This window comes from Billgrantia ethanolica, assembly GCF_021404305.1.
Classification (GTDB): Bacteria; Pseudomonadota; Gammaproteobacteria; order Pseudomonadales; family Halomonadaceae; genus Halomonas; species Halomonas ethanolica.
Map to the genome: position 1 here is coordinate 1,541,304 of NZ_JABFTX010000001.1, position 224,447 is coordinate 1,765,750.

The window sequence follows — 224,447 nt, forward strand, 5'->3', positions numbered from 1 at the left end:
ACTCGGGCCAAGCAGCGCCGGCTGGTCCATGCTGCGCGTTTTTATCTGGCCCGCAACCGGCTATCATGTCCCTGCCGTTTCGACGTGCTGGCAGTGACCGGCACCCCGCCCTTGCTTGATTTCGAATGGGTGCAGGGCGCTTTCGAAGCGTTCTGACCACCAGCTCGTACCATGTCCCGCGACCAGGACTTTGACAGAATGGACTATCAGCAACGCATACTCGGCCACTTCAACGCCAGCATCGATACCAAGACCTATGCCAGCGAGGTGCTGCCTCCTTTCATCGAGGTAGCCAGCCAGATGATGGTTCAATGCCTGGTCAACGAGGGCAAGATTCTGGCCTGCGGCAACGGCGGCAGCGCCGGCGACAGCCAGCACTTCTCCTCCGAGCTGCTCAACCGCTTCGAGCGCGAGCGGCCCAGCCTGCCGGCTCTGGCCTTGACCACCGACACCTCGACGCTGACCTCCATCGCCAATGACTACAGCTATAGCGAGGTCTTTTCCAAGCAAGTGAGAGCCTTGGGACAGCCCGGCGACATCCTGCTCGCCATCTCGACCAGCGGCAACTCGGGCAACGTCATCCAGGCCATCCAGGCCGCTCACGACCGCGACATGGCAGTCGTCGCCCTGACCGGTCGCGACGGCGGCGACATGGCCTCACTGCTGGGGCAGGACGACTGTGAAATACGCGTTCCTGCCACTTCAACGGCACGCATCCAGGAAGTTCATCTCTTGGTGATACACTGCCTGTGCGACCTCATCGACGAACAACTCTTCGGTACCAGCGAGTAACGCCCATGACTTCGACAAGACTGATCGCCTCTCTTCTGACCGTACTGGCCATTGCCCTCGCCGGCTGCACCACTGTCACCGGCGTAGCCAATCCAGGTACCATCGACGAGAACTACGGCAAGCGCACCCTGGGCGCCCAGGTGGAAGATGAGAGCATCGAGACCAAGATCGCGCATAACCTGCGCCGCACCGATGCCCGGCTGGGCGATGCGCGTATCAACGTCGACAGCTACAACGGCATCGTACTTCTCACCGGCCAGGTGCCCAGCGAGGAGCTGAAGCAGCGAGCCAGCGAAGTGGCACTCGAAGTCCGCAACGTGCGCGACGTGCACAACGAGCTGTCGGTGTCGGCCAACCTGCCGGCAAGCCAGCGTCTTTCCGACACCTGGATCAATACGCGCATCCGCACCACCCTGGCCTCCGACCAGAACATCGACACCAGTCGACTGCGCTTCGTAACCGAGAATGCCACCGTGTACATCATGGGCATCGTCAGAAGAGCCGAAGCGGACCGTATCGTCAACGCCGTTGCCGATGTCGGCGGCATCCAGCGCATCGTCAAGGTCTTCGACTACCTCGACTGATTCCGCACGCAACTCGCAGCGAAACGACCTCGCAGCGGAACGCAGAACGGCAGGCCAGTGGCCTGCCGTTCTACTTTCCAACTGTTCGCGTCACATCAACGATGTAACGCACACCGCGCGATTACTTGATCACACGCAGCGAGGGACGCTTGCGAGAAGTCGACTTGCCCGAACGAGCAGGCTCCGAGGCGGAGCCTTCGCCCTGCCTTTCGGGGCTGTCGATACTGCTGAGTTCGGCCTTGGCATCGCTGGCTGGCTCCTCCGCCTGCGGCATCGGCATGGCTGGCTCGTGACCGAAGACCATCCCCACACCGTTCTCCTTGGCATAGATCGCCACCAGCGCCGGCATCGGCACCACCACCTGCATCGGCTGCCCACCGAAGCGGGCACCAAAGTAGATGGCATCGTTCTCGATGTGCAGGTCACGCACGGCGGTCGGCCCGACGTTCAACACGATCTGACCGTTCTGCACGAACTGACGAGGCACGCTGACGCCAGGCTGCTCGGCATCCACCACGATGTAAGGCGTTTGCTCATTGTCCAGAAGCCACTCATAGAGACCTCTGGCAAGATAGGGACGGCTCGACAACATGAGTTCTGCCCTCCTCCATTGTGGCGGCGTCGGCCAGGCCGACGCCTGGTTCAGGTACGCATTTCGCGCTCGTTCTCGCTCAATGACGATACGAAGGAGTCACGCTCGAACAGGCGTTCCATGTAGGACACGAGCGGCTTCACCTGCTTTTCCGGCAGCTCGATACCGAGTACGGGGAGACGCCAGAGGATCGGTGCAATACAGCAATCCACCAGCGAGAACTCCTCGCTCATGAAGAACGGCATGTCCTCGAAGATCGGCGAAATGCCGACCAGGCTTTCACGCAGCTCCTTGCGCGCCTTTTCCACGTCCTTCTTGGCGCCGCTCTCGATCTGCTCGACGAGCGGGCACCATTCACGCTCGATGCGATGCATCCAGAGACGGCTTTGCGCCCGCGCGACGGGATAGACCGGCAGTAACGGCGGATGGGGAAAGCGCTCGTCAAGGTATTCCATCATGACCTTGGATTCGTAGAGCACCAGATCGCGATCGACCAGGGTCGGCACGCTATTGTAGGGGTTCATGTCGGCGAGCTCCTCGGGGCGCTGATCGCCGCTGACCTCGAGAATATCGACCGCCACGCCCTTCTCGGCGAGCACAATGCGCACGCGATGACTGAAGTGATCATCGCTTCCCGAATAGAAGATCATCGATGACCGCTTGGCCACTACACCCATGTAACAATCCTCGCATCAATTCGAACACGCATGATAGCACGACACCCCGAGCTCGGGGGGGGTGTGCCATGCGATCCGGACCCAGAAGAACACACAGGGGGCGCATGACCCGTTGGCCATACGCCCCCTGCGGCACAACCTGCCGATTCAATCGAATCAGTGAATGTCGCGCCAGTACTCACGCTTGAGCAGGTACGCCAGCACACCGAAGATGAAGATGAAGATCAGCACCTTCGGCCCCAGCACCTGAGCCTGCAGCTTGGAGGGCTCGCCCACGTAGGCCAGGAAGTTGGTCAGGTCGTAGACCGCCTCTCTGAACTCGTCCGGCTCCATGCTGCCGGGGCGAGTCACCTGGAGTACGTCGCAGGACTGGTACTTGCCGGTCAGCGGATCGAGCTCGGCTCCCTCGACAGGGCGATCGGTCTCGGCACAGACCTTCTCCTGAACGCCCTGCAGCGGCTCGAGCACGTTGGGCATTGCCACCATGTCAAAGACCTCGTTGTTGACCCCATTGGGACGGCTGGGGTCACGATAGAAGGTCAGCAGGTAGGAGTAGATCCAGTCGGCACCACGCAGACGGCCGTGCAGCGTCAGATCCGGCGCTGCCGCACCGAACCAGCTGTCGCCGTCGCCACGGGTCATGGCCGTATGCATCTGGTCGTTGTAGGCCAGATCGGCGGAGAAGATCAGGTTCTCCTCAACCAAGTCCTGCGGCATGCCGAAGTCCTCGGCAGCACGCGCGAAGCGCTGATGCTCCAGCGAGTGACAGCCCATGCAGTAGTTGACGTAGAGCTGCATGCCCCGCTGCAGCGACGCCTCGTTGCGCAGATCCGGCGTCATCGAGTACGGCACATCGGGCATCGGTGCCGCCATCGCGGCGAAGGGCACCAGCGCGAAGAGCAGTGCGAACAGTTGCTTTTTCATTAGCCAGTCACCCTCTCCGGAACGGGTTTGGTCTTCTCCATCCTGGTGTAGAACGGCATCAGCAGGAAGAAGGCGAAGTAGATCACCGTGCACAGCTGCGCCACCATGGTGCGCAGCGGAGTGGCCGGCAGCGCGCCGAGGACGCCCAGTACCACGAAGCTGATGGCAAACAGGGCCAGCGCGATGCGTGACAGCCACCCCTTGTAGCGCATTGAGTTGACCGGACTACGGTCGAGCCAGGGCAGCACGAACAGCACGGCGATGGCGCCACCCATGAAGACCACACCAAGGAACTCGGCCTGCAGCGGCCCAATATTGAAGGTGATGGCTCGCAGGATCGCGTAGAAGGGCGTGAAGTACCACACCGGCGCGATATGATCCGGTGTCACCATCGGGTTGGCCGGCTCGAAGTTCGGCCGCTCGAGGAAGTAGCCGCCGCCTTCGGGGAAGTAGAAGATTACCGCGGCGAAAACGAACAAGAACACGGCCACACCGAACACGTCCTTGACGGTGTAGTACGGGTGGAACGGAATGCCGTCCAGCGGCTTGCCGCTCTCGTCCTTCTTGGCCTTGATGTCGATGCCGTCGGGGTTGTTGGAACCCACTTCGTGCAGGGCGATCAGGTGCAGAACCACCAGTGCCAGAATCACGATGGGCAGCGCCACCACGTGCAGGGCGAAGAAGCGGTTGAGCGTGATACCGGAGATCAGATAGTCGCCACGAATCCACTGGGCCAGATCGGGACCGACGAAGGGGATGGTGGCAAACAGCGAGATGATGACCTGGGCGCCCCAGTAGGACATCTGCCCCCAGGGCAGCAGATAGCCCATGAAGGCTTCCGCCATCAGCAGCAGGTAGATGGCCATGCCGAAGATCCACACCAGCTCACGTGGCGCCTTGTAGGACCCGTACAGCAGGGCGCGGAACATGTGCAGGTAGATCACCACGAAGAAGGCTGAAGCCCCGGTGGAGTGCATGTAGCGGATCAGCCAGCCGTACTCCACGTCGCGCATGATGTACTCGACGGAAGCGAAGGCCCCTTCACCGGAGGGGTTGTAACTCATGGTGAGCCACACGCCGGTGAGGATCTGGTTGACCAGCACCAGCAGGGCCAGTGAACCGAAGAAGTACCAGAAATTGAAATTCCTGGGCGCGTAATATTGGCTCAGGTGGTCCTGCCACATTTGCGTGGCGGGAAAGCGATCATCCACCCAGCGCATGAAGCCGCTTTCCGCCTTGACCCGATTCGGATTACCCATCACGCAGCCTCCTCGTCTTCGCCGACGATGATGATGTCGTCGGATTCAAAGCGGTACGGCGGCACCTCGAGATTGGCCGGCGCCGGCACGTTGCGGAATACCCGACCCGCGAGGTCGAAGTAGGAGCCGTGGCAGGGGCAGAAGTAGCCGCCCGGCCAGGCCGTCATGTCGACATCGTCCGGATTGGGGCGGAACAGCGGTGAGCAGCCCAGGTGGGTACAGATACCGATCAGCACGGAAATCTCGGGCCTGATGGAGCGCAGCGGTCCCGTGACGTAGGCAGGCTGCTGCTGCACTTGAGAATCGGGATCGGCCAGGCGTGCAGGATCGAAATTCTCGGTGCGCTCGATCATGTCGGGGGTGCGCATGACGATCCACACCGGACGTCCACGCCACTCCACGGTCATGCGCTGCCCAGGCTCGAGCTTGGAAATGTCCGCTTGAACCGGCGCACCGGCCGCCCTTGCCCTGGCACTCGGCTGCCAGGATGCCACAAAGGGAACCGCCACTCCCACGGCACCCACCGCCCCTACGACGGTGGTGGCCCCCAGGAGCAGTCGGCGCCGCCCTTTGTTCACGCCGTTGTCTGCCATCTTCTGGTTTCTCCCATCAGCTTACCCGTTGATACCGCACGGATTGAATTCCGCTACCACGGATACTAAAAATCCGATACATATTAAGGAATCGGGCCGCTTCGCACAAGACGAAGCGGCCCTGACCAAGGTGGAATTCTTTTTGCAATCTCTTGAATTAAAAAATAAAAAAACCCGGGCATTTGCCCGGGTTTTTCGCCAGCGACTGAGTGAAAATCAGCGCTTGGAGAACTGCGGACGACGGCGCGCCTTGCGCAGGCCGACCTTCTTACGCTCGACCTGACGTGCGTCACGAGTGACGTAACCGGCGGCACGCAGTGCCGGGCGGAAGTCCTCGTTGTACTCCATCAGAGCACGAGTGATGCCGTGACGAATGGCGCCCGCCTGAGCGGAACCTCCGCCACCCTTGACGGTGACGAGGACGTCGAACTGGCCGGTGGTCTCGGTCAGCTCGAGGGGCTGACGCACCACCATGCGACCGGTAACGCGGCCGAAGTACTGATCCAGCTCACGATCGTTGACGGTAATCTTGCCGGTGCCCGGCTTGAGGAAAACACGGGCTGTGGAAGTCTTGCGGCGCCCGGTACCGTAATACTGCTGTGCCATGGTGATGATCCCCTCAGATGTTCAGTTCTTGCGGCTGCTGGGCGGCGTGCGGGTGCTCGGCGCCGGCGTAGACCTTGAGCTTGGTGTACATGGCTCGCCCCAACGGGCCCTTCGGCAGCATGCCCTTGACGGCAGACTCGATCACGCGCTCGGGAGCGTGCGCAATCATCTTCTCGAAGTTCATGGAGCGCAGGCCACCCGGATAACCGGTGTGACGGTAGTAAGTCTTGGCCTTGGCCTTGTTGCCGGTGACCTTCACCTTCTCGGCATTGACGACGACGATGTAGTCACCGGTATCCACGTGAGGGGTGAACTCGGGCTTGTGCTTGCCGCGCAGGCGACGAGCGATTTCGGTAGCCAGACGGCCGAGCGTCTTGTCCGCCGCGTCGACGACGTACCAGTCGCGCTGCACGGACTGCGGCTTAGCAGTGAACGTTTTCATGGAGAAATCACCACAAAATCAAACAAGTGTATTGGACCCAGCGCAACGGAGTGCAGTCAGGATCATCCCTATTTTTCTTGGTTGTCGCCTCACCAGGAAACGACAACGGTCGAGGAGCGCGTATTCTACATGATCTGCGCCCCCGGTTTAAAGCACTATCACCACCATGGAGCTCACGGCTTGTGCGCCAGGGCCAGGTATTCGTGGGACTGCATCTCCTGCAGGCGCGACAGGGTGCGCTGGAACTCGAATTCCAGGCGCCCATCGGCGTACAGCGCCTCGGCGGGCACCTCGGCCGACATCAGCAGCTTGACCCCACGATCGTAGAACTCGTCCACCATGTTGATGAAGCGACGCGCCTGATCGTCGGTGGCCGCGCCCATGCGCGTCACGTTGGAAACCAGCACGGTATGAAATTCGCGAGCCAGTTCGATGTAGTCGTTCTGGCTGCGCGGCCCATCGCACAGCTCACGGAACTCGAACCAGACCACATCGTCATGCAGCCGGCGTGTCCGCAGCACACGATGATTTATCTCGATGGGCACGTCGCTCTCACCGGCATGCCCGGCAATCTCACGAAAGCTGCGAGCGAGCTCACGCTCTGCCGCCTCATCCAGGGGCGCATGAAAAATTTCGGCGCGCTCCAGAGCGCGCAGCCGGTAATCGATACCAGAATCGACGTTGACCACCTGACAATGACGCTTGACCAGGTCGATGGCCGGCAGGAAGCGCGCTCGCTGCAACCCATCCTTGTACAGATCGTCGGGCACGATGTTGGACGTCGCCACCAGCACCACGCCACGCTCGAACAGCGCCTCGAGCAGATTGGCCAGGATCATGGCGTCGGTGATGTCCTTGACGAAGAACTCATCGAAGCAGATCACCCTGGCTTCCGCGGCGAACTTGCCGGCGATCAGGGTGAGCGGGTTCTTTTCTCCCTTGTAGTGCTCGAGCTCGTTGTGCACCCGCTGCATGAAGCGGTGAAAGTGGGTGCGCATCTTGTCGGGAAACGGCAGGGAGGCATGAAAGGTATCGACGAGATAGGTCTTGCCGCGCCCGACCCCACCCCAGAAGTAGAGGCCCTGGATGGCCGGTGGCGCCGGCTGGGCAGGCGCCTTGTCGCGCTTGCCGAACAGGCCGGCCACCTTGGACTTCAGCCCGCGACCGGTGGTCACCGAGAGCGGCTCGGTCCTGGGCGAAGCCACCAATTGGTCGTAAAGCCGCTGCAGATGTTCGACCGCCTGCTCCTGAGCCGGGTCGTAGTGAAAGTCATCGCGCTCGAGGTCGGCCCGGTAACGCGCCAGCGGCGTGCCGGCAGCAACCGAGCGGGTCTCCGTTTGGGGCACGGTCGCGCACATGGAAGTTTCCTTGGTGATCTCTGCTCATGACGTTTCAGGGAACGCATTATACGCATCGCTGCCAGCCTGCGAAGTAAAAACGCCCGCCCGCAGCGGACCGATGATCGTTGACCCGCCAACTGGCAACGCTTCTATAATGGGCCAGCCAGACAAGTCTCGTACGCCGAACCGGTCAGGCCTCTGGCTCCGGCGTGTATCACCATCAGGAGAATTTCGTGGATTACGGCAATGTGAACTGGATCGTGGCTATCGTCAGCCTGCTGGCCGGCCTCGGCATCGGCGCCTTTGGCTATCGCATGCTCGGCACGTCATCGACCCAGCTACAAGAGCTGCGGCGCCAGTTGGCCGAACGGGAGCGCGAGCTTGGCGTGGTGCGTGAAGGCCTGGACGAACACTTCAGCCAGGTGAGCATGATGGTGAGCAACATTCAGCGCGAGATGCGCACCCTCGAGCACCGCCTGACCGAAGATGCCAGCACGCTGAACTGCGAGCCGGTGAAGAGCCGGCAGCTCAAGGCTGCCGACCAGCCGGCCCTGACCGGCGCAGAGAGCGACGAGATACCAGCTCCCCGCGACTATGCCGACGGCTCCGGTGGCACCCTGTCGGAAGATTTCGGCCTGAAATCCAACCAGGACAAGAGCGAACTGCCTCAGCCGCCCCGCTACTGACCGCCACCGGCCCGATCAAAGCCACCGACCGAGGTATCTAAGACTGAGGTGTCGATACCTCATCAGGCGGGGTTGTCGATATCGACGAAGCGATGCTCGACCCCGAACTCCCGTGCGATCCAGGCACCCAGCGCCTGGATGCCGTAGCGCTCGGTGGCGTGATGGCCGGCTGCCAGATAGTGAATCCCGAGCTCGCGCGCGAGATGCGTGGTGCGCTCGGAGATCTCGCCAGAAATGAAGGCATCGGCCCCGGCTTCCCAGGCCTGGGTGATCATGTCCTGCGCGCCGCCGGTGCACCAGGCCACACGCCGAATCGCATGCCCCCCGGGGGCCTCGATGAGCAGCGGCTCGCGCCCCAACCGCTCGCCGATCTGGCGCGCCAGCGCAGCCGGCGTCGCGGCTTGCGGCAAACCGCCAAGCCACACCAAACCTTGCCCCAGCTCACCGTCGGCGCAGCCGTCCACCTGAAAGCCGAGCAGCCGGCCCAGCTCGGCGTTGTTACCCAGTTCGGCATGGGCATCGAGCGGCAGGTGATAAGCCAGCAGGTTGATGTCGTTGAGCAGCAGGGTACGGATGCGCTGCTGCTTGATCCCGGTGATCGGCACCGGTTCGTTCTTCCAGAAATAGCCGTGATGCACCAGCAGCAGATCGGCACCCCACGCCACCGCCTCGTCGAGCAGCGCCTGACAGGCCGTGACGCCACTCATCACACGCCGCACCTCGTCACGCCCCTCCACCTGGAGTCCGTTGACGGTGTAATCCTTGAAGGCGGCTGCTGCGAGCAAGGTATCGCAGGCCCGCACCAGGTCGTTACGCAAAATCATCGTGCCTCCCGGACAGCGCTTCGAAGTCGATGTTACAATTGCGTCATTGTAACGACTGAGCGGGGCACCATCGACCACCGCCGACCAGGAAACGCCGCATGCGACGTTCTCTCATTACCTACGCTCTACCCGTTCTCATCGGTGTGCTGCTGGCCATCGTGCTGCTGAACACCTTTCCCCAGCTGCTCCAAGGCCCCTCGACACCGCAAACGCCTACCCGGCAGAGCCAGCCCGCGGTAGTTCAACCGCAGACACGTCCGGCTCCCGAGCTGCAGCAAGCCGCCCCACTGTCGCGCCAGCAGGGGCCGGTGAGCTATTCCGCTGCCGTGGAGAAGGCGGCCCCGGCCGTGGTCAACGTCTACTCTTCAAGAGTCGTGGCGCGGGAGGAGCATCCACTGATGTCGGACCCGTTCTTCCGCCAGTTCTTCGGCGACGACCTGCCCACCCAGCAGCGGCTGCTGTCGAGCCTCGGTTCGGGCGTCATCGTCAGCGAGGACGGCTACGTGCTGACCAATCATCATGTCATCGACGGCGCCGACGAAATTCAGGTGGCCCTGCGCGACGGCAGGGAAACCCTGGCGGAGGTGATCGGCACCGACCCCGAGAGCGACCTGGCGGTGCTGCGCATCGGGCTGGACAACCTGCCGGTGATCGAGATCTCGGATACCAACGACGTCGCGGTGGGCGACATCGCCATGGCCATCGGCAACCCCTTCGGCGTGGGCCAGACGGTGACCATGGGCATCATCAGCGCCACGGGGCGCAGTCACCTCGGCTTGAGCGCCTACGAGGACTTCATTCAGACCGATGCCGCCATCAACCCGGGCAACTCGGGCGGGGCGCTGGTCAATGCCGAAGGCGCGCTGGTCGGTATCAACACCGCCATCTTCTCGCGCACGGGCGGCTCCCAAGGGGTTGGCTTCGCCATCCCCATGCGGCTGGCCAGCACCATCCTGGACGACCTGGTGACACAGGGGCGGGTCATTCGCGGCTGGCTCGGCGTCGAAGCCCAGGAGATGACCCAGGATCTGGCCGCCTCCTTCGGCCTGGTGGCGCCGCGCGGCGTGGTCATCTCGGGCGTCGTTCCCGAGGGGCCCGCCGCGGCGGCTGGCCTGCGGCCGGGCGACGTCCTGCTCGAGGTCGATGGGCGCCCCATCCTCGACGCGCGTGCCGCCATGAGCGATATCGCCGCCATCCAGCCAGGCGCCACCCTGCCGCTGACGCTGGTGCGCAGCGGCGAGACCTTCACCGTCGATCTGGAGGTGGGCGAGCGCCCGCTCCCGCCGGGCCGACGCCCCGAGCGCTGAGGGGCCGCGCTTGACGCGATGCCCCAGCGACCTCGGACTGGGACGCGCCAGGCTCCTTGCTAGCGACCCTTGATGCGATACTCGGCAGAGCGTGCATGGGCCGTCAGCGACTCGCCCCGCGCCAGCACCGACGCCACGCGACCCAGCGTCGACGCCCCGGCCTCCGAGCAGTGGATGATCGAAGAACGCTTCTGGAAGTCGTAGACCCCCAGCGGCGAGGAGAAGCGCGCCGTACCGGAGGTCGGCAGCACGTGGTTGGGGCCGGCACAGTAGTCGCCCAGCGCCTCGGCCGTGTAGCGCCCCATGAAGATGGCGCCGGCGTGGCGCACCTGCGGCAGCATTGCCTCGGGGCCGGCCAGGGAAAGCTCCAGGTGCTCCGGGGCGATGCGATTGATCAGCTGCACGGCCTCGTCGCGGTCGCGGCAGTGAATCAACGCGCCACGCCGCGCTAGCGATTCGCGCACGATCGCCTCGCGCTCCAGGGTCGGCAGCAGGCGCGCGATGGCCGCCTCGACCTGATCCAGATGGGACGCGTCCCAGCTCACCAGCAGCGCCTGGGCGTCCTCGTCGTGCTCGGCCTGGGAGAACAGGTCCATGGCCAACCAGTCGGGGTCGGTGCCACCGTCGGAGACGACCAGGATCTCCGACGGCCCGGCGATCATGTCGATACCCACCTGGCCGAACACTGCCCGCTTGGCGGTAGCCACGTAGATGTTGCCCGGCCCCACGATCTTGTCGACCCGCGGCACGCTCTCGGTGCCGTAAGCCAGTGCCGCCACCGCCTGGGCGCCGCCGATGGTGAATACGTGATCGACGCCGGCGAGATGGGCCGCCGCCAGCACCAGCTCATTGAGCACGCCGTCGGGGGTCGGCACCACCATGACGATCTCGCGCACACCCGCCACATGGGCCGGGATGGCGTTCATCAATACCGAAGAGGGATAGGCCGCCTTGCCTCCGGGCACATAGATGCCGGCCCGGTCGAGGGGCGTCACCTGCTGACCCAGCACGCTGCCGTCGGCCTCGGTATATGACCATGATTCAGGCTTCTGACGCTCGTGATAGAGGCGAATGCGTTCGGCAGCCTGGGCCAGGGCGTCACGCTGCTGCTCGGGCAGGCCGCGATAGGCCTGCTCCAGCCTGCCGGCGCCCAAGGTAAGCTCGGCCATGCTGCCCACCGACAGGCGATCGAAGCGCTGGGTGTAATCCACCAACGCCGCATCGCCACGCTCCTTCACCGCGGCGATGATCTCTGCCACCCGCCCCTGAACCTCGGCATCGGACACGCCCTCCCAGGCCAGCAGCGCGTCGAGACGGGCCTCGAAGTCGCCGTCGCGGGTGGAAAGGCGGGCCAGGTCGACGGATCCTGCCAGGGTTTCGCTCATGTTCGCATTCGCCTCCTAGAAGAGATGTGGTCTTGTGCGCGGCTCAGCCGGCGGGAAGCTCTGCCGCCGGACGGCGCCGTTCCACCGCCTGGGAGAGGCGTGCAAGCAACGGCTTGAGGCGTTCGTGCTTCATGGTCATGGCGGCCTTGTTGACGACCAGCCGCGTGCTGATCGGCGCGATCAGCTCGCGCGGCGACATGCCGTTGGCGCGCAGGGTATTGCCGGTATCGACGATGTCGACGATCTCATCGGCCAGATTCATCAGCGGCGCCAGCTCCATCGCCCCGTAGAGCTTGATGACCTCCGCCTGAATGCCCTGCTCGGCGTAGTAGCGGCGCGCCACGTTGACGAACTTGGTCGCCACCCGCCGCCGCACCCGGGCCGGCTTGGCACCGTCGATGCCGGCGGTCATCAGCTTGCACTTGGCGATTTCCAGATCGAGCGGCTCATATAGCCCTTCGGCACCGTGCTCGAGCAGCACGTCCTTGCCCGCCACGCCGAGATCGGCGGCCCCCATCTGCACGTAGGTCGGCACGTCGGTGGCGCGGATGATCACCAGCTTGACATCGTCGAGGTTGGTGTCGAACAGCAGCTTGCGGCTCTTGCTCAGGTCCTCGGCCGGCACGATGCCGGCATCCGCCAGCAGCGGCAGGGTCTCGTCGAGAATACGGCCCTTCGACAGGGCCAGAATCAGTTGCTTGCTCATGCTCTCGCCTATGGTCAACGCTGGTCGAATCGCCTGCCCGCTCAGCCGGGGATACGGCGAATCCGGGCGCCCAGCAGCTGCAGCTTCTCTTCGATGCACTCGTAGCCGCGATCGATGTGGTAGATGCGGTCGACCAGGGTCTCGCCCTCGGCCATCATGGCCGCGATCACCAGCGAGGCCGACGCGCGCAGATCGGTCGCCATCACCGGCGCCCCGGAGAGATGCTCGACCCCGGTGATCATGGCGGTGTTGCCCTCGAGCGCGATCTTCGCCCCCATGCGGTTCAGCTCCTGAACGTGCATGAAGCGATTCTCGAAGATGGTCTCGACCACTCGCGAGGTGCCGTCCGCCACGGCATTGAGCGCCACGAACTGAGCCTGCATGTCGGTCGGGAAGCCCGGGTACGGCGCGGTGCGGATATTGACCGGCCGCGGGCGGCGCCCTTCCATGTCGAGTTCGATCCAGCCGTCGCCGTGGGCGATCTTCGCCCCGGCCTCTTCCAGCTTGGCCAGCACCGATTCGAGAATATCGGCGCGGGTGTTGCGCACCCGCACCCGCCCCCGCGACAGGGCAGCGGCGACCAGAAAGGTACCGGTCTCGATGCGGTCGGGCATGACGTCATGGTAGGCACCATGCAAGCGCTCGACGCCTTCGATAACGATATTGTTGCTGCCGTGGCCGCTGATCTTTGCGCCCATCTTGATCAGGCATTCGGCCAAATCGACCACTTCGGGCTCGCGGGCCGCGTTCTCCAGCACCGTGGTGCCCTCGGCCAGCGTTGCGGCCATCAGCAGGTTCTCAGTGCCGGTGACGGTGACGGTATCGAAGAAGATGGTGGCGCCCTTGAGCCGGCCGTCGACGCGGGCGCGAACATAGCCGCCTTCGACACGGATCTCAGCTCCCATCGCCTCAAGACCACGGATGTGCAGGTCCACCGGGCGCGAGCCGATGGCACAGCCGCCAGGCAGCGAGACGTCGGCGTGGCCGAAGTGCGCCAACAGGGGCCCGAGCACCAGGATGGAAGCACGCATCTTCTTGACCAGCTCATAGGGAGCATGGCAATCGCGCACCTGGGAGCCGTCGAGCTGAATGGTCATCTTCTCGCCCATCACCGGCTCGACACCCATGCGCCCGAGCAGCTCGAGAGTGGTGGTGATGTCCTGCAGGTGCGGTAGATTGCCGATGGTCACCGGCTCGTCGGCCAGCAGGGTCGCGCAAAGGATAGGCAGCGCCGCGTTCTTGGCACCGCTGGCCCAGACCTCGCCGTCGACGGGCCCGTTGCCAGTAATGATCAGCTTGTCCATGTATCTCGACCGTTAGGCACCCTGACCGGGTGAAGCCACGTTCTCAGGCGCGTCAGCCCACTGCGCCGGCGTATAGGTCTTGATGCTCACGGCGTGTACGGCACCGGAGGCGATCTCTTCGGAGAGCGCTCCATAGATCAGCTGCTGGCGCTTGACCGGGGACAGACCACCGAAGACGTCACCCACGGCAATGACCTGGAAATTGCAGCCTTCGCCCTGGATGTAAAAGTCGCAATCCTCGAGGCGCGCCTCGAGCAGCGCCTTGATGTCACTGGGTTGCATGAAAAACGGAACTCCTGTGGGACGAATGGAGCGGCACGCGAACCCTCGCGGGGCCACGGCCAGGAACAAGAATTCCTATATGGTAAAGAAAAGCATCGCACTTGGCGATGCCGGGTACGGGCTCAGCAGACCGGGTTCAACCTCCGGCGGGCAACGGCAGGAGTTCGTCGAGCCCCGCCACCCGGGTGAGCCGGGCCAGCGGAGCAGAAAGTCGAACCTCGCGAATCTTTACGCCGGCCCGGCGAGACTGGCGCGTCCACTCGAGCAGCACGCTTACGGCCGCGCTGCTCACCCGCTCCACGCCGCTCAGGTCGAGCGTTATGCGCGTTCCTGCGGGTTGCGCGGCGATCCAGGCGGTGCCGGCCTCGGCCAGCGGCGCAGCGATGTCGAAATCGACGTCGCCGCTTACGGCCAGCCCTTCCGGGCCGGCCTCGAGCTCAATGCCGCCACGCTCGAGCAGGAGGCTCATGCATCACCACCCTGCTCCAGCTCCTCGGTGGCGATTTCCGGCGACCAGGAGGTGATCACCGCATCGTAATCGCGACCGTGATCACGCATGGCCTGGTCGAACTGATTGCGGAAGGTCAGGCCCAGATTGATGCCATTGACGATGACGTTGACCACCTTCCACTGGCCGTCGGTCAGGCGCAGCGTGTAGCTGACCGGATAGACGCTGCCGTCCATCGCCACCACTTCCATGGAAACCGACGCCTGGTCCTCGTGGCGCGGCGGACGCTGGCTGTCGAGTACACGCAGCTCACGATAGTCGAAGGTCACAAGACCCTTGGTGTAGGTATCGATCAACGTCTGACGAAAGACCTGGGCGAAACGCGAACGCTGCTGGGGCGTGGCATTCTGGAAGTAGCGACCCATCACGCTGGCGCCGATGTAGCGAAAATCGGCAATCTCGTCGAGGTTCTCGTCCACCAGTGCCTTCAGCTCGTTCATGTTGTCGGCGTAGTAGTCCCTGCGTCCTTCGATCTGCCCCATCAGCTCGTCGACGCTGTAGCGAATGACCTGCTCGGGGCTGCGCTCGGGCGCCGCCGCAGCGGCCAGGCTGGTGAGCATCAGGCACAGGCCCAGCAATACGCGGTTCAGCAGAGTGATGGGGGATGTCATCTGAGTCATGGCTGGACCTCATCAAATAATATCAATCGCTGACCATATTGGACACAAACTGCTGAATCAGTTCCTCCAGCACCAGCGCCGATTGCGTGTCACGGATGGTATCGCCATCGACGAGCATCTCCGGGTCGCCGCCGACGGTGAGTCCGATATACTGCTCGCCCAGCAGGCCCGCCGTCAGAATGGCGGCCGTGGTATCCCGCGCCAGTTTTCCTTCAAGCTCGGCGTCGAGCTCGAGAATGACACGGGCATCGTACCAGTCGCGGTCGAGTTCGATGGCAGTGACCCGCCCTACCGTTACCCCCGACATGGTGACTCGTGCACGCGGCTTGAGGCTGCCGATGTTGGCGAAGTTGGCCTCCAGCCGGAAGGTGTCGCCCGGCACGTTGAAGGTCAGCCCGCTGACCCTCAACCCCAGGAACAGCAACCCCAGGATACCGGCCAGCATGAACAGGCCGACCCCCAGCTCCATTGTCTTGCTGCGCTTCATCCTGCCTCTCCATCGCGCGATAGACGCCGCTCAACCATCAGGAAAACCCTCCGAACATCACCGCCGTAAGAACGAAATCGAGGCCCAGTACGGCCAGGGACGAGTAGACTACCGTGCGCGTCGTGGCGCGGGATATGCCCTCTGCGGTGGGCACCAGGTCATAGCCCTGGAATACCGCAATCCAGGTCACCACCAAGGCAAACACCATGCTCTTGATCATGCCGTTGCCGACATCGTCGATGAAGGCGACGCTGGACTGCATGCCGCCCCAGTAGGAGCCCTCGAACACGCCCAGCCACTCGACTCCGACCAGATAGCCGCCGTAGATGCCGACCACGCTGAAACCGATGGTCAACAGCGGCAGGGCCACGAAGCCGGCCCACAGCCGGGGGGCCACTACCCGACGCAGCGGATCGACGCCGATCATCTCCATGCTGCTGAGCTGCTCGGTGGCTTTCATCAGACCGATCTCGGCAGTCAGCGCCGAGCCGGCACGCCCGGCGAACAGCAGCGCCGCCACCACCGGCGACAGCTCGCGCAGCAGCGACAGCGCCACCATCTGCCCCAGCGCCTGCTCGGCGCCGAAGTCGACCAGAATGGTATAGCCCTGCAGTGCCAGCACCATGCCGATGAACAGCCCGGAAACCAGCACGATGGCGATCGACAATACTCCGACGAAGTGCATCTGGCGCAGCCAGAGATACCAGCCCTCGCGGGAAGGTACGCCGACCGCCGACTGAGCCAGGAACAGGCCCGAGCGACCCAGCGCCTCGAGCACGTCGCAGCCGCGACGCCCCAGATTCAAGATGTGTGCGATCACGGCCGCCCCTCCAGATCGAGGATATCGCGGAAGAACTCGGGCGCCGGATAGTGGAAGGCCACGGGGCCATCCGGCTCGCCATGCACGAACTGGCTGACCCTCCGGTCCTCGTCCACGTCCAGGCTGGCGGGCGTACCCTGCGCCATCACCTGACCGTCAGCGATGACATAGACGTAATCGGCGATGGAGAGTGCCTCGGGAATATCGTGGGATACCACCACGGAGGTCAGCCCCAGCGCGTCGTTGAGGGTCTTGATCAACTGCACCAGCACCCCTTTGGAGATCGGGTCCTGCCCGACGAAAGGCTCATCGTAAAGCACCAGGTCGGGGTCCAGTGCAATGGCGCGGGCCAGGGCGACACGTCGGGCCATGCCGCCCGAGAGCTCGGCGGGCATCAGTTCGCGGGCGCCGCGCAGCCCGACGGCCTGCAGCTTCATCAACACCAGGTCGCGGATCATCGCCTCCGGCAGCTCGGTGTGCACGCGCAGCGGAAATGCCACGTTCTCGAAAACGCTGAGGTCGGAGAACAGCGCACCGCTCTGAAACAGCATTCCCATGCGGCGACGCAGGGTGAACAGCGCCTTGCGCGACAACCCATGCACGTCCTGTCCGTCGATCAGGACGCGACCGACATCGGGGGCGAGCTGGCCGCCGATCAGCTTGAGCAGCGTGGTCTTGCCGGTGCCGCTGGGCCCCATGATGGCGGTGATCCTGCCGCGAGGAATCTGCAGCTCGAGGCCGCTGAAGATGGTCTTTTCACCGCGGGAAAAGTGCAGGCCCTTCACCTCCACGAGGGGGGATTCGATCATGCTGCAAGGTCCAAGAAAGAATTATCGAACATCGTATCCTAATCATGCCTCCCGGCGCCAGCCCGCACGCCCTGTCGCTTGCACCGGAGCCACCGAAGACGTCTAATGTGCCACCTCGTATCCTAGCTGCGACCCTTCATCATGCTGCTGCCTGCCATCGCGATCGCCCTGGGCCTTGCCGTACTCGTGTGGAGCGCCGACCGCTTCGTCAATGCCGCTGCCGCCACGGCCAGCCGTACCGGACTGAGCGCCATGCTGATCGGCATGACCGTGGTGGCGCTGGGCACTTCGGCCCCCGAGATGGTGGTGGCGGTGTTTGCCGCCCTGGATGGCCTGCCCGACCTGGCCACGGGCAATGCCCTGGGCTCCAACATCGCCAACATCGGCCTGGTACTGGGCATGACCGCCCTGATTCGCCCAATCCCGATTCGCTTTTCCATGGTCCGGCGTGAATTGCCCCTGCTGCTGGGTGCCACCGGCCTGGCCGGCTATGCCCTGGCCAACGGCATCCTGGGGCGCTTCGATGCGCTGTTTCTGGGCCTGCTGCTGATCTTCAGCCTGTGGTGGCTGCTGCGTGCCGATACCCCCGACGCTCCGACGGGCGACGCCATACCCGAAATGACGCTCAGGCGCGCCCTGCTGTGGCTGGCTTTCACTCTCATCCTGCTGGCACTCAGCTCGCGCTCCCTGGTGTGGGGCGCCAGCGAGCTGGCTCGCGGCCTGGGAGTCAGCGAGTTGATTATCGGCCTCACCATCGTGGCAATAGGTACCAGCCTGCCCGAGCTCGCCGCCTGCATCGCCAGCGCCATCAAGCGCCATCACGACCTGGCCATCGGCAATGTGATCGGCTCCAACCTGTTCAACCTGCTGGCCGTGCTACCGATACCCGGCCTGCTGGCGCCCGGCCCGATCGACCCCGCCGCCGCCGCCCGGGATTTTCCGATCATGCTGCTGCTGACTCTCGGCATGGGCATGCTCCTGCTGTGGTTCCGCCACGGCCGGCTCGGGAGGCTACCCGGCATGCTCTTCCTGGGCATCTATCTGGTCTATTTGAGCTGGCTGGCCGCAGCAGCCAGCGGTGCCACTTGAGCGATTCCCCGCAAAGGACAACAATCAGCGCATGACCAACGACACCTCAACGCCGACAGATCAGAACGCCCCCGCGGAAGGGGACTCGCCCATGCGGGCCAGCGCCCGTCGTACCCTGCGGATCGAGGAGCAGGCCATCGCCGCGCTGGCCGGACGGCTCGACAGCCACTTCGACCGCGCCTGCGAGCTACTGCTCGCCTGCCAGGGCCGTGTCGTGGTAACCGGCATGGGCAAGTCCGGCCATATTGCCGGCAAGATCGCCGCCACCCTGGCCAGCACCGGCACCCCCGCCTTCTTCGTGCACCCCGGCGAGGCCAGCCACGGCGACCTCGGCATGATCACACCCGGCGACGTGGTGCTGGCCCTGTCGAACTCCGGCGAGACGGCGGAAGTCACCGCCCTGCTGCCGCTGCTCAAACGCATTGGCACGCCGCTGGTCAGCATGACGGGCCGCCCCGACTCGACCCTGGCCCGCCACGCCGACGCCCATCTCGATGCCGGCGTTGAACGCGAGGCGTGTCCTCTCGATCTGGCACCGACCGCCTCCACCACCGCCGCCCTGGCACTGGGCGATGCGCTGGCAGTAGCACTGCTCGAGGCACGCGGCTTCACCGCCGAGGACTTCGCCCTCTCTCATCCCGGCGGCAGCCTGGGCAAGCGCCTGCTGCTGCGGGTCGGCGATCTGATGCACCAGGGCGAGCGGCTGCCCCGCGTGCCGCTGGGCAGCCCGCTGCGCGACGCCCTGCTCGAGATCACCCGCCAGGGGCTCGGCTTTACCTGCGTCGTCGATGAGCAGAATCGTCTGATCGGTGTCTATACCGACGGCGACCTGCGCCGCACCCTCGACCAGCACCAGGATCTCAGCCGGCTGAAGGTGGATGACGTCATGACCTGCCCCGGCAAACGCATCGGCGCCGAGGTGCTCGCGGCCGAAGCGGTGCGCGTGATGGAAGACAACCGAATCACGGCACTGGCTGTGATCGATGACGAAGGCCACCCCATCGGTGCCCTGCACATGCACGACCTGCTGCGAAGCGGCGTGATCTGACTTCATTCTGACCAGGAGAACCCATGGCGCTCGCCACCTCTACCCTCGACCCGCGTCTGCTCGACCGCCTGCGCAAGATCCGCCTGCTCGCCCTGGACGTGGATGGTGTGCTCACCGACGGCCGGCTTTACTTCCAGGCCGACGGCGTGGAGATCAAGGCGTTCCATACCCAGGACGGCCTGGGCATCAAGCTGCTGCGCCGCGCCGGACTGCAGGTCGCCTTCATCACCGGCAGGGAGTCACCCATGGTCAGTCACCGCGCCGCCGCCCTGGGGGTCGATCACGTCTTTCAGGGCTGCGAGGACAAGCTCGCCACTCTCCGCGAGCTGTGCAACCGCAAAGGCATCGAGCTCGAGCAGGTCGCCTTCTGCGGCGACGACCTGCCCGACCTGGCGCCCATCCAGCGCGCCGGTCTCGGCATCACCGTGCCCGGCGCCCCGCCCTATATTCGCGCCCTGGCCGACCACGTGACCGAGCGTAGCGGCGGCCATGGCGCAGTGCGCGAGATCTGCGACCTGCTGCTCGAGGCACAGGGGCACCGCGATGCCCTGATCGACACCTACCTGCACGGCAAGCGCTGAGGTCGCCCGCCGATGCTGCGTCGTCTTCCGCGCCCCTCGTTTCGTCTCTGGCTGTTTCTGCTGCTGCTGGCCCTGGGTGGTCTGATCACGTGGCTGGACCCATGGCAGCCCCCACCCCCCGGCCCAGTACCCACCGACGAAGCCGGCGAGCCCGACTACTTCCTCGAGCAGGCCCGCCTGACGCGCTTCGATTTCGAGGGGCGTGCTCACCAGCGCCTGGAGAGCCCTCGCCTAGTGCATACCCCCCACGACGACGTGACACGTGCCGTCACGCCGTTGGCGCACCTGATCGATCGCGAAGGACGACTATGGGTGGCCAATAGCCAGGAGGGGCGGCTCGGCCCGGGCGGCAACCCGCTGACCCTGACTGGCGACGCACGGCTCTTCGCCCCCGAGGAGCGCTGGCAGCTCGACACCGAGGTGCTGCACTACGACGCCAATGTCGGACACGCCTGGAGCGATACGCCGGCGCTGCTACAGCAACCGCCACAGCACATGCGCGGCGAACGTTTCGACGCCTGGATCCATGACAACCGGGCACGATTGACCGACAATGTGCGCGGCTATCACCCCCCGGAAGGCGCTCAGCCGGGACAGGCCGACCCCGTCACCCTGGAGGAACTCACGCCATGAAGCGATGCAAGCTTCCAACGCCACGCATGCTGCTGACCCTGGCATTGATCGGCCTGGCATGGAGCCCTGCCGCGAGCATGGCCCAGCAGCGCGACGCAGATCAGCCCATCCATATCGAGGCCGACCGGCTAGATCTCGACGATGCTGCCGGCACGGCGGTCTATACCGGCGACGTGGATATCCGCCAGGGCACCATGCGCATCACCGGCGACCGCGTCGAACTCCAGCGCAACGCGGCCGGCGAGCTGTCACGCGCCACGGCCCGCGGCGAGCGCGCCTACCTCGAACAGCAGCCCGACCCCGATCAGCCCGTGGTCCGCGGCTGGGGGCGCACCGTCATCTATCACGCGGCCGAGCGCCGCGTCGAACTGATCGACCGCGCCGAGCTGCACCAGGCCGGCGACACCTTCGATGGCGGCTATCTCGAGTATTTCCTCGACCGTCGCGTGGTTCAGGCCCGCGCCGAGAGCGAAGGCGTCGAAGGACGTCAGCGCATCCGCATGACCCTGCAACCGGAGCGCTGAGATGGCGATGAAGACCCTGCACGCCCGCCACCTGGCGAAGAGCTACAAGCGCCGGCGCGTGGTGCAAGACATCAGCCTCTCCATCCAACAGGGCAGCGTGGTGGGGCTGCTCGGCCCCAACGGAGCCGGCAAGACCACCTCGTTCTACATGATCGTGGGCCTGGTCAAGGCCGATGCCGGCAACGTCTGCATCGACGACCTCGACCTCTCGAAGAGCGCCATGCACGAACGGGCCAAGGCGGGCATCGGCTACCTGCCGCAGGAGGCTTCGATCTTCCGCAAGCTCTCGGTGGCCGACAACATCATGGCCATCCTGGAGACCCGCAAGGATCTGGATCGCCAAGGGCGTCATCAGCGCCTGGAGCAGCTGCTGCAGGACTTTCACGTCACGCACATCCGCGACAACCTCGGCATGAGCCTGTCGGGCGGCGAGCGGCGGCGCGTGGAGATCGCCCGCGCGCTGGCCACCGAACCGGCCTTCATTCTGCTGGACGAGCCCTTTGCCGGCGTCGATCCGATCTCGGTGGGCGAGATCAAAGGCATCATCCGCCAACTCAAGGCCCGCGACATCGGCGTGCTGATCACCGATCACAACGTACGCGAGACGCTGGACATCTGCGATTCGGCCTATATCGTCGGCGACGGCCAGATCATCGCGGAAGGCGATGCCGAGGCCATTCTGGCCAATCGTCGGGTAAGGGAAGTCTATCTCGGCGAAGACTTCCGTCTATAGCGGCACCCCTGCCCATAGCGCATTCCGACCCAACAAGCAAGAGCATGATCTTACATTAAAATTCCCTAACGGGCATGGATATTGCCGATGGCATGCTTATTGCAGCCCTGCACTCTTGCAAGTGATCGTCGGCCAGTCTAGGGTAGAGTCTTTCCGGCAGATGAGCCCATTATTCTCATGGCCATGAAAGCATCCTTGCAACTGCGAGTCGGCACTCAGCTGACCATGACCCCACAGCTGCAGCAGGCCATCGCGCTGCTGCAGCTCTCCACCCTGGACCTGCGCCAGGAGATCCAGCAGGCCCTCGAGTCCAATCCCATGCTCGAGCTCGACGACGGCTTCGGCGAACAAGCCGTCAGCGAGCCCCAGAGCGACGACTGGGCCAGCGAAATTCCCGGCGAGCTCTCCACCGACAGCGACTGGACGGATACCTATCCGGATCATGGCAGCGGCGCCGGCGGCGCCACCGGCGAAGGCCCCGATTTCGAACGCCAGGCCGCGGGACAGACGCTGGCCGGCCACCTGATGTGGCAACTGGCGATGATCGACGTGAACGAGCGTCAGCGGCAGATCGCCGAAAGCCTGATCGATGCCGTCGACGGCACCGGCTACCTGACCCAGCCGCTGGAAGAGATCCGCGACGGCCTGCGTCGCCAGGGCCTCGAGGGGCTGCCTACCCGTGAGGTCGAGCAGGTGCTGCTGCGCCTGCAGCAGTTCGAACCCACCGGCGTGTTCGCCAGGGACCTGCGCGAATGCCTGATGCTGCAGCTCGCCACCCTGCCCGACGATACGCCCCTGCTGCCCCAGGCACGCCGCCTGGTGCGCCAGTTCCTCGAAGCCCTGGCCGCCGACGACCGTCGCCTGCTCAAGCGGCGCCTGAGCCTGGACGACGAGGCCCTCGACGACGCCATTGCCCTGGTGCGCTCGCTGAACCCGCGCCCTGGCAGCGCCTATGCCGAGGTCGGCAGCAACTACATCACCCCCGACCTGGTCGCCTATCACGACGAGTCCGGCTGGCGCGTGGAGCTCAATGCCGAAGCGCTGCCACGCCTGCGCATCCAGCCCGACTACGTCGCCCTGGTGCGCCGCGCCGACAAGAGTCAGGACAACCAGTTCCTCAAGGATCACCTGCAGGAAGCCCGCTGGTTGATGAAGAGCCTGGCCAGCCGTAACGACACCCTGCTGCGAGTGGGGCGCGAAATCATGGCCCGCCAGATCGACTTCCTGGAGCAGGGCGAGGAGGCGATGAAGCCGCTGGTACTGGCCGACATCGCCCAGGCCGTGGAGATGCACGAATCGACCATCTCACGGGTCACGACGCAGAAGTTCATCCACACGCCGCGCGGCGTGTTCGAGCTGAAGTATTTCTTCTCCAGCCACGTTGGCGGCAACGGCGAGGGGGATGCTCACTCCAGCACCGCGATTCGCGCCCGCATTCGCAAGCTGATCGCCGACGAGCCACCGCGCAAACCGCTCTCCGACAGTCGTCTGGTGGAGCTGCTGGCCGACGACGGCATTCAGGTGGCGCGCCGCACCGTGGCCAAGTATCGTGAAGCGCTGGGAATACCTTCCTCGAGCGAACGCAAGCGCTTTCGTTGAACTCGGCGCGCAGCGTTGACGCCGGACAAGAGCGTCGCTCGGAGGGGTTTGCAAGGAGGCAAAAAGGGTTACAATCAAACCACCACTCGAAGGACGAAGGAGCTCGTCATGCAAGTCAACATTACCGGCCATCATGTTGAACTGACCGATTCCCTGCGTGACTACGTGAGCGAAAAGCTCAACCGCGTCCAACGGCACTACGACAACATCACCAACGTGCAGGTCACCCTCTCGATCGAGAAGGAGCGCCAGCAGGCCGCTTGCACGCTACATGCCGCCGGTGCCGATCTGCATGCCGAAGCCTCCGACCCGGACATGTACGCTGCCATCGATGCGCTGACCGACAAGCTCGATCGTCAACTGGTCAAGCACAAGGAAAAGGCCCAGGCCCGCGCCCAGGGCGCCGGCATTCGCTGAGTTGCCATGACACTGGAAAACATACTGCCCCCTGAGCGCGCGCTGTTCGACGTTCCCGGGGGCAGCAAGAAGAGGGTGCTGGAGTTCTTCAGCACCTTCATTGCGCAGAACACCCCGAGCCTCGACAGCCAGGAGGTCTTCGGCCGATTGATCGGCCGTGAGCGGCTGGGCAGTACCGGCATCGGCAACGGCGTCGCCATCCCGCACGCACGAAGCCCGCACTGCCACAGCCCGGTCGCCGCCTTCCTCAAGCTGGCCGAGCCCATCGATTTCGACGCCATCGACGGCGAGCCGGTCGACCTGGTCTTCGTGCTGCTGGTACCCGAGGAGGCCGACGACACGCATCTGTCGCTGCTGAGCCAGGTCGCCAGAGTAATGAACGATGCCGAGACCCGTTCGCAACTGCGCAAGTGCGAAAGCCAGCGCGAACTTCACGAGCGTCTCATCGGCGCCATCCGACGACAGTCCTCGGCCTGACCGCCATCCCCAGCCGCTCGGCCAGCCCCTGATCAGGAGAAACGTAATGCAGCTTGTGATCATCAGCGGCCGCTCAGGCTCCGGCAAGTCGATCGCACTGCAGGCGCTCGAAGACATCGGCTACTACGCCATCGACAACCTGCCGGCGATGCTGCTCGGCTCCCTGGTCGACGAACTGCGCGGCTCACCCACGGTACAGCAGTGCATCGCCGTAAGCATCGATGCGCGCAACCTTCCTCATGCGTTGGAACGGTTCCCCAGGTTGCTGGAGGAGCTGCGTGCCAAGCAGGTCGACTGTCAGATCGTCTATCTCACCACCGATGCGCGAATCCTGATCGAGCGCTACTCCGCCACCCGGCGCCGGCACCCGCTGACCCGCGACCGGGACATGACCCTGAGCGAGGCGATCGAGACCGAAGACACGACGCTGAGCGAGATTCGCAACCTGGCCGACCTGATCATCGATACCTCGCGGCTTTCGGTCCACGACCTGCGCGGACGCATCACCGAACAGGTGGCCAGCCATCGCGCCGACCAACTGACCCTCACGGTGGAGTCGTTCGGTTTCAAGGGCGGCGTACCGCTGGACGCCGATATCGTGTTCGACGCGCGCTGCCTGCCCAATCCCTACTGGGACCCGCGCCTGCGCGCGGCGACCGGCCGCGAAGCGAGCATCGTGGAGTTTCTCGAACAGTACCCACTGGTCCACCAGATGCACGAGGACATCGTCACCTGGGTCGAGCGCTGGCTGCCGGCCTATCGCGACAGCCATCGCAGCTATCTCACGGTCGCCATCGGCTGCACCGGCGGCCAGCATCGCTCGGTGTACCTGGCCGAGCGCCTCGCCCGCCACCTCGCCCAACAGCAGCCCGACGTGCGTCTGCGCCACCGCGAGCTCGGCATCCATATACCGGTCTCTACCACGCAGGAGATGACCGCAGCGCCATCCGACCGCAAGGAAACCTGAGCGTGCCCAGCCGCAAGCTGACTCTGACCAACAAACGCGGCCTCCATGCACGCGCTGCCACCAAGCTGGTTCAGTGCTGCCAGCCTTTCGATGCACGCGTGTTCGTCTGCCGAGGCGCCCAGCAGGCCGAGGCCACCAACATCATGGCCCTGCTGATGCTCGGCGCCCCGTGCGGCACCGAACTCGACATCAACGCCGAGGGTGCGGATGCGGAAGCGGTTCTCGAGGCCATCGAGGCTCTCTTCGAGGCCCGCTTCGATGAGGATCTTTAGGAATGGCTGCGCTCGGCCATGTGGCGTCGAAGCCCTCTTCGCAGTGCTCATCGGGCTTCGCCTGGTCTGACCATCGCTCGCTCATCCGCGAGCTTTTGCGGTAAGGCCCAATATACGATTCAGCTGCCTGCCACGGTCATCTCGTCGATCAGCCAGCTGCCGGTGTGGATGCTGCCGCGGGTGTCGATGTCGCTGCCCACGGCCTGCAGGCCCTTGAACATCGTCTCGAGATTGCCGGCGATGGTGAACTCCTCGACCGGATACTGGATCTCGCCGTTCTCGACCCAGAAGCCAGCCGCTCCGCGGGAGTAGTCGCCGGTCACGCCGTTCACCCCCTGGCCCATCAGCTCGGTCACCAGCACCCCACGCCCCATGCGGGCCAACAGCTCTTCGCGCGCCGCCAGCGGTGCCGCGATCCGCAGGTTGCGGGCGCCGCCGGCGTTGCCCGTGGTCTGCAGGCCCAGGCGGCGTGCGCTGTAGGCCGACAGCATGTAGCTGGCCAGACGCCCCTCTTCGATGAAAACGTTGTCACGGGTCTGCACGCCGTCGTTGTCGAACGGGGAGCTGGCCATGGCGCCGCGCTCCATGGGCCGCTCGCCGAGCGTGAACCAGTCGGGAAACAGCCTCTCTCCCAGCCGATCGCACAGGAACGAGGCCTGACGATAGAGCGAACCGCCGGCGATGGCACTCATCAGGTGACCGACGAGACCGCTGGCGACGGTGGCATCGAACATCACCGGCAGGCGCCCGGTGGCGGGCCGACGCGCCCCCAGCCGCTGCAGGGTGCGCTCGGCCGCCTTGCGGCCGACCGACTCGGCGTCGCGCAGTTCACGCGGGTTACGTGCACTGGTGTAGTCGTAATCGCGCTGCATGCCGCTCGCATCCTCGGCGATCAGCATGCAGGAGAGCGAGTGGCGGCTGCCGCGCTGGCTGCCGAGAAAGCCATGGCTGTTGGCGTAGACCCTCACCCCTTCGCCACTGGAGAGCGAGGCGCCCTCCGACTGACGTATGCCCGCCTCGGCGCGGCCTGCCGCTTCACAGGCCAGCGCCAGCTCGATGGCCTGCTCGGTGCTGAGCGGCCAGGGGTGGTGCACGTCGAGGTCGGGCAGCTCGGTGGCCATCAGCTCGGCGTCGGCCAGACCCGCGGCGGGATCTTCACCGGTGTAGAGCGCAATGGCCATGGCCTTCTCCACGACCTCGCGGATCGACGCCTCACCGGCATCGGTGGAGGAGGCGCTGCCCTTGTGGCCACGCAGGTAGACGGTCACGGCAATACCCTGATCGCGGGAAAGCTCGACGGATTCCACCTCGCCTTCCCGCACGCTGATGCCGATACCCTGGTCGACGCTGGCCCCCACCTCACAGGCATCGGCTCCCAGGTGTCGCGCCAGCGCCAGCGCCTGCTCGGCACGCGACTCCAGCAGCGCCTGCTGGGCAGCGGCATCGAAAGCCTTGCTCATGTTCATCTCCCTCATCCACCGGCAGCGCCGGTATCCGTTCGTGTCTGTTCCCGCCGCGGCGCGACGGACTGATATACTGCGGTCATTCGACCCTATTCATCACCCGATGGCCAGCCCGAAGCCGGCCCTCTCATCACTTGGATGCGGCATGACCCAGGACATTCCCACTTTCTCCGACGAAAGCTCCGACGAACGGCCCAGCAAGTCCCAGCTCAAGCGCGAAATGCACGCGCTGCAGGCCTTGGGCGAACAGATCATCGCCATGACGCCGACCGAGCGCGCCCGCTTCCCGTTGTCCGAGGACATGCTCGCCGCCGTCGAGGAAACCTCCCGCATCCGCTCTCATGAAGGGCGCCGTCGCCACATGCAGTACGTCGGCAAGCTGATGCGGCGCGAGGATCTCGAAGCGATCCAGGCGGTGTTCGACGAGGTCGAGCAGGAGAAACGTCATCGCGACTTGGCCTTCCATCGCCTCGAGAAGTGGCGCGACCGCCTCATCGAGGAGGGCGACGATGCCGTCGAAGCCTTCATCGAGGAGCATCCCGACGTCGACCGTCAGGCCCTGCGCCAGCTGATCCGCAACGCCAAGAACGAGCGTGAGCGGGGCAAGCCCCCGGCCAATGCGCGCAAGCTGTTCCGACTCATCCGCGAGACGGCGGGGCTTTAAACCACTCGCCGCTCGGGACTGGTCAGGCGGCAGGCACGTTCACTCATGAAGCGGTGCCGCCGACGGTGAGCTCATCAAGCTTCAAGGTGGGCTGGCCCACGCCCACCGGCACGCCCTGCCCCTCCTTGCCGCATACGCCGATGCCGGTGTCGAGCTCCAGATCGTGGCCGATCATCGATACCCGTCCCATCGCCTCCGGCCCGTTACCGATCAGCGTCGCCCCCTTGACCGGCGCGGTGATCCTGCCGTCCTCGATCAGGTAGGCCTCGCTTGCCGAGAACACGAACTTGCCCGAGGTGATGTCCACCTGGCCACCGCCGAAGCTGACCGCATAGATGCCGCGGCGAACACTCGAGATGATCTCCGCCGGGTCGTCCTGACCGGCCAGCATGTAGGTGTTGGTCATGCGCGGCATCGGCATGTGGGCGAACGACTCGCGACGGGCGTTGCCGGTGGGCTGCATGCCCATCAGCCGGGCGTTGAGCTTGTCCTGCATGTAGCCGGTGAGAATGCCGTCCTCGATCAGCGGGGTGTACTGGCCCGGCGTGCCTTCGTCGTCCACGCTCATGGAGCCGCGGCGGTCGGCAAGAGTGGCATCGTCCACCACCGTGACCCCGGGAGCCGCCACCCGCTGACCCAGGCGCCCGGCAAAGGCCGAGCTGCCCTTGCGATTGAAGTCGCCCTCAAGGCCGTGCCCCACCGCTTCGTGCAGCAGGATGCCGGGCCAGCCGGGCGCGAGCACCACCGGCATCTGTCCGGCGGGGGCGTCCACCGCCTCCAGATTGACCAGAGCCTGGCGTACCGCTTCCTTGGCAAAGCGTTCGGCGGCGTTGTCGTCACGCAGGCGGGACATGGCGTAGCGCCCACCGCCACCGGCGCTGCCGCGCTCGCGACGGCCGTTCTTCACCGCGATGACGCTGACGTTGAAGCGCACCAGCGGGCGCACGTCCGCTGCCAGGGTGCCGTCACTGGCACGTACCAGCACGACCTCATGAACGCCGGTCAGGGAAGCGCTGACCTGGGTGATGGCGGGATCGGCGGCGCGCGCCACGCGATCGGCCTGTTTGAGCAACGCGATCTTCTCCTCGGCCGATAGACCCGACAGCGGGTCGACCGTGGCGTAGCGCAGCTCTGCGCCGGTCGCGATGCGTGGCGCAACCGACAGGCTGGCACCGCTGCGCACGATGCCGGACGCCGTGCGGCCGGTTTCCGCCAGGGCATCGGCGGTAATCTGGTTGGAATAGGCGAAGCCGGTCTTCTCGCCGGCCATGGCACGCACGCCCACACCGCCGTCGATGTTGTAGCTCGCTTCCTTGACTTCACCATCCTCGAGTACCCAGCTTTCGTGCCAGCTGCGCTGAAAGTAGAGATCGGCATAGTCGACGCCCGGGGTCAGCACATGGCCAAGACCTGCGTCGAGCGCCTCGACGTCCAGTCCGCCGGGGTGCAACAGAATCTCCGCGGCGGTATCGAGCAGAGCGGATGAGGATGTCGTCATTCTGCGGTTTCCAAGGTGATGTCGGGCGAGGTCCAGGGACCGCGCACGCGATAGTGAATTCGGGTGACTCGGTCGATGGCGCTGCCGAAGAGTCGATCGGCGATGAACAGCGCGCCACCTACCACCGGCGCACCGGCAATCACCGCCGCAAGCGGCAAACTGCTGCTGACGGGTACTGTGACGCCCAGTCGCTGGTCCAGTTCCCGACGCGAGAGGTCGACGGTGCCCTCCAGCGTGAAGGACGTGGCCGGGCCGTCGATCCTGATGGGGCCGGTCGTCTCCAGTACGCCTCCATACAGGGTAGCAGCCCCGATAACATGATCGAAGGCCGTACCCTGGCCGGTCACGTCGGAAAAGTCCATGCGCAGCCGTCGTACCAGGTTGTCGACGTTGAGCAGACCCACCACTCGCGCCGTGGGAGACTCCAGGTTGACGAAGCGTCCATTGCGCAGCTCCGCCTCGACGCTGCCACGCGAGCGGGCCAGGGCGAACTGCCAGGGCGGCCCCGGCCAGGCCAGCTGGCTGCGTACGCGTGTCTCGTTGCTGCGAATCGAGACCGGCTGACCGAGCCGCTCCAGCGCCGTACCCAGGTCGCGCCCATCGAGGTCGAGCCGTGAGCGGGTCAGGCTGTCGCCCGGACCGGCGGACTCCCAGATCACTTCTCCCCGCGCCGAGATCTGTCCCAGGGTGAGCCCCAGTGGCGCCACTCTGAGCCGCTGCGGCGAGCCCTCCCAGTGGGCCGTGAGCGGGCCGATCACCCGGCCCTGATACAGGATCTCCGCCAGTCGCAGCCGGCCGTTGGGTACCTCGCCGACCCAGCCGGGCAACGGCGTCGGGTCCGGCGGCACATCCAGCTCCGCGAGAAGATTGCCGGTGTCTTGCGTCTCGGCGGGCAGCAGGCCGTCCAGCGTCAAACGGTCTAGCGCGATGTCCAGCGGCTCGGCAAGCGTGGGGCGATAATCGAGATAGCCCTCGAGCAGATCCCCCCGCAGGCCGACACGCCAACCGCCCCCGGTGTGCGGACGTGCATCGGCGGTCATCACGCCCAGGCAATCCTCCGGGCCGACGAGACAGGCGGTGTCCACCCGCAGGTAACGCAGCGCCCCGGGGCCATCACCCCCCGGCGCTCCTCCATCAAGCATCGGTGCCAGCGCCGCGCCCCACTCCACCAGGTCGAGGCGGGATTGATATATCGTGCCCGACCAGCCCTCCTGCTCGGGCCAACTGGGTGCTTCCGGCAGCCGCCCCAGCCAGAACTGGCCCTGGCCTATATCCGACCACGGCAGGCCGCGCCAGCGCAGGCGGGCATCGCCGCCCATTTCCGCTTCCACTCGCTGCTGATCGAGATCGGCCTCGACCCACAGCGGACGACTCTCGCCGGCCGACTTGCCCAGCGGCGACGGCAGGTCGATGGCGACACCCTGCAGGTTGCTGTCGAAGCGGAACGTATTGCGCGTTTCACCAAGCGTGAAGCGCGCCCGCCAGGGCAGACGCCCCGACACCCCACCGGCCAGGGCGGTGGCATCGAAGCGCTGCAGTATCCGCGCCACCTCGGCAGCGCCATCCAGTTCGACACGCCCGGCCAGGGTATCGATGTCGGCATTGACCGGCCCGCCGAACAGGCGCCCTTCCAGGCGCCCCTCGAGCCCGCCGTCGTCATCGCGCTGACGCCAGGCGAGCGGCCCCTTCACATCACTGAGGGGCACTTCCAGCGGCAGGTAGACGAGCCGCTGCATGTCGACGTCGGTCTCGAGGTCGAGCCGAAAGCCGTCGTCCTCTCCCAGCAGGGTGCTGAGCTCGATCCTGCCGCTGGCGCTCCCCTCCCCGCGCCAATCGTCGACCTGCTCCATGCCGTCGACGGGGATGGCGCGCAGGTAGCGGCGTATCCCATCGGCATCGGACGCGAGGTCGCCGATCACGTGCAGCACGTCATCCTCGATGGTGACCCGCCCGTTGCGGCCCAGGACGCCAAGGCTCTCGGCGTGATAGACCTCGGCATCGAGAGTGCCGATACCCGCGGTGAGTCGCCCCTCGAGACCTTCGATCACCGGCCAGCGAGGGTCGAAGGGAAGCCTGCCCTCCTCGATCTCGAGGTCCAGTTGCAGTCGCGGCTCGATGCCGCTGCCGCCACGTCGGAGCGGCAGATGCAGCTTCAGCTCGCCATACGGCACACGGCCGGCCACACCGGCCGCGAGCCAGGCATCGAGTTCCTCACCCAACACGTCGGCAGGTAGCCAGTCCACCAGCGGACGCTCCAGGGCATCGGCGTTGCGGAAGCGCAAGTCGAGCCCCAGGCCGCCATGCACGCCACCGCCGATCGCCAGGCCGAAACCGCCCTCCACTTCAGCCCCCTGCCAGCCGGCCATGAGATTTCGTCCACTGACGAAGGTGCGCGGCCCCTCGTAGGTCCAGCGCACCTCGCCGCTGGCATGGGAAAGTTCCATCGGCGCCGGATAGAGCTCTGGCACCTTGAACGCGGGGTCACCGACACCGACGAACTCGATTCGCCCCGAGAGATCCCGCGCTTCGACCCAGGCATCGAGAGGTCCACCGCCCGGCACTTCGTCCCACGGCTCCACCTCGACCCGATGCAGCGCGGCCTGAGCCAGCCAGTGGCCGTTGCGCCGGCCCACGCCCAGTCCGGAGATCAGCCCGCGAGGCTCCAGGGCGTCGATGGTGCGCACCAAACCTTCGGGAAGCAAAATGCGTTCGCGCCAGGCCGCCAGCGACGCCAGCTCGAACTGGCTGGTGGTCAGCCACCAGCCCTCGTCGTCGTCGTAGCGCATGTGCCAGAAGTGCGGCAGCGCCGGCTGTCGCTCGTCTGCGAGCTCATGCGGCTCCGCCCAGTCGGCAGCCGCAGCGTCACCCTGCAGCCACGCCTCCCAGCCTTCGTCGTTGCGCAGCCACTGACCGCGGGCTCTGAGCGGCTCCAGCACGATGGGTTCGTCGTCACGCCGCAGCACCAGCCGCGGCACGTCGATATCCAGCCGCGCATCGGCCAGCGCTCCACGATGCCAGCGACCCCAGAGGGTGACGTCACCGCTGGCGTCCTCCAGGCGCAGGGGGTCGTCGAGGGTGAACACCTCGACCAGATCGATCAGCGTGTCGAGCTTCATGTCGGCCTGGAGGGCGGCGCTGAAATCGCGGAATCCGGTGGGTCCGGGGAACACTTCCAGCACGGCCTGCAGCGTGGCCTCTTCCTGCCCCTCGAGATGCACTTCGCCCTCGAGATGGGCTCGCCGCTCGTCGCCGGTGAGCAGCAGGCGCGGCGCGAGCATGTCGACCCGCCGCTCGCGCCCGTGCAGCACCAGCCTCACGTCCTCCACCCAGGCGCGCTGTCGCAGCAACAGCCCGACCCAGAAGTCGAGCCGCTCGAGATCGAAATCGCCTTCGAGAAGCTCAGGCGGAATCCTGGCCGGATCCGGCCAGTGCCAGCCGCCCTGCTCGTCCTGATAGAGGTGAAGCGTGAGCCCGCTGAGACGCGCATCCGCGACCACGGGCACACCGGTGCGCAGGCTGGCTGCGGTATCCAGCCGCAGTTGCGCATGCTCGACTTCCAGCAGCGGCAGGCCGGCTTCCCCCGGCAGCGTGCTCATGGTGAGCCCGCCACCCGTCATCACGGGGTCGAGCCGGGCCAGTCCGGCGTCGAATTCACGCAGCTCTACCGTTGCCCCCGTACGCGCCTCCAGCAACCGCTCGACGCGCGGCGCCAACTGGTCGACCTGGGTGAGCGCCAGCCGCAGCGCCACCAGCAGCACCGCGACCAGGGCCAGCAGCACGGCCAGCAGGGTGAGACTCCAGCGGCCTACCTGACGCAAAGGATGCATCGGCCGCTCACATCAGCACGATGTCGTACTGCTCCTGGGAATAGTGCGCCTCGACCTGGAAACGAATCGTCTTGCCTATGAAGGCCTCCAGATCGGCGACCGCAGCCGATTCCTCATCGAGCAGCCGATCCACCACCGGCTGGGATGCCAGCACCATGTAGGTTTCGGCGTTGTAGGCACGCTCCTCGCGCAGGATCTCGCGAAAGATCTCGTAGCACACCGTCTCGGCGGTTTTCAGGGTGCCCCGCCCACCGCAGGTGGGACACGACTCGCACAGGGTCTGCTCGAGGCTCTCGCGGGTGCGCTTGCGGGTCAGCTGCACCAGCCCCAGCTCGGTGACCCCGGTACACTTGGTCTTGGCATGATCGCGCTCCAGCGCCTTCTCGAGCACCCGCAGTACCTGGCGCTGATGCTCCGGGTCCTCCATGTCGATGAAGTCGATGATGATGATGCCGCCCAGGTTGCGCAGCCGCAGCTGTCGGGCGATGGCGTTGGCCGCTTCGAGATTGGTCTTGAAGATGGTCTCTTCGAGGTTGCGGTGCCCCACGTAGCCGCCGGTGTTGACGTCGATGGTGGTCATCGCCTCGGTCGGGTCGATCACCAGATAGCCGCCCGACTTGAGCTGCACCTTGCGCCCGAGCGCCTTCTGGATCTCGTCCTCGACGCTGTAGAGATCGAAGATGGGCCGCTCCCCGGGGTAGTACTCGATGCGTGCCGAGGAGTCGGGCATGAACTCCTCGGCGAATTCCAGCAGCTTGACGTAATTTTCCCGCGAATCGATGCGCACCTTTTCGATCTCGTCGCGCATCAGGTCGCGCAGGGTACGGATGAACAGCGGCAGATCGTCGTAGATCACGCTGGGTGCCGGCGCGGTCACCTTGCGCTCGCTGACCTTGCGCCACAGCCGCAGCAGGAAGTGCATGTCGGAGAAGAGCTCCTCCTTGCCCACGTTCTCCGCCGCCGTACGCACGATGAAGCCGCCGGTGATCTCGATCTCCTGCTCCTGCTGGCAGAGTTCGAGCAGCTCGCGCAGGCGCTCTCGCTCACGCTCGTCCTCGATGCGCTGCGACACGCCGTGGTGCGGGGAGTCAGGCATGTAGACCAGGTAGCGTGAAGGTACCGACAGATGGGTGGTGAGGCGTGCGCCCTTGGAGCCGATGGGATCCTTGGTGACCTGAACCACCAGTGCCTGGCCCTCGTGGAGCAGTTGACCGATGGTGGCCTGCTCCTCGGGCGGGGTGCCGGGCGGCATCACTTCATGGGCATGGATGAAGGCCGCACGGTCGAGACCAATGTCGACGAAGGCCGCCTGCATGCCGGGGAGGACCCGCACCACGCGACCCTTGTAGATGTTGCCGACGATGCCACGTCGGCGCGTACGCTCGATCAGCGCCTCCTGCAGCACGCCGTTTTCCACTACCGCCACGCGGGTTTCCATCGGCGTCAGGTTGATCAGTACTTCGCCGCTCATGCGGAAATCCTTGTCCAGTTCAATAGCCGCATTATGACATAGTGGTACGCCTAGGCAGCACCACACCAAAGCGGCACATTCTGTCGCACCAGCAACTGCGCCGTTTCGTACAGGGGTAGCCCGACCACCGCCGAGTGACTGCCCTCGATACGCTCGACGAAAATCGACGCCAAGCCTTGGATGGCATAGCCGCCCGCCTTGTCGGCAGGTTCGCCGGTCGCCCAGTAGACCGCCATCTCGCTCTCGCTGATCTCGCGCATGAAAACCCGCGTCGCCACACAAACCTCGAGCAACCCGGCCGGCCCCGTCACGGCCACGGCGGTGAGCACCTGGTGAGCGCGACCCGACAGCAGGCGCAGCATGGCTATCGCCTCGTCCCGATCGGCCGGCTTGCCAAGTATCCGCCCGTCGCAGACCACGGCGGTATCCGAGCCCAGCGTCGGCAGTCGCGACCGGCACCCGCCCGCCAACGCCTTCTCTCGGGCCAGGCGTAGCACATAGGCTTCGGGCAGCTCGTCAGGCAGCGGCGTCTCATCGATGTCCACCGGCCGCACCTCGACGCCGACACCGATGCTGGCCAGCAGCTCGCGGCGGCGCGGCGAGGCCGATGCCAGGCACAGCACGCCCTCGCGCCCTTCGGCCCGCTCCTCAGTCATGCCTGGCCAACCGGCGCTCGAAGGCCTGGAACATGGTGACGAGCCACGGCCACAGCGCCGCTCCGATCAGCGATGGGAGCAGAAAGGCAAGGTGCATCGAGAAGGGACCGAACAGGGTACGCAGCCACTGTTCGACCAGTTGCACGAGCCCCAGCAGCACCAGGATCAGCAGCGCCTGCTGCACCAGGGAGTAGGTACGGAAGCGTGGATAGACCAGAGCGGCGAGGAAGGCCAGCAGCGACAGGGTCAGGGCATTCTGCCCCAGCGGAGCGCCCTCGATGAGATCGAGCAGGATGCCGAGCACGAAGCCGTGGAAGACTCCGACTCGGGCAGGGGCGGCCATGCACCAATAGATCAGCATCAGCCCCAGCCAGTCCGGCCGCCAGATCTGCCAACCCTCGGCCAACGGCATCACCTGAAGGCACAGCGCCAGCAGCAGGGTGAGCCAAATCCAGGGCAGCGCCGTGGTCGATCCGCTCGCCATCAGTTCGACTCCTCCAGCGTGGCTTCGTCATCCAGCTCATCCGGCAGCTCCAGATCCCACACTTCGTCGTCAGGCACCGGCGCCGGATCGGGCGGAAACACCAGCAGGAAGTGGCGGGAGCGCTGCAGGCGCGCGACGGGTTCGGCCGTTACCCGGGCAAAGGGCTGGCCCGGGTCATGGACCACCTCGGTGACCCTGGCCACGGGATAACCCGGCGGGAAACGCCCCGCCAGCCCGGAGGTCACCAGCAGGTCGCCTTCGCGAATGTCGGCCGTATCCGGCACATGAATCACTCTCAGGGCATCGTACTGACCGCTGCCCTGCAGCACGAAGCGCAGGCCGTTACGGTTGATCTGAATCGGCAGCGCATGACTGGCGTCGGCCACCATCAGCACCCGGCTGGAATAGGCCGACACCGCCGTCACCTGGCCCACCAGCCCCGAGGCATCCAATACCGGCTGCCCCACGTAGACCCCGTTGCGACGCCCGCGGTCGATCACCATCTGATGGGTGAACGGATCGGAGTCGAGGGAGAGCAGTTCGGCGGTGATGTAGGGAGCCTCCAGGCGAGCGGCAGCACCAAGCAGTTCGCGCAGACGCACGTTCTCGGCGGTAAGACTCGACATGTGCTGGACCCGGTGGGACAGATGCAGGATCTGCTCGCGCAGGCGGCGGTTCTCCTCCACCAGCGCACGCTGCTCGGAGAGCGCCAGCGAGCCCCATGTGAGCACGTCGCTGGGCAGCGCGACGAGCCACTGGATCGGCGCCACGACGGTGGTGAGCTGAGCGCGCACCTCTTCCATGCGGGTGAAACGATGATCGACGAACATCAAGGCAGACGCAGCTACCACACACAGCAGCATGCGGTAGCCAGGCACATGACCGTGCGAGAACAGCGGTTTAATAGACGTTCCCCCCGCACCGGGCGCGGCACGTCCGGCCGCACCTGTTCATACGTCGATTCGCACTGGAAAACGGCCTTGCGGCGTCAGTCGCTTGAGAGCAGCTCGAAGGTGTGGCGGTCGATCATCTCGAGTGCCTTGCCGCCTCCGCGCGCTACGCAGGTCAGCGGATCCTCGGCGACGATGACCGGCAGCCCGGTCTCTTCGGAGATCAGCTTGTCCAGGTCGCGCAGCAGGGCGCCACCGCCGGTCAGCACCAGGCCACGCTCGGCGATGTCGGAGGCGAGTTCGGGCGGCGACTGCTCCAGCGCGCTCTTGACCGCGGCGACGATCGAGGAGAGCGTCTCCTGCAGGGCATCGAGAATCTCGTGGGAGTTCAGCGTGAAGCTGCGCGGAATGCCCTCTGCCAGGTTGCGGCCGCGCACGTCAATCTCGCGCAGTTCGCCGCCGGGGTAGGCACAGCCGATCTCTTCCTTGATACGCTCGGCGGTGGCCTCACCGATCAGGCTGCCGTAGTGGCGGCGCACATAGGCGGAAATCGCCTCGTCGAAGCGGTCGCCACCGACACGGATCGATTCAGAGTAGACCACGCCGTTCAGCGAAATGATGGCGATCTCGGTGGTGCCGCCACCGATGTCCACCACCATCGAGCCCTGGGCATCGTCCACCGGCAGGCCAGCGCCGATGGCAGCAGCCATGGGCTCTTCGATCAGGAACACTTCACGGGCACCGGCCCCTTCCGCGGACTCCTTGATCGCCCGGCGCTCGACCTGAGTCGACATGCAGGGTACGCAGACCAGCACCCGCGGGCTCGGGGTCAGGAAAGTGCTCTGGTGAACCTTGCGGATGAAGTGCTGGAGCATCTGCTCGGTAACGGTGAAGTCGGCGATCACGCCGTCCTTCATCGGGCGAATCGCAGTAATGTTGCCCGGCGTGCGGCCCAGCATGCGCTTGGCATCGGCACCCACCGCGGCCACGCTGCGCATGTTACCGGATTGGCGAATGGCCACTACGGACGGCTCATCGAGCACAATGCCGCGACCGCGAACGTAAATCAGTGTATTAGCCGTACCCAGATCGATGGAAAGATCGCTGGAGAACAGCCCCCTCAAGCGTTTGAACATGGACGTCGTTACCTAGTGCAGACCGGGACCAGTGCGGATGCAAACGGTATCATCGCCGCCTCAGTGCAGCAAGCGACATAGGCCGCTCCAGATGCGAGAAGAGTGCCCGCCATGGCTCGAATATGGTACCTTTTCCCGCTGTTCATAACACTCCATCCGTGCGAGGACACTCAGCTCATGGCGCTTGAACACGCAGACGTGCAGCGGGCCGCTCATCTGGCCCGGCTCGGCCTGACCGACGACGAGGCCGCCCGCTACGTGGACGACCTAGGCCGTATTCTCGAGATGGTCGACATGCTCCAGGCACTCGACACCGAAGGGGTCGCCCCGCTGGCTCACCCCCTCGACGTGACCCAGCGCCTGCGCGCCGACGAAGTCACCGAGCGCGACCAGCGCAGCCGCTTCCAGCAGTGCGCTCCGGCCGTGGAAAACGGGCTCTACCTGGTTCCTCGCGTCGTCGAGTGAGCCCAGCCGCCATTCGGGTAGCGCCAACCAGCTCAGGATTCACCTCTCTTTCAACGGCACGCTTTCATGGAGCCATGCCGCATGCATGACAAGACCCTTGCCGAACTGACCCGTTCGCTCGATGCCGGCGACTTTTCCAGCCGCGAACTGACCCAGCACCTGCTCGGCCGCATCGACCGTCTCGACGGCCAGCTGAACAGCTTCATTACCGTCACCCACGAGCAGGCCCTGGCCGCCGCCGATGCCGCCGACGCCGCCCGCGCCGCGGGCAAGGCCGGCGCGCTAACCGGTCTGCCGCTGGCGCTGAAGGACATCTTCTGCACCCAGGACGTGAAGACCACCGCCGGCTCGCGGATGCTCGACAGCTTCATCGCCCCCTATGACGCCACGGTGGTCGAGAAGCTCAAGGCCGCCGGCACCGTCAGCCTGGGCAAGACCAACATGGACGAGTTCGCCATGGGCTCCTCCAATGAGAACAGCCACTACGGCCCGGTGAAGAACCCCTGGGACTTCACCGCCGTTCCGGGCGGCTCGTCCGGCGGCAGCGCCGCGGCGGTGGCGGCGGGCTTCGTGCCGGCGGCGATCGGCACCGACACCGGCGGCTCGATTCGCCAGCCCGCAGCCTTCTGCGGCATCACCGGGCTCAAACCCACTTACGGCCGGGTGTCGCGCTACGGCATGATCGCCTACGCCTCGAGCCTCGACCAGGCCGGCCCCATGGCCCGCAGCGCCGAGGACTGCGCCCTGCTGCTCAACGCCATGGCCGGCCACGACCTGCGCGACTCCACCTGCGTGCAGCGCGGCGTGCCCGACTACACCGAAGAGCTCGGTACCGCACTCTCCGGCCTCAAGATCGGCCTGCCCAGCGAGTACTTCGGCGACGGTCTCGACCCGCAGGTGGAAGCCGCCGTGCGCGAAGCGATCAAGGTCTTCGAATCGCTCGGCGCGAGCGTGCGTGAGGTGAGCCTGCCGCACACCCACTACGCGATACCGGCCTACTACGTCATCGCCCCGGCGGAAGCCTCGTCGAACCTGTCGCGCTACGACGGCGTACGCTTCGGCCACCGCTGCGCCGACCCCGTGGATCTGATCGACCTGTACAAGCGCAGCCGCGCCGAGGGCTTCGGCGACGAGGTCAAGCGCCGCATTCTGATCGGCACCCACACCCTCTCCGAGGGTTTCTTCGACGCCTACTACAAGAAGGCCCAGCAGGTGCGCCGGCTGATCCGCCAGGACTTCCTCGACGCCTTCGAGGAAGTCGACGTCCTGATGGGCCCGGCCGCTCCCACCCCGGCCTTCGATCTTGGCGCCAACAAGGACCCGGTGTCGATGTATCTGCAGGACATCTACACCATCGCCATCAACCTCGCCGGCATCCCCGGCATGAGCGTGCCAGTCGGCTTCGCCGGCAAGCGCCCGGTGGGGCTACAGATCCTGGGCAGCCACTTCAACGAGTCGCGGCTGCTCAACGTTGCCCACCAGTTCCAACTGGCCACCGACTGGCACCGTCAATGCCCCGCGCTCGCCGAGGAGAACGCCTGATGCAATGGGAAACCGTGATCGGGCTGGAGGTTCACGTCCAGCTCGCCACCCGCTCGAAGATCTTTTCCGGCGCCTCCACCGCCTTCGGCGCCGAGCCCAACACCCAGGCCTGCGCCGTCGACCTGGGCCTGCCGGGCGTGCTGCCGGTGCTCAACGAGGCGGCCGTCGCCATGGCGGTCAAGTTCGGCCTGGCGATCGACGCCGAGATTCCCGAGGTGTCGGTGTTCGACCGCAAGAATTACTTCTACCCCGACCTGCCCAAGGGCTACCAGACCAGCCAGATGTACCAGCCCATCGTCGGCGCCGGAGTGGTCGAGATCACTCTCGAGGACGGCACCACCAAGCCGGTTCGCGTGCACCACGCGCACCTGGAAGAGGATGCCGGCAAATCGCTGCACGAGGACTTCCACGGCATGACCGGCGTCGATCTCAACCGTGCCGGCACACCGCTGCTGGAGATCGTCTCCGAGCCGGACATGCGTTCGGCGAAGGAGGCCGCCGCCTATCTCAAGGCGATCCACTCCATCGTCACCTACCTTGGCATCTCCGACGGCAACATGGCCGAGGGCTCGATGCGCTGCGACGTCAACGTCTCGGTTCGGCCCAAGGGCCAGGAAGCCTTCGGCACCCGCGCCGAGATCAAGAACGTCAACTCGTTCCGCTTCGTCGAGCGCGCCATCGCCTTCGAGGTGGAGCGGCAGATCGAGCTGCTCGAGGATGGCGGCAAGGTGGTGCAGGAGACACGCCTGTTCGACCCCGAGCGCGACGAGACCCGCAGCATGCGGACCAAGGAGGAGGCCAACGACTATCGCTACTTCCCCTGTCCCGACCTGCTGCCGGTAGTGCTCGACAAGGCCTACATCGACCATCTGCGCGACAACCTGCCGGAGCTGCCGGCCGAGAAGCGCGCCCGCTTCGAGAACGAGCTGGGCCTCTCGGCCTACGATGCCAGCGTGCTCTCCGCCACCCGCGAGATGGCCGACTATTTCGAAGAAGTGAAAGATGTCTGCCAGGATGCCAAGCAGGCCGCCAACTGGGTACAGGGTGAGCTGGCAGGTGCCTTGAATCGTGAGAATCTCTCGATCGCCAATAGCCCCGTATCGGCTCGTCAGCTGGGTGAACTGGTCGCTCGCGTGCTCGACGACACCATCAACGGCAAGGCCGCCAAGCAGGTGTTCCAGGCACTGTGGAACGGCCAGGGCGCCAGCGCCGATGACATCATCGAGGCCCAGGGGCTCAAGCAGGTCACCGACACTGGCGCCATCGAGGCGATGATCGATCAGGTGATCGCCGACAGCCCAGCCCAGGTAGCCCAGTATCGCGACGCCGAGCCGGACAAGCGCGGCAAGATGATCGGCTACTTCGTCGGCCAGGTGATGAAGGCCTCGCGCGGGACCGCCAATCCGCAACAGGTCAACGAGCTGCTCAAGCAGAAGCTCGACGCCCTCTGCTGAGGCATGGCGGGCGGTGCCTGGGCGCCGCCCGCGGGATTAGGAGATCGGCATGTCGGACGACGTCGGCGTACGCCTGCGCGCGCTTCGCACTCTGCGCGGCATTTCCCAGCGTGAACTGGCCAAGCGCTGCGGGGTCACCCATTCCAGCCTGTCGCTGATCGAACAGGGCAAGGTGAGCCCTTCGGTCAGCTCGCTGAAGAAGATCCTCGATGCCATCCCCATCAGCGTGGGCGATTTCTTCACCATGGACATGGAGAGCCGCGACCAGGTTTTCTACAGCGCCGAGGAGCTCGCCGACGTGGGCAGCGGCGAGGTCGTCTACAAGCTGGTCGGCGCCAACCGCGCTAGTCGGGCGCTGGCGTTCATGATCGAGACCTACCCGCCCGGCGCCGATACCGGGCGCGAGATGATCGCCCACCAGGGCGAGGAAGCCGGCGTGGTGCTGGAGGGCACGATAGAGATCACCATCGGCCCCGAAACCCGCCTGCTCGGCCCGGGCGAAGCCTATTACTTCGACACCAACGTGCCCCACCGCTTCCGCAATCCCGGCAGCGAGCCCTGCCGTCTGGTGAGCTGCTGCACACCGGCCTGCGCCTTCTGAATCAACCGCGCTTCAAACGTTCGATCTCCAAGCGCAGGGCCTCGGCCTGCTCCGTCAGCGCCGCGTTGGCGCGCATGTCACCGTTGCGGGACGCCAGCATCGCTTCCTCGAGCTTGCGCTCATAGGCCTTTTGCAGTCGTTTGGTGGGATCTCGCCGAAAGATAGCGAACATAGGGTTTCTCCTTCCTCAGGGTTTTGTACAACTTTTCGCGGCCGAATCGCGACCTCACGCGCCCAAATCCTGCTTTCTACATACCACACCTAGCAGATCGGTAGGTCAAGCAGTGCTTTTTTCGACGGCAGGCTAAAATTAAATTCATTTGTACAGTGATTGTACAAGTTTTAAGATTCGCGTGTCTTCCACTCTCGCTTCCACCGGGAGTGGCTCAAAACCAGAATAAGGAATGCATGCCATGGGACTCTCGACCAGCCTCGCCCGCCTGGGAATACGTAGTCGTCTGTTCGTTGGATTCTCCGCCGTGCTCGCCTTGATCGTACTGCTCACCGCCATCGGCATCGTGCAGGTGAACCGTATCGATCACAGCCTCACCACCATCAACGACGTCAATGGCACCAAGCAGCGCCACGCCATCGACTGGCGCGGCAGCGTGCATGACCGCGCGATCCTGCTGCGCGACATGACCCTGGTCGAATCGCCCGCCGCGCTGGCAACCCTCGAGCGCGACTACCGCATGCTGGCCGACGACTACCAGCGCGCCGCCAGCGGTATGGCGACCGCCATTCAGCTCAGCGTCTCCTCCCGCGAAAGCGAACTGTTGTCAGCCATCGAGCGCCAGGCCGATACGACGCAACGACTGGCGGCCCAAGTAATGGAGCGTCGCGCACAGGGCGACATTGTCGGCGCACGGGAAGTTCTTCTGAGCGAGGCCGGCCCGGCCTTCTTTACCTGGCTCGACAGCATCAATGACTTCATCGACCACCAGGAAGCCGAGAGCGCAGCCGATACCGCACTGGCCCGCGATACCGCCTCCGGCTTCCAGATGCTGATGCTGGCCCTTTGCCTGGCGGCCTTGGCGGCAGGGGGCACCATCGCCTACCTGCTGGCTCGCCAGCTACTGCGCGAGCTCGGCGCCGAGCCCCACGAGGTGAAAGCCTTCGCCGAGGCGATCGGCCGCGGCGAACTGGCTACCGCCGGGCGTCTGCGCGATGGCGACCGACACAGCATCATGGCATCGCAGGTGGAAATGGCCCGCCAGCTGCAGGCCATCGTGACCCAGGTGCGCGGCGCTGCCGAAGCCGTGGCCAGCAACAGCGAGCAGATCGCCGAGGGCAACACCGACCTCGCCTCGCGCACTCAGCAGCAGGCCAGCGCCCTGACCCAGACCGCCTCGGCGATGGAAGAGTTGAACGGCACCGTGGTGCAGAACAGCGAGAATGCAGGCCAGGCCAGCCGTGAGGCCGAGAATGCCTCGCACACGGCACGCCAGGGTGGCATGGCGGTAGAGCAGATGACGGCTACCATGAACGAGCTCGACAAGAGCGCCGGAGAGATCGCCAGCATCATCTCGACCATCGACGACATCGCCTTCCAGACCAACATTCTGGCACTCAACGCCTCAGTGGAGGCGGCGCGTGCCGGCGAGCACGGCCGCGGCTTCGCCGTGGTTGCTGCCGAAGTGCGCAAGCTGGCCCAGAAGAGCGCCGAGGCCGCCAGCGAAATCAATGAACTCATCACCAGCAACGTGGAGCGCGTGAAGAGCGGTAACGCTCGGGCTGCCGAGGCGCGGCAGGCCACCGAGGAGATCGTCGAGGCCATCGCGCGAGTCAGCCAGTTGATGCGGGAGATCAGCCAGGCCAGCGTCGAACAGAGCGCCGGCGTGCAGGAAGCCGGTACGGCGGTGGCCGAGATGGACAGGGTCACCCAGCAGAACGCCACCCTGGTGGGAGAGAGCGCCACGGCAGCCGACAATCTGCGCCAGCATGCCCGTCAGCTGATGAACGCCATGGCCGCCTTCCAACTGCCGAGCAGCGCTCGCGCCGATGGCCAAAGCGTGCCGCACGGCGAGATGCTTACGGCGCCCCGGCCCATCATGCGCCAGCTGCAGCTTGCCACCGCGGAGCGCCAGCCGGAGTGGGCCAACTTCTAAGTCCCTTACCTTGGCTGGCCCCTAGCCTCGACCGCCCCCGTCCGGCAGCGCCTGGCGGGGGCTCGCAGTCTCGAGCTCGAGGCCGGCCCGCTCGACCAGCTCGGCCGGCAGCTCCTTCTTCACCGCCACTCCCAGCTCCTGGAACTCGGCGGCCTGCTTGATCAGGTTGCCGCGCCCGTTGACTAGTTGTCCCATGGCACGGTCGTAGCTGTCGCGGGCGCCGTCGAGCTTCGCCTGCACCTCCTGCATGCTCTCGAGGAACAGCCGCAGCTTGTTGTAGAACCGCTCGGCACGATTGGCCAGCTCGGCGCTGTGGCGACTCTGGTCCTCGAAGCGCCATAGCTGACGCACCACGTTGAGGCTGGTCAGCAGCGTGGTGGGCGTGGCCACCAGCACGTTGTGTTCGATGGCCCGCTGGTAGAGGGTCTCATCGTGCTTGAGCGCCTCGACGTAGGCTGACTCCACCGGGATGAACATGATCACCACGTCTGGCGAGTTGAGGCCCGGCAGATCGTAGTAGTGCTTGTCGGCCAGCTCGGCTATGCGCTCGCCCACCGACTTGGCATGAGCCGCCAGAGCCTGCCCTCTCGCCATCTCGTCCTCTGCATTGACGTAGCGCACGTAGGCGGCAAGCGAGGTCTTGGCGTCGATCACCAGGTGGCGGCCCTGGGGCAGATAGACCACCGCATCGGGCCGGCGCCGACCCTCCGCCGTGGTAAAGCTCACCTCGCGCTGGTAATCCTTGCCAGGGCGCAGGCCGGAGCCCTCAAGCACGTTCTCCAGCATCAGCTCGCCCCAGTTGCCCTGCACCTTCTTCTGCCCCTGCAGCGCCTGGGTCAGGCGCTCAGCCTGATCGGTGATCTCGCGGTTGAGCGCCTGCAAATGGCGCAGTTCAGTGCGAAGCCCGGCGCGCTGCTCGGTGTCGTGGCGATGAATCGTCTCGACCTTCTCGCGAAAGCCCTTCATCTCGGCCTGGATCGGCTGCAGCAGGCCGCTGATACGCTGCTGGGAAAGCTCGGAGAAAGCGCGCCCCTTGCGCTCGAGGATCTCGTTGGCCAGGTTCTCGAATTCCTGGCGCAGTTGCTCGCGGCTGTCGCGCAACAGCGCCAACTGGGCCTCGAAGTGCTGCTGCTTCTGCTCCAGCGTGGTGGCCAGACGCGCCTCACTCACCTGCACCTCGCCGAGCCTGTGCTTTGCGTCATCGAGCTGTTGCTCACGCTCGGCCAGCCGCTCACGCATGTCGGCCAAGGCGGCTTCGTGCCGTACCGCCTCCACCCGCTGGCGCCGGACGGCGAGCCAGCCGGCCAGGCCGAAGGCAAGCAGGAACGTCAACAGCGACGTGAGCGCCATGGCGTAGCCAAGGGGCAGCGAGGCCAGCATGGTGGCAAGATCGATCAAGGGAAGTCTCCAGCAGGCGGTCGTGGCGCCAGTATACCTGCCACGGCCGCCGGCTCATCCCCTGCCGGTTTCTGACAGGATCAACTTGGTTGCAGCGACATCCATACACTCTTGAGCTCGGAGTACTCCTCCAGGCTGTGATGCGACTTGTCTCGGCCGTTGCCCGACTGCTTGACCCCACCGAAGGGCATGGTCTGGTCGCCCCCGGCCCAGTTGTTGACGAACACCTGGCCCGACTGCAGCCGCCGCGTCACGCGCATGATGCGGTCGATGTCCTGGCTCCACAGCCCCGCCGCCAGGCCGTAGGGCGTGTCGTTGGCCATGGCCACCGCCTCCTCTTCCGTGTCGAAGCCGAACACCGCCAGCACCGGGCCGAAGATCTCCTCGCGACCGATGGTCATCTGCGGCGTGACGCCGTCGAACACCGTGGGCGGGATGAACAACCCCGGGCCGTCGATGGCCTTGCCGCCGGTGCGCAGCCGCGCGCCCTCTTGCACCCCTTGGCGGATGTAGTCGAGGATGCGACGATGCTGGGCCTCGTCGACGATGGCGCCCATGAAGCTGTCCGGGTCCAGCGGATCGCCCGGCTGCATGTTCTCGGCGGCCTTGAGTACCCGCTCGACGAAGTCGTCGCGAATCGTGTTCTCGACCAGCAGCCGGGAGCCGGCGATGCACACTTCGCCCTGGTTGTGGAAGATCGCCGCGGCGGCGTGGCTGGCCACCAGGTCTAGGTCCTTGCAGTCGGCGAAGACGAGGTTGGGCGACTTGCCGCCGCACTCGAGATAAACCCGCTTGAGGTTGGACTGCCCGGCATACTGCATCAGCTGCTTGCCCACCGCGGTGGAGCCGGTGAAGGCCAGGCAGTCGACCTCCATGGAGAGCGCCAGGGCCTTGCCCACGGTGTGGCCGAAGCCCGGCAGCACCTGGAACACCCCGCGCGGGATGCCCGCCTCCCGGGCCAACTGGGCCAGGCGCAGCGCCGACAGCGGCGACTTCTCCGAGGGCTTGAGGATGACGCTGTTGCCGGCGGCCAGCGCCGGGGCGACCTTCCAGGCGGTCATCATCAGCGGGAAGTTCCACGGCACAATCGCCGCTACCACGCCGATGGGCTCGCGCAGCACCAGGGCCAGGGTTTCCTCGCCGGTGGGGGCCACCTCGCCGTAGAGCTTGTCGATGCACTCGGCCTGGTAGCGGATGCAAGCGATGGCACCATTCATGTCGCCCAGCGAACTCGAGATAGGCTTGCCCATGTCGAGGGTGTCGATCAGCGCCAGCTCGTGCTTGTTGGCTTCCATCAGCTCGGCCAGGCGCAACAGGGTCTTCTTGCGCTTGCCCGGCGCCAGGCGCGACCAGGCGCCGTCGGCGAAGGCCCGGCGCGCCACCGCCACGGCACGCGCGGCATCGGGCTCGTCGCAACTGGCCACCTGGGCCAGCAGTTCGCCGGTGGCCGGGTTGCGCGACTCGAAGGTGTCGCCACTCTCGGCAGCGAGGAAGGTGTCGTCGATGAAGGCGCGCGACTCGAACGACAGCTCGGCGGCTCGGGCCTGCCAGTCGGCCAGGGTGCGAGGGGTTGGCGTACGGCTCACGATCGGGACTCCTCTATTGATGGCTGGATCATGATGGCTGGCTCATCCGCCTGTTCGCGTGCGGCCAGTCGCCTCGCGGTCTCGTCCAGCGCCTCCCAGGCCAGGCGGACCAGCTCATCGATCTCGGCGCGGGTAATGACCAGCGGCGGCGAAATGATCATCGTATCACCCACCGAGCGCATCACCAGGCCATGATCGAAGCAGATGTCGCGACACAGGGTGCCGACGCCAAAGCCCTTGGGGAACCGCGCTTTGTCGAAGCGTTCGCCGGTGTCGGGGTCGATCAGCTCCAGCGCCCCGATCAACCCCAGCGAGCGCACCTCGCTCACCAGGGGGTGATCGGCCAGGGTGGCCCAGCGCTCGGCGAGATAGGGTCCCACGTCGTCACGCACCCGCTCGACGATGCCCTCGGCCTGCATCAGCTCGAGATTCTTCAGCGCCACGGCGGCGCACACCGGATGCCCCGAATAGGTGAAACCGTGGAAGAACTCGCCGCCGCGCTCGATCAGGGTCTCGGCGACGCGGTCGCCCACCAGCACGCCGCCGATCGGCAGGTAGCCGGACGAGATCCCCTTGGCGATGGGCATCAGATCGGGTTTCAAATCGTAGTGGATGCTGCCGAACCACTCCCCCAGCCGGCCGAAGCCGCAGATCACCTCGTCCACTACCAGCAGGATGTCGTACCTGGCCAGCACCTCCTTGACGGCCGGCCAGTAGCTTTGCGGCGGGATGATGGCGCCACCCGCGCCCTGCACCGGCTCGGCGATGAAGGCGGCGACGTTCTCCTCGCCGAGCTCCAGAATCTTCGCCTCCAGGGCTGCGGCGCACTCGCGACCGAACGCTTCCGGGCTGGTATCGCGCCCTTCTCCAACCCGCCCTTGTGCAACCTTTCCCTCACCAAACCAATAGGGCTGCCGAACATGGGCGATCTTGGGTACCAGAGGACCGCCCTGGGCATGCATCGGCGCCATGCCGCCAAGGCTCAGGCCGGCCACGGTGGAACCGTGGTAGGCATTCTCGCGGGCGATGATCCATTGCTTGTCGGGCTTGCCTTCCAGGGCCCAGTAGCGGCGCACCATGCGCAATACCGTGTCGTTGGCCTCGGAGCCCGAGCCGGTGAAGAACACCCGGTTCATGTGCGCCGGCGCCAGCCGGCACAGCATCTCGGCCAGCTTCACCGCCGGCGGATGGGTACTCTTGAAGAAGTTGTTGTAGTAAGGCAGTTCTCGCAGCTGCGCGGTGGCCGCCGCGACCAGCTCCTCGCGGCCGTAGCCCAGATTGACGCACCACAGCCCGGCCATGGCGTCGAGGATGCGGTTGCCCTCGCTGTCGTGGATATAGACGCCCTCGGCGTGGGTGACGATACGGCTGCCCTCCTCGCCCAGCGCCTTGAAGTCGGTGAAGGGGTGCAGGTGGTGGTCCCGATCCAACTTGCGGTAGGTCTCGGTATGCATGGCTCCCCCGATCAGCTCGTCAAGGCCAGTGAGCGCTCGCCGCAGTGCTCGCGGCAGGCGGCGGCGAAACCCTTGAACAGGGCGTCGTAGAGCGGGTGTTCCCGCGGCTGCCATTCGGGGTGCCACTGCACGGCCAGGGCAAACCCCGGCGCCGCGGCCACCGACACCGCTTCGATCAGGCCGTCCGGCGCACGGGCCTCCACGGCAAGCCCGCCGCCCAGCCGGTCGATGCCCTGCTGATGCAGCGAATTGACCCGCGCGTGGGGCTCGGGATGCAGTGCTGCCAGGCGGCCGCCAGGCACGATCTCGATGTCATGGGCCGGCGCGTAGCGAGTGTCGTAGTCGGCTTCCGGCTCGCGGTGATCGGCAAGGTCGGGCACGTTCTGCACCGCCTGGTGCAGGGTGCCGCCATAGGCCACGTTGATCTCCTGAAAACCGCGACAGATGCCCAGCAGCGGCAGGCCCCGCGCCACGGCGGTGGGTATCCAGGCCAGGGCGGCGGCGTCGCGATGCGGGTCGTCATGCGTGTTTTCCGGTGCCCGCTCGGCGCCATAACGCGCAGGCTCGACGTTCGAGTAGCTGCCGGTGAGCAGCAGGCCATCCAGGTGGCCGAGCAGATCGCCGTCGGCGGCGTCCTGCCACACCGGCAGCACCACCGGCGCCATGCCGTAGGCGCGCAGAGCGCTCAGATACTTGTCGGTCACCACATGAGCGGGATGCCCTTCGACTTCGCGACGACAGGCGATGACCCCCACCAAGGGACGGCTCGGCATGACAGCCTCCTCGAATCAGACGATGAAAAAAAGACGAGTGTTGATTAAACTTTCCACCAAGCCGGAGAAAAAATCCACCCCGCCGGCGAAATCTTCGGAAGAAACCCAAGCAAAACCTAGCCAAATAGCCGACAACCGTTATCTCCAGCCGAACACCAGCGTAAAGGATTTGACAACAACGGTGCAGCATCGAAAGATAGAGCGGAACCGGACATCTCAACACACAACAGGTGCTGCCATGCCGTCGCCCAGTGCAGATCAGGCCCGCGAGTTCCTTGACCGTCATCCCGACATCGACAGCATCGATCTGCTGATCAGCGACCTCAACGGCGTGATACGCGGCAAGCGTATCCCCCGAGAAAATCTCGACAAGGTGTTCCATCAGGGTATCAACCTGCCGGCCTCGTTGTTCGCGCTGGACATCAACGGCCATACCATCGAGGCCACCGGCCTGGGCCTCGCCATCGGCGACAGCGACCGAGTCTGCCAGCCGCTGGCGGGAACGCTGATGCCGACCCCGTGGCTGCGCGGCGGGCGCCAGGCGCAGCTGCTTATGACCATGGTCGAGCGCGACGAGAGCCCCTTCTTCGCCGACCCGCGTCAGGTGCTGTCACGCCAGCTGGAGCGGCTGGGCAGGCGTGGCCTGGTACCGGTGGCCGCCGTGGAAATGGAGTTCTACCTGCTGGACAGGGAGCGCACCGCCGAAGGTCGGATCCAGCCGCCACGCTCGCCTCGCAGCGGCGAACGCGCCACCCAGAGCCAGCTCTACTCCATCGGGGAACTCGACGAGTACGCCGACTTTCTCGACGACGTGCGCCAGGCCGCCGAGTGTCAGGGGCTACCGCTGGACACCACGCTCAAGGAGTGTGCGCCGGGTCAGTTCGAGATCACCCTCGGCCACTGCGACGATGCGCTCAAGGCCTGCGACAGCGCCGTGCTGCTCAAGCGGCTGATCAAGGGGGTGGCGCTCAATCACGGCTTCGAAGCCACCTTCATGGCCAAGCCCTACGGACTAGAGGCCGGCAACGGCACCCACGTGCATCTCAGCCTGCTGGATGCCCATGGGCGCAACGTCTTCGCCGCCGAAAACGGCGACCCGCTGGGCAGTGAAACGCTGCACCGGGCCGTCGCCGGGCTGCTCGAACTGATGCCGGCCAGCATGGCGATCTGCGCTCCCAACCTCAACTCGTTCCGCCGCTTCCAGCCGGGGCTCTACGTGCCCATGACCCCGACCTGGGGCTTCGACAACCGCTCGGTGGCCCTGCGCATTCCTTCGGGCTGCAACGACGCCAGGCGCATCGAGCATCGCGTCGCCGGCGCCGACGTCAACCCCTACCTGCTGATGGCCGTACTGCTGGCCGGCATCGACTATGGCATCGACCGTCAGCTGATGCCGCCCGCCCCGGTGGAAGGCAACGCCTACGAACAGTTCGAGCCCACGCTGACCAACAGCTGGCAGCAGGCCCTCGACCTGCTCGAGGCGAGCGAACCGCTCAAGGCCGCCCTCGGCAGCGACTTCGTACATGTTTTCCTGGCCAATCGTCGAGCCGAGCGCGAACAGGCCATGCAGGCGGTGAGCCAGTTGGAGTATGCCTGGTACCTGCGTCACGTTTGACGCAGCGCACCTGATGCAGAGTGATGCCAACCAGGCAAGCGGCGCCCCGGCCTGAGCCGGGGCAATGCAGGACGGGAAAGATAACGAAGGGAAGGAATCAACCGTCCGCGCTGGCCAGCGGCAGGTCCCAGCGCGGCAGGCCCTCGTCGAGCAGCACGCGGTTGCCCTGGGGCCGGTGATCCAGCCGCGACACCTCGGTCAGTTCACCATGACGCCAGGTCACGTCGTAACCGACGGTCTCCTCGGAGCTGTCCATGACGGTGTGACACTGACGCTGCGTGGTGGTGTAGGTCTGGGTCTGGTTGGCCTCGATGCGGCCCTGGATCTCGCGTCCGGCGTAGCCGCCACCGACCGCACCCGCCACGGTGGCCAGGGTCTTGCCGCTGCCACCGCCGACCTGATTGCCCAGCAGGCCACCCACCACGGCTCCCGCTGCGGTGCCGGCGATGCGATGCGGATCGCGGCTGGGCGCCTGCGCCTGCTGGTGCACCACCACGTCCTCACACACCTCGCGGGGCGTCTCGACGCTGCGCGTCACCGGCTGTATCGCCACGACCTCGGCAAACTGGGGGCCGCGCTCCTGCGGCTCCTGGTCCTGCTGCACCTGCCACGCGCCCAGGGCCAGACCACCCAGACCGAGCACGCTCAGCGTGGTACCGATCACGATCGATTTATTCATGACACTCCTCCTGCAGGACGCCACGCGCCCCGGGCTGATAAGGCTCGGCTCGATACGATGTGGAGGAGAGACGCAGGGCGGCGGTTCCATGCCGCCCGTGGGTTACCCTCAGTATACGGCGTCGAGACAAGGCAATAAGCGTAGCGCAGCGGCTTTCACTTTTTTTGTCCCGGTGTCAGCCCTTGGCGACACTCACCAGCCAAGCCGGTCCCGCGTCGCGTAGTACCAGGCACCCAGTGCCGACAGCGGCACCCGCAGCAGCCGCCCGCCGGGGAACGGCAAATGAGGCAGGCCGGCGAAGGCATCGAAGCGCTCGCTCTCGCCGCGCATCACCTCGGCGATCAGCCGACCCGCCAGATGCGAGCAGGTCACCCCATGGCCCGAGTAGCCTTGGGCGTAGTAGACGTTGTCGTTGAACCGGCCGAACTGAGGCAGGCGATTCAACGTCATCAGAAAGTTGCCGCTCCAGGCGAAGTCGATGCGCACATCGGCAAGCTGAGGAAAGGTCTTGAGCATCTTGGGCCGGATCACCGCGGCGATGTCCGCCGGATCCTGCCCGCCGTAGTTGACCCCGCCGCCGTAGAGCAGGCGGCCGTCGGCGGTGAAGCGGTAGTAGTCGAGCAGGTAGTTGCAGTCCTCCACTGCCATGTCGTTGGGAATCAGCTCCCGGCGCAGCGCTTCCGGCAACGGCTCGGTGGTGACGATCTGAGTGCCGCAGGGCATCGACTTGCTCTCTAGCTCCGGCAGCACCCCTTGCAGGTAGGCATTACCGGCCATCACCACGCGCCGGGCGCGCACGCTGCCGCGCGCAGTGGTCAGCGTCACCGTCTCGCCGTGACGCACCCCGGTTACCGGGGTGCGTTCGTGAATGACGCCGCCCAGCGACTCGAAGGCGGCCGCCTGGCCCAGCACCAGGTTGAGCGGATGCAGGTGGCCGCCGGAGTGGTCCACCAAGGCACCGGTGTAGCGCTCGCTGCCGACCTCGCGCTTGTAGGCCTCGCCTTCCAGCATCTCGAGCTCGTGGTTGCCGAACCGCTCCCACAGCGCCTTGTGCTCGCGCAGCCCCTCGAGCTGCTTGCGATTGCAGGCGGCGAACAGATTGCCGTTCTTGAGATCGCAGGCGATGGCGTACTGGCGGATGCGCTCGCGGATGATGCGGTTGCCCTCGAAGGCCATGTCGCCCAGGGCACGGGCGGTGTCGGTGCCGTACTTGGCCTCGATCACGTCCATGTCGCGGCTGTAGCTGTTGACGATCTGACCGCCGTTGCGCCCCGAGGCACCGAAGCCGACCCGGGCGGCTTCGAGCACCACCACGTCATGCCCCTGCTCGGCGAGATGCAACGCCGACGAGATCCCGGTGAAGCCGGCCCCCACCACGCACACCTCGCACTCGATGTCGCCTTCGAGGGCGGGGCGCTCGGGCGAAGGGTTGGCCGTGGCGGCGTAGTAGGACGCCACGTGCTCGGCATTGGCACTGCTCGACATAACTACCTCACACTCAAGGAAAAGGTTATCTACCGGCCGTGATGTCCTGCAGCATCGCCTGCCTCCGCTTGGCCTCGCTGCGCCGCATAAGGTACCAGGTGATGAAGGTGGCCAAAGACACCGCCAGGATGATCAGCGTGGCCAGGGCGTTGATCTTCGGCGAGACGCCTAGACGCACCGAGGAGAACACCACCATTGGCAGCGTGGTGGCGCCGGGGCCGGAAACGAAACTGGCGATCACCAGGTCGTCCAGCGACAGGGTGAAGGCCAGCAGCCACCCCGCCGCCACGGCCGGCGCAATCATCGGCAGCGTAATATGGAAGAAGGTGCGCACCGGCCGCGAGCCGAGGTCCATGGCGGCCTCCTCGATGGAGAGGTCCAACTCACGCAGGCGCGACGCCACCACCACCGCCACGTAGGCACTGCAGAAGGTGGTGTGGGCGATCCAGATGGTGACCATGCCGCGATCCGCCGGCCAGCCGATGGTCTGCGCCATGTGCACGAACAACAGCAGCAGCGACAGGCCGGTGATCACCTCGGGCATCACCAGCGGCGCGGTGACCATGCTGGAGAGTGCCGTCTTGCCGCGAAAGCGGGCGAAGCGCACCATCACGAAGGCGGCCAGGGTACCCAGACACACCGCCATGGAAGCGGAGAAGAAGGCGATGCGCAGGCTGGTCCATACCGCCGAGAGGATCTGCTGATCGCGAAACAGCTCCAGGTACCAGCGGGTCGAGAACCCCGCCCACACCGTCACCAGGCGTGACGCGTTGAACGAGTAGATGACCAGCACGACCATCGGCAGATAGAGAAACAGCAGGCCGACGATCAGCATCACGGTAGTGAAGGAGGGCTTGCGCATGGTCATCACTCCTGAAGCTCTCGGGACTGGTAACGATGGAACAGAGCGATGGGCACGATCAGGATCGCCAGCATCACCATCGCCAGCGCCGAGGCCACCGGCCAGTCGCGGTTGTGGAAGAACTCTTCCCACAGCACCTTACCGATCATCACCGTATTGGGCCCGCCCAGCAGCTCCGGTATCACGTACTCCCCCACCGCCGGTATGAACACCAGCATCGAGCCGGCGATGATGCCGCCCTTGGACAGCGGCAGGGTCACCTTGAGGAAGGTATTGATCTTGCGCGAGCCGAGATCGGAAGCCGCCTCCAGCAGCGAGCCGTCGAGCCGGGTGAGATTGGCATAGAGCGGCAACACCATGAACGGCAGGTAGGCATAGACGATGCCCAATATCACCGCGAAGTTGGTGTTGAGCATGCGAATCGGCGAGTCAATCAACCCCGCCCAGATCAGCAAGTTGTTGATCAGGCCATTGTTGCTGAGGATGCCCATCCAGGCGTAGACGCGGATCAGAAACGAGGTCCAGGAGGGCAGCATCACCAGCAGCAGCAGCACCAACTGCCAATGAACCGGTGCCCGGGCCATGGCATAGGCCATGGGGTAGCCGAGCAGCAAGCACAGTACGGTGGCCAGCAGCGCGATCTTGACCGAGCCCCAGTAGGCCGCCACGTATAGCGTGTCGGTGGCCAGGAAGAGATAGTTGCTGAAGGTGACGACGACGTTCAGCGTCTCGTTGGCGTAGTCGAAAATGGGACTGAAGGGCGGCACCGCAATGGCCGCCTCGGAGAGGCTGATCTTGAGCACGATGCCAAACGGCAGCAGAAAGAACAGCGTGAGCCACAGCAACGGCACGGCGATGACCCAGCCGCGACCGGGCTTGAGCCACCGTCGCAGACGAACGATACGGTTGGTCATGAGTTTTCCCCTGGCTTCGGCGATGGCTCAGTCGTGCAGGATGACGGCGCTATGCTCGTCCCAGTGCACGAAGACCGGCTCGTCCCAGCGCGGCCTGTCGCCGCGACGTTCGGTATTGGCCATGCTGGCCTTGACCAGCTGACCGCTCTCGAGACGCACGAAGTAGACCGACAGGCCGCCCAGGTAGGCGATGTCCTCGACCACCCCGGCCTCCCAGTTGCTGTCGCCCTGTGGCCGTTCGCGGGTGAGGCCGGTCTTCTCCGGACGCAGCGCGACCCATACCCGGCGCTCGTCGGCCTGGGTGCTGACCCCATGGCCGATACGGATCGGGCGGCTCAGCGCCGGGCTCTCGATCACGCAGTGATCGACCTCATCGACCACGATGTCGCCCTCGAACAGGTTCACCGAACCGACGAACTCCGCCACCATGCGGCTGGCCGGGCTCTCGTAGACGTCCATGGGCGTGCCTACCTGGGCGATCCAGCCATCCGACATGATCGCCACCCGGTCGGCCATGGTCATGGCCTCTTCTTGATCGTGGGTGACCATGATGCAGGTCACGCCGACCCGCTCCAGGATCTGCACCACCTCGAGCTGCATCTCGGTACGCAGCTTCTTGTCCAGCGCCCCCATGGGCTCGTCGAGCAGCAGCAGCTTGGGCCGCTTGGCCAGCGAACGTGCCAGCGCCACGCGCTGACGCTGGCCGCCGGAGAGCTGGTGCGGCTTGCGCCGGGCGTAGGCCTCCATGTGCACCAGCTTGAGCATCTCGGCCACGCGCTCCTCGATCTCACGCCGCGGCAACCTGTCCTGCTTGAGACCGAAGGCGATGTTCTGCGCCACCGTCATGTGTGGGAACAGCGCATAGGACTGGAACATCATGTTGATCGGCCGCTCATAGGGCGGCATGGTGGTGATGTCCTCGCCGTCGAGCACGATCTGCCCTTCGCTGGGCTTCTCGAAACCGGCCAGCATGCGAAGCAGTGTCGACTTGCCCGAGCCCGAGCCTCCCAGCAGCGCGAAGATCTCGCCGCGGCGGATCGACAGACTGACGTCGTCCACCGCCAGCACGCCGTCAAAGCGCTTGCTGACGCGACGAATCTCCATCAGCCCCTCTTCCCTTGCCGGTCGCGGCTTGCCCGGCACGGCAGCGCTTTCGGCCGCTCTCTCCGTGGCTCGCTGCACAGGCTCCGACGTGTGTGTCTGGGTCTGCGGCATCGCAGCGTCTCCTCTAGCCAGACAAGAACCCGCCGGCCCCGAAGGGCCGGCATGAAGCCTCACATGCCGGATTTGACCCGGTTCCACACGCGGGTACGTACCCGCTGCACGGCCAGCGGCTTCTCCTCGGCCACGTAGAGGTTGTCCATCACCTCCTGGTCCGGGTAGATGGCCGGATCGTTGAGGATATCGGGGTCGAGATACTCGTTGGCGGCGATGTTGGGGTTGGCGTATACCACGTACTCGGTGATCGCAGCGGCGATCTCGGGCTCGAGGATGAAATTGATGAAGGCATGGGCGTTGTCGGGGTTCGGTGCATCGGCGGGAATCGCCATCATGTCGAACCACAGCGCCGCGCCTTCCTTGGGAATGATGTAGTCGATGGTGAAGTCGCGGCCGGCCTCCTCGGCGCGGTCGGCGGCCTGGAAGATGTCTCCGGAGTAGCCGGCCGCCACGCAGATGTCGCCGTTGGCCAGGTCCGAGATGTAGCGCGAGGAGTGGAAGTAGGTGATGTTGTCGCGCACCGCCGCAATCAGGTCGCCGGCCGCCTCGAGATCGGCCGTCTCTTCGGAGAGCGGAGAGAGACCGAGATAGGCCATGGCCGGTGAGAGCATCTCGTCGCCCGAGTCGAGCATCGAAATGCCGCAGCCGCCCTGACGCAGCGCCGTGGTGATCTCGGGGTCGAAGAGCAGTGCCCAGGAGTCGAGCGGCGCGTCATCGCCGAGAATTTCGGTGACCCGCTCGACGTTGTAGCCGATGCCGTTGGTGCCCCACATGTAAGGAATGGAGTAGCGGCTGCCGGGATCGATGAACTCCAGATCGTCCAACAGCTCCGGGTTGAGGTTGGCCATGTTGGGCAGCTTGTCGTGATCGAGCTCCTGGTACACGCCGGCGCTGATCTGGCGGGTCAGATAGTGGTTGGAGGGTACCACCACGTCATAGCCCGAGCGGCCCGCGAGCATCGCCGCGTCGAGCACCTCGTTGCTGTCATAGACGTCATAGATCACTCGGATGCCGGTGGCCTCGGTGAACTTCTGCAGGGTGTCCGGCGCGATGTAATCCGACCAGTTGTAGACCCGCACCTCGTTCGCCTGAACGGCCGCAGCGGCCAGGGTCAGGGAGCCCAGCGCAACGGCCAGGGACAGCTTGCGTTGACAGGACATGATGGCACCTCTTCTTTGCGTTGTTTTAATTGCACTGTATCCATGAGCCCGACCATGTCATCCGCCGGGCACTCTTCCTGCGCCACTAGACGCTCAGCAGCAGAAACTCCCTCTCCCACGAGCTGATCACCTTCTTGAAATTCTCGTTCTCCACCCGCTTGACCGCGACGTAGCCGGTCACGAAGCGGTGGCCCATGTACTGCTCCAGCTCACTGCAGTTCTCCATGCGCTCCAATGCCTGCTCCAGGGTGAACGGCAGGCGCAGGTTGCGCCGCTCGAACGCCCGCCCCTGCACCGGTGCAGAAGGATTGAGCTGCTGCACCATGCCCAGGTAGCCGCACAGCAGGCTGGCCGCGATGGCCAGATAGGCGTTGGCATCCGCCCCCGGCAGACGGTTCTCGATGCGTCGATTCTGCGGCGATGAATCGGGAACGCGCAGGCCGCAGGTGCGATTCTCCACGCCCCACTCCACGTTGACCGGCGCCGACGTGTCGGGCAGGAAGCGACGGAAGGAGTTGACGTTGGGCGCCATCAGCGGCAGCGCCTCGGGGATGAAACGCTGCATGCCGCCGATATGATGCAGGAACAGCTGGCTCATGGAGCCATCCTCGTTGGCGAACACACTCTTGCCGGTGGCCGCATCCAGCACGCTCTGATGAATGTGCATGGCACTGCCGGGCTCGTTGGTGATCGGCTTGGCCATGAAGGTCGCCACCACGTCGTGCTTGAGCGCGGCCTCGCGCAGGGTGCGCTTGAATACGAACACCTGATCGGCCAGCATCAGGGGGTCGCCGTGACGGAAGTTGATCTCCATCTGGGCGGTCCCCTCTTCATGGATCAGGGTATCGATATCGAGCCCCTGGACCTCACACCAGTCGTACATGTCCTCGAACAATGGATCGAACTCGTTGGCGGCATCGATGGAGAACGACTGCCGCCCGGTCTCCTGGCGCCCGCTGCGCCCGATGGGCGGCAGCAGCGGTAGATCTGGATCCTCGCAGCGCTTGGTCAGGTAGAACTCCATTTCCGGCGCCACCACCGGCTTCCAGCCCTGCTCCGCGTAGAGCGCCAGCACCTTCTTGAGCTGGTTGCGACAGGAGAGCTCGATGGGGTTGCCCATCTTGTCGTAGCAGTCGTGGATCACCTGGGCGGTGGGCTCAAGCGCCCAAGGCACCGGATAGACCGCCGAGCTGTCGGGTCGGCACAGCATGTCGATATCGGCCGGGTCGAGCAGCGCATAGTAGAGCTCGTCCTCGACGTAGTCGCCGGTGACGGTCTGCAGCAGCACGCTTTCGGGCAGGCGCATGCCCTTCTCGGCCATGAACTTCGACACGGGGGTGATCTTGCCGCGGGCGATGCCGGTAATGTCGCTGACCAGACACTCCACCTCGGTGATGCGTCGTTCCTTCAGCCAGCTTTCCAGGTCTTTCATGGGAACCTCGTTGCGGTTCTTGCCGAACCTGTCGTCGTTATAGTCGGTCACGCAGTTTGTAGAAGGTGGTCGCCAGCACCAGCAGCGGCGTGCGCAGGCGCTCGCCCCCCGGAAAGCGGCGGTGTGGCATGGCGGCAAAGAGATCGAAGCGCTCGCTCTGACCGGCGATGGCCTCGGCCAGGAGCTTTCCAGCCAGCCCGGCCAGTGCCATGCCGTGCCCCGAGTAACCCTGGGCATAGTAGACGTTGGCGCCGAGCCGGCCGAAGTCCGGTGCCCGATTGAGCGTGATGGCCACGTCCCCACCCCAGCGGTAGTCGATGCGAACGCCCTCGAGTATTGGGAAGAGCCGCGCGATCTTGGCATCCATGCGCCGCTGAAGGCCGCGCGGCTCGCGCCCATCGTAGCTGACCTCTCCACCATAGATCAGTCGCTTGTCGGCCGAGAGACGATAGTAGTCGAGCACGAAGTTGGCATCGGAAATGGCATCGTTGCGCGGCAGCACCTGGCTGGCCCGCGCCTCGCCCAATGGCTCGGTAGCGACGATGTAGTTGGCCGCACGCATGATGCGCCCGTCCAGCTCCGGCAGTAACCGGCCCAGGTAGGCATTGGCCCCCACCACCACGAAATCGGCATTGATCTCGCCGTGTTCGGTCACCACGGTGGCCGGCTGGCCGCGGCGCACGTCCAGGGCCGGGCTATGCTCGTGGATCGTCACCCCCGCCTGCTGGGCAGCACGCGCCAAGCCCAAGGTATAGTTGAGCGGATGCAGGTGACCGCCTTCGCTTTCGAACAGCGCACCGGGGTAGGCATCGGTGGCAACGCGCTCGCGCAGCGCCTCGCCTTCGAGCCAGGCCAGCGCCTCGTAGCCGTAGTCGCGCGCCATGCGCTCCTGAAACTGTTGCAGTTCGCGCACGTGACGCGGCTTCACCGCGGCATGCAGGTAGCCCCAGGCAAGATCGCAGGGAATCGCATGGCGTTCGATCAATGTCGTCGTCAGGCGTACGGCCTCACGGCTCATCTCCCACACCTGACGGGCCCGCTCACGCCCCAGCGCCTGCTCCACGGTGGCAATGTCGGTACCCAGGCCGGGCAGGATCTGGCCGCCGCTGCGCCCGGAAGCCCCGAACCCGATCTCGTGGGCTTCGAGCAGGACCACCGAGTAGCCGCGTTCGGCCAGATGCAGTGCTGTGGAGCAGCCGGTGATGCCGCCACCGATCACGCAGACGTCCACGCGCTGGTGCCCGCGCTGTGGCGGGCACGCCTGCTCGAGACGTACCGCCACCGAGTCTCGGTAGTAGGAGGCGGGGTTTGCAAAGTGTGCGGCATCGGCCATGCAACGATTCCTGGAATGACCCAGCTTGCGGTTGCTTTAGTCTGGCATCATACCAACGGGGAGTGTCAAGTATCCAACAACGATATTTTCCAAGCGAGCGTCTTAAACCAACCCACAAACCCAAGAAAATTTTGTTAAATCAATAAATTAATAAAATAAAATCGTGGCAAAACGTAACCCGACGGTTACTCGCCATGCAAAACCTGTCAAATAATAACCATCATCTTGCCTGCTCGGTGCCGGCACAGACAGGGCAGGCAGGATCTCGTGGAACCTGGAAGTGGCGCCACTGCCCCGTCATGCCATCGAAGGTGGAGAGCCCACGGTGCGGGGTGCCGGCACCGCTTAGCAGCTTGATCGCCTCCAGCGCCTGAAAGCAGCCGATCAGCCCCACCAGCGGTGCAACGACGCCATTCTCGGCACAACGCAGCTCTTCGTCACCGCCCTCTCCCGGCGGGTAGAGGCAGGCATAGCAAGGGGCGGCCGGATCGCGCGGGTCGAATACGGCGAGCTGCCCCGAGAAGCGGATCGCCGCTCCCGACACCAGCGGCACACCGGCTCGGCGGCAAGCGGCGTTGATGGCATAGCGGCTGGAGAAACGGTCGGTGCAGTCGAGGACCAGGTCGACTTCCGCCACCACCGCGTCGAGGGCGGCCTCGTCGAGATGCGACTCGATCACCCGTATGTCGCAGCCCGGGTTGAGCGCCAGCGCCGAGTCGCGTGCGGAGCACGCCTTGTTACGCTGGAGGTCGGCCATGCCGTGAGCGATCTGACGCTGCAGATTGGAAAGCTCCACTGCGTCGGCATCGGCCAGGGTCAGGCGACCAACGCCGGCGGCGGCCAGGTAGAGGGCCACCGGCGAGCCCAGCCCACCGGCGCCTACCACCAATACCCGCGAGGCCAGCAGGCGCTCCTGCCCCTCGATGTCGATCGCGTCCAGCATGATCTGCCGGCTATAGCGCAGCAGCGCCTCGTCATTCATGGCCATTACTTGCCTTCGAGCTCCTCGATGTCGGGAACGTAGAGCGAGAACTCCTCCTTGACCTCCTCCATCACCACGTAGCTCTTCGACTCCTTGACCCCGGGAAGGGTCAACACCACGTCGCCGAGCAATTGACGGTAAGCGGCCATTTCGGGAATTCGGCACTTGAGAATGTAGTCGAACTGGCCCGAGACCAGGTGACACTCCTGGATCTGCGGCAGACGGGAGACCGCACGACGGAACTCGTCGAACACCGCCGGCGACTGGGTCTCCAGGCTGATCTCGACGAACACCAGCAGGTTGGCCTTGAGCGAGCGCGGATCGAGCACGGCCTTGTAACCGCGAATGACCCCGGATTTTTCTAGACGCTTGACGCGTTCCAGGCAAGGCGTGGTGGAAAGACCTACCTGGGCGGCCAGGTCGACATAGGAGATGCGGGCGTTCTCCTGCAGACAGCGCAGGATCTTGAGGTCGATACGGTCCAGTGAGCGGGTCTTGGTTTTCATTGTCGTGTCGAGCGGTGCCGATTCAGAGTGAGTGAAGCGTCGCCATGACAGCAAATCAACCTGAAAAAGCGCGGCAATCAGGCACAGTGCTGGTGTTCAGTGTCACAAACATGGCGACATTTGGAATTATTTCCTGAACAGGTGTACCACAGCCCCCGCTCCCTCTCCAGTACCGCCCCCTCAACGCTATGACGACAAGCGTCCGAAGGTGACGCGCTCCCGCCCTCCCAGGTCCTGGCGACTGGCCACTTCGACATATCCGCAGCCACGCAGCAGGTCGCGCACGGCGGCCGCCTGGTCGTGGCCATGCTCCAGCGCGACCCAGCCGCCGGGCTCGAGATGACCGACGGCCTGCTTGACGATATGACGCAGATCCGCCAGCCCCGAGTCGGCCGCCACCAGCGCGCTTCTGGGTTCGAAGCGCACGTCGCCCTGCCCCAGGTGAGGATCGGCGGGGTCGATATAGGGCGGATTGGCGGCCACCAGGGTGTAGCGCTCCCCGGCCAGGGTGGCAAACCAGTCGCTGACCTGAAACCGGGCGTTGCCGATGGCCAGACGGTGGGCGTTCGAGGTGGCCAACGCCACGGCCTCGGGCACCCGATCGACGCCAAGCGCCTGCCAGCCGGGGCGCTCGCTGGCGAAGGCCAGCGCAATGGCGCCGGTGCCGGTGCCCAGATCGAGCAGCCGCCCCGATGGTTGGGCCGCCAGTTCGAGCAGCACTTCCACCAGGGTTTCGGTATCGGGGCGCGGAATCAGGGTATGCGGCGAGGTAGCCAGCGGCAGCCCCCAGAACTCGCGCATACCGGTGAGGTAGGCCACCGGGCGCCCCGACGCCCGGGCGGCGACGAGCGCCTCGTAGCGCGCGCGTTGAAAGGTGGAAACCGGTCTGTCACCCCAGGTGTAGAGCCAGGTGCGATCGACCTCGAGCACATGGCAAAGCAGCGCTTCGGCATCGAGCCGGGGGCTGGGTGAGCCCGAACGCGCCAGACGCTCGCTCGCCCTGACCAGCAGCGCATCGAGGCGGGCGGCATCTTCACGCACCGCCCCGCCTTGCCCCTCGGGCGCCACCTCAGGCCTCCTGCTGCAGCGCCGCGAGCTGCTCGGCCTGATGCTCGTGCACCAAGGGATCGAGGACCTCGTCGAGTTCGCCGGCCATGACTTCGCCCAGCTTGTAGAGAGTGAGGTTGATGCGATGGTCGGTGAGCCGCCCCTGGGGAAAGTTGTAGGTGCGGATTCGCTCGCTGCGATCCCCGGAGCCCACCAGGCTGCGACGGGTATCGGCCTGCTCGCGCTGACGGCTCTCCATGGCACTCTGCTTGAGGCGGGCGGCCAGCAGCGACATCGCCTTGGCGCGGTTCTTGTGCTGGCTGCGCTCCTCCTGGCACTCCACCACCACCCCGGTAGGCAGATGGGTGATGCGAATGGCCGAATCGGTGGTGTTGACGTGCTGGCCACCGGCGCCGCTGGAGCGGAAGGTGTCCACCCGCAGATCGGCGGGATTGATGTCGACGTCACCGACCTCGTCGGCTTCCGGCATCACCGCCACGGTACAGGCGGAGGTGTGGATGCGGCCCTGGGACTCCGTGGCCGGCACTCGCTGCACGCGATGCGCGCCCGACTCGAACTTGAGCCTGGCATAGACCCCTTCGCCCTTCACCCGCGAGATGATCTCCTTGTAGCCGCCCTGCTCGCCGTGACTGGCGCTGATCACCTCGACCTTCCAGCCCTGCTTCTCGGCGTAGCGGGAGTACATGCGGAACAGATCGCCGGCGAACAGCGCCGCCTCGTCGCCGCCGGTACCGGCACGAACCTCGAGAAAGACGTTGCGGCCGTCGTCGGGGTCGCGCGGCACAAGCAACTGCTTGAGCCGGACCTCCAGCTGTTCGAGCCGTTCCCGGCCCTCCACCAGCTCCAGTTGGGCCAGCTCGCGCATCTCGGCGTCGCTGTCCTCGGCCAACTGTGCGGCGTCGTCGAGATCCCCCTCGGTGGCACGGTAGTCGCGCCAAGCCTCGACCAGGGATTCGAGCTCGGCATACTCGCGGGAATAGTCGCGGAACCGGGGCTGATCGCCGATCACCTCGGGCTCCGCCAGCAGGGCGGCGAGCTCCTCGAAGCGCTCGACGAAGCCATCGAGACGCTGGCGCAGGGTCGCTTTCATGACGTGTCCTGTCAGATTTTCGTGGTTGGGGAGTCCAGCAGCAGCGCCTCGGCAGCGCTGAGCAGGTCGCGCCGCTCGCTCCCGGACGCTTCGCGCAATGCCACCGTGGGCTGATGCAGCAGCCGGTTGGTGAGCTGATGAGCGAGCAGGCGAATCACCTCTTCGGGATCGTCGCCGCGGGCCAGCCGAGCCAGGGCCTGGCGCTCCGAGAGTTCCCGCAGTTCGGCCGCCCGGTCGCGATAGCGGCGGATCAGCTCGCCGCCGCCGCGGATGCGCCGCTCATGCAGCCAGACGTGCACGCCATGCTCGATCAGCGATTCCGCCTGGTCGGCGGCCGCCTGGCGGTGGCGTCGGTTCTCCTGGATCACCTCGTTGAGGTCATCGACCGTGTACAGGAAGATGTCATCCAGGTCGCCCACCTCGGGCTCGATGTCGCGAGGAACGGCAATATCGACCATGAAGATCGGCCGATGGCGACGCTTCTTCAGCGCCCGCTCGGCCATGCCCTTGCCCAGGATCGGCAGCGGTGCAGCCGTGGAAGAGATGACGATGTCGGAGCGCGCCAGGGCGTCGGGTATCTCGTTGAGCGAAATCGCTTCGGCATTGAACTCGCCGGCCAGCACCTCGGCGCGCTCCCGGGTACGATTGGCCACGATCATGTCGCGCACGCCGGCCTCGCGCAGGTGCCGGGCCACCAGTTCGATGGTCTCGCCGGCACCGATCAACAGCGCCCGGGCGCGGCCGAAGTCCTCGAAGATGCGGCTGGCCAGACTCACAGCGGCATAGGCCACCGACACCGGGTTCTGGCCGATGCCGGTGCGTGTACGCACCTGCTTGGCCACCGCAAAGGTGTGCTGGAACAGCAGCTCGAGCTCACCGCCGAGGCCGCTCGCCTGACGCGCCGACTGATACGCCTCCTTGAGCTGGCCCAGAATCTGGGGCTCGCCCAGCACCATCGAATCGAGTCCGACGGCAACGCGCATCAGATGGCGCGCGGCATCGTTGTCCAGATAGTGGTAGGCGCAGGGGGTGAGCTCATCGAGCTGCAACCCATGGAAGTGGCTCAACCAGTCGAGAATGACTCGCTCGCCGCTCGGCTCGGTGACGCAATAGAGCTCGGTGCGATTACAGGTCGACAGCACAGCCGCTTCGTGCACCTGGGGAATATGGCGCAGCTGGGTCAGCGCCGAGTCCAGTTGCGCGGGAGTGAAGGCGACCCGCTCGCGCACCGCGACCGTGGCCGTCCTGTGGTTGATTCCAAGGGCAAGAAGCGTCATGCGTTAAGCGTCTTCGGTGATGTCGGCCGGCGGCAGCGTAAATGAAAAAAACGTATCTGCGGCGCTGCATTCTATCACAGCCTTGCGCGCTCGGCGCCAGCCACACCAAGCACGTAATTGACACACGACAAGGCAAGCCTCATTCATGGCCTGGCCGCCCCGATCGCAGCCATCCCTTTGCCACCGCGCGGCTAGCCGTTATGCTGACAGCTCGGGACACCAGATGAGACACGCATGCCCTCGACGTTGAAGCGCTCTTCGCGCCAAGGATTGGCGGTACTTGGCCTGGCTGCACTGCTGAGCGGCTGCCAAGGCCTGGCCACCACGCCTTTTGCCACCACCACAGACGACCCCATGGCCACGGCCCCGCCCATCGAGCGCGGCCTGGACGCCGAGGGGTTGGCCACGCTGCTGACGGCGGAGTTTGCCGGACAGCGCGGCGACTACCGTCGCGCCACCCTGGGTTACCTGGCCATGGCCGAGCGCTACCAGGCGGCACCGCTGGCGGAGCGCGGCACGCTTGCGGCGCGTTTCAGCAATGACATTCTGCTGCTCGATCAAGCGGTCAGCACCTGGCACGCACTCGCTCCGGATGCCGAAGCGCCACTGCGCCTGCTCTCCGGATTGGCACTGCAGCGTGGCGACTGGACGACGGCCCTGGAGTGGCGCCTGGCACTGGCACAGCAGGGCCAGCATGCCGAGCTGGCATTGCTCGCCGAACTGGCACTGGAGGCCGGCACCGACCCGCTGCCTCTGCGTGAGCGGCTGCGTGCGCATCTCGAACGCCCCGGTACTACCGCGCACCCTCATTATCACGATGCCGTGCTGGCCACGGCCATTCTGGAAGCAGCCACGGGGCAGTCGCTGCAGGCCGAGCGGCGGCTGGACCTGCTCGCCCGCGACCACGCCGAACTGCCCGCCCTGTGGCTGACCCGGGCTCAACTGGCCCTGGAGGCGAACAACCCGCGCCAGGCCCGCGAGGCCGCAAGCCGCGGCCTGGAGATTTCCCCCGGCGACCCGCGCTTTCTGCTGTTGATGGCGCAAGCCGAGCTGATGCTGGGCAATGTCGCCGCCGCCGAGCGCCACACCTCGACACTGCTCGACGAGCACATCGGCAACCAGGAGCTGCGCATCTCGCTCGCCGGGCTTTATCTTGAAGACGGCCATCTGGATGCCGCACGGCGCCTGCTGCTACCTCTGGTGAGCAGTGACGAGCCCCCACCCGCCGCCTTTTACCTGATGGGCATCATTGCCGAGGAAGAGGACGAGGTGGACAACGCCCTGCTCTACTACCGTCAGGTGGCGCCCGGCGGCGACTTCCTGCGTGCCCGCCTGCGCGCCGCACGCATGCTGATCGACGACGACCGGCTGCTCGACGCCCGCGCCTTCCTGCGTATTGAGCGCCTGCGCCACGAGGCCCGCTTCAGCGAGCTGGTGGCGCTGGAAGTGGAGCTGCTCGGCGAAGCCGGCCTGGAAGCGGAAGCCGACGCGCTGCTGAACCGCGAACTCTCGCGCACTCCCAACGATGAGACCCTGCTTTATCTACGCGGCATGCGCGCCTGGGAGCGTGGCGACATCGAAGCCATGGAGCGCGATCTCGGGCGCATCATCGAAGCCAACCCGGACAGCGCCACCGCCCTCAACGCCCTGGGCTACACCCTGGCGGACCTCAACGTCGAGGATCGCCTGGAAGAAGCCCGTGAGCTGATCGAGCGAGCCCATGAGCTCGAACCCGGCAACCCTGCCATCATGGACAGCCTGGGCTGGGTGTATTACCGCCTGGGCGACCCCGAGCGCGCCCTGCCGTGGCTGGAGCGCGCCTATGCCGGCATGCCCGATCAGGAGATTGCCGCCCACCTGGCCGAGGTACTATGGGTACTGGAAAGGCACGACGAAGCACGCAAGGTGGTCGAACAGGCGTTGCAACGCTTCGATGAACGCCCGCTCATCGACGCACTGCTCGAACGCATACCCGAGCTGGCACCCTGACCCAACCCACTGGCCCACGAGACGACGTCATGAAACACCGGATGACCACGATACGATGCCTGGCAGCGGGCCTGACACTTGCCCTGCTGGCCGGCTGCGCCGCCCCGACGACCGCGCCCGACATGCGCACCGACCGCTGGGAGGCGCAGCAGGAGCGTCTCGCCGAGCTGGACACCTGGATCCTGGTCGGCAAGGCCGGCCTGCGCACGCCCCAGGAGTCGACCAGCGCCAATCTCGACTGGAGTCAGCACCCGCACTACTACCGCATGCTGATCAGCGGCCCCTTCGGCAGCGGCCGCAACCTGCTCGAAGGCCGCGAAGGTCGTTTTTCCCTGACCAACGCCAACGGCCGCTTCGTCGCCGAGACCCCGGAAGCACTGATGCAGCAGCAGCTCGGCTGGTCGCTGCCGGTCAGCTCGCTGGCCGACTGGATCCGCGGCCTGCCCGCCGACCACAGTCAGTACCAGCTCGAGCACGACGATTCGGGCTTTCCTCAGCGCCTGGAGCAGGACGGCTGGCAGATCGACTATCGCGACTGGGTCGAGGTGGAGTCGCTGTGGCTACCGCGTCGCCTGATCATGGAGTACGACGACCTGCGCGTGACCCTGGTGGTCACCGAGTGGCGCCCCGCTCTCGATGATTGAGTCGATGCGTGAGTCGACGACCGAACCGATGAACGACAGCGCGACTGCAACCGAGCTGACCCTGCCGGCGCCGGCCAAGCTCAACCGCATGCTGCAGATCGTCGGCCGCCGCGCCGACGGCTATCACGAGTTGCAGACGCTGTTCCAGTTCCTCGATCATGGCGACACGTTGCAACTATGCCTGCGCGACGATGGCGAAATCCGTCTGACGCCGGCCCTGCCGGGCGTGCCCGACAGCGACAACCTGATCGTACGGGCAGCCCGGCTGCTGCAAGCCGAGAGCGGCTGTCGACTGGGTGCCGACATCCACCTGACCAAGCGCCTGCCAATGGGCGGCGGCCTGGGCGGCGGCAGCAGCGATGCCGCCACCGCGCTGCTCGGCCTCGACCGCCTGTGGCGTCTCGATTTCTCGCTCGAGCGGCTGGCCGAACTCGGCCTGCGCCTCGGCGCCGACGTGCCGGTGTTCGTCCGCGGCCAAGCCGCCTGGGCAGAAGGAGTAGGCGAAAGGCTTACCCCGGTAGCGCTGGACACCCCCTGGTTCGTGGTCGTGCACCCCGGCATCGAAGTCGCCACCGCCGCGGTGTTCGGGGCGGCACAATTGACACGTGACACTGCCCCTATTACCATGGCGCGCGCACTGCAGGGGGGAGCGCCCAGCTGGAGCAACGACTGCGAGCCGACGGTCCGGTCACTCTATCCGCAGGTCGCCGAGGCACTCGACTGGCTAGGCTGCCGGGCACCCGCCATGCTGACGGGAACCGGTGCCTGCGTCTTCGCCCGGCTCGACTCGCAGACCAAAGCGCGGCACATCATGGCCGAGCTACCGAGCCACTATACTGCTTTCATGGCTCGCGGCCTGAACCTCTCCCCGCTACATGCTGCTCTTGGCCGATGAACGCGCTGTCAGCGAGCGCCGAATCGCCGCGCTTGCGGTATCCTGTATCGCCAACTGAGCTCCCCAACACTGCATAGGTGGATGCGCGTGTCAAAATTGATGGTTTTTGCCGGGAATGCCAACCCCGAACTCGCCCAGAAAATCGCCGAGAGTCTCGATACTCGTATGGGGAACGCCACGGTCGGGCAGTTCAGCGATGGCGAGATCGCGGTCGAGATCAACGAGAACGTTCGCGGCAAGGACGTCTTCATTCTGCAGTCCACCTGCGCACCGACCAACGACAACCTGATGGAGCTGATCCTGATGGTTGACGCCCTGCGCCGTGCCTCGGCCACCCGCATCACCGCCGTGGTGCCCTACTTCGGCTACGCACGCCAGGACCGCCGGGTACGCTCTGCCCGGGTGCCGATCTCGGCCAAGGTGGTGGCCGACATGATGGTCAAGGCCGGCGTCGACCGGGTCATGACCATGGACCTGCATGCCGACCAGATTCAGGGCTTCTTCGACGTCCCGGTGGACAACGTCTACGGTTCGCCGATCCTGCTCGACGATATCGAGCGCCAGAACTACGATGACCTGGTGGTGGTATCCCCCGACGTGGGCGGCGTGGTCCGGGCCCGCGCCATCGCCAAGCAGCTCAATGCCGACCTCGCCATCATCGACAAGCGTCGCCCCCAGGCCAACCAGGCTCAGGTGATGCACATCATCGGCGAGATCGAGAACCGCACCTGCGTGGTGGTGGACGACATGATCGATACCGCCGGCACCCTGTGCAAGGCCGGCGACGCGCTGAAGGAACACGGCGCGCGCCGCGTGGTGGCCTACGCCACCCACCCGATCCTCTCCGGGCCGGCAGTGGAGAACATCACCGGTTCGGTACTCGACGAAGTGGTGGTGACCGACACCATCCCGCTGTCCGACGTCGCCCGTCGCAGCGGCAAGATTCGTCAGCTCAGCGTGGCCGGCCTGATCGCCGAGGCGATCCGCCGCGTCAGCAACGAAGAATCCGTCAGCGCCATGTTCCACTGAGACTCTCGACGACTCTCGGCAAGAACAGGGCAGCGGAGTAGCGCCCCACGGGGCTTTCGGGAACGTCGCGATCAGGTCGCGGGTCGCACGTCTCCCTTACATTCAGCAAGAGGCAACAACATGTCCGATTTCACACTCAATGCCAGCGTTCGTAACGACCTGGGGAAAGGTGCGAGCCGCCGCCTGCGTCGTGCGAACCTCGAAGTGCCCGCCATCGTCTATGGCGGTGACAAGGCGCCGCAGCCGATCTCCCTCGAGAAGGCCCCGTTCTACAAGGCCATCGAGGACGAGTCCTTCTTCTCCTCCGTGCTCAATCTGGTCATCGACGGCAAGAAGGAGCAGGTGGTAGTGCGCGATCTGCAGCGCCACCCGTACAAGCCGCTGGTCACCCACGCCGACTTCATGCGCGTCGACGCCACTCACGCCATCACCATCAACGTGCCGCTGCACGTGGTTGGCGAAGAGAAGTCCAAGGGCATCAAGGACCAGGGCGGCGAGCTGCACGTGCTGTCCAACGAAGTCCAGATCAGCTGTCTGCCCAAGGACCTGCCGGACTTCCTGGAAGTCGACATCACCAACGTCGAGCTGGGCACCACCCTGCACCTCTCCGACCTCACGCTGCCGGCTGGCGTGACCCTGGTCGAACTGACCCACGGTGCCGACCATGACAACGCCGTACTGAGCATCACCAAGCCCAAGACCCGCGGTGAAGCGGCCGAGGGTGAGGAAGGCGAAGAAGGCGAAGAAGGCGCCGAATAAGCCTTGCCGTCGGGGGCCGCCTTGGGCGGCCCCTTCCCGTCTCGACCAAGCGCTGCGGCGCTTGTTTTTGTTTGGAGACCCCGCATGCCGCAGATCAAGGCGATCATCGGACTGGGCAATCCCGGTGACAACTACGCCGCCACACGCCACAACGCCGGCGCCTGGCTGGTGGAGATCCTGGCTCGCCAGGCCGGCACCGAGCTGCGTCAGGAGAAGAAGTTCCTCGGCCTGTATGCCAAGGTGCTGCTGGATGGCCAAGAGCTGCATCTGCTCGAACCCACCACCTTCATGAATCGCAGCGGTGGTGCCGTCGCGGCCCTGTGCCAGTTCTACAAGATCGCCCCCGACGAACTGCTGGTGGCTCACGACGAGCTGGATATTCCGCCCGGGGCTGCCCGTTACAAGCAGGGCGGCGGCCACGGCGGACACAACGGCCTGCGCGACATCATCAGCGCACTGGGCGAGAAAGGCTTCAACCGTCTGCGTATCGGCATCGGCCACCCCGGCGATTCACGCCAGGTCACCAACTACGTCCTCGGGCGCCCCGGCAAGGCGGAGCTCGAGGCCATCGGCGCCGCCCTCCACGAGTGCCTGGTCACACTGCCACTGGCCGTGTCGGGCGACTGGGCCCGCGCCATGAGCCGACTGCACAGCTTCTCGGGCTGAACCGGCGCCAAGGCTGAGCTAGAATAGCGCCCGTTCGCGAGCACCACTCGCCATCTCAATCAGGACATCATCATGGGTTTCAACTGCGGTATCGTCGGTCTGCCCAACGTGGGCAAGTCGACCCTCTTCAATGCCCTGACCAAGTCCGGCATCGATGCCGAGAACTTCCCCTTCTGCACCATCGAGCCCAACGTCGGTATCGTGCCGATGCCCGATCCGCGTCTCGACAAGCTGGCCGAGATCGTGGGTCCGCAGAAGGTGATTCCCACCACCATGGAGTTCGTCGACATCGCCGGTCTGGTGGCGGGCGCCTCCAAGGGCGAGGGGCTCGGCAACCAGTTCCTGGCCAACATTCGCGAGACCCAGGCCATCGCCCACGTGGTGCGCTGCTTCGACAACGACAACGTCATCCACGTGGCCAACCAGGTCGATCCGCGCGCCGACATCGAGACCATCAACCTGGAGCTGGCCCTGGCCGACCTCGACACCGTCGAGCGTGCCATCCAGCGCCTGGTGCGCGTGGCCAAGGGTGGTGACAAGGACGCCATCGCCACCAAGGCGATCCTCGAGCGCATCCAGCCGCACCTGGCCGAGGGCCAGCCGCTGCGCAGCTTCGGCCTCGACGACGACGAGAAGCGCCAGGTCAAGAGCTTCGGCTTCCTCACGCTCAAGCCGACCATGTACATCGCCAACGTCAACGAAGACGGTTTCGAGAACAACCCTTATCTCGACATCGTCAACGAGATTGCCGCCGAGGAGGGCGCCGTGGTGGTGCCGGTGTGCAACCAGCTCGAAGCCGAGATCGCCGAGCTCGACGACGACGAGCGCGCCATGTTCCTCAGCGAGATGGGCATGGAAGAGCCCGGTCTCGACCGGGTGATCCGCGCCGGCTACGAGCTGCTGGGGCTGCAGACCTACTTCACCGCCGGGGTCAAGGAAGTGCGCGCCTGGACGGTCAAGGTCGGCGCCACCGCCCCCGAGGCCGCCGGGGTGATTCACACCGATTTCCAGAAGGGCTTCATCCGCGCCGAAGTGATCGGCTACGACGACTTCGTCACCCTGGGCGGCGAACAGGGCGCCAAGGATGCCGGCAAGTGGCGTCTGGAAGGCAAGGAGTACGTGGTCAAGGACGGCGACGTGATCCACTTCCGCTTCAATGTATAACCTTCAGTCTTGACCTGACGGGGGCGAATCCGTAAACTTCGCCCCCGTTGAATGGCTACGTAGCTCAGTTGGTTAGAGCACATCACTCATAATGATGGGGTCCCCTGTTCGAGTCAGGGCGTAGCCACCAGAAATCGAAAAAAACCCGGCGCCCTGGCGCCGGGTTTTTCGTGGTGGCATCTCCAGCCGAGTGCGTCGCGTGTGGTCAGGCCAGCCGCGGGCGGTTGGCGAAGGCGACCAGCGCTCGAGTCAGGTACTCCACGTCGAGGCTGCCCGCCGTCTCGCGGATCGAGTGCATGGCCCACTGCGGCACGCCCACGTCCAGCGTCGGCACGCCGAGCTCGGTGGCCGTGATCGGCCCGATGGTGCTGCCACAGCCCATGTCGGCACGGGTGACGAAGGTCTGCACCGGGACCTCGGCCTCGCGGCAGAGATCGCGGAACAGCGCGGCCGTGGCGCTGTTGGTGGCGTAGCGCTGATTGGCGTTGACCTTGATCACCGGGCCGCCGTTTAGCGCGGGTCCATGGGCGGCATCGTGCTTGTCGGTGAAGTTGGGGTGCAGGGCGTGAGCGTTGTCGCAGGAGATCATCCGCGACGCCTGGATCAGGCGAATGAAGCCCTCGTCACCCGGCTCGCCCAACTGGGCATTGACTCGCCGCAGCACGTCACCGAGAAACGGCCCCTGAGCGCCACATGCGCTTGCGCTGCCGACCTCTTCGTGATCATTGGCCACCAGCACCACGCCCTGGCTGCCGTCGCTCTCCAGCAACGCTTCGAGCCCGATGAAGCAGGACAGCAGGTTGTCGAGCCGCGCACTGGCGACCAGCTCACGGCCGACACCGACCAATGCCGGAGGCTGCACGTCATACAGCGCCAGCTCGAAATCGAGGATCTCGGCGCCGACGGTGCCGCTCTGCGCCTCCAGCCATTCGAGCAGCAGCCGCTGCAGGTCGGCCTTGTCGCCACCTTGCAGAAATACCGGCGGCATCTGGGTCTGAGCGTTGATCGGCCGACCGTTGTTGACCTCGCGGTCGAGATGGATGGCCAGACTGGGGATGATGGCAACGGGCCGATCCACCTGCAGCAGCACGCCTTCGATGCGGCCGTCGGGGTGCCGCACGTGAACACGGCCGGCCAGACCCAGATCGCGGTCGAACCAGGGGGCCAGCAAGGCGCCGCCGTAGAGTTCGACGCCGAGCTGCAACCAGCCTGCCGAGAGCTGAGCGGCGTTGGGCTTCAGGCGCAGACCGGGGCTGTCGGTGTGGGCGCCGATCATGCGCAGCGCCTCCAGCTCGTCGTGCGGCAGCTGCAGCGCCACGATCGACGAACCGTTGCGCGTCACGTAGAGACGCTCGCCGGGCGAGACCTCCCAGGCCTGACTCTCGTCCAGCCGGCGGAAGCCGGCGGCATCGAGCCGCTCGGCCATGGCCGAGACGGCGTGCCAGGGGGTCGGCGAGCGATGGAGAAATTCGAGCAGACGCTCGAGACGAGCTTCCCGAGACATGTGGATCCTCATCAGGGGTCGTGGTTGACGCAAGAACTGCTACAATGCGACGTCTGGCCTCGCAACTCATGAGCCATACGCTTGTCTAGGGAAGGAAGTGTACACGAATCCAGGGGTGCTTCATTGATGAGCCTGTCAGTCGTTCTTAGGCACACAGCGGTTCTCTCGCTGGTGACGTTGTTGTCGTGCGCTCAGTTGGCGCTAGCCCAGATCCAGCCCAACGACTCGCATCGGCAGGCGGCCCTGGAAGTCGCCGAGTCGCTGCGCTACGGCCACTACGCCGAGACCGCCCTGGACGACACCTGGTCACGCCTGGCGTTCGAGCGCTATCTCGATATCCTCGATGGCCAACGCGCCTTCCTGCTGGAGAGCGACATCGAGGAATTCCGCCACTTCGATGAGCGTATCGACGACATGCTCTTTGAAGGCAATCTGGCACCGGCCTTCGAGCTCTACCAGCGCTATCACGATCGCGCCGAGAGCCGCTTCGAGTGGCTGCTGAGCGCCATCGACGAGGGGCTCGACTTCACCTACGAGAGCGACATGCGGCTCGACCTCGAGCGCCGCGAGGCCGACTGGGCCACCAGCGAAGCCGAGCTCGACGAGCTGTGGTACAAGCGCCTCAAGAACGCCGCCCTTACCCTCGATATCAGCGGTCAGGACGAAGAGCAGGTGGAGAACAACCTGCGTCAGCGCTACGAAGGCCAGCTGTCGCGTCTGCGCCAGACCAACGGCGAGGACGTGTTCGGCCTGTTCATGGCCGCGGTGACCAGCAGCATCGATCCGCATACCGAGTACCTCTCCCCCCGCCAGGGCGAATCCTTCGACATCCAGATGCGCCTGTCGCTGGAAGGCATCGGCGCCATGCTGCAGTCCGACGGCGAATACGTGAAGGTCACCAGCCTGGTTCCCGGCGGCCCGGCCGATCGCGCCGGCGTGCTCGAACCTGCCGACCGCATCGTCGGTGTGGGCCAGGAGGACGAGGCGATCGTCAACGTGGTGGGCATGCGCCTCGACGAGGTGGTCGATCTGATTCGCGGCCCCAAGGGCACCGTGGTGCGCCTCGAGGTGGTACCGGCGGAAGCGGTCGACATGACCCGCTCCAGCACCGTCGAGATCACCCGCGACACCGTCGATCTCGAAGACCAGGCCGCCAAGGGTGAAATCGTCGAGGTGGAGCGCGAAGACGGCAACAAGCGTATCGGCGTGATTACCATCCCCACCTTCTACGTCGACTTCGATGCCTGGCAGTCCGGCGCCGAGGAGTTCCGCAGCACCACCCGCGACGTGGCCCGCGAAGTCGAGCGCCTCAAGTCCGAAGGCATCGACGGCCTGGTACTCGACCTGCGCAACAACGGCGGCGGTGCGCTGCAGGAAGCCAACTCCCTGCTCGGTCTGTTCATTGACCGCGGCCCCACGGTGCAGGTGCGCGATGCCCGCGGCCGCATCAATCTCTACGGCGACACCGAGACCGGCACCCTCTACGACGGCCCGCTGGCCGTATTGGTCAACCGTCTCTCGGCATCGGCCTCGGAGATCCTGGCCGGCGCCATTCAGGATTACGGCCGCGGCCTGGTGCTGGGCAGTGCCACCTTCGGCAAGGGCACCGTACAGACTCTGAACGACCTGAGTCATGGTCAAATCAAGCTGACCCGCGCCAAGTTCTACCGTATCTCGGGCGAGAGCACCCAGCATCGCGGCGTCGAGCCCGACATCCTCTTCCCCGATCTGGTCGACCCCGAGCGCATCGGCGAGAGCAGTCTCGACAACGCCCTCGAGTGGGATACGGTGCAGGCCGTGCAGTACCGCCACTATGGCGAGCCCTGGGAGTATCTGGAAACCCTGCGCTCCCGGCATCGCGAACGGGCCGACTCGCACCCCAACTTCGTCTTCCTCAAGGAGCGCACCGAGCTCGCCCGGCGCATGCGCGAAGAGCAGACCACCGTCAGCCTCGACCGCGAACAGCGCCAGCGCGAAGTGGAAGCGCGCGACGCCGAGCAATTGGCGCTGGAGAACCGTCGCCGTGAAGCCCTGGGGCTGGATACGCTGAACGAGCTGATCGATGCTCGCGGTGAGGAGAACGAAGAGGAGCCGGTGGAGCGCGTCCAGGTGACCGAAGCCGCTGCCATCCTGGCCGATTATGCCGAGCTGACCCAGCGGCGCCTGGCCGGTCGCTTCTAATCGAGCCAGAACCGCCAGACTTGCCCTACCCCACCGGACGCCCGGCGCGACGACACGCGCCGGGCGTCACTCGTTTCCCTCGTGCACTTCGAACTTCACCTGGGTTGATGGCTGCGTTAAACGGATAGCTTGTCGCTACCTCGCCGATGCCTGAGGATGGACGAGCACCATGCGGCTCGTCCGAGACGCGCAATACGTCCAGCGCATGCCCGATGCGCTCCCTGCGCGGGGAAGGTACATGACCGATTCAGACAGGCTGCATCCAGCCACTACCTTCCTGATGCCCCATCAGCCGGCTTGCCAGAGGGCAGTGGACAGCGGCAGCGAGGTAGCGCCCCTGGCCACCGTGCTGGTCGTCGATGACGATCCCACCATTCGCCTACTGATCGCCTCCGGCTTGCAACGCCAGGGATACCGGGTGCTGCTCGCCGCTGATGGCCAGTTGGGGCTCGAGGTCTTCGGCCAGCAGGCGCCCGATCTGGTGCTGGTGGACGCGGACATGCCGAGGCTGGACGGCTTCGGCACCCTGCGCGCCATTCGCAGCGGACAGGCCGGAATCGATGGCCGTTACGTTCCCTTGCTGATGCTGACCGGCCATGATGACGTCGGCTCGATCAACGACGCCTTCGATGCCGGCGCGACCGACTTCATGCCCAAGCCGATCAAGCTGCCGCTGCTGACCGAGCGGGTGCGCTATGCGCTGCGCGGCGCCGCCCGCGAGCGAGCCCTGCGTGCAGCGCAGCTGGAACAGGCCAGCGCCTGCAAGCTCGCTCGCCTGGGCTTCTGGCACCTGGACGTCCACAGCGGCAAGTTGGGATGGTCGGAAGGCACCGCCGACATGCTTGGCTGGCCCTCTCTGCCCGGCTGCGTGGCGGAGCTGACGGCGCTGACCTCCCCCGCGCACAGACAGCGGCTGGAGACGGCCCTCAGCGTCGCCAGTCAGAACCGCGAGGGGCTGGACCTCGAACTCACCGTGGGCCAGGGCAATCTCGAACGCACCCTGCGCCTGCAAAGCACCGATCAAGGCAACGAGCAAGGCAACGAACGGTACCTGGTGGGGGCTTTTCAGGACGTTACCGCCTTGCGCGCCTTCGAGGACAAGGCGCTTTACCTGGCAGCCCACGACGAGCTGACCGGACTGCCCAAACGTCACTGCTTTCTTGGTCTGCTCGCCGAGCGTCTGGCGCAGACCCCCGAGACTCGCTGGCTGGTGGCGGTTCTGGATATCAACCGTCTGCATCGCATCAACGAAGCCCTGGGAATTCGCGCAGGCGACCAAGCCCTGGTGCTGTTCTCACGACGCCTTGAGCGGTTGGCCCCGAGCCATGCCCTGCTCGGGCGTCTGGAGGCAGGCAGCTTCGGCGTAGCCGTCCCGCTACCGGACACGGCAGACCCTCGACTTTTCTGTCAGCAGTGGATGCCACCCTTGGCTCGGGCCCAGCAGATTGCAGGAGAAGAGGTCTTCATCGACTACTCCGCAGGCGGCAGCGTATATCCCGATGATGCAAGCGATGCCGAAACGCTGCTGGGCGCCGCACTGCAGGCGCAGCGCCTCGCCCGCTCCCAGGCTGGCCAACAGCGACTGCTGTTGAGGCATGAGATTCTTGGCCACACCAATGGCGACACGCTGAGCTTCGAGGCCCATTTGCAGCAGGCGCTGCAACGAGACGAGTTCTTTCTGGTCTACCAACCACAGCAGCACCTGGCCGACGGCCATATCAGCGCCGCGGAAGCCCTGCTACGCTGGCGCCATGCCAGTCGCGGGGTGATTTCACCGGCGGAATTCATTCCGCTGCTGGAGGAATCCGGCCACATCGTCGATGTCGGCGACTGGGTCATCGGCGAGGCCTGCCGACAGCTCGCCGAGTGGCAGCGGGCCGGCCTGCACCTGCGCATGAGCATCAACCTCTCCGCCGTACAATTCAACCAGCCCGACTTTCCCCAGCGCATCATGGCCCATGTGAACGCCAATCGCCTGTTACCCAATCTGCTCGAGCTGGAGATCACCGAAAGCGCTGCAATGAGTCATCCCAAGCAGACGTTGAAGATGCTGCTCGAACTCAAGGAGCTGGGATTCTCGATTGCCATCGACGACTTCGGTACCGGTCACTCAACCTACCACTACCTGTTACGTTTCCCGATCGATACGCTGAAGATCGACCGCAGCTTTACCAGCAGCGTGACCGAGGAGCGTTCGTGCCGCACCATCGTTCGCTCGCTCACGACCCTGAGTCAGGGGCTGGGTTTCAAGACGATTGCCGAAGGAGTGGAAACCCAGCGTCAGCGCGACTACCTCGAGGCGCTCGACGTCGATGAGATCCAGGGGTTCTGGCTGGCCAAGCCCATGACGGCGGATCGTCTCGGCGAGTTCGTCGCCTCGACCGGCCATCGCCTCTTCAAGCCACGCTGACGCAGGCAGGCCGTGGGTTTCTCACCCCGGCCCGACTCAGCCCTTGGTCGGTGATGCCAGGTCCTCGCGCGGCGCGTCACCGGTGGCCGTAACCTCAACCGCATACCCCAGCCTGGCAAAGGCCGCTACGCTCAAACGTCCAAGATGAGTGATACGCTCCACCGTGGCCTCGAGCGCCTCCTGCCCGGCCGCCTCAACCCCCTGCTCGAGCCTGGCAGCGGCTTGCGACAGCGCTTCACAGCCCATGGACGCTGCCGCCCCCTTCAGCGAGTGAGAGGTCTCCCTGAGGCCAGAACGATCATGCCGCTCAAGATCACTCCTCAGGGCCGCAAGATCCTCCTCCAGCCGCTCGACGAACTTCCTCACGAGGTGGTGCAGCGCCTCGTCATCCAGCGCTTCGCGTAGCGAGGCCAGCATGGCAGGATCGATCTCCACCGCCGCCTCGCCGACGTGATCCTGAAGGGGTTCAGGAAGCGCATCCGGTGTCGCCACGCCGGGTTCTGCCTCGGCGTATTCATGAGTGCCCTGGGGCAGCATCCACTGCTGAATGACTCGCTGCAGATCATGCCGCGTGTACGGCTTGCAAAGCACGTCGTTCATGCCGGCCTCGAGACAGCGCTGCCTGGCCGAGGGTGTCGCGTTGGCCGTCAGCGCCACGATGGGCAGCGGCGTGAGCCTGTCCGACTCCTGCAGGCGCCAGCGCCGGGTGGTTTCCAGACCATCAAGCGTGGGCATCTGCATGTCCATCAGCACCAAGTCGAAGCGGTGGCTCGCCATCAGCGCCAGCCCCTCCTGACCGTCGGCCGCCACACTGACGCACTGACCCAAGCGCTCGAGCAGAGCTCTGGCCAGCTCACGGTTGGCAGGCTGATCCTCGACGACGAGCACGTTTCCCCTGGGCAGGCTCAAGACCGCCTCCTGACGCGTGTTCGCGTAGCGCTCGATGGCCTCCCGGCTCGGTACACGCAGCGGTAAACGAACCTGGAAGCAGCTGCCCACGCCCGTTTCCGTAGTGAAATCGATCCTCCCCTGCATGGCCCTGACCAGCCGCTCGCAGATGGCAAGTCCCAGCCCCGAACCACCGTAGCGGCGCGCGATGGTACTGTCTGCCTGAGTGAAAGGCTTGAAGATATGCGCCCGGCTCTGCTCGGGAATGCCGCACCCCGTATCCTCAACGCGTAAACAAAGCGTATCGTCTTCACCGCGCCCTATCGTCAGGCGAACCTCGCCGGACGAGGTGAACTTGAAAGCATTGTTGAGCAGGTTCATCAGGACCTGGCGAATGCGAGTCAGGTCGCCCAGTACCCAATCAGGTAGTGAATCCTCCAGCGCGGTACTGAAGGCGACACCCCGACTTGCGCTCAGCACGCCGTAGTGCCGATCCAACTGGTCGATGAGTTCACTCGGCCGGAATGGCTGCGCATCGAGATCCAGGACGCCCGCGTCGTACTTGGTATAGTCGATCACGTCATTGATGACCGCCTGAAGACTCACCAGGCTGTCATCCAAAGTACCCAGCAGTCGAACGCCTCGATCGCTCAAGGGTTCATAGGCAAGCAGTTGTGCCACGCCGACGATACCATTGAGCGGCGTGCGTATCTCATGGCTCATCACTGCCATGAATTCCGATTTGGCCTGGCTCGCCCTTTCCGCCCTCTGCACCGCAGTATCGAGTTCACGCGCCTGTCTCTCGAGCAGAACGCTCCGCTCCCGGTTGGTCCTGCTCTCTCGGATCAGAAAGGCCACCAGCACCGAGCCAGCTCCCATCAGCAGCACGATGAGCACGAGCAACAGCGTATAGAGATTCCACAGCTTGTCGCGCTCCTGGGTGCGCAACAAGGCAACGTGAGCGTTGACGTCGAGGATCAAGCGAGAGGTCTTTTCCTGTAGCGCAGCCAACCGTTCCATGAGTGTCGCCAGGGCAGCAGCGTCGAGTACGGCATCGTCACTCTCCAGCGGCGACAGCACGGAATCGAGCTCGAACGTCAGTGCAATGGCATGCTCAAGAGCCTCGCCCAGGGGCTGTGTGACCAGACTCTGCTTCAGCTCGCCGCGGCCGAAGAGATCGGCGCGGCTATACAGGATTTCATAGCGCAGCAACAGCCCGTCGATGTCACCATGCCAGGGCGATAGCGTCATTCGCATCTCTCTGACCTCTCGATCGAACTGGTAAGCCGACCAGGTGAGATCCTCGAGCATGCGATGCTCGATCTGTTGCATTCGGTCATGGATGATCTTTGCCGTCAGCAGCGCCGAGCCGAACAGCACGATAGCGGCACAGGCCGCGACCCGGTATCGCAGGCTCGAACTTGCCCTGCGCGACACGGCACTATTCCGCAAGAACATCAATATGCGCGACCTGCCACACCGAGCGGGACATGATCTTCTCGTTGAGCAGTTCGGGGTGGTCGTCGAAGGGGTAAATGACGAACAGCGGTCCCTGGTCGCGTACTCGAAGTGGCTCGCCATCCAGGGTCATTGCCAGTATCACGTCGTACTGTTCGAAGTCGTCGACCGGGATGCTGGCACTGTAATCGTTCAGCGCCACCACTCGCAGCATCTCGCCCTGGGCTACCACGGCATCCAGGACATCGCGCCCCAGCGGACCGGCAAAGGTGACCTGGCCGTCGTGCCAGGGGGTATGAGTGCTGATCGTATGCTGGGGCATGGCTTCCAACATGTCGCGATCGAACAGCGCCGCGCCCTCCCCGTTGGTCACGCCGATGCTGCCGGTGATCGTCAGTATGACTCGCCCTTCCGGCGCATCGAGGGCATGCCCCGTAATGGCCACCAGGCACATCAACAAGCCACATGAGAGTGCGCTGCGCATGGCAGGATTCCTATCGGTTCTTCATATGACGAGTATACGGCAGTAATGCCTGCCGAGCAGTCACCCAGTCAACGTTGACTGCGACTCGGCCCAAGCCGACAGAGGGAATCAGAGCGACGAAGATTGGCTCCCGGAGCAGGACTCGAACCTGCGACCCAGTGATTAACAGTCACTTGCTCTACCGACTGAGCTATCCGGGAACGACGTGGCGGGAAAGGACTTCCCACGGAGTGGTAGTAGCTGATGGCTCTTCACCAAAAGCTGATGGCTCTTCACCAAAAGCTGATGGCTCTTTACCAATAGCTGATGGCTCCTCGAGCAGGACTCGAACCTGCGACCCAGTGATTAACAGTCACTTGCTCTACCAACTGAGCTATCGAGGAATGATGTGCGTCATGATCAGCGTGCGTTCGTGGCTCCCGGAGCAGGACTCGAACCTGCGACCCAGTGATTAACAGTCACTTGCTCTACCGACTGAGCTATCCGGGAATGGCCGTGAACACGGTGCGTAGTATACGGATCGCCCACGTAAGGTCAAGGGCGTATCTTGGCGGAAACCCTGTCAGGGTAGGTATATAACGCAAGACGCCCGATCGAGATGACTCGATCGGGCGTCCTGTCGTAACTGGTGGCTACGCCCTGATTTGAACAGGGGACCCCATCATTATGAGTGATGTGCTCTAACCAGCTGAGCTACGTAGCCAGGCGGCACGAAGGCAGGCCTTCGCGACGCGCTGAATTATGCATGAACCACTTCTCTCAGGCAAGACTGATACTGCCTGGCTTTTTATTGATTGAACGTTCAATAAAAAAATGCCAGACTCGAATCTACCTTTATATGCCACATGCCAGTCACGGCGAAGGGTCAAGGAGTCAACGTTGCCCAAGACAGGAATGGAACCCATTCGACGCAGCCAGCTCATCCAGGCGACCATGGCGGCCATCGACGAAGTCGGCCTGGCCGATGCCACCGTGCTGAGAATTGCGCGGCATGCCGGGGTTTCGGCCGGCATCATCAGCCACTATTTCGGCGGCAAGGACGGCCTGCTCGAAGCCACCATGCGCCAGATCCTCAGCGATCTCGGCCAGGCCGTGGCTGAGCGTCGACTCCGCCTGGCCGATGGCTCCCCGCGCGACCATATCGCCGCCATCATCGACGGCAACTTCGATCGCAGCCAGATTTCCGGTCCCGCGGCCAAGACCTGGCTCGCCTTCTGGGCCAGCAGTATGCACAGACCCCAGTTGCAACGACTGCAGCACGTCAACGACCAGCGCCTCTACTCCAACCTCTGCTTCCAGTTCCGACGGCTGATGCCGCTGAACGAAGCAAGAGATGCCGCCCGCACCCTGGCGGCCATGATCGACGGCCTGTGGCTGCGCGGCACCTTGAGCCCCGATGGGTTGGATACCGAGCGCGCCCGGCGCCTGGCCCACGCCTGCCTCGACAAGTTGCTGGCCGGCCACGACACCTCCGCAGCGTCACCCAAGGAGACAGCATGACCGCTTTCGACAACGAGACTCTCTACCTCGACGGCCGCCGCGAGCCGGCCACTTCGGGTGAGACCTTCGATGTTCTCAACCCCTACGATGGCAGCCTGCTGGCCAGGGTCGATCAGGCCAGCCAGGCCGATATCGACCGCGCCGTCGCCTCCGCCAGCCAGGGTCAGCGGCGCTGGGCCGCCATGACCGGGATGCAGCGCAGCCGTGTGCTGCAGCGCGCCGTGGCGCTGTTGAGAGCGCGCAACGACGAGCTGGCCGAGCTCGAAACGCGCAACACCGGCAAGCCGATCAGCGAAACCGCCGCGGTGGACATCGTCACCGGCGCCGACGTGCTCGAATATTACGCCGGCCTGGCCCCGGCCATCGAGGGCGCCCAGATTCCCCTGCGCGAGTCGTCATTCGTCTATACCCGGCGCGAACCGCTGGGGGTCATCGGTGCCATCGGCGCCTGGAACTACCCGATCCAGATCGCCTGCTGGAAGGCTGCCCCCGCGCTGGCCGCCGGCAACGCCGTGGTGTTCAAGCCCAGCGAGGTCACTCCGCTCTCGGCCATGAAGCTGGCTGAAATTTTCACCGAAGCCGGACTGCCCGACGGTGTGTTCAACGTCGTCCACGGCGACGCACGGGTCGGCCAGATGCTGACCGCGCATGAAGGCATCGCCAAGGTCTCGTTCACCGGCGAGGTGGGTACCGGCAAGAAGGTGATGGCCGCGGCGGGCGGCTCGACGCTCAAGGACGTGACCATGGAGCTGGGCGGCAAGTCGCCGCTGATCGTGTTCGCCGACGCCGACCTCGACCGCGCCGCCGATGCCGCCATGATGGCCAACTTCTATTCCAGCGGCCAGATCTGCACCAACGGCACCCGGGTCTTCGTCGAGCGCTCGGTGAAGGCCGACTTCGAGGAGAAGATCGTCGAGCGCGTGGCACGCATCCGCGCCGGCGACCCGCTCGACCCCGAAATCAACTTCGGCCCGCTGGTCAGCTTCGAGCATCAGGCCAAGGTGCTCGACTACATCGCCTACGGCAAGCAGGACGGCGCGCGGGTGCTGATCGGCGGCGAGCCTCTCGACGAGGGCGATTTCGCCCGCGGTGCCTGGGCCCCGGCCACGGTGTTCACCGATTGCAGCGACGACATGCGCATCGTGCGCGAAGAGATCTTCGGCCCGGTGATGGCGATTCTCGTCTTCGACGACGAAGAGGAGCTGATCCGTCGCGCCAATGACACCCACTACGGCCTCGCCGCCGGGGTGTTCACCGAGAGCCTCACCCGGGCGCATCGCACCATTCATCGAATGGAAGCCGGCATCTGCTGGATCAACACCTGGGGCGAGTCGCCGGCGGAAATGCCGGTGGGCGGCTACAAGCAGTCCGGCGTCGGCCGCGAGAACGGCATCGAAACCCTGGCCCACTACACCCAGACCAAGTCAGTGCAGGTGGAGATGGGCCCCTTCGAGTCGGTGTTCTGAGGAAATCGCCATGCCCCAGATTCGTGAATTCGACTACGTCATCATCGGCGCCGGCTCCGCCGGCAACGTGCTCGCCGCCCGCCTCACCGAGGACACAGGCGTCAGCGTGCTGCTGCTCGAAGCCGGCGGCCCCGACTACCGCTTCGACTTTCGCACCCAGATGCCCGCCGCCCTGGCCTACCCGCTGCAGGGCAAGCGCTATAACTGGGCCTTCGAGACCGATCCCGAGCCGCACATGAACGGCCGCCGCATGGAGTGCGGCCGCGGCAAGGGGCTGGGCGGCTCGTCGCTGATCAACGGCATGTGCTACATCCGCGGCAATGCCCTGGACTACGACAACTGGGCCAGCCTGGCCGGTCTTGCCGACTGGCGCTACGCCGACTGTCTGCCCTATTTCCGCAAGGCCGAGTGCCGCGACATCGGCGCCAACGCCTACCACGGCGGCGATGGCCCGGTGCACGTGACCACGCCCAAGGAGGGCAACAACGAGCTCTACCGCGCCTTCGTCGATGCCGGCGTGCAGGCGGGCTATCCCGAGACCGAGGACGTCAACGGCTACCGGCAGGAGGGCTTCGGCCCCATGGACCGTTTCGTCACCCCCAAGGGGCGCCGCTCCTCCACCGCGCGTGGCTATCTCGACCAGGCCAAGGGGCGCGACAACCTCACCATCGAGACCCACGCCACCACCGACGTGATCGAGTTCGAGGGCAAGCGCGCCGTGGGCGTGCGTTACCTGCGCCGCGGCCAGACCCAGCAGGTGCGCGCCCGCCGCGAAGTGCTGCTGTGCGCCGGGGCCATCGCCTCGCCGCAGATCCTGCTGCGCTCGGGGATCGGTAACCCTGAACACCTGCGCGAGTTCGACATTCCCGTGGTGCACGAGCTGCCCGGGGTCGGCGAGAATCTGCAGGACCACTTGGAGATGTACATCCAGTACGAGTGCAAGCAGCCGATCAGCCTCTACCCGGCGCTGAAGTGGTTCAACCAGCCGAAGATCGGCGCCGAGTGGCTGCTTCTCGGCAGCGGCGTCGGTGCCAGCAACCAGTTCGAGTCGTGCGCTTTCATTCGCACCCATGACGCGGAGCCCTGGCCCAACCTGCAGTATCACTTCCTGCCCATCGCCATCAGTTACAACGGCAAGAGCGCGGTGCAGGCCCATGGTTTCCAGGCTCACGTGGGCTCGATGCGCTCCGAGAGCCGCGGGCGCATTCGCCTCACCTCGCGCGATCCCGAGACCGCTCCCAGCATCCTGTTCAACTACATGGCCAAGGAGAAGGACTGGCAGGAGTTCCGCGACGCCATTCGTCTGACACGCGAGATCATCGCTCAGCCGGCCATGGATCCCTACCGGGGTCGTGAGATCTCACCGGGGCCGGACGTGCAGAGCGACGAGCAGCTCGACGCCTTCGTGCGCGAACACGCCGAGACCGCCTACCACCCCTGCGGCAGCTGTCGCATGGGCGAAGGCGACGACGCCGTGGTCGACGGCCAGGGCCGGGTGCATGGCCTGGAAGGGCTGCGCGTGGTCGATGCCTCGCTGTTCCCGGTGATCCCCACCGGCAACCTCAACGCACCGACCATCATGCTGGCCGAAAAGATCGCCGACCGCATCCGCGGCCGCGAGCCGCTGCCGCCCTCGGATGCGCCCTACTTCGTGGCCGGAGACAGTCCGGCCAGGCGAGAACCCCAGCGACGCCTAACCTAGGAAACGCTGCACAGCTGCCTGCGGCTCTTAGCCTCGCCACTCAGCGCCCTGCCACCGAGCAGGGCGCTCTCATTTGGCGTGCGTCTCAGGACTGGCCAGCACCAAGGAGATCGGCTAGGCTGACACATTCAAACAACTGTTCTAAACGCGATCCGAAACACGGAGACGAGGCATGCTCACCCTGATACTCCTGATCCTCACCGTCGTCGGCATGCTGGCGCTGATGCGGCGCGAGGCCGGCGCCGTACCGACCCTGGCGCTGCTCGGCGTGCTCGGCCTGGCAGGGCTGCTGCTGGGTTCGCCCGTGCTGGGCGTGCTGCTGCTGCTCGGCGCGGCAGCGGTGGCCATGGCCGGCCTGCCGGCGCTGCGCATCCACTGGCTCAGCCCGCGCCTGTTCGCCATGTTCAAGCGCGTCTCGCCCAAGGTCTCGGATACCGAGCGCATCGCGCTGGAAGCCGGCACCGTGGCCTGGGACGGCGAGCTGTTCTCGGGCCGTCCCCAGTGGGACAAGCTGATGAGCTACCACGACGACGGCCTGACCGAGGAGGAGCGTAGCTTTCTCGAGCAGCAGTGCTCGGTGGCCGCCGGCATGTGCAACGCCTGGGAGATCGCCAAGGAGCGTGCCGACCTGCCGGAGGAGCTGTGGCAGTACCTGAAGAAGGAAGGCTTCTTCGGCATGATCATTCCCAAGGAATACGGCGGCCTGGGCTTCTCCGCCAAGGCGCAGTCGCTGGTGCTGCAGAAGCTCTCCATCAGCGAGACGCTGATGGTCACGGTGGGCGTACCCAACTCTCTGGGTCCCGGCGAGCTGCTGCTCAAGTACGGTACCCAGGCGCAGAAGGATCACTTACTGCCACGCTTGGCCGACGGCCGTGAGATCCCCTGTTTCGGCCTCACCGGCCCCCGCGCCGGCTCCGACGCCACCTCGCTGCCCGACACCGGCATCGTGTGCAAGCAGATGGTCGATGGCAAGGAGGTGTTGGGCCTGCGTCTCAACTTCGAGAAGCGCTGGATCACCCTGGCGCCGATCGCCACTGTAGTGGGCCTGGCCTTCCGCCTGTTCGACCCCGACCACCTGCTGGGCGAGGAAGAGGACCGCGGCATCACCCTGGCGCTGGTGCCGCGCAACACCGCCGGCATGGAGATCGGCCGCCGCCACCACCCCATCGGCAGCCCGTTCCTCAACGGCCCGATCAAGGGCAAGGATGTCTTCGTCCCGCTGGACACCATCATCGGCGGCACCGAGATGATCGGTCAGGGCTGGCGCATGCTGGTGGAGTGTCTCTCCATCGGCCGCTGCATCACCCTGCCATCCGGCGCCAGCGGCACCGCGCGCTACGCCCTGGGCTGGACCGGCGGCTTCGGCCGCATCCGCCGCCAGTTCAACGTGCCGGTGGTCGAGATGGAGGGCGTGCAGGAACCGCTGGCGCGCATGGCCGCGCTGGGCTACATCGCCCAGGCAGCGGTCTACCAGACCGCCAACACCATCGACCGCGGCGAGAAACCGGCGGTGCCCTCGGCGATCCTCAAGAGCCAGCTCACCGAGTTCCAGCGCATCGTGCTCTCCGATGCCATGGACATCCACGGCGGCAAGGCGGTCACACTGGGTCCACGCAACTACCTGGGCATCGGCTACAGCGCCAACCCGGTCGCGATCACGGTGGAGGGGGCCAACATCATGACCCGCAACCTGATGATCTTCGGTCAAGGCGCCATCCGCTGCCATCCGTTCGTGCTCGAAGAGCTGGCGGCCTCCGACAGCAACGACCTCAAGGCCTTCGACCGCGCCTTCTTCGGTCATGCCGCGCTGGTCTTCGGCAACGCCGCCCGCGCCTTCACCATGGGGTTCGGTATCGGCAAGCCCACGGTGCCCTTCGATGAAGTCGCCGCGCCCTATGCCCGCGACATGGCAAGACTCTCTGCCGCCTTCAGCCTGTGCGCCGACGCCGCCATGGCCAGCCTGGGCGCCGCGCTCAAGCAGCGCGAGATGATCTCGGCGCGCCTGGGTGACGTGCTCTCCAACCTCTACCTGGCCTCGATGGTGCTCAAGCACTGGCAGGAGGGTGACAAGGTCGAGGGCGAAGCCGCCCTGCTCCACTACAGCTGCACCCACCTGCTGCAGCGCGCCGAGCAGGCCTTCGACGAGCTGTTCGACAACCTGCCCAACCGCGCGCTGGCCGGCGTGCTGCGCGCCGTGACGATGCCGCTGGGACGGCGCTGGAAGCGCCCCGCCGACCATCTGACCCGCGAGATCGCCCAAGCCGTATCGCGCGATACCCCGCTGCGCACCAAGCTGATCGCGGCGGCCTGGCAGGGCGACGATGGCGTCAAGGACAATCCGCTGGCCCACTACAACGCCCTGCTGGCCGACTACGACCGCGCCGAGGCGCTCTACCGCACGGTCAACAAGGCCTACGCCAAGGGCGAGCTGCCACGTCAGGCGCTGCACCCCGAGGTACGCCTGGAGGCCGCACGGGAGAAGGGTCTCGTCAGCGAGGAGGATGCCGAGTTCATGCGCCGATTCGAAGCCGAAGTCCTCGAGCTGCTCAGCGTGGACGACTTCGACTACGACGAGTTCGCCACCGACAAGGCAAAAATCCTGCGCCACAACGCGGCGTAAGTTCGGTCAGCCCCCTACCCAACCCCGGCCCAGCGCCGGGGTTTTTCGTTTCTTCTCCTACAAAGGCCACACCAGAAGGATCATCGGAATCGCCACCGCCATGACGATCAGCTCCAGCGGTAGGCCCATTTTCCAGTAGTCGCCGAAGCGATAGCCGCCGGGCCCCATCACCAGGGTATTGGACTGATGCCCGATGGGCGTGAGAAAAGCACAGGAGGCACTGACCGCCACCACCATCAGGAAGGGGTCGATGGACGCATCGAAACCGTTGGCCAGGCTGACGGCAATCGGCGCCATCAGCACCGCCGCCGCCGCATTGTTGATCACATCGGAGAGCATCATGGTGGTGACGAACAGCAGTATCAGGATCGACACGGTGGGCCAGGTACCCCCCAGCTCCAGCAGGCTGTTGGCAATGAGCGCCGCGCCGCCGCTGGTTTCGAGCGCCGTGCCCACGGGGATCATGGCGCCCAGCAGGATGATCACCGGGCCGTCGATGGCCTGATAACCGTCTCGCAGCGGCAATACGCCGATCAGCAGCGTGACCAAGGCCGCCAGGGCAAGCGCGACGGCATTGGGCAGGATATCCAGCAGCATGGCGGCGATGGCCAGGGCAAAGATGCCGAGAGACACCAGCAGCATGCGCGGCTGCCCCAGGGTTAAGTTACGCCTGGCCAGGGGCAGGCAGCCCAACGTTGCCAGGCTCTCGCTCAGATTGCTCTCGCCGCCCTGCAGCAACAGCACGTCACCGGGGCGAAAACGGATATCGCGCAGGCGCTGGCGCAGGCGGCTGCCGTCCCGGGCCACCGCCACCAGATGCATGCCGTACTGGTTGTGCAGCCGCAGTTGGGTCACGGTACGGTTGACCATGATCGAGTCGTTGCGCACCACCGCCTCGACCAGCTCCAGTCCCTCGGTATCAAGACCGTTGGATTTGGTATTCTCGGTATCCGGCAGGCTAGCGTCCCGCTGCAGCTGCCCACCCTCTTTCGCCTCGGCGCGATCTTGCTCGAGGATTTCCTCCTGCGGGTCGATTCCCACCCGCAGGCCGGCCTTGTCCTCGAGCAGTTTCATCTCTTCCGGCCCCGCCTCCACCAGCAGGACATCCCCCTCTTTCAGCGCGCCGAGGAAGGCATGCCCGGCGTAGCGCTGCTCACCGCGCAAGACCGCCAGAACCGGCAGCGTCTCCTCGAGTTCACGCTGCAGCTCGCGCAGGGTCCAACCGAGCGCCTTGGCCTCCTCGTCCACCCGGACTTCGACCAGATAGTGACTGATATCGAACATACCCTCGGTGGACGCATTGCCGGCGCGCTGCGGCACCAGCCGCCAGCCCAGCAACACGATGAACACCAGCCCCGCCAGGGCAACTGCGGCACCGACGGGGAAGAAGGAGAACATGCCGAAGGTCTCTCCGGTTACCGAGCCGCGGTAAGCAGAGATGATAATGTTCGGCGGGGTGCCGATCAGCGTCATGAGACCGCCGAGCAGCGAGCCGAAGGCCAGTGGCATGAGCAGCAGCGAGGGCGAGGTGTCGTGTTCACGCGCCAGGCGCATGGCCACCGGCAGCAGCAGCGCCAGAGCGCCGACGTTGTTCATGAAGCCGGACAGCACCACCACCGTGGCGGTGAGCGCCACCAGTTGCAGGAACAGCCGGTCGCCGACCTTGAGCACCTGCTCGGCGATGACATCCACCACGCCGGAGCGCTCGAAGCCGCGGCTGAGCACCAGCACGGCGGCCACGGTGATCACCGCGGGATGACCGAAACCGTAAAAAGCCTCCTCGCCCGGCACCAGCCCCAGGATCACGCAACCCAGCAGCGCGGAGAGCGCCACCAGATCGTAGCGAAAGCGCCCCCAGACGAAAGCGGCCAGCGTCAGCCCCAGCACAATGAAAACCAGCGTATGGTCGGCCATGCCCCGCTCCCTGTGGTGGCCCGTTCGCTTCAGCACACCAGTCGCACGCAAAAAAATCCAGCCTTTTCTATGACTTCGGGTCACTGCCATGAAAAAAACCCGGCCGGGGCCGGGTTGAGAAGTGCTGGCACATGCCTGGAACGGGCAGCCTCGGCCTCACGGCTCGTTGAACGGCAGTGGCACCTCCGTATCGCGGCGCACCGCGAAGACGTTCAGGGTCATGGCCACCAGGGCGTAGTAGCCAAACACCCCCACCAGTTCGACCACCGCGGGTTCGCCGAAAGCCTCGACGGCTTCGGCATAAAGTGCCGCGTCGACGCGTCGGGTAGCGTAGAGCGTGCTGCCCAGACGGTAGATCAAGCGCTCATCGTCGCGCTCGAAGGGCGGCTCCTGTCCCGTGCGCAGTGCTTCGATCACCGCGTCGGTGACCCCTGCCTCGCGGGCGATGGGCTCGTGGATCTGCCACTCGGCCTGAGACCGCCACCAGGCAGCGGTGACCAGGATCGCCAGTTCGGTCAGGCGAAGCTCCAGCCGCGTGCCGTAGCGGCAGAAGGCACCCAGCTGCTGGGCATGATCGGCCAGGCCCGGGCTGTGGATCCAGGCCAGGAAGGGGCCGTCCAGGTTACCGCGCGGGCCGCTGAGGATCTCCTCCAGCACGCGGCGCTGCTCGCTGTCGAGGCGCGTCTCGTCGAGTGGGGTCAGGCGGGATTCGATGGCCATGCGCGTCTCCTTAGCGGTTGCCCAGCACACTGTTCAGTGCGTTATCGAGCTTGTCGACGATTTCGTCCAGATGGTGCTCTTCGAGGATGAAGGGCGGTGCCAGCAGAATGTGATCGCCCTGGCGACCGTCGAGAGTGCCGCCCATCGGATAACACATCAGCCCTGCCTGCATGGCCGCCTTCTTGATCTGCGCATGCACCTTGCGCTCGGGCTCGAAGGTTGCCTTGGTGGTGCGGTCCGCCACCAGCTCAAGGCCCTGGAAGAGCCCGCAGCCGCGAATGTCGCCGATATGGGGATGCTCGCCGAAACGCTCGGAGAGGCGCCGCTGCAGTCCTTCGCCCAGCTCACACACCCGGGACAACAGGCCGCGCTCCTGAATGGTCGTCTGCACCGCCAGCGCCGCGGCACAGGCCGTCGCATGACCGATATAGGTATGCCCGTGCTGGAAGAAGCCCGAGCCATTGGCGATGGCATCGCGAATTCGCCCGCTGACCAGGGTGGCGCCGATCGGCTGATAGCCGGCTCCCAGCCCCTTGGCGATGGTGATCAGGTCGGCGGTGATGCCTTCCTGCTCGGCGGCGAACAGTGTGCCGGTGCGGCCCATGCCACACATCACCTCGTCGAGGATCAGCAGTACGCCATGGCGATCGCACACTTCGCGGATCCGCTTGAAGTACCCTGGCACCGCAGTCACCGCGCCCATGGTGGCACCCACCACCGGTTCAGCGACGAAGGCCATCACGTTCTCCGCCCCGAGGCGCAGGATCTCGGCCTCGAGTTCATCGGCCAGGCGTACGCCCATCTCCTCAGGGCTCTCGCCCTCCTGCAGCCCACGGTAGGCATAGCAGGGGCTGACGTGGCTCACGTCGATCAGCAGCGGTTCGAACTGCTGGCGGCGCCAGGCGTTGCCGCCGGTGGCAAGCGCTCCCAGGGTGTTACCGTGGTAGCTCTGGCGGCGCGCAATCAAGTGCTTGCGCTGCGGCTGGCCGATCTCGATGAAGTACTGCCGCGCCAGCTTCAGGGCCGCTTCCATGGCCTCGGAGCCGCCCGAGACGAAGTAGACCGACTCAAGCCCCGCAGGAGCTCGCTCGACCAGGAAATCGGCCAGGGCTTCCATCGGTTCGGTGGTGAAGAAGGAGGTATGGGCGTAAGCCACCTTGCCCACCTGCTCGCGAATGGCCGCAATGACGGCGGCATCGCTGTGCCCCAGGCAGGAGACCGCGGCACCACCGCAGGCATCCAGGTAGCGCTTCCCCTGATCGTCGATCAGGTATGGACCTTCGCCCTTGACGGCCATGGGGTACTGCTGCGTCAGGCTGCGATGGAATACGTGGCTCATGGGTTCCTCCACATTGAGAATAGGCAAAATATAAATGCTATATTTTAATTTGCAATTAATATTTGCAAATCATTCCCCCGGCGACTCTGCCAGGGGCAACGCGGCTACAATGCCCCCGACGCCTTGACGCCTCTATAGAGTTGAAGTGAAGCGATGCCATGACGGATACCACCACGCTACCCCCGGAAACGCTGAGCGGCCTCAGACAGCGGCTTACGGACATCGAAGCCGGCGACGCCGACATCCGGCTGGGCAAGCGCTCTCGCCACGTTCTGGCCCTGCTCATCGAGGCACCGCAGCAGGCCGCCGTTTCCACCATCAGCGAGCTGGCGGAGCGACTGGGTGTCAATGCCTCGACGCTCTCGCGCCTGGCCCAGCGTCTTGGCTATGAGGGATTCAGCCAGTTACAGGATGTCTTTCGCCGCGAAGTCACCGAAGGCCAGAGCTTCTACAGCGACCAGGCTTCCCGGCTGCTTCAAGCGAACGGCGACACGCAGGCGCTAGCGCGGCTGAGCCGGCTGGCTCGGCAGGAGAGCGCCAACATGGCGAGTCTTCTGGAGAGGATCGACCCGGCAGCCTTCGAGCAGACAGTGACGCTGCTGGCGACGGCCCATCGGGTGCGTATACACGGTATGCGCCAGTTCCATTCCCTGGCGCTGTTCATGGCCTATGGTTTGGGGATGCTGCGCCCCGACGTCGCCCCCCTCGACGCGGGCCGGCAGGGCGTCGCCGATGCCCTGGCCCAGCTCGACCCCGGCGACGTGCTGGTGGTGGCAAGCTGCTTTCCCTACACCCCGAGCGTACTGGCCACGGCCGAGGTCGCGACCCGTCATGGCGTTGAAGTCATCGCTTTGACTGATTCCGAGAGCTCTCCCCTCGCCCGGAGCGCGCGACACAGCTTTGCAGTGTCCAATCACAGCCTGTTCTACAGCAACAGCATGTGCGCCTTCATGCTGCTGGCCCAAGGCCTGCTGAGTGAAGTAGCCAGCCTACTGGGTGAAGCCGGGCTGGCGGCGCTCAAGCACCGCGAGACGATGATTACCGAACTCGGCGCTTCTCTGTGATCTCTGCCAGCCGCACCCGAGGGGGCGACCGACAGAGGTTGCAGCGGGGAGTCAGAGACGCGGTATCAAGGCAGCAGGATAGTGGAGCCGGTGGTCTTGCGGCTGGCCAGGGCGTCCTGGGCCTTGCCGGCCTCGGCCAGGGCAAAGCGCTGGCCGATGTCGATCTTGACCTTGCCGCTGCCGAGCATGTCGAACAGGTCGCGGCACATCGTCTCCAGCCGCTCGCGAGTATCGGCGTAGCCGTTGAGGCTGGGGCGAGTGACGAACAGAGAGCCCTTCTGGTTGAGAATGCCCAGGTTGACGCCCTCCACCGCCCCGGAAGCGTTGCCGAAGCTGACCATCAGGGAACGCGGCTTGAGGCAGTCCAGCGAGGTGATCCAGGTGTCCTTGCCTACCGAGTCGTAAACCACATCGCACATCGCGCCATCGGTGAGTTCGCGCACCCGCTCGACCACGTTTTCACGGGTATAGTCGATGGTTGCCCAGGCGCCGTTGGATTTCGCCAGCTCAGCCTTCTCGGGCGAGCTGACGGTGCCGATCAGCTTGACGCCCAGCGCCTTGGCCCACTGACAGGCAATCGAGCCCACCCCACCGGCAGCGGCGTGCCAAAGAATGGTCTCGCCTCCCTTGAGCGGAAAGGTCTGGCACAGCAGATACTGCACGGTGAGGCCCTTGAGCATGCTGGCGGCGGCGGTATCAAAATCAACGCTATCGGGCAGCGTCACCACCTTCTCCGCCGGTAGTACGTGATACTCGGCGTAAGCACCCAGCGGCCCCTGGGCATAGGCGACCCGGTCGCCCGTCTTCAGGTGGCTCACCCCCTCGCCCACGGCATCGACCACGCCGGCGCCCTCGGTGCCCAGCCCCGACGGCAGGCTAGGCGCGGGGTAAAGACCGGTGCGGAAATAGATATCGATGAAGTTGAGCCCGATTGCCTCGTTCCTGACCCGAACTTCACCGGGCGCCGGATCGGCCGGCGTCACGTCGATGTATTCGAGCACTTCGGAACCACCGGTGCGAGAGAACTGAATCCGCTTTGCCATGGCGTCTTTTCCTTTGTTCGCTAACGATAGGGGTACTTCATCCAACCGTCGTGTGTGCATGGGGTCAAGGGGGAGATTGCAACAGACCGTTCCACTACCCGGGAAATGCGGCCAGGCGTTCGACGAAGCTCGCCTTCTCCTGCTCGAAGAAGTGGGCATCGTGCTTGAAGCGACGCAGGATCGCCTCCTCATCGAAGCCGAGCGGTGGTTCCAGCTCGCTCACGCCGCGTGCCGAGTGATGCGGGGAGAGACCGACACGCCGGCCACCCGGCGTCGCGAACCAGCGATTGATACCGCAGCGGCGGTAAAAGCCCTCTTCTTCCTGATTCGCCGCATCGACTCGCAGCGGTGCCTTCTGTACCAGCTCGCGAATCAATCGACGCACGCTCTCGCGGTCGCCACCCGGCGAGGCATGGTGCCACAGGGTCATGCCGCTGCCCGACGCGTCAAGGATCAAGAGGGCCAACGCGCCCGGCCGTCCCTGCTCGTCCACCAGCGCCCACAGCCTTGCGGCCTCCTGAGCGAACAGCACCTGTCGCGTCCCGGTGAAGGTTACCAACGGCGACAGCCCCGCTTCCCTACCATAGACATCGGCGCACAGCCGGGCGAGCCAGGCGTCGCGCTGCTCGTCACGCTCGGGGGTCATCACCTTCATGCTTGCCTCATTGCATTATTCAAAGGCGCAAGACTAGCATAGTCGCGCCCGATACCACGTGCCCCGAGCGGGTCGCTATCCTGTCATCGACATCCGATATAGTTGCCTAGTCCCTCGATTGGAGCTCATGCATGCCCTCACCGCACCCCGCCATCGTCCTGCCTCGGCTGATCGCCCATCGCGGGCTGTCTGCTCACGCTCCGGAGAATACCCTGGCAGCGGTGCGCGCCAGCCACGATGCCGGCTTTTCATGGGTCGAGCTCGACGTGCAACTGCTCGGTGACGGCACCCCGGTAATCTGGCACGACGCCACGCTCAAGCGCTGTTCGGATGGCCACGGCAGGCTCGCCTCGCTAGATCTGGCCGCGGTTCGCAAGCTGGACGTCGGCGCCTGGTTCGGCGACGGCTTTCGTGGCCAGCGCATGGCCACCCTGCGCGAGATGCTGGAGCTACTGGTGGAGCTGAACATGGGCGTCAACATGGAGCTCAAGGTGACCAGCAGGCGCAGCGGTACCGAGCTGGCCGACGTGGTGATACCGCGCCTGATCGAGGCGCTGCCGCCAGAGCGGCTGATCGTCTCCTCCTTCGATCAGCCCGCCCTGCATCAGGCTCGCGCCATCGCCGACGCCTCGCTGCTGCCCATCGGCGTGCTCAGTGAAAGCGTGCCCGCGAAATGGCAGTCTCGCTGCGAGGCGCTGGATGCCTTCAGCATCCATACCGACTGGACCCGGCTCACCGCCTACCGAGCCCAGGAGATCAAGACCGCCGGCTACCGGCTGCTGTGCTATACACCCAATGACCCGGCTGCCTTCGCCAACCGCTGGGCATGGGGGGTCGACAGTGCCATCAGCGACGATCCGGCTCTGTTCGAGGGTATCGCCCCGCCGCCCGCTCTTACCCAGCTCTGAGCGGCAACGGGCGCAGGTTCAGGCAAACGCGCCCAACCGCCAGCGGCTCGACAGCGCCTCGAGCAGGCGCAGCCCGGCCACGCTGTTGCCGTGCTCGTTGAGCGCAGGGCCGATCACGCCGAAGCCCATGCGCCCGGGTGCCACCGCCAGGATGGCACTCTTCGACTCATCGATACGTTCCATGTCACTTCTCCATGTCTCGCCAGTCCGATCGGTTTCCGGTCACGCGATCCGAGCCGAATTGGCCTAGGGTAGGTAAGGCCAGATTCAATTCCGACAGCATCAGGCTAGTCGGCCATCAGGAGGAGAGGCAATGGAGCTGCTGGACAGGATCACGGACTATCTGATCGACAACGAACTGAAGCTTGCCACCGCCGAGTCATGCACCGCCGGTCTGATCGTCTCGGAGCTGGCCAGGGTGCCCGGCAGCGGCCAGAGCATCGACTGTGGCCTCGGCGTCTATTCACCCCAGTCGAAGAACCGTTACCTCGGCGTCAGCTTCGACACCATCGAGCGCTACGGGCTGACCAGCGAAGCCGTGGCCAGTGAAATGGCCGCCGGCGCGCTGAACAACAACGATGCCGACGTGGCCCTGGCCAACACCGGCATCGCCGGCCCCAACCCTGGCGACGATGATACGCCGATCGGCACCGTCTGCTTCGCCTGGGCCTTCTGCCACGATGGCGATCACCATCATTACTGCGAGACGCGACGCTTCGACGGCACCCGCAACGAGGTGCGCCTGGCAGCGGCCCACTACGCCTTGGAGCGCCTGCCCCACTACCATCGCCTGTGCCTCGAGAGCGCGACGCAGAGCCAGGAAGAGACGCGCTCACGCCGGGCCGTGCAGCGCGCCATCGGCGTGCAGCTGCAAGCCCGCAGCGACATCGATGTCCGGTATGAGATCGAGCGGCGGCGCGACTTCCTGTGCCGGGTCATGCAGGAGAGCGGCCAGAGCACGCTGGTGCTGGGCATCAGCGGCGGGGTCGACTCCACCGTGGCGGGACGCCTGGCGCAGCTCGCTGTGGAGCAGCGCCGCGAGCAGGGCGAGCAGGCCACTTTCGTGGCCATGCGTCTGCCCTACGGCGTGCAACAAGATGCCGACGACGCCAACGCTGCGTTGGCCTTCATCCGGCCCGACGAGGTGCTCGACGTGAACATTCAGGCCGCCAGCGATGCGCTGCTGGAAGCGCTGGAGAGCGGCGGGATGACGTTCAAGGACGCTCACCAGCGCGACTTCGTGCTCGGCAACGTCAAGGCGCGCCAGCGCATGGTGGCCCAGTACGCCGTGGCCGGCGCCCGCGGCGGCCTGGTCATCGGTACCGATCAGGCCGCCGAGGCGCTGATGGGCTTCTTCACCAAATACGGCGACGGAGCCTGCGACGTGGCGCCTCTGACCGGGCTGAGCAAGCGCCAGGTACGTCTGCTGGGTCAGCAACTGGGTGCCCCCGATGCGCTGGTGAACAAGGCCCCCACCGCCGATCTCGAGTCACTGGCGCCACAGAAGCTCGACGAGGTTGCCCTCGGCGTCAGCTACGAGGAGATCGACGACTTCCTGGAGAACCGCGAGGTCTCCGAACGGGCCTTCGACACCATACTCACCACCTATCGGCGCACCGGGCACAAGCGCCGGCTGCCCATCGCGCCCGACTGAGTCCGACCGGCGCGACAACTTCGTAACGCAGGCGGGCCGACACCCTGAGGTGCCGGCCCGCCAAGCATGACCGAAAGAAGGCCGAGTTATCGAGCCGCTGACTGGGAGTGCGCCGCGTCTTCCTCGTCGCGCTCCACCACCATGTCATCCTCCACCGCAATCGGCTCCTGCTCCTCGGCCTCGCGCGCGCCGCGGGCACGGTGCTCGATCAGGAAGTAGAGGATCAGACCGATGCCCAGCCCCCAGGCGGCCCCGTGGGTAGCCAGTACCACGCCCATGATGCCCGCCACGCCCATGGCGGTAGCGTTCTTGATCTGCTCCACGGCCACGGCGATGCACAGGTAACCGGTGATCAGCAGCGTGATCGACAGTGCAATGGGCAGCACCGGACGGAAGAAGGTCACCAGCGGCAACAGGAACAGGGCGAAGAAACCGACGATCCAGAACACCCCGGTACCGGAGTAGATGGTGTCCATAGCTTTGCGCCCGTAACGATAGCGCTCGGTCACCGTGGCCATGCCGCCGGTGAACAGCGGCCCGGCCAGCCCCGGATAGGGCGCCAGCAGCGAGTGCATCAGGTTGCGGATACCGGTGATCAAATGCACGCGGTCGACGTTGACCTCGATCTTCTCGTCAGGGCGCAGGTGATCGACCCGCTTGAGCAGGGTCTGGCCCACCACGATATCGCCGAAGGCGATGATGTAAGCAATGATCGCGGTGGGAATCGCCGCCACCATCAGCTCGATAGGCGGCGCGCCGATGGAGAACGGCAGGTAGGCCCAGATACCGGCGAAATCAGGCACGGCGATGCCCCACTCCACCGTCGGCATCGAATACTCACCGACGCCCCAGCCGATTGCCATGGTGATCAGCATGCCCGGCACCATACCGAAGGCGACGATGTTGCGCGCCCAGCGATACTTCTCGGCCAGATCGCGGAAGGAGAGCGAGAACAGCACGTAGAGAGTGATCAACCCGCCGATGCCGAGCGAGATCGGCGTGTTGTAGAGCCGGCCACCCTCGACGATTTCGCCGCTGATGGCGGCGATGCCCGCGCCGAGCAGAATACCCGCCTTGATCGAGGCCGGCACGCTGTTGACCAGTTTGCTGCCCAGCCGCGTCACCGCCATGAACAGGAAGATCGCCGTCACCATCAGCTGCAGCGCCACCATGGCGCGAATGGCATCCGGCCCCGGCTCGTACTGGCCGATGAACAACAGCACCACCGGGATCGCCGGTGTGATCCATCCGGCGATGAACGGCACCCCCAGCAGCGGCGGCAGGATGAAGCCGATACCGCACACCACGACGAAGGCCAGGCCCACTTCATAGGGTACGCCCAGATACTGTTCGAGCAGCGGGATCATCCCCAGGGAGATGACGAACATCACCATGGCCTGGATGGTTTCCGGAATGGCCCATTGGAAATGGATGAAAGGCAGGCGGACCTTGAAGGGCCCCAGCGGCCAGTAGGGATGCTCCTGGCCATATTCGCGATTGAGCGGCACGTCACACCTCGGCGGTTCTGTTTGTTGAGTGGTCCTCTTCGTCGGTTGTTGTTGTTCTTGGCTGAGCTCGGTTGTACGCGGGTCTGACGCGGTGCAACATTCGACCATGTGACGAGTAGACAAGCCACTATTTGCCGGAACTTGTCGACAACATTACAAACACCAAGGAGAAGCACGCCCAGAATGAGCGCGCCATCTGGAAATCACTTCGGCATTTTCGAGAAAGTTGTCGACAGATTTGGCGCTACTTGAGCGAAGTTTACGTTAACGTCAATGAGACCAGGCAAGGCGCTCCGAACGCGGGCGCCGCAGAGGCGCTTACACAAAGCAACGTCCCCCATGCAGGGACGTAGGACTAAAGAATAATGAGCCTACAGGCTCAACACTCCAGCAGTCGTTCGATGGCGGCCATGTCCAGGTTCGCTTCCAGGCAGTCGGCCAGCCGGTCCAGCTCCTGCTGGCGATGGGCTTGGTAATCCACTGCGCTTCCCTGCGCCTCGAGCCCGCAACGGGCAAGCAGCGCCACGCACGCCTCGGGCCGATCGAACAGCCCGTGCAGGTAGGTGCCCATGACCTGGCCATCTGCGCTTTCGGCACCGTCCGGCCGGCCTTGCAGCTCTAGTAGCGGCCGCGCCAGAGCAGGCCCCTCGCTCACCCCGTTGTGGATCTCGTAGCCGGCAATCGGCACCCCTTCGCGAAGCAAGCGCCCACTCACGTTGCGCAGCTGCTTGCCCGCCACCATGCGCGTCTCGAACTCGAGCAGGCCAAGCCCGGGGGTCGATCCCGCCGGCCCTTCCAGGCCGTCGGGGTCGTGCACCGCCCGGCCCAGCATCTGCAGGCCGCCGCAGATGCCGAGCACCCGGCCGCCGTAGCGCAGATGGCGCTGTATCGCTTCCTCCCAGCCCTGGGCACGCAGCCAGGCGAGGTCGCTGCGCGTGCTCTTGCTGCCGGGCAGAATGATCAGATCCGCCGGCGGGATCGCTCGGCCGGGCCCGACCTGATGAGGCCCGACAAAGCTCAAGTCGACCTGCGGATGCAGGCGCAGCGGGTCGAAGTCGTTGTGGTTGCTGATGCGCGGCAGCGCCGGTACTACGACCTTGAGCGTGGCCCCCGGCCCCACCCGACCGATGCGGCCGATGCTGTCCTCGGCATCGAGCAGCAGGCCCTGCAGATAGGGCAGCGTGCCGAATACAGGCTTGCCGGTGCGCTCGGTGAGCCAGTCGAGCCCCGGCTCGAGCAGAGAAATGTCGCCGCGAAAACGATTGACGATGAAGCCACGGGTACGTGAACGCTCGCTCTCACTAAGCAGCTCCAGGGTGCCCACCAGCTGGGCGAAGACCCCGCCGCGGTCGATATCGCCGACCAGCACCACCGGGCAGTCGACCATCTCGGCGAAGCCCATGTTGGCAATGTCGTTGGCGCGCAGATTGATCTCGGCCGGGCTGCCCGCCCCCTCGGCGACGATCACGTCATAGCGCGCCGACAGCGCCTGCCACGCCGCCAGCACGCTCTCCCGCGCGGTGCGCTTGTAGGCGTGATAGTCCAGCGCGTCCAAGTGGCCGTGCACCCGCCCGCGCAGGATGACCTGGGCGCCACGGTCGCTCTCGGGCTTGAGCAGCACCGGGTTCATGTCGCTATGCGGCTCGACGCCTGCCGCCAGCGCCTGCAGCGCCGTGGAGCGGCCAATCTCACCGCCATCCACCGTCACTGCGCTGTTGAGCGCCATGTTCTGGGGCTTGAACGGCGCCACCGACACCCCACGCCGCGCCAGCACCCGACACAGCCCCGCCACCACCGTGCTCTTGCCGGCGTCCGAAGTGGTGCCCTGGATCATCAGGGTTGGCATGAGATTACAGCTCTATCCCGCGTTGTGCCTTGACCCCTTGATCCTTGAAGGCGTGCTTGACCACCTTCATCTCGGTGACGGTGTCGGCCAGTTCGATCAGCTGCCCGGGGGCGTAGCGCCCGGTAACCACGACGTGCTGCATGGGCGGCCGTGCCTGCAGATCGTCGAGCACCCGGTCGAGGTCGAGGTAGTCGTAGCGCAGAGCGATATTGAGTTCGTCGAGCAGCACCAGGTCGAAGCCGGGATCGTCGAGCATCCGCTGGGCCACCGCCCAGGCCGCCTCGGCGGCGCGGGTGTCACGCTCACGGTCCTGGGTATCCCAGGTGAAGCCCTCGCCCATCACGTGATATTCAACGCCCGGCTGGCGGCGAAAGAATGCCTCTTCGCCGGTCTCCCGCGTGCCCTTGATGAACTGCACCACTCCCACCTTCATGCCGTGGCCCAAGGCACGGGCCAGCATGCCGAAGCCGGAGCTGCTCTTGCCCTTGCCGGGGCCGGTCAGCACCAGCAGCAGGCCTTGCTCCTTCTGCGCACTGGCGATGCGCTCCTGCATGATCTTCTGCTTGGCCGCCATGCGCTGGGCATGGCGCTGGGGGTCCTTGGCGTTCTCACGCATGGTTGTCTCCTCACGCTTCTTTCATCTGGGTGAAACGCAGCGGCTCGCCGCGGAAGATGGCGGCGGTGAGTGCCGGCGCCGAGGGGAAGTACCCGTGGAAGTAGCTGGCCACCAGCTTGCCCTCGACGTAGACCGGCTCGGCGGGGCTGCCGGCCAGGCGACGGGCATGGGCAGCCGGTGCCAGCGGCGTGTCCAGCAGCGAGTGGTGGTAGGTGTGGCCGCGCAGCTCGCCGGCATCGCTCGTCAGGCTCTGCAAGCCAAGGGCGCTGAGCCTGCCGGCCATGCGCGCGGTGCCGGGCATCAGCCCCAGCATGGCATGCACGCTGCCTTCACCGTCCACCAGGGTGTCCATGCACGCCATCAGCCCGCCACACTCTGCCAGGATCGGTCGGCCGGCGTCATGATGGCCGCGAATCGCAGCGAGCATCGGCGCGTTGGCGGCCAGCTTCCCACCGTGCAGCTCCGGGTAGCCGCCGGGCAGCCACAGGGCGTCGCACTGGGGCAGTTCGCTGTCGGCCAGCGGCGAGAAGAAGCGCAGCTCGGCGCCCATCTGGCTGAGCAGGTCGAGGTTGGCGCGATAGAGAAAGGCGAAGGCATCGTCGCGGGCGACCCCGATGCATACCCCTTCGAGCAGCCGCGGCGACGGCTCGGGGGCCTCGGCTTCGAGCGGTACCTTGGCCGGCAGGCGGGCGAGGCCCGCTTCCTTGAGCACCTCGGCGGCGGCATCCAGTTGGGCGTCGAGCCCTGCCAGCTCACCGGCCTGCACCAGACCCAGATGGCGATCGGGGATTTTCATCGCCTCGTGGCGTGGAATGGCCCCGAGCAGCGAGAGCCCCGACGGCATGCTCTCTGCCAGCAGCTTGCCGTGGCCGGGGCTGCCCACGCGATTGGCGATCACCTCGTGGATGGCGAGCTCGGCGTGATAATTGGCCAGCCCCTGAGCCACGGCGCCGAAGGTCTGCGCCATGCCCCAGGCGTCGATCACCGGTAGCGCCGGCAACCCGGCCAGGATCGCCAGGTCGGCACTGGACGGAGCGCCGTCGAATAACCCCATGGAACCTTCGACCAGGATCAGATCGGCGTCGCGGGCCGCCTCGGCCAGACGCCAGCGACACTCGTCCTCGCCAGTCATCCAAGGGTGGAGTTGGTAGACCGGCTGGCCCGAGGCCACCTCCTGCACCATAGGGTCGAGGTAGTCGGGGCCGTGCTTGAACACCCTCACCTTGCGCCCGGCATTACGGTGCAGCCGTGCCAGCGCCGCAGTGACCATGGATTTGCCCTGGCCGGAACCGGGGGCGGTGATCAGGGCGGCATGGGCCTCGCCGCGAATCGTCGAAGTCGTCATATCACCTCACAGGTACGAACACGGGGGCGCCGTCGATCTCGGCGGTGGCCAGGCGCTGGCCATAGAGCCGCTCCAGGGCGGCGGGTACCAGCATGTCTCTGGCCGGCCCCCAGCACGCCTCGCCGTCGGGATAGAGCAGCAGCAGGTGGTCGCACCAGCGTGCCGCCAGATTGAGATCGTGCAGGCACATCATCACCGCGCGGCCCTCGTCGGCCTGCTCAGCGAGCAGCGCCATCACTGCGCTTTGATGATGCAGATCGAGATGGTTGGTCGGTTCGTCGGCGAGCCAGATCTGAGGCGCTTGGGTCAGTACCGTGGCAATCGCCAGGCGCTGGCGCTCGCCGCCCGAGAGCGTACTGACCAGGCGCTCGGCCAGATGCGCGACGTCGAGTCGCTGCAGCGCCGCCTCCGCCAGGCGCAGATCCTCACCGCTTTCCATCTGCCACGCCGAGAGCCACGGATGCCGACCGATCAGCGCCGTCTCGCGTACCGTGGCGGGAAAGCCATCGTGGCGATCCTGGAACACCAGACCCAGAGTGCGCGCCACCTGTCGCCGACCCAGCGCCGCCAGCGGACGACCGTCGATCAGCACCTGCCCTGCCCGCGCCCCACGCAGCCCGGCCAAGGTGTGCAGCAACGTGGTCTTGCCGGCGCCGTTGGGACCGAGCACGCCCCATACCTGCCCCGGCTCGACGCTGAGCGTCAGCGCTCGACCATCGCGCCGCCCCGGCACGTCGATCACCAGTCTGCGGGTCTCGAGGCGGTTCATCAGCGGCTCCGGTACAGCAGATAGAGGAAAGTGGGTACGCCGAGCAGCGCGGTGATCACCCCCACCGGTAGCTGCTCCGGGGCGATCATGGTGCGCGCCAGGGTGTCGGCCAACACCAGCAGGGTGCCGCCGGCCAGGGCACAGGCCGGCAGGATCAGGCGCTGGTCGTTGCCCAGCACTAGGCGCAGCATGTGCGGCACCACCAGGCCGACGAAGCCGATGCTGCCGGCGGTGGTCACCGCGGTGGCGGTGAGCACACTGGCGACGAGGTAGATCGTCCACTCCAGCGGGCGCACGTTGACGCCCAGCGCCGCCGCCTGTAGCGGGCCGCGCGCCATGACGTTGAGGCTGCGCCCCAGCGGCATCAGCAGCAGGCAGATGACCAGCAGCAGCGTCAGCGGCGGCCACGGGGAGCGCGAGTAGGAGAGATCGCCCATCAGCCAGTAGAGCATGCCTGGCAGGCGCTCGGCGGGGCTTATCGCCAGCATCAGGGTGATCACCGCGCCCCAACCGGCGGCCACCACCACACCGGTGAGCAGTAGCCGCGAGGGGGTCCAGCTACCGGTACCGTGGGCCAGACCGAACACCAGCAACGTGGAGAGAAAGGCCCCGGCGAAGGCGGAGCCGGTGATTACCGCCCCGCCCAGCCCAGCCAGCATCGCCGCCAGCGCCCCCACCGAGGCGCCGCCGGAAAGCCCCAGCACGTACGGGTCGGCCAGGGGATTGCGCAGCAGCACCTGCATCAGCGCCCCCGCCACGGCGAGCAGGCCGCCCACGGCGAAGGCCGAGAGGGAACGGGGAATGCGCAGCTCGAGGATCAGCGTGCGCGCCAGGGGGCTGCCCTGGCCGCGCGCCACCGCCCAGACGTCGGCGAGCGACAGTGCGGCACTGCCCAGGGTGACCGACAGCAGCAGCGCCGCCAGCCCCAGCAGCACTAGCACCGCCAGCGGCGACCACAGTGAGCGCCGGGGCATGACCATGCAGGCCTCAGCGCTTGGCACGGGCACGCTCGAGCTGCTCGCAGAACAGGCGGCTGCCTTCCAGCAGCCGCGGCGTGGGGCGCTGGATCAACGATGGCGGCACGAAGTAGAGATTGTCGCGTTCGACGGCGGTCAGGCTCGGATACTGCTGCCAATGGGTCAGCCAGCCGCGGTTCTCCTCGCCCATGCCACCAGCCAGGATCGCCTCGGGGTCGGCGGCCAGCACCGACTCGTCGTCGATGCGCGGCACCAGCCGTGGCAGCTCGCCGAACACGTTGACCCCGCCACACAGGGTAAGCACCTTGCCGATCAGGTGCTCGTCGTTGATGGTCATCAGCGGCTCGTCCCACACCTGGTAGAACACCGACACCGGCTCGGCGTCGGCATAGCGCTCGGCCAACGCCGCCATGCCATCACGGAACTCGGTGGCGACCCGCTTACCCTCCTCCCGGGTATCGGCCAACAGCGCCAGGCGCTCGACGGCACTGGCGACACCTTCGAAGTCCCGCGGCTCGATATAGAACACCGGCATGCCCAGCGCCTCGATGGTCTCGAGCTGCTCGGGCGGGTTGCCGGTCATCCAACCGATCACCAGATCGGGGGTCAGCGTCACCAGGGTTTCCAGATCCATGCGGGTATGGCTGCCCACCGACTGTAAGTCCCTGGCTTCGGGCGGATAGTCGCTGAAGGCCACCACCGCCACCACTTTCTCCCCCGCCCCGGCGGCGTAGACCAGCTCGGTGGCGCCGGGCGAGAGCGCGGCGATGCGCCTGGCCGGTGCCTCGAGGCAAACCTCACGGTCGCGGTCGTCGATGGCGCACAGCGAACCGGCACGCGCCTCGCCGGCCACCTGCCCCGACAGGGCCAGTGCCAGCAAGGCACAGGAAGATGCAGCGGGGCCAAGGGCCCCGCCGAATCGACCCTTACTGGCCAAAGTGAACACTGACGAAGGCCGCACGGCCGGCGTTGAGGTAGTCACGGGAAGTTTCGTACTCCTTGTCCAGGGCGTTCTCCACCGTCAGACGAGCCGACCACAGCGGGGCGAACTGCCACCCGGCGCGCAGGTTGACCAGCCCAAAGCCACCGATGCGATCCTGGTTCTCGGCATCATTGTAGCGATACCCCTGAACGATCCAGGAGCCGCCCAGCGACCACTCGCCCAGCTCGCGATCCACGTCGAAACGGGCGCTCTGGCTGGCCCGGCGCTGGATACGATTGCCCGCATTGGCTCCGCTACGATTTTCCGGATCGATCCAGGTCAGGGCCGTCTGCAGGGTCCATTGCTGTAGCTCGACACCTGTCGCGAGTTCGATACCTCGAATACGGGCCTCGTTGACATTCATGGGGTTCCAGCGGAACGGGTCGGCGGGGTCGGGCGTCCAGGCGATGAGATCGTCGATATCGCTCTGGTAAACGGCCAGATCCCAGAAGCCGCTGCGATACTGACCTCTGGCACCCAGCTCGAAGGTACGGGAAGTCTCGGCATTGACGTCCGGATTGCCCTCGCTGCCCCACTCGTCCCGGTAGTAGAGATCATTGAACGTAGGCGCGCGGAAGGCAGTGCCGTAGCTGGCGCGGAGCGTATGGTGAGCGTCGAGCTCGAACCCCAGTGCGATGCCCCCGGTCAGTTCCCGGCCAAAGGCTTCGTTGTCATCGTGACGCAAACTCGCCTGGAGCGAGAAGGGGTCGAAGTCGAGCAGCGCCTGGGCATACACGGCGACATTGTCGCGGCTTTCCTCGACAAAGTCGTCGGTCGCCTCGATGGCATCATGCATGTACTCGGAGCCTACCACCAGCTGATGGGGGCCGAAATCCAGGGTATTGTCCCAGCGAGCCGCCCGGCTGCGCGTATCGAAAAAGCTGGTGCCGGTGGAGTAGCTCGTATCCTGCTCATCGCGGGATTCACTCAGTGTGAGACGGCTACGCCAGGTGTCGGTGAACGGGATTTCGCCATAGATGCCGGCGACCTGTTGGACGAAGTCCGTATCGGACGGCGCCCCGAAGCGATCGAACTCCGTGTTGCCACGGGCACGCAATGCCAGCACACCTACTTCCACTTCATTTTCGAAAGTATGGGCAATACGCGCCAGCGCCGACGTGTTGTCGTACCCCTTGTCCTCGCCATCACGACGTACCGGCGTTCCATCGGTGGTGAAATGACTGCCGGCAAAGCTGTAGCGGGTGCCGCCGCTGCTGCCGGAGAGCCCGGCGCTGTAGCGCTGGGTGTTGAAGGAGCCGCCGCCCACCGAGACGCGTGGGTGCGGACCGCCCTCCTGCGCCTCATGAGTGAACAGCTGCACCACGCCGCCCACCGCATCGGCCCCGTAGAGGCTGCCCCGCGGGCCACGCACGATCTCGGCGCGCTGGAACATGCGCGGATCGAGGAACTGCCAGGCCGCGCCGCCCGCCGTCGCCGAGCGCAGGCGAATGCCGTCGATCATCAGCAGCGTCGACTCGTTGCCGGTACCCCGCAGGTAGACGCTGCTGTTCTTGCCGAAGCTGCCGTTGGTGATGACGTCCACCCCCGGCTGGCCGCGCAGCATATCGGTAACGCTGGTGGGGTCCTGTCGGCGTAGGGTGGCCTCGTCGAGCAAGGTCACCGAGGAGAGCGTCTCGTCGGCGGTACGCGGCGCCAGGGTGGCGGTGATCACCATCGGGTTGAGCGTGACGGTGTCGGTTTCTTCGGCGGTGGTGGCCTGGGCCTGAACGGCCAGAGGAAGCGCTGCCAGGCCGAAGGCGGCCAGACCCTGCGCGGCCAGATGATGCTTGGTTTTCATTTTGATTCCCTTGCTCGCCGTGCCTACCCGCACGGTCTTCTAGGCGAAGCCGGGGTGGCGTGAAGGGGATCGAGAAAGGGAGAGAGGCGCGGCCCTGCCTCGAGGTAGCCCACCGCAACCCGGCAAATTACCTCAGGCCGGTCTCCGGGCTGACGAGCGAAGCGTCGACTGCACGCTTCAGGTCCATCGCCTTCCCATGCAGAGCACAGTGGCGTGATGATGGACCAATACTCGATCACCGTTGCGGGGGCAGCGTCGGAATGCGACTTCTTGGAATGAGAAGAGGATCACCGACTTCCCGTTTAACCTCGATAGGACAATTGAGGCACCTGAGAGTGGGCGTAAACTAACAACAGCAGCGACGGGCGTCAATGCATCGTTACGTTGAGGCTGATATGGATCAATGGGTTAGCGCTTTCACCAGCCCATTCCATACGTACCAGACCCGCTCGCAGCGTGCCGCGGCGTCCTGGGCCAGCCAGCCGTTGAGGTCGCGCAGGCGCCTGCTCTCCCGACCGAGCGGCACGATACCGCGGCCCATCTCGAGCAGGATCAGCACCGCCTGACTGCCCTGTTCGGCCTCCCAGGCCCGCAGCGCATCGAGCTCCGGCACCATGGCCTGGCGCAGCCGGTCGTCGTCGGGCTCATCGGCGAGCCGCTGGCCGATCCAGCGCTCCCAGCCCTCCAGCACCAGGCAGCGGGTTTCCGTAAGCGAGCGCCAGGCATCGAGCCGGCAGCCGGCATGGGCGGAGTGCCAATGCGGGGCATCGAAGCGCTGCCTTACGGCGTCACGCTTGCCGGCGCAGGCACCGCCGATGAAGAGCTGCATTGCCAGCATCCCTCTTCGTTCATGGAAAACGTGAAGCGGCGTCCCTCCGCCTGGACGACGTCACCCTGCCAGAAACCGATGCCCTCGAAGCGGCGGCGCAACTCGCGAATCACCCCGCCATGGGTGACCACCAGCACGCGCCGTTGGCCATGGGGCGCGCAGGCGCTCAGCACGTCGTCGAACCAGGCGTCGAGCCGCCGGCCCAGGTCGGCGGTGGATTCGCCGCCGGGCGGCGGCTGCTGGCCTTCGCTGTCGATCCAGGCGCGATAGAAGGGCTGCGACTTCAGCTCATCATAGGTGCGCCCCTCGTAGTCGCCGAAGTCGAGCTCGCGCAGGCGCGCATCGAAGTGCGTCGGCCAGGCCCGCTCGCGCCCTTCGGCCACGTGCGCCAGGGTCTGCCGGCAGCGGGTCAAATCGCTGCAGTGCACGGCATCGAAGGTTTGTTCCGCCAGCGCCTCACGCAGCCGGTCGAGGCCAGGCAAGGCCTCGGGCAGCAGCAGCGGGATGTCGCGCTGCCCCTGGTAGCGACGCTCGCGATTCCACTGCGTCACCCCGTGACGAACGACCACCAGCTCCAGGCGACCAGCAGCAGCCATAGCTCTCCTCCCTCGATTGCGGTTCCGACGATATCGCCGTTGATGCCCTTGAAGGCGCGCAGCATGCCCCAGCCATAGAGCATCAGGAACGGCGCCAGTGCAAGACACAGCCACACGCCTCCCGGCACCAGCACGGCCAGCGGCAGCAGAGGCAGCGCCGCGAGCCAGAGATCGCGCGGTGAAAGATCGCGCTTCCAGCTGGCGGCCATGCCCTCGGGCCGTGCCGCCGGGGCCAGCACCAGCAGCGCCACGGCTGCCAGGCGGCCCGGCCCCAGGATCATCACCAGCAGCAGCAGGCTGGCGCCGGCGTCGAGCAGCACGAACAGCAGCGCGGCCTTCCACAGCAGCAGGAACACCAGCGCCAGGATGCCGAAGCTGCCGACATGGGGGTCCTTCATGATCTCCCACTTGCGCTCCAGCGGCGCGTTGCTGCCCAGGGCGTCGGCCACGTCCATCAGGCCGTCCAGGTGCAGCCCGCCGGAGAGCGCCACCCACAGCGTAAGCAGGGCCAGCGCCAGCAGCGGTGCGGGTAGCAGGCTCTCGAGCAGCGCGGCCGTCGCCGCCAGCAGGCCGCCGAGCAGCACGCCCACCAGCGGATAGCAGCGTACCGCCCAGCGCCGGGTGGCCGGCGTCCAGGGGCAGGCGAACGGCAGCGGCAGGCGGGTGAGGAATTGCAGCGCCAGCACCAGGCCAAAGGCGGCGTCTTTCATGAGCGCTCCTCACCACGGCGTTTCCACACCTGCGGCAGCCCGGCCATCACCTGGATCACCTCGTCCGCCTCCTGCGCCACCAGGCGGTGAGCCCGCTGCAGAAAAGCCAGGTAGCGCCACACCTCGGCGTCCTCGGGGGGCATGCCCTCGTTGACGTCGTTGGAGACGATCACCAGCGCCACGTCGCGCTGCCGGGCCTCGGCCAGCAGGCGCTCGAGCATGGCGATGCCCCGCGCCTCGTCGAGCTCGCCGGCATACTCGCTTGCATAGAGCAGTTGGCTGGCCCACAGGGTCAGGCAGTCGAGTAGCAGCGTGCTGCCGGGCGCCACCCGCTCGAGGGCGGCGATGAGATCCACCGGCTCCTCCAGGGTGATCCAGCCCTCGCCCCGGGCTTGCCGATGGCGGCCGATGCGGGCCTGCCACTCGCCGTCGCTGCCGCTCCTGGCGGTCGCCAGGTAGTAGCGGGCCCCGCCCCGCTCGGCCTGCCAGCGCCGCGCCAGGGCTTCGGCATGGGTGCTCTTGCCGGAGCGCGCCCCGCCGCTGATGAAAGCGATCATGGATGTCTCCAGCGGGCGATGGCCTCAACCAGCGCCCGGTTCTCCGGCCGCGAGCGCACCGCCACCCGCAGCCAGGCGCCCTCGAGGCCGATGAAATGGTGGGTATGACGGACGAGAATGCCGCCGCGCGCCAGGTGTTCCAGCAGCGCCGGCATCGACCCGCCGCGAGCATCCTGAAGCCAAGCGCCCCTGAACAACAGGAAGTTGGCGTGGGACGGCACGACGTCGAGCCCCAGCGCCTCGAGCTTGCCCTGCAGCCAGGGGCGCTCGGCGTCGAGCCAGGCGCGGGTTCGCGCCAGATAGTCCCGGTCCGCCAACAGCGGCGCGACCAGCCCCGCCGCCAGGGCGTTGACGCTCCACGGCGGCTGCAACTCGGCAATAGCGTTTACCGCGGCGGCCGAGCCCAGCAGGTAGCCCAACCGCAGGCCGGGAATGGCATACAGCTTGGTCATCGAGCGCAGCAGCAGCAGGTTGTCGAAGCGAGCCAGCAGCGGCGTGAGCCGCACGTCCGGCGTGGCGAAATCGACAAAGGCTTCGTCCACCACCAGCGTGGCGCCGTGGCGCTGGCCTGCCGCCAGCAGGCGTTCGATCCGCTCGCGCTCGATCAGCGTTCCGGTAGGGTTGTTGGGGCGGCACAGAAACAGCGCGCCGGCATCGCGCATGGCCTCAGCGGCACGTGCCTCGTCCAGCATGAAACGGTCCCCCGTCAGGGCGAGAGGCTCCGTGGAGATGCCGTAGTGGCAGCAGGCGCGCGCATACTCGCCGAAGGTGGGCTGCACGATCGCGGCCCGACGCACCCCCTGCCTGGCCAGCAGAGCCGCAGCGAGGAAGATCGCCTCGGCGCCGCCGTTGGTGAGCCTTAGCTGCTCGGGCCCGAGCCTTTCGCTCATGGCGATAGCGTCTCGTGCCTCGCCATAGTCAGGATCGGGATAGACGGCGAGTTCCGTCACGCTGGCGGCGAGCCGCTGCGCCAGCCAGGGCGGTGGCCCCAGCGGGTTGAGGTTGGCACTGAAGTCGATGACCTCACTGTCGCCAGCGAGGCCGAAGCGCGGCAGCAGCTGCTCGGGGCGCCCGCCATGGCTCGGCCAGTCGCTCATGCGTCTCTCCCCTCGCTCATGCCCAGGCGCTCCGTACCCCGGCCACGGCGGCCATCAGCAGGAAGAACACCGCCCAGGCCCCGTGCATATGGCGTATGGCACGTTCGATATGGACGACCCGCAGCGGCTCGCACGGTTCACCCATCGGCGCCCGTTCGGAAATGCTTCCGCCATAGTGATTGATACCGCCGAGCTGCACGCCGAGCAGGTACGCCATCATCGCTTCGGGCCAGCCAGCGTTGGGGCTGGGATGGCCCGGCGCCTCACGCCAGGTGCCGGCCAGCGCTCCCAGTCTACGCGCCCTCTGCCTACGCGCCCCCGGCAGCGCCAGGGCGGCCAGCCACATGCTCAGAGCGGTGAGCCGGGCCGGCACCCAGTTGGCCAGGTCGTCGAGCCTGGCCGAAGCGTAGCCGAAATCGGCGTAGCGCTCGCTGCGATGGCCGACCATGGAGTCCAGCGTGTTCACCGCCTTGTAGGCCAGCGCCAGCGGCGCCCCGCCGAGCAGCGCCCAGAACAGCGGCGCGGTGATGCCGTCGACCGTGTTCTCGGCCACGGTTTCCACCGTGGCCCGGGTCACGCCGGCCTCGTCGAGCGTATCGGTGTCGCGCCCGACGATCATCGCAACGGCCCGGCGCGCACCTGCGAGGTCGCCTCTGACCAGCGGGTCGGCCACCGCGAAGGCGGCATCGCGCAGCCCCTTGATCGCCAGCGCGCTAGCCAGCAGCAACAGTTCGCCGATGCGCCCCAGCCAGGGGTGCAGCCAAGCGAGCAGCGTTAGTACGCCCCAGGCCAGGGCATAAGTGAGCCCCACCACGCAGCCGGTGAGCAGAAAGCCCTTGCAGCGACGGGCTCGCGGGCTGCCGTGGTTCCAGCGACGCTCCAGCACCTCGATCAGCCGCCCCATGGCGACCACCGGATGGGGAAGCCAGCGCGGGTCGCCGATCAGCAGATCCAGCGCGATGGCCCCCAGCAGCAGTGCCAGCAGGGCCAGGCTCAGCGGCTCGACGCTCATGCCTCGGCGCTCATGACTCAGGGGCAGCGCCAGCCACCCCGGCCGAATCGAAGGTGGCCATCTCACTCAGCATGCGGCAGGCGGCTTCCAGCAGCGGAAAGGCGAGCGCCGCCCCGGTGCCCTCGCCCAGGCGCAGCTGCATGTCGAGCAACGGCTCGGCCTCGAGCAGCTCCAGCGCCACGTCGTGGCCCGGCTCGCAGGAACGGTGGCCGAAGATCAGGTAGCCACGCAGCGCAGGCGCGAGCCGGCAGGCCGCCAGCGCCGCCACCGTCGCGATGAAGCCGTCGACCAGGATCGGCATGCGCCGGGCGGCCGCACCCAGGTAGGCGCCGGCCATGGCGGCGATCTCCAGCCCGCCGAGCTTGACCAGCACTTCCATGGGCCGGGTGGGGTCGGCATCGCGAGCCGCCAGGGCGCTTTCGATCACCCCGACCTTGTGGGCCAGGCGCGAGATATCGATGCCCGTCCCCTGCCCCACCAGGCGGGTCACCGGCCGCCCGCTCAGGGCGGCCAGCAGGGCGCTGCTGGCGGTGGTGTTGGCGATGCCCATCTCACCGACGATCAGGCAGCGGCAGCCGTCGGCGTGGCTGCGCGCGGCGGCACGTATGCCGACCTCGATGGCGCGCTGGGCCTCGGCCAGGCTCATGGCATCCTCGCGGGCGAAATTGGCGGTGCCGGGGCGCACCTTGTCGTGGACCACGCCCTCACCTTCGACGGTGCCCTTCACCCCCACGTCGACGACCTCGAGCCGCGCGCCGATCTGGCAGGCGAAGACGTTGATGGCGGCGCCGCCAGCGGCGAAGTTGGCCACCATCTGCGCCGTCACCTCCTGGGGAAAGGCGGACACGCCCTCTTCGGCCACGCCATGGTCGGCGGCGAAGACGATCACCCCGGGCGGGCTCACCGCAGGCGCAGCGCTGCCGCTCAGACAGGCAAGCTGGATGACCAGCGATTCGAGACGACCCAGGCTGCCGGGGGGCTTGGTGAGGTTGTCGAGGCGTGTCTGCACGGCGGGGGCGAGAGCGTCATCGACCGGTACGATGGCGGCCAGGGTATCGGCAAGCATGAGCGTATCCTGATAGGGCGTGGGGCAGCCGCCATCTTAACAGGCTGGCTCGGCCTGTCACGGCGCCGTGCCCAGCGCTCCCACCTGCTGGCTCTGCTGTCGTACCTGGGGCTCCCGCTCGCCGGCCAGGGCCAGGCGTGCCGAATTCGCCACTACGCTGAGCGAGCTGGCCACCATGGCCAGCACCGCTATCAGAGGCGGAATCGGCATGGCCACCGCCAGCCCCAGTGCCAGCAGGTTGTAGATGCCGGAGAGCACCAGATTCTGGCGCATCACCCGGCGCGTGCGGCGCGCCAGGCGCCAGGCCACCTCGACCCCGGCCACCCCGGGCTTCAGCAGCGCCACGCTGGCGCCCTCCTGCACCGTGCTATTGGCACCCAGCGGCGCCACGCCGACGCTGGCGGTGGCCAGCCCCACCACGTCGTTGAGCCCGTCGCCGACGTAGAGCGACGGCTGCGGCATGGCCGCCAGCAGCTTGGCCTTGGCCTCGGGGCTGCGCCCGGCATAGCACTCCTCCGCTTTCATGCCCACCGCATCCGCCAGCCGCCTCACCGCCAGCGCCCTGTCGCCGCTGATCAGCGCCAGCGCGAGGCCGTGACGGCGCAGCTCGGCCAGCGTTGCTGCGGTGCCGGGCAGGGCCGTCTCGCCTAGGGTGAAGCGCGCCGACAGGGCACCGTCGCAGGCCAGCAGCACTTCGCTCTCTCCCGAGTCGGCGGCCTGCTGGGTGGCAACGCCCTGCTCGGCGAGCCAGGCACGGCTGCCCAGCAGCAGCTCTCGCCCGTCGCCAAGTGAGACCCGGCGCCCGCGTCCGCCGACCTCCTCGGCCTGCACGATCTCGAGCTCCCCGCCCGCCCCGGCATCCTGGGCATCTTGAACATAGCGACGCACGGCCCGCGCCAACGGGTGCTCGCTGCCACGCGCCGCCACCGAGGCCAGCGCCAGCAGCTCCGGTTCAGGCAGGTTGGTCGCTGAGTGCATGGCCTGCACCTGCGGCTCTCCGGCGGTGAGGGTGCCGGTCTTGTCGAAGGCGGCGCTACGGATTCGCGCCAGCGTCTCGAAGGCCCCCGGGTCGCGAATCACCACGCCGCGCTCCAGGGCCTGGCCGCTGCCCGCCAGACCGGCCAGGGGAATCGCCAGGCCCACGGCGCAGGGGCAGGCCACTACCAGCACCGACAGCGCCCTCACCCAGGCCTCCTCGGTCGGCACGCCGGCCAGCCAGGTCGCCACCAGGGTAAGCAACGCCAGCACCACCGCCAGGGGGCTGAGCCAGCCGGCGAAGCGGTCCGCCAGCCGCTGCAGCTCGCCCTTGCGCGCCTGCTGCCACCACATCTGCTCGCGCAGCCGGTCCAGACGACACTCGCCGGCGGGCGCGGTGACCTCGAATACCAGCGCCGCACCGAGGTTACGGCAGCCGGCCGCCACGGCATCGCCCGGCAGGCAGCGCCGCGGCGCGCTTTCGCCGGTCAGCGGTGAGAGGTCGAGCAGCGCTTCGCCATCGCGGAGGACGCCATCCAGCGCCAGGGTCTCGCCGGGCTCGACGCGCAGCCGATCCCCCACCGCCACCGCTTCCAGCGCACAGGAGTGCCAGGCATCCGCCACCCAGCGCTGTACCTGCGCCGGCGGCCGATGCAACGCCTGGAGCGCACGCAGCCCGCGGTGGCGGCACAGGGTTTCCACCAGCCGGCCGACCAGCAGCAGGGTGACCAACATCACCGCGGTATCGAAATAGACCTCCGGCGAGCCCAGCATCAGCAGCCACAGCGATACGCCCACCGCCGTCAGCGCGCCCAGCGCCACCAGCGCATCCATGCCGGGTCGCCATGCCCGGGTTGTGCGCCAGCCGGCACGGTAGAACGGCAGTGCCACGTAGGTGACGACCGGCAGGGCGAATGCGCCCGAAACCCAGGCCATGATCACGTCCAGCTCGGCACTGGGCATGGCACCGGCATAGATCAGCAGCGAGGCGAGCATGGTCCACATGCCGAAGGCCACGGCCATGAGCAGCCGCAGGGTGAGATAGCGGCTCTCGGCATCGAGCCGCGCTTCGGCATCGCCTATCGCTTCGGGGGGACCGAGGCGGTAGCCGAGCCGGCTCACGGCGGCGGCCAGCCGCGCTTCCTCGAGCGCCGGCGGCTGCCCCTGCACCAGCAGGGTGGCACTGGGGTAGTGCACGCTGGCGGCGCTGACGCCGGGCATGCGGGCCAGCTGTGCCTCGACGGCCAGGGCGCAGCTGGTGCACCACAGCCCCTGAACCGAGTAGAGCGCCTCACCCTGGCGCTCGGATTGACTGTCGGAGATGGCATCCATACGGCAAAGCGTAAAGGAAACCCCGGGCAAATGCCCGCCAGATGGAGCCATTCACGATTGGCACCTGGCCAGCGCCCCTCTATACTGTATATGAATACAGTTAAATGAAGGCTCGCCATGCCCCACTTCGACATAAAGCAAACGCGCAAGGGTCGCGGCGCCACCTACAACCCCAGCAACCGCTTCGCCCCCACCCACAGCGAAACGGAGGACGACGGCTGGTGGCAGGAGGAGATGCCGACGCGCCTGGCCACGGTGGTCAGCGAGGAGCGGGCACGCAGCGCGCTGGCGTGGAACGACTCCCCGGACCTGGCCTTCGACCGCTCCCTCAACCCCTACCGCGGCTGCGAACACGGCTGCATCTACTGCTATGCGCGACCGAGCCATGCCTACTGGGACATGTCGCCGGGCATCGACTTCGAGACCCGGCTGATTGCCCGCAGCGGCCTGGTGGATCGCCTGCGCGAGGAGTTCTGCAAGCGCAGCTACGTGTGTCGCCCCATCGCCTTCTCCGGCAACACCGACTGCTATCAGCCGCTGGAGGCGGAACGCGGCACCAGCCGCGAGATACTGGGCTTCCTGCTCGAGTGTCGCCACCCGGTGTCGATCATCACCAAGAGCGCGCTGATCCTGCGTGACCTGGACCTGCTGGGGGAGCTGACCCGCCGGCGGCTGGTGCGGGTGTCGATCAGCCTGACCAGCCTCGACACCGAGCTCAAGCGCAGCCTGGAACCCCGGGCCGCCTCCCCCGCCGCGCGCCTGCGCACCGTGCAGCGGCTGCACGAGGCCGGCATCCCGGTGGGGGTGATGGTGGCGCCGGTGATACCGGGCCTGACCGACCATGAGCTGGACCGCCTGCTGGCAGCGGCGCGTGACGCCGGCGCCCAGTGGGCGGGCTGGACGCTGCTGCGCCTGCCGCGGGAAGTGGCCCCGCTGTTCGAGGATTGGCTGGAGGCCCACTACCCCGAGCGGGCACGCAAGGTGATGAGTCTGGTGCGGCAGAGTCGCGGCGGTGCCGACTACGACAGCCGCTTCGGCACGCGCATGCGCGGCGAGGGCGTGTTCGCCGAGCTGATCGCCCAGCGCTTCGACAAGATCTGCCGACGGCTGGGCCTCAACGACCCGGCCACCAGCGAATCGCGACAGCTCGACGTCACCGCGTTCCGCCCGCCGCGAGCGCAGGGCGACCTGTTCGAGTGACGCCTCAAGGCACGATGACGGCAGCTCCCGTCAGCCGGCCCTCGCGCAGGTCGCTCAGCGCCTGGTTGGCCCGGTCCAGCGGGTAGGCGTGCGTCTCGGTGCGAATCGGCACCGTGGGGGCCAGGGCCAGGAACTCCTCGCCGTCCTGCCGGGTGAGGTTGGCCACCGACTTGACGCTGCGCTCTTGCCACAGCAGGCGATAGGGGAAGGCGGGAATGTCGGACATGTGGATACCGCCGGAAACCACCGTGCCACCCGGGCGTACCTGCGCCAGGGCCAGGGGAACCAGCTCTCCCACCGGCGCGAACAGTAACGCGGCATCGAGGGGCTCCGGCGGCGCCTGATCGGCGTCGCCGGCCCACACGGCCCCGAGCCTTCGAGCGAAGGCCTGGGCCGCGTCGTCGCCCGGTCGGGTGAAGGCATACACTCGCTGCCCACGCGCCACGGCGAGCTGCACGAGGATATGCGCGGCGGCGCCGAAACCGTAGATGCCGAGGCGGCGGTTCTGCTCGCCACCGGCCAGGCGCCAGGTGCGATAGCCGATCAACCCCGCGCACAGCAGCGGTGCTGCGGCCTGGGCGTCCTCGGCGATCAAGGGGAAACAGTAGCGGGCATCGGCCACGCCGTACTCGGCGTAGCCGCCATCCAGGGTATAGCCGGTGAAGCGTGCCTGAGGGCAGAGATTCTCGCGACCGGCCAGGCAGGCCTCGCACTCGCCGCAGGTCCACCCCAGCCAGGGCACCCCGATGCGCATGCCCACGCTCAGGTGCTGGACGCTCTCGCCTACCGCCGTGACCTCGCCGACGATCTCGTGACCGGGAATCAGGGGTAGCACAGGCGAAGGCAGCTCGCCGTCCACCACATGCAGATCGGTGCGGCAGACGCCACAGGCCAGCACGCGGAACTGCACCTGGGCAGTGTCGGGCTGTGGCCTGGGGACCCGGTCTAGCTGCAGCGGCTGACCGGGGGCATGCAGGCGCATCGCGCGCATCGTGCTCATGACGGCTCCCTCGCAACGAAGTCTCTTCGGGGAGCATAGCGCAGCCTCTCGGCTGCGCTCAGTTCCGTGCCCAGGTCAGCTCACCGCTACCTCGTAGCCGGTGAACTTGCGCAGGTTGATCACGCCCGTATCGAGGATCAGATACTGTCCCTTGAGGCCCAGCAGGGTGCCGGCCACTTCGGGCTTCTTGTCGAAGTTGTGCGAGACGATCTTGCGCGGGAACTCCAGCACCGGGTAGTCGAAGCTCACCGGCGGCTCGTCGAGCAGGCGAATGGTATCGGCACCGAAGCGTTGGCGTAGCTGGCCAAGCCCGCTCTCCAGACGCGCCAGCAGGCGATCGCGCTCGACCAGCAGGTCCATCGGTTCGACCTCGCCCTTGAGCATGGCGCGCCAGTTGGTGCGGTCGGCCACCTCCTCCTTGAACAGCATCTCGACCAGACCCGACTGCTGGCGCGTCTCGACCGACAGGATTGGCATCGCCTGGATCGCGCCCTGATCCAGCCAGCGCGTGGGCACCTGGGTACCGCGGGTGATGCCCACCTTGAGGCCGGAGGAATTGGCCAGGTAGATGACGTGGGGCTGGAAACAGTGGCGTTCGGCCCACTCCGGCTCACGGCAGGTGCCGGCGTCGAAGTGGCAGGTCTCGGGCTTGACGATGCAGGTGTCGCACTGGGCGAGCCGGGTGAAGCAGGGGTAGCAGTAGCCCTGGGCGAAGCTCTTCTTCGTCGCCCTTCCGCAGTGGGTACAGGCGATCGCTCCGGTCCACTGCAGCCGCAGCGGCTGGCCGAGCCGCGCATTCAGGTCGAGGCGATGCTCGCCGGCACGCAGCGTGTAGCGCACCGCGCCGCCCTGCTCGCCCGGCGCGACGGCCATCTTGCTCAGGCAACCCTGAACTACGGCGGAATCGATTTCTTTCGTTTCAATAATATTCATAGGGGATGTGGCATAGACTGGCGAGCGGGATGAAGCGCAAGGCGCACGGAGCACAGGAACCGGAGCATATGGGGTATATGTGAGGATTCCGCGCACCGCGCAACGCAGCGATTCGCCCGCGCAGCCATGTATGCCGCATTTCCTCAGTCACGTGACGCATCCCGGGCAAGCCCCGCCAGCTCCGGCGGAACGTTAGCGCCGCTGCTGGCGCTGCCGCAGGTGCGCTGCTGCAGATAGCCCACGCGCAGCTCCTCGGGCACGTGATTCTCGTGCTCGTAGCGAATCACCGCCTCGAGACAGAGTTCGGTCTGCTCGGCGGTCAGCATGCGCCCGTCGGGCCATTTGCGCAGCGCCACCGCCTGCTTGAGGCTCTCGTAGATGGCCGGCGTCATCTGGCGGATCATGCGCTCGAAGGTCATATCGCTCATGTAAAACTCTCTTGATCAAAGACGGCGGGCACGGCTGGAATAATACCACCCCAGCAGGAGCCCCACGACCAGCCCGCCCAGGTGCGCCTCGTTGGCCACGTTGCCGAAGCCTACCGCCGCGGCCATGTCAGTCATGGTGAACACCATCCAGCCGAGCATGAACACCACCAGCATCTGCGGCACGAAGAAACCGCTGTGCGGCGCGCGGCGCGACATCAGCCAGACGTAGCCGAGCAGCGCGAAGTCGACCCCCGACATGCCGCCGAACAGCACGGTCCCGGTGGCGTACTGGGCCAGGTTGGCACCGATGCCCGCCACCAGCAGGATCATCAGCATGCGTCCGCTGCCCTGCAGGGTCTCGACCTGGCGACCGAAATACCACAGCCACATCATGTTGAAGATCAGGTGCATCCAGCCGAAGTGGATGAACGCCGGCGACAGCAGACGCCAGACCTGCCCCGAGGCGATGGAGTCGGTCAGGCTGCCGAACGCCAGGCTGCCGTTGACGATCCCGACCGGCACGATGGTCAGCATGGCCACCACGATATCGCCGAGCAGGTACATCAGGCCGAAGACCAGCAGCGAGATCCCCAGCGCCGCGGCGGTGACCGGCGCCTGGCGGAAGGCCACGGCCAGGGAACCGCCGGTGCCGGACGCACGCTTGCGGCGCGCGGGCATGACCCGCTCACCGCGCTGCCAGCGCGTCAGCAACTGCATCAGGGCGTCGTGCTGATCCGGGTCGGCCAGCCACAACACCTGACCTTCCGTTTCCTCGGTAAAGCGGTGCCCGATGCGATGCGCCCACAGCGCCCGACGAAGTTCGCTGGTATCCATTTCGTGGGGAAACAGCATGATGCGATACATGAACGCTTCCTGAACCAAGGTTTTGAGTGCAATCTTGCGCTGGGACGGGGCTTTTCTCAAATCTGCCCACTGATGCCCGGAGAAAATCGGGGCACAGAAAAAATCCGGCGGAAGGGGGGCCGCCGGACAAGAGCAAGGGATCATTCAAGGGAACACCTACTCTGACGAGCGAGCCGAGGGGAAGTTCAGGGGTTCGAGAAAAAAAGTTGTAAAACTTTGTATCTTGAATCAGAAGCGCTGCACCAATCGACGAGCGGGATGAATCGCCAGGCGCACGGAGCACAGGAACCGGAGCATATGGGGTATATGTGAGGATTCCGCGCACCGCGCAACGCAGCGATTCGCTCGCGCAGGCATTGGTGCAGAGTTTCTAGTCGAAGTCGATTTCCCACGGCCGCGGCCTCGCAGCTTCCTCCTGCGGCACCCTCACCCAGACGAAATGGTTGGCATCCAGCCGCCGTTCGCCGCTCCAACGGTAAGCGACGAGGCGCCCGAATTTCACCGCGCTGTAGTCGAGACAGGCAATGTTGGCCGTGGGCAGCGCCGGCACCCCTTCACACCAGTAATGGCCGATGAACAGCGGCGGCTGGTCGAGCCCGTAGTGCGGCAGGCGGGCCCGCTCGGCCGCGGTGAGCTCGCGCTCTTCGAGAGCGTCGGGCAGGTTGTCGGGCTGAAAGACGACGTCGCCCCAGGTCTGGGGCTCGCGTGCCCAGAAGTGGGCACGGAAACTGCGTCGGGTGAAGCCGTCGCCCGAGTGGATCTCCACCCCGGCGGGCAGGGGCAGATGCACGCCACGAGTCAGGCGATCGAGTATGCGATAGGCCAGCGTATCCGCATCGACGGACTGTCTGAGGAACGGCTCGTCGATGATGCCGCCCGGGCACTCCTTCTCCAGCGCATCGATCAGCGGCTGGTCCCAGCAGGCGTGCACCACGCGGAAGTCGTCGAAGTCGAGGTAGAGCGGGATCTCCATGAACCAGCTCAGCGTTTCGTCCCACTCGGCGGGGTGGTCGCTGTACTGGTCGAGGGTCTCCTTGATGATGCGGTTGTGCCGGGGCGTGTGTTCGCGCAGCCATTCACGCCCCAGCTGGCTGGGCGCGCGGTGGCAGTAAGCCAGGGCGTTGTACTCATGATTGCCCATGACGATATGCGCCTCGCCCTCTTCCACCATGCGCCGGGCGATGCTCACCGCCAGACGTATGCGCGGGCCGCGATCGATCAGATCGCCGAGGAAGATCGCCTTGCGCCGGGGATGACGGTAGACGCCGCCACGCTGATGGTAGCCAAGCTTCTCCAGCAGCGCCCCCAGGGTCGCCCCGCAGCCGTGCACGTCACCGATCAGATCGTAGCCTTCTATCGCCGCCTGCCTCACTTCAGTCTCCCAGCCGGTTGCTCCAGCCCAGCTTGCTGCGCAGGACCTCGTAGAAGTTATGACCGAGCGGATGCACGAGTTGCACCCGCTGCGGCTTGCGCTTCACCACCAGCACGTCATCGGGCTTGGCCACGGCACGGGTCTGGCCGTCGCAGCTGATGTGCGGGTAGGTCTGGTTGGTCTCACCGATGTGTACGTGGATCTCGCTGGCGGCATCGATGACGATGGGCCGGCTGGAGAGCGTATGGGGAAACATCGGCACCAGCTCGATGACATCCAGCTTGGGGTGCATGATCGAACCGCCGCCCGACAGCGCATAGGCGGTCGAGCCGGTGGGTGTGGCCATGATCAGGCCATCGCTGCGCTGACTGCAGACGAACTGCTTGTCGATGAACAGCTCGAACTCGATCATGCGCACCGCCTTGCCGGGATGCAGCACGACCTCGTTGAGCGCATCGCCGCTGCCTACCAGGGTACCGTCCCGGTAAAGCTCGGCGTCGAGCAGGAAGCGCTCTTCCACCTCGTACTTGCCGTCCAGCACCTGCCCTACCCGCTCTTCGAGTTCGTCCGGCGAGATGTCGGTGAGAAAGCCCAGGCGGCCACGGTTGACGCCAAGCATCAGGGTGCCGCTGTGGCACAGCGTGCGGGCAGCGCCCAGCAGGCTGCCGTCGCCGCCCACCACGATGACCAGGTCGCAGAGCTCGCCCAGCGTGCGGCGGCTGGCCTCGGGATGACCATGATCGGGCAACACGGTCGCGGTGCGATCCTCGACGATCACATGCAGGCCACGCTCATCGAGAAGACGAAGCAGTCGCTCGAGGGTCTCGACCACCTTGGTGCTGCCCAGGCGGCCGATCAGACCGATGTTCTTGAACCCGTCGTGCTGCTTGTGCATGCCCTCGCCTCTCGCGTCGTGGGCGTTCATTATGGAGACAGTGGGCAGGACGGGCAAACGCGTCTCAGGCGGGAATGGCAGCGCGGCGGCGCAGCCACCACTCGTTGAGTACCAGAGAGCCGACGATGATCGCCCCGCCCAGCCCCAGTCGCAGCAGATCGGCGTCGCGGTTCCAGATCACCAGATTGACCAGCAGCCCGGCCGGGATCAGCGCGTTGTTCATGATCGCCAGGGCTCCGGCATCCACTCGGGTGGCGCCGAGGTTCCAGAAGAAGTAGCCGAGGCCCGAGGCCACCAGCCCCAGCCAGGCCAGTACGCCCCAGTGCACGCTGGTGGTAGGCAGTGCCGAGGCGTTGCCGAGCAGCGCGAAGGCCGGCAGCGCCACGACCAGGGCGCCGAGGTAGAACCAGGCAAAGACGCTGTGACGGGGCAGCTCGGCGGGCAGCTCCGCGGAGAGGCGCCGATAGCCCACCTGACCCAGCGCAAAGCAGAGGTTGGCGCCCTGAACCACCAGGAAACCGAGCAGGAAGCCGCTGTCGATACCGTCGTAGCGGATCACCGCCGCTCCCACTACCGCCAAGGCGGCGGTAAGCAGGTAGAACGGCGTGAAGCGGCCGAACAGCGCATCGTCGAGCAGCGTCACGTAGAGCGGCGTGAAGATGGTGAAGAGCAGTACTTCCGGCACCGTGAGCAGCAGGAAGGACTGGTAGAAGAAAATGTACATCACACCCAGTTGCACGGCGCCCAGGCCCATCAGCGCCAGCCGCTGGCGGCCGGCCAGCAGCCTGGGGCGCAGGAACGGCAGGAACACCAGGGCCGCCAGCATCACACGCACCAGCACCGCGAAATAGCTGTCCACCTGACCGGCCAGATAGACGCCGATCAATGAGAACGAGAAGGCCCAGAGCGCGGTAACGCCGATCAAGTAGCCCACGGTCAACCTCGTATTCGATTTGAGTTGACGCGGATTATACTGCCAACCCGCCGCACATCAATGCGACGCCTGACGTCCCGGCTCCGCTCCCGGTTCGGCCAGCACAGTGCTCGCTGCGTCGAGTGTGGCAGCCCGCTCGACGGCGGCGGCCTCGCTGCGCTCGCGCCGGGTGGTGTCGAAGTACTCCTCCAGACGCGCATCGGCCTCGTCGCCAAACAGGATCACACAGGCCTCGCGCAGCCCCGGCGAGCGACGCATCGCCTCTTCATGCACCACCAAGGCGATCTTCGAGCGCCGCCGCAGGAAGTCCTCCAACCGCGTGATCATCTCCCGCCGCTTGGCGTAGTGTAGTTCGCAGCGCAGATACTCGGTGCCCTCTATCAACACTTCGGCCTGACGGGGGTCCTCGCGGATCTCCTCGAGCATCTCCAGCGCATGGGTGCCGTAGCGCCGCCACAGCCGGGTCGACAGCGGCTCGGACGACGCTTGCGCGGTGAGATCGTCGAGTCGCATTAGCCTGGCCTGGTGCAGAAACTCCCGGCGCACCTGATCGGGCGGCTCGCCGTACCAGCGGTGCTTCGGGAAAGGCACCTCGATCCCCATGCGGTTCACCGCTTCGACCACCTCTTCGCCGACGTTGAGGCAATCGGTCAGCTTGCCGCCGAAGATGCTCAGATGGGCATCCTGCCGGTTGATGTCGATGGCATGCTTGCGCGAAAGCTGCAGGAAATCGCGCTCGCCGCCGCCCGCAGCCTTGACCGCCAGGGGGCGCACGCCGCAGCGGATGGAGATGATGTCCTGCTGATCCAGCGGCCGCTCGAGCCGTAGCCGCTTGTTGATGTTGCCGAGCACGAAGCGGATGTCTTCTTCCGTCGCGACCACTTCCGGACGCTCGACCCGGGTGTCGGTGGTGCCGATGCAGGTTCGCGGCCCCATGGGGATGACGAAAAACAGCCGGCCATCATCGGCGAAGAAGGCCAGCACCCGCTGGCTGTCGGTCAACCTCGGCACGATCAGGTGGATGCCCTTCGAGTAGACGTGGCGATGGTTCGTCGACTGACCGGTGAGCGCGTTGTGCTCGTCGACCCAGGGGCCGGCGGCATTGATCAGCACCCGCGAGCGCACCGCCAGCTCCTTGCCCGTCATGACGTCGCGCACACGGGTCAGCCAACCGTCCGGCTCACGCTGGGCACCCAGCGATTCGACGTAGTTGACCGCCACGGCACCGTAGTTGAGCGCCCCACGCACGAAGTTGAAGACGAAACGGGCATCGTTATCGTGCAGATAGGCGTCGGAGTACTCGAAGCCGCCAACGGCACTGCTGGTGTCGATGATCGCCTCGTTGTCGCTTATCGCCTGGGGCGACAGAAAGCGCGGTATGCGGGTGAAGCCGTTGCCGATCAGCCAGTAGAGCCAGGCACCGGCCCAGAGATAGCGCGGGTGGTAGCGAAATCCCTGGGTGATGGTGGTGAGAAAGCGGATCTCCTGCACCGTGGCGGGATAGCTCTTGATCAGGTGGTTGCGACTCCGGCACAGCTTGCGTACCAGGGCGAAGTCGCGACTCTCCATGTACTTGATGCCGCCCCATACCAGATTGGAGGAGTGCATGCTGGTGCTGCCGGCGAAATCGCCGCGTTCGATCAGCGCAACCCGAACGCCCTTGCCGGCCAGAGCCGCCGCCGCGGACGCGCCGTTGATGCCGCCGCCCACGATCAGGACGTCGAAGACCTCGCCGCCCAGCTTGTCGATATTGCTGCTACGCAGTTCCATGTGCGGACCTTTCGAAGACAAAGACCCCGTTCGGCGAGCGCCGAACGGGGCCTGGAATGACCCGGACGGGCTACCGGAAACACGAATGGTTGCGAAACCCGGCGCGACTAGCCGTTGCGCCGGGTTTCAGTCGGCATCAACGTGTACCGGCGGCCATCCACTCTTCCATCATCTGGTCGTAAGGAATGGTGGTTCCCTGCGGCATCTCGTCGTCGAGCTTGGCCTTGGGGGCACCCGGCTGCGACAGCCAGTACTCCGGGTCGCGCTCCTCGTTGAGCACCGGCGGATAGGCCTCGAACACGTTGGCCCGGGCCAGGCGCGCCATGATGTTGTCGAGCGCTCCCGCCAGGTTGTCGAGACCCTCCTGAGGCGTGATCTCGCCGCTGATGACCGGCGCCAGGTTTTGCCACCACAGCGGTGCCATGCGCGGATAGTCGGGTACGTTGGTGCCGGTCGGCGTCCACATGGACTCGTTGGGGCTGCGATAGAACTCGACGAGACCGCCCAGGCGCGGCGCCATTTCGGTCATCTGATCGGAGAAGATGTCCGATTCGCGAATCGGCGTGAGCCCTGCCATCAGCTTCTCCAGCGAGACCGTCTTGGCGGTGGTGAACTGGCCGAACAGCCAGGCCGCGGTGCGGCGATCCTCCGGTGTGGAGTCGAAGAAGGTCCAGGAGCCCACGTCCTGATAGCCCACCTTCATGCCCTCCTCCCAGTAAGGACCGACCGGCGAGGGTGCCATGCGCCACAGCGGATTGCCTTCGTCGTCGGTGACCGCCACGCTGGGGTCGATCATGTCGGCAGTGAAGGCGGTGTACCAGAAGATCTGCTGGGCGATGTTGCCCTGGGCGGGAACCGGACCGGCCTCGCCGAAGGTCATGCCCTGTGCCTCGGACGGTGCATAGTCACGCAGCCAGTCCACGGCCTTCTGCATGGCGAACACCGAAGCCGGCGCGTTGGTGCCGCCGCCGCGGGTCACGCTGGCGCCAACCGGACGGCTCTCCTCATCGACGCGAATGCCCCAGTCGTCCACCGGGTTGCCGAACGGGATACCGGGGCTGCCCATACCGGCCATGGAGAGCCAGGAGTCGTGGAAGCGCCAGCCCAGCGAGGGATCGCGGCGACCGTAGTCCATGTGGCCATAGACGCGCACACCATCGATCTCGCGCACGTGGTCGGTGAAGAACTCGGCGATGTTCTCGTAGGCGGTCCAGTTGGTCGGCACGCCCAGATCGTAGCCGTAGATCTCGCGGAACTGCTCCTGCAGATCCTCGCGCTGGAACCAGTCGTAGCGGAACCAGTAGAGGTTGGCGAACTGCTGCGTCGGCAGCTGGTAGATGCTGCCATCCGGCCCGGTGGTGTATTGCAGCCCGATGAAGTCATCGAGATCGAGGGTCGGCAAGGTGAAGTCGGCCCACTCGTTCTCCATCGCCTCGGAGAGGTTGATGGTGGTGCCGTAGCGGATGTGGGTACCGATGGCATCCGAGTCGTTGACGTAACCGTCGTAGATGTTGCGTCCGGTCTGCATCTGGGTCTGCATGTTGTCGACCACATCACCCTCGCCGATGATGTTGTGCGTGACGCGAATGCCGGTGAGCTCCTCGAAGGCCGGGGCCAGCACGTCGCGCTCCCACACGTGGGTGGTCAAGCCCTCGGCCACGGTATTGATCTGCATGCCGCGGAACGGTTCGGCAGCCTGGGCGAACCACAGCAGCTCCTCGATCTGCTCCTCCCTCGAGAGCGTGGAGTTCTGGAAGTGCGTATCGACCAAGCGCTCGGCAATGGCACGGGCATCGTTGGACTGGGCGTGCAGGGCGGCCGAAGCAAGCAGCAGGCTGCCCGCGATGGCCGTCAGTTGGATCCTTTTATTCTTCATGTTGACCTCGTTCTGCGTGTTGTGAGTCATCCGTGACACCTTTATCGTCCGTACGGCCTTGGTTCAGCCCCAGCGCATCAGCACCAGCAACCAGAGGACGGAAGCCCCCAGGGCAAACCAAATCGAGATATCGGTGAAGCCGACCACTACCAGGTGGATATAGGCAGCGGAGAGCAGCCCGATGAAGAGCCGGTCGCCGCGGGTGGTGGCGATCGGCAGAAAGCCGCGCCGCTCCACGCTGGGCGACACCAGTTCCCAGGTCGTCATGCCGAGCAGGATCGCGGCGATGACGGAGAAGAAGATTGCCGTGGGCAGAGTCCAGACCATCCATTCCATCGTCGTTCCCTCCCCTTCAGGTCCGGCCCAGGGCAAAGCCCTTGGCGATGTGATTGCGCACGAAGTAGACCACCACGATGCCCGGGATGATGGTCAGCACACCGGCCGCGGCCAGGGTGCCCCAGTCGATGCCCGAGGCCGTCGAGGTACGCGTCATGATCGAGGCGATGGGCTGGGCGTTGGTAGCGGTCAGGGTGCGGGAGAGCAGTAGCTCGACCCACGAGAACATGAACAGGAAGAACAGCGTCACGCCGATGCCCGAGCGGATCATGGGCAGGAAGATGGTCACGAAGAAGCGCGGGAAGCTGTAACCGTCGATATAGGCGGTTTCGTCGACCTCCTTGGGCACGCTGCTCATGAAACCTTCGAGGATCCAGATCGCCAGGGGAATGTTGAACAGGCAGTGAGCCAGCGCCACGGCGATATGGGTATCGAACAGGCCGACCGAGTAGTAGAGCTGGAAGTACGGCAGCAGGAACACCGCCGGCGGCGCCATCAGGTTGGTCAGCAGCCAGAAGAACAGGTGCTTGTCACCGATGAAGCGAAAGCGGCTGAAGGCATAGGCTGCCGGCAGCGCCACCGAGATGCTGATCAGCATGTTCATCAGCACGTAGGCCAGCGAGTTGACGTAGCCCATGTACCAGTTGGCATCGGTGAAGATGCGCGCATAGTTGGCCACGGTGAAGTTCTGCGGCCAGAACGAGAAGCTGCCGAGAATCTCGCTGTTGGTCTGGAACGACAGGTTGAGCAGCCAGTAGATCGGCAGCATCACGAACACGAGATAGAGACCGAGCAGCGTGCGGCGGCGCCAACGGGTGGTGACGTTACGCGCCCGCTTGCGGCGCAGGGCGGCGGCTTCGGCGGCCTGCTTGCGCACGCTTTCGGGGGTGGTCGGTACGGAGCTGGTCATGTCAGGCTCCTCCCTGAGTGGTGTTGTCTTTCTGGCTGTTCATGATCGCGGTGTAGAAGACCCAGCAAACCAGCAGGATGATGAGGAAGTAGATCAGCGAGAACGCCGCCGAGGGGCCCAGGTCCTGCTGACCGATGGCCATGGTGGTCAACGACTGGCTGAGGAAGGTGGTCGAGCTGCCCGGCCCGCCGCCGGTGAGCACGAACGGCTCGGCGTAGATCATGAAGGAGTGCATGAAGCGCAGCAGCACGCCGATCACCAGCACGTTGGTCAGCTTGGGCAGCTGGATGTAGCGGAACACCGCCCACTTGGAAGCCCGGTCGATACGCGCAGCCTGATAGTAGGCGTCGGGAATCGAGCGCAGGCCGCTGTAGCACAGCAGAGCGATCAGCGGGGTCCAGTGCCACACGTCCATCAGAATGATGGTGGCCCAGGCATCGGCAGGGTTGCGGGTGATGTTGTAGGCGTAGCCCAGCTCGCGGATGCCCACCCCCATCAGGCCGATGTCGCCGCGGGTGAAGAGCTGCCAGATGCTGCCTACCACGTTCCACGGGATCAGCAGCGGCAGCGTGATCAGGATCAGCACCGCCGAGGCCTGCCAGCCGCGCTTTGGCATCAGCAGGGCGATGCCGATGCCCAGCGGCACCTCGATGGCCAGGATGGTGAAGGAGAAGGCGAACTGACGCAGCAGCGCCGCCTGCAAGGCAGGATCGTTGAGCATCACCTCGAACCACTCGGTACCGGTGAAGAAACGCGTGTTGGCATCGAACACGTCCTGTACCGAGTAGTTGACCACCGTCATCAACGGGATGATGGCGGAGAATGCCACCAGCATGAGCATGGGCAGGATCAGGAACCACGCCCGGTTGTTGTAGACCTTGTTCATTGCCCCACCTCCACGCGGAACTCGTCGATGTACAGGTTCAGCCACGCTTCGGGGAAGCGGACGTAGGCATGGCGCCGTGGCAACGGCCGATCCTCTCCCAGGCGCGCCCGGAACGGCATGCCGGCGAAGGTGAACGACACGATGCGGTAGGTGCCGAGGTCCTGCACGTTGTCGATCTCGACGGGGTAGCTGGCTTCACCCGGCTCCGTCAGCACCTCGACGAACTCCGGGCGAATGCCGAGCTTGATGTTGCGCGAGCGGGAGCGGTGAATGGCATTGCGCAGGGCGGGCGGCAGCGTCAGATCGACGGTGCCGGTACGTACGCCCTCTTCGGTGCGCGCCACCTCCATGAGATTCATGCCGGGGCTGCCGATGAAGTAGCCGACGAAGGTGTGTGCCGGCGTCTCGAACAGCTCGCGCGGGGTGCCGAACTGCACCACCTGGCCCTCGTACATCACGGCGATCTTGTCGGCGAAGGTCGAGGCCTCGAGCTGATCGTGGGTCACGTAGATCATGGTGATGTTGAAGCGCTCGTGGATCTCCTTGAGCTTGCGCCGGAGCTTCCACTTGAGCTGGGGGTCGATCACCGTGAGCGGCTCGTCGAAGAGAATCGCCGAGACGTCGTCGCGCACCAGGCCACGCCCCATGGAGACCTTCTGCTTCTCGTCGGCGGTGAGGTTGCGCGCCTTGCGCTTGAGCAGCGAGGTGAGATCGAGCACGTCGGCCACTTCAGCCACGCGCTCACGAATCTTGGCCGCCGGCGTGCCCACGTTACGCAGCGGGAAGGCCAGATTGTCGTACACGGTCATGGTGTCGTAGACCACCGGGAACTGGAACACCTGAGCGATGTTGCGCTCCTCGGGGGCCAGCTCGTTCACCACCCGGTCGTCGAACAGCACCTGGCCATCCGAAGGTGTCAGCAGGCCCGAGATGATGTTGAGCAGGGTCGACTTGCCGCAGCCGGAGGGCCCCAGCAAGGCATAGGCGCCGCCCTGGTGCCACACGTGCTCCATTTCGCGAATGGCGTAATCCTCGGGACCCGAGGGGCTGGGCGAATAGCTGTGCGCCAGCGACTTGAGAGTTATCTGGGCCATCAGTGCGCTCCTGGCCGAGACGGAATGTGCACGACGTCGCCATTCCGGTCGAAGGCATAGATCTTGTGGGTCGGGAAGTAGACCTTGAGCGGCTGGTCCACGGCGAACTCGTACACGCCGGTGAGATGCAGCACCAGGTGGAACAGCTCGTTGCGCACGTGCAGGAAGGTTTCCGAGCCGCTGATCTCGGCGATGTCGACCTGCACCTCGAGTTCGAGATCGTCCTTGGCCTGGCGCTCGAGCCCGATATGGGAGGCCCGCACGCCGAACTGGTACTGCCCCGGCGAAAGGCCCGCCAGATCGCGATTGAGAGGAAAGTGCACGTTGCGGTCGAAGGTCACCTCCGTGCCCGAGACGATGGCCGGCACCACGTTGATCGGCGGTTCGGAGAACATCTCGGCGGTGAGCACGTCGCGCGGACGGTGATAGACATCTTCGGTGGGGCCGTACTGCAGCAGACGCCCCTCGTGCAGCACCGCCGTGTGCCCGCCCAGCGCCAGTGCCTCGTTGGGCTCGGTGGTGGCATAGACGGCAATGCAGTTGCGCGCCTTGAACAGCTCGCGCAGCTCCTCGCGAAACTCCTCGCGCAGCTTGTAATCGAGGTTGACCAGGGGCTCGTCGAACAGGATCAGATCGGCATCCTTGACCAGCGCCCGGCCCATGGCGGTTCGCTGCTGCTGGCCGCCGGAGAGCTCCGCCGGATAGCGCTCCAGCAGATGCTCGATGTGCAGCATGCTGGCCGTCTCGTGAACCCGGCGGCGTATTTCCTCCCGCGGCACTCGCGCCAGCTTGAGCGGCGAGGCGATGTTGTCGTAAACGGTCATGGCCGGGTAGTTGATGAACTGCTGATAGACCATCGAGACGTTGCGCTTGCGCACCGAGGTGCGCGTGACGTCCTCGCCGTGCATCAGCACCCTGCCGCGGGTGGGCGGCTCGAGGCCTGCCATGATGCGCATCAGCGTCGTCTTGCCGGCCAGGGTTCGCCCCAGCAGCACGTTGAAGGAGCCGGGCGCCAACTCGAGGTTGACGCCCTCGATATGCACGGCTCCGTTGACCACGTGATCGATGTTTTCAAGTATCAAGGACATGCTGAACTCTTTGTCGTCGTTATTGAGTCGTGGGTGAGCCCCAGGCGGGCTCTAGCCGGCGAGCGACACTGCGTGCTCCGTCGCACACCCGGCAGAAAGATCGCGATCGCTCTTCACCCGCTCCACGGCCACCTGCCAGCCGGCATAGAGCGACTCGCGGATATCCGCCGGCATGCGTGGAAAGAAGGTGCGCTCGCACTGCCAGCTGGCCGCCAGCTCGTCCAGCGAGCGGAACCAGCCGATGCCCAGCGCTGCCAGGTAGGCCGCCCCCAGGGCCGTGGTCTCGCGCACCACCGGGCGGTCGACCTCCTGCCCCAGCATGTCGGCCAGGCACTGCATCAGCCAGCCGTTGGCGACCATGCCACCGTCGACCCGCAGCCTGCCCTGGCCGAGGCCGACGTCCTGCTCCATGCAGCGGTGGAGATCGCGTGTCTGAAAGCACACCGAGCGCAGCCCGGCGGCCACCAGCTCGGCAATGCCGGTGTCGCGGGTGAGACCGAAGATCGCCCCGCGGGCACGCGGGTCCCAGTGCGGCGCCCCCAGCCCGGTGAAGGCCGGTACCAGATAGACGCCGCTGCCCGCCCGGGTCTGCTCGGCCAGGCGCTCGGTTTCGGCGGCGTCATCGAACAGCCTGAGCCCGTCGCGCAGCCACTGCACCGTGGCTCCGGCCACGAAGATGCTGCCCTCCAGGGCGTAGGTGGGAACGCCATCGATCCGATACGCCAGGGTGGTCAGCAGGCGGTTGTTCGAGCTCACTGCCTGCTCGCCGGTGTTGAGCATGATGAAGCAGCCGGTACCGTAGGTGCTCTTGACCATGCCGGGCTCGAAGCACGCCTGGCCGACCAGCGCGGCGTGCTGGTCGCCGGCCACCCCGGTGATGGGAATGGGGTGACCGAACAGACCGGGCTCGATGCTGCCGTAATCGCTGCTGGAATCCCGCACTTCGGGCAGCACGGCGGCAGGAATGTCGAACAGCGTCAGCAGCTCCGCATCCCACTGCTGGGTGTGAATATCGAACAGCAGCGTACGCGAGGCGTTGGTGGCATCGGTCGCGTGGTGCCGGCCGCCGGTCAAGCGCCACACGAGATAGCTGTCGACGGTGCCGAAGGCCAGCTCGCCGCGCTCGGCGCGCTGACGCGCCCCAGGCACGTTGTCGAGAATCCAGGCCAGCTTGGTGGCGGAAAAATAGGGGTCGATCAGCAGCCCGGTACGCTCGCGCACCCGTTCGGCATGGCCGCCGGCATTGAGCGCATCGCAATGCGCCACCGTGCGCCGGTCCTGCCATACGATCACGGGATGGATCGGCACGCCCGTAGCGCGATCCCAGACCACGGTGGACTCACGCTGGTTGGTGATACCGATTGCCGCGATGTCTCGAGGCGCAACACCGGTGCGCTCAAGAACCTCGCGGCAGACCCCGATCACGGTCTGCCAGATCGTCTCGGCGTCATGCTCCACCCAGCCATCGTCGGGAAAGGATTGGACAAGCTCCTGCTGAGCGATGGCCAGCGGGCTCAGGGAGCGGTCGAAGAGAACGGCGCGCGAGCTGGTCGTGCCTTGATCGATGGAGAGTAGGTAGGACATTAGCCTCGCCCGATTATTCTTGTGGGTCGAAGTTGAGGCCCTGGCTGATCGAAACGAAAACTAACCACTCGGTCAAATGTTCTATTTCAATCAAAAAAAGCCTCAAATGTTCGTTTACGATAGCGAGACTAGCTTAGCGATCATTAGAGAGCAACCATCATGTTCGTCAATATACCTAGACCTTAGTCTATGAAATTCCCCTTGCGATTTCCTTTGCGATTTCCTTTGCGAAAGCGCTGCGAATAGCGGCTCAGGGCGTGCGAGCCCGAGCATATCGCTTTCGTTTTCAATCTCACTATTCGCAAACGAAAATGGAGTCCAGTACGCAGGTGACTCCTGTCATGGAGCCCGGGAAGGACATCACCCAAGCCGTCGCTGCAGCCACAGCCAGGCGTAAATGCAGCCCGGCACCCACCCCAGCAGGGTCAATGCCAGGCTGTAGACGACTCGCTTCGCGCCACCCTGGGAGAGGCCCACCGCCAAGGGTGGCAGCAGGATGGCAAGCGTCTTGAAGGCGAAGCGCAGCGCTGGAGGCATCGGCTCGGCCGGCGATGATGGCGCTACCGGCGAGAGGGGAAGCGACGATGACGTTGCGCCTCGTTCAGCCTCCCGGCCCGGCCTGGTAGCACTGGCCGGAACGGTGTCGTTGGCGGGGGTATAGTGCTGCACCGCCTCATCCGCCTCCCGCGCCCTCCGTTCGATCTCCAGGGCCCGCCGATGCGCCTCGTGGTCGATCTTCTGATCGATACTCTCCGACCCTTCCGCCAGCTCATCGTGATAGCGCTCCCAATCCTCCCAGTCGTGAGGAGTGCCCGCTCGAGGCTGGTGCCCACCGGCCTGGCGGGCACGCTCCCATGCCTTCTCTTCCAGCGTATTGGGACGCTCCTCGTCGCGACTGCCATCGAGGCCCTTTCGTGCCATGTACTCACGCGCGTCCATCTGCTCCTCCCTCACTACGGTAGCGGTGTGCCAGCCCATCTCTCAAACTAGGCTCTGCCTGAAAAAGTGCCTAGCTCATGCAACGTTGGATTCCCCTGTACCCGCGCATGTTCCGGCGCCTGGGACCACCGCTCCCGTGCGCCCACGACAGCGTTGGCCAGGTGTTGAAGACACTGTTTAAGCCCGAAGCGATTCAGCTATGCTGAAAGTGTCCGAAAAAGGAAACGCTGAACAAATCGTCGAGCGAGATGAAGCACAACGCAGGATTCGCTCGCACAGGCGTTCGTGCAGTGTTTCCAAAGCGCTCGAACAAGGAGATGCGCCATGCAAAACAGGGCCCCTACCATCGTTCGCGAGATCATGTCCCGGGATTGCTACCGGGTCACGGCCAACACCTCGATCACGACTCTGGCCGAAGGCCTGGCCCTACATCGCCTGCCAGGCGTGCCGGTCGTCGATGACAACGACCAGCTGATCGGCTTCATTTCCGAACAGGACGTGCTGGGCAAGCTGCTGCAGAGCGCCTATCTCAACGACGAAGCGCCACTGGTCAAGGAACTGATGCGCAACGAAGTGCTGTCCGTCTCGCCCACCAAGAGCATCACCGATCTGGCGCAGGAGATGCTGGGGCAGAAGCCCAAGGTCTACCCGGTAACTGAGCAGGGCCGCCTGTGCGGCATCGTGACTCGCCGCGATGTGCTGACCGCCATCCTGCGCATGCGCCATACTTGAACCCGCCAGGCCCTGCCGAGCCAACGGCAGCCGGGCCTGACACGCTCACTGAGCGAAAGCAAAAGCAGCAGGCCCTACGACCGGGCCTGCTTTGACGTGTGCTCTCCTGCCACCCCATCGGCAGCACAAAAAAAACCGCCCATGGGGTCATGGGCGGCAAGATCGAAACTGCGAGCCAGAGCAACAGTGTTAGCGACTGCCATCGCGCTGTTGCCTGTATCAGATATGACAGCAGCAAGCAAAAAAGTTCGCCACTGTTCGATAATTTTTTTGTCCGTTTGTCACCGCGACCTCTGGCGCACGCCACCAGGGCGCCCACCACGGCACCGCACCGACCATCACCGAACGAGCAAAATTCAGTAAAAACAGCAACATGAAAAACAAGCAGCAGCTAATCGGCGGGACGGCTTGCAATGCTCAAGCCCTTGGTTTTACTATCGAAATCCCTCTGCGGGTGTAGCTCAATGGTAGAGCAGAAGCTTCCCAAGCTTAAGACGAGGGTTCGATTCCCTTCACCCGCTCCAATGCCCATTTCCCTGTATGCCTACCAGTGTTCCCGAACTAGCTTAGAATCCTCGATGATACCGGCACTTAAGCCGGTTTTTTTGTGCCCCAATGTGCCTGAATGACGACGTACAGCGCTTGTCACCGTGTATGCCCCTGTGTATGCTTCGAATAGGGACAAACTGAGGCATACAAATATGAAGCGGACTGAGATAAAGAAGCATCCCCTTCAAGATGCCGTGCTGGCCTCGCTGGAACCTGAGAGCCAGGCATACCGAGTACGAGACACCCACGATAAGCCGTTGTATTTCCGAGTGAAACCAAACGGTACGAAGTCATGGGAGCTGCGTTACAAGAAGCCTGACGGCTCATGGAGCTGGTACGGCTTGGGCGGCTATCCGGACCTGACCGGCAAGGCTGCGAGGGCGAAGGCAGACGAAGCGCTCGAACTGGCACGCGAAGGCATCGACCTGGTGAAGCATCGCCGGGAACAGCGGGAAGCCGAGGATGTAGCCAAGCTCAATACCTTCCGCCGTGCCGCCGAATACTGGTATCAGCGCAAGGTTGAAGCCGGTCGAGCCGAGAAGACGCTGAAGGGAATGCGCTATGCCCTCGATAACGACATGCTCCCTGCCATTGGCGACCGCCAGCTCGATACCCTGACCCATGGTGACTGTGCCACCCTGCAAGAGAGCATCGAAGCCAGGGGAGCCCACAACACAGCCGAGAAGGTGCGCGTCTGGCTGCGTGACATCTTCGGCGTGGCCATGGCCAAAGGCTGGTGCCAGCACAACCCCGCCACGGAAATGCACCGTGTAGCCGCTGAGGCCCCGAAGGAACAGCAGTACCCCCATCTATACGAGTCGGAGCTACCGGCCTTCCTGGGGGCTCTACGGCGCTCTAGGAGCCGCCTTATCGTATCCACCGCCACATGGATGACGCTCTACACCGCTTCACGCCCTGGCATGGTGCGTATGGCCGAATGGACAGAACTCGACCTAGACAACGCCCTATGGTCAGTGCCTGCCGAGAAGATGAAGATGGGACGCCCTCACCTGGTCCCCCTGCCCCGCCAGGTTGTCGAGATGTTGCGCGACCTCAAGCGCGTATCGGGACGCAGCAAGTGGGTATTCCCCAGCAGCGGGCCGAAGACGCCCTATATCAGCGATGCCACCATCAACAAGTGCATTGCCTTAGTCGGCTATAAAGGACGCCTGACCGGCCACGGATCGCGCCACACGTTCAAGACGCTCGTATCTGAACATGGCTGGCCCGACAAATGGTCGGAGCGCCACCTGGCCCACCTGAAGAAAGGCGAGGAGAAGACCTACAACAAGTCGGAGTACCTGGCCCCGCGTCGTCTCATGGTGCAGTGGTACGCCGACTATCTCGACGCCCTGGAAGCCGGATTGACCAAGGAGCAGAAGGTCGACTTTGCCAAGCGGGTACGCCAGGCACAGGAAACCAATGTTGTTGAGCTGGTGAGGCGAGCATGAAAAGAATTGAATTCGACCCGTATCAGTGGGCAAGAGAAGGATATTGCGAAGATCCGCATCAAAACCCTGGTGAGCTTATCAGGTCATGCGTTTCTCAAGTCGAGCAACTGCGCTTGGAAAACCCAAGGAACCGAGAGATAGCCCAGCGAGCCGTTGACTTTGCAAATTTGGTAGCAGGCATCGTTGATACTTGGCCAGGGAGTGACGATGAGGAGCAAAATGAGAAGGTGCGGAAAACAATTGTCGGCGCTTACCTAATGGGCTTGGAAGCCGCATCCCTTGCCGTTGACACCCGCACCATGGGAACCAGCGTTGAAGAGGCAATTGAGAAACTGAAAAAGGAGGGGCTGCGCGCAGCAGCAAAGGCGGCAGCGGATGCACGACACAACAAGCCCGGTGGAAGTCGAGAGTTAAAGGAAAAAATTCGCGCCATATGGGCTACAGGAAAATACAGCTCCCGTGACATATGTGCTGAAGAAGAATGGGCGGCCTTAGGCTACAAATCTTTTGCCGCAGCGAGAAAGGCTTTACGCAACACCAAAGACCCGACCTAGCCTGTACGCGCAGAGGACAGCCGCTGCGCGCAATGCGTATTCTGGCCAGTGCCAGCCTATGAAAAATTGAGAGCGTAACTCATATGGAGGCGTTCTCATGAATCTTGAAGCACTGCCCTTAGACAATCAGCTCATCACCCAGCAGAACCTTTGCCGCTCGCTCGACATGACACGGAGCGGCATCGCCAAGCTGAGGTTGAATGACCCCACCTTTCCCCGCCCCATCAAGTTCAGCGACAGCAAGCAGGCGACCTGCTATTTCTCCGTTGCTGAAGTACAGGAATGGATAGAGTCCAAGCTGGCCGAGCGAGGTACAGCCTAATGGTCTTGACACGTTCTTGTATGCCTGAGTATGCTCAAGGTGCTGCTGCAAATTCAGTAGCCGACCTTGGCCGGTCGAGAGAAACTTGGCGCACAAGCGCCCCTACCATGTCAGGCGCTTTTTTCATGCCTGCCATGCGCTATGGCGGCTGTGCGTGGGACACCTTCGGGTGTGCCGGGTTCCAAGTTTCCCGGTCGGCCAACCCGCGTACAGTCGCCCCCATCCGCTGCTTGGCCGCAGCCGGGGACGGCTCCAAACTTGGAGACCTACCCATGGCATCATTCCGCCTATTCCCTACCCGCAAAGTGTCCGAACGCGCCGCTGCTCATCGAGCAATGGCTAAGGCCGCTCTCTTCTCCGATTCAAGCGCTGCCGTCCGGCTTAAGCGCTACAACTCCCACATGGCTAAGGCCCGCCGCCTCGAAGGAGGTGCAGCATGAAATTCACCGATACCGACCGCTACCAACTGTCTCGTGCCTGCCTGGGCGGCTGTGCTGACGAGATGGCGAAAAGCTCCCATGCCATGAGCGCCATTATCCGGCTACTCCAGCTCGACCTGAATGGAGAAATCGAGCTGAACGACTTCCACCGGGAGGGACTGCTGAACGCTCTCGACCAAATGACCGCTGGTCTGAGCCGCCGCGCCTCATTCGCCGAGTCCCAACTGGATAAGGAGTTCGAGAATGACGATTGATTCAGATGCCCTTTATCTCGACCTCGATACCGGCAAGGCCAGGGTACGCAAGGGAGCCGTCTGGATTCCCGTCGAGCGTCTGCTGGCTGACTCCGAGGCAAGCGAGGAGCTGAAGCGCCAGGTTCGTGAGGCGCTGCGCCTGTGTGGGCTGGGAGGTGCGAATGACTGACCTCGACCGTGAGCAAATCGGCAGCATTTCGACCGCCCTGGCTCGTATCTGTGACGCCATGGAGCGCGAATGCTCGGAAGGTCGGCACATCGACCTCGCCACCACTCGCCAGCACATCAAGCAGCTACGCCTAGCGTCCCGGCTGCTGTGGTTGCTTCGGGAGGAGAAGCCATGCAAGCACAAATGAAAACGCCTGACCTTGGGGGAGGCCAGGCGCAAAGGAATACAGGGATAACCCATCATACCGCCGATGTTAATGGACTGCTAGCCCGCCTCGATAAGGTGAAGCGGACAGGACAAGGCCGATGGGTTGCCTGCTGCCCTGCCCACCAAGACAAGCACCCTTCGCTGTCTGTTCGTGAGACTGACGATGGCACTGTCTTGGTGAAGTGCTGGGCTGGCTGTGGCGCTGCTGATGTGGTGGCTGCCGTTGGCCTGAGCCTGGCTGACCTGTTCCCCAATCGACCTGATGACCATCACCGGAAGCCCCTTTCAAAGGGGCAACGGTGGATACCCCGAGACGTGCTCGGTTGTGTCGCCAGAGAGGCCCTAATCGCCCTTCTGGCAGCCGAGCAAGTCAGCAAAGGGGTAGCCCTGCATGAGGACGATATTCAACGCCTGGCGGTCGCTGCTGGCCGCCTTCGCGCTGCTGCTGAGGGAGTAGGTTATGAGTTCAAACTTAGCCGTTGATACCGGCGCGGCCTGGCTGGATGAACGTCGCAGCCTCGAAGACATGGCCGATGAGCACCGAACCGCTGAAGACGACGCCATGGACATTGTACGGGCTGCCCTTTCACGCTTGGACGATGACCCTGGCGCACTATTCGAGCCGGATATGCTGGAGCGTATCGCAGAGATTCGGCAGCGCAATGCCGCCGACTGGCAGCGAATCCGGGCCGATGCCAAGGCCAAGAAGGTGCAAGTCTCCGAGCTGGATAAGCTGACCCGTTCGGTTTCCAGTGGTGACGGTAGCGAGCTGTTCCCGGTCGTCACGCCCTGGCCTGAGCCAGTGGGCGGGGCTGCCCTGGTGCGGGAGCTATCGGACACGCTTCGGCGGTACGTGATATGTGAACCGGAGGTTGCCGACGCCGCCGCGCTATGGATTGCCTTCACTTGGTTCATAGACGAGGTACACGTCGCGCCGATCGCCAATATCACCGCGCCGCTGCCGAACTGTGGCAAGTCTACCTTGCTGGAGTTTCTGGAGACGTTCGCCTTCCAGCCGCTCAAGTGTGACGGCATTTCCCCCGCCGCGCTGTTCCGCTCCATGGATAAGTGGACGCCTACCTTGCTCATCGACGAGGTAGATACCTTCCTGCGCGACAACGAAGACGCCCGAGGCGTGCTCAACTCAGGGCATCGCCGCAACGGCTTCATCATTCGCGTGGTAGGTGATGACCATGAGCCGAAGCGGTTCGCTACCTGGGGAGCCAAGGCCCTGTGCGGTATCGGGGGCATTGCTAATACCCTGGCAAGCCGTTCGATTCGGTTGGAGCTAAGGCGAAAGCTGCCCCATGAGGAAGTGGAGAACATCCGCTTCATGCCTGCTGACCTGGCTAACCGGCTTCGCCGCCAGTTGGCCAGGCTTCAGGAAGACCTGAGCAGCGACGTAGCGAAGGCACGCCCGGAGCCGGTTCCCGGCCTGAGCAATCGCAGTGCCGACAACTGGGAGCCCTTGCAGCAGATTGCCGAGGCTATCGGCGGGGAGTGGCCCCAGCGCGTCCGCTCGATTGCCTTGGTTATTACCCGCATGGATGACTCGGAGCAGGCCCCGGACGTGGGCACGGAGCTGCTGAAGGACATCAAGACCGTCTTCGAGGAAAAGGCGGTTGACCGTATCTTCAGCACCCCGCTAGTGAACGCCCTTCACGCCGACAGTGAAGCTCCCTGGAACACCTGGAACCGTGGTCAGCCAATCAGCGCCCGCCAGGTTGCGGCCAAGCTCTCGGACTTCGGCATCAAGTCGAAGCAGATTCGGATTGGCCACGAAACCAAGAAGGGATACCTACGCCAGGACTTCGAAGAAGCGTTTCGGCGGTATCTTTCCGCTGGCACCCCCGCCAGAAGCGAAACAACGAAACAACGCTTTGGAAACAGTGGGTTAAGTGCAATCCGTAACGAAACAAAGGGGCATCGTGTTTCGGATGGGAACAATCCTAAGCCATTGAATCAAAAGGGATGTTTCGATGTTTCGGATACAGCTACCCCCTTCGGCGATGAGGAGCTGTTCTAATGGCTGCTCTCGATTATCTGAAACAGCATGGGCTCCACGTCGAGCCCTTCTCAGGAGACAAGATTGTCGTCAGGCCATCGGAGCGGCTTAACGATGAGCTACGCGCCTGGATTAAGGCCCACAAGGCCGAGCTGCTGGCTGAAGTTCGTGCCGATTCTACCGACTGGCTTTCATGGATCGCCGACCGCTGCCCCATGGTGCCGGAAGACCGTAGCCACGTCGCCCGGCTCATGCTGACCCTTCACCCTCGGATGCAACAGCGCCTCGCAGAACGATACGTCGAGGCATGGCGGTCTGCTGCTGACGATGAACCCACCTACCACCGCCGTGATAACGCTGGCCGCCGTGCTGCAAACCTCATCATTACCAAACTCATGAAAGGTGACGATTATGTCTGATATGACCATCGACCAGCTTCAAGCTGAGAACGACTCCCTGACCGCTGAGCTTGAGAAAGTGAAGGCCAAGAATGCCGAGCTGCTGGGAAAGCTGAAAAAGGCTCAGCAAGGCAGCGGTGAATCATCGGAGCGCCTGGAAGCCCTGGAGGCGGAAAACGAAGGGCTGAAGACCGAGCTGCGAAAGTTCACCTTCGATGCCCCGGTAAACTCAATCTTCGAGAGTATCAGTGGTGCTGGAAAGATATTCCGAAAGGCTTTTGAAGAGCACTTCGACATTATCCAAGACGAAGAAGAAGGCAGGTTCTGGATTCATGAGAAGGATGGCAGTCCTACCTTGAAGCAAGTCAAGGTCGGCAAGTATGGGAACGACACTCAGCCAAGGGAATTGAGCGATGGCGAAATCAAAGACTTGATTCTTGAGCGTGAGTTGAAGGAGCTGGACTACTTCATTCCCAAGCCGGTGGGCAGCGGTGCGCCTGGCAGCAATGGGCGAGGCCACTACTACGTAAAGCCTGAGCCAGAGTCGCTTAGGAAGGAAGAGAAACCCCAGCAATTCGGCATCCGATAAGCTATAATAGGGAGGTGTACTTTCCTGGTCGGTGGTACATCGGCGGCTCTAATGGGGCCGCCATCCTTCCGCCCTAATGGGGCACGCCAATCAGCCGCGCAGCGCTGGTAAAATTGCCCTAATGGGGCACACTCCGAGACTAATGGTCCGTGAGAATCACTCAACCCTTTTTCAAAGGTGATTCCATGGCTACTGTACGCCTGACAGATATTATCGAACCCGCCGCCTTTACCGGCTATACGCTTCAAGAAACCATGCAGAAGACTGCCCTGGTGCGTGCTGGTGTCGCGGTCCGTAACAACGTCATTGCCGAGCAGCTTCGGGCTGGCTCTCACAGCTTCACCGTTCCTTTCTGGCGCGACCTGGAAGACGACGAAGCCAACATCGTTAATGACGATCCCGAGATTCATTCCACCCCCAAGAAGATCGGCAGCGGCAAGCAAATCGTCCGCAAGTCCTATCTGCATCAATCCTGGTCCGCTATGAACCTGGCGTCTGAAATCGCCGGGGATGACGCCCTGAAGAAGATTCAGAGCCGAGTGGTAGCGTATTGGGACCGCCAGCTTCAAAAGCGCCTAATCGCGTCCCTGCGCGGCATCATGGCTGATAACGTGGCCAACGATAGCAGCGACATGATTCTCGACATTTCTGCCGAGACTGGCGCTGCTGGTGTCTTCGGTGCTGAAGCCGTCATCGACGCTACCGGCACGCTGGGCGACTCCATGGGCAACCTGGTGTCGATCGCCATGCACTCCGACATCTACCGCCGTGCCCTGAAGAATGACCTCATCGAGTTCATTCCCGACTCCCAGGGCGGCACCATCGCCACCTTCCGGGGCCTGGCGACTGTGGTAGACGATGGCTTGCCGGTCGATGAAGGGGCTTATACCTCTGTGCTGTTCGGTGCTGGTGCAGTGGGCTACGGCACTGGCGAGCCGGTCGTCGCCGATGGCACGGAAGTCGAGAACCTGCCCTCTGCCGGTCGTGGTGGCGGTCAACAGATTCTCCATTCCCGTATGAACGTCGGCATTCACCCCGCTGGCTTCACTTGGGTCGAGGATACCGTCACCGACGAATCCCCGAGCTTCGCCGAGCTAGCCCTTCCGGCCAACTGGAATCGCGTGGTCGAGCGCAAGGCCATCCCCCTGGCCTTCCTCATCGCCCGCGCCGAGTAATCCAGAGGAGGCCCCTTCGGGGGCCTCTGCCAGGAGGTGAATACATGGCCAACGTGAAGTGCAACGGCAGCCAGAAGAAGCCGCCTCGGGGAGCGGCGAAGAAAATACTCGAGATGAGCCGGGAAGGGCTCTCTAAGGCCGGTATCGCTCGGGGGCTGGGCTGTTCCCCCAAGCTGTTGAATGCCTGGCTGGACAGTTACCCCGAGCTGCAAAACGCCTTGGATGAAGGACGGGAGCTTGAGCATACCGAGCTGCGTAGCTCGCTCATGCAACAGGCCAGAGGCGGCAACGTTACCGCCGCTATCTTCCTGCTGAAGTGCCGGCATGGCTACCGCGAAGGCGACCAAGGCGACCTTGCCAACCGTGTCAGCGTGACGTTTAACCTGCCGGGGCCGATGAAGCTAGAAGACTTCTCCAACGTCATCGAGGGGGAGTCGCATGCAGACGATTGAGCTGAACGATTTTCAACAGAAGGTGCTGGCAACCCCCGAGGAATTCGATTTGTTCCTGGGCGGCGGTCGTGGTGGCGGTAAGTCCTACTGCCTGGCCCTGCTGGCTATGCGCCACTTCGAGATGTACGCCGAGAAGGCCCGCATCCTGTACTTGCGGAAGACCTACAAGGGGCTTGCTGACTTCGAGCTGATAACCCGCGAGCTGTTCGCCATGGTCTACGGCACGGCTGCCCGCTACAACGCCGGGGAGCATGTCTGGAAATTCCCGAATGGCGGCTACCTGGAGCTAGGCCAGCTCGAAACCCAAGGCGACTATGCCAAGTATCAGGGACGTTCGTTCACGCTGCTGATTATTGACGAGGCGGGACAGTACCCAACCGCCGACCTGCTGGACATCATGCGCTCGAACCTGCGCGGCCCCAAGGAAATGCCCGTTCGTGTCGTTGTAGCGGCCAACCCTGGTGGCCCTGGGCATCATTGGCTTGCCCGTCGCTACGTCTTTCAGGCTGGCCCCTGGAAACCCTTCCATGAGAGCAAGAGCAAGCGTCAGTGGATCTACGCGCCCTCAACGTTCGATGGAAACCGCTTTATTGATACCGAGCAGTACAGGGACCAGCTCGAAAGCGCCTGTCCCGATGACCCGGAGCTGCTACGCGCCTGGCTTGAAGGGGATTGGGCAGTGAACCGAGGGGCCTACTTCGCTTCGGTGCTGGAGGAAGGCCGCAACGCCGTCGATACCTGGAAGGACATTCCCGAAGACTGGACCGTCTACCTCGCTCACGACTTCGGCAGCAGCGCCCCTAGCGTGACGTATATCTGCGCTATCTCACCGGGAGGTGAAGGCCCGGACGGGAAATTCTACCCGCGTAACAGCATCGTCCTGGTGGATGAGCTGCATACGGCTAGGCGGGAAAATCCCAACGTGGGGCTTGGCTGGACCGTGCCTGTGCTGGCTGAGGAAATCGTGAAGTGGTGTCGGGAGTGGGACGTGAAGCCGCAAGGCGTGGCCGATGACGCCATCTTCGCCAAGACCGGCTCGGGAGCGGGGAGTATCGCCGACGAGTTCAGCAAGGCAGGCGTCCAGTTCGATCCCGCGAAGAAGGCCGACCGAATCACCGGCTGGAACGTCATGCGCCGCCTACTGGCCGATGCCGGGAAGCCCGATAAGCCGGGGCTCTATATTGCCCGTCATTGCGGGTATTTCTGGGAAACCGTGCCGTACCTCGCCAGGGACCAGAAGCGCATCGAGGACGTGGAGACTACCGGCCCTGACCACGCAGCCGATGCCGTGCGGTATGGCTGTCTGAGAAAGGAGCCCCACAAGGTCGGCATGAGACGAATCAGAGGAATGTTCTAGCAGCAGGGGATTAGTCGGCGAGTGCCCCAGTCCATGAAAACCCCGACAGCCTGCGCGTCATCTCCGAGTTATGGCGGTGGCAGGCACCCCGAGAGCCCTGGCCTTGTGCTGGGGCTTTCTCCATTTGAAATGGAGGTAGTGAGGTTTCCACGCTTGAAACCGAGAAACCTAATCGAGAGAGAGTAGCGTTTCCCGCGTTTGCCGTGACCTAAAAAAGGGGCTTAGAATGAGGCCAGCAGCTCCGGATTTGTATGCCTGTGTGTATGCCCAAGCTGCAAAACGCGGGTAAGATGTTGATTCCACTGTTCGGTTCAACTCCCTTCACCCGCTCCAGAACTTCTCCAATACATTGATTTATTTAGCTTTATTTCCTCACCGAGGATTGATGGCTAGCTGTATGGCTACACAAATGGCGACGGTTGCGGCAGGCCAGCGGCGCGGAACCCTGGGCCCTGAACGCGAAAACCCGGCCATGAGGCCGGGCTGGGTCTTCGCTTCCTTTCCACTTCCTCAAGCCTCCCGCCTGAGCCTCCTTGGTTCCTGAGTCTCCCTGACGCGACCTTCCTTGAAGGGCCTCCGTGCCCGATTCGCCCACTATGCCAGCCACGACGCGCGCGATGTATTAGCTTTGGCTGCAATTGTTGTAAGCGATTGCCGATTCGAACTGTCAGCTTTGGCCCTCACGCTCAGGTACTGAGTCGTGAGCCCGCCGTAGCTCGGTGAAACGTCGCCAATAAAAGAGCCCCGGCGGTGGCCAGGGCAAGCGCGATGAGACGCGATATTTTGGCGAACCCTCGAGAACGCGAAACCATAGCGACCCTCGCATGGGAAACGGGTCTCGGCGGAACAAGTCTCGGCGGCACAAAAAAGCCCGACCGCACGGGCCGGGCTCTATCGATGCGTCCCTATCCAACCAAACCTTGGGCCTCCTGCCCAAGCTTCCTTGGGGTAAGAGCATTCCGTCGCTCGACCTTCCCTGTAGGGCTTTCCCTAGCCCGTTACCCCACAGGGTAGTAGCTCTACGCCAATAGCGGTTTAACTTAGGTCATCCCGGCGAGTAAGAGATTTGCTCCGTAAATGTAAGCCTCATCCTACACGCCACGCTTCGGATCCTGCTGGCACAGCGAGACCCACGCATCTCCCCTGTCGCTTCACACTCTCCCCCAGCGTCGCCAAAAATTAACTTTCATTAGCGCTTACCTGTTGCGGAAAAGTGGCAGTGTCGCAAATACTGTACAAAAACACAGAATACCAAGGGACTCACATGACACTGGTAAACCTCATCCCAGCTCACCCTGAGCCGCCACCGCTTGCGCTGCCTCACCCGCTGGCCCTGGGCCGCGCCGGCCTCAGCGGCTTTCCCAGCCCAGCACAGGACTACGAAGGCCGTACGCTCGACCTCAACGAGCGCCTGGTCAAACGCCCCTCGGCGACGTTCTTCATGAGCGTTACCGGCGACAGCATGGAGCGCCTGGGGATCCACGAAGGCGACCTGCTGCTGGTCGACCGCTCACTCGAGCCTCGTCCCGGCCATATCCTGGTAGCCCTGATCGATGGCGAGATCACCGTCAAGCGATATGAGCTGCGCGGCAAGGTACCGTGCCTCTGCTCGGGCAACCCACGCTACGCGCCGATTCCGCTCGTCGATATCGAGTGTCAGGTGTGGGGCGTGGTGCGCTCGGTCATCCACGAGTATCCGGTATGAGCATGATCGGCCTGGTCGATTGCAACAGCTTCTACGTCAGCTGCGAACGTGTCTTCCAGCCCCGGCTGTGCGGGGTGCCTGTCGGGGTGATGTCGAACAACGACGGCTGCGTCATCGCGCTCTCCAACGAACTGAAGGCTCTCGGCATCAAGATGGGGACGCCGGCCTTCACGCTTCAGCCTCTAGTACGCAGCGGACAGATCCACCTGCTCTCCTCCAACTACGAGCTCTATGGCGACATGAGCCAGCGGGTGCAGGCCGTGCTCGAGGAGTTCAGCCCGACCGTGGAGCCCTACTCCATCGACGAGATGTTCGTTCGCTTCGACGGCTTCGCCCATGCGCCATTGCTCGAGCACGCCCGGCAGCTGCACCATAAGGTGCGCCGGTTCACCGGCATTCCGGTCTGCGTGGGCGTGGCGCCCACGCGCACCCTGGCCAAGCTGGCGAACCGTGCCGCCAAGAAGATACCGGCCTACCAGGGGGTCTGCATACTTCACGCCGGCAGCGCGGAAACCCGCAACTTGCTGCAAAAGACCGAACTGGGCGATGTGTGGGGCGTGGGCCGCCGGCTCGTCGAGCGCCTGGCCCTGATGGGCATCAAGAGCGCCTGGGACCTCGCCCAGGCCAACCCGAAGGAAATCCGACGCCGCTTCTCGGTCACTCTCGAACGCACCGCCCAGGAGCTGCGCGGCGTGCCCTGTATCGAGATGATCGACCTCGATGAGGCCCGCCAGCGCATCATGACCAGCCGCTCATTCGGCAAACTCACCGACGATCTGGACGAGATTCGCGAGGCGACCCGACAGTACGGGCAGCGCAGCGCCGAAAAGCTGCGCCGCCAGAACGGCCTCGCCAAGGCGGTGCTGGTGTTCCTCAAGACCAACCCGCACCGGCAGGACCTGTCCCAGTACTCACCGAGTCTGGTGCTTGAACTGCCCCGCCCCACCGCCGACAGCCGCGAGATACTGCATGCCGCCGGCCTCGCCCTGGAGCGGATCTACCGCAAGGGTTACCTGTACCAGAAAGGCGGCGTGATGCTGCTCGACCTGATCGGCGCCGACCGGCAGCAGCTCTCTTTACTGGATACGCCCCAGAGCGATGCCGAGCGGCAGCGCAGCCAGAAGCTGATGGACGTGATGGATACCCTGAACCGCAGGATGGGGCGCGATACGGTGAAACTGGGCATGCCCACCCCCGGGGCGGCGTGGCACTTACGCTGCGCCCATCGCTCGGATAGGAGCACGACACGCTGGGATGAGCTGCCCAAAGTCAGGGCGCTATAACGCGAAAACCCGGCCTGAGGCCGGGCTGAATCTTCGCTTCCTTTCCACCTTCTCAAGCATCCTGCTCGAGCATCCTTGGTACCGAACAATCCTTTGCTCTGTCTTCCCTGAGGGGCTCTCCGTTGCCCCGTTAACCATAAGGTAGCCGCTCCAAGCGGAACGTGGTTTAACGCACGATATGAAACGGTGTAAGAAATTGCCGCTTCGCTTTGTAGGAAATATCTTACAAGCGCTTGGGAAAGGCAGCCCGCTCGGCTCCCATCCCGATTCTGCACTACCCTCCACAGTGAATGGAGCGACATCTATGGTGGGCGACATGGACAAGGCCGTGATCGACGTGATCCGCGAGAAGGAGCAGCTGCCCGACAGCATGAGCGACAGCGAAATCGCCCGGGAGTACAAAGGGACCTATACCGCCGCACGCGCCGCGGTGAGCCTGGAGCACAAACCGCTCGACCAGGTGCTCGCGGACGCCATGGCCAAGGTGCTCCCGTTCATGAGGAAGAAGAAGTAGCGTTACATCCGCCAGCCCCTAGCGCCTAGCAGGCAGCGAGCTGCCGGAAGGTGCCAATCATCTTGTGTATAGAAAAAAACCTATATAGCCTTTTTCCTATAAGCGAAGGCGATCCCAGTAGCAGACCGGTAGAACACGGCACACCTGGAATCACTGAAGTGAGGTTTAAACCATGGCCCGCACACTAGACCAACTCATTGCCAACGAAAGCCCCGAGGTCGTCAGCCGCGCCAAGGAAAAGGCCGATGCGATGCTGCTGGAGCTACGCCTTGCGGAAATTCGCCACTTGGTTGAAATGACACAGGCTGAAATGGCCGAGGCTCTCGGCGTCAAGCAGCCGACCATCGCCGGCATGGAGAAAAGCGGCCAGGATCTTCGCTTGAGTTCCCTCAAGCGCTACGTTGAAGCCATTGGCGGGAAGGTTCGCCTGGATATCGAGTTGCCGGATGGTACCCATCATGGGTTTCCCGTGTGACCGGTACGCATTATCGTGGCTAGGCTTCATACCTGCGATGTGAAAACGGGGCTTGCCCCACAAACCCCAGCCTTCCCGCTCGGGAACTCTCACTGTCTGAATTGCGGCCTGCTTCTACGTACGCGCGATGCGTACGCAAGCGAGGTGTGAGAGAATAGCGGGCTTGGCCGACGCGCCATAAGGCGTAGCGAGCACTCTGCCATACCGGGCTACCATGCCCTTGCGCCACACGCCTGAATATCACAGATACGATCCCAATGACCTACAAGGCAACCGCCACAACCCGCATGAAGTCTGGCACGACGCGCCCTGCACTGGACAGGACGTTCTCCGTCGCGCCGATGATGGACTGGACGACCCGTGATTACCGGGCCTTCGCTCGCACCCTGACCCGTCAGGCGCTGCTCTATACCGAGATGGTGACGACCGGTGCCATTCTGCACGGCAGCCCGCGGGAGCGTTTTCTCGGCTACGACGAGGTGGAGCATCCCATCGCGCTGCAGCTGGGCGGCAGCGACCCGGGCGAGCTGGCGGAGTGCGCGGTGATTGCCGAGGAGTGGGGCTACGACGAGGTGAACCTCAACGTCGGCTGCCCCAGCGATCGGGTGCAGAACAACATGATCGGCGCCTGCCTGATGGGTCACCCGGAGAAGGTAGCGGCGGCGGTGCGCGCCATGCGCGAGGCGGTGAAGATCCCGGTCACGGTGAAGTGCCGCATCGGCATCGACGACCAGGACGAGGATGCCGATCTGGAGCGCTTCATCGCCCAGGTGGCGGATGCCGGCTGCGAGGTGTTCATCGTACATGCGCGCAAGGCGTGGCTGCAGGGGCTCTCGCCCAAGGAGAACCGCGACATCCCGCCGCTCAACTACCCCCGCGTGCACCGCTTGAAGGCCAGCCGGCCGGAGCTGCACATCGGCATCAACGGCGGCATCAAGACGCTGGACGAGTGCCGTGAGCAGCTCGATAGCGTCGACAGCGTGATGGTGGGCCGCGAGGCCTATCAGAACCCCTGGCTGCTGGCCGGGGTGGACCGGGCCATCTACGGTGTCGCGGGGCCGGCCGAGAGCCGCCACGCCGCGGCCAGGGCGTTCCGCCCCTACATCGCTCGTCGGCTCGAGGAAGGCGCCAAACTCAATCATGTGACCCGCCACCTGCTGGGGCTGTTCCAGGGCCAGCCGGGCGGGCGCCGCTTCCGCCGTCATCTCTCCGAGAACGGTCACCTGGATGGCGCCTGCCTGCGGGTCTACGACGATGCGCTGAGCCTGGTGCCGGAGCGGGAGCCCGCCGAAACGGCCTGAGCCGCCTCAATAGAGCGGGTCGGGCGGCGGCTCGAGGCTGGAGTGGAAGGTCTCGATGGCGCTTTCGGCCTCTTCAATGGCGTCGAAGCGGGCGATGTGGAACAGCGCCTCGCCTTCGTTGGCCAGCGGCAGGCGGCTCACGCCGATCACGATGCCGTCGGCCATGGCCTTCACGCTGGCTTCGGCGTTGCCGAAGGGGTCCGCCACCTTGCCCAGCACGTCGCCCTTGCTCACCCGCGCGCCGAGGCGCACCTTGGGCCGCAGGATCCCGTCGATGGGCGCCCGGGCCCAGCTCGAGCCGTTGGCCAGCTCCGCGGCCGGTGGCGGCCGGCGCCGATGCTCGCCCGCCAGCATGCCCAGCCGCCGCATGACCCGCAGCACGCCACGCACCCCCGGGGTAATCGCCCACTCGTCGAAACGCAGCGCCTCGCCGGCCTCATAGGTAAGCACCGGGATACCCCGTGTCTGGGCATAGTGGCGCAGGCTGCCCTCGCGCAGTTCCGCATTGAGGATCACCGGCGCGCCGAAGGCGTTGGCCATGCGTTCGGTCTCGCTGCCCGGGCTCAGCTGGGCGCGGATCTGCGGCAGGTTGGTGCGGTGAATGGCGCCGGTGTGCAGGTCGATGATGTGGGTGGCGTGATCGACGATCTGCTCGCGAAAGAGAGCGGCCACCCGCGCCCCCAGCGAGCCCGTCTCGCTGCCGGGAAAGCAGCGGTTGAGGTCACGCCGGTCGGGCAGGTAGCGGCTGTGCTGCATGAAGCCGAACACGTTGACGATGGGCACGGCGATCAAGGTGCCGTGCAGGCCCTGGATCTGCTTGGAGCGCATCAGCCGGCGTACGATCTCGACGCTGTTGATCTCGTCGCCATGAATGCCGCCGCACACCAGCATGACCGGCCCCTGACGACGCCCGTGCACCACTTCCACAGGGATGTGCAGCGGAGCGTGGGTATACAGCCGCGCCACCGGCACATCGACTTGAAGGCGACTGCCGGGCTTGATGGTGACGCCGGCAAGCTCGAAGGAGGCGCGGGGCATGGCAAGATCCCAATACGAACAGTGTTCGCTCTGTTATACCCTGCCCCAACGTGGAATACGAGCATAGCGGGGCAAGACCATACACAGGTGAAGGTAAGACGCGCGGCGCTACGATAGAATGGCGCAAAAGCGAGGCCTGAGGAGACACCACACACCATGGCGCGACGTACCAAGGCGGAAGCCGCCGCCACCCGCGAAGCTCTGCTCGATGCTGCGGAAGAGGTGTTTCTCGAGCGCGGAGTGGCACGCACCTCGCTGGAGCAGATCGCTCGCGAGGCCGGCGTGACCCGTGGCGCCGTCTATTGGCACTTCAAGAACAAGGCCGATCTGTTCCGGGCCATGCTGCTGCGGGTACGTATGCCGTTCGAGGAGTTGGTCGAGGAGATCGGCGATCCGGGGCTGGCCGAGCGCCCGCTGGAGGCCATTCGTCAGGCCTGCCACCGCGGTTTCGCCCGCCTTGAGCAGCCACGCTATCGGCGCGTGCATGCCATTCTGATCCACCACTGCGAAACCTTCGGTGAGATCGACCCGCTGGCGATGCAGAACGAGATTGCCCAGGAGGCGTGCGGCGCTCTCATCGAGTACTTCACCGCCGCTGCCCGCATGGGCCATTTGCGTCACGACCTCGCGCCGGAAGTCGCCGCCCGGCTACTGCAGGCGACCCTCGGTGGGCTGTTTCACGACTGGCTGCGCAATCACGAGCACTTCTCGCTGGTCGAACGCGGCACGCAGCTGGTCGATACGCAGCTCATGCTGCTGGCACAGGCGCCGGAGTCGCTCTGACTCCGGCGGCCTGGCCGGGCATCATGCCCGGCTGGCCTTGCCCTCTGCGTTGCGCTGCCGGCGCTCGCGCCCCCAGGTGGCCAGGTCTTCCAGCAGCTTGTAGGCCAGCGGCACGAAGATCAGCGCCAGTGAACTGGCCAGCAGCATGCCACCCACCACCACCGTGCCGATTTCCTGACGGCTGGCCGCCCCGGCGCCGGTGGCGAATACCAGCGGCAGGCTGCCGATGATGAAGGTCAGCGCCGTCATCAGGATGGCGCGGAAGCGCTGCCGAGCCGCCGCCAGCGCCGCATCGAAGGAGCTCATGCCGGCGCGCCGGTTCTGTGCTGCGAACTCGACGATCAGAATGGCGTTCTTCGCCGCCAGGCCGATCAGCACCAGCAGCCCCACCTGGAAGTAGATGTCGTTGGGGAAGCCGCGCAGCATCGAGGCCAGCGCCGCCCCCAGCACGCCGAAGGGCACCGCCGTGGCCACCGCCAGCGGCAGCGTCAGACGCTCGTACTGAGCGGCCAGGATCAGGAACACCATCACCATGCCCAGGCCGAAGGCAAGCCCACCCGCACCGGCGGCCGCATCGAGCTGGTAGGCTTCACCGATCCAACCGAGCAGCGTGTTGCCGTCGGTGAGCACCTCGGCGGCCACTTCGTCCATGGCTGCCTTGGCCTGGCCGGTGGTGTAGCCCGGCGCCGCATCGGCCAGGAACTTGGCCGCCGCGTAGACGTTGAAGCGGTTGATGATGTCCGGGCCCGGCTCCCGCTCGAGGGTTACCACGGAGCTGAGCGGCAGCATCTCGCCGAAGCTCGAGCGCACGAAGACCTTGTTGATGTCGTCGGGCTTGCTGCGGAACTCCCCCTCCGACTGCAGGTTGACCTGCCAGTTGCGCCCTTCGAGGGTGAAGTCGTTGACGTAGAGCGAGCCGAAGGTGCTCTGCATGGCCTCAAAGATCTGGTCGATCGGCACGCCCATGGCCCGCGCCTTCTCGCGATCCACCTGGGCGGTGTAGCGCGGAATGCTGGTATCCAGCGTGGTGCGGGCGTTGGTCAGTTCGGGCCGCTCGTTGGCGGCGGCCGCCAGCCGCTGCGCCAATGCCTGGATCTCCTGCGGCGTGGAGTCGCCGCGTACCTGCAGGTAGCCCTCGACACCGCCGGTCAGTGAGAGACCCATGATCGGCGGCGGGGTGAAGGCGAACACGTTGGCTTCGGGGACGCCGGCGCCCATGCCCATGATGCGCCCGGCCAGCGACTGGGCGTCCTGTCCCGGGCCACGGCGGTCGTTCCAGTCGGCCAGGTTGGCGAAGCCGACTCCGGCGTTGGTGCGCAGCGAACCGGCGATGATGTCGAAACCGGCAAAGGTGGTGAACTCGTCGACCTCGTCCATCTGCGTAAGCATGCCGGAGAGCCGGTCGCGCACCTCGGCGGTGCGTGACAGGGCAGAGACCGGCGGCAGCTGATATACCACCAGCGCCACGCCCTGGTCTTCCTGGGGCACCAGCCCCGGCGGCAGCCGGGTCAGCGAGAACAGCGTCAGGGCGATCACGCCGGCGAACAGCACGATACCCAGCAGCGCATGACGCAGCAGCTTGCCCACCAGCCAGGCGAAGCCGTTGGTCAGCCGGTCGAAGGCGGCGTTGAACCACTGGAAGGGCTTGGCCACGGTGTGCGACTGCTTGTCGAGCAGCATCGCGCACATGGCGGGCGTGAGAGTCAGCGCCACCACGCCGGACACCACCACCGAGATGGCGATGGTCACGGCGAACTGACGATAGAGCTCACCGGTGAGGCCACCGAGGAAGGTCACCGGCGCGAATACCGCCACCAGCACCAGGGTCGAGGACACCACGGCACCGGCGACCTGCTTCATGGTCTCGACGGCGGCATCGCGGGCCTTCATGCCCTGCTCGTTGATCAATCGATCGACGTTCTCCAGCACGATGATGGCGTTGTCGACCACGATACCGATGGCCAGCACCAGACCGAACAGCGTCAACAGGTTGACCGAGAAGCCCAGCGCCAGCATGCCGGCGAAGGTACCGATCAGCGACACCGGGATCGCCACCACCGGAATGAAGGTGGCGCGCAGGTGCTGCAGGAACATGAAGGTGACCAGCACCACCAGCCCCACCGCCATCAGCAGCGTGATGAACACCTCACGAATCGAGATCTCGACGAACTCGGTGGTGTCGTAGGGCACGGTATAGGCCACCCCTTCGGGGAAGCGCTCGGCGACCTCGTCGAGCGCCGCGCGCACCGCATCGGCGGTTTCCAGGGCGTTGGCCCCGGGCTGCAGGTAGACGCCCATGGGCACTGCGGCCTGACCGTTGTAGGTGGCCGAGAAAGCGTAGTTCTGCGCACCCAGTTCGGCTCTGGCCACATCGCCCAGACGCAGGGTGCCGCCCTGTTCGTCGGCGCGCAGGATGATGCGCTCGAACTCCGCCGGATTGGACAGCTGGCCGCGGGTGGTCACGGTGAAGGTGAAGGCCTGGTCGTCGGGCGCCGGCTCCGCTCCCAGACGACCGGCGGCGAACTGGGCATTCTGCTCGCGAATGGCCGCGGCCACGTCGGAGGGAGTCAGGTCGTACTGGGCGAGCTTGTCCGGCGACAGCCAGACCCGCATGGAGTAGTCCTGGGCGCCGAACAGCGAGGCATCGCCCACCCCCGGAATCCGCACCAGTTCGTCGAGTACGTTGAGCAGCGCATAGTTGGAGATGAACAGCGGGTCCTGGCTGCCGTCCGGCGAGTACATTACCGGCACCATCAGAATATTGGTCGAACGCGCCTCGACCCGTACGCCCTGGTTGCGTACCTGCTGGGGCAAACGCGCGGAGGCGGCCTGCACCCGGTTGTTGACGTTGATCGCCGCCTGGTCGGGGTCGGTGCCCATCTCGAACGAGACGGTGATCTGCAGGCTGCCGGCATCGGTGGCGCTCGACTCCATGTAGATCATGTTGTCGACGCCGTTGATCTCCTGCTCCAGCGGCGCCGCCACCGCCTCGGCCAGCACTTCGGCGCTGGCCCCAGGGTAGGCGGCCTGTACCACTACCTGTGGCGGCACCACGTCCGGATACTGCTCCACCGGCAGCGCGCGCAGCGCCGCCAGCCCGGCCAGTACGATGATCAAGGAGATGACCGAGGCGAAGATCGGCCGGTCGATGAAGAACCTGAGCATCACGCCTCCTCGTCGGGCTGGGCCGCTTCGGCTTCGGCTTCCGCCTCGGCGGCAGCGGCTTCGTCCTCGGCCGCCTGCAACGCTTCCTCGCGACTCTCGACCTCATTGACGCTCACCGGCATGCCCTCCTGCAGCGCCACGTGACCGTTGACCACCAGTAGATCGCCGTCTTCCAGGCCGGAAAGCACCACCTGCTCGCCATCGACGATGGGACCGAGGCTCACCGTACGCGTCTCGGCGACGTCATCCACCACCACGAACACCCGCGCTCCCGCCTGGCCCTGACCGACGGCCTCCTGCGGAATACGGAAGACATCGTCCAGTGTCTGTACCAGGAGCTGAATGCGTACGAACTGCCCCGGCACCACCTCGCCGTTGGGGTTGGGGAACACGGCACGGGCTGACACGCTGCCGGTACGCGGGTCGATGGTGCTGTCGGTGAAGTCGACGATGCCGATCTCGGCGTACTCGCTGCCGTCGGGCAGGGTCAGCCTCGCCTCGCGCTGCTCGGCCTCGCCGTTGGCCGCCATGGCGCGCCGAGCGGCCCGCTGCAGGGCGGCATCGCCCTCGGGCAGCGAGAAACGCACGTGTACCGGGTACTGCTGGGTCAGCGTGGTCAGCAGCGTGCCGCGCTCGATCAGGCTGCCCTCGGGGAAGCTCTCGAGACCGGTCATGCCGGCCAGCGGTGCACGTACCTCGGTGTAGTCGAGATTGAGCTCGGCAGTGGCCATGCCGGACTCGGCCAAGGCATAGCGCGCCTCGGCCAGCTCACGGGTGGAAAGCGCCGAGTCGCGCTCGCGCTCGCTGACGGCATTTTGCTGGAACAGCGTCGAGATACGCCGCCACTCGCGCTGTGCCTGGTTCAGCTCGGCCTGGGCATTGGCCAGCTCCGCCCGAGCGCGCTGCAGCTCGATCTGGTACGGCTCGCGGTCGATACGAAACAGCGGCTCGCCCGCTTCGACGACCTGGCCTTCGGTATAGAGGCGCTCTTCCAGAATACCCTGCACGCGAGCGCGCACCTCCACTTCGCGCGAGCCGCGCACGCGGGCGGCATACTCCTCCACCACGTCGACCGAACGCGGCTCCACGCGCTGTACGTAGACGTCGGGCGGTGGACGTCCGCCAGCGCCAGCGGGGGCACCGTCGTTTCCATTCTGCTCGCACCCTGCCAGCAGGGAGACCAAGAGGCCGACAGCCAGTATCCATTTCACGGGAAGGCGCGCTCCCGGAAGTGACAAATGCATATTGGATCTCCGCTGGATATCGTGGTTCGTCAGAGCAACACGCCTTGTAGCAGGGGTCGCATGGCAGGTGGTTAGCTGGCGCCGGATTATATCTACAACCCTGTATGTATACTAGCCTACCCCGTTTACATCGTTTCCCCTGGGCAAGGCGAGGGCCGAGAAAACAGGCTATGCTGCAAAGCAGCATGAGGTGGCGACGGAGGCCGATACAGATGGATGCGATGGAACTGGTCACGCTGAAAGACTTGGAGATAGCGGTGCGCATCTGGCACCCGGAGGCGCCGAAAACCGTTATCGCCTGGCATGGACTGGCACGCCACGGTGGCGATTTCGAAAATTTCGCCCGCATACTCGGTCCTGAGTGGCGTGTGCTGGCTCCAGACACCCCCGGCCGAGGGCTTTCGAGCTGGTCGCCCATTCCGTCGCAAGACTATCTCTATCGCAGTTACATGAGTGTGGCACTGGCCGTGCTGGATCACTTCGAACTGGAGCGAGTGCCCTGGGTCGGAACCTCGATGGGTGGGCTGTTGGGAATGCTCCTGGCTGCCGAAGCCGAAAGCTCGCATCGCATAGAACGTCTGGTGCTGAACGACGTCGGCCCCGAGTTGAATCCCCAAGGCTTGATGCAGTTGGCACTCTATTTCGGCAGGCCGCATCGTTTTACCACCTTCGCTCAGCTGCAAGCCGAGCTGACCGAGCATTATCACGGTTTCGGCATCGAGGGAGACGAAGCCTGGCGTCGACTGGCACTTGGCAGCGCAAGACGTCTGCCTGACGGCAGCTGGACCTACCATTACGATCCCCGCATCGCCGAACAATTCATCAACGACACACCACGCGACACCTGGGCCGACTGGCGAGCGATCGACTGCCCGCTGATGGTAATACGCGGCGCCGAATCGCCGCTGCTGGATGCCGAGAGTGTCGTGAGCATGGCCAAGGCACAGCCCGACCTGGTTACTCTGCAAGTTCCCGGCTGCGGCCATGCGCCGATGCTCGACCGTAGCAGCCAGGTAGCCCCCATCGCTGAATTTCTCACCCGCCCCCCACAGAAATCAGCACGCCATGCGCAGCACGCCGAGCGAGGCTGGTGGCAACGCTTGATCGACTGGGCCAGACGACGCACCGCTTTGAAGAGCGCCGACTAACCCTTTTTAGCAACCGTAAAGCGAGTTGGTTCCAAGCGGCGCTAAGGAAGCGCTGAACAAATAGACGAGCGAGATGAAGTGCAAGGCGCACGGAGCACAGCACCGAGCGAAGCGACAAACAGCCGTAGGCTGGCCCCGAAGGGGCGAGAAGCCGCAGGCTTCGAGTCAACCGGAGCATATGGGGTATATGTGAGGATTCCGAGCACCGCGCAACGCAGCAATTCGCTCGCGCAGGCATTTGTGCAGTGTTTCCCTAACGTGGCCGGCTGCGCAGTATCCGCCCTTCGGGATGCACCTCCAGTCGCTCCCCGCTGCCCGCTCCTACCACGTCGTCGCGCCAGATGGTTCCGCGCTCGCGCGGGGTGATGGTAGCGGGTCGCTCCGGTTCGTCCGGCCGCGGAGCGTAGCCCCAACGCAGGTAGGGGTCGAAGAGGAACCAGGGAAGTTCGATGGTGAACGTAGGGTCGAACTGACGGCGCTGACGCCAGTGCTCACGGTGCCAGGCCAGCGGGTGCTGCACGGGCAGGAAGAGTGCCCCGCGGGTGTCGGCCACGCCCTCATCCGAGGCGGCCCAGGCGCTAGAGCCGGCCGCGAAACAGCCCGCCAGCAGGAGCCCGCCGACACCACCCCACCAGCACTTGATCGATGCCTGCATTGCTTTCTCCCCCGGCGCCGTCACCCTCGGCGCGCCGCTCAGGCTTCCAGTATAGGCCTAGCGGCGCTCCCGGCTAGATACGATGGCCCCGCGGCTCGGCTTGATAATCCCGCGGTTCGATACGCCAGGCCTTGAGCCGCGAGCGCAGCGTGGTCGGCGGCAGGCCCAGTAGCTCTGCCGCACCGCCCGGCCCCGAGACCTTGCCGCCGCAGGCGCGCAGAGCGGCTACCGCATTGGCTCGCAGCTGCCGTGCCATCTCCTGCTCGGTCTGCGGCTCCCGTACCTCCGCTGCCCCCACCCGCCCGAGCGGCGCCGTCAAACTCGGCAGCGCCAGGGCGTCGGCGCTCGTTGACGACAGCAGCTCCTCGAAGGCGAGGTCACGACGCTGGGCGACGATGACCTGTCGCTCGATCACGTTCTCGAGTTCGCGGATGTTGCCCGGCCAGGGGTAGCGTTTGAGCGCTTCCATCTGCGCCGGCGGAATGCGCATGCCGGGCTTGTTGAACTTCTGACAGGCGCGCCGCAGGAAGTGGTTGGCCAGCAGCGGCACGTCGCCGATTCGCTCGCGCAGGGGCACCGAGGTGATGGGGAAGACGTTGAGCCGGAAGTAGAGATCCTCACGAAACTGGCCGGCGGCGATCATCTCACCCAGCTCGCGGTTGGTCGCGGCAATCACGCGCACGTTTACCTCCCGGGTGCGGTCGTCGCCGACGCGCTCGAACTGCTGATCCTGCAGCACCCGCAGCAGCTTGCTCTGCAGCTCCAGCGGTATCTCCCCCACTTCGTCGAGGAACAGGGTTCCACCGTCGGCCAGCTCGAAGCGTCCCGGGCGATCGCTCACCGCACCGGTGAAGGCGCCCTTCACATGACCGAAGAACTCGCTTTCGAACAGGTCGCGGGGAATCGCCGCACAGTTGACGCGAATCAGCGGCCGGTCGCTGCGACCGCTGCCGGCGTGGATCGCCCGGGCGATCAGCTCCTTGCCGGTGCCCGACTCGCCTGTGATCAGCACGTTGGCGTCGGTGGGCGCCACCAGCGCGATCTGCCGCACCAGGTGGGCCACCGCCGGGCTCTCGCCGACGATCTCGCGATGGTTGATCTCGGCGGTGATCTCCTCCTGCAAATACTGATTCTCCAGCTCCAGGCGCTGTCTGAGCGACTCCACCTCGGCCAGGGCATCGCGCAGCTGCTGCTCGGCCCGCTTGCGCTCGCGAATGTCACGAAACAGCACCACGGCGCCCACCAGCCGTCCGGTCTCGAAGATCGGCGTGCTGGTGTACTCCACCGGGATCGCCTCGCCGTTCTTGTGCCAGAACACCTCGTTGTCGACCCGATGCACCTGGCCGTCGCTGAAGGAGGCGTGGATCGGACACTGCTGCACCGGGAAGTGGCTGCCGTCGGCATGGGTATGGTGGAACATCTGGTGGGCGTCATGGCCGACCATGTCTTCGCTGCTCCAGCCCAGGATGCGCTCGGCGGCCGGGTTGACGAAGGTGGTGCGGCCTTCGGCATCGAGCCCGTAGATGCCCTCCCCGGCGGCCCCCAGTATCAGCTGGTTCTGCCGCTCGATGCGCTCGAACACCTGCTCGACCCGCTCCCAGCCCACATGACCACGGCGGTGGCGCCGCCAAAGCTCGGCCCGCGCCCGGCGCTGCTCGGCCTTGTCGAGTTCGATCACGCCGAACATCAGGCAATGCTCGTCCAGCGCCTGCCCGTACACCTCCACCCGCCGCGGAGCGCGCTGCACGTCGAACAGCAGCAGGTCGTCGGACCAGGCCGGCGAGCGCTGCAGGGTCTCGTCGCTGAACGCCACCCACGTCGGCAGCGAAGGCCCCAGGCAGTGGCTGAAAGGCCGCGAAGCCAGCCGCTCGAAGCCGGCCCCCAGCAGACGGCACGCTTCGGCGTTGGCGGCCAGCAGCCGGTCGGCCCGGGGATCGACCAGCAGCATGGCAATGGGGGCATGATCGAAGGCAAAGCGCTCCGATACCTGGGGCAGAGACATGACGGAACTCCAGCAGGAAGCCTGCCTTGGTCCATACAAGCGGCGTACCAATGACGACATTTCGTCGAGAAAGCAACGAGATATCGTCGATGACGAAAAATCGTCACGCCCGGCACTCTCTTTTCCCCCGCCCCTAGGTCCGCGCAAGGCCTTGTTATTGAAAGGGTAAATCCAGGGTGGCGGCAGGTGGCACAGCAATCGCTAGGTAAACGGAGAGTGCCGGCACGCCTTGTCCCCATGCACCAGGCGAGTGCAGGCAATCGATCACTGCGTTCTCGAGGGGAACCACATGAACAACGATCACAACAGTCTGGGAAACCCGTTCGATCATCGTCAGTCGCTGGTCCATGGCCGCCACTGCGGCTGCGGCGAATGCTCAGTCAGCCGCAATGACACTAGTGACGCCAGCGACGCCCCACGTGACAGCGAAGCGATGATGGATCGCGTCGTGGAGAGCGCTCTGGTACGCGGCATCTTCGGCCACAGCGACATGCATCGCCGCCAGTTCATGAAGCTGGTCGGCGGCGGTACCGTGGCGGCAGCGCTGTCTACCATTCTGCCGCTGGGCGCGATCAAGGCCGCCGCCCAGGAGAGCCTGGGGCCGCTGGAGAAGAGCCAACTGGATATCGGCTTCATTCCCATCACCTGCGCCACGCCGATCATCATGGCCCACCCCATGGGCTTCTACGAACGCTACGGACTCGACGTGAACGTGATCAAGGCCGCGGGCTGGGCGCTGATCCGCGACAATTCGCTCAACGACCGCTTCGACGCCGCCCACATGTTGACGCCGATGCCGCTGGCCATGACCCTTGGCGCCGGCTCCAGTTCGCGGCACTTCGTTGCGCCGGCCATCGAGAACGTCAACGGCCAGGCGATCGTGCTGCACAACGACCATCAGGACAAGCGCGACCCCGAGCAGTGGCGCGGCTTTACCTTCGGCGTGCCCTTCGAATACTCGATGCACAACTTCCTGCTGCGCTACTACGTGGCCGAGCACGGTCTCGATCCGGATCGGGACATTCAGATTCGCGTCATTCCGCCGCCCGAGATGGTCGCCAACCTGCGCGCCGGCAATATCGACGGTTTCCTCTCTCCCGACCCGTTCAACCAGCGCGCGGTCTATGAGCGGATCGGATTCATCCATCTGCTGACCAAGGAGATCTGGGACGGCCACCCGTGCTGCGCCTTTGCCACCAGTGCGCGCTTCGCCCGCGAGAATCCCAACACCTATGGCGCCCTGCTGCGCGCCATCGTCGATGCCACCCAGTACTCCTCCGACCCGGTCAACCGTGCCGAGATCGCCGAGGCCATCGCCCCCGCCGCCTATCTCAACCAGCCGGTGACGGTGATCGAACAGGTGCTGACCGGGCGCTTCGCCGACGGCCTGGGCAACGTGCAGAACGTGCCCGACCGCATCGACTTCGATCCCTTCCCCTGGCACTCGATGGCGATATGGATCCTCACCCAGATGAAACGCTGGGGCTACATCAACGGCGACATCGATTACCAGCAGATCGCCCGCGACGTCTATCTCGCCACCGATGCCCGCGAGGTGATGCGCGAACTGGGCTACGACGCCCCGGAAGAGAACGCCCGCCAGTTCGAGATCATGGGCAAGACCTTCGACTACACCGAGCCCGAGGCCTACGTCGAGAGCTTCGCGCTGAGGAGGAGCTGACATGGACCGCACCACCACCGAATGGAAACTGAGCCTGAACACCCGTGCCACGCTGCTGGCCGTGCTGCTGCTGATCGTGGGCCTGGGGCTGTGGGAGGGCCTCGACCGCGCCCCCGTGCTGGGCGGCGGCGAGGAGCTCAGCGAGTACGAGCTGCTGATGGGAGGCGCCGACGAGACGGCTCGGGTACCGCCGCCCTCGGCGATTCTCGAACGCGCCTGGGTCGAGCTCTCCAACCCCTTCTACGACGCCGGCCCCAACGACAAGGGCATCGGCATTCAGCTCGGCTATTCGCTCTATCGGGTGCTCACCGGCTATCTGATGGCGGCAGTGATCGCCATTCCCGTGGGCTTTCTGATCGGCATGTCGCCGCTGATGTACCGCGCGCTCAACCCCTATATCCAGGTGCTGCGGCCGATCTCGCCGCTGGCCTGGATGCCGCTGGCCCTGTTCATCATTCGCGACGCCGAGGCCTCGGCCATCTTCGTGATCTTCATCTGCTCGATCTGGCCGATGCTGCTCAACACTGCCTTCGGCGTGGCGGGCGTGCGCCGCGACTGGGTCAACGTGGCCCGTACCCACGAGCTGTCGCCGCTGAAGACGGCCTTCAAGGTCATCCTGCCGGCCGCGGCCCCCACCATCCTCACCGGCATGCGCATCTCCATCGGCATTGCCTGGCTGGTGATCGTGGCCGCCGAAATGCTCGTGGGTGGCACCGGCATCGGTTACTTCGTGTGGAACGAATGGAACAACCTCGACCTGACCAGCGTGATCTTCGCGATTCTGGTGATCGGCGTGGTGGGCATGCTGCTCGACCTCGCGCTCTCCTCCGTCGCCCGGCTGGTCACCTATCAGGAGTAAGCGCCATGAGTCATGCCTTCGTGGAAGTTCAACAGGCCGCCAAGCGCTTTCCCGGCAGCAAGGGCAGCGCGGATCTCACGGTCTTCGAGAACGTCAGCTTCCAGCTGCAGAAGGGCGAGTTCGTCTGCATCATCGGCCACTCCGGCTGCGGCAAGTCGACCATCATGAACGCCCTGGCCGGGCTCGACAGCGTGAGCGACGGCGCCATGATCATGGATGGCCGCGAGATCGACGGCCCCAGCCTCGAGCGCGGCGTGGTGTTCCAGAACTACAGCCTGCTGCCGTGGCTCACGGCACTGGAGAACGTGCGTTTCGGCGTGCGTGCCCGCTGGCCCGAGTGGAAGGAGAGCCAGGTCACCGAACACAGCCTGCACTACCTGGAGATGGTCGGGCTCAAGGAGGTGATCACGCGCAAGCCGGCCCAGCTCTCGGGCGGCATGCGCCAGCGGGTCAGCATCGCCCGGGCCTTCGCCACCAAGCCTGAGCTGCTGCTGCTCGACGAGCCCTTCGGTGCGCTGGACGCCCTGACCCGCGGCGTGATCCAGGACGAGCTGCTCAAGATCTGGAGCCAGGATCGTCAGACGGTGTTCATGATCACCCACGACGTGGATGAGGCAATCCTGCTGGCCGATCGCATCTTCCTGATGACCAACGGTCCCGAGGCGCGAATCGCCGAGGCGGTTGAGATCGATCTGCCGCGGCCGCGCTCCCGCGGCGAGATCGTCAAGCATCCGCACTTCTACACCCTGCGCAATTACCTGGTCGACTTCCTGGTCAATCGCGCCAGCGACCTGCGCACGCTCCCCCAGGATTCACGCGGCCTGCACTATCCACGGCCGGTCAACCCCGTCGCCGAGGCAAGCGCCCCGGCCACGTACCACAAGGCCGATGCGCCGGCATCCGCCTCACCCAAGCTGGTCAACCTCAGCGCCAAGGAGAAACATCATGGATAAGCTCGAAATGCGCCACACCCTGCTCGCCGCCAAGGCCCGCAAGAAGCTGAGCTGGGACGATATCGGCAGTGCCATCGGCATGTCGCCGGTGTGGACCGCCTCGGCCTGCTACGGCATGAACAGCGCCAGCCGGGAGGTAGCCCACAAGCTGTGCGATGTGCTCGAGGTCGACACCGAGGTCGCTGACGCCCTTACGGCTTTCCCCACCAAGGCCTGGGATGAAGCGATTCCGCAGGACCCCTTCATCTATCGCCTCTACGAGGTGGTGGGGGTCTACGGCGAGACCCTCAAGGACGTGGTCCAGGAGAAGTTCGGCGACGGCATCATGAGCGCCATCGACTTCACCATGGAAATGGACAAGATCGAGGACCCCAAGGGGGACCGCGTACTGCTTACCCTGAACGGCAAGTTCCTGCCCTACAAGGCCTGGTAAGCGGGATCACGCTGGCCGCCCAGGCGGCCAGCGTCTCCCCTCACAGCCGATAGCTCAGCGACAGCGCGCCATGCACGGTGCTGTTCTGCTGCTCCTCGAACTCCTTGCTGCGCCACACGTGGGCCAGACTCACCTCCCAGCGCTCCCAGGTCAGCGCCACACCGACAACGGCGTCGCCGACCCACTCGCGACGATCGACCGAATGACTGTCGCGCACGGTATTGCCGTCCAGCAGCAGGTTGTGCGCCACGTAGCGCCCCTGCAGCGCGGCGAAGAGATTCCAGCCGCTGCCCGGCGAGGTGGCGACCTGTCGATAGCCGCCGCGCTCGATGCTCAGGGAGGGCCAGCCCATGCTGGCATCCAGCCCACGGCCGAGCCGCAGGCCGTAGCCCCCGCCGGCCTGAACCAACAGGTTGCCGAGAGACGCCGACGCACCGGGACCGTGCTGCATCTCCAGCCACCCCAGCGAATGGCTTTGCCACCAGTGGCGACGATAGCCCAGGTTGAGGATGGGCTCGTTGCCCAACTGGTGAGACCAGCCGCGAGGACGCTGGCTATTGGTGAAACGGTGTACCTCGCGCTGAACGCTGTCGGCTGCGGTGACGGGGCCGACCACGCCGAGGTCGAGCTGGAATGCCTCTTCTCGGTGCCAGGCACCGCTCAGCGGCTCGCGTCCGTACAGCGCCAGGCCGCCCAGGATCAGACCGGCGTAGGGGCGGTCCTCCTCGATCAGATCGCGGCGCTCCACCTCCACCGGCGTGTACATGCGATAGCTCAGGTGATAACTGATGGCATCCACCGAGCCGAGCCATACGCCGGGCAAGCCATGGGTGATGCGCTGGCTCCAGTGCTGCGGCGAGACCGCCTGGGTCCAGTGCAGCTCTACCCCGGAGGTGTAATGGTCGTCGTCGCTGCTGACCATGCCGTCGTTGTCCACCTGTAGCGTCACGACGCCCGAGCTGGCAAACGCCGGCGTGGCCAGCAAGCAGCCAACGGCGATACTGCGCATGAAACCGCCAATGCCGCGATTCATAGTGTTCTCTTCCTTGAGCACAATAACATACACAAGTGTATGTACTATTCACTGCTCTCGGCAAGGTGATTCAAACGTACCCTTGAATGAAACGATCCTCACTAGCCGGATTCGACCGCAGCTACCGCGCGCTCCACACCGCCCCGATAGCCGCCGCCGAACAGCAGCAGATGATTGAGCAGCGGATAGAGCTGGAACAGGGCCTCACGGCGCGGCCAGTCGCCCGGCTCATCACCGCCCCAGTAGGCCTCGAAGAAGGCATCACAGGGCGAGCCGAACAGCGTCAGCATGGCCAGGTCTACCTCGGGATAGTGGCGATACACCGCAGGATCAATGATCGCCGGCCCCTGGGGCGTGTGCAGCACGTTGCCGGACCAGAGGTCACCGTGCAGCAGGCTCGCCGGCGCATCGGGAAGCCAGCTCTCCAGCGCTAGCGCCACGGCTTCGATACGGCGGCGCAAGGAGGCGTCGAGCAGCCCGCGGGCGTGGCAGGCCTGGGCCAGCGGCAGCAGGCGACGCTCGCGCTGGAAGGCTCGCCCATCGGCCATGGGCGCATTGGGCTGGGGCGTACGGCCACAGGCGTTGTCGCGAGGCCAGCCGTGCTCGCTCACGGTATGCGCATGCAATTGGCGCAGCCCCTCGCCCAGCGCGGCGGAAGAGCGTGGCGAACGCGACCCAGTGGGCAGTGCCTCCATCACCAGCCAGCCGTCGCCCAGCGCCAGCACCTCGGGCACCCTTAGCGAACTCCCCGCCTCGCGCAGCGCCCGCAGCCCGTCCACCTCACCGGCCAGGCGCTGCGCATCGTCCTGCTTGGCCACCACCGCTCCCTGGTCCGTTTCCAGCCAGTAGACGGCCGCCATGTCGCCGCCGCCAAGCGGACGTAGCGCCCCCCGGGGCGAGAGACCTCGTGCTTCCAGCAACAGCGCAAGTTTTCGATCCATTGCCCCCTCTCCTTCACCGCCTGATCTGGACAACCGCTCAGAACCACTACAGTAGATGACTACAGTAAGGGAGAAACCATGCCATGCCGGAGTCCATTGCCCAAGGGCACCCACAGAGGTGACGTATGGTGAAGCACGACGACAGCCATGACATGGCAGACAGAAAGATCGAGCGGCGCTTGCTGTCGCTGCTCGAAGCGCTGGTCAAGGAGATCCGGCCCGACCGCAGCGACAATGTGCGGGTCTCGCTGGAATCGCGCCTGGATCGAGACCTGGGCCTGGACAGCCTAGCCCGCTCCGAGCTGCTGCTGCGTATCGAGCAGGAGTTCGGTATCCGCCTGCCCGAGTCGGCACTGCTGGCCGAGACCCCCAGCACCTTGTTACAGCTGCTGCGCTCTTCCACGGCGGATTCGTCATGCCGGGTCGCGGCGGAGTCCGTATCGACGAAACGTAAAGCAGCCAATGCCGATGAAGCCGAGCCAGGCGGCGAACCGAGCGACGCGGAAACCCTCAATGCCGCCATGGATTGGCACTTGCAGCGCCATCCGGATCGCACTCACCTCTATGTCTACGGCGATGGGGATGAGCCGCAAGTTCTCAGCTATGGTGAACTGAACCGGGAGGCGCAAGCCATCGCCACCGCACTGGCGGCGCGCGGCATCCGTCATGGCGACCGCATCGCGCTGATGCTGCCGACCTCACCCGACTACTTCTTCGCCTTCCTCGGCATACTGCGTGCAGGCGCCGTTCCGGTTCCCATCTACCCTCCGGCCCGCCCCTCCCAGCTCGAGGAACACCTTCGGCGCCACGGGCGCATCCTGAGCAATGCCGGCGCGGAGATGCTGATCACCGTCGATGAGGCACGCAAGGTGGCGCATCTGCTGCATGCCGAGGCACCGCACCTGCGCCATGTCATCACCTTGGCGGAGCTCGACGCACCCTCTGCATCGGTCGCTCCCCGCGCCCCCAGCGCCTCGAGCCTGGCGCTGCTGCAATACACCTCGGGCAGCACCGGCGACCCCAAGGGGGTGCAGCTCACTCACGCCCAGCTGCTGGCCAACATCCGCGCCATGGGCGAACGGCTGGAAGCCGCGCCGGACGATGTCTTCGTCAGTTGGCTGCCGCTTTACCACGACATGGGTCTTATCGCAGCCTGGCTGGCCAGCCTCTACTACGGCATTCCGCTGGTGGTGATGTCGCCGCTGGCCTTTCTGTCGCACCCGCTGCGCTGGCTGGAGCTGATCGACCGTCATCGCGGCACCATCTCCGGCGCCCCCAACTTCGGCTACGAGCTGTGTCTGCGGGCCATTACCCCGGAGCGGGTCCAGGCCCTAGACCTGAGCCGCTGGCGGGTCGCCTTCAACGGCGCCGAGCCGGTCAGTGCCACTACCATGGAGCAGTTCGCCGAACGGCTGGCGCCCTGCGGCCTGAGGCAGGAAGCGTTGATGCCGGTCTATGGCCTGGCCGAGGCGGCGGTTGGCCTCTGCGTGGCCCGGCCGGGCCGCGGCCTGGTGATCGACCGGATCAACCGTGAGCGCTTCGCCTCCAGCGGCGAGGCACGCCCCGAAAGCGACCCGGCGGCAGCACAGCCCTTCGTCAACTGCGGTCCGCCGCTGCCCGGCTATGCCCTGCGCATCGTCGACGCCGAGGGACATGAGCTCACCGAGCGCCAGGAGGGCGATCTCGAGTTCCGCGGCCCCTCCGCCACTAGCGGCTACTTCGACAATCCCGAGGAGAGCGAGAAGCTGTACCACGACGGTTGGCTACGCACCGGCGACCGCGGCTACCTGGCCAATGGCGATCTCTATATCAGCGGGCGACGCAAGGACATGCTGGTACGCGGCGGGCGCAACCTCTACCCCTACGACATCGAGACCGCGGTAGGCCGGCTGGAAGGCGTGCGCCGAGGCTGCGTGGCGGTGTTCGGCGACCCCGACCCGACGACCGGCAGCGAGTCGCTGGTGGTGGTGGCGGAAACCCGAATCGACGACCCGGCCAAGCGCCAAGAGCTGTGCCGTGTCATAGCCGACACGGTGGTGGATGTGGTCAACGTACCGGCCGACGATATTCGCCTGGTGCCGCCCCACAGTGTGCTCAAGACCTCCAGCGGCAAGATCCGGCGCGCCGCGACCCGCGACGTCTATCGCCTGGGCCGCCTGGGCGAAAAGCCGCTTCCGGTATGGCGTCAGGTGATCAAGCTGACGCTGCGTGCGTGGGCCGGACGCGCACGCCAGGGGCTATCGGCGGCGGGCTACTGGACCTACTACCTCTACGCTTGGTCACTGTTTGGAGTCGGTTTCACGCTGTTTGCCCTGGCAGGCCTCCCGCTGCCGCGGCTCGCCTGGCGCTGGCGCGTCGCTCATTACGTCTGCCGGGCCATGGCTCGGCTGGCCGGCATCCGTGTCGAGGTAGATGGCCTCGAGCACCTCCCGCGCGAGCGCCCCGGCGTGATAGTGGCCAATCATGCCAGCTACCTGGATGCGCTGATTCTCACCGCGGCCCTGCCCTGCAGCGTGCGCTACCTGGCAAAGGAGGAGCTGGAGAGCCGCACGACAACCCGACTGCCACTGACTCGCATGGGGGCGCTGTTCGTCGAGCGCTTCGACCCGCGCCAGGCGGAACAGGACATGCATCAAGCCGAACGAGCAGTGGCCAACGGCGACATTCTCGCCATCTTCCCGGAAGGCACCTTCACCGCCGAGCCCGGACTCGGCGACTTCCACACAGGCGCCTTTCTCACCGCAGCGCATGCGGGCGTGCCGGTGATCCCGGTCGCCATCACCGGCTCGCGGCAGCTGCTGCGAGGCAAGGAGTGGCGACCCCATCCGGGCAAGGTGACGGTGCAGGTCAGTGCCGCTCTCGAGCCCCAGGGAAGCGACTGGGACGCGGCGCTGAAACTGAAACACGCCGCCTACGAGGTCATACTGCGCCATGCTGGCGAAGGACGCCGACGTCCGTGAACGACTGCCGAATACAAAAAAGCCACCCCGCAGGGTGGCAAGCTGGACACAGCAAGGGCTGGCTGTGATCACTCAGGCAGCAGCACGCTGTCGATGACGTGAATGACGCCGTTGCTTGCCTCGATATCGGCTTGAATCACGGTGGCGTCATTGATCATTACCGTGCCGTTGGCGGTGGTAATGGTGATGTCCTGGCCCTGAACGGTGGTTGCGCTGTCCAGACTCATGGCCTCTTCGGCCATGACTTTCCCCGCCACCACATGGTAGGTCAGCACGGCTTGCAGCTGCTCGATGTTCTCGGGCTCCAGCAGGCTCTCTACGGTGCCCTCGGGCAGCGCGGCAAAGGCCTCATCGGTGGGAGCAAACACGGTGAAGGGGCCCTCGCCCTTGAGGGTTTCCACCAGCCCGGCGGCTTCCAGCGCGGCGGCCAGGGTCTCGAACTGCCCCGCCGCCACGGCGGTGTCCACGATGTCCTGCTTGTCTCCATGACTGCCGGCCTGGACGGCACCCGCCAGCATGAGGCCAACCAAACCTGCTCCCACCCACTTCGTGGCTACCACATGAATCGGTTTCATCGGGTCATTTCCTCAGTGTGTACGTATAGGGCGGTGCGTCATGAACGAGCCCAACCCTATACAGACAATAGTTTCTGTACAGTTATTGGACAAGTATTTTTTTTCACTGCGCCTCTGTGACAGCCAAGGGGCTGACGCTGCCTGCCAGCTGTGGCAAAAAGAAGGAACGGAAGCCACCAAAATCGTGACAGGGAGACGCTGATGTACAAGCTTGCCTTCTTCGTACCTCTGGAGGACGCCGAGGCCGTCAAGGAAGCCGTATTCGTCACCGGCGCCGGGCGCATCGGCGACTACGAGGCGTGCTGTTTCGAGACCCGCGGCACCGGTCAGTTTCGTCCGCTGGACGGCGCCAGCCCGCATATCGGTCAGGTAGGTGACCTGGAAAAGGTCGAGGAGGTAAAAGTGGAGATGGTGTGCGAGGACGCGCTCATCCACGATGCCGTCGCGGCCCTGCGTGCCGCGCACCCCTACGAGGAACCGGCCTTCGACGTGTGGAGACTGGAGACCTTCTAGGCAGCGTGAACCGAGCCCGGATCTCAGTCCACCGGTACGCCATGATGTTGGGCCAGCGCCTCGCGATAGCGGGCGTAGACCGTCTCGTAAGCCCATACACTGGCCGCCTTCGGCTCGGCCAGCGAGGCGTCGTCGAGGTGCACCAGGCGCTCGCACAGTTCACCCAGTGAGAGATCGTGCCGATCACACCAGGCCGCCTGCAGCGCCGCACCCAGCGCCGCGGCATCGGTCACCTGAGGACAGATCACCGGGGTTGCGGTCACGTCGGCCATCATCTGTCGCCACACCGGGCTTTTCGCTCCGCCGCCGATCAGGCGGATCTGGCTGGCGCCGGCGGCCAGCGGGCCTAGCAGCTCGAGGCCATAGCGCAGGCCGAAGGTGGCGCTCTCCACCACCGCCCGGCACAGGTTGGCCTGGGTCAGATTGCGGCTGTCGAGCCCCAGGAAGCTGGCCGTGGCGTGCGGCAGCGCCGGTACCCGCTCGCCGTTGAAGAACGGCAGCACCGTCACCCCCTCGGCGCCGATCGGCGCCGCGGCCAGGCGCTCGCCGAAGGCGGCCAGGTCGAGGTCAAACAGCTCGCGCACCAGGGTGCTGGCGGAGGTCACGTTCATGGTGCAGACCAACGGCAGCCAGCCGCCGTGGCTGGCGCAGAAGTTGGCTACCATGTCGCTCTCGGCGCGCACCGGGTCGGGCGAATAGGCGCACACCGTGCCCGAGGTGCCGAGGCTCAGGGTGACGATGCCGGGGGCGATATTGCCGGTACCGATGGCGCCGAGCATATTGTCGCCGCCACCGCTCGCCACCAGCACGCCCTCGCCCAGCCCCAGCCCACGGGCCACCTCCGGACGCAGCGTGCCGGCGGGCTCGCGGGAATCGATCAGCCGCGGCAGTACGTGCTCCGGATCGAGCTCCGGGGCGATCTCAGCGAAGACGTCATGGCGCCAGCGGCGGGTGCGGGTATCGAAGTAGCCGGTGCCCGAGGCGTCGCCCGCCTCCGTCACCTTGTCACCGGTGAGCCAGAAGTTGAGGTAGTCGTGGGGCAGCAGCACGCTGTCGATACGGCGGTAGGCACATGGATTGGTATCGCGCAGCCAGGCGATCTTGGAGGCGGTATAGCCGGTCTGCAGCACCAGGCCAAGCCGCTCGAGGCAGCCTGCCGTGCCTCCCAGGCGCGCCACCAGGGCGGCATTGTGCGCCGCCGTCTCGGTATCGCACCACAGCTTGGCGGGATGCACCGGCAGCCCCTCGGCGTCGAGCGCCACCATGCCGTGCTGCTGGCCGGAAACGCCGATGGCGCGTATTGCATGGCGCTCGATGCCGGCCCGAGTCACGGCCTCGTCGAAGGCGCCGCGAAAGGCTTCGATCCACTCCTGGGGCTGCTGCTCTCGGCGACCGTTGTCACCCTCGATCAGGCGATGGGCGCGGCTCGCCTCGCCGAGGATCGCCTCGCCCTCGACGTCGACCACCACCACCTTGGTGCTCTGGGTGCCGCAATCCACCCCGATGTACATGCCACCACTCCTCACTCCCCGACCAGCGTTTCAAGCGTAGCGCGTGCGCCGCGTTCGTGCAGGCTCGCCAGCGTCGTGAGGTAGGCCTGGCGAAAGCGCTCATGCTCGGCCAGGTCGCCGAACAGCTCGCGGTTCTCGATGAAGGCAGCGGGCCGCGTGCGGTTCTCGGCGGCCAGGGCAGCCAGTTCGTGCCTGAGGCGGTCGATCACGGTGATGGGCTCGCCCTGCTCATCCAGGCCCTCGGCGTAGCGCGCCCAGCTTGCGACTACCGCCGCGCTGCGGTGGATCTCGCCCCCCTTTGCCAGCTGCTCGCGAATCACCGGCACCAGCCACTTGGGAATACGATCGGAGCTCTCGGCACACAGCCGCGCCAGGGTGTCCTTGATCTCAGGGTTGGCGAAGCGCTCGATCAGGGTCAGGCGGTAATGCTCGAGGTCCACTCCGGGCACCGGGGCCAGGGTCGGGCTGCCCTCGTGGCGCATGTAGCCGAGCAGGAAGTCGACGAACAGCGGGTCGCGGCACACCTCGTGGGCATAGCGGTAACCGGCGAGAGTGCCGAAGTAACACAGCGCCTGATGGCTGGCATTGAGCAGGCGCAGTTTCATCAGCTCATAAGGCTCCACGTCCTCCACCACCTGCACGCCGACCCGCTCGAACGCCGGCCGGCCGCAGATGAAATGATCCTCCAATACCCATTGGGTAAAGGGCTCGCACACCACCGGCCAGGCATCCTCGACGCCGAACTCGCCGGCGAGCTCCTCGATGTCGACCGCCTGGGTCACCGGCGTGATGCGGTCGACCATGGCATTGGGGAACGGCACCTCGGCTTCGATCCATTCGGCCAGCGCCGGGTCGCGGGCCCGGGCAAAGGCCACGAACATGCGCCGCGCGACTTCGCCGTTGCCCTGGATGTTGTCGCAGGACATCAGCGTGAACGGCGCCAGGCCTCGCGCACGACGGCGAGCCAGCGCCTCCACCACCAGACCGAAGGTGGTGCGCGGCGCTGCGGGAGAGTCGAGGTCATGGCGCACGTCGGAGTTGGCGAGATCGAACTCTCCGGTTACCGGATGGAAGTTGTAGCCGCCTTCGGTGACGGTCAGCGAAACGATGCGAATGGCGGGGTCGGCCATGCGCTCGACCACCACCTCGGGGTCGTCGGGGGCGTAGAGGTAGTCGAGCATGGCACCGATCGCCCGCGGCTCACGCTCGCCATTGGGGTGCTTCACCACCAGGGTGTAGAGATGATCCTGAGCGGCCAGCACCTCCTGCATGCGACGGTCGCCGGGCATCACGCCAACGCCGACGATGCCCCAGTCCAGCGCCTCGCCGCAGTTCATCAGCGCATCGAGATACATGGCCTGGTGAGCGCGATGAAAACCGCCGACGCCGATGTGCACGATACCCGGCGTCACCTTACGGCGGTCGTAGCGCGGCACGGCCACCCGCGAATCGAGCTGAGAGAGCGTGGCGTTGCTGAGAACAGGCATAGGGGCACTCCTTGCCGCAGGCGGCAATGAACGAAAAATGGATTGGCGGTCCGGATGAGTCGCGGGTCAGCGCCAGTAGAGGTTCGGTGCGACGGACTCGCGCTTGATCAGCCGGGCATTGAGCATGTCCTTGTTTCGCGCCTTGTCGATGGCACCCTCGTGGTCCTGGCCCATGCCCAGCCAGCGCTGGATCAGGCGCGCCTCGAGCACCTCGTCGGCCACCTCGAGCAGCAGCGTCATGTCGAACAGCGAGTGGAGTTCGCGCCAGGGGTCGCGGTCGAGCAGCAGGTAGTTGCCCTCGACGATGACGATGCGGTGTGTCGAGGCGATCAGCCGACCGCCGGCCCGAGCCAGATCCAGCGGGCGATCGAACACCGGCACCGCCACGCTCCGGTCGGCGCGGCGAATGCGCTCCAGATCGTGCCTGAGGCCGTCGGGGTCGAAGGTCTCCGGGGCGCCCTTGATCGGCAGCTGGCCCAGCGGTTCGAGAATGGCGTTGTCGAGGTGATAGCCATCCATCGGCACCACGGCGGCAATGCCCGCCTGACGCTCGTTGAGTTCGCGGCACAGCCACTCGGAGAGGAACGACTTGCCCGCCCCCGGCGGCCCGGCCAGGGCGACGATGAAGCGCTGCCGGTTCTCGGCAGCCTCCAATAAACGCACCGCCATATCGTGGATATTGGGATTCATTTTTTCAGCTCATCCAGTTGCCACCATCGACATTGATTGTCTGAGCGACCACATACTCACTATCGTCGCTGGCCAGAAATACCGCCGCGCCGGCGTGATCCTCCGGTTTGCCCATACGCCCATAGGGCACCGCCTCGCCGACCAGGCGCTTCTTCTCGCCCAGCGGGCGGCCCTCGTAGCGGGCGAACAGCGCGTCGACCTCGTCCCACATGGGCGTGTCGACCACGCCTGGCGCGATGCCGTTGACCCGAATGCCGTGCTTGATCAGGTCGAGGGCGCAGGACTGGGTGAGGCTGATCACCGCCGCCTTGGTGGCACAGTAGGTGCTCACCAGCGCCTCACCGCGACGCCCCGCCTGGGAGGCCATGTTGATGATCGCCCCGCCCTGGCCGCGGCTCACCATATGTTGCGCCACCGCCTGCAGGGTGAAGAACAGCCCCTTGGTATTGACGGCGAACTGGCGATCGAAGCTCGCCTCGCTCACCTCCAGTACCGGCGCCATATCGAACACCGCGGCGTTGTTGACCAGTATATCGATGGCACCGAGATGCTGGGTGACCGCCTGGACCACCGCCTGGATGGAGTCGCGGTCGCAGACATCCAGGCGCACGCCCATCACGCGCTCGGCGCCCAGCGGACGCAGGCCGGCCACCGCTTCCTCCACCGCCGTCACGTCGATATCGGCCACGGCGACCCGGGCCCCTTCGGCGAGATAGCGCTCGGCGATGGCCAGGCCGATGCCGCGTGCGCCGCCGGTGATCACCGCCACCTTATCCTGCAGTTTCATCTCGGGGTTTCCTCGTTGGTTTCATTCGTGGCCGCCTTTGCACCGGCACGTCGCCGTTCACGCCACAGCTGAATCAAGCTCTCAAGGCCATGCATGGCCGGCAGCACCCGCCACGCCCCGGCCTCCAGCAATCGTGCGACATGGCCCTCCTCGATGTGGCTGGCACCGGTGAAGCCGATCACTGTCATGCCGGCGGCGTGGGCCGCGGTGACCCCGGAAACGCTGTCTTCCACCACCAGACAATCGGCCGGCGCCCGCCCCATGCGGCGCGCCGCCAACAGGTAGAGGTCGGGCGCCGGCTTGGGCCGTTCGACCTCGTCGGCGGTGAACAGCGGCACCTCACCCAGCCGGGCATCGAGCCCCGTGACGGCCAGCGAAGCCAGCACCCGCCGACGCCGGCTGTTGGAGACGATGGCCAGCGGCAGCTCGATGCCGGCCAGCGTATCCGCCACGCCCTCGACGGCGCGTAGCTCCTTGGCCAGGCGTGCCTCGATGGCGCCGTCGATACGCTCCAGCGCGTCGGCGGGCAGGCGATGGGCGCTCTGCCGCTCCAATCGCTCGAGAATCGCCCCGGTGGTCATGCCCAGCGCCTGGCGCAGCGCGACACCCTCGGGAATGTCCGGCAGCAACTGGCCGAGCTGCTGCAACAGCGTCGCCTCGGCAATTACCTCGCTGTCCACCAGCACGCCGTCGCAGTCGAAGATCAGCGTTTCCATGCCTGTCCCGTTCATAGGCGACCCGCCGCGGCCGGGGCACGGTTGTCCTGGCGGTTGAGCCCGGCCAGGGGATGTCGGGCAAGGCTGGGTAGCGCCAATCCCTCGCCGTCGAACAGGTGCGCGCAGTCGCGCTCGAAGCCGAACCGCAGGCTGTCGCCGACCCGGCTGTCGACGTTGCCGTCGGCACTCACGGTGACCAGGGTGTCCTGCATGCGCACGTAGAGCGAGGTCACCCCGCCCAGGCGCTCGATCACCTCGATGCGCCCCGTGAGCGGGCCCTGCGGGTCGAGCTGCAGGTGCTCGGGGCGAATGCCCAGGGTCAGGGCATCATCGTCGAGCCCGCTGCCGTCCACCGGCACCGTGCAGGTATCGCCGCCGGGCAGGCGCACCTCGACGCCGGTAGCGGCGGCACTCACCCGCTCCACTTCCAGGAAGTTCATCTTCGGCGAGCCGATGAAACCGGCCACGAAGCGGTTGCGCGGGTGGTGGTAGAGCTCCATGGGCGAGCCCACCTGCTCGACCACGCCGCCCTGCAGCACGACGATCTTGTCGGCCATGGTCATGGCCTCGATCTGGTCGTGGGTGACGTAGATCATGGTGGCGTCGAGCTCCTCGTGCAGGCGCGCCAGCTCGATGCGCATCTGCACCCGCAGCGCCGCGTCGAGGTTGGAGAGCGGCTCGTCGAACAGGAAGATGCTGGGGTTGCGCACGATGGCGCGGCCGATGGCCACCCGCTGGCGCTGCCCGCCGGAGAGCGCCTTGGGCTTGCGTTCGAGCAGCGGCTCGAGCTGCAGGATAGATGCCGCCTCGCGCACCTTGCGCCGGCGCTCCTCCTTGGGCACCCCGGCGAGCTTCAGGCTGAAGCCCATGTTGTCCTCGACGGTCATGTGCGGGTAGAGCGCGTAGCTCTGGAACACCATCGCCAGGCCGCGCTCGGCGGGGCCGACCTCGTTCATGCGTACGCCGTCGATCAGGATGTCGCCGCTGGTGGCGCTCTCGAGACCGGCGATCATGCGCAAGAGAGTCGACTTGCCGCAGCCGGAGGGGCCGACGAAGACCACGAACTCGCGGTCGTTGACCTCCAGATCGACGCCCTTGATCACCTCGGTGTCGTCGAAGCGCTTGACGATGTCGTGCAGTTGTAGCGTTGCCATGGGGAAACCTCGTTACTTGACGGCGCCGAAGGTGAGGCCGCGGACCATCTGCTTCTGGGTCAGCCAACCGAAGATCAGGATCGGCGCAATGGCCATGGTCGAGGCGGCCGAGAGCTTGGCCCAGAACAGCCCCTCGGGGCTCGAGAACGATGCGATGTAGGCGGTGAGCGGAGCGGCGTTGGAGGAGGTCAGGTTGAGGCTCCAGAACGCCTCGTTCCAGCTCAGGATCACCGACAGCAGCCCGGTGGAGGCGATGCCGGGCAGGGTCAGCGGCAGCAGCAGGTAGACCACCTCCTGGAAGGTGCTCGCCCCGTCCATGCGCCCCGCCTCGAGAATGTCCCGCGGCAGGTCCTTGAAGAAGGTGTAGAGCATCCATACCACGATCGGCAGGTTCATCAGGGTGTAGACGATGATCAGCCCGGAGCGGGTGTCGAGCAGGCCCAGGTCGCGGAAGATCAGGTAGATCGGCACCAGTACCCCCACCGGCGGCAGCATCTTGGTGGAGAGCATCCACAGCAGCGTGGCCTTGGTGCGCCGGGTGGGCAGGAAGGCCATGGCATAGGCGGCGGGAATGGCGATCAGCAGCGCCAGCAGGGTCGAGCCGAAGGCCACCACCACGCTGTTCATGGCGAACTTGAAGTAGTCGGCCCGGGCCTGCACGGCGACGTAGCTCTCCAGTGTCGGGGTGAAGATCAGGCTGGGGTCGGCGATGGCCTCGGCCTCGGTCTTGAACCCGGTCAGCACCATCCACAGGATGGGGAAGAAGATGATCAGCGCAATGCCCCAGCCCAGCAGCGTGAGCCATACCCGCCGCATTCCGGCGCTTGGCATCAGCGGCGTATGGCGGGCCCGCGCTCCGCTGGACGTGGCGGCCAGATGGCCATCGGCCGGCAGCACCTTGGTCTTGAGTGTGGTCATGAGCGGCTCCTCGCCTCAGCTTTCCAGGTTCCTGGCCACCAGCCGGACCAGGAAGATGGCGACGATGTTGGCCAGGATGATGGCGACCACCCCGCCCGCGGAGGCCAGACCGACGTCGAAGTCGAGCAGCGCCTGCATGTAGATCAGGAAGGCCAGGTTGGTGGTGGCGAGCCCCGGGCCACCCGAGGTGGTGACGTAGATCTCGGCGAAGATCGTCAGCAGGAAGATCATCTGGATCATGATCACCACGCTGATGGCGCGCTTGAGATGCGGCAGGGTGATGTAGAAGAACACCGCGATGGGCCCTGCCCCGTCCATACGTGCCGCCTCGACCTGATCCTCGTCCAGCGACTGCATGGCGGTGAGCAGGATCAGCAGCGCGAACGGCAGCCACTGCCAGGCCACGATGATGATGATCGAGGTCATCGGCAACGCCGAGAACCAGTCCACCGCAGGCAGCCCGAACACCCCGGCGAGCCACGCCAGCACCCCGTTGCTCGGGTGCATCATCATGTTCTTCCACACCAGCGCACTGACCGTGGGCATGACGAAGAACGGCGAGATGGCCAGCACCCGGGCGATGCCGCGACCGGGAAACTCCTGCTGGAACAGCACCGCCAGCAGCACGCCGCCGACCACGGTGATGGTCAGTACCGAGCCCACCAGCACCAGGGTGTTGCCCATGGCGCGCCACAGCGCCGGATCGGTGAACAGGAACTCGTAGTTCTCGAGGCCGGCGAAGCCGACCATCTCCGGCATCAGCAGGTTGTAGCGCTGCAGCGAGAACCACACGGTCATGCCCAGCGGCACCAGCATCCACAGCAGCAGCAGCGTGACCGCAGGCGCCTGCAGCGACAGCGAGCGCAATCCGCCGACGGTACGCCCGGAGGCGCGTGTCTTGCTCATAGCTTCACCACGAAAGGTCGCGAGGTTGGCCGCCGGGCACTACCCCGACGGCAGACGAGTGGCGCGGCTCAGTAGCCGGCGCGCTGCATGGTACGCGCGGTGGCACGCTGGGCGTTCTGCAGCGCCTGCTCGACGTCGGTATCGCCGGTCAGCGCCGCGGCGATGGTCTGGCCCACCTGAGTACCGATCGACTGGAACTCGGGAATGCCGACGAACTGCACGCCGACATAGGGGCTCGGCTCCAGCGTCGAGTCGGTGGGATCGGCGCTGTTGATGGCATCGAGCACGAAGCCGGCGAAGGGTGCCTCACGCTGGTAGTTCTCGTTGGCGTAGGTGGACTCACGGGTACCCGGCGGCACGCTGGTCCAGCCCTGGGTCTCGCCGACCAGTTCGATGTACTCCTGCGAGGTGGCCCAGGTCAGGAAGGTCTGAGCGGCCTCCTGCTTCTCCGAAGAGGCGGGAATGGCCAGCGCCCAGGACCACAGCCAGTGCGCGCCCTTGGGCGTCTCGGCCACCGGCGCCGGGGCGAAGCCGAGGCGATCGGCAACCTGGGATTCTGCCGGGTTGTAGAGCTTGCCTGCCGCCGAGGTGGCGTCGACCCACATGGCGCAGTTGCCGCGGGAGAACAGCGCCAGGTTCTCGTTGAAACCGTTGGAGCTGGCTCCCGGCGGGCCGTAGTTGCCGAGCAGATCGACGTAGAAGCCGATGGCCTCCTGCCAGGCCGGCGAGTCGAGTTCGGGATTCCACTCCTCGTCGAACCAGCGCCCGCCGAAGGTATTCACCAGGGTGGAGACGAAGGCCATGTTCTCGCCCCAGCCCGGCTTGCCACGCAGGCAGATACCGGCCAGCTGATTGGCGGGGTCGTGGAGTTCGGCCGCCCATTCGCGCACCTCCTCCCAGCTCGGCTGCTCGGGCATCTCGATGCCGGCCTCCTCGAACAGGTCGGTGCGGTAGTAGAGCATCGAGCTCTCGGCGTAGAACGGCAGCGCATAAAGGGAGCCATTATGGGAGAGGCCGTCGCGCACCGGCTTGAGCAGGTCCTCCGCCTGATACGCCTCGGGCAGGTCGTCGAGAGCGACCAGCCAGCCGCGCTCGGCCCAGATCGGCGCCTCGTAGGTACCGATGGTCATGACGTCGAACTGGCCGCCGTCGGTGGCGATGTCGGTGGTCAGGCGCTGACGCAGCACGTTCTCCTCGAGCACCACCCAGTTGACCCGAATGCCGGGATGCGCCTCCTCGAAGGCACTGGTCAGGCTCTGCATGATCACCATGTCGTTGTTGTTGACCGTGGCCACGGTGATGGTCTCGGCCTGGGCGGCAGTAGCGAAGGCGGCTGCCAGGCCGGCCAGGGGAAAGGCGTAGGCGAACTTCATGTCGGGCTCCTGTGTGCTTGGCGTGCCCGCTGGGGGCATTGTTGTTGGGTGCCGGAAATTGTTGTTGGGTGCCGGGAGTCGCTGTTTTGATCATTTACTCATCTGACGATCAAATGATCGGACAGCACGCAGCAAAAGGCAAAGGCAAGGCCCTTAGACTTTAGGTTAAGCCAGGTCGAATCGGGTCAGGAAAGCCCTTCGCTTTCGAGGATGAAGCGTGCGGCACTCTCGTCGGTGATGAGCCCCTTGAGCCAGCCGCCGCGCAGCGCAGCGAGAATCGCCGGCCCCTTGTCGCGGCCACCGGCCAGCGCCACCAGGGTCTGATGGCGGAACATCTCCAGCGGCAGACTGGTGACGCGGCGAGTGATCGAGCATTCGATGACGGCGCCGTTGCGGTCGAGCGGCCAGCCGAGCAGCTCGCCCACGGCGTTGCGGCTGAGCAGTTCGTCGAGCTCGGCCTCGCTGATGAAGTGGTCCTGGAACAGGGTGGCCTGGCGGTCGATGCGGCCCACGCCGATGTAGGCCGCCTCGGCCTCCTTGGCGACCTCGACGATGGCCTGGAACAGGCGCTGGCCGAGCATCGCCGCCTTCTCCTCCACCGAACCGGCCACCACCGGCGCCGGCAGCAGGAAGCGCTCGCCGCCGGTCTTGTCGGCCAGCACCATCACCCCGTCGTAGCGGTTGGCGGAGCCGTCGCGGGCGACGTTGCCCACCAGCGAGACGAAGCGGTGCTGGGGACGCTCGATGCGGCTGAGCGCCTCCACCGTGGCGCGCACCGAGCGGCCCGTACCCAGCGAAAGGGTCAGCGGTTCGGAGCGCTCGATCAACCTCGCCAGGCGCTCCGCCCCGGCCACCGCCAGGTAGTGGGCGCTGCTCTCGGGAGCTTCCGGGTCGGCCGGCACCACATCGCAGAACTCGAGCCCGAAGCGCTTGAGGATGGCATCCGACATCACCATGCAGTTGGCCAGCGGGTGGTCGATATGCACCTTGACCAGCCCCTCCTGGCGCGCCAGGGCCAGCAGCCGCTGCACGCCGGGGCGCGACACCCCCAGTTGGCTGGCGATCTCGTCCTGGGTGCGCCCGCCCACGTAGGAGAGCCACGCCGCACGGGCCGCCTGGTCCAGCTTCAGCTCGAACTTGTCCACGTCACCCGTTCCTTGTCGTTTGCCCATCAGGCCGAACCCCAATCATGCAAAGCCCCTCAAGCGAAGCCTCGTCATGCAGAGCCAAAGTAGCGTTCGCGATCTTCGGCGGTGATGTCGCTGATGTGCAGGGGATAATGGCCATCGCCACGGTCGGCGTAGAAATGGCGCAGGGTGCGCTCGATGGTGGGGAAGGCCAGCTCGTCCCAGGGGATCTCGTGCTCTTCGAACAGGGCCACTTCGAGACTCTCCGGGCCGGCGGAAAAGCCGCCCGTGAGCTCGGCGCGGAACATCATGTAGACCTGGTTGATGTGCGGCAGGTTGATCAGGGTGTAGAGTCCATGAATATCGACCTCGGCACAGGCCTCTTCCCAGGTTTCGCGGGCCGCCGCCTGCACGGTGGTCTCGGCGTTCTCCATGAAGCCCGCCGGCAGGGTCCAGTAGCCCTTGCGCGGCGAGATGGCGCGGCGACAGAGCAGGATGCGCGAGCCGCTCACCGGCAGCGTGCCGGCCACGATGCGCGGGTTCTGGTAGTGGATCGAACCGCAGGCGTCGCACAAGTACCTGGGCCGATCGTCTCCTGCCGGAATCGCGAAACGCACGGTTTGGCCACAGTGGCTGCAGAAGTTCATGAGTCTCCCTGGCAGGCTTGACGTCGGCAAAGGCCCCCGGGTAGAAGGAATCAAACCCGACGGAAACCCCATGTTAGAGAAACTTCGCAAGCGCCTGCAAGCGCACGAGCCCCGCCATCTGCGCCTCGACATGCCGCGTGCCGCGGTACTCATGCCGATCGTCGAGCGCCCCGAACCGACGCTGCTGTTCACCCGCCGTGCAGGGCATCTCAATACGCACAGCGGCCAGGTGGCGTTTCCCGGCGGCAAGCGCGAGGAGGACGACCGCGACCTGCTGTTCACCGCGCTGCGTGAATCCCACGAGGAGATCGCCCTGCCGCCGGAGCGGGTCGAGCTGCTCGGCCGCCTGTCGGACGTGATTTCGCTGCACGGCATTCTGGTCACGCCCTATGTGGGGCTGATCCCGCCGGACCTGCCGCTCACGCCCGACCCCGCCGAGCTGGACGCCATCTTCGAGGTGCCGCTCGAGCTGTTCCTCGAGGACCGCCGTCACCATACCGACGTGATCCCGGTCGACGGACGCCCCCACTACGTGCCCAGCTACCACACCCAGGGCCAGGTGATCTGGGGGCTCTCGGCCATGATGCTGGTGGAGCTGCTGGCGGAGGGCTTCGAGCGTCCCATCAGCCTGTTCGATGAGCCGCCGCAGGGTCGGCTATGCTATTTTCCCGAACGTCTGCTGCGCAGTCCGGATACCGCCACGCGCCGCTCCTGATCCTGCTGCCCGCCTTCCTGGAGGTTCGTCGCATTCATGTCGCTGCTCACTCGCCCGGCCTTTGCGGCCAATGCCCTGCCTCAGTTGGTCGATGCCCTGGTCGAAAAGGGCTGGTTCGTCGGCGAGGGATTTCTCGACGCCGAGCTGTGCCATGAGTTGCATCGGGAGCTGATGGAAATGGCCGAGCGCGACGCCCTGGCTGCCGCCGGCATCGGCCGCGGCGACGAGCACCAGCTGCGTCGCGACATCCGCGGCGACGCCATCCGCTGGCTCGACCGTGAGAGCCTGGCCCAGCGCCGCTACCTCGAAGCCATGGGCGAGCTGCAGCGCGAACTGAATCAGGCGCTGTTCCTGGGGCTGTTCGAATACGAGGCGCACTTCGCCCACTACCCGCCCGGGGCCTTCTACAAGAAGCATCTGGACAGCTTTCGCGGACGCGCCAACCGGGTGGTCTCCACGGTGGGCTACCTCAACCCCGGCTGGCCGGCGGACGGCGGCGGGGAAATGGCGATCTTCGCCGCCGACGAACCGGAACGCGAAGTGGCCCGGGTACGCCCGGAAGCCGGCAACTTCGCCTGCTTTCTCGCCGAGACCGTGCCCCACGAGGTGCTGCCCACCCGCCTGCCGCGAGCCAGCATCGCCGGCTGGTTCCGGCGCAACGCCTCGCTCGGCGGCCTGGTCGACCCGGCGCGCTGATGGCCGACGAACGCGAGGCGCTGCGCGCCCGGCTGGCCGAACTCGAGGCCCACAAGGCCGCTCTCGAAGCGAGAGTCGCCGAGCTCGTCGAGGAGAAGCGCCACTATCGCTGGCTGGCGGAGAGCACCACCGACCTGATCTCGCGCCACGCCCGCGACGGCACCTTCCTCTACGCCTCCCAGGCCGCCCGCGACCTGCTCGGCTACGAGCCCGAGGAGCTGATCGGCGTCTCGGCCTACGACCTGTTCCACCCATCCGACCTCGCCGATCTGCTCAACAAGTCGCCACGGGTCTACTACCACGACGGCTTCTATCAGCAGACCTACCGCTTCCGCGCCAAGGACGGACACTACGTCTGGTTCGAGACCACCAGCCGCACCCGCCGCGACCCGGCCACCGGCGAGCTGATCGACGTGCTCTGCGTCTCCCGCGACGTGGGCCGGCGCATTCGCGCCGAGGCCAATCGCGAACGCCTGGCCCGGGTGGTGGAATCGACCACCGACTACGTGCTGTTCTGCGACGGCGAAGAGCGGCTGTTCTACTCCAACGAGGCGGCGCGACGCTTGCTGGGCTTGCCGCGCGAAGGGCTCGATGCCCGGCTCGAGCGGGCCTATACCCCGAGCTCGCTTGCCATCCTGCGAGAGATCGTGCTGCCCGCCGTGGCCCGCTACGGCTCCTGGAGCGGCGAGCTGGAGATGCCGGGCCCCAAGGGGCCGGTGCCGGTGCTCAGCGTGGTGCTGGCCCACCGCGGCCCCGGCGCCGAGCCCGACCACCTCTCGCTGCTCAATCGCGACATCGGCCTGCGCAAGGCCGCCGAGGCCCAGGCGCGACGCCATCAGGAACAGATCGCCCACGCCAACCGGCTGGCCACCACCGGAGAGCTCGCCTCCAACATCGCCCATGAGCTGAACCAGCCGCTGGGGGCCATTGCCAATTACGTCAGCGGCGCGCTGCTGCAACTGCGTGCCGATCCGAATCGCCCGGCCAGCGACCTCGCGCTGCCCCTCGAGCGGATCGACACCCAGGTGCAGCGACTGGCACAGCGGCTGCGCCACATTCGCACCTTCGTGCGCAAGGGACAGACCCGCCCGCGCCCGGTCGCGCTGTTCGAGGTGGTGGATGCCGCCTGCCGGCTGTGCGAGTGGCAGTACCAGCAGGCCGGAGTGAGCCTGACCCATGACCTGCCGGAAACGCTGCCCCGCGTGATGGCCGACCCCATCGCCCTGGAGCAGGTGCTGGTCAATCTGCTGCTCAACGCGCTGGAAGCGAGCCGCGAACGGCCTGCCGCCGTGCGGGTCGAGATCCGCGCACGACGCAGCGGCCGGCGCGAGGTGACCTTCAGCGTCAGCGACCAGGGTCCCGGCGTTACCGACGACGACGCTCAGGCCATCTTCGCACCGTTCCACTCCAGCCGTCCGGAGGGCCTCGGCATGGGCCTTGCCATCAGCCGCTCGCTGATGGAGGCCATGGGCGGCAGCCTGGCACTGACCGACGGTTCCGAGGGCGCCACCTTTACCGGTACACTGCTGGCCGAACCAAGCCCCATCCACAGCAAGCCGCCCCGGAGCCAGCCGTGACCGAGCCTACTCGTGCCCCCCGTATCGCCGTGGTCGACGACGACGAGGCACTGCGCGACTCGCTGGCCTGGCTGCTCGACTCCGTAGGTCTGGCCACGCGCGCCTTTGCCGACGGCGAGGCGTTTCTCGCCGCCGACCCCGCAAGCTTCGATGCGGTACTGCTCGACGTACGCATGCCCGGTCTCTCCGGCCTGCAGGTACAACAGCGCCTGCTGGAGCGTGGCGACAGCGCCCCGGTGATCTTCATGACCGGCCACGGCGACGTGCCCATGGCGGTGGCCGCCCTCAAGGCCGGCGCCTTCGACTTCATCGAGAAACCCTTCAACCAGCAGCAGCTGATCGACGCCGTGCAGCAGGCGCTCGCCGAGTATCGGCGCCAGCGCGCCGTGAGCGAGCGCATCGACACCCTGCGCGCGCGCTACGACGCCCTGCGCCCCAAGGAGCGCCAAATCCTGGTGCTGGTGGCCGAGGGCCTGACCAGCCGCGAGATCGCCGAGCGCCTCGACGTCAGCGCCAAGACGGTGGAGATCTACCGCCTGCGGGGCATGAAGGCGCTGGGTGCCGGCAACCTGGCCGAGCTGGTGCGCTTCTGCGTGGCGCTGGGGCTGGTGGAGCCTTTGCCGAAGTAAGAACGGCCGCTCTGGGGCGCCCCGCGCTCGCGTGACGCCAGGAAGCGAGCGGCTCAGCTCACGCGGATCGTCGCCATCATGCCGAGCTCCTCGTGCTCGATGATGTGACAATGGAACAGCCAGTCGCCGGGTTCACGGAACACCATTCGCAGCTTCAGACGCTGATAAGGCGCCAGATTGACGGTGTCTTTCCAGGCCAGCCAAGGCGCTTGCTGCCATTCGCCTTCGGCATCGCGGGTGGCGATCACCTGGAAATGGGTACCGTGCACATGGAAGGGATGATCCATGTGGGAGTTGTTGAAGACCTCCCACTCCTCCACCTCGCCCACCTTGCCTTCGAACAGAATCTCATCCATGGCGAAGGCACGACCGTTGATCAGGAAATCCACCTCGGGGCGCTCAGCCGCTTGGTCCATTGCATGATCAGCCCCATGGCCAGGACCGTGGGTACCATGATGACTGCCGCTGCCATGGCCGGCATGCGGATCGCCATGGCCGGCATGCGGATCGCCATGGCCGGCATGCGGATCGCCGTGGCCGGCATGCGGATCGCCGTGGCCGGCATGCGGGTCGCCGTGGCCGGCATGCGGGTCGCCGTGGCCGGCACCGTGATCGTCATGGCCCGGCATCACTTCGGTCAGTTCCACCCGGCGTTGCACTGCCGGTTCACCCAACGGCTCGACACGGCCCAGGCGCTCGGGCAGTGCGATGGGAGCTTGAACCGCCGAGTCGAGCGTGTGAATCGCCAGCAGCGGTGCCACGTCGTCCAGATGGGGCGGCCTGTCGCCCATCCAGCCACGCTCGTAGGGGTGGCTGGCCAATTGGAAGTGTCCCTCGGCCCGCTCGCTGACCCGCACCAGCAGGTCGGCCCGCTCGCCCGGAGTGAGCAGCAGTTCCTCCAGCGGCTGCGGCCGCTCGATCGGCCCGCCGTCGGTGCCGATCAGGATCAACTCGTGATCATCCAGACGCAGGCGCAGATAGCGTCCGGCACAGGCATTGATCAGCCGCAGGCGCAAGGTAGAGCCCGGCGCCACATCGAGCCGCGGTTCGCGCTGGCCGTTGACCAGCAGCAGCTCGCCCTCGCGGCCGTTCATCCAGTCCTCGGCGGTATGGGGCGCGACCTCGCCATTCGCCCTCAGGCGCAGGTCGCTGATCACCAGCAGGTGCTCCTCGACCCCGGCAGGCAGTGCATCCTCGGCAGGGCGAACCAGCAGCGCTCCCGCCAGGCCATGCGCCACCTGCCTGGCCGTGCCCTCGTGAGGGTGGGGGTGGAACCAGTGCAGGCCCGCACTCCCGCTGGGGAAGACGTAGCGGTACTGGCGCGACTCACCCGGCGCCACGGCGTCCCAGGGAGCGCCATCGTGCGCCTGCGGTACCGGCACGCCGTGCCAGTGCAAGGTGGTCTCCTGCTCCAGCTCGTTGATCAGGGTGATATCCAGCTCATCGCCCTCTCTCACCTCGATCAGTGGCGCCACCTTGCCGTTGTAGAGCCAGAGCCTGGCCTCGAGCTCATCGCTCAGGGGCACGCTGTGGGGGGCCGGGGTCAGCACGCTGCGAAAACGGCCGGCGGATTCGCTCAGGTTGACGATACGCGGCAGCGGCTGCAGCGGCTGGCCGCCCTTCGGCAAGGCAGCCAGGCTGGCAGGCGGTACCCCATGGGGGTGCTGGCGAGACAGGGCGTAACCCATGGTGCCAGCCGTCGACAGCAACAGCGCGCCCAGCGCCGAGTAGCCCAGAAATTCACGACGTTTCATTGACTTGTCCTCGAGACATGTACGCTCTCACCGCGAATCGATCGTCCGCGGCGCCATCAGGGGAAAGAGGTTCAGACCCGAGGAGGGCGTTCGATGGGATCCGGCGGTCCGAAAGGACCGTCGGGAACGGCATCGAACAAGATCAATGAAGACGCCAAGGCGCGACCGTCCGACGACATCACGACGGTTCCGCACTGCAGGCAGGGTAGGCAGCAGGGAGACGCTGCGGAGGAATGCGGCTCATCCGGATCGGTCATTTCCCAGGCCAGCGGCTGCTCCTGGGCTATCAGGCTATCCAGGCAGGAAGCATCGCCATGGTGCCCACCGGCAACCACGGGTGGCACGATGACCAACATCAGGGCCAGCGACAGGCTCAGTAGCCAGTGCCAGGAGAATCGACGCATGGAGGTAGGGACGTATGAGCCAGTGGTAACCGGAGTATTTCATGCTCGGGAGAGGGGGAGCAACCTGAGTCCTGCCCATACCTTGCCTGAAAGATTCTTGCGTTCGGGGAGGTCGGCTGACCGAGATCAGGAAATGGTGACTTTTCGCGGCTTGCGAGCCGGCGGCGCTTGTCTGCCTTTCTTCACATCGCGATGATGAACGGGTAGCTCTTCATCGGATACCAGCCGCTCATGCGCAGAATACTGCTTGTCCTGGTCAGCCTGTGCCTGGTCCTGTCGCTGTCGGCAGGCTCAACGGCACTTGCCAGCGTGGACGCTGTGCGCGATGCCGCCCATGGCCAGCATGAGGCAGCCCGAGACGAGCACCCCGCCTGCGGCCAGACGGCCCACACCGATGTGACCGAGTGCCAGGTCAGCTGCCTGAGCAGCAGCCACTGCATGAGTGGGGCCATGCCGCTCACTGCGACCCTGAGCTCGCCTGCCCTGGCGACGCGGCCCCCTTGCCATACCGGGGTCCGGCCCACTCCTCCCTGCTTCATGGATGAGCGACCTCCCAGAACCGCCTGATTTGCCGCTAACGACCCGGCGCGCCAGCGCCATTGACCTCGTATGCTGTCTATCAGGAGCCCACCATGGCGACCCTTCTCACCTATTCAGCCCCCTTGCTGTCGGGCAAGCCCGCCATGCCAGGAACAACCGCCCGAGCCGCCGTACTCATGGCCGGCATGCTGCTGGCCGGCACGCAGAGTTTCGCGCATGACGAGCCGGCACATACGCATGCCGCTCCGACGAGTGTGAGCCATGCGGCGCATAACCATGACCATGACCATGACCATGACCATGACCATGACCATGACCAACAGGAGCATGGCAGCGAGGCGACCCACGATCACGGTCATCAGCACGATCACGGCCATGTCCACCAGGGTCACGACCACGCAGGCAGCGCGGCGAAGCACGACCCTGCTCATGGCCATGCTCATCGCACCCACGACGACGAGCACGCGGAAGCGGCTCATGATGCGCACGATCATGACCACGCACATGACCACGCGCATGAGCATGCTCACGATCGGGCCATGCCGGAGGCATGGGCAGCCCGTGAGAACCCCCTGCCGCTGAGCACCGAAGCCCTTGCCCGCGGTGAGCAGGTTTACCAGCAGTACTGCTCCGCCTGCCATGGCCCGCTGGGCCAAGGCGATGGCCTGGCGCCTGCCGTCGCCTACTTCGATCCCAGCCCCACCAACCTGGCGCTGCACGGGCCCGCCCATGGCGCCGCGGAATATGCCTGGATCATCAGCGAGGGCAATGCCGAGAGCGCCATGCCGCGCTTCGACACCAAGCTGAGCGAGAAGGAAATCTGGTCCGTAGTGCACTACATTCGCCATGGCCTGGCAGATGAGCAGGACGAGCAGTACGCCCAGGCCCATCAGCACTGAAAACGAATCGGGCGCCCAAGGGCGCCCGATTCGTTCATGGCTAGATCAAGGCTAGACCGCCAGCTCTCGCCAGAGCAGGCTCTCTTCTTCTTCCTCAGGCTCCGGTTCCGGCTCCGGAGCGGGCGTGAGGGCAATGACCTCACCGCTGGGGTTCTCGAGTAGCTCACGCAGCATTTCGTAGTTCAGGGCCGTGGCCGGCTCGTCGTCGTCACGCTGCAGCATGGCCAGCGTTTCCATCAGGTTGGCCATGCCGGTTTCCTGCTCGCCCAGCGCCTCGTAGACCTGCACGTAGGGCGTGTCGCCGTCCCAACCCGCCTTGATCGGCTGGTTGATCAGATGCACCTGCATGCCGACCGGCACACGGTCGAAGATCGACTCGATGTCTTCGGGGAACATGCGAACGCAGCCACGGCTGGCGCGCATGCCGACCCCGTCGGGCTGGTTGGTGCCGTGAATCAGATAACCGGGGATGTCGAGCAGGATGGCGTGCCTGCCCAGCGGGTTGTCCGGCCCCGGCGGCACCACCGCGGGCGCCGTCTCGCCGCGAGCGGCCGCCTCCTCACGCACCGAGCGCGGCGGGTACCAGGCCGGGTCCTTGAGCCGCATGGTGGTCTTGGTGATGCCCAAGGGCGTATCGAAGCCTTCGCGACCGATACCGATGGGATAGGTCTCGACTCGCGGTGTCTCACCTTCTCTCGTCGGCGGGTAGTAATAGAGCCTGAGCTCGGCCACGTTGATCACGATGCCTTTGCGCTCCACCGGGGGCAGGATGAAGCGGCCGGGAATCAGCACTTCAGTGCCCTCACCCGGCATCCACACGCTGACATCGGGGTTGGCACGGCGGATCTCTTCGTAGCCAACGTTGTTGGCGCGGGCTATGTCGATCAGCGTCTCGTCCTGACGCGCCTCGACGACGTAATCCTTACCGATGACATCGCCCCGCTCGGGCAGGGGGTAGTGTCCCTTGGGCCACTCCTCCTCTGTCGCATTACCGTTTTCCGCCGCATCTTCCTCGGCCCAGCTCATCCCGGCCAGCAGAAAGGTGGCCAATATGCCCAGGCCAAGGGACAGCCAGGTCTGGCGTCGCAAGGTCCAGTTGCACTCACGTACCACAGCATACAGATTCATAGCGTTGCCTCTTGCCTGTCTAACCTTAGGAAACTAATAAAAAATGCCCCTATCATAACGATCCTCTGCAAAAGTCGACACCTCACGGGCTTCGGCTTCTCCATGCGCCGGCTCAAAGTACGGGGGCAAAGAGATAGGCGCCCCGCCCCGCCACACGATGCCAAAGCGGCCGGTCGAGTAGGTCCTCAACCGTCATCTGGCGCGACCTGGCAAAGTCCCGTTCGAACATCGCCTCCACATCGCTGGCAAACTCCCCATCCATGATCAGCGCCGTCACCTCGAAGTTGAGGCGGAAGGAGCGGTTGTCGAGGTTGACGGTGCCCACGGCAGCCCAGGCGTCGTCCACCAGAAACGCCTTGCCATGCAGAAAGCCCTCCTGATAGCGATGAATTTCGACCCCGGCGTCGATCAGCGGCCCCAGAAAGGCGTAGGCCGCGTAGAAGGTCAGCAGATTGTCCGGTCGTTCAGGAATCAGAATCCTGACATCGATGCCGTTCAACGCCGCCAGCTTGAGCATGCCCTGCACCCCCTCGTCGGGCACGAAATAAGGGCTCGAGATCCAGATCCGCTCGCGCGCGGAATGGATCGCTTGCTGGATCATCAGGCTGGCGGTCTCGAAGCGATCCGCCGGGCCGGTGGGCAGAATCAGCGCCGGCACCCCATTGACCGAAGGCACGGACGGCTCCCAGGGCAGGTCGGGAACCTCCTCGGTGGCCCAGTGCCAGTCCTCGATGAAGACGAGCTGCAAAGCCAGCGCCGCCGGCCCTTCCAGCTTGAGATGGGTGTCGCGCCAAGGGCCAAGATCCTCATGCCCTTGCAGATATTCATTGCCGATGTTGAAGCCGCCGACCCAGGCCCTCGCGCCATCGGCCACCACGATCTTGCGATGATTGCGAAAGTTGAGCTGAAAGCGATTGCCCGGGCCACGTGTGGAGTGGAATCGGTGCACGTTCACCCCGGCGTCGCGCAGCGCCTGCAGATAGGCGTTCGGCAGCTTGTAGCTACCGATCTCGTCATACAGGAAATAGACCTCGACACCTTCGCTGGCCCTGGCGATGAGGCGCTGCTGAAGCTCACGCCCAAGGTCGTCGTCACGCACGATGTAGAACTGCACCAGCAGGTAACGCTCTGCGGCTTCGATGCCGGCAAAGATGCTGGCGAAGGTTTCCTCACCATCGATCAGCAGGGTGGCGTCATTACCGCCCAGGTAAGGCAGCTTGGCCAGTTGCTCCACGCCGGCCAAATGACGATGCTCCTGCGGCCACGAGACCCCATGCGCCCTCAGTTCGCCCAGCTTGTCCGCCAGGGCTCGGGCCAGCTCGGAATCCTCGTCACGCCGCGAGGTGACATAGCCTTCGAACGTGTTGCGCCCGAAGATCCAGTAGGTCGGCACCGCGACGTAGGGAATGGTGTTGAGCGAGACGATCCAGGCGATTGCCCCCTGGGACGTGCGACTCGACATCAGCGCTTCCACCGACGAAAACAACCCCACCACATGCGCTATCAGCATGAAAATAGCCAACTTGCCCCAGGAGCGACGCCCCCGGGGCCGTGCACGCTTCGTCAACCAGGCAACCATCAACTCGCCTCTTGCGCGGAAGTCGACGCCGCGACTTGCTCATCGCGCTCCTGGCGCCGCGACCATGCGATAAGCGCTGCGCCGGCAGCGATCATCGGCAGGGTCAGCAGCATACCCATGGTCACCCAGCCGAAGGCGATGAAACCGATATGGGCGTCGGGCAGGCGCACGAACTCCACGGCGAAGCGGAAGACGCCATAGAGCAGCAGGAACAGCCCTGACACCAAGCCTCTGCGCCGGGGGCGGCTCGAAATCCACCACAGCACCACGAACAGCACCACCCCCTCGAGGGCAAACTCGTAGAGCGCCGAAGGGTGGCGCGGCTCCGGCCCCAGGTGCGGGAACGGCATGGCCCAGGGCAGATCGCTGACACGTCCCGGCAGTTCATGGTTGATGAAGTTGCCGATGCGCCCGGCGCCCAGGCCTATCGGTACCAGCGGTGCGATAAAATCGGTCAATTGGAAGAAAGTGAGATTCTTCTTGCGTGCGAAGAGCAGCGCCGCCAGCAGCACGCCGATCAGGCCGCCATGAAAACTCATTCCCCCATCCCAGAGCCGGAAGGCCCACAGCGGGTTGGCCAGGAACTGCTCCATACCGTAGAACAGCACATAACCCAGGCGTCCTCCGGCCACCACGCCAATGGCGGCGTAGAACAGCAGATCGCCAATATCGTCATGAGTGAGCCCCAGGCGATGGGCGCGAGGACGCCCCAGCAGCCAGGCGGCGACGAAGCCCACCACGTACATCAACCCATACCAGTGGATCTGCAGCGGCCCGATGGCGATGGCCACCGGATCGATATCGGGATAGTTCATCTCGCTTGTGCTCCTTGCAGGCACATGGCTGGAGCCATCGCACCTGCGGCGAATTGAGTGTGAATGCCGCTGAGCATCGACATTCCGAATCCAATGCCGGGCACAGCGACACCGCTGTGCGGGCAAGCATCATTCAGAAAGGGGCAGGCGCTACGCCCGCGGAGGACGCTCCGGTCGCTCGCGAGGGGCGTGGAGAAGCGTCGTGTCGACGGGCCGACGAGGCTCGAGTGAGCGAGGGGCCACTGAGGCAAGCGCTAGGCCGGCACTGGAGCAAACCGGTGTTGCACTGGTACAGGCGGGTTGTTCGCCCCCCTGGGCTTGGCCGTTGTCGGCCTCGAACACGAGGCCAGCGTCCAGAGACGAAGAGGTGCCCGTCTGGCAATCCGCGTCAGCGTACTTCCAGTCGCCCAGGGCCACCTGCGGCAGGGTAAGCACGATGCCGAAGAGGAGACAGAGCAGCCAGGCGAAGGGGCGAGAACGCATCGAAATGGATCAACCGAGTGTAGGTCAGGGTCGTGCCTAGTCTTCCATGCTCGCAAGCGCGTCGCAAGCGCCCCTGTTCTCATGCCCAAAAAAAGCAAGAAAACAACAACCTATGTGCGACACCCAGGTTGAGAAAAGCGATGCTGATTGATACAAGTCAAAGGGAGGCTCAGCGGGTTCGTCTATTCTGATATTGCCTATCATGTCGGAGCACCGCGCCATGCTGCAGCGGGCCGTTACACCCTCACAGCACTGCATCACCCGTCGCGGGTGGTGCCGCAGCTGGCTTTTCAGCCTGCTGCTGCTGTCGATGGCCGTGGTGTTCGGCGTTCAGGCAATGGCGCATCCAGCGCCGGCATCCCCACATTCCGTCGTCGAAAGCCTTGCGCAAGCAAACCCGCCAGCACCTGCGCCACACTGCGAGCACGGCCACAGCGGGGAACATGCCGCAGAGCTCCTGCTGCGTGCGGAGCGCCTGGACGTCGATGGCACTCCTTGCCATCGCCCTGTTCCCGCGGTGACACCGCCTCCCGTCGCCGTCACCATCGGCCTGCCCAGTGCCGCTCCCACGCTTGCCAACCCACCACTCTATCTGTTGACGCAGCGCCTGCGTCCCTGACTCCTCTGCAATGCCCCACCTGTCTTGCGGCAATTCCCGGTGACGTCCCACTGGACGCTCGCCAATTCCGGCAGCAAACCACGAGCGTTCACGCTCATAGGAGTAAGACATGAAACTGCGCAAGCTCGCTATTGCCACGGGCCTCGCCCTGGCTATCGGTAGCACCGCTTCCAGCCTGACCTTTGCCCAGGGTATGGGGCAAGGCGGAGGCATGATGAGCGGCGGTATGGGCCCCGGCATGATGGGCGGTGGCATGGGTCCCGGCATGATGGGCGGTGGCATGGGCCCCGGCATGATGGGCGGTGGCATGGGCCCCGGCATGATGGGCGGTGGCATGGGCCCCGGCATGATGGGCGGTGGCATGGGCCCCGGCATGATGGGCGGTGGCATGATGCCCTGCCCGATGATGGATGACGGGAAAGGCATGATGCAGATGCTCGAGCCCGAACAGCGCAACGAGATGCGCGAACTCATGCGCGAGCATCGCCCCGCCCAGTTCGAGCGCATGGGGCAGCTGATGAATCTGCGCGATGACCTGATGGCTGCCATGCATGGCGAGCGTCCCGACCCCGAAGAGGTCCAAGCCATTCATGCTCAGATGGCGGAACTCCATGGCGAGATGATGGCGGAGATGGTGCGCATGCGAAACGCCATGCACGACCTGCTCACCGATGAGCAACGCGAACAATTGCAGCAGGCCACACCGCAAGCCGACGAGTCGGATGACCACGCGGCCCACCACTGATCGTCGATAGCCGCCTGGTATCGGGCGGCCGGCCACGGCCGCCCGGGAACACGGCGCGAGGGAGCATGCGATGACCACAGCGACGAAACGGATCACCCTGACAGTGCCCGGCATGGGCAGCGACCACTGTGCCGGTATCGTACGCACGACGCTCCAGCGTCTCGATGGCGTCGGCGAAATCCAGACCAATATCGCCAGCCACCGAGTCAGCGTCGGCGTCGCGCAGGGCGGCCCCGACGCCGATGCCTTGAAGCAGGCGGTGGAGGGGGCCGGCTATGACGTCGCGGCGGTAAGCGGCGAAGCCGAGGCGGATGGCGAGGCAGATGCCGTCATCGAGGAAGACTACCTGCGTCAGGCCCGCAAGCGGCTGTGGATCGCCGGCGTGCCCACCACGCTGATCATGATCCTGATGATGCCACACATGTTCTGGCAGCCGATTCCCGGCTACCTGGCCATCGTCGTGCTGCTCGCCTTTCCGGTGGTGTTTCTCCATGGCGGTGCGGCCACCCATCGCTCGAGCTGGCGCTCGCTGAAGAACGGCACCTTCAACATGGACGTGCTGATCTCCATGGGCAGCCTACCGCCCTACTTGATCGGTCTGGTCGGCTTCGTCTACCCGATGACCTCCTTCGTCGAGATGGCCGCCACCATCATGACCTTCCATCTACTGGGTCGTTATCTCGAGGCCCTGGCCAAGGGGCGCGCTTCGCAAGCCATTCGTCGCCTGCTGACCCTCGGCGCCAAGACCGCTCGAGTGGAACGCGGTGGCGAAGAGGTCGAAGTGCCGGTGAAGGAGCTCGAGCCCGGCGACATCATGGTCGTGCGCCCCGGCGACAAGATTCCCACCGACGGCGAGGTGATCGAGGGCGAGAGCCACCTCGACGAATCCATCGCCACCGGCGAATCGATCCCCGTCTACAAGAGCGTCGGCGACAGCGTGATCGGCGCCACCATCAACAAGGAGGGGCGGCTGCGAGTGAGGGCCACCAAGGTCGGTGGCGATACCTTCCTCTCCCAGGTGGTACGCCTGATCGATCAGGCCCAGGGCTCGCGGGTGCCGATCCAGGAGTTCGCCGACCGCATGACCGGCCGCTTCGTGCCGGCGGTGCTGCTGATCTCGCTGGCCAGCCTGGTCGCCTGGCTGCTGCTTCCCGACGTCTTGCGCCCAATCCTCGACTGGGGCGCGAACTTCCTGCCCTGGGTGAACCCGGAAGCCAGTACACCGGTGCTGGCACTCATTGCCGCCATCGCCGTGCTGGTCATCGCCTGTCCCTGCGCGCTGGGTCTGGCAACGCCGACGGCCCTGATGGTCGGCTCCGGCATCGGCGCCGAGCGCGGCATCCTGATCCGTTCCGGCGAGGCGATCCAGACCTTCAAGGACATCAAGGTCATGGTGCTCGACAAGACCGGCACCATCACCCGCGGCGAGCCGAAGCTCACTGAGGTGGTCACGGCGGAAGGAGTCGAAGAGAAAGAGCTGCTGAGACTGGCGGCAAGCGTCGAGAACGCCTCGGAGCACCCCATCGCTCGCGCCATCGTCGACGGCTCCGTCGAGCGCGGCATCAAGCCCGGCGAGGTCAGCGAGTTTCGCTCCACTGGCGCCCGCGGCGTCTCCGGCAGAGTCGAAGACAAGCAGGTGTTGATCGGCAACCGCCGGCTGCTCGAGGAGGAGGGCATCACAGGGCTGGAAGCGCTGGACGCGGCCATGCATGAGCTCGAAGGCAAGGGGCGTACCGCCGTCATCGTCGCCGCCGAGGGCCGTGTCCGAGGTGTCCTGGCAGTCGCCGATACGCTCAAGGGCGAGTCAGTCGAGGCCATTCGCGGGATGCACGCGCTCGGCCTGCACGTGGTAATGATCACCGGCGACAACGAGCGCGCCGCCCGGGCGGTGGCCGCCGAGGTCGGCATCGACGAGGTCCAGGCCGGCGTGCTGCCCGAAGGCAAGGTCGAGGCCATTCGCAAGCTGCAGGAGAAGCACGGCCCCCACGTGGCCATGGTGGGTGACGGTATCAACGATGCCGCCGCCCTCAAGCAGGCCAACGTCGGTATCGCCATCGGCGCCGGCGCCGACGTGGCCATCGAGGCCGCCGACGTGACCCTGGTACGCGGCGAGCTCACCGGCGTGGTTGAGGCGATGCATCTCAGTCGCGCCACCTTCAGCAAGATCGTGCAGAACCTGCTGTGGGCCAGCGGCTATAACGTGGCAGCGATTCCCATGGCCGCCGCCGGTCTGCTGCACCCGATGATCGGCGTCATCGCCATGACCGCCAGCTCGCTGTCGGTGATCGGCAATTCGCTGCTGCTCAAGCGCCGTTATGCCCGCCTACAACCCCGAGGAGATGCCTCATGAACGCCCTTCCCGACCCCCGGCCGCAGGAATCCCATCAGGACCGCGGCTCGACGGATGAATCCCGAGGCTCGTCTTCAGGCGGTTTGCACGCCTGGCTGATGCCCCTCTGCCTGATCCTGATGGGCGGCGCCTTCGTCCTGGTCATGTGGCGCGGACAAACCGCTGGCGGCGCCTGGCTGCTGCTGCCCATGCTGCTATGCCTGGGCATGCACTTCCTGATGCACCGTCATGGCCATGGCCATCGGCATCGCGATAAGTGACGGTGATGAGTTGCGCTGGGTCAATGCAGCGCAACTCGTCTCGCCTTAGGATGAGACCAAGCACCGTGAGGCAACACCATGACGCGATTCGCCCCTTCTAACCTGCAACATCGACGCATCCTGCGCTTGCTGGCGCTGCTGCTCGCGTTGCTGGTGGCGATGAGCAGCCTCACGACGCACGCCGCCATACAGGCCGACTCGGTCGACTGCATCGCCGTCGAACAGCTTCATGAAGCAAACGACAGCGAAGAACACAACTGCGGCACCTGCACCGCAGTTATACCCCGCACGCGGCTGGCTCTCACCGGGCCCGCCGAGCAAACGGCCACGCCCGACGCGGCCTTCATGCCCCACTCCTCGTTGCCCCCGCAGCGCCCTCCTAGAGCCTGATCGACATCGGCGGCCTCGCCGCCTGGCCATTCCGAGCCGTACACGATTTCGTAGATCAGGAGTTTCATCATGACCCTTTTTCGCAAAGGCACCCTTGCTCCTCGCCCCGTCACCGCTGCCATTTCCCACACACACCTGGCCACGCGGTTCCACCCTGCCTTCGGCTGGCTGCTCGCAGTCGGTCTGACGCTTGCCAGCACCGTCAGCCTGGCCGGTCAGATGCCTCACGGCCAGGTGTTCACCGCCAACGAGCATGGCGCCTCGCTGACTCATATCCAACTGGACGAAGGCACCACGACCACACATGACATCGCCATTGCACCGCACAACGTTCAGGTCAGCGCCGACGGACGCTACCTGATGGCCGTCGGGGAGCGCGCCGGACACGCTCATGGCGGCGACGGTCACACACATGCCCATGGCGACGAGCCAGGCAAGCTGAAGGTGTTCGATGCCCTCGACTTCGATGGCACACCGCTCGCCGTCATTCCGGTGGGCAGCCACCCGGCACACGTGGTGAGCGATCAGAGCGGTCAGTTCGCCTTCGTGACCAATGCCGGCGATGCCAGCGTGTCGGTGATCGATCTGACCGCCCGGGAAGTGGTCGCCACCATCGCCACCGGAGAGTACCCCCACGGCCTGCGTCTGAGCCCCGACGGGAGCGAACTCTACGTGGCCAACGTGATGGATGGCAGCGTCTCGGTGATCGACGTGGCAGCCCGCGAGGAAGTAGCGCGCATCCCCGTGGGGGCAACCCCCGTACAGGTGGGCTTTACCGCCGACGGCGCCCAGCTCTACGTCTCGCTGCGTGACGAGAACCGAGTGGCGGTGATCGACACCACCACGCGGGAAGTCACCGCCACGGTCGAGGTCAATCGGCTGCCGATCCAGGTCTACGGCACTCCAGACAGCCGGCTCATGCTGGTGGCCAATGAAGGCACGAGCGAGGAGCCCGACAATCGCGTCTCGGTCATCGACACCCGCACCCAGCAGGTCGTTGCCACCCATGAGGTCGGTGCCGGTGCCCACGGCATCAGCATCGACGCCAACGGCCGCTTCGCCTTCGTCACCAGCTTGTTCGACGACTCGCTGGCAATCATCGACCTGACAAGCGGCGACATCGTCGCCACTCATGCCACCGGGCAGGGTCCGAACGGCGTGACCTGGCTGGCCAACTGATAAGGAGCGCCACCATGATGACCAACTGCCTCGCCCTGATGGGCCACATGAGCTGGCTGGGGTGGCTGATGCCGCTGGCCTTCCTCGCTCTGCTGGGTCTCGGCATTGCCGCCCTGCTCAAGTACCTGTTCACCTCGTCCAAGCCCACCACGGGAGCAAGCTCATGAACCGTCGTACCCCATCCCTCCTGCTTTCCGCCAGCCTGCTGCTGGGCGCCGTCGGCGCCGCACACGCCGCACTGCCCGCTGAAGCAACCCTCTACATGAACCCCGAGTGCGGCTGCTGTCACGAATATGACCGCCAACTGGAAGAGAAAGGCGTCTCGGTCACCATCATCGACGACGTGGAAGTCGGCAAGATCAAGCAGCAGGTCGGCCTGCCCTTCGGCCTGGGCTCCTGCCACACCACGCTGATGGGTGACTACGCCATCGAGGGCCACGTGCCCTTCGAAGCCGTGGAGCGACTGTTCCAGGAGCGCCCGAGGATCGGCGGCATAGGACTGGCCGGCATGCCCATCGGCACCCCCGGCATGCCCGGACCCAAGCGCGGCGACTGGGACGTCTACCAGTTCACCGATCAGGAGCCGATGCCGTTCATGACGCTGTAAAGCTGACGGGCGCCGGCACGTCCGGCGCCTTCCTCCAAGCCGATCAGAAGAACGTCAGCCCGACCTGGAACAGCCGCTCGACATCGCGGATGCGGCGCTTGTCGATCACGAACAGGATCAGGTGGTCGCCGGACTCCACCACCACGTCGTCATGAGCGATCAGCACCTCCTTGCCGCGCACGATGGCGCCGATGGTGGTGCCGCGAGGCAGGTCGATCTCGCCGATGGCACGACCCACCACCTTGGACGACTGGGTGTCGCCGTGGGCGATGGCCTCGATGGCTTCGGCGGCGCCGCGGCGCAGCGAGTGCACGTTGACGATGTCGCCGCGGCGCACGTGGGTCAGCAGGCTGCCGATGGTGGCCTGCTGCGGCGAGATGGCGATGTCGATCTCGCCGCCCTGCACCAGGTCGACGTAGGCGGCGTTGTTGATCAGCGTCAGCACCTTCTTGGCGCCCATGCGCTTGGCCAGCATCGACGACATGATGTTGACCTCGTCGTCGTTGGTCAGCGCACAGAAGATGTCGCACTCCTCGATGTTCTCCTCTTCCAGCAGGCGCTTGTTGGTGGCGCTGCCGTGCAGTACCACGGTGCGGTTGAGGCGTTCGGAGAGTACCGTGCAGCGCTCCAGGCCGTGTTCGATGATCTTGACCTGGTGGCTGTGCTCGAGGTGCTCGGCGAGACGCTCGCCGATGTTGCCACCACCGGCGATCACCACCCGGCGGAAGTCGCGGTCGACCCGGCGAAGCTCGCTCATCACCGCGCGGATGTCGCGCCGGGCGGCGATGAAGAAGACCTCGTCGTCGGCCTCGATCACGGTGTCGCCGCGGGGGATGATTGGCCGGTTGCGGCGGTAGATGGCCGCCACCCGGGTGTCGACGCTGGGCATGTGGCGGCGCAGGAAGCCGAGGTCCTGACCCACCAGCGGGCCGCCGTAGTAGGCCTTGACCGCCACCAGCTGTACCAGGCCGCCGGCGAACTCCAGCACCTGCAGGGCGCCGGGGTGTTCGATCAAACGCCGAATGTGGTCGGTGACCACCTGCTCGGGACTGATCAGCACGTCGATGGGTACCGCCTCGTGGGCGAACAGCCCCTTGCGGGTCAGGTAGGCGGTGGCGCGCACCCGGGCGATCTTGGTGGGGGTGCGAAACAGGGTGTGGGCGACCTGGCAGGCGATCATGTTGACTTCGTCCTGGCTGGTCACCGCGATCAGCATGTCGGCGTCTTCGCAGCCGGCCTGACGCAGCACCACCGGGTAGGAGCCGGGGCCGGTCACGGTGCGGATGTCGAGCCGGGTGTGCAGCTCGCGCAGCCGTTCGCCGTCGGTGTCCACCACCGTGATGTCGTTCTCCTCGCGGGCCAGGTGCTCGGCCAGCGTGCCGCCGACCTGGCCGGCCCCCAGGATGATGATCTTCATCTCACAGCTCCTTGCGGCATGCCTCAAGACTCTTCCAGTGGATCGACCAGCAGGCGATAGCCGATGCCGGCCTCGGTCTGCAGTAACAGGGGCGCATGAGGGTCGTCACCCAGCTTGTGACGCAGCTTGCTGATGACGATGCGCAGATAGTGGGTATCGTGAGTGTGAGTGGGGCCCCAGACGTGGCGCAGCAGCTGAGTCTGGCTTACCACCCGGCCGGCATGGCGTGCCAACTGGTCGAGCACGGCGTACTCCTTGGGGGTGAGGTGAACGGCGTTGCCCTCCAGGGTCACGCGGCGCGCCCCCAGGTCGATCTCGAGCCCCGCGCGCCCCAGGCGTAGCGTACCGAAGCCGCTCCCCGTCACGTTCTGGCGCCTCAATAGCCCACGAATCCGTGCCAGCAGTTCCTGGATGCCAAAAGGCTTGGTGACGTAGTCGTTGGCCCCCGAGTCGAGTGCACGCACCTTTTCCGCCTCCTGCTCCCGCACCGATACCACGATGACCGGTACCTGGCTCGTTCTGCGCAGCTCGTCGAGCACACGCTGTCCGTCCATGTCCGGCAGCCCGAGATCCAGCAACACCAGGTCGGGTCGCTGAGTGTCGGCAAGCTCGAGCCCTTCTCGCCCCGAGCACGCCTCGCTGACGTCGAACCCCTGGGACAGCAGGCTGATGCGCAGAAAGCGGCGAATCTGCGGCTCGTCATCGACGATGAGTATGCGCGAGCGTTCAGTCGTCATCGGTGCCCGCCTCCTCGGGAATGGCCAGCGGCAGTCGCATGACGATGGCGGTGCCCCGTCCATCGGGGCCGGGCAGCGCTTCGACGCTGCCGCCATGGGCACCCAGCATGCCACGGCAGATGGCCAAACCCAGCCCGCTGCCGTGACGCCCCCTGTCACCTTCGCCACCGGTGAAGAACATGTCGAAAACTTCCTCGCGCTGCTCCGGCGGAATGCCGGGCCCCTCGTCGGTGATGCGAATTTCCAGTCGACTGCCTGCGCCATCGAGACCGGCGAGAATTCCCACCCGACCGTTAGCGGGGGAAAAACGTATGGCGTTGTCGATGACGTTGACCAAGGCCTGCTCGATCAGAGCGGGATGTACATAGAGCAACGGCAGCCCAGCCGCCCCGTCGCGCTCCACTTGCACGCCTTCCAGCGCCTTGCCAAGACGCCTCAGCGCCGCGGTGACGAGGTCGTCGAGCGAAACCCAGTCGCGCTCGAGCTTGAGGCCGCCATGACCGAGGCGCGTCATGTCGAGCAGGTTCTGGATATAGCGGTTGAGGCGTTCACTCTCGGCCAGGATGCCGTCGAGCAACTCACGCCGGTCGGTGCGGCTGAGCTGTGGCTCCAGTTCTCTGAGCGAGCTTGCCGAACCGATGATCGAAGCGAGCGGCGTACGCAGGTCGTGGGATACCGATGAAAGCAGCGCCGAGCGCAGGCGTTCGTTCTCTTCCGAGAGGCGGGAGGCACCCAGCTCGGCCACCAGCCGCGTACGCTCCAGAGCCATGCCGAGTTGGCGGGTCAAGGTAACGATCATCGTCTCCTGATCGGGCCCCAGGGGGCGCTCGCGCACGGCGAGTTCCAGCCCCAGGATACCCAACACCCGCTGCTGTTCGACGAGCGGAATGAAGCGCCAGCGCAGCCCCGGCTGTGTCGCCGTGCCGGCACCGCTCGGTTTGCGATGCTGCCAGCTCCATGCGGCGGCAGCTTCCTCTGCGGGGCTCAACCTGACGTTCGCCGGTAACGCATAGCGCAGTGACAGTCCGGCGCCCGCCTCATCCTCGTCGAGGAAAGCGACCGGCACCCCCAGCCAACGCTCCAGCGTCGTGACGCCCGCGTCACGCACCTGCTCCCGGTCGGTGGCAACGGAGAGCGCGCGGGAAAAAGTGAGCAGTCGATGGGTCTGTTCACGACTGCTGCGCAGCGCCATGAGACGCTGCCGCGCGCTGCCGGCGAGCTGGCCGACCACCACCGCCACCAGCAGGAAGAAGATGACGGTCAGCAGCTGCTCGCGCTCTACCATCGCCAGAGAAAAACGCGGCCGAGTGAACAGGAAATTGAAGGCGAGGAACCCCAATACGGCGGAAATCATGGCGGCACGCGTACCCGCCAGAGCGGCGCTGGCCAGTACCGCGGCAAGAAAGATCAACGACAGGTTGGCCAGTTCCAGCCAGTATTCCAGGGCCCAGGCCATGGCCACGGCGCCGAGGAAACAGCCAGCCACGACCCCGACCTCGCGCCAACCCAACGAACGCCAGCCAGGCACATGGCGGAACCGAGGGCGTGGCCGGGCTTCGGCGACGACCACCAGGTCGTAGGCGCCACCATGATGCAGCAATCGCTCCGCCAGCGGTCGACGCCAGAGGCGCCACCCCGAAGGGCGTGTGCGGCCGACCATCAGCGTGGCAACACCCTGCTCCACTGCATACTCATGCAGCTCCCGGGCCCGTCCTGCTCCCTGCAGAATGCGCACCTCACCGCCCAGCCGGCTCACCAGCGCCAGGGTTTGATCCAGCGCCAGACGCTGCCTGACGCCTGCACGACCGTTATCGACATGCACCGCCCGCCAGGCGATACCTTCGCGCTGGGCGTGACGATGCGCTGCCCGCACCAGCGCGGCATCTTCCTCGCTGCGCCCGCCCAGGGCGACCAGCAGTTGCGGCCGCACCGGGTTGGCCGGGTCGAGTGAGAGCGCTTCCTGTGGCGGTGGTGACGCTGACATCGTTCCCCCTCACTTGCGCCAGAACATCGGCGTCAGCAGTACCAGTACGGTCAGGATCTCCAGCCGTCCTAGCAGCATGCCGACGCACAGCAGCCATTTCGCCGCATCCGGCAGCGGTGCGAAATTGCCCGCCGGTCCGATGATGTCGCCCATCCCCGGGCCCACGTTGGCTACTGCGGTAGCGGCTCCCGAAAGCGCCGTGGTGAAATCCAGCCCCATCAGCGCAAGCCCCAGGGCCAAACCGGCGATGGTCAGGAAGAAGAAGAACGAGAACGCCACCACGCCCCGGGTGATGTCGTCGGTGAGCGGCTGGCCGTTGTAACGCGAGGCGAAGACGCCCTGGGAGTGGACCAGAAAACGCAGTTGGTTGCGCAGCAGGATGGTGGCCACCTGAAAGCGGAAGATCTTCATGCCGCCGCTCGTGGAGCCGCTGCAACCGCCGACGAAGGTCAGATAAAAGAACGCCACGTAGGCCAGCGGCCCCCAGGCGCTGTAGTCGTCGGAGGCATAGCCGGTGGTGGTGACCACCGAAATGACGTTGAAGGTGACATGAGTCAGCGCCTCGAACGGCGCCGTACCGTGCCAGATCCGCCACAGCGAGAGGCCCAGGATGACCAGCGCCAACAGGAACAGCAGCCCCTGCACCTGCTGGTCACGCCACAGCGCCATGCTCGAGCCGCGCAGCGTACGGATATAGAGCACGAAAGGCAGCGCACCCGTCAGCATGAACAGCGACCCCATCCACAGCAAATGGGGCTGCTCGGCGTAGGCGCCGAACGAGGCATCGGAATTGGCGAAGCCCCCGGTGGCCAAGGACGTCATGGCATGCACCGCAGCATCCAGCAGCGTCATGCCACCCGCCCAGTAGGCCAGCATCGCGATCAAGGTAAAACCGCAATAGATGCCCAGGGTGGCCTTGGCAATGCCACCCGTGCGCGGCATGACCTTGTCCGACCAGTCCGACGACTCGGTATGGAACAGGCGCATGCCGCCCACCTTGAGGAAGGGCAGGATGGCGATACCCATGACGATGATGCCGATACCGCCCAGCCACTGCATGATGCCCCGCCACAGCTTCAGCCCATCGGAAAGATTTTCGATGCCGACCAGGATGGTGGAGCCGGTGGTGGTAATGGCCGATACCGACTCGAACACGGCATTGGTGAAGTTGAGCTGCGGCGCGCCCAGCACCAGCGGCAGGCTGGCAAAGCCGCTGACGCTGATCCAGCTGAAGGTGGTGACGACGAACATCTGCCAGGGCTTGAGCTCGATCCGCGTGCGAACCGTGGACAACCACACCAGCGCCACGGCCACCATCACCAACATGATCGAGAGGCCGAAGGCGCGGGCGTCGGGGTCGCGCTCGACGACCAGCACCAGCCAAGGAACGGTCATGAAGACGGCCAGCACCGTCCACAGCACCGACATGACCTTGAGCACGGGCGACCAGCTACGCCAGTGGTACCTGAGCCTGACGCCGACCCCGTTTACACCGTATACGGCGGTACGCATTCAGCCATCACCTCCTCATCGAGCATGACGGCATGAAAGCACAGCCCTACCTAAAAAAGCCGTAAAAAATCGCGGCTGGCCAAGCCTCAGCCACGAATCACATAGCGCAGGATCTCGACTACCTGCTCGGTGGTTGTTGCCCAAGCCATGGCGGCGGCATCGACCTCCTTGAGCGGGTGGACGATCTCCTCGCCGTGAAGGGTCACGTACGGCTTGCCCAGAGCGGCGCAATAGCCGGCATCGAAGGCCGCATTCCACTGCTTGTACTTGTCGCCGAAGCGCACCACCACCAGGTCGCTCTGCTCGATCAGCGTCTTGGTACGAATGGCATTGACCTTGGCCGACTTGTGGTCGCGCCAGAAGGCATCGCTTTCGCGTCCCAGGTGGTCGCCTGCGGCATCGCTGGCGTCATGGTCGGTAACGGGAGCGGTGAACACGATGTCCAGCCCGGCAGCCTTGGCGCCGCACTCGATCTCATCACGCCAGTCGGTATGGATCTCACCGGATAGGTAGACGTAAAAACTCATCGGAGCTCTCCTGAAGCGAAATGGGCCTCCATCATAGCCGGCCAACATTTGTATACAAGACTTGTGTACCGTTACGGGACCCTCTCAGCCGCAGCGAACCGCAGCACCGAGACGGTTCCCTACACAAGTTGTAGGCAATCTCTTACAAGACAGAGAGTGAATGGATGACATTCTCACTGATGAAAAAGCGCTACCTTGAATTTACTCACGCCGGTTCTTGCACAGCAGTCGTGAGTCCCTTGCTTATGCCCGCTCAAAGAGCGGGCTTCTTTTTTATCGCTCCCTAGCCTACCTGCAGCTCATCCCCCACCGCGAGACTCTCCCCTTCGCCGCCGAGAAGCGTGGCGTTCTGACCGAAGTAGGCGCCAGGGCGCAGCGGCTGGGTCTTCATCTCGATCAACGTTTGCAGCGGCTCACCGGGAGTGTCGATGGTGCCGCTAGCCTGATCGACGGTGGTGATCTTGCAACGCTGACAGGGCTTGCGCAGACCGAAGCGATATCTGCCATCATGAGCGGCCACCTCGCTCCAGCCATCCTCGGCGAAGCCGTGAGCACCCTCGAGCACGATGTTCGGACGGAAGCGGTTCATGGGCAGCGGTGCGAGCCCCTTCTGTGCCAGATTCCGATTGAGAGCGTCGAGAGAGGCCTGCGAGGCAATGAGGAACGGATAGCCGTCGGCGAAGGCGGTATGGGCCTCCTCACCTTGCAGATAACGCGACTCGACCGGGCGGCGATGCTCCTCGTCGAAGCGCACCAGGCGCAGGCTGCTACCGCGCAGGTCGCCCAGCACCGCCGTCAGCCAGTCGCTGGCCTCGGCGCCCTCGTCAAAGGCCTGACAGGCGTCGTCCCACACATAGGCGGTCAGCCGCGGCCGGTCTCGATGCGCCAGCTCGATGGCCAACGGTTCCGCCTCGGGATGTTCCAACACCAGCCAGTCGCTCTCGAAACGCACCGAGACTCGCGCCATGCCCGGCAGCTGCCGCTGGGTGACGAAGCGCCCCACCTGATCGACCACCATCCAGTGACGGTCATAGGCCAGACCGCGTACCCCCAGCGTGGCTTGCTCCAGGCCGATACCGCCCAGCGACTTGACCGGATAAACGTTGAGTTTCGAGATTTTCACGCTGCTTCCTCTGCTGAACATTTCTTAACTCGCCTTGGCGAGACGCCCCGCATAAGCTGATGACGCAAGTTAAATTGATGCTAGTCTCAGTGGACCAAGGAGAGGAACCATGCTGAAACGTCTTGCCTTGTTGACTGCCGCCCTGCTGCTGACCTTCTCGACGGCCGCTCATGCCAACGATCTCGAAGGCGAGATCGAGTCGCTGGATCGTGAAGCGCGCACCCTGACCGTTCAGGGCATCGTCTTCCACACCGATGACGATACCGATTACGACGACGGCCTGAGCAGCTTCGACGATCTCGAAGAGGGGCAAAGGGTCGAGATCGATTTCGAGTACGACGGCGAGCGCCACCTCGCCAAGGAGATCGAGCTCGAAGACTGACAGCACCCACGGCACTGACAGGCGGGCCGGCATTGGCGACAATGTCGGCCCGTTTGCATTTCAGGACACCATCATGACCCAAGCCTGGCAACAGTATCGTAGCGCACCCGCGCTTGGCACGCGCCTCGTTCGACACGACGAGCTGCCGGTGGGCTCTACCCACAGCCTGACCCTGCAGGGAGAGAAGGGAAGCTTTCCACTGCTGCTGGTGCGCCTCAGCGACGCGCTGCTCGGCTATGTCAACGCCTGTCCTCACCAGTTCCTGCCACTCGACCAGCGCGGCCCGCGCATTCTCAGTCAGGATGGCGAGTCACTGCGCTGCACAAATCACGATGCCACCTTCTCCGCCCGCACCGGCGAAGGCACCGGCGGGCTTGGCGTCGACTGTGCGCTCGACCCGGTGCCGGTGAGCGTCGACGCCGAGGGCTGGGTCGTCGTTGGCGGGCCGGACGAGTAGGCATCGTTGATGCATATCATCATGTTTATTGATGGATAGAAGGCTATCTATCACCCGGCCGTTTCGTTTACGCTCGTCATTCAGCCACAAAACGCCAAGGACCGTTGCATGACGCCGGCCGATTCTCTGCGCCTGATTCTGCTCTCTTCGCTTTGGGGCATGTCGTTCATCTTCATGCGCGTGGCGGTACCCGAGTTCGGCCCGGTACCGCTCATCCTGGTGCGCATGGGCATCGGTGCGCTGCTGCTGCTTCCGCTGCTGCTCAGCCTGCGCTATCTCAAGCTGGTGTGGGAGAACAAGGGCGGCCTGCTGCTGCTCGGACTGGTCAACCATGTGCTGCCCTTCGTGCTGCTGGCCATGGCCACCATTCGCCTGGAGGCCGGCTTCACCTCGTTGATCAACGCCACCACGCCGATATTCACCGCCCTGCTCGGTGCGCTGTTCTTCACCACCCCGGTACAGCGGCAGCAGTACCTGGGCCTGGCGCTGGCCTTCTTCGGCGTCTACGTGCTGTCGGCCAACCGGCTGGACTTCGCCCTGGGCGGCGACGGCTGGTTCATTCTGGCCGCCGTAGGCGCCACCTTCTGCTACGGCGTGGCGACCAACTACTCCAAGACCTACCTCTCGCACCTGCCGGTGCGGGTGCTGGCCGCCGGCAGTACCGCCATGTCGGCGCTGATTCTGCTGATCCCCGGGCTGCTGCTGTGGCCCAGCGAGCCGATCAGCGGCCTGGCGTGGGGCAACGCCCTGGGCCTGGCCGTGTTCAGCACCACCCTGGCTTTCCTGCTCTACTTCGGGCTGATCTCCAGCGCCGGCGCCACCGCCACCTCGACGGTCACTTTCCTGGTGCCGGTGAGCGCCCTGCTGTGGGGCTACCTGCTGCTGGACGAGCGCCTCAGCCTGCAGGTACTGGTGGGCATGGCCATCACTCTGGCGGGTACCGCCATTGCCACCGGCATGATTCGCTGGCGACGCCGCGAGCTGGCCTGAACCGACACGCTGTAAACGAACGAGAGCGGCAGCGTCGTTACGCTGCCGCTCTCTCGTTACCGCACCGCCGATGAATCAGAAGTTGGGCTTGCGCTTCTCGACGAAGGCGCTCATACCCTCCTTCTGCTCGCTGCCGGCAAAGCCCAGCGCGAACAGGCTGGTCTCCAGCGCCAACGCACTGTCGAGGTCCTGGTCCATGCCATCGTGCACCGCCTGCTTGGCGCTGCGCACCGCCAGCGGGCCGTTGCCGGCGAGCTGTTTGGTCAGTTCCTCGGCATAGGCCTCGAGCTCGGCCTGGGGCATCACCCGGTTGACCAGGCCGATACGCAGGGCCTCCTGAGCATCGATCTTGCGCCCAGTGGTAACCAGGTCCAGTGCCATGGCCGGTCCTACCCGACGCGGCAGGCGCTGGGTGCCGCCGAAGCCGGGAATTACCCCGAGCAGCACCTCGGGCTGGCCGAAGATGGCGTTGTCGCTGGCTACGGCCCAGTCGCAGGCCAGCGCCAGTTCGCAGCCGCCGCCAAGACAAAACCCGTTCACCAGGGCGACCACCGGCACCGGCAACGTTTCCAGTCGCTTGATGGTACGCAGGGCCTGGCTGGCGAAGGCACGTGCCTCCTCCGGGGTCTTGGTGCGCATTTCGGTGATGTCGGCACCGGCCACGAAGGCCTTCTCACCCGCGCCGGTGATCAGCAGGGCGCGCAGGTCGCTGCGCTTCTCCAGCTCGGTGAGCAGCGCTTCCAGCTCGGTGAGCACGGCGCTGTTGAGGGCATTCAGCGCCTTGGGACGGGTGATGGTCAGGCGCACGACGCCGGCGTTGTCGACCATCTCGATCAGCTTCTCGCTCATGGGGGCTCCTTGCTTGTAGTCAGAACGATACCGACCAACCCTAGCGAACGCTTGGTTGGTCGGCAATCCTTTCTTGGTCGAGCGCAGTAGTGAATCGTCGCTTACTGGTATATGTGGAAGCCGCGCCCACTCTTCCGCCCCAGATAGCCGGCTGCCACCATGCGCCTGAGCAGCGGACAGGGGCGATACTTCGGGTCGCCGAAGCCCTCCTGCAGCACCTCCATGATCGCCAGGCAGACGTCCAGCCCGATCAGGTCGGCCAGCGCCAGCGGCCCCATCGGGTGAGCGGCGCCAAGCTGCATCGACTGGTCGATGTCCTCGGCGCTGGCGGCGCCCTCCTGCAATAGGAAGGCGGCCTCGTTGATCATCGGGATCAACAGGCGATTGACGGCGAACCCGGGCGAGTCGGCGATGGCCACCGGCGTCTTGCCGAGCTGCCGGGTCAGTTCCTCGATGCGCGCCGCGGTGGCATCAGAGGTCTGCTCGGCGCGGATCACCTCGACCAGCTTGAGCACCGGCACCGGATTGAAGAAGTGCATGCCCACCACCCGCTCCGGACGCTCGCACACCGCAGCAAGCCGGGTCAGCGACAGCGACGAGGTGTTCGAGGCCAGAATGGCATCGTGACTCAGCCGGCTCAGGTCACGAAACAGCTTCTCCTTCAGCGCCGGCTGCTCGGGTGCGGCCTCGATGATCACCTCGCAGTCGCGCAGAGCCTCGAGCGACGTGGTCGTCTCCAGGCGCGCCATGGCCTCGGCCTTTTCGGCCTCGCTGAGCTTCTCCTTGGCCACCAACTTGCCAAGGCCCTTGTCGATGGTGGCCTGAGCCCGACCCAACTGCTCATCTGCCACGTCGTAGAGCCGCGTGGGAAAGCCGCTGGCCACCAGCACCTGCGCGATGCCCTGCCCCATGGTGCCGGCGCCGACCACACCGATTGCCTGTCGTGTCATTGTCTTGCTCCCGTTCACTGCTTGCGCGCTTCTTCGCGCAGGACGAATTTCTGGATCTTGCCGGTAGAGGTCTTGGGCAGCTCGGTGAAGATCACCGTCTTGGGCACTTTGAAGCGTGCCAGATGCTGGCGACAGTGCTCGATGATGTCGGCTTCGGTGACCTCGCCGAAGCCCACCTTGAGCTTGACGAAGGCGCAGGGCGTCTCGCCCCACTTCTCGTCGGGCTTGGCCACCACCGCGGCCTCCTCAACAGCGGGATGGGAGTAGATGGCATCCTCCACCTCGATGGTGGAGATGTTCTCGCCACCGGAGATGATGATGTCCTTGGAGCGATCCTTGATCTCGATGTAGCCGTCAGGGTGCCACACGGCGAGATCGCCGGTGTGGTACCAGCCACCCTCAAGCGCCTGCTCGGTGGCGGCCTCGTTCTTGAGATAGCCCTTCATCACGTTGTTGCCACGCATCAGGATCTCGCCGATGGTCTCACCGTCCTTGGGCACCGGCTCCAGGGTGTTGGGGTCGGCGACACAGAGCGCTTCCAGCATGTGATAGCGCACGCCCTGACGCGCCTTGATCCTGGCCCGCTCCTCCAGCGGCAGCTCGTCCCACGCCTCGCGCCAGGCGCACACCGTTACCGGCCCGTAGACCTCGGTGAGACCGTACACATGGGTCACTTCGATACCGAGCTTCTCGACGCCGGCGATCACCGAGGCGGGCGGCGCGGCGCCGGCGGTGGTGACCTTCACCGGGTGGTCGAAAGCACGCTTCTGCTCCGCCGGCAGGTTGACCAGGCCGTTGAGTACGATCGGCGCACCGCTGAAGTGGGTGACCTTCTCGTCGACGATCAGGTCCATGATCTTCTTCGGATCGACCCTGCGCAGGCAAACGCTGACGCCGGCATTGGCGGCGATGGTCCAGGGGAAGCACCAGCCGTTGCAGTGGAACATCGGCAGGGTCCAGAGATAGACCGGATGATGCGGCATGGCCCACTCGAGGATGTTGCTCACCGCGTTGAGGTAGGCGCCGCGATGATGGTAGACCACCCCCTTGGGCTTGCCGGTGGTGCCCGAGGTGTAGTTGAGCGAGATCGCCTGCCACTCATCCTCCGGTAGCTGGTAGGCGTACTCCGGATCGCCCTCGGCCAGCAGCGCCTCGTACTCCAGCTCACCGATATGGCGTGTTTCGCCCTCGTACAGGGCGTCGTCCACGTCGATCAACAGCGGCTTGATCGCCAGCCGCGAGACGGCGTCCTCGATTACCCCGGCGAACTCCGGGTCGACCAGCACCGCCTGAGCCTCGCCGTGCTCGAGCATGTAGGCGATGGCCTCGGCGTCGAGGCGAATGTTGAGGGTATTCAGCACGCAACCGGCCAGCGGCACGCCAAAATGCGCCTCGAACATGGCCGGTACGTTGGGCAGCATGACGGCCACCGTTTCACCGGGCTTGATGCCGCGCTTCTCCAGCGCCGAGGCGAGCCGCCGGCAGCGGCTCCAGGTCTCGCGCCAGCTGCGTCGGATGTCGCCGTGGATCACCGCCGGATAGTCGGGATAGATGGAAGCGCTGCGCTCGATGAAGGTCAGCGGCGATAGCGCCACGAAGTTGGCCTGCGACTTGGGCAGGTCCTGTTCGAAGATGCTGTCGTTCATGGTGGGCTCCGAGTGAGTATCGTTCTTATAGGTATTGTCCTGACCACCGGCCGCCGAGGTAGCGTCCGGTGGAGTAACGGCTCAGGAAAGCGTGACCCGATAGTCGGCCAGGCTCTCCATGCCGGCCTCGATCACGCTGCGGTTGGCGCGACCGACCGGCAACCACTGGCGCAGGGCGAAATCCGCCGCGGCCAGCTTGGCGCGATAGAAGGGGTCGCTGCTGCCACCCGCCTCGGCGGCACGCGCCTTGAGGGCGGCCCGGCCCATCTGCCAGGCGCACAGCACGTGGCCGGCCAGGCTGAGGAACGGCGTGGCGTAGGCCTGCACGGCGTCGGCGCCGCGCTGCGGGTCGCGGCTCGCTTCGAGCACCAGCGCCATGGCGGCTCGCAGATCGGCGGCGCCGGCGGTCAGACTCTCTCCCAGGGCGGCCAGCTCACCACTCTCGCGCAGCTCGCCGGCCGTGGCCTCGACCTCATCGATCAGCCCGGCGAGCGCCGCGCCGCCGTCGCGGGAGAGCTTGCGCCCGGCCAGGTCGAGCGCCTGGATGCCGTTGGTGCCCTCGTAGATCGGTGCGATGCGGGCATCGCGCAGCAGCTGAGCGGCGCCGGTCTCCTCGATGAAGCCCATGCCACCGTGCACCTGCACGCCGAGCGAGGCGATCTCCACCGCCTGATCGGTAGAGAACGCCTTGACCACCGGAATCAGCACGTCGACCCGGCCCTGGGCCGCGTCGCGCTCGGCGGCATCCGCCGCGTGGCGCGCCACGTCGAGCTGGGCGGCGCAGTAGAGCGCCAGCGCCCGCAGCGCATCGGTGCGAGCACGCATGGAGAGCAGCATGCGGCGCACGTCGAGATGCTCGCTGATGGTGGCCTCGGCGCCGCGCGCCCTACCCTGTACGCGATCCAGCGCATAGGCGAAGGCGTGCTGGCAGGCACGCTCAGCCACACCGATGCCCTGGATACCGACCTTGTGACGTGCTTCGTTCATCATGGTGAACATGTGGTTCAGGCCGCGTCCCTCTTCGCCCACCAGGTAGCCGATGGCGCCATCGTTCTCACCGAAGCTCAGGGTGCAGGTAGGCGAGCCGTGGATGCCCAGCTTGTGCTCGATGGAGGCGCAGGTGACGTCGTTGCGCTCCCCCAGCGAGCCATCGGCATTGACCAGGTATTTGGGTACCAGGAACAGCGAGATGCCCTTGTTGCCCTCGGGTGCGTCGGGCTTGCGCGCCAGCACCAGGTGGATGATGTTCTCGCTGGCGTCGTGCTCACCCCAGGTAATGAAGATCTTCTGGCCGAACAGGCGGTAGCGGTCGCCCTCTTCATCAGGGCATGGCATTGCCCGTGTGCGCACCTTGGAAAGATCGGAGCCGGCCTGGGGCTCGGTGAGGTTCATGGTGCCGGTCCAGCTACCATCGACCAGCTTGGGCAGGTAGGTTGCCTTGAGCGCATCGCTGCCGTGGTGGGCCAACGCCTCGATGGCGCCGGCGGTGAGCATCGGGCACAGCCCCAGCGCCATGTTGGCGCCGTGGAGCATCTCCTGCACGCTGCTCGCCACCACCTCGGGAAGGCCCTGGCCGCCCAGCGCCTGGGACACCCCGATGCCGTTCCAGCCGCCTTCCGCGTATGCCTGGTAGGCCTCGGCGAAGCCGTCCGGCAGAGTCACGCCACCATCCTCACGCCGCACGCAACCCTGGCGATCACCGCTGGCATTGAGCGGTGCCCACACTTCGCCGGCAAGCCTGGCCGCCTCCTCCAGTACCGCTTCGACCAGGTCGGGGCTGGCTTCCTCGAAGCCGGGCAGGTCGAGGGAGCGGTATTCGAGCAATTCCTCGAGCACGAAGCGAAGGTCACGAACGGGAGCGACGAAGGGAAACATGAAAGCACCTCGGGGAAAATGATAACAGCGATAGTAGATATACTACTTTTCGTTGGCCATTATCACTAGGTCGCAGTCTGATGGCCAAGGCCCCGCTCTCGGGCGCGCAAAAAAACGCCCGATGCGAGGGCACCGGGCGTCTTGTGGAAATGGCAGCAGCTTCAGCGTCGTGGGCCGCTATCGAGCGCTTCGTTTTCCTGCTCGACGGCCGGAACGTCATCCTCGCCGTGATAGAAGACGATATGCGGCTCGTCCGGCGGCGGCGGGCCGACCAGAGGCTCGGCCACCTCAACCTCGGGCACCACGTTGGAGAGATCCTCCATGTGCTCGTGCTCGATGGCGCCCTGCACCAGCTCCTCGGTGACGGTGAGCTCGGCACCCACCGGCGACATGGGCGTATTGGGCGAGAATGGCGCCACCGGCACCGGCGCCGGCCGCACGCTGCGCCGCCAGGTGAAGAAGCCGACCAGGAACAATCCCAAGACACCGAAGGCCCAGAACAGGCCTGCATCGCCCACCCAGGCCATGGCTGGAGAAATCAGCGGCGGACTGACCGTCGAGCCAATGGCGTTGATCAGCAGCAGTCCCTGGCTCATGCGCACCAGGGCCCCGGCCGGTGCGCGGTCGGCGGCATGGCTCACCGCCACGGGATAAAGGGCGAAGACACCGCCACCCAGCAGGAACAGCAGCGCCGCCAGCACCCAGGTGTGGAGCGGCAATAACAGCATGCCGACCGAGATCAGGGCACAGAAGGCCCCGATCATGATCAGCACGATCTGCCGGTCATGACGATCGGACCAGCGCCCGATGGGGTACTGCAGCAGCATGGCGCCGAGGATCACCACCGCCATCATCTGCCCCACCTGTGCCACCGTGAGTCCGATGCGCTGTAGATAAAGCGGCAATAGCGTGTAGACGGCGGCGACCGCCAGGCCCGAACCGAAGCTGCCCATCACCCCGGTGGGGGTCATGACGATCAGCCGCATAGGCGAGAGCGGTTCGGCGTGCTCGATCAGCGGCGAAACCCGCGGAATCATCGCCATGGGCAGCACCGACAGCGAGGCCAGCATGCCGATGACCATGAACGGCGCGGCCTCGCCCATGGCATCGGTCACGCCGAGCAGCAGCTGACCGAGCACACCGGCCGCGTACAGCGAGATCATGTAGAGGGCGAGCAGCCTACCGCGCACCTTCTGATCGCCCGAGGTGAGCAGCCAGCTCTCGATGACCAGATAGACCCCCACGGTGGCCCAGCCGCCGATCAGGCGCAGGCCGAACCAGGCCCAGGGGTCGAAGATCAGCGCCTGGAGCAACACCGTGACCGCCACCAGCGAGGCAAAGCTGCCGTAGGCGCGAATATGGCCGATGCGCAGCAGCAGTCGGTCGTTGAACATCGCCCCCAGCGCCAGGCCGATGAAGTAGGCCGAGGAGACCCAGCCGATCACGACCGGCGATTCGCCGGCGGCGTCGAGCCGCAGCGTGATCAGCGTGGCCAGGAAGCCATTGCCGATACCCAGAATGAAGAGACCCAGCAGGGGAGCCAGGGCCATGGCCAGCAGTTGCCGCGACATCAGCGCGCCTCTCGACAGAACCGAAGAATGTATAAAGGGAGAAAGATGGCAGAAAACGCCGTGGAACGCTGCCCATCGCCCTTGCGCTCGACCACTGACTGGCCAACGCTCGGGTGGGGCGGCGCGAATCATACGCCTGGCAGCGCCGGTGTCAAATGCTTAATCCGCTTCCTTTCACTCACTCAGAGCAATTCACCAAACTGAGGATAAAAAACAGCAAGACAGGCCAAAACATGCCTGCATTAGCGCTTCTGCAGCAAGGCCACATCGGCGGCCGGAAACTCGACGCTCATGCCCAGGTGCTCGGCCAGCCACTCGAAGCTCGCCTCGCTGAAGAAGCACACATGAGTGGGGTCGAGAATGTAGTGCCAGCGTGCGAAGGCCTCCTCGCCGATCATCCGCTTGGTCATCAGCCCCAACCAGCCGCCCGGTGGCAGCAGCGCCGCTAGACGCGCGAGCTCGCGCCCCGGGGCGAATAGATGCTCCACCACCTCGGTGGCGGTGATGAAGTCGTAGCGGCGCTCGAGCACGCCGGCATCGGGGGCATAGAACGGGTCGTAGATCGACATCGGGTGGCCTGCCTCCTCGAACATCAGTGACAGGGTCGGGCCGGGGCCGGCGCCGAAATCGAGGCCGCTGGCTCCCGGTGCCAGCCGATGCTGCAGCGGCTCGAACAGGCGCGACAGGAAACGTCGGTAGCCGGGGTCGTCGGGGCGGTTCTCGTGCTGATCGTAGACCGCCCGCTCCTGCTCGGGCGACAGACGCTGCTCGGGCGGCACGAAAGCCAGCCGGCAATTCTCGCAGCGGTAGTAGTCGCGCCGCGCATCGCGATGAAAATGGCGCGAATGCGGGCTAGCGCATAGCGGGCAGGTCGGCATCGTCGTATCCTTCATGGCCTGACGAAAAAACACATCATAACGAGGAGGCCGGCAATGCTGTCAGGTCTGGACCACCTGGTCATCACCGTGACCGACATCTCCCGCGCCGTGGATTTCTATTCTCGCGTACTCGGGCTCGAGGTGCGCTATCGCGATCGTGAGCGAGTCGATCTGCTGCTCGGCGACATCGCCCTGCGCCTGCACTGGACGGCGACCGACATCGAGCCGCGTGCCGCTACGCCCACGCCGGGCAGCTTGGACCTGTGCCTGCGCAGCCTGCTGCCATTGGACGAGGTCCAGCGTCACCTCGAAGCGCTGGACGTGGAGGTCGAGCTCGGCCCGGTCTCCCGCCAGGGCGCCACCGGCCCCATCGAATCGCTCTATCTGCGCGACCCCGACGGCAACCTGCTCGAACTCAGCCGGCCGCTGAAAGAAACGCTGGAATAATGGCCCGCTGGCAATGACGCGTATGACCGGTATCATTGGGGCAAATCGTGTTTGACTGGATGGCCCATGAACGACAGCCCCGATAACCACAGCGTCATCGAACCAAAAGGCACTCCCGACATCACCCTGCCTATCGTCGTCTATGCCCTGCTTCTGGCCGGCGTGGTCAGCGGGGGGCTGACGGCCATCGTTGGCGTGGTCATCGCCTATGTCTATCGCGGCCAGGGTCCCCACTGGTTCGACGAGCACTACCGCTACCAGATCCGTACTTTCTGGCTCTCCGTGCTCTACTTTGCCATCTCCGGCGTGCTGACGCTGGTGATGATCGGCTTCGTGACCTGGCTGCTGGCCGTGGTGTGGCTGGTGGTGCGCTGCGTCAAGGGCATCAAGCGCTTGCAGGAGCACCGCGAGCCCGACAACGTGGATGCCTGGCTGATCTGAACCATGAGCGAGTCGCAGCCCCCTTCCGCCACCCTGCAAGGCCGCGCCATCGCCGCCCTGTGGCGCACCCTGGCCGGATGTCGCCCCGCCATGCTGTGGCGCCTGGCACGTGTTTCCGGCCCGCTGGTGCATCGTTTCAGCCGGCGCGAGCGCGAGGTCACCGAGATCAATCTCGCCGAGGTCTACCCCGAACAGGATGCCGCTACGCGCCGCCGGCTGGCCCGGGAGAGCCTGACCCACTCCACCGCCACCATGCTCGAGCTGGGCTTCGCCTGGATGGGCGAGCCGCAGCGGGTAGAGGAGTCGATACTCGAGATCCACGGCCGCGAACTGCTCGACGAAGCCCGCGCCGAGGGCCGCGGCGTGATCGTGCTGGCCCCGCACTTCGGCAACTGGGAGGTGCTCAACTTCTGGCTCTCCAGCCATTTCCCCTTCACCGCCATGTACGAGCCGCCCAAGATCGCCGAACTCGATCCGGTGATTCGCCAGGGCCGTGAACGCATGGGGGCGAGCCTGGTACCGACCAATCCGCGCGGTGTGGCCGCCCTGCTCAAGGCGCTCAAGCGCAGTGAAGCGGTAGGCATCCTGCCCGACCAGGAGCCCAGCTGGGGCAGCGGCGTGTTCGCGCCCTTCTATCACCGCCTGGCCTACACCGCGACCCTGCTGCCCAAGCTGGTGGCACGCACCGACGCCCGGGTCGTCACCGGCGTGGCCCGGCGCATTCCCGGACGCGGCTTCGCCATCCACTTCCTGGCCGCCGACGAGCGCGTCTATGCTACCGACGAGGAGCAGTCGGCCACCGGCGTCAACGCCTGCGTGGAAGACGCCATCGCCCTGGACCCGGCCCAGTACCAGTGGGAGTACAAGCGCTATCGCAAGGTGATCGAAGAGCAGCAGGGCGTGCCGAACCACCAGGAGTTTCGGCTCTACTGAACGCTGCCGCCGCTAGTACGCAGGGGGGTGAATGCCTCAAGGACGAGAACACCATCCATGATCCTCCCCAGGCCACTCAAGGCGCTGACATGGCTCGTGCTGTTTCTGGCGCTGCTCTACGCGCTCTATCTCATTACCGCCAATGCCCTGCTCGCCAGCGCCTGGGGTCGCGCCCAACTCGACCGCACGCCGCGGCTCTCCCTGGAATGGGAGCGCGCCTGGACGCTCTTTCCCGGTCAGCTCGAGGTCACTCAGCTGCGCCTGGCCGGCAGTGCCGCCGAGCGTGACTTCACCCTGGCGGCCGAACGCGCCAGCCTGCGCTTCGCCCTCGCTCCCCTGCTCGACCGTGAAGTCGGCATTCGCACGCTGGAAGCCGAGGGGATCCGTCAGGCCAGCCTCGACGCCTATTGGCTGCAGGGCAGCGGTACCCTCCACCTGGCCGGCGTTCATTGGCGCGCCGGTGAGTTCGGCGCCGAGCGCGCCTCGCTGCAGCTGGACGAGGGCGCCGTGTTGCATGACGACACCGCACTGGTGGAAGGCGTAACGCTTGACGCCGACCTGCGCCTGGCCCCGCTGAGGCTGGCCGAGCACCCCGGCGGCGCGGCGACACGCTTCGTCTCCGGCAGCCTCACGCTGGCCGGGCGCAGTGACGCCTACGACGTCTTCAATCCCTACCTCGCTGCGCTGGGCTGGTTCGAGATCGACGGACGCGGCGATCTCACCGGCGACATCGCCATCGAGCGCGGCGAGGTGCTGCCGGGCAGCCGTCTGCGTCTGGACTCGCCTCGCCTGAGCGTGCGGCTCGACGAGCGCCACTGGCTGGAAGCAGGAGCGCTCTACCGCATCGACGGCTCCGGCGCCGTCGAGGTCGAGGTGGCACAGAGCGCACGTCTGGCGCTTGAGCTCGACGACATCGAGATGGGCGAGGCGTCACCGCAGCCCTCGCCCGCGACCTCGGCTCGCCCCCTGCTCGGCGGCGAAGGGTTCCGGCTGGTGCTGGAGACCCCCGCGCTGCGCCTGCATGCTCCGCCGGACGAGCTGCAGCGTGCCGAACTGCACTGGCGCAACGCCGAGGCATTCGACATCGCCGCCCTCCAGCGTTACCTGCCGCCTCCGGTACCGCTGACGCTGGAAGGGGGCACGGCCAGGTTGCAAGGCGGACTCAGCTACGACGCCGAGCGCCTCACCGGCGGTTTCGATCTCGCCGGAGAGGCCATCTCGGTGCGCCTCGGGGAGCAGCCGCTGACCGGCCGGCTGGGCCTGCACCTGCCCATCGTCGCACTCGACGTCGAAGGTGGCGCAGTGGACGTTTCCGGCACGCAATTCGAGCTCGAGGCGGCCGCCCCAGGCGAGGAGCAGCCGCTCAGCACTTCTCTGGCGCTGGCCACCGCCCGCTTTCGTTCGCCGCTGGCGTGGCGCGAACTGGACGACGACACCCTGCGCGATCGCGAAACGCCATGGCAAGCGGAGCTGGAACTGCGTGGCCATGTCGCCAATCTGGCCGTGCTCGACCCTTTTCTCAGCGGACTGCTAGACGGACGCGGCCTTGCCCTGCAGGGCGGCGGCCGGCTCGATGGCGTGCTTCAGGTGCGCGACGGGCAGCCACTGTCGGGCAGCCGGCTCGAGGTTCGATCCGAGGCGCTGGGCGCACGCCTGCTCGGCTTTCACGCCCGCGGCGACGGCCGCGCGCATTTCGTGCTCGGCCCCGGCGAGACCCACCCCGAGGCCAGCCTCGAACTCGTCTTCGGTGAGGTGGACCTCACCCGACTCAGCGACGGTCGCCGGCTGTTCCAGGCCGAACGCCTCGCGCTTGCCGCCAGCGCCGCGGCGAGCCCTCGGACGGCGCGCCCCACCACCGCCGAGATCGCCTGGCGCGGCGCGCGCATTCCCGACGTCAGCGTGCTCGATGCCTACCTACCCCAGGCGACGCCGCTACGCTTGCACGGCGGCCGGGCCGCCAGCGATGGGGAGCTCGTGATTACCGGGGAGCGTGCCCAGGGTCGGGCTACCCTGACCGGGGATGCCATTCGTGGCCGCCTGCTGCAGGAGGCGTTCGACGGCGAACTGGACGTGAGCCTCGTGCTGCGCGACCTTCACCCCGCCCGCCAGCACCTCGATCTCTCCGGCAGCCGCCTGACCCTGAACGCCGCAACGAACGGCGGCGAGCCCCTGCGTACCCAGTTGGCGGTTCGCCAGGCAAGGCTCCAGGGCGGCTTCGACTGGCCCGGCAGCGAAGCGCCACGCCGGCCGCTTTCCGGCACGCTGCGGCTGGATGGCCTGCTCGACCGGCTCGGCTTTCTCAACGCCTTTCTGCCCGACGAGCACGGCCTGGCGATCCAGGGCGGCGGGCGCCTGAGCGCCGACCTGCGCTTCGCCGACGGCGAAGCCATGGCCGGCAGCCAACTGCGCGTTCACTCCGAGCGGCTCGGTGCCCGCTTCCTGCACTACGAGGCCTTCGGCGACGGCACGCTGATCGTGACTGTCGACGACCCCGGCGCCGAACTCAGCCTGTCGCTGCCCCGCTTCGGCCTGCGCCGCCAGGCCGACAGCGGGGCACTGATCGAAGGCCGGCTGCTGGACTTGCACAGCCGGGCACGCCACTTCGATCTGCCCGAAGGGCTGCGCGAACTGAGTACGCGCATCGATCTGCCTCACCTGGTGGCGCCGGATCTGGCCGCGCTCAACGACTACCTGCCCCAGGGCGGCGCCATCGAGCTGCTGGGCGGCCAGGCGCGCCTCGCCACCCATCTGCAGCTCGAAGGCACGCGTGCCCGCGGCCGGCTGGCGCTGCACGCGCCGGATGCCCGGCTCGCCCTGCACGAGCAGACCCTTGAGGGCGCTCTGCATCTGGAGACCCGGCTCGCCGACGGCGACCTGGAGAGTCTCGACTTCGACGTCTCCGGCTCGCGGCTCAGTCTCGACGGCGTGCGCCTGGCGGACGCCGGCGGCAGCCTCAGCCACGGCTGGTGGGCGCGGCTCGAGCTGCCCAAGGGACGCATGCGCTGGGAGCGGCCACTGGAACTCGACGCCCAACTGGAACTGGTCATGCGCGACAGCGGCCTGCTGGTGAATCTGCTCGTCGATGCCGCTCGCGAGCGACGCTGGCTGCGTGAACGCCTCACCTTCGGCGAGGTTCACGGCGAGGCTCGGGTGATGCTGAACGACGACACCGTACGGCTGGAGAACCTCGCCGTGCAGGGCGGCGAGCGCCTGGAGCTGCTGGCCAACCTCGCTCTGCGCGACTCCCAGCTTGCCGGTCGCGCCTTCGCCCGCTATGGCCCGCTTCGACTGGGCATTGAGATCGACGAGGGCGGACGCCGCTGGCAGCTGCGCAACGCTCGCTCGTGGTACACCAGCGGGGTGCCCGCCAGCGAGCTGGTTCTGCCCGAGAGCGAGCTGGTGCTGCCTGAGAGCGAAGCTTGGTTCGAACGGTTGGACGTGCAGGTGGAATAAAGCAGAGGGAATGAACCAAATGGCCCGCATGGCTGGAAAGCGGCCGCTGACCTGCTAGACTGGCCACAACGCTTGACGGGGTGCCGGTGGAACCGGCTGAGATCGCCATACGACATGTCTGCTGCAGACGCGTCGTCACGGCGGGGCCCGTTGAACCTGATCCGGCTCGTACCGGCGTAGGAATCAAGCGGTGGCCAGGCGCCAGCTCTCTCTTTCTTCAGCCCTGACCCACTCTTCCCCCCTTCGCCCGCGCTCCGGATCCGTTCTCACCCGGAGGCAAGATGGGCTATCGCTTCACCGACCTGACCCGCGCCTGCCACGACGACTGGCGCGCCTACATCGAGCACGACTTCGTCCGCAGCCTGGGCACTGGCACCCTGGATGAAGGCGCCTTTCGCCACTACCTGCAGCAGGACTACCTGTTCCTGATCCACTTCGCCCGCGCGTATGCGCTGGCCGCCTACAAGAGCCGCACCCTGGCCGACCTGCGCCAGGCCCATGAGGGGCTCAAGGCCATCGTCGACGTAGAACTCGGCCTGCACGTGGGCTACTGCCGCGAATGGGGCATCTCCGAGGCGGAGCTGGCCGCGCTGCCCGAGGCCCGCGCCACCATGGCTTACACCCGCTACGTGCTCGATACCGGCAACCGCGGCGATCTGCTCGACCTCCACGTGGCACTGGCCCCCTGCCTGGTGGGCTACGGCGAGATCGCCAACTGGCTCAATGCTCAAGACTCCACGGTACGCGGCAACGCCAACCCCTTTGAGGCCTGGATCGCCATGTACGAAGGCGAGGAGTTCCAGGCCGCCATGCAGGCGGAACTGGCCTGGCTCGACGCCCGCCTGGCCGACGTCACCCCGGCACGCTTCGACGAGCTCGTCGAGGTGTTCCGTGATGCCACCCGGCTCGAGATCGATTTCTGGCAGATGGGGCTCGACCGCAGCCTCTGACGCTCCCCTGACCGACAACAACGCATCAAGGATTCCAGTTTATGAGCAAGACCGCCCACTTCCTCGCCGAGACCGCCAAGGTCGACGAGGCCGCCATCCAGCCGCTGCCCGGCTCGCGCAAGCTCTACGTCGAGGGCTCGCGCCCCGACATCCGCGTACCCTTCCGCGAGATCTCGCTGTCGCCGACCAAGACCTCCGGCATGGGCCCGGATGAGCAGAACCCGCCGCTGCTGGTCTACGACACCTCCGGCCCCTACACCGACCCGCAGGCCGAGATCGACCTGCGTCGTGGCCTGCCCGAGCTGCGCCGCGCCTGGATCGAAGAGCGCGGCGATACCGAGTTCCTCGACGGTCCCACCAGCGAGTATGGCAAGCGCCGCGCCAACGACCCGACCCTGGCCCAGTTGCGCTTCGACCTCTCCCGCACGCCACGCCGCGCCAAACCCGGCAAGAACGTCACTCAACTGCACTACGCCCGCCAGGGCATCATCACGCCGGAGATGGAGTTCATCGCCATCCGCGAGAACCAGCGCCGCCAGGCCTTGGGCACCGCCGAGGTCGAGCGCATCCTCGGCCATCAGCATCCGGGCCAGAGCTTCGGCGCACGCCTGCCGGAAGAGATCACCCCGGAGTTCGTGCGCGCCGAGGTAGCCGCCGGTCGCGCCATCATTCCCTGCAACATCAACCACCCGGAGTCGGAGCCGATGATCATCGGCCGCAACTTCCTGGTGAAGATCAACGGCAACCTGGGCAACTCGGCGGTCACCTCCTCCATCGAGGAGGAGGTCGACAAGATGACCTGGGGCATCCGCTGGGGTGCGGACACCATCATGGACCTCTCCACCGGCCAGAACATCCACGAGACCCGCGAGTGGATCATTCGCAACTCGCCGGTGCCGATCGGTACGGTGCCGATCTACCAGGCCTTGGAGAAGGTCAACGGCGTGGCCGAGAACCTCACCTGGGAGGTGTTCCGCGACACCCTGATCGAGCAGGCCGAGCAGGGCGTGGACTACTTCACCATCCACGCCGGGGTGCTGCTGCGCTACGTGCCGCTGACCGCCAAGCGCGTCACCGGTATCGTCTCCCGCGGCGGCTCGATCATGGCCAAGTGGTGCCTCTACCACCACCAGGAGAGCTTCCTCTACACCCACTTCGAGGAGATCTGCGAAATCTGCAAGCAGTACGATGTCGCCTTCTCGCTGGGTGACGGTCTGCGCCCCGGCTCCATCGCCGACGCCAACGACGAAGCACAGATGGCCGAACTCAAGACCCTGGGCGAGCTGACCAAGATCGCCTGGAAGCACGACGTGCAGGTGATGATCGAAGGCCCCGGCCACGTGCCCATGCACCTGGTCAAGGAGAACATGGACAAGCAGCTGGAGTACTGCGACGAGGCGCCCTTCTATACCCTCGGCCCGCTGGTCACCGACATCGCCCCGGGCTACGACCACATCACCTCCGGCATCGGTGCGGCGATGATCGGCTGGTTCGGCTGCGCCATGCTGTGCTACGTCACGCCCAAGGAGCACCTCGGCCTGCCCAACAAGGATGACGTCAAGACCGGCATCATCACCTACAAGATTGCTGCCCATGCGGCAGATCTGGCCAAGGGCCACCCTGCAGCGCAAAGGCGTGACAACGCTCTGTCCAAGGCGCGCTTCGAGTTCCGCTGGGAGGATCAGTTCAATCTCGGCCTGGATCCGGACACCGCCCGCGAGTACCACGACGAGACGCTGCCCAAGGACTCCGCCAAGGTGGCCCACTTCTGCTCCATGTGCGGACCCAAGTTCTGCTCCATGAAGATCACCCAGGAAGTGCGCGACTACGCCGCCGAGCACGGCCTCACCGGCGATGCCGACGCGGTGATGAAAGGCATGGAGGAGCAGGCGGAAAAGTTCCGCAAGCAAGGCGCTGAGCTCTACAAGGAGGTGTGAGCCCTCGTTGGTTCTGCCCACGCCGGCCCAAGTGGCCGGCGTGTTTTTTTTCCGCCATAGGCGACATCGGGGAACGCTCGGATGTAGCCTGTAGAAACCGGCAAGGAGAATTGCGGAGGGAGCGAGCCCATGTCACACCTGCACGTCGCGCTGGTGACCGAACGCCCCGAAGTGAGCCTGATCCCGATACTGCAGCTGCGCCCACAGCGGGTCGTGCTGGTGCCGTGCCAGGCATCGCCCCAGGCCGCCGAACGCCTGGCCATCCTGCTGCGTCACGAAATGAGCGGCGAAATAGAGGTCGAGGTGTGTCCAACCCTCGCCACCCAGGACCCGATGCGCTGTGCCATCTATGCCAACGAGTTGGCCGAGAGCCTCTATCGTGAGCAGTTCGACGCCACCAATCTCTCGGTGACGCTGGACCTGGGCGAATGCGGCACCCTGACCGCGCTGATGTTTCAGCAGGCCATGCAGCAGTGCTCGGCCGACTGGCTGTACGTGGACACTCAGGCAGGAGTACTTTACCGCATGGACTGCGACAGCACCGACAGGCAGCCTGATACCATCGCCATCGAGCCGGTACTGAATGTCGACCGCTACCTGCAGGCCAACGGGCGCAAGCGCGTTCGCGCCCTCTCCGACGGTGCCGCCTGGCGCGACGCCTGCCAGCTCCGCAAGCCTCTCACGTATTATCTTGCTCATCATGCCGATCGGCTGGCCGTCCTGCTCGGTGAATTGCACGACATGGTCCATGGCACCGATGGCGTGCTGACGGCTTCCGATCCACGCTCGGGGCCACAATTACGCCCCGGCGGCGAACGCCAGCGACTGCGGGCGTCCCCACACTTTCCCGCCACCGATGCGTTGAACGTTCTCAGCGAGGCCCAGCTGCTGCAATGGACGAGCGACGACCCGCACAGTGTCGTCATCGATACACTGGAAGGTGCCCTCTACCTGGGCGGCGGCTGGCTCACCGAGTACACCTGGCTCAGCACGCAGGAGGCCGGCTTGGCCCACGCCTGCTGCGAGGCCC

212 protein-coding genes, 6 tRNA genes and 2 riboswitches (2 of these 220 cut by a window edge) are annotated in these 224,447 nt (G+C 65.4%); of the genes, 92 read left to right on the forward strand and 126 right to left on the reverse strand.

Annotated elements, in window-relative coordinates; genetic code table 11:
* The 3 genes in view from HOP53_RS07025 to HOP53_RS07035 are tightly spaced (at most 42 nt apart) and all read left to right on the forward strand, a layout consistent with a single transcriptional unit that may run on beyond the window.
* A protein-coding gene (locus HOP53_RS07025; protein WP_234269337.1) for a YraN family protein crosses the window boundary here: on the forward strand, positions 1-156 show its end. The gene continues 213 nt to the left of window position 1, outside the view; the window shows 156 of its 369 coding nt (coding positions 214-369); the start codon falls outside the window, past its left edge; its stop codon occupies positions 154-156.
* Between the two features lie 42 nt (positions 157-198).
* Positions 199-792, forward strand: a complete 594-nt coding sequence (locus HOP53_RS07030; protein WP_010629154.1) for a phosphoheptose isomerase — start codon at positions 199-201, stop codon at positions 790-792.
* A 5-nt stretch (positions 793-797) separates the two neighbouring features.
* A complete protein-coding gene (locus tag HOP53_RS07035; RefSeq protein ID WP_234269338.1) occupies positions 798-1,376 on the forward strand; it encodes a BON domain-containing protein in 579 nt (192 codons plus the stop codon).
* 121 nt (positions 1,377-1,497) lie between these two features.
* Here HOP53_RS07035 and HOP53_RS07040 read toward each other — a convergent pair whose 3' ends face one another.
* The 8 genes from HOP53_RS07040 to zapE all read right to left on the reverse strand — a co-directional run bounded on the left by HOP53_RS07040 (position 1,498) and on the right by zapE (position 7,827).
* The gene (locus HOP53_RS07040; protein WP_234269339.1) at positions 1,498-1,968 is read right to left on the reverse strand and encodes a ClpXP protease specificity-enhancing factor; all 471 of its coding nucleotides are present in this window, start codon (positions 1,966-1,968) and stop codon (positions 1,498-1,500) included.
* A 50-nt stretch (positions 1,969-2,018) separates the two neighbouring features.
* Positions 2,019-2,645: a stringent starvation protein SspA gene (sspA, locus tag HOP53_RS07045; RefSeq protein ID WP_234269340.1), complete on the reverse strand. Its 627-nt coding sequence runs from the start codon at positions 2,643-2,645 to the stop codon at positions 2,019-2,021.
* 156 nt (positions 2,646-2,801) lie between these two features.
* Positions 2,802-3,569 carry a cytochrome c1 gene (locus tag HOP53_RS07050; RefSeq protein ID WP_234269341.1) on the reverse strand — a complete coding sequence of 256 codons (768 nt, stop codon included), beginning with the start codon at positions 3,567-3,569 and terminating at the stop codon, positions 2,802-2,804.
* Positions 3,569-4,828 carry a cytochrome b gene (locus HOP53_RS07055; RefSeq protein ID WP_234269342.1) on the reverse strand — a complete coding sequence of 420 codons (1,260 nt, stop codon included), beginning with the start codon at positions 4,826-4,828 and terminating at the stop codon, positions 3,569-3,571. The genes HOP53_RS07050 and HOP53_RS07055 overlap by 1 nt, the downstream gene beginning before the upstream one ends.
* Positions 4,828-5,421 (reverse strand): ubiquinol-cytochrome c reductase iron-sulfur subunit, encoded by a 594-nt coding sequence (gene petA / locus HOP53_RS07060; protein ID WP_234240943.1) that lies wholly within the window; start codon positions 5,419-5,421, stop codon positions 4,828-4,830. Before petA ends, HOP53_RS07055 begins: the two co-directional genes overlap by 1 nt.
* A 216-nt stretch (positions 5,422-5,637) precedes the next feature.
* Positions 5,638-6,027, reverse strand: coding sequence for a 30S ribosomal protein S9 (rpsI, locus tag HOP53_RS07065; protein ID WP_234269343.1), 390 nt, complete (start codon positions 6,025-6,027; stop codon positions 5,638-5,640).
* A gap of 13 nt (positions 6,028-6,040) precedes the next feature.
* Positions 6,041-6,469, reverse strand: a complete 429-nt coding sequence (gene rplM / locus HOP53_RS07070) for a 50S ribosomal protein L13 (protein WP_103968167.1) — start codon at positions 6,467-6,469, stop codon at positions 6,041-6,043.
* Between the two features lie 173 nt (positions 6,470-6,642).
* A complete protein-coding gene (zapE, locus tag HOP53_RS07075; protein WP_234269344.1) occupies positions 6,643-7,827 on the reverse strand; it encodes a cell division protein ZapE in 1,185 nt (394 codons plus the stop codon).
* Between the two features lie 215 nt (positions 7,828-8,042).
* On the opposite strand from zapE, the gene HOP53_RS07080 reads away from it, so the two are divergent.
* A complete protein-coding gene (locus tag HOP53_RS07080) occupies positions 8,043-8,495 on the forward strand; it encodes a Z-ring associated ZapG family protein (RefSeq protein WP_234269345.1) in 453 nt (150 codons plus the stop codon).
* A 62-nt stretch (positions 8,496-8,557) separates the two neighbouring features.
* Here the strand turns inward: HOP53_RS07080 and HOP53_RS07085 are convergent, their stop codons facing one another.
* The gene (locus HOP53_RS07085; RefSeq protein ID WP_234269346.1) at positions 8,558-9,319 is read right to left on the reverse strand and encodes a Nif3-like dinuclear metal center hexameric protein; all 762 of its coding nucleotides are present in this window, start codon (positions 9,317-9,319) and stop codon (positions 8,558-8,560) included.
* A gap of 98 nt (positions 9,320-9,417) precedes the next feature.
* Here HOP53_RS07085 and HOP53_RS07090 point away from each other — a divergent pair, with 98 nt between their 5' ends.
* Positions 9,418-10,626, forward strand: coding sequence for a Do family serine endopeptidase (locus HOP53_RS07090; protein WP_234269347.1), 1,209 nt, complete (start codon positions 9,418-9,420; stop codon positions 10,624-10,626).
* A 59-nt stretch (positions 10,627-10,685) separates the two neighbouring features.
* Here the strand turns inward: HOP53_RS07090 and hisD are convergent, their stop codons facing one another.
* From hisD to HOP53_RS07135, 9 genes are all read right to left on the reverse strand, one after another.
* Positions 10,686-12,011 (reverse strand): histidinol dehydrogenase, encoded by a 1,326-nt coding sequence (hisD, locus tag HOP53_RS07095; RefSeq protein ID WP_234269348.1) that lies wholly within the window; start codon positions 12,009-12,011, stop codon positions 10,686-10,688.
* 43 nt (positions 12,012-12,054) lie between these two features.
* Entirely contained in the window at positions 12,055-12,717 is a 663-nt protein-coding gene (gene hisG / locus HOP53_RS07100; protein WP_234269349.1) for an ATP phosphoribosyltransferase, read from the reverse strand.
* A 41-nt stretch (positions 12,718-12,758) separates the two neighbouring features.
* On the reverse strand, positions 12,759-14,021 hold the full coding sequence (murA, locus tag HOP53_RS07105; RefSeq protein WP_010629169.1) for a UDP-N-acetylglucosamine 1-carboxyvinyltransferase: 1,263 nt from the start codon (positions 14,019-14,021) through the stop codon (positions 12,759-12,761).
* Positions 14,022-14,033: 12 nt separating this feature from the next.
* Positions 14,034-14,303 (reverse strand): BolA family protein, encoded by a 270-nt coding sequence (locus tag HOP53_RS07110; RefSeq protein WP_234269350.1) that lies wholly within the window; start codon positions 14,301-14,303, stop codon positions 14,034-14,036.
* A 136-nt stretch (positions 14,304-14,439) separates the two neighbouring features.
* Positions 14,440-14,772 (reverse strand): STAS domain-containing protein, encoded by a 333-nt coding sequence (locus HOP53_RS07115; protein ID WP_234269351.1) that lies wholly within the window; start codon positions 14,770-14,772, stop codon positions 14,440-14,442.
* Positions 14,769-15,431, reverse strand: coding sequence for an MlaC/ttg2D family ABC transporter substrate-binding protein (locus tag HOP53_RS07120; protein WP_234269352.1), 663 nt, complete (start codon positions 15,429-15,431; stop codon positions 14,769-14,771). The genes HOP53_RS07115 and HOP53_RS07120 overlap by 4 nt, the downstream gene beginning before the upstream one ends.
* A 22-nt stretch (positions 15,432-15,453) precedes the next feature.
* The gene (gene mlaD / locus HOP53_RS07125; RefSeq protein ID WP_234269353.1) at positions 15,454-15,918 is read right to left on the reverse strand and encodes an outer membrane lipid asymmetry maintenance protein MlaD; all 465 of its coding nucleotides are present in this window, start codon (positions 15,916-15,918) and stop codon (positions 15,454-15,456) included.
* A 37-nt stretch (positions 15,919-15,955) separates the two neighbouring features.
* A complete protein-coding gene (gene mlaE / locus HOP53_RS07130; RefSeq protein ID WP_234269354.1) occupies positions 15,956-16,738 on the reverse strand; it encodes a lipid asymmetry maintenance ABC transporter permease subunit MlaE in 783 nt (260 codons plus the stop codon).
* Positions 16,735-17,547, reverse strand: a complete 813-nt coding sequence (locus HOP53_RS07135; protein WP_234269355.1) for an ABC transporter ATP-binding protein — start codon at positions 17,545-17,547, stop codon at positions 16,735-16,737. The genes mlaE and HOP53_RS07135 overlap by 4 nt, the downstream gene beginning before the upstream one ends.
* A gap of 141 nt (positions 17,548-17,688) precedes the next feature.
* Here HOP53_RS07135 and HOP53_RS07140 point away from each other — a divergent pair, with 141 nt between their 5' ends.
* From HOP53_RS07140 to HOP53_RS07190, 11 genes are all read left to right on the forward strand, one after another.
* Positions 17,689-18,636: a calcium/sodium antiporter gene (locus tag HOP53_RS07140; RefSeq protein WP_234269356.1), complete on the forward strand. Its 948-nt coding sequence runs from the start codon at positions 17,689-17,691 to the stop codon at positions 18,634-18,636.
* Positions 18,637-18,667: 31 nt separating this feature from the next.
* A complete protein-coding gene (locus HOP53_RS07145) occupies positions 18,668-19,684 on the forward strand; it encodes a KpsF/GutQ family sugar-phosphate isomerase (protein ID WP_276574615.1) in 1,017 nt (338 codons plus the stop codon).
* A 23-nt stretch (positions 19,685-19,707) separates the two neighbouring features.
* Positions 19,708-20,265, forward strand: coding sequence for a KdsC family phosphatase (locus tag HOP53_RS07150; protein WP_234269357.1), 558 nt, complete (start codon positions 19,708-19,710; stop codon positions 20,263-20,265).
* Positions 20,266-20,277: 12 nt separating this feature from the next.
* Positions 20,278-20,898 carry an LPS export ABC transporter periplasmic protein LptC gene (gene lptC / locus HOP53_RS07155; RefSeq protein WP_234269358.1) on the forward strand — a complete coding sequence of 207 codons (621 nt, stop codon included), beginning with the start codon at positions 20,278-20,280 and terminating at the stop codon, positions 20,896-20,898.
* Complete coding sequence (gene lptA, locus HOP53_RS07160; RefSeq protein WP_234269359.1) at positions 20,895-21,422, forward strand: lipopolysaccharide transport periplasmic protein LptA; 528 nt, start codon at positions 20,895-20,897, stop codon at positions 21,420-21,422. The genes lptC and lptA overlap by 4 nt, the downstream gene beginning before the upstream one ends.
* Before the next feature lie 7 nt (positions 21,423-21,429).
* Positions 21,430-22,155 (forward strand): LPS export ABC transporter ATP-binding protein, encoded by a 726-nt coding sequence (gene lptB, locus HOP53_RS07165; protein ID WP_234269709.1) that lies wholly within the window; start codon positions 21,430-21,432, stop codon positions 22,153-22,155.
* Positions 22,156-22,332: 177 nt separating this feature from the next.
* Positions 22,333-23,754, forward strand: coding sequence for an RNA polymerase factor sigma-54 (locus tag HOP53_RS07170; protein WP_086509852.1), 1,422 nt, complete (start codon positions 22,333-22,335; stop codon positions 23,752-23,754).
* Positions 23,755-23,862: 108 nt separating this feature from the next.
* Positions 23,863-24,171: a ribosome hibernation-promoting factor, HPF/YfiA family gene (gene hpf / locus HOP53_RS07175; protein WP_086509853.1), complete on the forward strand. Its 309-nt coding sequence runs from the start codon at positions 23,863-23,865 to the stop codon at positions 24,169-24,171.
* Positions 24,172-24,177: 6 nt separating this feature from the next.
* The gene (gene ptsN / locus HOP53_RS07180; protein ID WP_234269360.1) at positions 24,178-24,648 is read left to right on the forward strand and encodes a PTS IIA-like nitrogen regulatory protein PtsN; all 471 of its coding nucleotides are present in this window, start codon (positions 24,178-24,180) and stop codon (positions 24,646-24,648) included.
* A gap of 46 nt (positions 24,649-24,694) precedes the next feature.
* On the forward strand, positions 24,695-25,615 hold the full coding sequence (gene rapZ / locus HOP53_RS07185) for an RNase adapter RapZ (RefSeq protein ID WP_086509855.1): 921 nt from the start codon (positions 24,695-24,697) through the stop codon (positions 25,613-25,615).
* 2 nt (positions 25,616-25,617) lie between these two features.
* Positions 25,618-25,887: an HPr family phosphocarrier protein gene (locus tag HOP53_RS07190; protein WP_086509856.1), complete on the forward strand. Its 270-nt coding sequence runs from the start codon at positions 25,618-25,620 to the stop codon at positions 25,885-25,887.
* Between the two features lie 119 nt (positions 25,888-26,006).
* On the opposite strand, the gene pmbA is transcribed toward HOP53_RS07190, so the two are convergent.
* A complete protein-coding gene (pmbA, locus tag HOP53_RS07195) occupies positions 26,007-27,347 on the reverse strand; it encodes a metalloprotease PmbA (protein ID WP_103968157.1) in 1,341 nt (446 codons plus the stop codon).
* 148 nt (positions 27,348-27,495) lie between these two features.
* Here pmbA and yjgA point away from each other — a divergent pair, with 148 nt between their 5' ends.
* Complete coding sequence (gene yjgA, locus HOP53_RS07200; protein ID WP_086509858.1) at positions 27,496-28,014, forward strand: ribosome biogenesis factor YjgA; 519 nt, start codon at positions 27,496-27,498, stop codon at positions 28,012-28,014.
* Between the two features lie 43 nt (positions 28,015-28,057).
* Here yjgA and tldD read toward each other — a convergent pair whose 3' ends face one another.
* The 7 genes from tldD to HOP53_RS07235 all read right to left on the reverse strand — a co-directional run bounded on the left by tldD (position 28,058) and on the right by HOP53_RS07235 (position 37,976).
* A complete protein-coding gene (gene tldD, locus HOP53_RS07205; protein WP_086509859.1) occupies positions 28,058-29,512 on the reverse strand; it encodes a metalloprotease TldD in 1,455 nt (484 codons plus the stop codon).
* Entirely contained in the window at positions 29,509-33,339 is a 3,831-nt protein-coding gene (locus tag HOP53_RS07210) for a YhdP family phospholipid transporter (protein ID WP_234269361.1), read from the reverse strand. Before HOP53_RS07210 ends, tldD begins: the two co-directional genes overlap by 4 nt.
* 7 nt (positions 33,340-33,346) lie before the next feature.
* The gene (gene rng, locus HOP53_RS07215) at positions 33,347-34,810 is read right to left on the reverse strand and encodes a ribonuclease G (protein WP_086509861.1); all 1,464 of its coding nucleotides are present in this window, start codon (positions 34,808-34,810) and stop codon (positions 33,347-33,349) included.
* Positions 34,811-34,860: 50 nt separating this feature from the next.
* Complete coding sequence (locus HOP53_RS07220; protein ID WP_234269362.1) at positions 34,861-35,466, reverse strand: Maf family protein; 606 nt, start codon at positions 35,464-35,466, stop codon at positions 34,861-34,863.
* Positions 35,459-35,950 carry a rod shape-determining protein MreD gene (gene mreD / locus HOP53_RS07225; RefSeq protein ID WP_234269363.1) on the reverse strand — a complete coding sequence of 164 codons (492 nt, stop codon included), beginning with the start codon at positions 35,948-35,950 and terminating at the stop codon, positions 35,459-35,461. Before mreD ends, HOP53_RS07220 begins: the two co-directional genes overlap by 8 nt.
* Positions 35,950-36,828, reverse strand: a complete 879-nt coding sequence (gene mreC, locus HOP53_RS07230; RefSeq protein WP_422677593.1) for a rod shape-determining protein MreC — start codon at positions 36,826-36,828, stop codon at positions 35,950-35,952. The genes mreD and mreC overlap by 1 nt, the downstream gene beginning before the upstream one ends.
* Before the next feature lie 110 nt (positions 36,829-36,938).
* Entirely contained in the window at positions 36,939-37,976 is a 1,038-nt protein-coding gene (locus HOP53_RS07235) for a rod shape-determining protein (protein WP_010629195.1), read from the reverse strand.
* Positions 37,977-38,153: 177 nt separating this feature from the next.
* Here HOP53_RS07235 and gatC point away from each other — a divergent pair, with 177 nt between their 5' ends.
* From gatC to HOP53_RS07255, 4 genes are all read left to right on the forward strand, one after another.
* On the forward strand, positions 38,154-38,441 hold the full coding sequence (gatC, locus tag HOP53_RS07240; RefSeq protein WP_010629196.1) for an Asp-tRNA(Asn)/Glu-tRNA(Gln) amidotransferase subunit GatC: 288 nt from the start codon (positions 38,154-38,156) through the stop codon (positions 38,439-38,441).
* Between the two features lie 81 nt (positions 38,442-38,522).
* Entirely contained in the window at positions 38,523-39,983 is a 1,461-nt protein-coding gene (gatA, locus tag HOP53_RS07245) for an Asp-tRNA(Asn)/Glu-tRNA(Gln) amidotransferase subunit GatA (protein ID WP_234269365.1), read from the forward strand.
* Positions 39,983-41,437 carry an Asp-tRNA(Asn)/Glu-tRNA(Gln) amidotransferase subunit GatB gene (gene gatB, locus HOP53_RS07250; protein ID WP_234269366.1) on the forward strand — a complete coding sequence of 485 codons (1,455 nt, stop codon included), beginning with the start codon at positions 39,983-39,985 and terminating at the stop codon, positions 41,435-41,437. Before gatA ends, gatB begins: the two co-directional genes overlap by 1 nt.
* Before the next feature lie 49 nt (positions 41,438-41,486).
* Entirely contained in the window at positions 41,487-42,038 is a 552-nt protein-coding gene (locus tag HOP53_RS07255) for a cupin domain-containing protein (RefSeq protein ID WP_234269367.1), read from the forward strand.
* Between the two features lies 1 nt (position 42,039).
* Here the strand turns inward: HOP53_RS07255 and HOP53_RS07260 are convergent, their stop codons facing one another.
* The gene (locus tag HOP53_RS07260) at positions 42,040-42,210 is read right to left on the reverse strand and encodes a DUF6435 family protein (protein WP_234269368.1); all 171 of its coding nucleotides are present in this window, start codon (positions 42,208-42,210) and stop codon (positions 42,040-42,042) included.
* Positions 42,211-42,451: 241 nt separating this feature from the next.
* On the opposite strand from HOP53_RS07260, the gene HOP53_RS07265 reads away from it, so the two are divergent.
* Positions 42,452-44,146 carry a methyl-accepting chemotaxis protein gene (locus HOP53_RS07265; protein WP_234269369.1) on the forward strand — a complete coding sequence of 565 codons (1,695 nt, stop codon included), beginning with the start codon at positions 42,452-42,454 and terminating at the stop codon, positions 44,144-44,146.
* 21 nt (positions 44,147-44,167) lie between these two features.
* Here HOP53_RS07265 and HOP53_RS07270 read toward each other — a convergent pair whose 3' ends face one another.
* From HOP53_RS07270 to HOP53_RS07285, 4 genes are all read right to left on the reverse strand, one after another.
* Complete coding sequence (locus HOP53_RS07270; RefSeq protein WP_234269371.1) at positions 44,168-45,544, reverse strand: DNA recombination protein RmuC; 1,377 nt, start codon at positions 45,542-45,544, stop codon at positions 44,168-44,170.
* 80 nt (positions 45,545-45,624) lie between these two features.
* On the reverse strand, positions 45,625-47,130 hold the full coding sequence (locus HOP53_RS07275; RefSeq protein WP_422677594.1) for an aldehyde dehydrogenase: 1,506 nt from the start codon (positions 47,128-47,130) through the stop codon (positions 45,625-45,627).
* Positions 47,127-48,584 (reverse strand): aspartate aminotransferase family protein, encoded by a 1,458-nt coding sequence (locus tag HOP53_RS07280; RefSeq protein ID WP_234269372.1) that lies wholly within the window; start codon positions 48,582-48,584, stop codon positions 47,127-47,129. Before HOP53_RS07280 ends, HOP53_RS07275 begins: the two co-directional genes overlap by 4 nt.
* An 11-nt stretch (positions 48,585-48,595) precedes the next feature.
* On the reverse strand, positions 48,596-49,357 hold the full coding sequence (locus HOP53_RS07285) for a gamma-glutamyl-gamma-aminobutyrate hydrolase family protein (RefSeq protein WP_234269373.1): 762 nt from the start codon (positions 49,355-49,357) through the stop codon (positions 48,596-48,598).
* A 238-nt stretch (positions 49,358-49,595) separates the two neighbouring features.
* Here HOP53_RS07285 and HOP53_RS07290 point away from each other — a divergent pair, with 238 nt between their 5' ends.
* Positions 49,596-50,972 carry a glutamine synthetase family protein gene (locus HOP53_RS07290; protein WP_234269374.1) on the forward strand — a complete coding sequence of 459 codons (1,377 nt, stop codon included), beginning with the start codon at positions 49,596-49,598 and terminating at the stop codon, positions 50,970-50,972.
* Positions 50,973-51,069: 97 nt separating this feature from the next.
* Here HOP53_RS07290 and HOP53_RS07295 read toward each other — a convergent pair whose 3' ends face one another.
* The 13 genes from HOP53_RS07295 to hemA form a co-directional block, all read right to left on the reverse strand.
* Complete coding sequence (locus HOP53_RS07295; protein WP_234269375.1) at positions 51,070-51,651, reverse strand: glycine zipper 2TM domain-containing protein; 582 nt, start codon at positions 51,649-51,651, stop codon at positions 51,070-51,072.
* 192 nt (positions 51,652-51,843) lie between these two features.
* Positions 51,844-53,136: an NAD(P)/FAD-dependent oxidoreductase gene (locus tag HOP53_RS07300; protein ID WP_234269376.1), complete on the reverse strand. Its 1,293-nt coding sequence runs from the start codon at positions 53,134-53,136 to the stop codon at positions 51,844-51,846.
* 25 nt (positions 53,137-53,161) lie between these two features.
* Complete coding sequence (locus tag HOP53_RS07305) at positions 53,162-54,004, reverse strand: ABC transporter permease subunit (protein WP_234269377.1); 843 nt, start codon at positions 54,002-54,004, stop codon at positions 53,162-53,164.
* Positions 54,004-54,912, reverse strand: a complete 909-nt coding sequence (locus HOP53_RS07310) for an ABC transporter permease subunit (protein WP_234269378.1) — start codon at positions 54,910-54,912, stop codon at positions 54,004-54,006. The genes HOP53_RS07305 and HOP53_RS07310 overlap by 1 nt, the downstream gene beginning before the upstream one ends.
* Before the next feature lie 27 nt (positions 54,913-54,939).
* Positions 54,940-56,016: a polyamine ABC transporter ATP-binding protein gene (gene potA / locus HOP53_RS07315; protein ID WP_234269711.1), complete on the reverse strand. Its 1,077-nt coding sequence runs from the start codon at positions 56,014-56,016 to the stop codon at positions 54,940-54,942.
* 170 nt (positions 56,017-56,186) lie between these two features.
* Positions 56,187-57,290, reverse strand: coding sequence for a polyamine ABC transporter substrate-binding protein (locus tag HOP53_RS07320; RefSeq protein WP_234269379.1), 1,104 nt, complete (start codon positions 57,288-57,290; stop codon positions 56,187-56,189).
* 85 nt (positions 57,291-57,375) lie between these two features.
* Positions 57,376-58,722: a glutamine synthetase family protein gene (locus HOP53_RS07325; protein WP_234269380.1), complete on the reverse strand. Its 1,347-nt coding sequence runs from the start codon at positions 58,720-58,722 to the stop codon at positions 57,376-57,378.
* A gap of 37 nt (positions 58,723-58,759) precedes the next feature.
* Complete coding sequence (locus tag HOP53_RS07330) at positions 58,760-60,055, reverse strand: NAD(P)/FAD-dependent oxidoreductase (RefSeq protein WP_234269384.1); 1,296 nt, start codon at positions 60,053-60,055, stop codon at positions 58,760-58,762.
* Between the two features lie 220 nt (positions 60,056-60,275).
* The gene (locus HOP53_RS07335) at positions 60,276-61,037 is read right to left on the reverse strand and encodes a HesA/MoeB/ThiF family protein (protein WP_234269712.1); all 762 of its coding nucleotides are present in this window, start codon (positions 61,035-61,037) and stop codon (positions 60,276-60,278) included.
* Positions 61,038-61,042: 5 nt separating this feature from the next.
* Positions 61,043-61,543 carry a winged helix-turn-helix transcriptional regulator gene (locus HOP53_RS07340; RefSeq protein WP_086509881.1) on the reverse strand — a complete coding sequence of 167 codons (501 nt, stop codon included), beginning with the start codon at positions 61,541-61,543 and terminating at the stop codon, positions 61,043-61,045.
* A 186-nt stretch (positions 61,544-61,729) separates the two neighbouring features.
* A complete protein-coding gene (prmC, locus tag HOP53_RS07345; RefSeq protein ID WP_338073293.1) occupies positions 61,730-62,611 on the reverse strand; it encodes a peptide chain release factor N(5)-glutamine methyltransferase in 882 nt (293 codons plus the stop codon).
* A gap of 1 nt (position 62,612) precedes the next feature.
* Positions 62,613-63,701 (reverse strand): peptide chain release factor 1, encoded by a 1,089-nt coding sequence (gene prfA / locus HOP53_RS07350; RefSeq protein WP_234269385.1) that lies wholly within the window; start codon positions 63,699-63,701, stop codon positions 62,613-62,615.
* An 11-nt stretch (positions 63,702-63,712) separates the two neighbouring features.
* Positions 63,713-64,978, reverse strand: a complete 1,266-nt coding sequence (hemA, locus tag HOP53_RS07355; RefSeq protein WP_234269386.1) for a glutamyl-tRNA reductase — start codon at positions 64,976-64,978, stop codon at positions 63,713-63,715.
* Positions 64,979-65,212: 234 nt separating this feature from the next.
* Here hemA and HOP53_RS07360 point away from each other — a divergent pair, with 234 nt between their 5' ends.
* From HOP53_RS07360 to HOP53_RS07395, 8 genes are all read left to right on the forward strand, one after another.
* Positions 65,213-66,967 (forward strand): tetratricopeptide repeat protein, encoded by a 1,755-nt coding sequence (locus HOP53_RS07360; protein WP_234269387.1) that lies wholly within the window; start codon positions 65,213-65,215, stop codon positions 66,965-66,967.
* Between the two features lie 29 nt (positions 66,968-66,996).
* Complete coding sequence (gene lolB, locus HOP53_RS07365; RefSeq protein ID WP_422677595.1) at positions 66,997-67,611, forward strand: lipoprotein insertase outer membrane protein LolB; 615 nt, start codon at positions 66,997-66,999, stop codon at positions 67,609-67,611.
* A gap of 4 nt (positions 67,612-67,615) precedes the next feature.
* On the forward strand, positions 67,616-68,506 hold the full coding sequence (ispE, locus tag HOP53_RS07370) for a 4-(cytidine 5'-diphospho)-2-C-methyl-D-erythritol kinase (protein WP_234269392.1): 891 nt from the start codon (positions 67,616-67,618) through the stop codon (positions 68,504-68,506).
* Between the two features lie 87 nt (positions 68,507-68,593).
* Positions 68,594-69,535: a ribose-phosphate pyrophosphokinase gene (locus HOP53_RS07375; RefSeq protein WP_176342835.1), complete on the forward strand. Its 942-nt coding sequence runs from the start codon at positions 68,594-68,596 to the stop codon at positions 69,533-69,535.
* Between the two features lie 120 nt (positions 69,536-69,655).
* Positions 69,656-70,294, forward strand: a complete 639-nt coding sequence (locus HOP53_RS07380; RefSeq protein ID WP_234269397.1) for a 50S ribosomal protein L25/general stress protein Ctc — start codon at positions 69,656-69,658, stop codon at positions 70,292-70,294.
* A gap of 84 nt (positions 70,295-70,378) precedes the next feature.
* Positions 70,379-70,960, forward strand: a complete 582-nt coding sequence (pth, locus tag HOP53_RS07385) for an aminoacyl-tRNA hydrolase (RefSeq protein WP_234269398.1) — start codon at positions 70,379-70,381, stop codon at positions 70,958-70,960.
* A 72-nt stretch (positions 70,961-71,032) separates the two neighbouring features.
* On the forward strand, positions 71,033-72,124 hold the full coding sequence (gene ychF, locus HOP53_RS07390) for a redox-regulated ATPase YchF (RefSeq protein WP_234269401.1): 1,092 nt from the start codon (positions 71,033-71,035) through the stop codon (positions 72,122-72,124).
* A gap of 53 nt (positions 72,125-72,177) precedes the next feature.
* Positions 72,178-72,254, forward strand: a tRNA-Met gene (locus HOP53_RS07395).
* A 75-nt stretch (positions 72,255-72,329) separates the two neighbouring features.
* Here HOP53_RS07395 and HOP53_RS07400 read toward each other — a convergent pair.
* The gene (locus HOP53_RS07400; RefSeq protein ID WP_234269402.1) at positions 72,330-73,628 is read right to left on the reverse strand and encodes a M18 family aminopeptidase; all 1,299 of its coding nucleotides are present in this window, start codon (positions 73,626-73,628) and stop codon (positions 72,330-72,332) included.
* Positions 73,629-73,754: 126 nt separating this feature from the next.
* Here HOP53_RS07400 and HOP53_RS07405 point away from each other — a divergent pair, with 126 nt between their 5' ends.
* Both HOP53_RS07405 and HOP53_RS07410 read left to right on the forward strand, forming a co-directional pair.
* Complete coding sequence (locus tag HOP53_RS07405; RefSeq protein WP_234269403.1) at positions 73,755-75,809, forward strand: carboxy terminal-processing peptidase; 2,055 nt, start codon at positions 73,755-73,757, stop codon at positions 75,807-75,809.
* A 238-nt stretch (positions 75,810-76,047) separates the two neighbouring features.
* On the forward strand, positions 76,048-78,219 hold the full coding sequence (locus HOP53_RS07410) for a putative bifunctional diguanylate cyclase/phosphodiesterase (RefSeq protein ID WP_234269405.1): 2,172 nt from the start codon (positions 76,048-76,050) through the stop codon (positions 78,217-78,219).
* Positions 78,220-78,255: 36 nt separating this feature from the next.
* On the opposite strand, the gene HOP53_RS07415 is transcribed toward HOP53_RS07410, so the two are convergent.
* The 6 genes from HOP53_RS07415 to HOP53_RS07440 form a co-directional block, all read right to left on the reverse strand.
* Positions 78,256-80,544, reverse strand: coding sequence for an ATP-binding protein (locus HOP53_RS07415; protein WP_234269408.1), 2,289 nt, complete (start codon positions 80,542-80,544; stop codon positions 78,256-78,258).
* Positions 80,545-80,548: 4 nt separating this feature from the next.
* A complete protein-coding gene (locus HOP53_RS07420; protein ID WP_234269409.1) occupies positions 80,549-81,049 on the reverse strand; it encodes a putative pterin-binding protein in 501 nt (166 codons plus the stop codon).
* Between the two features lie 124 nt (positions 81,050-81,173).
* Positions 81,174-81,249: transfer RNA gene (locus tag HOP53_RS07425), tRNA-Asn, on the reverse strand.
* A gap of 107 nt (positions 81,250-81,356) precedes the next feature.
* Positions 81,357-81,432, reverse strand: a tRNA-Asn gene (locus tag HOP53_RS07430).
* A gap of 30 nt (positions 81,433-81,462) precedes the next feature.
* Positions 81,463-81,538, reverse strand: a tRNA-Asn gene (locus HOP53_RS07435).
* Positions 81,539-81,675: 137 nt separating this feature from the next.
* Positions 81,676-81,752: transfer RNA gene (locus HOP53_RS07440), tRNA-Met, on the reverse strand.
* A 176-nt stretch (positions 81,753-81,928) separates the two neighbouring features.
* On the opposite strand from HOP53_RS07440, the gene betI reads away from it, so the two are divergent.
* From betI to HOP53_RS07460, 4 genes are all read left to right on the forward strand, one after another.
* On the forward strand, positions 81,929-82,549 hold the full coding sequence (gene betI, locus HOP53_RS07445; protein WP_234269411.1) for a transcriptional regulator BetI: 621 nt from the start codon (positions 81,929-81,931) through the stop codon (positions 82,547-82,549).
* Positions 82,546-84,015, forward strand: a complete 1,470-nt coding sequence (betB, locus tag HOP53_RS07450) for a betaine-aldehyde dehydrogenase (RefSeq protein WP_234269412.1) — start codon at positions 82,546-82,548, stop codon at positions 84,013-84,015. The genes betI and betB overlap by 4 nt, the downstream gene beginning before the upstream one ends.
* A 10-nt stretch (positions 84,016-84,025) precedes the next feature.
* Positions 84,026-85,717 carry a choline dehydrogenase gene (betA, locus tag HOP53_RS07455; protein ID WP_234269415.1) on the forward strand — a complete coding sequence of 564 codons (1,692 nt, stop codon included), beginning with the start codon at positions 84,026-84,028 and terminating at the stop codon, positions 85,715-85,717.
* 172 nt (positions 85,718-85,889) lie between these two features.
* A complete protein-coding gene (locus HOP53_RS07460) occupies positions 85,890-88,337 on the forward strand; it encodes an acyl-CoA dehydrogenase (protein WP_234269416.1) in 2,448 nt (815 codons plus the stop codon).
* A gap of 57 nt (positions 88,338-88,394) precedes the next feature.
* Here the strand turns inward: HOP53_RS07460 and HOP53_RS07465 are convergent, their stop codons facing one another.
* The 3 genes from HOP53_RS07465 to HOP53_RS07475 all read right to left on the reverse strand — a co-directional run bounded on the left by HOP53_RS07465 (position 88,395) and on the right by HOP53_RS07475 (position 92,310).
* Positions 88,395-90,251, reverse strand: coding sequence for an SLC13 family permease (locus tag HOP53_RS07465; RefSeq protein WP_234269418.1), 1,857 nt, complete (start codon positions 90,249-90,251; stop codon positions 88,395-88,397).
* 156 nt (positions 90,252-90,407) lie between these two features.
* Entirely contained in the window at positions 90,408-90,971 is a 564-nt protein-coding gene (locus HOP53_RS07470; RefSeq protein WP_234269420.1) for a carboxymuconolactone decarboxylase family protein, read from the reverse strand.
* 10 nt (positions 90,972-90,981) lie between these two features.
* On the reverse strand, positions 90,982-92,310 hold the full coding sequence (locus HOP53_RS07475; RefSeq protein WP_234269421.1) for an aspartate aminotransferase family protein: 1,329 nt from the start codon (positions 92,308-92,310) through the stop codon (positions 90,982-90,984).
* Positions 92,311-92,468: 158 nt separating this feature from the next.
* Here HOP53_RS07475 and HOP53_RS07480 point away from each other — a divergent pair, with 158 nt between their 5' ends.
* Positions 92,469-93,374, forward strand: a complete 906-nt coding sequence (locus HOP53_RS07480; protein WP_234269423.1) for a MurR/RpiR family transcriptional regulator — start codon at positions 92,469-92,471, stop codon at positions 93,372-93,374.
* A 65-nt stretch (positions 93,375-93,439) separates the two neighbouring features.
* On the opposite strand, the gene HOP53_RS07485 is transcribed toward HOP53_RS07480, so the two are convergent.
* Positions 93,440-94,417, reverse strand: a complete 978-nt coding sequence (locus HOP53_RS07485; RefSeq protein WP_234269424.1) for an NADPH:quinone reductase — start codon at positions 94,415-94,417, stop codon at positions 93,440-93,442.
* Between the two features lie 94 nt (positions 94,418-94,511).
* On the reverse strand, positions 94,512-95,072 hold the full coding sequence (locus HOP53_RS07490) for a hypothetical protein (protein ID WP_234269425.1): 561 nt from the start codon (positions 95,070-95,072) through the stop codon (positions 94,512-94,514).
* 131 nt (positions 95,073-95,203) lie between these two features.
* On the opposite strand from HOP53_RS07490, the gene HOP53_RS07495 reads away from it, so the two are divergent.
* Positions 95,204-95,980: a glycerophosphodiester phosphodiesterase family protein gene (locus HOP53_RS07495; RefSeq protein ID WP_234269426.1), complete on the forward strand. Its 777-nt coding sequence runs from the start codon at positions 95,204-95,206 to the stop codon at positions 95,978-95,980.
* A gap of 18 nt (positions 95,981-95,998) precedes the next feature.
* Here HOP53_RS07495 and HOP53_RS07500 read toward each other — a convergent pair whose 3' ends face one another.
* On the reverse strand, positions 95,999-96,163 hold the full coding sequence (locus HOP53_RS07500; RefSeq protein WP_234269427.1) for a glutaminase: 165 nt from the start codon (positions 96,161-96,163) through the stop codon (positions 95,999-96,001).
* A 130-nt stretch (positions 96,164-96,293) separates the two neighbouring features.
* Here HOP53_RS07500 and nadE point away from each other — a divergent pair, with 130 nt between their 5' ends.
* Positions 96,294-97,634, forward strand: coding sequence for an ammonia-dependent NAD(+) synthetase (gene nadE, locus HOP53_RS21645; protein ID WP_338073294.1), 1,341 nt, complete (start codon positions 96,294-96,296; stop codon positions 97,632-97,634).
* An 86-nt stretch (positions 97,635-97,720) separates the two neighbouring features.
* Here nadE and HOP53_RS07515 read toward each other — a convergent pair whose 3' ends face one another.
* From HOP53_RS07515 to HOP53_RS07590, 16 genes are all read right to left on the reverse strand, one after another.
* Positions 97,721-99,142, reverse strand: coding sequence for a xanthine/uracil/vitamin C permease (locus HOP53_RS07515; RefSeq protein ID WP_234269429.1), 1,422 nt, complete (start codon positions 99,140-99,142; stop codon positions 97,721-97,723).
* A 379-nt stretch (positions 99,143-99,521) separates the two neighbouring features.
* Positions 99,522-100,988 carry a cobyric acid synthase gene (locus HOP53_RS07520; protein ID WP_234269430.1) on the reverse strand — a complete coding sequence of 489 codons (1,467 nt, stop codon included), beginning with the start codon at positions 100,986-100,988 and terminating at the stop codon, positions 99,522-99,524.
* A gap of 4 nt (positions 100,989-100,992) precedes the next feature.
* Positions 100,993-101,604 (reverse strand): cob(I)yrinic acid a,c-diamide adenosyltransferase, encoded by a 612-nt coding sequence (cobO, locus tag HOP53_RS07525; protein ID WP_234269431.1) that lies wholly within the window; start codon positions 101,602-101,604, stop codon positions 100,993-100,995.
* 10 nt (positions 101,605-101,614) lie between these two features.
* Complete coding sequence (locus tag HOP53_RS07530) at positions 101,615-102,949, reverse strand: cobyrinic acid a,c-diamide synthase CobB (protein WP_234269433.1); 1,335 nt, start codon at positions 102,947-102,949, stop codon at positions 101,615-101,617.
* A 1-nt stretch (position 102,950) separates the two neighbouring features.
* Positions 102,951-103,718, reverse strand: coding sequence for an ABC transporter ATP-binding protein (locus HOP53_RS07535; RefSeq protein ID WP_234269434.1), 768 nt, complete (start codon positions 103,716-103,718; stop codon positions 102,951-102,953).
* Positions 103,718-104,698: a FecCD family ABC transporter permease gene (locus HOP53_RS07540; RefSeq protein WP_422677605.1), complete on the reverse strand. Its 981-nt coding sequence runs from the start codon at positions 104,696-104,698 to the stop codon at positions 103,718-103,720. The genes HOP53_RS07535 and HOP53_RS07540 overlap by 1 nt, the downstream gene beginning before the upstream one ends.
* Before the next feature lie 7 nt (positions 104,699-104,705).
* A complete protein-coding gene (locus HOP53_RS07545) occupies positions 104,706-105,575 on the reverse strand; it encodes a cobalamin-binding protein (RefSeq protein ID WP_234269435.1) in 870 nt (289 codons plus the stop codon).
* A gap of 46 nt (positions 105,576-105,621) precedes the next feature.
* Positions 105,622-107,475: a TonB-dependent receptor domain-containing protein gene (locus tag HOP53_RS07550; RefSeq protein WP_234269438.1), complete on the reverse strand. Its 1,854-nt coding sequence runs from the start codon at positions 107,473-107,475 to the stop codon at positions 105,622-105,624.
* A 118-nt stretch (positions 107,476-107,593) separates the two neighbouring features.
* Positions 107,594-107,823: riboswitch (cobalamin riboswitch) on the reverse strand.
* 52 nt (positions 107,824-107,875) lie between these two features.
* A complete protein-coding gene (locus HOP53_RS07555; protein ID WP_234269440.1) occupies positions 107,876-108,304 on the reverse strand; it encodes a bifunctional adenosylcobinamide kinase/adenosylcobinamide-phosphate guanylyltransferase in 429 nt (142 codons plus the stop codon).
* A complete protein-coding gene (locus HOP53_RS07560) occupies positions 108,256-108,900 on the reverse strand; it encodes a histidine phosphatase family protein (RefSeq protein ID WP_234269441.1) in 645 nt (214 codons plus the stop codon). Before HOP53_RS07560 ends, HOP53_RS07555 begins: the two co-directional genes overlap by 49 nt.
* Positions 108,852-109,610, reverse strand: coding sequence for an adenosylcobinamide-GDP ribazoletransferase (gene cobS / locus HOP53_RS07565; RefSeq protein WP_234269442.1), 759 nt, complete (start codon positions 109,608-109,610; stop codon positions 108,852-108,854). The genes HOP53_RS07560 and cobS overlap by 49 nt, the downstream gene beginning before the upstream one ends.
* Positions 109,607-110,167: a bifunctional adenosylcobinamide kinase/adenosylcobinamide-phosphate guanylyltransferase gene (locus HOP53_RS07570; protein WP_234269443.1), complete on the reverse strand. Its 561-nt coding sequence runs from the start codon at positions 110,165-110,167 to the stop codon at positions 109,607-109,609. Before HOP53_RS07570 ends, cobS begins: the two co-directional genes overlap by 4 nt.
* Positions 110,164-111,264, reverse strand: a complete 1,101-nt coding sequence (gene cobD, locus HOP53_RS07575) for a threonine-phosphate decarboxylase CobD (protein ID WP_234269445.1) — start codon at positions 111,262-111,264, stop codon at positions 110,164-110,166. The genes HOP53_RS07570 and cobD overlap by 4 nt, the downstream gene beginning before the upstream one ends.
* Before the next feature lie 16 nt (positions 111,265-111,280).
* Complete coding sequence (gene cbiB / locus HOP53_RS07580; protein ID WP_234269447.1) at positions 111,281-112,276, reverse strand: adenosylcobinamide-phosphate synthase CbiB; 996 nt, start codon at positions 112,274-112,276, stop codon at positions 111,281-111,283.
* A 10-nt stretch (positions 112,277-112,286) separates the two neighbouring features.
* Positions 112,287-113,342 (reverse strand): nicotinate-nucleotide--dimethylbenzimidazole phosphoribosyltransferase, encoded by a 1,056-nt coding sequence (gene cobT / locus HOP53_RS07585; protein WP_234269448.1) that lies wholly within the window; start codon positions 113,340-113,342, stop codon positions 112,287-112,289.
* Between the two features lie 57 nt (positions 113,343-113,399).
* Positions 113,400-115,649, reverse strand: a complete 2,250-nt coding sequence (locus HOP53_RS07590; protein WP_234269450.1) for a heavy metal translocating P-type ATPase — start codon at positions 115,647-115,649, stop codon at positions 113,400-113,402.
* Positions 115,650-115,766: 117 nt separating this feature from the next.
* Between HOP53_RS07590 and HOP53_RS07595 the strand changes: the two genes are divergently transcribed.
* Positions 115,767-116,849, forward strand: coding sequence for a PA0069 family radical SAM protein (locus tag HOP53_RS07595; protein ID WP_234269451.1), 1,083 nt, complete (start codon positions 115,767-115,769; stop codon positions 116,847-116,849).
* A 4-nt stretch (positions 116,850-116,853) separates the two neighbouring features.
* On the opposite strand, the gene HOP53_RS07600 is transcribed toward HOP53_RS07595, so the two are convergent.
* The 16 genes from HOP53_RS07600 to HOP53_RS07675 form a co-directional block, all read right to left on the reverse strand.
* The gene (locus HOP53_RS07600) at positions 116,854-117,849 is read right to left on the reverse strand and encodes a zinc-dependent alcohol dehydrogenase family protein (RefSeq protein WP_234269452.1); all 996 of its coding nucleotides are present in this window, start codon (positions 117,847-117,849) and stop codon (positions 116,854-116,856) included.
* A gap of 75 nt (positions 117,850-117,924) precedes the next feature.
* Positions 117,925-118,722 (reverse strand): DUF2797 domain-containing protein, encoded by a 798-nt coding sequence (locus tag HOP53_RS07605; RefSeq protein ID WP_234269454.1) that lies wholly within the window; start codon positions 118,720-118,722, stop codon positions 117,925-117,927.
* A gap of 203 nt (positions 118,723-118,925) precedes the next feature.
* The gene (locus tag HOP53_RS07610; protein WP_234269455.1) at positions 118,926-119,210 is read right to left on the reverse strand and encodes a YeaC family protein; all 285 of its coding nucleotides are present in this window, start codon (positions 119,208-119,210) and stop codon (positions 118,926-118,928) included.
* 15 nt (positions 119,211-119,225) lie between these two features.
* On the reverse strand, positions 119,226-120,074 hold the full coding sequence (locus HOP53_RS07615) for a rhomboid family intramembrane serine protease (protein WP_234269458.1): 849 nt from the start codon (positions 120,072-120,074) through the stop codon (positions 119,226-119,228).
* Positions 120,075-120,444: 370 nt separating this feature from the next.
* Positions 120,445-121,431 (reverse strand): metallophosphoesterase, encoded by a 987-nt coding sequence (locus tag HOP53_RS07620; RefSeq protein ID WP_234269716.1) that lies wholly within the window; start codon positions 121,429-121,431, stop codon positions 120,445-120,447.
* A 16-nt stretch (positions 121,432-121,447) separates the two neighbouring features.
* On the reverse strand, positions 121,448-122,341 hold the full coding sequence (locus HOP53_RS07625) for an NAD(+) kinase (protein WP_234269460.1): 894 nt from the start codon (positions 122,339-122,341) through the stop codon (positions 121,448-121,450).
* A gap of 64 nt (positions 122,342-122,405) precedes the next feature.
* Entirely contained in the window at positions 122,406-123,275 is an 870-nt protein-coding gene (locus tag HOP53_RS07630) for a carboxylate/amino acid/amine transporter (RefSeq protein ID WP_234269461.1), read from the reverse strand.
* A gap of 57 nt (positions 123,276-123,332) precedes the next feature.
* Positions 123,333-125,045 carry a glycerol-3-phosphate dehydrogenase/oxidase gene (locus HOP53_RS07635; protein WP_234269462.1) on the reverse strand — a complete coding sequence of 571 codons (1,713 nt, stop codon included), beginning with the start codon at positions 125,043-125,045 and terminating at the stop codon, positions 123,333-123,335.
* 136 nt (positions 125,046-125,181) lie between these two features.
* Entirely contained in the window at positions 125,182-126,951 is a 1,770-nt protein-coding gene (locus HOP53_RS07640) for an ABC transporter substrate-binding protein (RefSeq protein WP_422677596.1), read from the reverse strand.
* 33 nt (positions 126,952-126,984) lie between these two features.
* Positions 126,985-127,257 carry a DUF2160 domain-containing protein gene (locus HOP53_RS07645; protein ID WP_234269463.1) on the reverse strand — a complete coding sequence of 91 codons (273 nt, stop codon included), beginning with the start codon at positions 127,255-127,257 and terminating at the stop codon, positions 126,985-126,987.
* A gap of 16 nt (positions 127,258-127,273) precedes the next feature.
* On the reverse strand, positions 127,274-128,167 hold the full coding sequence (locus tag HOP53_RS07650; RefSeq protein ID WP_103968094.1) for a carbohydrate ABC transporter permease: 894 nt from the start codon (positions 128,165-128,167) through the stop codon (positions 127,274-127,276).
* 1 nt (position 128,168) lies between these two features.
* Positions 128,169-129,053 carry a carbohydrate ABC transporter permease gene (locus HOP53_RS07655; protein ID WP_086511669.1) on the reverse strand — a complete coding sequence of 295 codons (885 nt, stop codon included), beginning with the start codon at positions 129,051-129,053 and terminating at the stop codon, positions 128,169-128,171.
* On the reverse strand, positions 129,050-130,147 hold the full coding sequence (locus HOP53_RS07660) for an ABC transporter ATP-binding protein (RefSeq protein WP_103968093.1): 1,098 nt from the start codon (positions 130,145-130,147) through the stop codon (positions 129,050-129,052). The genes HOP53_RS07655 and HOP53_RS07660 overlap by 4 nt, the downstream gene beginning before the upstream one ends.
* On the reverse strand, positions 130,147-131,235 hold the full coding sequence (locus tag HOP53_RS07665; RefSeq protein ID WP_234269464.1) for an ABC transporter ATP-binding protein: 1,089 nt from the start codon (positions 131,233-131,235) through the stop codon (positions 130,147-130,149). Before HOP53_RS07665 ends, HOP53_RS07660 begins: the two co-directional genes overlap by 1 nt.
* Before the next feature lie 51 nt (positions 131,236-131,286).
* Positions 131,287-132,819, reverse strand: coding sequence for a glycerol kinase GlpK (glpK, locus tag HOP53_RS07670; RefSeq protein ID WP_234269466.1), 1,533 nt, complete (start codon positions 132,817-132,819; stop codon positions 131,287-131,289).
* A 360-nt stretch (positions 132,820-133,179) separates the two neighbouring features.
* On the reverse strand, positions 133,180-133,758 hold the full coding sequence (locus tag HOP53_RS07675; protein WP_234269468.1) for a YqaE/Pmp3 family membrane protein: 579 nt from the start codon (positions 133,756-133,758) through the stop codon (positions 133,180-133,182).
* Positions 133,759-134,082: 324 nt separating this feature from the next.
* Here HOP53_RS07675 and HOP53_RS07680 point away from each other — a divergent pair, with 324 nt between their 5' ends.
* From HOP53_RS07680 to dusA, 20 genes are all read left to right on the forward strand, one after another.
* A complete protein-coding gene (locus tag HOP53_RS07680) occupies positions 134,083-134,490 on the forward strand; it encodes a CBS domain-containing protein (RefSeq protein WP_234269470.1) in 408 nt (135 codons plus the stop codon).
* Between the two features lie 450 nt (positions 134,491-134,940).
* Positions 134,941-135,014 (forward strand) — tRNA-Gly (locus HOP53_RS07685).
* 177 nt (positions 135,015-135,191) lie between these two features.
* The gene (locus HOP53_RS07690; RefSeq protein ID WP_234269472.1) at positions 135,192-136,490 is read left to right on the forward strand and encodes a tyrosine-type recombinase/integrase; all 1,299 of its coding nucleotides are present in this window, start codon (positions 135,192-135,194) and stop codon (positions 136,488-136,490) included.
* On the forward strand, positions 136,487-137,044 hold the full coding sequence (locus HOP53_RS07695) for a hypothetical protein (protein WP_234269473.1): 558 nt from the start codon (positions 136,487-136,489) through the stop codon (positions 137,042-137,044). Before HOP53_RS07690 ends, HOP53_RS07695 begins: the two co-directional genes overlap by 4 nt.
* A gap of 97 nt (positions 137,045-137,141) precedes the next feature.
* Positions 137,142-137,366, forward strand: coding sequence for a helix-turn-helix transcriptional regulator (locus tag HOP53_RS07700; RefSeq protein WP_234269474.1), 225 nt, complete (start codon positions 137,142-137,144; stop codon positions 137,364-137,366).
* Positions 137,367-137,802: 436 nt separating this feature from the next.
* Entirely contained in the window at positions 137,803-138,060 is a 258-nt protein-coding gene (locus tag HOP53_RS07705; protein WP_234269475.1) for a hypothetical protein, read from the forward strand.
* Entirely contained in the window at positions 138,050-138,229 is a 180-nt protein-coding gene (locus HOP53_RS07710) for a hypothetical protein (RefSeq protein ID WP_234269476.1), read from the forward strand. The genes HOP53_RS07705 and HOP53_RS07710 overlap by 11 nt, the downstream gene beginning before the upstream one ends.
* On the forward strand, positions 138,222-138,416 hold the full coding sequence (locus tag HOP53_RS07715; RefSeq protein WP_234269477.1) for a hypothetical protein: 195 nt from the start codon (positions 138,222-138,224) through the stop codon (positions 138,414-138,416). The genes HOP53_RS07710 and HOP53_RS07715 overlap by 8 nt, the downstream gene beginning before the upstream one ends.
* Positions 138,413-138,919 carry a CHC2 zinc finger domain-containing protein gene (locus HOP53_RS07720; protein WP_234269718.1) on the forward strand — a complete coding sequence of 169 codons (507 nt, stop codon included), beginning with the start codon at positions 138,413-138,415 and terminating at the stop codon, positions 138,917-138,919. Before HOP53_RS07715 ends, HOP53_RS07720 begins: the two co-directional genes overlap by 4 nt.
* Positions 138,897-140,462, forward strand: coding sequence for a DUF3631 domain-containing protein (locus HOP53_RS07725; protein ID WP_234269478.1), 1,566 nt, complete (start codon positions 138,897-138,899; stop codon positions 140,460-140,462). Before HOP53_RS07720 ends, HOP53_RS07725 begins: the two co-directional genes overlap by 23 nt.
* Positions 140,462-140,860 (forward strand): hypothetical protein, encoded by a 399-nt coding sequence (locus tag HOP53_RS07730; protein ID WP_234269479.1) that lies wholly within the window; start codon positions 140,462-140,464, stop codon positions 140,858-140,860. The genes HOP53_RS07725 and HOP53_RS07730 overlap by 1 nt, the downstream gene beginning before the upstream one ends.
* Positions 140,853-141,428 carry a hypothetical protein gene (locus HOP53_RS07735; protein ID WP_234269480.1) on the forward strand — a complete coding sequence of 192 codons (576 nt, stop codon included), beginning with the start codon at positions 140,853-140,855 and terminating at the stop codon, positions 141,426-141,428. Before HOP53_RS07730 ends, HOP53_RS07735 begins: the two co-directional genes overlap by 8 nt.
* Before the next feature lie 185 nt (positions 141,429-141,613).
* The gene (locus HOP53_RS07740) at positions 141,614-142,603 is read left to right on the forward strand and encodes a major capsid protein (RefSeq protein ID WP_234269481.1); all 990 of its coding nucleotides are present in this window, start codon (positions 141,614-141,616) and stop codon (positions 142,601-142,603) included.
* A 44-nt stretch (positions 142,604-142,647) separates the two neighbouring features.
* Positions 142,648-143,055, forward strand: coding sequence for a hypothetical protein (locus HOP53_RS07745; RefSeq protein WP_234269482.1), 408 nt, complete (start codon positions 142,648-142,650; stop codon positions 143,053-143,055).
* Positions 143,042-144,412, forward strand: a complete 1,371-nt coding sequence (locus HOP53_RS07750) for a phage terminase large subunit (protein WP_234269483.1) — start codon at positions 143,042-143,044, stop codon at positions 144,410-144,412. The genes HOP53_RS07745 and HOP53_RS07750 overlap by 14 nt, the downstream gene beginning before the upstream one ends.
* Positions 144,413-145,676: 1,264 nt before the next feature.
* A complete protein-coding gene (locus tag HOP53_RS07755; protein ID WP_234269484.1) occupies positions 145,677-146,117 on the forward strand; it encodes a LexA family protein in 441 nt (146 codons plus the stop codon).
* Complete coding sequence (locus HOP53_RS07760) at positions 146,114-147,400, forward strand: Y-family DNA polymerase (RefSeq protein ID WP_234269485.1); 1,287 nt, start codon at positions 146,114-146,116, stop codon at positions 147,398-147,400. The genes HOP53_RS07755 and HOP53_RS07760 overlap by 4 nt, the downstream gene beginning before the upstream one ends.
* Positions 147,401-147,716: 316 nt before the next feature.
* Entirely contained in the window at positions 147,717-147,914 is a 198-nt protein-coding gene (locus HOP53_RS07765; protein ID WP_026038227.1) for a hypothetical protein, read from the forward strand.
* A 172-nt stretch (positions 147,915-148,086) separates the two neighbouring features.
* The gene (locus HOP53_RS07770; RefSeq protein ID WP_234269486.1) at positions 148,087-148,389 is read left to right on the forward strand and encodes a helix-turn-helix domain-containing protein; all 303 of its coding nucleotides are present in this window, start codon (positions 148,087-148,089) and stop codon (positions 148,387-148,389) included.
* A gap of 257 nt (positions 148,390-148,646) precedes the next feature.
* The gene (gene dusA / locus HOP53_RS07775) at positions 148,647-149,690 is read left to right on the forward strand and encodes a tRNA dihydrouridine(20/20a) synthase DusA (protein WP_234269487.1); all 1,044 of its coding nucleotides are present in this window, start codon (positions 148,647-148,649) and stop codon (positions 149,688-149,690) included.
* A gap of 6 nt (positions 149,691-149,696) precedes the next feature.
* On the opposite strand, the gene HOP53_RS07780 is transcribed toward dusA, so the two are convergent.
* Positions 149,697-150,728 carry a succinylglutamate desuccinylase/aspartoacylase family protein gene (locus tag HOP53_RS07780; protein ID WP_234269488.1) on the reverse strand — a complete coding sequence of 344 codons (1,032 nt, stop codon included), beginning with the start codon at positions 150,726-150,728 and terminating at the stop codon, positions 149,697-149,699.
* Positions 150,729-150,884: 156 nt separating this feature from the next.
* Between HOP53_RS07780 and HOP53_RS07785 the strand changes: the two genes are divergently transcribed.
* A complete protein-coding gene (locus HOP53_RS07785; RefSeq protein WP_234269489.1) occupies positions 150,885-151,511 on the forward strand; it encodes a TetR family transcriptional regulator in 627 nt (208 codons plus the stop codon).
* 21 nt (positions 151,512-151,532) lie between these two features.
* Here HOP53_RS07785 and HOP53_RS07790 read toward each other — a convergent pair whose 3' ends face one another.
* Entirely contained in the window at positions 151,533-154,676 is a 3,144-nt protein-coding gene (locus tag HOP53_RS07790) for an efflux RND transporter permease subunit (RefSeq protein WP_234269490.1), read from the reverse strand.
* Positions 154,676-155,887, reverse strand: coding sequence for an efflux RND transporter periplasmic adaptor subunit (locus HOP53_RS07795; RefSeq protein WP_234269491.1), 1,212 nt, complete (start codon positions 155,885-155,887; stop codon positions 154,676-154,678). Before HOP53_RS07795 ends, HOP53_RS07790 begins: the two co-directional genes overlap by 1 nt.
* A 245-nt stretch (positions 155,888-156,132) precedes the next feature.
* Here HOP53_RS07795 and HOP53_RS07800 point away from each other — a divergent pair, with 245 nt between their 5' ends.
* A complete protein-coding gene (locus tag HOP53_RS07800; protein ID WP_234269492.1) occupies positions 156,133-157,068 on the forward strand; it encodes an alpha/beta fold hydrolase in 936 nt (311 codons plus the stop codon).
* 253 nt (positions 157,069-157,321) lie between these two features.
* Here HOP53_RS07800 and HOP53_RS07805 read toward each other — a convergent pair whose 3' ends face one another.
* Together HOP53_RS07805 and HOP53_RS07810 are read right to left on the reverse strand one after the other, a co-directional pair.
* Positions 157,322-157,723, reverse strand: a complete 402-nt coding sequence (locus tag HOP53_RS07805) for a hypothetical protein (protein ID WP_234269493.1) — start codon at positions 157,721-157,723, stop codon at positions 157,322-157,324.
* A 73-nt stretch (positions 157,724-157,796) separates the two neighbouring features.
* Positions 157,797-159,725, reverse strand: a complete 1,929-nt coding sequence (locus HOP53_RS07810; RefSeq protein ID WP_234269494.1) for a sigma 54-interacting transcriptional regulator — start codon at positions 159,723-159,725, stop codon at positions 157,797-157,799.
* 289 nt (positions 159,726-160,014) lie between these two features.
* On the opposite strand from HOP53_RS07810, the gene HOP53_RS07815 reads away from it, so the two are divergent.
* From HOP53_RS07815 to cynS, 4 genes are read left to right on the forward strand one after another with little or no spacing between them, the layout of a single operon-like run.
* Positions 160,015-161,406 carry a CmpA/NrtA family ABC transporter substrate-binding protein gene (locus HOP53_RS07815; RefSeq protein ID WP_234269495.1) on the forward strand — a complete coding sequence of 464 codons (1,392 nt, stop codon included), beginning with the start codon at positions 160,015-160,017 and terminating at the stop codon, positions 161,404-161,406.
* A 1-nt stretch (position 161,407) separates the two neighbouring features.
* The gene (gene ntrB / locus HOP53_RS07820) at positions 161,408-162,265 is read left to right on the forward strand and encodes a nitrate ABC transporter permease (protein ID WP_234269496.1); all 858 of its coding nucleotides are present in this window, start codon (positions 161,408-161,410) and stop codon (positions 162,263-162,265) included.
* A 5-nt stretch (positions 162,266-162,270) separates the two neighbouring features.
* Positions 162,271-163,218: an ABC transporter ATP-binding protein gene (locus HOP53_RS07825; RefSeq protein WP_234269497.1), complete on the forward strand. Its 948-nt coding sequence runs from the start codon at positions 162,271-162,273 to the stop codon at positions 163,216-163,218.
* Positions 163,211-163,651: a cyanase gene (gene cynS, locus HOP53_RS07830; RefSeq protein ID WP_234269498.1), complete on the forward strand. Its 441-nt coding sequence runs from the start codon at positions 163,211-163,213 to the stop codon at positions 163,649-163,651. The genes HOP53_RS07825 and cynS overlap by 8 nt, the downstream gene beginning before the upstream one ends.
* A 40-nt stretch (positions 163,652-163,691) precedes the next feature.
* Here cynS and HOP53_RS07835 read toward each other — a convergent pair whose 3' ends face one another.
* A complete protein-coding gene (locus tag HOP53_RS07835) occupies positions 163,692-164,684 on the reverse strand; it encodes a lipid A deacylase LpxR family protein (RefSeq protein WP_234269499.1) in 993 nt (330 codons plus the stop codon).
* Between the two features lie 101 nt (positions 164,685-164,785).
* Positions 164,786-165,625 carry a fructosamine kinase family protein gene (locus tag HOP53_RS07840; protein ID WP_234269500.1) on the reverse strand — a complete coding sequence of 280 codons (840 nt, stop codon included), beginning with the start codon at positions 165,623-165,625 and terminating at the stop codon, positions 164,786-164,788.
* A gap of 125 nt (positions 165,626-165,750) precedes the next feature.
* Here HOP53_RS07840 and HOP53_RS07845 point away from each other — a divergent pair, with 125 nt between their 5' ends.
* Positions 165,751-168,585: an AMP-binding protein gene (locus tag HOP53_RS07845; RefSeq protein WP_234269501.1), complete on the forward strand. Its 2,835-nt coding sequence runs from the start codon at positions 165,751-165,753 to the stop codon at positions 168,583-168,585.
* Positions 168,586-168,653: 68 nt separating this feature from the next.
* On the opposite strand, the gene HOP53_RS07850 is transcribed toward HOP53_RS07845, so the two are convergent.
* Positions 168,654-169,160 (reverse strand): fasciclin domain-containing protein, encoded by a 507-nt coding sequence (locus tag HOP53_RS07850; RefSeq protein WP_234269502.1) that lies wholly within the window; start codon positions 169,158-169,160, stop codon positions 168,654-168,656.
* A gap of 201 nt (positions 169,161-169,361) precedes the next feature.
* Between HOP53_RS07850 and HOP53_RS07855 the strand changes: the two genes are divergently transcribed.
* Positions 169,362-169,673 carry a YqfO family protein gene (locus HOP53_RS07855; RefSeq protein WP_234269503.1) on the forward strand — a complete coding sequence of 104 codons (312 nt, stop codon included), beginning with the start codon at positions 169,362-169,364 and terminating at the stop codon, positions 169,671-169,673.
* 23 nt (positions 169,674-169,696) lie between these two features.
* On the opposite strand, the gene xylB is transcribed toward HOP53_RS07855, so the two are convergent.
* From xylB to HOP53_RS07910, 11 genes are all read right to left on the reverse strand, one after another.
* Positions 169,697-171,184, reverse strand: a complete 1,488-nt coding sequence (gene xylB, locus HOP53_RS07860) for a xylulokinase (RefSeq protein WP_234269504.1) — start codon at positions 171,182-171,184, stop codon at positions 169,697-169,699.
* Between the two features lie 11 nt (positions 171,185-171,195).
* Positions 171,196-172,671: a mannitol dehydrogenase family protein gene (locus tag HOP53_RS07865; protein WP_234269505.1), complete on the reverse strand. Its 1,476-nt coding sequence runs from the start codon at positions 172,669-172,671 to the stop codon at positions 171,196-171,198.
* Positions 172,672-172,737: 66 nt separating this feature from the next.
* Complete coding sequence (locus HOP53_RS07870; RefSeq protein ID WP_234269506.1) at positions 172,738-173,361, reverse strand: nucleoside triphosphate hydrolase; 624 nt, start codon at positions 173,359-173,361, stop codon at positions 172,738-172,740.
* A gap of 4 nt (positions 173,362-173,365) precedes the next feature.
* Positions 173,366-174,148, reverse strand: coding sequence for an L-iditol 2-dehydrogenase (locus tag HOP53_RS07875; protein WP_234238343.1), 783 nt, complete (start codon positions 174,146-174,148; stop codon positions 173,366-173,368).
* Positions 174,145-174,864, reverse strand: coding sequence for an HAD family hydrolase (locus tag HOP53_RS07880; RefSeq protein WP_234269507.1), 720 nt, complete (start codon positions 174,862-174,864; stop codon positions 174,145-174,147). Before HOP53_RS07880 ends, HOP53_RS07875 begins: the two co-directional genes overlap by 4 nt.
* 11 nt (positions 174,865-174,875) lie before the next feature.
* On the reverse strand, positions 174,876-176,018 hold the full coding sequence (locus HOP53_RS07885; protein ID WP_234238344.1) for an ABC transporter ATP-binding protein: 1,143 nt from the start codon (positions 176,016-176,018) through the stop codon (positions 174,876-174,878).
* A gap of 12 nt (positions 176,019-176,030) precedes the next feature.
* Complete coding sequence (locus tag HOP53_RS07890) at positions 176,031-176,936, reverse strand: carbohydrate ABC transporter permease (protein WP_422666859.1); 906 nt, start codon at positions 176,934-176,936, stop codon at positions 176,031-176,033.
* Positions 176,937-176,951: 15 nt separating this feature from the next.
* Complete coding sequence (locus tag HOP53_RS07895) at positions 176,952-177,842, reverse strand: carbohydrate ABC transporter permease (protein WP_086511130.1); 891 nt, start codon at positions 177,840-177,842, stop codon at positions 176,952-176,954.
* Positions 177,843-177,910: 68 nt separating this feature from the next.
* Positions 177,911-179,215 (reverse strand): ABC transporter substrate-binding protein, encoded by a 1,305-nt coding sequence (locus HOP53_RS07900; protein ID WP_234269508.1) that lies wholly within the window; start codon positions 179,213-179,215, stop codon positions 177,911-177,913.
* A 185-nt stretch (positions 179,216-179,400) separates the two neighbouring features.
* Positions 179,401-180,360, reverse strand: a complete 960-nt coding sequence (locus HOP53_RS07905; protein WP_234269509.1) for a sugar-binding transcriptional regulator — start codon at positions 180,358-180,360, stop codon at positions 179,401-179,403.
* Between the two features lie 71 nt (positions 180,361-180,431).
* Positions 180,432-180,989, reverse strand: coding sequence for an NUDIX hydrolase (locus HOP53_RS07910; protein ID WP_234269510.1), 558 nt, complete (start codon positions 180,987-180,989; stop codon positions 180,432-180,434).
* A gap of 70 nt (positions 180,990-181,059) precedes the next feature.
* On the opposite strand from HOP53_RS07910, the gene HOP53_RS07915 reads away from it, so the two are divergent.
* From HOP53_RS07915 to HOP53_RS21650, 4 genes are read left to right on the forward strand one after another with little or no spacing between them, the layout of a single operon-like run.
* Complete coding sequence (locus HOP53_RS07915) at positions 181,060-181,704, forward strand: CoA pyrophosphatase (protein WP_234253023.1); 645 nt, start codon at positions 181,060-181,062, stop codon at positions 181,702-181,704.
* A gap of 36 nt (positions 181,705-181,740) precedes the next feature.
* Positions 181,741-182,400: a 2OG-Fe(II) oxygenase gene (locus HOP53_RS07920; RefSeq protein ID WP_234269511.1), complete on the forward strand. Its 660-nt coding sequence runs from the start codon at positions 181,741-181,743 to the stop codon at positions 182,398-182,400.
* Positions 182,400-183,977, forward strand: a complete 1,578-nt coding sequence (locus HOP53_RS07925; RefSeq protein WP_234269512.1) for a PAS domain-containing sensor histidine kinase — start codon at positions 182,400-182,402, stop codon at positions 183,975-183,977. Before HOP53_RS07920 ends, HOP53_RS07925 begins: the two co-directional genes overlap by 1 nt.
* Entirely contained in the window at positions 183,974-184,606 is a 633-nt protein-coding gene (locus HOP53_RS21650; RefSeq protein WP_086511136.1) for a response regulator transcription factor, read from the forward strand. The genes HOP53_RS07925 and HOP53_RS21650 overlap by 4 nt, the downstream gene beginning before the upstream one ends.
* A 53-nt stretch (positions 184,607-184,659) precedes the next feature.
* Here the strand turns inward: HOP53_RS21650 and HOP53_RS07935 are convergent, their stop codons facing one another.
* From HOP53_RS07935 to HOP53_RS21565, 3 genes are all read right to left on the reverse strand, one after another.
* A complete protein-coding gene (locus HOP53_RS07935) occupies positions 184,660-186,360 on the reverse strand; it encodes a multicopper oxidase family protein (protein ID WP_234269513.1) in 1,701 nt (566 codons plus the stop codon).
* Positions 186,361-186,431: 71 nt separating this feature from the next.
* Entirely contained in the window at positions 186,432-186,764 is a 333-nt protein-coding gene (locus tag HOP53_RS07940; RefSeq protein WP_234269514.1) for a hypothetical protein, read from the reverse strand.
* Between the two features lie 653 nt (positions 186,765-187,417).
* Positions 187,418-187,822, reverse strand: a complete 405-nt coding sequence (locus tag HOP53_RS21565; RefSeq protein ID WP_267955219.1) for a hypothetical protein — start codon at positions 187,820-187,822, stop codon at positions 187,418-187,420.
* Positions 187,823-187,843: 21 nt separating this feature from the next.
* Between HOP53_RS21565 and HOP53_RS07950 the strand changes: the two genes are divergently transcribed.
* Entirely contained in the window at positions 187,844-188,203 is a 360-nt protein-coding gene (locus HOP53_RS07950; protein ID WP_234269719.1) for a c-type cytochrome, read from the forward strand.
* A 51-nt stretch (positions 188,204-188,254) separates the two neighbouring features.
* On the opposite strand, the gene HOP53_RS07955 is transcribed toward HOP53_RS07950, so the two are convergent.
* From HOP53_RS07955 to lgt, 3 genes are all read right to left on the reverse strand, one after another.
* Positions 188,255-189,331: a L,D-transpeptidase family protein gene (locus HOP53_RS07955; RefSeq protein ID WP_234269515.1), complete on the reverse strand. Its 1,077-nt coding sequence runs from the start codon at positions 189,329-189,331 to the stop codon at positions 188,255-188,257.
* A gap of 112 nt (positions 189,332-189,443) precedes the next feature.
* Complete coding sequence (gene cls / locus HOP53_RS07960) at positions 189,444-190,910, reverse strand: cardiolipin synthase (protein WP_422677597.1); 1,467 nt, start codon at positions 190,908-190,910, stop codon at positions 189,444-189,446.
* Entirely contained in the window at positions 190,910-191,725 is an 816-nt protein-coding gene (gene lgt / locus HOP53_RS07965) for a prolipoprotein diacylglyceryl transferase (RefSeq protein WP_234269517.1), read from the reverse strand. Before lgt ends, cls begins: the two co-directional genes overlap by 1 nt.
* Positions 191,726-192,428: 703 nt before the next feature.
* Here lgt and HOP53_RS07970 point away from each other — a divergent pair.
* The 8 genes from HOP53_RS07970 to HOP53_RS08005 all read left to right on the forward strand — a co-directional run bounded on the left by HOP53_RS07970 (position 192,429) and on the right by HOP53_RS08005 (position 198,358).
* A complete protein-coding gene (locus HOP53_RS07970; protein ID WP_234269518.1) occupies positions 192,429-192,827 on the forward strand; it encodes a hypothetical protein in 399 nt (132 codons plus the stop codon).
* A 109-nt stretch (positions 192,828-192,936) separates the two neighbouring features.
* Complete coding sequence (locus tag HOP53_RS07975) at positions 192,937-193,572, forward strand: Spy/CpxP family protein refolding chaperone (RefSeq protein ID WP_234269519.1); 636 nt, start codon at positions 192,937-192,939, stop codon at positions 193,570-193,572.
* A 70-nt stretch (positions 193,573-193,642) separates the two neighbouring features.
* On the forward strand, positions 193,643-195,922 hold the full coding sequence (locus HOP53_RS07980; protein WP_234269520.1) for a heavy metal translocating P-type ATPase: 2,280 nt from the start codon (positions 193,643-193,645) through the stop codon (positions 195,920-195,922).
* Complete coding sequence (locus tag HOP53_RS07985; RefSeq protein WP_103970527.1) at positions 195,919-196,182, forward strand: DUF2933 domain-containing protein; 264 nt, start codon at positions 195,919-195,921, stop codon at positions 196,180-196,182. The genes HOP53_RS07980 and HOP53_RS07985 overlap by 4 nt, the downstream gene beginning before the upstream one ends.
* 78 nt (positions 196,183-196,260) lie before the next feature.
* Complete coding sequence (locus HOP53_RS07990) at positions 196,261-196,572, forward strand: hypothetical protein (protein ID WP_234238362.1); 312 nt, start codon at positions 196,261-196,263, stop codon at positions 196,570-196,572.
* 69 nt (positions 196,573-196,641) lie between these two features.
* On the forward strand, positions 196,642-197,751 hold the full coding sequence (locus HOP53_RS07995; RefSeq protein WP_234269521.1) for a YncE family protein: 1,110 nt from the start codon (positions 196,642-196,644) through the stop codon (positions 197,749-197,751).
* A gap of 14 nt (positions 197,752-197,765) precedes the next feature.
* Entirely contained in the window at positions 197,766-197,918 is a 153-nt protein-coding gene (locus tag HOP53_RS08000) for a hypothetical protein (protein WP_234244989.1), read from the forward strand.
* A complete protein-coding gene (locus tag HOP53_RS08005; protein ID WP_234269522.1) occupies positions 197,915-198,358 on the forward strand; it encodes a DUF411 domain-containing protein in 444 nt (147 codons plus the stop codon). Before HOP53_RS08000 ends, HOP53_RS08005 begins: the two co-directional genes overlap by 4 nt.
* Positions 198,359-198,401: 43 nt before the next feature.
* On the opposite strand, the gene trkA is transcribed toward HOP53_RS08005, so the two are convergent.
* The 6 genes from trkA to HOP53_RS08035 all read right to left on the reverse strand — a co-directional run bounded on the left by trkA (position 198,402) and on the right by HOP53_RS08035 (position 205,658).
* The gene (trkA, locus tag HOP53_RS08010; RefSeq protein ID WP_234269523.1) at positions 198,402-199,775 is read right to left on the reverse strand and encodes a Trk system potassium transporter TrkA; all 1,374 of its coding nucleotides are present in this window, start codon (positions 199,773-199,775) and stop codon (positions 198,402-198,404) included.
* 23 nt (positions 199,776-199,798) lie between these two features.
* Positions 199,799-200,512: a response regulator transcription factor gene (locus HOP53_RS08015; RefSeq protein ID WP_234269524.1), complete on the reverse strand. Its 714-nt coding sequence runs from the start codon at positions 200,510-200,512 to the stop codon at positions 199,799-199,801.
* A complete protein-coding gene (locus tag HOP53_RS08020; protein WP_234269525.1) occupies positions 200,502-202,496 on the reverse strand; it encodes an ATP-binding protein in 1,995 nt (664 codons plus the stop codon). The genes HOP53_RS08015 and HOP53_RS08020 overlap by 11 nt, the downstream gene beginning before the upstream one ends.
* A gap of 9 nt (positions 202,497-202,505) precedes the next feature.
* Complete coding sequence (trkI, locus tag HOP53_RS08025; RefSeq protein WP_234269526.1) at positions 202,506-204,008, reverse strand: TrkH family potassium uptake protein; 1,503 nt, start codon at positions 204,006-204,008, stop codon at positions 202,506-202,508.
* A gap of 86 nt (positions 204,009-204,094) precedes the next feature.
* Entirely contained in the window at positions 204,095-204,535 is a 441-nt protein-coding gene (locus HOP53_RS08030; RefSeq protein WP_234269527.1) for a YtoQ family protein, read from the reverse strand.
* A gap of 283 nt (positions 204,536-204,818) precedes the next feature.
* Positions 204,819-205,658: an MOSC domain-containing protein gene (locus HOP53_RS08035; protein WP_234269528.1), complete on the reverse strand. Its 840-nt coding sequence runs from the start codon at positions 205,656-205,658 to the stop codon at positions 204,819-204,821.
* 109 nt (positions 205,659-205,767) lie between these two features.
* Here HOP53_RS08035 and HOP53_RS08040 point away from each other — a divergent pair, with 109 nt between their 5' ends.
* The 3 genes from HOP53_RS08040 to HOP53_RS08050 all read left to right on the forward strand — a co-directional run bounded on the left by HOP53_RS08040 (position 205,768) and on the right by HOP53_RS08050 (position 207,487).
* A complete protein-coding gene (locus HOP53_RS08040) occupies positions 205,768-206,040 on the forward strand; it encodes a DUF5666 domain-containing protein (protein ID WP_234244996.1) in 273 nt (90 codons plus the stop codon).
* A gap of 73 nt (positions 206,041-206,113) precedes the next feature.
* Complete coding sequence (locus HOP53_RS08045; protein WP_234269529.1) at positions 206,114-206,497, forward strand: Rieske (2Fe-2S) protein; 384 nt, start codon at positions 206,114-206,116, stop codon at positions 206,495-206,497.
* Between the two features lie 108 nt (positions 206,498-206,605).
* Positions 206,606-207,487, forward strand: coding sequence for a DMT family transporter (locus tag HOP53_RS08050; RefSeq protein WP_234269530.1), 882 nt, complete (start codon positions 206,606-206,608; stop codon positions 207,485-207,487).
* Positions 207,488-207,562: 75 nt separating this feature from the next.
* On the opposite strand, the gene HOP53_RS08055 is transcribed toward HOP53_RS08050, so the two are convergent.
* The 6 genes from HOP53_RS08055 to HOP53_RS08080 all read right to left on the reverse strand — a co-directional run bounded on the left by HOP53_RS08055 (position 207,563) and on the right by HOP53_RS08080 (position 215,256).
* A complete protein-coding gene (locus tag HOP53_RS08055) occupies positions 207,563-208,336 on the reverse strand; it encodes an enoyl-CoA hydratase-related protein (protein ID WP_234269531.1) in 774 nt (257 codons plus the stop codon).
* Positions 208,337-208,437: 101 nt separating this feature from the next.
* On the reverse strand, positions 208,438-209,286 hold the full coding sequence (locus HOP53_RS08060) for a 3-hydroxybutyryl-CoA dehydrogenase (protein ID WP_234269532.1): 849 nt from the start codon (positions 209,284-209,286) through the stop codon (positions 208,438-208,440).
* 14 nt (positions 209,287-209,300) lie between these two features.
* On the reverse strand, positions 209,301-210,932 hold the full coding sequence (locus tag HOP53_RS08065) for an acyl-CoA synthetase (RefSeq protein WP_234269533.1): 1,632 nt from the start codon (positions 210,930-210,932) through the stop codon (positions 209,301-209,303).
* A gap of 81 nt (positions 210,933-211,013) precedes the next feature.
* A complete protein-coding gene (locus tag HOP53_RS08070) occupies positions 211,014-212,807 on the reverse strand; it encodes an acyl-CoA dehydrogenase (RefSeq protein WP_234269534.1) in 1,794 nt (597 codons plus the stop codon).
* A 161-nt stretch (positions 212,808-212,968) separates the two neighbouring features.
* Positions 212,969-214,378: an MFS transporter gene (locus tag HOP53_RS08075; RefSeq protein WP_234269535.1), complete on the reverse strand. Its 1,410-nt coding sequence runs from the start codon at positions 214,376-214,378 to the stop codon at positions 212,969-212,971.
* A gap of 242 nt (positions 214,379-214,620) precedes the next feature.
* Positions 214,621-215,256, reverse strand: a complete 636-nt coding sequence (locus HOP53_RS08080; protein WP_234269536.1) for a class I SAM-dependent methyltransferase — start codon at positions 215,254-215,256, stop codon at positions 214,621-214,623.
* A gap of 54 nt (positions 215,257-215,310) precedes the next feature.
* Between HOP53_RS08080 and HOP53_RS08085 the strand changes: the two genes are divergently transcribed.
* From HOP53_RS08085 to HOP53_RS08115, 7 genes are all read left to right on the forward strand, one after another.
* Positions 215,311-215,703: a VOC family protein gene (locus HOP53_RS08085; RefSeq protein WP_010629364.1), complete on the forward strand. Its 393-nt coding sequence runs from the start codon at positions 215,311-215,313 to the stop codon at positions 215,701-215,703.
* Positions 215,704-215,769: 66 nt separating this feature from the next.
* Positions 215,770-216,144, forward strand: coding sequence for a DUF4870 family protein (locus HOP53_RS08090; RefSeq protein ID WP_191223955.1), 375 nt, complete (start codon positions 215,770-215,772; stop codon positions 216,142-216,144).
* A gap of 3 nt (positions 216,145-216,147) precedes the next feature.
* Positions 216,148-217,077: a lysophospholipid acyltransferase family protein gene (locus HOP53_RS08095; RefSeq protein ID WP_234269537.1), complete on the forward strand. Its 930-nt coding sequence runs from the start codon at positions 216,148-216,150 to the stop codon at positions 217,075-217,077.
* A 57-nt stretch (positions 217,078-217,134) separates the two neighbouring features.
* Positions 217,135-220,530, forward strand: a complete 3,396-nt coding sequence (locus HOP53_RS08100) for a translocation/assembly module TamB domain-containing protein (RefSeq protein WP_234269538.1) — start codon at positions 217,135-217,137, stop codon at positions 220,528-220,530.
* Positions 220,531-220,596: 66 nt separating this feature from the next.
* Positions 220,597-220,730: riboswitch (TPP riboswitch) on the forward strand.
* 81 nt (positions 220,731-220,811) lie between these two features.
* Positions 220,812-221,480, forward strand: a complete 669-nt coding sequence (gene tenA, locus HOP53_RS08105; RefSeq protein WP_234269539.1) for a thiaminase II — start codon at positions 220,812-220,814, stop codon at positions 221,478-221,480.
* 41 nt (positions 221,481-221,521) lie between these two features.
* Positions 221,522-223,417 carry a phosphomethylpyrimidine synthase ThiC gene (gene thiC, locus HOP53_RS08110; protein WP_234269540.1) on the forward strand — a complete coding sequence of 632 codons (1,896 nt, stop codon included), beginning with the start codon at positions 221,522-221,524 and terminating at the stop codon, positions 223,415-223,417.
* Between the two features lie 129 nt (positions 223,418-223,546).
* A protein-coding gene (locus HOP53_RS08115; RefSeq protein ID WP_234269541.1) for a PDDEXK family nuclease crosses the window boundary here: on the forward strand, positions 223,547-224,447 show its 5' portion. Its footprint extends 350 nt past the window's final position; 901 of the gene's 1,251 nt are visible here — the first part of the coding sequence; it begins with the start codon at positions 223,547-223,549; the stop codon falls past the right edge of the window.

What these genes read in the sequence shown, in the direction of transcription:
- pth (WP_234269398.1), top strand. Translation starts at nt 70,379, where the DNA reads ATGCCGCAGATCAAGGCGATCATCGGACTGGGCAATCCCGGTGACAAC.
- HOP53_RS07660 (WP_103968093.1), bottom strand. Translation starts at nt 130,147, where the DNA reads ATGGCCCAGATAACTCTCAAGTCGCTGGCGCACAGCTATTCGCCCAGC.
- HOP53_RS07910 (WP_234269510.1), bottom strand. Translation starts at nt 180,989, where the DNA reads ATGAACTTCTGCAGCCACTGTGGCCAAACCGTGCGTTTCGCGATTCCG.
- HOP53_RS07850 (WP_234269502.1), bottom strand. Translation starts at nt 169,160, where the DNA reads ATGAAACCGATTCATGTGGTAGCCACGAAGTGGGTGGGAGCAGGTTTG.
- HOP53_RS07590 (WP_234269450.1), bottom strand. Translation starts at nt 115,649, where the DNA reads ATGGATGCCATCTCCGACAGTCAATCCGAGCGCCAGGGTGAGGCGCTC.
- ptsN (WP_234269360.1), top strand. Translation starts at nt 24,178, where the DNA reads ATGACACTGGAAAACATACTGCCCCCTGAGCGCGCGCTGTTCGACGTT.
- HOP53_RS07605 (WP_234269454.1), bottom strand. Translation starts at nt 118,722, where the DNA reads ATGGCCGTCGCGCCGGGCGAGCAGGGCGGCGCGGTGCGCTACACGCTG.
- HOP53_RS08065 (WP_234269533.1), bottom strand. Translation starts at nt 210,932, where the DNA reads ATGAACGACAGCATCTTCGAACAGGACCTGCCCAAGTCGCAGGCCAAC.
- HOP53_RS07280 (WP_234269372.1), bottom strand. Translation starts at nt 48,584, where the DNA reads ATGCATACCGAGACCTACCGCAAGTTGGATCGGGACCACCACCTGCAC.
- hpf (WP_086509853.1), top strand. Translation starts at nt 23,863, where the DNA reads ATGCAAGTCAACATTACCGGCCATCATGTTGAACTGACCGATTCCCTG.
- HOP53_RS07765 (WP_026038227.1), top strand. Translation starts at nt 147,717, where the DNA reads ATGGACAAGGCCGTGATCGACGTGATCCGCGAGAAGGAGCAGCTGCCC.
- HOP53_RS07735 (WP_234269480.1), top strand. Translation starts at nt 140,853, where the DNA reads ATGTCTGATATGACCATCGACCAGCTTCAAGCTGAGAACGACTCCCTG.
- cobS (WP_234269442.1), bottom strand. Translation starts at nt 109,610, where the DNA reads ATGAAAGACGCCGCCTTTGGCCTGGTGCTGGCGCTGCAATTCCTCACC.
- HOP53_RS07925 (WP_234269512.1), top strand. Translation starts at nt 182,400, where the DNA reads ATGGCCGACGAACGCGAGGCGCTGCGCGCCCGGCTGGCCGAACTCGAG.
- HOP53_RS07050 (WP_234269341.1), bottom strand. Translation starts at nt 3,569, where the DNA reads ATGAAAAAGCAACTGTTCGCACTGCTCTTCGCGCTGGTGCCCTTCGCC.
- lptA (WP_234269359.1), top strand. Translation starts at nt 20,895, where the DNA reads ATGAAGCGATGCAAGCTTCCAACGCCACGCATGCTGCTGACCCTGGCA.
- HOP53_RS07570 (WP_234269443.1), bottom strand. Translation starts at nt 110,167, where the DNA reads ATGATCGCTTTCATCAGCGGCGGGGCGCGCTCCGGCAAGAGCACCCAT.
- potA (WP_234269711.1), bottom strand. Translation starts at nt 56,016, where the DNA reads ATGGAGATTCGTCGCGTCAGCAAGCGCTTTGACGGCGTGCTGGCGGTG.
- pmbA (WP_103968157.1), bottom strand. Translation starts at nt 27,347, where the DNA reads ATGAGCAAGGCTTTCGATGCCGCTGCCCAGCAGGCGCTGCTGGAGTCG.
- HOP53_RS07810 (WP_234269494.1), bottom strand. Translation starts at nt 159,725, where the DNA reads ATGTCTCTGCCCCAGGTATCGGAGCGCTTTGCCTTCGATCATGCCCCC.
- HOP53_RS07540 (WP_422677605.1), bottom strand. Translation starts at nt 104,698, where the DNA reads ATGGTCATGCCCCGGCGCTCACTGTGGTCGCCGCTGGCGGTGCTAGTG.
- HOP53_RS07595 (WP_234269451.1), top strand. Translation starts at nt 115,767, where the DNA reads ATGCCCCACTTCGACATAAAGCAAACGCGCAAGGGTCGCGGCGCCACC.
- HOP53_RS08040 (WP_234244996.1), top strand. Translation starts at nt 205,768, where the DNA reads ATGCTGAAACGTCTTGCCTTGTTGACTGCCGCCCTGCTGCTGACCTTC.
- HOP53_RS07655 (WP_086511669.1), bottom strand. Translation starts at nt 129,053, where the DNA reads ATGAACAAGGTCTACAACAACCGGGCGTGGTTCCTGATCCTGCCCATG.
- HOP53_RS07870 (WP_234269506.1), bottom strand. Translation starts at nt 173,361, where the DNA reads ATGAATCCCAATATCCACGATATGGCGGTGCGTTTATTGGAGGCTGCC.
- HOP53_RS08075 (WP_234269535.1), bottom strand. Translation starts at nt 214,378, where the DNA reads ATGTCGCGGCAACTGCTGGCCATGGCCCTGGCTCCCCTGCTGGGTCTC.
- HOP53_RS07530 (WP_234269433.1), bottom strand. Translation starts at nt 102,949, where the DNA reads ATGACGACTTCGACGATTCGCGGCGAGGCCCATGCCGCCCTGATCACC.
- HOP53_RS07140 (WP_234269356.1), top strand. Translation starts at nt 17,689, where the DNA reads ATGCTGCTGCCTGCCATCGCGATCGCCCTGGGCCTTGCCGTACTCGTG.
- zapE (WP_234269344.1), bottom strand. Translation starts at nt 7,827, where the DNA reads ATGTGCGCGACCGTGCCCCAAACGGAGACCCGCTCGGTTGCTGCCGGC.
- HOP53_RS07145 (WP_276574615.1), top strand. Translation starts at nt 18,668, where the DNA reads ATGACCAACGACACCTCAACGCCGACAGATCAGAACGCCCCCGCGGAA.
- HOP53_RS07900 (WP_234269508.1), bottom strand. Translation starts at nt 179,215, where the DNA reads ATGAAGTTCGCCTACGCCTTTCCCCTGGCCGGCCTGGCAGCCGCCTTC.
- xylB (WP_234269504.1), bottom strand. Translation starts at nt 171,184, where the DNA reads ATGTACATCGGGGTGGATTGCGGCACCCAGAGCACCAAGGTGGTGGTG.
- cobD (WP_234269445.1), bottom strand. Translation starts at nt 111,264, where the DNA reads ATGAGCGACTGGCCGAGCCATGGCGGGCGCCCCGAGCAGCTGCTGCCG.
- HOP53_RS07300 (WP_234269376.1), bottom strand. Translation starts at nt 53,136, where the DNA reads ATGTCGAGCAGTGCCAATGCCGAGCACGTGGCGTCCTACTACGCCGCC.
- HOP53_RS07610 (WP_234269455.1), bottom strand. Translation starts at nt 119,210, where the DNA reads ATGAGCGATATGACCTTCGAGCGCATGATCCGCCAGATGACGCCGGCC.
- HOP53_RS07935 (WP_234269513.1), bottom strand. Translation starts at nt 186,360, where the DNA reads ATGAAACGTCGTGAATTTCTGGGCTACTCGGCGCTGGGCGCGCTGTTG.
- HOP53_RS07295 (WP_234269375.1), bottom strand. Translation starts at nt 51,651, where the DNA reads ATGAATAAATCGATCGTGATCGGTACCACGCTGAGCGTGCTCGGTCTG.
- HOP53_RS07695 (WP_234269473.1), top strand. Translation starts at nt 136,487, where the DNA reads ATGAAAAGAATTGAATTCGACCCGTATCAGTGGGCAAGAGAAGGATAT.
- HOP53_RS07535 (WP_234269434.1), bottom strand. Translation starts at nt 103,718, where the DNA reads ATGAACCGCCTCGAGACCCGCAGACTGGTGATCGACGTGCCGGGGCGG.
- trkI (WP_234269526.1), bottom strand. Translation starts at nt 204,008, where the DNA reads ATGCGTACCGCCGTATACGGTGTAAACGGGGTCGGCGTCAGGCTCAGG.
- HOP53_RS07920 (WP_234269511.1), top strand. Translation starts at nt 181,741, where the DNA reads ATGTCGCTGCTCACTCGCCCGGCCTTTGCGGCCAATGCCCTGCCTCAG.
- HOP53_RS07305 (WP_234269377.1), bottom strand. Translation starts at nt 54,004, where the DNA reads ATGACCATGCGCAAGCCCTCCTTCACTACCGTGATGCTGATCGTCGGC.
- HOP53_RS07875 (WP_234238343.1), bottom strand. Translation starts at nt 174,148, where the DNA reads ATGAAACTGCAGGATAAGGTGGCGGTGATCACCGGCGGCGCACGCGGC.
- HOP53_RS07325 (WP_234269380.1), bottom strand. Translation starts at nt 58,722, where the DNA reads ATGAAAGACCTGGAAAGCTGGCTGAAGGAACGACGCATCACCGAGGTG.
- thiC (WP_234269540.1), top strand. Translation starts at nt 221,522, where the DNA reads ATGAGCAAGACCGCCCACTTCCTCGCCGAGACCGCCAAGGTCGACGAG.
- ntrB (WP_234269496.1), top strand. Translation starts at nt 161,408, where the DNA reads ATGGACCGCACCACCACCGAATGGAAACTGAGCCTGAACACCCGTGCC.
- HOP53_RS07645 (WP_234269463.1), bottom strand. Translation starts at nt 127,257, where the DNA reads ATGGAATGGATGGTCTGGACTCTGCCCACGGCAATCTTCTTCTCCGTC.
- HOP53_RS07285 (WP_234269373.1), bottom strand. Translation starts at nt 49,357, where the DNA reads ATGCCGAGCCGTCCCTTGGTGGGGGTCATCGCCTGTCGTCGCGAAGTC.
- HOP53_RS07720 (WP_234269718.1), top strand. Translation starts at nt 138,413, where the DNA reads ATGAAAACGCCTGACCTTGGGGGAGGCCAGGCGCAAAGGAATACAGGG.
- HOP53_RS07985 (WP_103970527.1), top strand. Translation starts at nt 195,919, where the DNA reads ATGAACGCCCTTCCCGACCCCCGGCCGCAGGAATCCCATCAGGACCGC.
- HOP53_RS07550 (WP_234269438.1), bottom strand. Translation starts at nt 107,475, where the DNA reads ATGAAAACCAAGCATCATCTGGCCGCGCAGGGTCTGGCCGCCTTCGGC.
- dusA (WP_234269487.1), top strand. Translation starts at nt 148,647, where the DNA reads ATGACCTACAAGGCAACCGCCACAACCCGCATGAAGTCTGGCACGACG.
- cbiB (WP_234269447.1), bottom strand. Translation starts at nt 112,276, where the DNA reads ATGAGCGTCGAGCCGCTGAGCCTGGCCCTGCTGGCACTGCTGCTGGGG.
- HOP53_RS07500 (WP_234269427.1), bottom strand. Translation starts at nt 96,163, where the DNA reads ATGGAACGTATCGATGAGTCGAAGAGTGCCATCCTGGCGGTGGCACCC.
- HOP53_RS07040 (WP_234269339.1), bottom strand. Translation starts at nt 1,968, where the DNA reads ATGTTGTCGAGCCGTCCCTATCTTGCCAGAGGTCTCTATGAGTGGCTT.
- HOP53_RS07800 (WP_234269492.1), top strand. Translation starts at nt 156,133, where the DNA reads ATGGATGCGATGGAACTGGTCACGCTGAAAGACTTGGAGATAGCGGTG.
- HOP53_RS07360 (WP_234269387.1), top strand. Translation starts at nt 65,213, where the DNA reads ATGCCCTCGACGTTGAAGCGCTCTTCGCGCCAAGGATTGGCGGTACTT.
- HOP53_RS07955 (WP_234269515.1), bottom strand. Translation starts at nt 189,331, where the DNA reads ATGAATCTGTATGCTGTGGTACGTGAGTGCAACTGGACCTTGCGACGC.
- murA (WP_010629169.1), bottom strand. Translation starts at nt 14,021, where the DNA reads ATGGACAAGCTGATCATTACTGGCAACGGGCCCGTCGACGGCGAGGTC.
- lptB (WP_234269709.1), top strand. Translation starts at nt 21,430, where the DNA reads ATGAAGACCCTGCACGCCCGCCACCTGGCGAAGAGCTACAAGCGCCGG.
- HOP53_RS08045 (WP_234269529.1), top strand. Translation starts at nt 206,114, where the DNA reads ATGACCCAAGCCTGGCAACAGTATCGTAGCGCACCCGCGCTTGGCACG.
- HOP53_RS07120 (WP_234269352.1), bottom strand. Translation starts at nt 15,431, where the DNA reads ATGACTCAGATGACATCCCCCATCACTCTGCTGAACCGCGTATTGCTG.
- mlaD (WP_234269353.1), bottom strand. Translation starts at nt 15,918, where the DNA reads ATGAAGCGCAGCAAGACAATGGAGCTGGGGGTCGGCCTGTTCATGCTG.
- HOP53_RS07035 (WP_234269338.1), top strand. Translation starts at nt 798, where the DNA reads ATGACTTCGACAAGACTGATCGCCTCTCTTCTGACCGTACTGGCCATT.
- rpsI (WP_234269343.1), bottom strand. Translation starts at nt 6,027, where the DNA reads ATGGCACAGCAGTATTACGGTACCGGGCGCCGCAAGACTTCCACAGCC.
- HOP53_RS08005 (WP_234269522.1), top strand. Translation starts at nt 197,915, where the DNA reads ATGAACCGTCGTACCCCATCCCTCCTGCTTTCCGCCAGCCTGCTGCTG.
- HOP53_RS08070 (WP_234269534.1), bottom strand. Translation starts at nt 212,807, where the DNA reads ATGTTTCCCTTCGTCGCTCCCGTTCGTGACCTTCGCTTCGTGCTCGAG.
- HOP53_RS07665 (WP_234269464.1), bottom strand. Translation starts at nt 131,235, where the DNA reads ATGTCCTTGATACTTGAAAACATCGATCACGTGGTCAACGGAGCCGTG.
- HOP53_RS07255 (WP_234269367.1), top strand. Translation starts at nt 41,487, where the DNA reads ATGTCGGACGACGTCGGCGTACGCCTGCGCGCGCTTCGCACTCTGCGC.
- yjgA (WP_086509858.1), top strand. Translation starts at nt 27,496, where the DNA reads ATGACCCAGGACATTCCCACTTTCTCCGACGAAAGCTCCGACGAACGG.
- HOP53_RS07340 (WP_086509881.1), bottom strand. Translation starts at nt 61,543, where the DNA reads ATGAAAACCAAGACCCGCTCACTGGACCGTATCGACCTCAAGATCCTG.
- HOP53_RS07950 (WP_234269719.1), top strand. Translation starts at nt 187,844, where the DNA reads ATGCCGGAGGCATGGGCAGCCCGTGAGAACCCCCTGCCGCTGAGCACC.
- HOP53_RS08095 (WP_234269537.1), top strand. Translation starts at nt 216,148, where the DNA reads ATGAGCGAGTCGCAGCCCCCTTCCGCCACCCTGCAAGGCCGCGCCATC.
- HOP53_RS07690 (WP_234269472.1), top strand. Translation starts at nt 135,192, where the DNA reads ATGAAGCGGACTGAGATAAAGAAGCATCCCCTTCAAGATGCCGTGCTG.
- lgt (WP_234269517.1), bottom strand. Translation starts at nt 191,725, where the DNA reads ATGAACTATCCCGATATCGATCCGGTGGCCATCGCCATCGGGCCGCTG.
- HOP53_RS08000 (WP_234244989.1), top strand. Translation starts at nt 197,766, where the DNA reads ATGATGACCAACTGCCTCGCCCTGATGGGCCACATGAGCTGGCTGGGG.
- HOP53_RS07835 (WP_234269499.1), bottom strand. Translation starts at nt 164,684, where the DNA reads ATGAATCGCGGCATTGGCGGTTTCATGCGCAGTATCGCCGTTGGCTGC.
- HOP53_RS08085 (WP_010629364.1), top strand. Translation starts at nt 215,311, where the DNA reads ATGCTGTCAGGTCTGGACCACCTGGTCATCACCGTGACCGACATCTCC.
- HOP53_RS07895 (WP_086511130.1), bottom strand. Translation starts at nt 177,842, where the DNA reads ATGAGCAAGACACGCGCCTCCGGGCGTACCGTCGGCGGATTGCGCTCG.
- HOP53_RS07400 (WP_234269402.1), bottom strand. Translation starts at nt 73,628, where the DNA reads ATGTCTCGGGAAGCTCGTCTCGAGCGTCTGCTCGAATTTCTCCATCGC.
- HOP53_RS07495 (WP_234269426.1), top strand. Translation starts at nt 95,204, where the DNA reads ATGCCCTCACCGCACCCCGCCATCGTCCTGCCTCGGCTGATCGCCCAT.
- HOP53_RS07030 (WP_010629154.1), top strand. Translation starts at nt 199, where the DNA reads ATGGACTATCAGCAACGCATACTCGGCCACTTCAACGCCAGCATCGAT.
- HOP53_RS07915 (WP_234253023.1), top strand. Translation starts at nt 181,060, where the DNA reads ATGTTAGAGAAACTTCGCAAGCGCCTGCAAGCGCACGAGCCCCGCCAT.
- hisG (WP_234269349.1), bottom strand. Translation starts at nt 12,717, where the DNA reads ATGAGCAAGCAACTGATTCTGGCCCTGTCGAAGGGCCGTATTCTCGAC.
- HOP53_RS07405 (WP_234269403.1), top strand. Translation starts at nt 73,755, where the DNA reads ATGAGCCTGTCAGTCGTTCTTAGGCACACAGCGGTTCTCTCGCTGGTG.
- HOP53_RS07970 (WP_234269518.1), top strand. Translation starts at nt 192,429, where the DNA reads ATGCTGCAGCGGGCCGTTACACCCTCACAGCACTGCATCACCCGTCGC.
- cls (WP_422677597.1), bottom strand. Translation starts at nt 190,910, where the DNA reads ATGGTTGCCTGGTTGACGAAGCGTGCACGGCCCCGGGGGCGTCGCTCC.
- HOP53_RS07330 (WP_234269384.1), bottom strand. Translation starts at nt 60,055, where the DNA reads ATGGCCGATGCCGCACACTTTGCAAACCCCGCCTCCTACTACCGAGAC.
- HOP53_RS07855 (WP_234269503.1), top strand. Translation starts at nt 169,362, where the DNA reads ATGTACAAGCTTGCCTTCTTCGTACCTCTGGAGGACGCCGAGGCCGTC.
- HOP53_RS07465 (WP_234269418.1), bottom strand. Translation starts at nt 90,251, where the DNA reads ATGGCCGACCATACGCTGGTTTTCATTGTGCTGGGGCTGACGCTGGCC.
- HOP53_RS07815 (WP_234269495.1), top strand. Translation starts at nt 160,015, where the DNA reads ATGAACAACGATCACAACAGTCTGGGAAACCCGTTCGATCATCGTCAG.
- prfA (WP_234269385.1), bottom strand. Translation starts at nt 63,701, where the DNA reads ATGAAAGCGACCCTGCGCCAGCGTCTCGATGGCTTCGTCGAGCGCTTC.
- betB (WP_234269412.1), top strand. Translation starts at nt 82,546, where the DNA reads ATGACCGCTTTCGACAACGAGACTCTCTACCTCGACGGCCGCCGCGAG.
- betA (WP_234269415.1), top strand. Translation starts at nt 84,026, where the DNA reads ATGCCCCAGATTCGTGAATTCGACTACGTCATCATCGGCGCCGGCTCC.
- sspA (WP_234269340.1), bottom strand. Translation starts at nt 2,645, where the DNA reads ATGGGTGTAGTGGCCAAGCGGTCATCGATGATCTTCTATTCGGGAAGC.
- HOP53_RS07260 (WP_234269368.1), bottom strand. Translation starts at nt 42,210, where the DNA reads ATGTTCGCTATCTTTCGGCGAGATCCCACCAAACGACTGCAAAAGGCC.
- HOP53_RS07470 (WP_234269420.1), bottom strand. Translation starts at nt 90,971, where the DNA reads ATGGCCATCGAATCCCGCCTGACCCCACTCGACGAGACGCGCCTCGAC.
- HOP53_RS21565 (WP_267955219.1), bottom strand. Translation starts at nt 187,822, where the DNA reads ATGCGCGTGGTCATGTGCGTGGTCATGATCGTGCGCATCATGAGCCGC.
- HOP53_RS07940 (WP_234269514.1), bottom strand. Translation starts at nt 186,764, where the DNA reads ATGCGTCGATTCTCCTGGCACTGGCTACTGAGCCTGTCGCTGGCCCTG.
- HOP53_RS07715 (WP_234269477.1), top strand. Translation starts at nt 138,222, where the DNA reads ATGACTGACCTCGACCGTGAGCAAATCGGCAGCATTTCGACCGCCCTG.
- HOP53_RS07740 (WP_234269481.1), top strand. Translation starts at nt 141,614, where the DNA reads ATGGCTACTGTACGCCTGACAGATATTATCGAACCCGCCGCCTTTACC.
- HOP53_RS07885 (WP_234238344.1), bottom strand. Translation starts at nt 176,018, where the DNA reads ATGGCAACGCTACAACTGCACGACATCGTCAAGCGCTTCGACGACACC.
- HOP53_RS07380 (WP_234269397.1), top strand. Translation starts at nt 69,656, where the DNA reads ATGTCCGATTTCACACTCAATGCCAGCGTTCGTAACGACCTGGGGAAA.
- HOP53_RS07480 (WP_234269423.1), top strand. Translation starts at nt 92,469, where the DNA reads ATGACGGATACCACCACGCTACCCCCGGAAACGCTGAGCGGCCTCAGA.
- lptC (WP_234269358.1), top strand. Translation starts at nt 20,278, where the DNA reads ATGCTGCGTCGTCTTCCGCGCCCCTCGTTTCGTCTCTGGCTGTTTCTG.
- gatA (WP_234269365.1), top strand. Translation starts at nt 38,523, where the DNA reads ATGCATGACAAGACCCTTGCCGAACTGACCCGTTCGCTCGATGCCGGC.
- HOP53_RS08100 (WP_234269538.1), top strand. Translation starts at nt 217,135, where the DNA reads ATGATCCTCCCCAGGCCACTCAAGGCGCTGACATGGCTCGTGCTGTTT.
- HOP53_RS07135 (WP_234269355.1), bottom strand. Translation starts at nt 17,547, where the DNA reads ATGATCGAATCCCCCCTCGTGGAGGTGAAGGGCCTGCACTTTTCCCGC.
- HOP53_RS07750 (WP_234269483.1), top strand. Translation starts at nt 143,042, where the DNA reads ATGCAGACGATTGAGCTGAACGATTTTCAACAGAAGGTGCTGGCAACC.
- HOP53_RS07755 (WP_234269484.1), top strand. Translation starts at nt 145,677, where the DNA reads ATGACACTGGTAAACCTCATCCCAGCTCACCCTGAGCCGCCACCGCTT.
- HOP53_RS07235 (WP_010629195.1), bottom strand. Translation starts at nt 37,976, where the DNA reads ATGTTCAAACGCTTGAGGGGGCTGTTCTCCAGCGATCTTTCCATCGAT.
- HOP53_RS07805 (WP_234269493.1), bottom strand. Translation starts at nt 157,723, where the DNA reads ATGCAGGCATCGATCAAGTGCTGGTGGGGTGGTGTCGGCGGGCTCCTG.
- HOP53_RS07490 (WP_234269425.1), bottom strand. Translation starts at nt 95,072, where the DNA reads ATGAAGGTGATGACCCCCGAGCGTGACGAGCAGCGCGACGCCTGGCTC.
- HOP53_RS07220 (WP_234269362.1), bottom strand. Translation starts at nt 35,466, where the DNA reads ATGACTGAGGAGCGGGCCGAAGGGCGCGAGGGCGTGCTGTGCCTGGCA.
- HOP53_RS07825 (WP_234269497.1), top strand. Translation starts at nt 162,271, where the DNA reads ATGAGTCATGCCTTCGTGGAAGTTCAACAGGCCGCCAAGCGCTTTCCC.
- nadE (WP_338073294.1), top strand. Translation starts at nt 96,294, where the DNA reads ATGGAGCTGCTGGACAGGATCACGGACTATCTGATCGACAACGAACTG.
- HOP53_RS07460 (WP_234269416.1), top strand. Translation starts at nt 85,890, where the DNA reads ATGCTCACCCTGATACTCCTGATCCTCACCGTCGTCGGCATGCTGGCG.
- HOP53_RS07845 (WP_234269501.1), top strand. Translation starts at nt 165,751, where the DNA reads ATGGTGAAGCACGACGACAGCCATGACATGGCAGACAGAAAGATCGAG.
- rplM (WP_103968167.1), bottom strand. Translation starts at nt 6,469, where the DNA reads ATGAAAACGTTCACTGCTAAGCCGCAGTCCGTGCAGCGCGACTGGTAC.
- HOP53_RS07770 (WP_234269486.1), top strand. Translation starts at nt 148,087, where the DNA reads ATGGCCCGCACACTAGACCAACTCATTGCCAACGAAAGCCCCGAGGTC.
- HOP53_RS07210 (WP_234269361.1), bottom strand. Translation starts at nt 33,339, where the DNA reads ATGCATCCTTTGCGTCAGGTAGGCCGCTGGAGTCTCACCCTGCTGGCC.
- HOP53_RS07170 (WP_086509852.1), top strand. Translation starts at nt 22,333, where the DNA reads ATGGCCATGAAAGCATCCTTGCAACTGCGAGTCGGCACTCAGCTGACC.
- trkA (WP_234269523.1), bottom strand. Translation starts at nt 199,775, where the DNA reads ATGAAGATCATCATCCTGGGGGCCGGCCAGGTCGGCGGCACGCTGGCC.
- HOP53_RS07115 (WP_234269351.1), bottom strand. Translation starts at nt 14,772, where the DNA reads ATGAGCCTCCTGCTCGAGCGTGGCGGCATTGAGCTCGAGGCCGGCCCG.
- HOP53_RS07700 (WP_234269474.1), top strand. Translation starts at nt 137,142, where the DNA reads ATGAATCTTGAAGCACTGCCCTTAGACAATCAGCTCATCACCCAGCAG.
- ispE (WP_234269392.1), top strand. Translation starts at nt 67,616, where the DNA reads ATGCGTGAGTCGACGACCGAACCGATGAACGACAGCGCGACTGCAACC.
- cobT (WP_234269448.1), bottom strand. Translation starts at nt 113,342, where the DNA reads ATGCTTGCCGATACCCTGGCCGCCATCGTACCGGTCGATGACGCTCTC.
- HOP53_RS07420 (WP_234269409.1), bottom strand. Translation starts at nt 81,049, where the DNA reads ATGCGCAGCGCACTCTCATGTGGCTTGTTGATGTGCCTGGTGGCCATT.
- HOP53_RS08055 (WP_234269531.1), bottom strand. Translation starts at nt 208,336, where the DNA reads ATGAGCGAGAAGCTGATCGAGATGGTCGACAACGCCGGCGTCGTGCGC.
- HOP53_RS07780 (WP_234269488.1), bottom strand. Translation starts at nt 150,728, where the DNA reads ATGCCCCGCGCCTCCTTCGAGCTTGCCGGCGTCACCATCAAGCCCGGC.
- HOP53_RS07265 (WP_234269369.1), top strand. Translation starts at nt 42,452, where the DNA reads ATGGGACTCTCGACCAGCCTCGCCCGCCTGGGAATACGTAGTCGTCTG.
- hemA (WP_234269386.1), bottom strand. Translation starts at nt 64,978, where the DNA reads ATGACGCTTCTTGCCCTTGGAATCAACCACAGGACGGCCACGGTCGCG.
- HOP53_RS07640 (WP_422677596.1), bottom strand. Translation starts at nt 126,951, where the DNA reads ATGACTCACAACACGCAGAACGAGGTCAACATGAAGAATAAAAGGATC.
- HOP53_RS07725 (WP_234269478.1), top strand. Translation starts at nt 138,897, where the DNA reads ATGAGTTCAAACTTAGCCGTTGATACCGGCGCGGCCTGGCTGGATGAA.
- HOP53_RS07310 (WP_234269378.1), bottom strand. Translation starts at nt 54,912, where the DNA reads ATGACCAACCGTATCGTTCGTCTGCGACGGTGGCTCAAGCCCGGTCGC.
- HOP53_RS07650 (WP_103968094.1), bottom strand. Translation starts at nt 128,167, where the DNA reads ATGACCAGCTCCGTACCGACCACCCCCGAAAGCGTGCGCAAGCAGGCC.
- HOP53_RS07475 (WP_234269421.1), bottom strand. Translation starts at nt 92,310, where the DNA reads ATGAGCCACGTATTCCATCGCAGCCTGACGCAGCAGTACCCCATGGCC.
- HOP53_RS07980 (WP_234269520.1), top strand. Translation starts at nt 193,643, where the DNA reads ATGACCACAGCGACGAAACGGATCACCCTGACAGTGCCCGGCATGGGC.
- gatB (WP_234269366.1), top strand. Translation starts at nt 39,983, where the DNA reads ATGCAATGGGAAACCGTGATCGGGCTGGAGGTTCACGTCCAGCTCGCC.
- hisD (WP_234269348.1), bottom strand. Translation starts at nt 12,011, where the DNA reads ATGAGCGAAACCCTGGCAGGATCCGTCGACCTGGCCCGCCTTTCCACC.
- HOP53_RS08030 (WP_234269527.1), bottom strand. Translation starts at nt 204,535, where the DNA reads ATGAGTTTTTACGTCTACCTATCCGGTGAGATCCATACCGACTGGCGT.
- HOP53_RS07635 (WP_234269462.1), bottom strand. Translation starts at nt 125,045, where the DNA reads ATGGAACTGCGTAGCAGCAATATCGACAAGCTGGGCGGCGAGGTCTTC.
- HOP53_RS08015 (WP_234269524.1), bottom strand. Translation starts at nt 200,512, where the DNA reads ATGACGACTGAACGCTCGCGCATACTCATCGTCGATGACGAGCCGCAG.
- HOP53_RS07335 (WP_234269712.1), bottom strand. Translation starts at nt 61,037, where the DNA reads ATGAATGACGAGGCGCTGCTGCGCTATAGCCGGCAGATCATGCTGGAC.
- HOP53_RS08060 (WP_234269532.1), bottom strand. Translation starts at nt 209,286, where the DNA reads ATGACACGACAGGCAATCGGTGTGGTCGGCGCCGGCACCATGGGGCAG.
- HOP53_RS07625 (WP_234269460.1), bottom strand. Translation starts at nt 122,341, where the DNA reads ATGCACAAGCAGCACGACGGGTTCAAGAACATCGGTCTGATCGGCCGC.
- ychF (WP_234269401.1), top strand. Translation starts at nt 71,033, where the DNA reads ATGGGTTTCAACTGCGGTATCGTCGGTCTGCCCAACGTGGGCAAGTCG.
- HOP53_RS08020 (WP_234269525.1), bottom strand. Translation starts at nt 202,496, where the DNA reads ATGTCAGCGTCACCACCGCCACAGGAAGCGCTCTCACTCGACCCGGCC.
- HOP53_RS08080 (WP_234269536.1), bottom strand. Translation starts at nt 215,256, where the DNA reads ATGCCGACCTGCCCGCTATGCGCTAGCCCGCATTCGCGCCATTTTCAT.
- HOP53_RS07745 (WP_234269482.1), top strand. Translation starts at nt 142,648, where the DNA reads ATGGCCAACGTGAAGTGCAACGGCAGCCAGAAGAAGCCGCCTCGGGGA.
- HOP53_RS07290 (WP_234269374.1), top strand. Translation starts at nt 49,596, where the DNA reads ATGCCGTCGCCCAGTGCAGATCAGGCCCGCGAGTTCCTTGACCGTCAT.
- HOP53_RS08050 (WP_234269530.1), top strand. Translation starts at nt 206,606, where the DNA reads ATGACGCCGGCCGATTCTCTGCGCCTGATTCTGCTCTCTTCGCTTTGG.
- HOP53_RS07865 (WP_234269505.1), bottom strand. Translation starts at nt 172,671, where the DNA reads ATGCCTGTTCTCAGCAACGCCACGCTCTCTCAGCTCGATTCGCGGGTG.
- HOP53_RS07485 (WP_234269424.1), bottom strand. Translation starts at nt 94,417, where the DNA reads ATGGCAAAGCGGATTCAGTTCTCTCGCACCGGTGGTTCCGAAGTGCTC.
- HOP53_RS07975 (WP_234269519.1), top strand. Translation starts at nt 192,937, where the DNA reads ATGAAACTGCGCAAGCTCGCTATTGCCACGGGCCTCGCCCTGGCTATC.
- tenA (WP_234269539.1), top strand. Translation starts at nt 220,812, where the DNA reads ATGGGCTATCGCTTCACCGACCTGACCCGCGCCTGCCACGACGACTGG.
- gatC (WP_010629196.1), top strand. Translation starts at nt 38,154, where the DNA reads ATGGCGCTTGAACACGCAGACGTGCAGCGGGCCGCTCATCTGGCCCGG.
- HOP53_RS07785 (WP_234269489.1), top strand. Translation starts at nt 150,885, where the DNA reads ATGGCGCGACGTACCAAGGCGGAAGCCGCCGCCACCCGCGAAGCTCTG.
- tldD (WP_086509859.1), bottom strand. Translation starts at nt 29,512, where the DNA reads ATGACGACATCCTCATCCGCTCTGCTCGATACCGCCGCGGAGATTCTG.
- HOP53_RS07615 (WP_234269458.1), bottom strand. Translation starts at nt 120,074, where the DNA reads ATGTATCGCATCATGCTGTTTCCCCACGAAATGGATACCAGCGAACTT.
- HOP53_RS07090 (WP_234269347.1), top strand. Translation starts at nt 9,418, where the DNA reads ATGCGACGTTCTCTCATTACCTACGCTCTACCCGTTCTCATCGGTGTG.
- HOP53_RS07110 (WP_234269350.1), bottom strand. Translation starts at nt 14,303, where the DNA reads ATGCAACCCAGTGACATCAAGGCGCTGCTCGAGGCGCGCCTCGAGGAT.
- HOP53_RS07705 (WP_234269475.1), top strand. Translation starts at nt 137,803, where the DNA reads ATGAAATTCACCGATACCGACCGCTACCAACTGTCTCGTGCCTGCCTG.
- mreD (WP_234269363.1), bottom strand. Translation starts at nt 35,950, where the DNA reads ATGGCGAGCGGATCGACCACGGCGCTGCCCTGGATTTGGCTCACCCTG.
- HOP53_RS07710 (WP_234269476.1), top strand. Translation starts at nt 138,050, where the DNA reads ATGACGATTGATTCAGATGCCCTTTATCTCGACCTCGATACCGGCAAG.
- HOP53_RS07410 (WP_234269405.1), top strand. Translation starts at nt 76,048, where the DNA reads ATGACCGATTCAGACAGGCTGCATCCAGCCACTACCTTCCTGATGCCC.
- HOP53_RS07600 (WP_234269452.1), bottom strand. Translation starts at nt 117,849, where the DNA reads ATGAGCACGATGCGCGCGATGCGCCTGCATGCCCCCGGTCAGCCGCTG.
- HOP53_RS07320 (WP_234269379.1), bottom strand. Translation starts at nt 57,290, where the DNA reads ATGTCCTGTCAACGCAAGCTGTCCCTGGCCGTTGCGCTGGGCTCCCTG.
- HOP53_RS07840 (WP_234269500.1), bottom strand. Translation starts at nt 165,625, where the DNA reads ATGGATCGAAAACTTGCGCTGTTGCTGGAAGCACGAGGTCTCTCGCCC.
- cobO (WP_234269431.1), bottom strand. Translation starts at nt 101,604, where the DNA reads ATGCGTGAGAACGCCAAGGACCCCCAGCGCCATGCCCAGCGCATGGCG.
- HOP53_RS07995 (WP_234269521.1), top strand. Translation starts at nt 196,642, where the DNA reads ATGACCCTTTTTCGCAAAGGCACCCTTGCTCCTCGCCCCGTCACCGCT.
- HOP53_RS07150 (WP_234269357.1), top strand. Translation starts at nt 19,708, where the DNA reads ATGGCGCTCGCCACCTCTACCCTCGACCCGCGTCTGCTCGACCGCCTG.
- HOP53_RS07760 (WP_234269485.1), top strand. Translation starts at nt 146,114, where the DNA reads ATGAGCATGATCGGCCTGGTCGATTGCAACAGCTTCTACGTCAGCTGC.
- HOP53_RS07890 (WP_422666859.1), bottom strand. Translation starts at nt 176,936, where the DNA reads ATGACCACACTCAAGACCAAGGTGCTGCCGGCCGATGGCCATCTGGCC.
- HOP53_RS07880 (WP_234269507.1), bottom strand. Translation starts at nt 174,864, where the DNA reads ATGGAAACGCTGATCTTCGACTGCGACGGCGTGCTGGTGGACAGCGAG.
- HOP53_RS07790 (WP_234269490.1), bottom strand. Translation starts at nt 154,676, where the DNA reads ATGCTCAGGTTCTTCATCGACCGGCCGATCTTCGCCTCGGTCATCTCC.
- HOP53_RS07520 (WP_234269430.1), bottom strand. Translation starts at nt 100,988, where the DNA reads ATGCCAACCCTGATGATCCAGGGCACCACTTCGGACGCCGGCAAGAGC.
- HOP53_RS07055 (WP_234269342.1), bottom strand. Translation starts at nt 4,828, where the DNA reads ATGGGTAATCCGAATCGGGTCAAGGCGGAAAGCGGCTTCATGCGCTGG.
- HOP53_RS07680 (WP_234269470.1), top strand. Translation starts at nt 134,083, where the DNA reads ATGCAAAACAGGGCCCCTACCATCGTTCGCGAGATCATGTCCCGGGAT.
- HOP53_RS08090 (WP_191223955.1), top strand. Translation starts at nt 215,770, where the DNA reads ATGAACGACAGCCCCGATAACCACAGCGTCATCGAACCAAAAGGCACT.
- HOP53_RS07560 (WP_234269441.1), bottom strand. Translation starts at nt 108,900, where the DNA reads ATGGCTGCTGCTGGTCGCCTGGAGCTGGTGGTCGTTCGTCACGGGGTG.
- rapZ (WP_086509855.1), top strand. Translation starts at nt 24,695, where the DNA reads ATGCAGCTTGTGATCATCAGCGGCCGCTCAGGCTCCGGCAAGTCGATC.
- rng (WP_086509861.1), bottom strand. Translation starts at nt 34,810, where the DNA reads ATGAGCGGCGAAGTACTGATCAACCTGACGCCGATGGAAACCCGCGTG.
- petA (WP_234240943.1), bottom strand. Translation starts at nt 5,421, where the DNA reads ATGGCAGACAACGGCGTGAACAAAGGGCGGCGCCGACTGCTCCTGGGG.
- cynS (WP_234269498.1), top strand. Translation starts at nt 163,211, where the DNA reads ATGGATAAGCTCGAAATGCGCCACACCCTGCTCGCCGCCAAGGCCCGC.
- HOP53_RS07085 (WP_234269346.1), bottom strand. Translation starts at nt 9,319, where the DNA reads ATGATTTTGCGTAACGACCTGGTGCGGGCCTGCGATACCTTGCTCGCA.
- HOP53_RS07730 (WP_234269479.1), top strand. Translation starts at nt 140,462, where the DNA reads ATGGCTGCTCTCGATTATCTGAAACAGCATGGGCTCCACGTCGAGCCC.
- glpK (WP_234269466.1), bottom strand. Translation starts at nt 132,819, where the DNA reads ATGTCCTACCTACTCTCCATCGATCAAGGCACGACCAGCTCGCGCGCC.
- HOP53_RS07555 (WP_234269440.1), bottom strand. Translation starts at nt 108,304, where the DNA reads ATGCAGCTCTTCATCGGCGGTGCCTGCGCCGGCAAGCGTGACGCCGTA.
- HOP53_RS07990 (WP_234238362.1), top strand. Translation starts at nt 196,261, where the DNA reads ATGACGCGATTCGCCCCTTCTAACCTGCAACATCGACGCATCCTGCGC.
- lolB (WP_422677595.1), top strand. Translation starts at nt 66,997, where the DNA reads ATGAAACACCGGATGACCACGATACGATGCCTGGCAGCGGGCCTGACA.
- HOP53_RS07675 (WP_234269468.1), bottom strand. Translation starts at nt 133,758, where the DNA reads ATGGACGCGCGTGAGTACATGGCACGAAAGGGCCTCGATGGCAGTCGC.